The organism is Leptospira semungkisensis, from assembly GCF_004770055.1.
Lineage (GTDB): Bacteria > Spirochaetota > Leptospiria > Leptospirales > Leptospiraceae > Leptospira_B > Leptospira_B semungkisensis.
Genome location: NZ_RQEP01000005.1, coordinates 283,718 through 514,403, shown reverse-complemented (window position 1 = coordinate 514,403; position 230,686 = coordinate 283,718). Strand labels below are relative to the sequence as shown.

The window sequence follows — 230,686 nt, the reverse complement described above, 5'->3', positions numbered from 1 at the left end:
TGTCCAAATACGGTGTAGATATGGAAACCTTGGAGCAAGAAATATCCTTCGAGGAGTTAGCCTCCAGTCAAACCAAGGCTCCTGACTTAGAAGCCCTGGCGCCGGATTATATCTTCTTAAACGATGGCGCTGTCGGGCTCTCTGCAACTGCTCGTTGCATTCTAGACGAACTTAGAGACTGGCATAAGAAGACCGAAAAACACGGTTCTAAAAGCGTTCATCCTTCTTACCTTCTTACTTTAGATAAACTCGGAGAATTGCTGAACAAGTATCGCAATCTAAGCGAACAGGCAAAGTCCCCTCCTTCTGTGGATATGGCTCTTCGCCAATTGCTGGATACCGAAAAGCGAGGAAGAAATAAATCCATGCTCATGTATCCGTTCCTCGTTCGGAACGGGAACAAGGTCCTTGCTAAGATCGCGTTAGCTTCCCCGCAAAAGGAAGCGAAGACCGACGTTACTCCTTATCGCAAGGCATGTTTTAATTTTTCGGAAGAAACAATAGATCTCATCTTAAACAACAGAGCTAAAAAACCTAGGGCTTTAGAAGAGGATCGTCCTGGAGCCATGCTCCTTCATAAGAACAAGGCAGGACAGATCTGGCTTTATCCTAAATTAGCTTCTTTACAGTCCGAGATGGCGAGCCTTCTCAAAAGAGGATTCTCACCGTACAGTTATATTCCGATGAATGATTTCCTTTGGGACTTTGTGAATTATGCAAAGAACAAAGAGGCAGTGATCGAGATCCTTCCAGATTATCATTTGATCTTGGATGATTTGCAATTGAATCCTGACGGAACGTATGTGAATCAACCGGAGATTATTTCTCACTATCGTGCGCAAAGCGACGCATTAGAAGTATTCGCATTAAATTATTTGAAACAACTTTCGGAAAGAGCGGGTTACACTTTGTTCCGAGGCCGCATTCAGGATTTTGAAGCTCTTCATGGGAATGCAGAGCCGGGCAAGAAACAGAATAGCGAGAAGGTAGAAGCTCTCATTCAGCTTGTGCAAGATTTTCCTTTCGACAAAGAAAAGGACGATCTAGGCAAGAGAGTCGCAGAGACTTGCATGCAATCTGTTGCGATCATCCGAAAGCTTATCCAAGAAAAAGCTCTTTTAAGTGAGAGAAAGGTAGAAGGTGCCTTTAAGAGTCTAAAGAATAGGCTCCAAAATCAGATCAAAGAAAATTCTCAGAACAATCAGACTCTTTTTCGGTTTATTCCGGAGAAGAGATTGGATGCCGTTGGGATTTCGGATCCTGAACTAGTTTCTAAATATACCCAAGAGATCGTTTCCGAACTCAAAACCAAATTCGGGATGAAAGAGATCAAGAAGGAAGAAGGCGGGACGGAAATCTACGCTGTCGATCCTGGCTACATGGCCGCAGTATTGCATAAGCTGACTGCAGAAGCGAAAGTGAATCCTATGATCGAAAAGGATCTTGCTATCGCGAAAGAGATTAACGCATCCTTGGTTAGTTCTAAGAATCCTGCATTGAATTCCATGTTAAAAGCGGATTACGTTGTCAAGCTACAGCAAGACGCGATGATCATGGAAAGAGAAGTAGAAGAGCGTCAGAAAAGTGAGGCTCTCGCGAAGAAATTCAATCTTTCCATGGGGTTACTTGGATTTGTGGGAACTATGTTATTCTTCCTGATTGCGAGCGTACATTTCAATGCAGCAGGGGTCATCTTAGTAGGACTTCCTGTTTCTCTTGTGATCGGCGGATTGCTTGCTGTATTCTTCAGAGAAAGAGACAAATCGGATATTCTCGGTTTAGGAGGCAAGCCGTCTTCAGGTGGCGGAGGATTTAGAGCGGATTATTCGAGCATCTCCACTGTGAGTGATTATTATGTAAGCAGCGATGATGACGACGCTGACGATCACTTCGGAAAAGGAGAAAGTCCGAAAGAGAAAAAAGTGAGCCTGATCTCGAAAGGCGCCGAAAGATTCGTGTTCCCGAATCGTTTTACTAAGATCCAAGACAAGATCCATGATTCTAAATCTCTTAGAAAGAAGATCTGGGAGAATATAGAAAATATCCGTCAGTCAGTGGCCCATTTGAGAACCGAGTCCGACGATGATAAAGTTGCTTCTACAGTTGAATATGCGCTCTTGCAGAATTCGGCCACGATCGCTATCCCTGATGAGATTGTGCCGATCGGAATGCCTAGCTCTATTATTCTAAGTCATTCCGATCTAAAGGCTCCGTTGATCCGGGATCAGATTTCTGAATTCTTACGCAATGAGGCCCAAAAGAAAAAGTATGATAAGAAGCTCGTAAAATATTATACTTTTTTAATTAATACTATCGAAGTCGAATACTACAAGTATCTTCCAAGCCGTAAAAAGAAATAAGAGCCGCTCATGCCAGAGCTTCCCGATCTAGTCATCATACAAGAAAGGCTTGTCCAGGAACTTCCCGGCGAGATCATCCAAGCCATAGAGATCGTCGATCCAATCGTGGTTCGAAATCTTACAGGCGGTCAGTCTGAGAATTCCTTTCTCAATCTTCCCTTTGAAGGCTTGGAACGGAATGGTCCTTTTTTGAATTTTCAATTCGGTTCAAAGAATCTAGTCATTCATCCTATGCTTGCGGGTAGATTCTCCTTGGATCCAAAATATAAAAAGAAGGATCTTTGCGTTAGAATTCGTTTTCAAAATAAGGTCTTAAATTACGCAGACGATGTTCGAATGGGGAAAGTATACTTTACGGAACCTGAATACTACAACCAGATCCCTAAGTATACCGACCAAGGAATCAATCTTCTTTCGGACGAATTTACGGAAGAAGAATTCTTAAACAGACTGAACAAGAGCAGGCAACAGACACGTGCCTTTCTCATGGACCAAACGAAATTAAGCGCTCTCGGAAATGCCTACGCCGACGAGGTATTATTCGATGCAAAGATCCATCCTAAGACTCCCTGTTATAAACTCCAAGAAGAGGAGAAGAAGCAACTCTATCTAAGTATCAAGACTATCTTAACGAATTCGATAGAATATATTCGAAAGAAGCAGGCTCCTTTGGATGTGAAAGTCCGAGACCATGTAAAGGTAAGAAACCGAAAAAATGAACCCTGCCCAAGGTGCGGCACTACGATTCGAAGGGCAAACGTTCTGGGCCACGATTCCTTCTTCTGTCCCAATTGCCAAAGAATGGCCGGCGAACAATTCATCGACTGGAACAAAACCTACTAAATAGGTTTGACAAGAGAGAGCTCAATTCCAAACTGTCCAAAGATTCTCGGTGATTATAGAGAGAGGGTCACACCCGTTCCCATCCCGAACACGGAAGTTAAGCCTCTCATCGCTGATGGTACTGCATGGTTCGCTGTGTGGGAGAGTAGGACGTTGCCGGGTTGCCATTATTGATTCCATTATACAAATCGCGTGAAGTCCGTTCAAGAAACGGATTGACCCTTGGCTCTTCGGGAAAAAATGTAAACCCGAAGGACTAATTTCAGGGTCCTATACTGCAATCTTAGAGATACAGGGAACTATATGAGAAGAACATACCAACCCAGCCGGATTAAACGTGCCCGTACCCACGGATTCCGCGCCAGAATGGCGACCCCCGGCGGAAGAAAAACTCTCGCCCGCAGAAGAGCTAAAGGTCGTTACAAGCTAACCGTTTCTGACGAAAGAACTGGTAAGAAATTCTAACGAACCTATATCGAAGAGACGCTTACATCCAAGAAGGATATTAGGGAGCTTTTCGCTTCCGGAAAAAGGGCAACCAATCCTCCGTTAACGATCATCTATCGGGCGAACGCCTTAGAAAAAAATAGGTTTTTATACTGCCCGGAAAGATCGGTCGGAAAGGCCGTTCGAAGAAATCGAATACGGAGAAGATTAAGGGCTGCCGTTGCCGAAACAGCAGGTTCTTTTCCAAAAGGCTTCGATATCGCGATACTAGCGAAACCGAGCCTATTCGATAAAGATCATTCCCAACTTCTGGCTTGTTTGAGTCTGCTGGCTCAAAAAATAAAATGAATCAACTAGCCATCTTACTGATCCGATTTTACAAACGTTGGATCTCACCTATTCTTCCGCCTTCCTGCAGATTCACTCCTAGCTGTTCCGAATACGCAGTTCAGGCCTTCCAAGAATACGATTTTTTCAACGCATCTTTTTTAAGCGCAAAGAGAATTCTCAGATGCAATCCTCTCTTTGCGGCAGGCGACGACCCCTTACCCCCTAACCCTAGAAGGAAATAGGAAATGGACGACAGACAAAATAGACTCTTTCTTGCTTTAGTACTCACAATGGGAATTTGGTTCCTCGGGAACTACTTCTTCAATCCGGAGAGCGAAAAGCAAAAACAACCGAATAAGCCCGTACCGGTTACGGAAAATAAAGATGCTTCTAAAGAAGCTAGTCACGAGCAGAAGCCTCAAACTCCGGCAGCGATTTCTACAGTCGATGCTAAGGACGTAAAGACATTCACTTTCACTACCGACTCTCACGTAGTTACTCTTTCTAGTTTGGGTGGAAGGATCGAAAAATTCTATATTAAGAATTATAAAGATATCGAAGGCAATGAGATCAATATTGCTAGAGCGGATTACCAAGAGATTGAAGTAGATGGCAAAAAAGTTAAGGCTATCGAACTATCTCGCGGAAAAGGCTTCGACTTCAACTTCTCTCATAAGAAAGAAGAAGTGGCTCATTCTGAATGGAATAAGATCAACTTCAAGGCAGAAGAAGATAAAGAAAACAGAACCGTTACCTTCTACGCAACGAAAGACGGAGTTTTGCTCAAGAAAGTATTCCGCTTCTTTCCGACTGAAAATTATTTTAAATCTGAAATTACCGTTACTAACCTCGGAAAAGAAAAACTCTATTTCGGAGATCGTGAGAAGCCTGCTTATCTAAGGACTTTCGGAAGTTTAGGGCCTTTGCCTCAAACAAGAGAACCGAATGCTCAGGAATTATCTAAATTCTTCCGCGTGTATAGAATAGACGGAAGTGAGAAAGATCTTCCGGACGGTGGAGATGCTTGGGGATTCTGGGAAGGAATTCGTAATTTCTTCTTTGGCCCTCCGAACGGAAATGAGAACTTCAAAGAAGTTTGGGCTTCCGGAGAAGGTGTAGACTTTGCTGGAGCAGGTAGCCGTTACTTCTTAGCGGTTGTGGACACTCTAAATCATCCGGCCGAAGGCGCTCTATTCGACAATAGAAAGAAAAACGAAACTGGAACGATATTAGCTTATTCTAATATTTCTCTCGAGCCTGGAAAGGACGAGACATTGGAATTTGCGAATTACGTCGGGATCAGAGAATGGGACGGTATGCTGTTCAGAGATCCGAAATTGGATCCTTTCAAGAATCCTAAATCGGCTTTCGCGGGCCTAAGTTCCGATCTAAACAAATCCTTTAACCAAGGGATCTTTACTCCTATCCGAAACGGAATCGTCTGGTTCTTAAAACAATCGTATAAATATACGATCCCAAGCTTCGGGTTCGGGATCCTTCTGTTTGCTCTTATCTTTAAATTGGTTTTCTATCCGCTGAACCAAAAACAAGCGGAAGCAATGAAGAAGATGAGCGCTCTTTCTCCTGAACTTAAAAAGATCAATGAGAAGTACGTAAACGATCCTGCCAAAAAGCAAGAGAAGATGTTGGAGCTTTATAAAAAGCACAATATGAATCCACTCTCTCAGTTGGGAGGATGTCTTCCTATGTTAATCCAATTGCCGATCTTCTTCGCGTTGTATGTGGCATTTGCGGATACGATCGATCTTTGGAAGTCTCCTTTTCTTTGGATCACTGATCTAAGCGAGCCTGATTTTATTTGGACTTCCCCTGCGATCCCTTATCTTTCTGCGACCGGAATTTCCTTAAATCTATTAGTCTTATTAATGGTAGGAACTCAGTTCCTTTCTATGAAGCTGACTTCCGTTCAAACGGATCCGAATCAGAAGATGATGATGTATCTGATGCCGGTAATGATGGTATTTTTCCTTTGGAGCATGCCGTCCGGACTGACATTATATTGGACCGTGACTAACGTCCTTTCTATTGCTCAACAATGGTTAACGAATATTCGTAAGAAAGACGAAGCTCCTGTAAGAGCCTGAATTCATATATCGAGGATACGATATGGAAAACTATATTTTCGAGGCCGAAGGCAAAACAAAAGCCGAAGCTGAAGAGATCACACTAGAGACCTTAAGACTGGAGCCCGGAGACGTGCGGTTTGAGACCGTCGAATCTGGTAAGTCCGGATTTTTAGGACTAACACAAAAAAAACCGGCCGTAGTACGTGCCTTCGTTTCCAACTTTGATCTTCCTGCAGAGAAGATCATTCACGGAGTGGTCCTTACCCTTCTTCGCAAGATGGGTGTGGAAGCTGAAGTGGTGGGAATGGGAGACGTCGATGGAAAGATCTATATCGAACTCACAAGTCGTGAGTCCGGATTGATCATTGGAAAACGCGGAGCAACCTTGGACGCACTTCAGTTCCTTGTGAACTTGATGGTTGATTCCAAGATTCGCCACGGGCGCAAGATCGTTCTAGACACTGAATCTTACAGAGATAAAAGAGAATTATCTTTGATCAGATTGAGCAAATCGGTAGCTTCTTCCGTTGCAAAATCCGGAAAGTCTAAACTGCTGGAACCTATGAATCCTTTTGAAAGAAGGATCGTTCACATGGCTCTGCAGGAAAACGAGAAAGTCTTCACTAGATCGGAAGGGAACGGAACGTACAAAAAAGTGCGTATCATTCCTATGAAAGACAAACACAAGTACAAAGACGTCGTTGATAAGAGCCCTAACGGGGATCTTCTCGAGGAAGTGAACGACTACTGAATCGATTGTGGCTGATACAATAGCTGCTATATCTACGGCTTCCGGGGCGGGCGCTATCGGTATTCTGAGAATATCCGGTCCGGAAGCATTACAGATCGCTTATAAACATTTATCTTTCTATGGCGATCCTCTTCTCATGTCCTCCATTCAACCTAGGTTCGCATATACTTGCCGTTTCATAGACGGTGAGAAGAAACTAGACCAAGTAGTATTTCTATATTTCGCAGGTCCTAATTCTTTTACGGGAGAAAATCTCTGCGAAATCCATACTCACGGAAATCCCATTCTTCTTAGAGAAGCCTTGGAATGTTTGTTTAAGTCGGGCGCAAGGCCTGCAAAGCAAGGCGAGTTCACTAAGAGAGCTTTCTTAAATTCTAAACTAGATCTGAACGAGGCAGAAGCCATCGGAAGGATCATAGGTGCAAGATCCAGATTCGAGCTGGAGCTTGCTCAGAAGAATGCTTTCGGAGAAATTTCACGTCTTACTTCTAACTTAAGAAGCCAATTGATTTCTCTAAAGGCGGAATGTGAAGCGGAGATCGATTTCTCAACCGAAGATTTGACATACGAATCCTTTGAAGAAAGAAAGAATCGAATTCGCAAGATCGCTGAGATCTGCAATAACCTTCTTCACAAGTCAAGCGCCGCAGAGAATCTCTTGGAGAGAAGTAGAGTCGTCTTATACGGAGAGCCAAACACCGGCAAATCCAGTCTCATGAATTTGATCTTGGGAAGAGATAGATCCATTATCTCCGAAATTCCCGGAACCACCAGAGACTATATTAGTGAAGAATTTTTACTTTCGGGTGTTCCCATCCGACTGATCGATACTGCCGGAGTCAGAGAGACAGGCGACAGAATAGAAAAAATGGGGATCGAGAGAAGCGAGAAGGAATTCTCTCAGGCTGACGTTAGAGTTTTAGTCATCGATGTTTCTCAAGCGATGGATTGGGAGAAATTTGCGGAAGAAAACAGATCCAAAATTGAAGGTGCGATCGTGGCGGCGAACAAAAGTGATATTCGTGATCCAAGTTGGGATCCACAGTTTATCCTTCGCAAAAATTATTCGGGCACCATGGTCGTTGAAATTTCCTGTAAGACTAGAACAGGTTTGGACGCTTTGGTCCAAAAAATCTCAGAAAAACTGCAAGGTTTGGAAAGTTCTGAAGATTATGTCCTTTTGGAAGAGAGGAATCGTTTCCATTTTACTTCAATTACTAGAAGTTTGGAGAACTGTGTTGCTCTCATGAGTGACGGAGCGCCTGCGGAGATATATATTAAAGAGATAGATTCCGCGTTAGAACAGATCGGTGAAGTGAACGGCCGCGTAGACACCGAAGAAATCCTTGGAAGAATCTTCAGTAAGTTCTGCGTCGGGAAATAAGGTTTTCGTTCTTTCCCCGAGCGAAAAGATTGGTTTTATTCCTATGAGAGAAAAATCCCTCGAATATCATTCCCTACATCCAAAGGGTAAAATACAAGTTGTTCCTACTAAACCTACTCGGGATTCCTTTGACCTGTCCCTGGCATACTCGCCTGGAGTCGCTTACCCTTGTCTGGAAATCAAAGAAAATCCGGACCTAGTGTATGAGTACACTAATAAAGGAAACTTAGTCGGCATTATCACTAACGGAACTGCAATCTTGGGATTGGGAGATATAGGTCCTTCTGCAGGAAAACCTGTGATGGAAGGTAAGGCTGTCCTTTTTAAAAAATTCGCTGGGATTGATGTTTACGATATCGAAGTCGATGCAAAGGATCCGGATGATTTCATTAAGACGGTCCAAATGCTCGAGCCTACTTTCGGTGGGATTAACTTAGAAGATATCAAGGCTCCCGAAAGTTTTTATATAGAAGAAGAACTCATCAAGAGAATGAATATCCCTGTCTTTCATGATGACCAACATGGAACTGCGATCATTACTGTAGCCGGTCTATTGAACGCATTCGAGATCAATGGCAAACGTCCAAGCGATGTAAAACTAGTGATCTGCGGAGCGGGAGCTGCTGGGATCGCGATTGCAGAACTAGTGCAACATATTGGGATCCGTAAAGAGCAGATCTTCTTGGTAGATACAAAAGGAGTGATCCATTCCGAAAGAACGGATCTGAATTCTACCAAACAAAAATACGTTCAAAATACAAAAGCTCGTACTCTAGCAGATGCAATGCAAGATGCGGATATTTTTGTAGGTGTTTCGGTGGCTGATATGGTGACCGAGGACATGGTAAAGTCCATGGCACTGAATCCGGTAATCTTTGCCCTAGCAAATCCTGATCCGGAAATTCCGTATGCAGTTGCTAAGCAGGTAAGACCTGATATTATTATGGGAACTGGTCGAAGTGATATGCCGAACCAGGTGAATAACGTTCTAGGTTTTCCTTTTATTTTCAGAGGAGCCTTGGATGTAAGAGCCAAGCATATTACTCTAGAAATGAAATTAGCTGCAGCAAGAGCATTGGCGGAACTTGCCAGGTTAGAAGTTCCAGAAGCAGTGAGTCTTGCTTACGGCGGAGAGAAATTCGTATTCGGTCCTGATTACTTAATCCCTAAGCCTTTTGACCAAAGGGTTCTGTATCATGTTGCACCTGCCGTTGCAGAAGCTGCTGTCCAAAGCGGGACCGCCAGAAGACCATATCCCGGAAGAGAAAAATACGTCTCCTTCCTGGAAGGTTTGATGAGAGCTTAGCCTTCTCCGAAGCAAAGCGTAATAAATAAACGTCTAAACTTCTTAGATCGCGCTCAAGAATGCAGTGATTCGTTTCCGAAAATAAAATATTAGGTCACGCAAATCGCTAGTCAACACGACCGGAGCGAAAGGGAAGCGCATATGCCCGAAACGGAAAGCAATTCATCCCAGGCTCCGAACCCAACTCCGGAAGAAGGTGTCGTTCCTTTAGATAGAACGGACCTGATCCCGGAGGAAGAACTCCGCAACCTCTTACTTCAAACCAATCCTAAAGCGATGCGCGATCTGGACATGATCGAGAAGGGAGTAGAAAACTTCTTCTTGTTCAATTATTCTCCTTTCGCGCTCGCTAAATTCGAGCAGCTTCAATTCCTCAAACCTGCGGATCTGAAATATTTCGAGGACAAGAATGGATTTGTTCTCTATCAATATCTTTTTCTGTCAGAAGAGACGAAGGAACTCGGTCTCGCAAATGTTGCGATTCGGCCCGCTTCTCGTAGAGCAGATCAGATCCAAAAGATCAAATCCACTTGTTTAGCGCAGAGTGCTGCTGCCTTTCTGCAATATATAATAAGAAGAGATCTGAATTTGGCGGAAAGAAGAGCCGCCGGTGAGCTGAGAGATTGGGTGCTACGACAGTACTTGAATGCGGACGATAAGGGAAATCTGATCGACTTTCAGGATTCTAAGAACCTTCCCATTTCGATGAGGAACACAAAGACTCTTTCTGTAGAGTCTTTTCTTCAAAGGAACTTTAAACTTAGAGATGATATACTTGCCTCTCTGATCTCTCTTCTTGCCAAAAAGCCGAATGAAGTCATTCAATTCTTGGGACAGATTAAAGCGGATCCGGAAGCGTTACTCGCCGTTGAAAAGAGAGGCTCTCGTTCTCCTTTGCTTCGCTTGCATCTTGAATTCCATGTGATCCAACCTTCTTTAGAAGAACTTGTAGGCGAAACTTCTTTAGATGTGAAGAAGGAAACCGCAACGGATGAGACTGAAATCGAAATCATCTATGAAATCTTTATAAATCTAGGAAGAAGGATCCTTACCTCTCTTCTTCCAGGAGAACAATCCGGTTGGATCCAACCGTCTGGAACTCACCAAGGCGCGCAGTTCATACAAGAATTAAAAAAACACCCTGCCTTTACTTCAGGTAAAACTTGGGAAGGTTCCGACGTATTCTTGCAGGCATTCGAAGTGCTTTCCCAATCCATGGATTCTCTTTCTAGCTTGAGAAAAGAATCCTTAGTAAACCTTGCATTCAGCGATATAGTAGTTCGTATTCGAGAATCCAAAGAGCCTTTGGCTGTGGACCTTTCTTCCATAAAGATCAAAGATTCCTCCATTAAGAAATCAGGTTTGAGTAAGACTGAAGTTTTGGATCAGATCTTGGAAAGATTCAAGACTAGAAATGATATTCTTACTAGAGAAAAAATTACCGGAAATTCTCCGGGTGTGGTCGCGCTTGCGATCGAGAACGTTGTTTCTTCTTTCTTAGCGAACAAGGAGAGAAGAACTTCTATCCATAATCTGATCCGCAAGAACGGTCAGCCGAAAGGAATTTATGCTTTTCTAAAAGATGTGGTAGAAGGAGTGGATTCGGAGATCGCTATAGATGAACAAATCCGTCTCTCCAAGGCAATTGCAGATTGGGAAAAAGAAAATGAGAAGCTAAGACTCAAAGCAATCCAAGATTCAAAGTCCTTTCTTGTAAAATTGTTAGAATGGATATTGGGGCTCTTCGGCGTAAGCATTTCTTCTCCTTTGAAGAAGGATCTGGAACCTGCCGACGAGTACCAAACCGCAAAGCAGAACAAGAAACCTGCTGCTTCTAAATCGAATGAGCCTGCTGCTGAAAAAGAGCCTCCGAAACCAAAGAAATCCTTGGGAGTGCTTATGGGCCCTAAGGAAAAATCCACTCTCATCTCGGCTAAGGTTCAGAAATCTATTGATTATGTGGATCGTAAGAATAACGGAATCATCTGGCTGGATGAAGTTGTAGCGGCCATTTCTTCTCCGGAATTCGGAAAAGACAAAGTAGCCGACCTAATGTACTATGACCAGAAGCGGAGATATATCGAGATTCGCTCTATGAATTCGATCCGACATGTATTCATTCGGAAAGAATTAGAATCTGATTCCGCCTGGTTGGACTCCACTTTGGAATATTTGGAGAACGTCACTGCAAAGAAACCTGAGTTTGCTGCTTTGGCCGACACTCTTCGTAAATTCCGAGACGAGTAATTTCTTTTAACAAAGATTTGCGGATCTGCACAGTCCCTTTCCAATCCGGAAATCCAACCTATTTTATTTCAACAGCTATTGAACGGAGGATTCATGAAAACTAGGATCGAAACCGATTCCATGGGAGAAATCGAAGTAGATGATTCCAAATACTGGGGAGCTCAAACCGAAAGATCCCTACATCACTTTCATATAGGAAACGATCGTTTCCCTCGTGAGATGATCAGAGCTCTGGGAGTTCTGAAAAAGTCAGCAGCGATTGTAAATGCTCAACTTGGACTCTTGACCGAAGAGAAAAAAAATCTGATCTTACAAGCGGCAGACGAAGTCATCTCAGGCAAATTGGATGAGCATTTCCCTTTAAGTGTTTGGCAGACCGGTTCCGGAACTCAGACCAATATGAACGCCAACGAAGTTATTTCTAATCGAGCGATAGAGATCTCCGGAGGAACAAAAGGTTCCAAGAAGCCAATTCATCCGAATGATGATGTGAACAAGGCTCAGTCTTCTAATGATACGTTTCCGACAGCAATGCATATTGCAGCTGCAGAGCAGCTGGTAAAGAAACTTCTTCCAGCATTGGAACAACTTAAGGATACTTTAAAGAAGAAGTCGGCTGAATTCCAGAATATCATCAAGATCGGGCGCACTCACTTGCAAGATGCAACCCCACTTACTCTGGGCCAAGAATTCTCCGGTTACGTAAAGCAATTAGAATACAATATCGAGAGAGTGAAAGCTGTTCTTCCGTCGGTCTATAGACTGGCATTGGGTGGAACTGCAGTAGGAACAGGATTGAATACTCATCCTGAATTTGCTGTAAAGGCCGCCGCTCAGATCGCGAAAGAGACCGGATTACCTTTCATCTCCGCAGAGAATAAATTCGAAGCTCTGGCGGCTCACGATTCTTTGGTAGAAACTCATGGAGTCCTGAAAACGATTGCAGCTTCTTTTATGAAGATCGCAAACGATGTGAGATGGCTTTCTTCCGGACCTAGATGTGGGATCGGCGAGATCTCTATTCCTGAGAATGAACCTGGTTCTTCTATCATGCCTGGAAAAGTGAATCCTACTCAGTCCGAGCAAATGACCATGGTAGCTTCTCAAGTAATTGCGAATGATGTAGCTGTGAATATAGGTGGAGCATCGGGAAACTTCGAGTTGAACGTTTTCAAGCCGCTAATCATTCACAATGTTTTGAATTCTATCCGACTTCTTGCAGACTCTGCAGTTTCTTTTGAAGAACATTGCGCAAGAGGAATCGAACCGAACAAAGAAAAGATCAACGAACACTTGAAAAACAGCTTAATGTTGGTTACTGCTTTGAATCCTCATATCGGTTACGATAATGCTGCTAAGATTGCTAAGAATGCTCACAAGAAAGGCACCAGCCTAAAAGAGTCCGGTATCGAGTTGGGCCTCTTAACTAGCGAGCAATTCGACCAATGGGTGCTTCCTGAGAAAATGATTTCTCCGGGAGTGGACTGAGATCATTTAGAGATCAGCCAGACAAATAGCCCGTTGCCAAAAAAGCTTCGGACATAAAAAAAGGGCGGTTTTAACACCGCCCTTTTTGTAGTTCAGGATAAACTACTTTTTTAGAGAATTACTTACCTTGCTCTACGAACTTGAAGGTAACTCTGCGGTTTTTAGGGTCTTTTGCATCCAATCCGGAAACTGGAGAAGAAGAACCAGCGCTCTTAACTACGATGCGATTTGCAGGAATTCCTTGTTTAACCAGAGCTTGTTTCACTGCTTTTGCGCGAATGTCTCCGTAGAAAACGTTTCCTTTTTTATCGCCTTCAGCTTGCTCAGGTCCTACTTGGTCAGTATGTCCTGTAATTTCCAGAGCCCAAGCATCAGGAAGTTTGGAAATTCCGTCTTTGATCACAGCAATATTTGCTTTTGACCATTCGCTGAAGTCTCCCGCGCTAACATCAGCTTTTTTGTAGCTGAATCCAGGACGAGTGATTCCATCCGGATAACGGAAGTCTTTGATTTGATTATTAATAACGTCTGCAGGTGAGTCAACGTTGACGTTACGAGATGCCGCAGCATTTTGCTCAGAACCAGGCTCGGGAGCGGCTTGCTCTTTTTTTTCTCCGGAAGAGCAGAGAGCGATGGAAAAAACCGTTGCACCGACGAGCAGGATATTAAGAATTTTTTTTACCATTTGTTTCCTTCCTTGATTAAGGTTGGGGTTTATTCGATGAATTTATCCAAGATATACTGATTCTCGGAAAATGGGAAATCTTTTTTAAAGATCCGCACTGAATGAGTCCGCTCCTATGGTCTCGTATTTCTCAGGAAAACTATTATGAACCTCGAACTCCATGCCGAAGCTAACGCCGAATCCGAAGGATCTCGGATCGATAAATTTTTGAAAGATTTTCTGGGAGATGAGATCTCGAGAGCTTCTATCCAACACTGGATCGATTCCGGATGGGTCCAAGATGGTTCCGGAAAGATCATCTCAAAGTCTTCTTATAAAGTAAGCCCAGGGGAAGAGTTTCGGATCTCCGTTCCTCCAAAGCCTCCTATGAATCTAACTCCTGTAAAAATGGACATAGAGGTTCTGAAAGAAACCCCTCAGTATTTAATCATCCGAAAGCCTGCTGGGATTGCCTCTCATAGTGGGCCGGGAGATAGATCTACAACATTGATCAACGGACTTTTATATAAATTTAAAGAACTTTCCTCGATTGGGGGAGAGGCAAGACCAGGGATCGTGCATCGTTTGGATAAGCCTACAGAAGGTTTGATGATCGTTGCCAAGAATGATAGCGCTCATGCAAAGCTTTCTGAGCTTTTTAGAAGAAGGAATATTACTAAGAAATATCTGGCTTGGGTCCAAGGAAGTCTTCCGGAAGGAGAAGGCACGATAGACAAGCCGATTGGAAGGCATCCGGTAGAAAGGCTGAAGATGACAGTCACTACGAAAGGAAGGCCATCTATCACTCATTACCAGGTATTACAAACTGCAGTTTCCAAGAACGGTAGAAAATTCTCCCTTATCGAAGCCGACCTAGAAACCGGAAGAACTCATCAAATCCGAGTGCATCTCCAAAGCCTAAGAAGTCCGGTTGTAGGAGATTTATTATATTCTAGAAATGCGCAATTATTCGAGAACTACGGCTTGCTTTTGCTTTCTTATTGGTTGGAATTTACTGATCCGTTTAGCGGGGAAGAGGTCCAGATCGTTTTGCCAATCCCGGAACGATTTAAGAATTTTGAAAACAACCTGGAGAACTTCTAGCTGACGGTTGGACCAACTCACATGGAAGACGATAAAATCGAGAAGATCAAAGAAGGTTTCTGGCCCAAGGTAAAGAAGGTCGCGGGGAAGGTGCCATTCTTGCCCGACGCGATTGCTTTGTATTACGCGATGTTGGATCCCGATACTCCTTTAAAAGCAAAGCTGACAATTGCAGGAGCGCTCGCTTATTTCTTAACTCCGTTTGATGCTATCCCGGACATTCTTTTCGGAGCAGGTTACATAGACGATGCTGGAGTCGTAGCTGCAGTTCTCACAGCAGCTTCTATTTATGTAAAAGACGAACATAAGAAGAAAGCAAAAGACTTCTTGAATTCCGGACAGATCGAGATCAAAGAAACGCCGGACAAATAGCGGATCCGTTTTTAGGATTACTTACTTTACCTTTAGGCGACTCGCCTAAGAATGAGCTTCAAAGAATATATTCCCGATGAGCTACGAAAACGAAATCCGTCTCCGATACCAACATTTCCTGAACTTCTCTCCGAGAATCATGGAATTCTTAAAGAAGACTCATGAAAGAGAAGATCTGCAAATTTCTCATAAAGGATCTATCGAATCCGATCTGGTAACCGTAGCAGATAAAGGCTCCGAAGAATTGATCGTTTCTGAAATCAGAAAGTCTTTCCCTCAAGATCATATATTGGGAGAAGAAGGATCGGCTTACGAAGGGAGCACTCGTTTTAAGTGGATCATAGATCCTCTAGATGGAACTGTAAATTATTCTCATAGACTTCCTTTGTATTGCTGTTGCATAGGCTTGGAAGATATAGAAACAAAATCCGCAGTGATGGGCATCGTTCCTATGCCGGCCCTAGGAGAAGTGTATCACGCTACTCTAGGTGGAGGCGCATTCAAAGACAAGACTCAGATCCGTGTTTCCGAAACAAAAGAGATGAGAAAGGCACTTCTTTGCACCGGTTTCCCGTATGATAGAGAAGAGAAGATAGACAGGCTCATGTTTAATCTGAAGAATTTTATCCTAAGATCTAGAGGAGTGAGACGAACAGGCTCTGCGGGTTTGGATATATGCTGGGTAGCCGAAGGAAAATTCGATGCATTCTGGGAAGAAGATCTGAAGCCTTGGGACATGACTGCTGCTGCTGCAATTCTTCAGGAAGCTGGAGGCAAACTGAGCACCTTTGCGAATAATACATTTCATCCTTATATCACTAATGTAATCGCTTCGAATGGGATCCTTCACGATCGAATGGTGGAGATCTTAGAAGAGTTTCTAAGCTTCTAATAATTCTATGAGTTGGATTTTCTTAATACTCGCCGGCTTTTTTGAAGTAGGCTTTACTACTTGCATGAAGCTCTCCGACGGCTTTAAGGATTGGAGATATTCCTTAGGGTTTTTGGTATTTGCGGTACTTAGTTTCTTCTTCTTGAATCGCGCTTCTCAAAGTATTTCTCTGGGAACTGCGTATGCAGTTTGGACTGGGATCGGAGCGGCTGGCACTGCGATTATAGGCATCTTAGCTTTCGGAGATTCCACATCCATGTGGAGGATCTTCTTTTTATCCACTCTGATCTTTTCTGTGGTAGGCTTGAAGTTTTTCGGAGGAGAGTAAATTATTCCGAATATCTTCTTCGAATGCATCTCTCAACGATGCGGACTAGTTTTTTCTCTACTACTTCCGGATTGAAATTTGACTGAACATATTTCTTTCCGTTTGTCCCCATCTCTTCTCTTTCTTTTCGATGACTTACTAAATAATCTGCGATTGCGGAGAAGCTATCTTGATCGGAATAATACAATCCACCGTTGCTTCTCAAACAATGTCCTTTGAGCACATCAGATCTTCCGTTCACTAGGACTGCTTTCAGTCGGATCCAGGCTTCCATGAGAATGATGGAAAAACTTTCCATCGGAGAAGGATTGATCAAAATATCCGCACTAGCAATCTGATCGTCTTTCTCCTTTTCGCTTACAAAACCAAGCGGCTTTATATGAGGGAATTTTGATATTCTTTGAAGAAGTTTATCGTCTCCTTTTCCGATCAGAGTTAATACATCATTGCGTCCGCTTTTTTTCTGCCATTCTGAAAAGTACTCTGCCATTTCTAGAACTCCCTTTCCTTCATCTATTCTTCCTACATAGAGGAAATCAAAAGAATCTTGGGTATTCTTAGGAGAAGGTTCTTTCTTCATCTCAGGAATGGGCAGATGCATTCCGATCACACTGCCTAAGCTGGGATTATAACCGTATAATTTGTGAAATAGGTCCTTCTCTTCAGGAGTATTGAAGCAGTATGCGGAATCATCCTTGAACAAATTAGAATAAACTGATAAACGAGCAGGAGGCTCGTCATGCAAGGTAGGAATCACTACAGCTTTCTTTGCAACGAGTGGAAGTCCGTATACCATCGGATAGTAGAGGTAAGAAACAAAAACGAATACATCATAATCTCTTTCGTTCGTCTCAATATACTGGATAAGCTCCGGACAATAAGGCCCCTGCATATCGATCCAAATTCTTTCCTTATCTAGTTGGGCCCCGAACTTGGACTTTCCTGCCTGGGCGTATTCGAATGAACGGAATAGTTTATCCGAGTATTGATTGAACTTTCGGATATTTCTTTCTTTTTCTACGGAGAAGCGAAGTACTCTGATTCGATCTTCGTTTTCAGTATCGATCCACTCTTGACTGACCTTTTTCTCCAAGTCCTTTCCGAGAAGTACCGGTTCTAGACTCTTTACTGGAACTTGGTTCTTCCAAGTGATATAATCCAGGGAACGCGTTGCAAGTACGGTGACCTCATAGAACTTAGAAAGCATTAGAGTATATTGATAGATCAATTTCTCCGAGCCTCCGGAGATCTGCTCCGAGAAAATAGGAGTAACGACCGCTAGTCTTCTACGCGAGTTTAGCAAGGACAGGCCTCAATACTGTTTCTGCATTGATTTGAGAGAAGGTTTGCAATCTTCTCTCCTGGGTTTCCAGAATGGAATCTCGCATCGATCCATCCGTAGTCATTTTGTGGGCCAGCTCAACGATAAGGTCCATTCGTTTTTCTTTAAATAGGACTCCGGCTCCAGCCAATGTTTCCTTCACCGCTCCTCCATCGTAGGCAAGGATAGGAATATTATTGACCATTGCCTCTAATAGAGGAACACAAAAACCCTCGTGTTCGCTCATCGAGAGAAAGAGATCGCAATTCGAATACATCTCTTTCAATTCTTCTTCCGAAAGAAAATCGGTGATGATCACATTTTCTCTAAGCTTGTAAAAATCCAACATCCTCTCTAATTCTTCTCTGTAGAGATACAGTTCTTTAGAGCTGAAGCCCACTATAAACAGCTGAAATTCCGGGCCGTAGGTTTTCAGATATTGGTAGGCAAATCGGATCAGATCATCCTGCTTTTTATTCGGAGTGATCCTACCTACAAATAAGAAACGTGGAGAATTCGATATTGGTTTAGGGGAAGGCTTTGCTCGTTCCGAATTTCCTTGTGGCAATTGGTATGTGATGGGAAGTAATCCCACATTCTCAAAACCCAGATCGATCAATTCGGATTTATTGTATTCGGAAACTGCAAATACCTTGTCGAACTTATCTCTTAAAAGTTCCAGTTCTTCTCTTCCTTTGCGAAGCAGATACGTAAGCTTAAGATCGTATTTCTCAAAGAAATGATCCGGAGTTACATTGTGGTATATTAGAATTTTAGGATTTTTAGCTTTTAAGATCGTTTCTAATACATCGGAATGAATGGAATGGTGATAGACTAGTATGTCCTTGCTTTTATGGGCATAAGCCTTGTACTTTTTAACAAGGGTATCCGTTCCCGGACCGGTATTCTCCGCGAAAATTTCGGAAGAGTATCCTATCTTTCTGAAAACCGATTTGAGAGAGCTCATCTCGTTCGAGATTGCGTCTCCGATATTAAAGCCCGCAGCAAATTGGTGAACTCCTCTTTTATTGAAGATCATAGTGCTGCAGTTTCTCTAAAGGTAAAGATCTGTTTTAGGAATCGATCGAAAGGCATGGAGTTATAATCCATGCAAACTTCCTTTCTTCTGGAGGAAGCGTAGGATCCGTCCAGATTGGAATGCTCCGCTTCTAAAATGAAATGGATCCATTCTGCTAATTTTCTAAGGCTTTCTATATCTTTTTTTCTGAAAAGATAGCCTGCGCCTTTTAAGGTTTCCGAAACAGCGGTGCAAGCGTATGCAAAAACCGGAATATCATTGCTGACAGCTTCTACTAATGGGATCCCAAAGCCTTCGTGCTCGCTCATGCTTACGTATGCATCCATCTCTTCCCAGAATCTTGCAATCTCCGAATCGGAGACTCCCATTCTGAATTGAACATTGGAACCGATTCCTAACTCCCTGCACATTTGCTTTAAACTAGAAAAATAGGACCCAAAGATTGCAGGCACATTTCCGATTAAAAGGATCCTGTATTTCGGATCTATTCGTTTTAAGAAATAGATCAATAGAAGGATATCCTCAATTTTTTTACTCGGAACAAGTCTGCCTACGTATCCTATCGTATAATTGTTTTTACGTGGCTTTCTTCCCGTCCAAACATACTTCTTAACGATTGGCAATACCTTTGTATTCGTTATATTTAGATCCTCCAAGTTAGATGCACTATACTTGGAGCTTGCAAGAAATACTTCTGCATATCTTTTTAAACTGTGCAGCTCTATTATGGATTTCTTATAATCTGATTCGAAGCTTCTATAGAGTTCGGTTGATACGAATGGTTTAAAGAATTTAGGCGGAGTAATATTCTGATAGCGGACGAACTTTCTTCCGGGAAAGGAAAGAAAATCAGGGATGGAATAACCCGAACCGCCATACTCAAGTACATGAATGGAAGAAGGATCCAAATCCTCTGTCTTTTGTAGATCTTCGGATTTGATAGTAGGAATGGAGCCTTGGCTTAAGTCTTTCTGACAAACGATTTGGGTCTTTGTCCCGGAAGAATTGAGGACCTCCCAGAGTCCCTTCATATCGTTTCCGATCCCGTCTCCGTCCCTAAACTCGGAAATATGGAGATATGCCTTCATTTTCTAAAGCTAAGTATTACGAAGCCGTCGCTGGATTTTGTTTCGACTATATTCTTAAAACCTAATTTATGAATGAACTCTCTTAGAGCGGATTCTCCGATCTGGGTCAATAGCACTGGCTGAAATGGAGAAACTAATCGATTGGAATAATTAGAATATCTGAATATAAACTCCGTGCCTGGAGAAGTCTTTGCCGCTAAGTTCTTGAATAATTTTTCGAGAACCCAGTTTGGCAAAAGGCAAAGATTAGAATGAGAGACAATCTTTGTCGGCAGAGGAGGTGCAGGAAGCAGATCTTCGAAGGACAGCAACTGAATAGAATTGGTGACTTGCTCTTTAATATAAGAATACTGTGCAGAATTCCAGACTACTGCTTTGAACTCGATCTGCGCTTTTAGCAATTGTTTTAGGAATTTTCCCCATTCAGGATTGATTGCAAGAACGGAATCTCCCGGATTCAATCTGGAAAGAATGATAGTCTCACTTTCTTCGAGAGTTTCTTCTTCGTACAGGAATTCATTGGACCAAACGAAATCAGGATGGATCTCTCTCTTTAGGGAATAATTTAATTCCACAAATTCATTGTAGAATTTCTCGAACTTGCGTTTTAATTTTTCATGATCTCCTCTTAGAAGGATCAATTCGTTTAACACGCTATAGAATGCGCGAGTCCTGTTCTCGGAGAGCTTTTTGTCCAAGAAAGAATATAATTCGATTAATTTAATAAAGGCCCAGCGGATCGGACCTCGGATATATTTGAATCTAGGATTGGTGAATTTAGGAGGGGAGATCCCTTTTTCGAATAGATGAGCGGTTTCTGCCGCATCGAATTCGCGATATCCTTCAGGAGATTGAGGAGAGAACTTCCAGCGAGAAAGACGATCTAGTTCTTCTTTCGAAACTGGCTTACGCGCGAGCCTAGATTCTATCTCTTCCATCAGCTCCCGAACGTTGACGGAACTGTCTTTGATTTCGATAATATCTGAGGATCTATCTTCCATCTTTGTCCGGGACTTTTATTCGATTGTTTTTTTCGTATTTGACAAAACAATCGTATTTTTACTCCGATTATAGGACATATTGAACAATCTTTCATGAAATATTTGGTAACTGGAGCAGAAGGATTCGTAGGTTCTTACCTGATTCAGGAACTTCTTAAAAAATCTGGGTCGGAGCTCCTTGGCTTGGGCCTTCATCCTAAGATAAAGGATTTGCCTTTTTCCTACCAAGCCTGCGATCTCAGAGATCCTTCTTCCATTCATTCCATTTTAAGCGAATATACGCCCGATATTATCTTTCATCTGGCAGGCCAAACATTTGTGCCCAGGGCGATTGAAGATCCGAACGAAACGTTAACAATCAATGTAGGAGGAACTCTCAACCTTCTAGAGTGGTTTCGCAAGTCGGGCAAAAATGTGAAGATCATATATGTATCTTCTTCGGATGTATATGGGAACTTGAGACCTGAACATCTTCCTGTCTCCGAGAGTTTGGTGCCGGAACCTTTGAATCCGTACGCTTCTTCAAAGATTTCAGCAGAAACGTATTGTTTACAGTATGCTCGTTCAGCCAAGAACATAGAGGCATTGATTGCGCGTCCTTTCAATCATATCGGAGTCGGTCAAAATCCTAACTTTGTAGTTCCTAATTTTTGCAAACAGGTATTGGATACAGTCTCCAAGAACTCCGGAGCTTCCGAGATCTTGGTGGGGGATCTGACACCTACTCGAGACTTCTTGCATGTTACGGATGTTGTGAATGCATATATCCTTCTTTCCGAGTCGGGAAAGAATAAAGAAATCTATAATATATGTTCCGGCACTGAAACTTCTATCGCACAGGTGTTGGAATGGATCATTGAATTTGCAAATTCCAAAGTCGTAACGAAAACGGATCCTGGAAGATTGAGACCTATGGATATGCGTCGTTCTTTGGGAGACAATTCCAAGTTGAAATCCTTGGGTTGGGAACCTAAGATCTCAGTGAAAGAAGCGGTCAAAGAAATCTTCCAACATATTCAAAAAACAGAATATTCTATCTAAAGGACGGAGCCCTTCCAGGTCTTGACGCCGCTTCCTTCTATCGGAAACGGTTTGCCTAGATACTTGGGAGCAGTGTTTGTCAGATTCATATCGATCCAAGCAAGAGTTCTCGCAAAGAATTCTCTAAACCTACTGAATGGTCCGCTTACGTACAATCTTCTGTCCGATTCATAAGATTGCAGATCCAGACCTATCTTTTTGGAAATGAACGCAGCTCTAGGTTGATGAAATCTTTGGCTCACAAAGATCGCATCCTTAACTTGAAAGATCTCCTTTGCTCTCACCAAAGTATCCAAGGTTCGAAAGCCTGCGTGATCTACGAATACATCCTTCTCATATACATTCCTTTCTAGAACATATAAAAGCATCGGTTTCACTTCATTATAATAACTGGTACCATTGTCTCCGGAGAGAAGGATCTTGCGAACCTTACCCTGACGATACAATTCAATCGCACAGTCTAACCGATCTTGCAAAACTGGAGAAGGAACTCCTTTGTAAACCGAAGCTCCCGGTACGATTGCAACTGTTGCAGGTCTTAAAGAACGGTAATTTCCGGCATGAGGACTTTTGTTTTCATAATCCCATTCGATTGATAGATCAATAGACGCAGGTATCCCGATGCAGAGTCCGACGACCAATATAAGTGCTAATCGGGTCCGGCCTTTCCAAGGATTTTGGACCTTCCGATCTCCAAACTGTGAGGTAGTCGAGCTCATACGAAATTCCGATTGAGGATAAAAGGATTTTGGAGGGTGTAAAAGAAAAAATCCATGGGAATTTGGAAATGAGCCACATAATTATGTTCTCCTAATTCCTGGGCACTTTCTTTTTTTCAAGGATCCGAATTTTGGAGTCGATCTTTGGAAACATAACCCTTAATTTGGGGTCTTAGGTATACTAGGTTATGAACCGAGTCAGACTCATGAATCTCCTGAATTCATTCGTCAGAGTTACTCTGGCCGGTACGTTTCTGTTACCGGCGTCTCTTTTTTCTCAAGAGGCAATCCGACCTGTTCTCACCAGCCAGCTTAAATTTACTCGCACTGTTTCCTTCTTTCGAAATGAAAGAGCCGCTGGCGTAATCTTCGGTGACCTAGATTATCTCAAAAGTCGTTATATTCTTACAGACCCTCAACTAGAACGTATCGCTGAGCTGAACCGGAGATACAAGAACGAGCATGAAAGATGGCTTCGTCGACTTTCTCCGAAACAAGTAGAACTTGAATTAGTCCTGATGGAAGAGAATCCGGACTTGATTCGGGTTCGACTTCTCGTGAATGCGATTGCAAAGTATACATCCGAAATCCGGATGAATCAAATCGCACATCGGCTCGCGATCGAAAGGGTTTTAACTTCAGAGCAGAAGAAAAGGGGGAAGGAAAAGGAAACCGTAACCCTACCCGCAGAGCTAAGGGAAGCTCCCGGGTTCCCTCTGAATTTGTTTATTCCCGAAAGAATAATACTGCCCTTACCCGGCATCCTGAAGTGAAGGAAACTAAAATGGACCAAAGAGAATTTGCGGGCCTAATAGATAGTACGAAACATATCGTGCTTTCCGCTATTAAAAAGAACTTGTACGAAGAATTTTACGATTCTATCGACGACGTGGTTCAAGAAACTTATATTCGAGCTTATAAGAGTCTTGCTGCGAATAAATTCAGAGGAGATTCTTCTCACAGCACTTGGTTGTATACCATTGCGAGAAACGAATCGCTTCGCATGAATCAAAAGCGTATGCGTCAGGCAAATCTGGCTCTTCGCCTAAAAGAAAAGGTTACTCAGGATTCTATTCGCAATCCGAGAGAAGAATATTCCGAAAGAGGAATGGAGATAGAGATCCAAGATTTGATTTCCAATCTGCCCTGGAAATATAAATCGGTATTAGCACTCGTGTCCGAGGGATACAAAGAGCAGCAGATCGCCGAAAAACTCGGTATTCCAGAAGGAACGGTTAAGTCCCGCTCTTTCCGAGGGAAGCAAATGCTCAAGAAACTCTTTTTTCAAGAGACCTGATAAAGAATATTGGCAATGGAAGAAAAGAATAGAGAAAAGCTAGACCAAGAAATTTTCCGACGTTTGGAAAGCTATGAGTGGAGCGATAATATCTCTGCGAGAATTATCGAGCAACGTAGACGCACAAAGGTCAGAAGATTTTTTGCACTTTCACTCGGAAGCTTATTCATAGGGATCCTGTCGGTTGCATCTTTCTATGTGCAGCCTGAAAAAGACCAAGGATCCGGAGAATGGCAGGGCTGGGTGGAAGAGCAGATTGAAGGTACGTTCGAAGAGGCGGAGACTAGTATGCAAACTCCTGACTTGAGTCAGGAAGATCCTCCGAGCGCGGCGATTCCTTCTTCTTCTCTGATGGATGTGGATACTTTGATCGAAACATCCTTCGAGCGAAGATAGCTTTTCGAAAATTCTTTAGAAACTCGACTTGCATATATAGCAGTTGTTACATAGAATTGCGGCAAGGATTGGTTGGGTGAACTAATCCCAAAAAGTCCAACTCGGACGAGGAGCCAATCCTTGCTTTCTCTACATGAAGCTTCTTCGAAGCAATCCGATAAATCAAAACCGAATCTACCTCCTGGTGTTTTTGGGCTGAGAGCCTTACCTTACGTTTCCAAACTTGCAAAGGATCCGATCGGCTTCTTTCAACTGATGCATGAAAGATTCGGTAAGACCGCTTTGTTTGGGATCCGACAAATTCCATTTCACATTATTTCTCAACCGGAAGATGTTCGCAGAGTTCTGCAGGAGAACAGCCAGAATTATCATAAAGGGATCTTTTATAGAGAACTCGGAAGAATTCTAGGCAAAGGACTTTTGAATAGTGAGGGAGAATTTTGGAAGAAGCAGAGAAAGCTGATCCAGCCTTCCTTTCATAGACAAAGAATCTCCGAATTCGTGGAGATCATGGCCGAAGAAACTAATAAAACCCTATTGAATTGGAAGGGCCAGAGTAATTTAGAAATTTCTAAAGAAATGATGAGGCTCACTTTCGCTATTGTAGGTAAAACATTATTTCGCACTGAAGTAGAAAGCTATGCGAGCAGAATCGAGGCATCTTTGAAAGTTGCTTTGGAAATCACTACGAAGAGGATCACTCGTCTATTTCCTATGCCTTTTAGTTGGCCTACTCCGGAAAATAGAAAATTAAGAAAGGCCTTGAAGGACATGCATTCCGTAGTGGAAGAACTGATTGCGGAACGTAAAAAGAACCCTTCTAACGATTTGATCTCCATGCTTTTAGAAGTGAAGGATGAAGAGACAGGCGAAACCATGAGTGAGACCCAAGTCAGGGATGAGGCAATCACACTTCTACTCGCAGGACATGAAACAACGGCTAACGCGTTGTCTTGGGCGTTCTATTTATTATCTCAGCATCCGGATGTTTGGGAGAAGGTTCGGAACGAAGCAGTCAACGTTTTAGGAGATCGAACTCCCGGCTTAGAGGATATCCAAAAGTTAGCGTTCACTAGAAAGGTTGTGGATGAGACTCTTCGTATGTATCCTCCTGCTTGGGTGATCGAAAGGACTGCAATGGGAGACGATGTGGTAGGTGGTTACGATCTTCCGAGAGGGACGAACGTTTCTATTTGCATTTTCAATATTCATAGAGATCCCGAATTTTGGGAGAAGCCAAATGAATTCGATCCGGATCGATTCGACGAAGATAGATCTGCAGACAGACCGAAGTATGCGTATATACCTTTCGGGGGAGGGCCAAGGATCTGTATCGGTAATATTTTTGCACTTACGGAGGCGACTCTGGTGATCGCCCTAATCGCAAAGGCCTATAAATTCGAATTGGTTCCTAAACATCCGGTTGTTATGGAACCTTTAGTCACATTACGACCTAAGCATGGAATTCGATTCAATATAGTTTCCACTTGACCGTTCCTTCCAGGTCAAAATCCTTCTTTCAGGGGGATTTTGACCATGGAAAAGATGATAAAAAAACGCATCGACCAGGTTAAGGAAAAAGGTCATCAAAGACTGACAGTCCTTTTAATTCCTCATGGATTCGATAAGTCCTTTCACTTTCAAATTTCCATCTTCACTATTTTCTTTTTAGTCGGTCTACTGTTTGCGATAGTAGGCATCGCGGTCTTAGGGATCGTGAAATACAATAATACTCGTATCCAGATCAATGCACTTGCTTCCGTTTATGGAAAATATTTCGACGAGTATATCGAGTACAGCGAAAAGTTAGGAGATATTCGAGACGATTTCGCAACCTTGAATGAGAATTTGCAGGAAGTGCATTCTCTTATCGACGGAGAGTCCGACGAGTTATTAAAACTTCCGGATGAATCCGATTCGGAAGATCTGGCTGCTACCGAGTTAAAGGTAGAGGAAGCTGGCGACAAAGATCTAATGATAGGTAGATCGTATCTCTCCGAAATCTACGGATATCGCGCTGTTCGTGTTTCTATGGAAAGGAATCGCTCATTGGTAGATTCAGTATTTACTTTTCTAGATACTAGATACGGTATCATGAACTCTCTGCCATTCGGAGAACCATTATTTTCTTATAATTTAACTTCTTATTATGGAATGAGAAGATCTCCCACGTTCGGATATATGGAATTCCACGATGGAGTGGACTTAGCCAATGTTCCTGGAACTCCGATTTATGCGACTGGAGACGGAAAGGTATATCGAGCTATCTATTCTCCTAGGGGATATGGAAATCATATTGTGTTGGCCCATGCGAACGGTTATTACAGTCTCTATGGACATTGCACTAAGCTGCTCGTTCGCGATGGAGAATACGTTCATAAGGGACAGTTGATCGCCACAGTAGGAGCCACCGGAAACGTTACCGGACCTCACGTGCATTACGAAGTTTGGATCGGAGAATCCAATCGTACAGACCCGATGGAATACATGAAAGTCGGCCTCGGCCAATATTAATTTAATATAATCTATTATGCCGAAAAAGCCCGCGGAAAAAAAGACTGCTCCTAAGAAGGTTGCGTCTTCCGAGAAATCCAAGGATCCTACGGAAAATCTGCCCAAGGATGCAAAGACCGCAAAGAAAGAAATGCGTTCTTTGGAAGAAGATCTACGTCATCATCAATATTTATACTATGTAAAGAACTCTCCTAAGATTTCGGATTTTGAGTTCGATAAGATGTTCAAGAGACTCCAGGCTTTGGAAGTCGCGTTCCCCGATCTGGCAGATCCTGCCAGCCCAACTCTAACCGTAGGATCCGATTTGGACAAGGACTTTGAGAAATTCACTCATAAGCTTCCTGTTCTTTCTCTTGAAAACACGTACAATGAAGAAGAGCTTATGGAATGGGTCCTGAAAACGGATGCAGAAGGTCTTTATTCCGTTGAATGGAAGATTGATGGCGCTTCTTTAATGCTATATTATGAAAATGGAATACTTGCAAATGGAGTGACTCGAGGGACAGGCGGGATCGGCGATGATGTCACGCAGAACGTAAGAACTATTCGTTCTATTCCTTTGCGTCTTTCCGAAGAAGTGTCCGTGTATCTCCGGGGAGAAGTCTATATGACTTTTTCCGATTTCGAGGAATTCAACGAGGCTTATGAGGGAAAATACGCGAACCCTCGCAATCTTTCCTCAGGATCTTTGAAGCAAAAGAATTCTGCGGATGTTGCCAAAAGACCTCTTCGAATCTTTACTTACGATGCATTCTTTCCCGGAACCAAATCCAAATTCAAAACTCACCAAGAAGTCATGAAGAAAGCGGAAGAGTTGAAATTCCCTCTTCCACCGGATACGAAACTTGTTAAAGGCAAGGATATCCCTGCAGCCATTAAAGACTTCAAGAAGAAGAAAGAGAAAGTAGGATTTCCGACTGACGGACTCGTGATCAAACTGAATGATCTCGCGAAGCGAGAATCTTTGGGATACACGTCTCATTCCCCCAGATGGGCGAGAGCTTTCAAGTTCGATGCCTTGATGAAGGAAAGTAAGATTGTAGGAATCGATTATGCAGTGGGCCGTACCGGCAAGATCACTCCTAGAGCGGAGATTGAGCCGATCAATTTAGCAGGAACAACGGTTACCTTCGCCACTCTGCATAACCAAGATTATATCGATGAGCTCGGAGTAGGAATCGGTGCAATTGTTCGGATTTCTAAACGAGGAGAGATTATTCCTGCAGTCGAAGAAGTGGTTACACCTGGAAAGGAAGTCTTTAAGATTCCTCTTCGTTGTCCTTGCTGCAATACTAAAACGGAGAAGAAGGCAGACTCAGTAGATTATTTCTGTCCTAACTCCGAATGCCCTGATCGTGTAAAGAACGGAATCATATTCTATTGTTCTCGCAAGCAAATGGATATAGAAGGTCTGGGAGAAAAGCAGGTGGAATTTCTCTATGACCAAGGATATATCAAGGATCTCGCAGATCTCTATTCTTTAAAAAAACATAAAGAAAAACTAATGGAAGAAGAAGGATACGGAGAAAAGAGCGTATCTATCATTTTGAACGGGATCGAGGAATCTAAGAAAAAGGATTTCAGGTTTGTTCTTTCTTCTTTGGGATTGAGAGAGATTGGGCCGAAAGTGGCGGAGCTACTCATAGAGCATGGTTATGATTCTATGGATTCCATTCTTGCGGCAGCAAAGAGTCCTAAGAAATCGGAAGCTCTTATGGAGATTCCAGGCATAGGACCTTCTACCGTTGAAGCAATTGTAGAGAATTTTACGGATAAACGAGTTCTTGGTCTCATCAATAATTTGAAAAAGTCCGGTTTAAAGATGAAAGCGGATCAGGTCCAAAAATCGGATAAGCAACCTTTTGCGGGACAGATCTGGTGTGTCTCCGGCTCTTTCGAAAACTTCCAGCCTAGGGACAAGGCAATGGATCTTGTTGTCTATTACGGAGGAAAGAAAGTAGGCTCCATTTCTTCTAAGACGACTCATTTGTTGGCGGGGCCTGGGGCCGGCTCCAAATTGGACAAGGCACAAGAACTAGGTGTCGCTGTCGTTTCTGAAGAAGAATTCTTAAAGATCCTTTCGCAGAATGGAATCTCGATCTAAATCCATTCTAAAATAAACCTCATTACAAATATTCCTTACTCGCCTTCCTCTTTGCGGAAAGGATTGAAAAATTCGGATCTAGGTAGATCATCTTTCCCATGACTCAAAAGCAATGTCCTAGTTGCTTGAAATCTTTCGACTGCGGAGTAGATGAGAATGCATGTTGGTGCTTTCATGTATCTCTAGATGCGAAAGCCTTACAGAATATAAGAGAGATGTATGAGAACTGTTTGTGTAAAGATTGTTTGACTCGATTTGAAACGAACATAGTTCATCGAGAGAACTGAGAAAACGTCATGAACAAAAGTTCACCATTTACGGTTTTTCATCGTTAAATAAAAATCGATTGAAGCATAGGTCCTTGAAGATAGAGTTTCCGTCCGGAGAGGTTTCGGCCTTAAGTAAGATGTATTTCGTGGGTGAGTTTTTGGAAACAGATCAAAAATATTTTTATGACATGCTGGAGAAGACGGCAAATAGGTTCCCGAATAAGGAAAGTTTTTCCAGAAGAACAAAAGATGGGATCAAAGGTAGACCTTTTTCCGAAATTAAATCCTTAGTAGATTCTTTGATCGCGGGATTCATTGCTGAAGGAGTCCAAAAAGACGACAAGTTCCTTTATCTATGTGATGCTAGTCAGAACTGGATTATCGGTGATATAGCAATCGTAACTGCCGGTGCAGTTTCTGTTCCAAGAGGAACCGATGTTGTAGACGAAGATATTTTATACATTGTTAATCATTCCGAAAGTAAATATGCTCTCGTTCAAAAAGAAAAAGATAAACAAAGATTACTTCAATTAGGAGCTAAGCTTCCTTCTTTGCAGAAAGTCTTTGTGATGGAAGATGATCTTGGAAACCTAAAAACAGGAGAAGGTAGTCTTTCCGATCTAATCGAAAAAGGAAAATCTTATCTTTCCTCTCATCCTGATTGCGTAAAACAGCGCATGAAGGAAAAAACTCCGAATGAACTTGCCACTTTGATCTATACTTCCGGAACAACTGGAGCTCCTAAAGGAGTTATGCTGACCCAAACAGGTTGGATCTCCGCAGTGGAGAAGGTGATCGGATTCGTTCAGTTAAACTCTTCAGATTCTGGAGTGAGTCTTCTTCCGCCTTGGCATGCTTTTGAAAGAGCCATCGAGTATTGCATTGTCGAATTGGGAGCTGGGTTCTTAGTCTCGAATATAAATAATCTCAGAGAAGATCTGAAAGATTTTCAGCCTACATTATTCCCATCGGTTCCAAGAATTTGGGAATCCTTATATAATGGAATTATAAATAAGGTTTCTAAAGAATCAGCTTTGAAAAAGGCAATCTTTGATTTCTTTCTAAGGATTGGACATCTCTGGGCTACCCAAAAGGGAATCCTCTTCGGATATGATTTTCATATTCAAAGACCGAATCTGATCCTTCGTCCATTTTCAAAATTATTAGCCTTAATAAATTTAATCCTACTTTCGCCTTTGAAATTAGGAGCGCTCCTGGTATTTCGTCCGATCCATAAGGCATTGGGTGGAAAGCTCAGGGTTTCCGTTTCTGCGGGAAGTGCTCTTCCTTCCGTTGTAGATAAATTCCTTTCTTCGATCGGATTGATCGTGCTTGAAGGTTACGGTATGACTGAAACCTCTGCAGTGCTTTCCATTCGTAAACCTAAGCAACCTTCTCCCGGAACTGTGGGAACTCCTATCCAAGGATATGAATGCATTCTGAAAGATGAACACGGCAATCTTGTTCCTCCAGGTGGAAAAGGAAGTCTCTGGGTAAAATCCAAGCAAGTGCTGATGGGATATTACAAGCGACCTGAATTGAACGAGGTTGTCTTTGATAAGAATGGTTTCTTTGATACGGGAGATATTATGCGTTTCAATTATAGAAACGAGTTAGTATTTGCTGGGCGTGCAAAAGATACAATCGTTCTTGCAGGCGGAGAAAATGTGGAGCCGGTTCCCATTGAGGATCAGCTTTTGAATTCGCCTTATGTGAATCAGGTAATGGTGACCGGACATGAAGCAAAGCATTTGGTAGTTTTGATCGTGCCTGATTTTGAAAGATTGAAAGCTGAGTTTCCGGAGCTGCCTGAAGATCAGAATTCTTGGAATACTAATCCTAAGATCAGAGAAATATTCAAGAAGGAAGTATCTGAGAGAATTTCTCGCAAGAACGGGTTCAAGTCTTTCGAAGTGATTCCTCAGAATGCGTTTTATGTATTATCTCGGCCTTTTGATCCGGATCGAGAAATGACTCGAACCCTTAAGATTAAACGTAACGAAATATTAGAAAGTTTTAAAAAAGAAGTTTCCGATCTTACAAAAAATTAGATCGGAATCGGGAGAGGATATCGTGTTTTTAAATCCATATTTAAGTTCTTCGGATTTAGAGTTTTATGAAAACGTAAAAGATTTCGCCAAGGAAAGAGTTCTTCCTTCTGTAGAGGAAAGGGATGAGACTAGCACTTGGGGTGATTCGATTTGGAAAGAGATGGGAGGCATGGGCCTTTTAGGCATTCCTGTTCCTGAGGAATACGGCGGACAGGGAGGAACCTGTCTGCAATGTTGTATCGCGCAAGAGGCGTTTAATGCTGGTTCCTTAGACGGAGGTTTCGGACTTTCGTGGGGAGCCCACATGATTATCGGAACTCTTCCGATTCTCTTCCAAGGAACAGAAGCTCAGAAGAAGAAATACCTTCCTAAGTTGGCTTCAGGCGAATGGATTGCGGGTCTCGGATTGACTGAGCCGGATTCCGGTTCCGATGCTGCGGCAATGAACACCTTCGCTACCAAAGTTGATGGTGGGTTCATATTAAACGGAAGTAAATTATATATTACGAATGGACCAAACGGACAAGTATTCATCATTATGGCTAGAACTACCAAGTCCCGCGGGCCTATGGGAGTTTCTGCATTCATCGTAGAATCGAATATGAAAGGATTTCATGTGAGTAAGGTCTTAAAAAAACTAGGCCACAATACTTCCATGACAGCCGAGCTTTCTTTTCAAGATATGTTTGTGCCTGACGAAAATCTACTCGGGCCTTTGAACTCCGGATTTGTTCGTATCGGTAAGGGAACCTTGGAATGGGAAAGAACAGTTCTTGTCGCTGCCGTTCCTGGAGGAATGGAGTTTGGACTGGAGCTATGCTTGGATTATGCTTGGAAGCGTCATCAGTTCGGCAAACCTATTCTCTCCTTCTTCGGAGTGCAAGAGAAGCTCGCACGAAACTGGGTATATCTCTGCGCTTCTCGTAGATTGATCTATTTCGTTGCGAACAAGAAGGACACTGATCCTACAGCGAGCCTTCCATTCGAAAGCTCCGCACTGAAAGTATTCGTAACTGAAACTGCCGAAGAGATCGCCAATGACGCAGTACAGATTCACGGGGGAATGGGCTACATGAGGGAATGTCATGTAAGCAGACAATTCAGAGACGTAAAGTTAGGCACCATCGGAGGAGGGACTTCGGAGATTCAAAGAAGTATTATATCTTCTACGTACGCTGGCTTCGATAAATTCATGACTGTTTTAGGACAGTCTCTTCCAGAAGAAGTGAGACAAAAGGCGGAGAACTTACTTGGAAATACTCCTGAAGGAAGAGTCTTAGCTGCAGCCAAAGAACTTCTTAGATCTGCAGGAGAGAATCCGGATAGAAAGAAGAAACAATCCTCAGAGTTTGGCTTCGCGGATCTGGCGGTATTCATAGTATCTGTTCAACTCGGACTCTGGGACGCGGTTCAATCCAACGCAGACTATAAGTCTGAAGATAGAATAAGAGATCTTAGGATCCTTACTTTTTACGCAGGATGTAAATTCTTCAAGAGCGTTCATTTCTTAAAAGAGCTGGATCCAGAAAGAACGAAGGAATTGTTAAACAGATTTTCCGAACTTCCTACGGTAGAGAAGGATGTCGCTGAATGTGTTGAGTTCTTGAAAAATGGGGTCTTAGGCGCTCAAATCGCGTAAGGATATTATAAGGAATTTTGAATGTACCAAAAGGGAAAAACCTATGATGAGATCCAAATCGGAGAAAAGGCAAGCTTCACAAAAACGATAACTGAAACGGATATCTATTTATTTGCAGGGATCAGTGGTGATTTCAATCCTTTGCATGTTGACGAGGAATATGCTAAGACCACTGCATTCAAGACCCGTATCGCTCATGGAGGATTGGCAGCCTCTCTTCTTGCACCTGTGCTTGGTATGAAACTTCCAGGGCTTGGGACCATTGCTCTGGAAACTCTTACTAAGTTTCGCAAACCTGTTTTTCCGGGAGATACGATTACTTGCACGGTCGAAGTGAAGGAAAAAATCCCAAGACTCAAAGCAGTTTCGATGAATATCGAATGGACCAATCAAAAAAATGAAACTATAGGCAAGGGAGAATGCAAAGTCATTCCTCCCGGCGCCGCTTAAGCATCTCAGGAGTTATACATGAGTTTTCCAGTTCTTTTAGGAATGGCCGATAGTACTACAAAAGATTTTCCGGAGGCGGAATATAAAGAGTGGAGTGGCCAGTTAAAGGTATTTCATCATTATAAGAAATCTATAAACACTCTTTTGGATTTTCTTGGAATGAAGAATGAAACTCTCGCTTCCGAAATCACGGATTTTGTGAGTGTTGAGGCTGCTTCTCTCGGCAAGCAAGGATACGGACATACAGTAAGAATTGCAAATGATCTAGGATATACCGGAATGAAAGCCCACGTAATCGATCTAGGAGGAGCCAGTGTAACCGGAGCAATCGGACAGGCAAGGACCATCTTGGTAGATAATCCTGATGCAGTCGTATTGGTTGCTGCTGCAGATGTTCCTAAGTCGGCGTTCAAACAAGTTTCCGATCTAAAGCTCGTGAATGAAACTGTATGCCATCCTGAATTCGAATTAGATAACGGCGCTACATTGATCGCGATGTACGGACTTCTCATGAAGAGAATGATGTTCGAAGAAGGGATTAGCATTTCGGACTTAACGGATATCACTAAGAAATTCCGATCGAATGCGATCGGGAATCCAAGAGCATTTACGTACCAACAAGAGATTACCGAAAAGCAAATGTCTAGGCCGATCTCGGATCCTTATCCGAGTCCAATGATTGCTATTGTAACCGATCACGGATTTGCAACTTTGCTTGTATCTGAAGAGAAAGCAGAGAGTTGGAAGGCTAAAGGTTGGATCCGAAAAGATCTAAAGCCCATCCATTTAGTGGGGGCTTCTCATGCTGCACATAGCGAATACTTTATATTGAAAGGTGGATTCGCATCTCCTTCGGGGAATGCGGGAGAAAAACTCTTCTCTCAATCCGGCTATCAAAGAGAAGAAGTCGATTATGCTTGGATCTACGATTGCTTTACTGGAATGGTAGTCCAACAGTCTTCTCAGTATTTCAAACTTCCTCGAAAAGATGTTATAGAGTCTTTGAAGAATTCTTCATTAAAACTTTCTAATGGAAAAAATATCCCGATCAATAGTATGGGAGGGATCTTGAATTATCAGGCTGCAATGTCTATTTCTGCCGCAACTGGGCTGGTAGACATCGCGGTCCAGTACGGACTCTATGCGCAGGAAGATCAAGTAGGCAAGGTTCAAAAATTCTCTCCTAAGGTTTCTCTACTCGGCGGTAATGGGGGAATAGACAGCATCAATTCGGTTGCGTTATTCTCTTCAGAACGTCCTGGTCCAGAAAGAAAATCTAAGGCTCCCAAATTGACTCCTCTAAGCTTGAATCGCCCAGGTGCGGATCCAGGAGAAGAAGGGACCGTTTGGTCTTCTACCACAGTGAATATGAATCCAGGATTTTCTTGGAAGCCTCCTTATTCTTTGGTTCTAGTTAAGCTAGGAGAAAACCGTTTTGTTCTCGCGAACATTCATGAGAAAGACGGGACGATTAGAAAGAGCGGGGACGAATTGCAATACGACAAAACTCGGGTAAAAATCGATCGGGAAGGCAGAAGATGGAAGGCTACTCTTTTATAAATCGATCGTTCGTCTTGCAAAATTAGAAAGATTTTCTATCACTAAAGGTGTGACACCTTTTCAAATAAAAGAAAATCGTTTAGAATATTCCTATTAACCAAAAACTTCTTCTTTCAGTTTTGGAAATTTTTTTCCAAAACTGAAGTACGCTTTTAGTTGGATTCGTCAGATTTTTAGCTTAGAGCGAGGAATCTTTTTGCGAATCGAAAACTTACGTATCCATTCGAAAACAAGTTCTTCAAAATTTCAGTCTAAGCCTTGCTCAAGGAGATGAGTTCCTTGTTTATAACTGCGGAGAATATTCGAACCGGAGAAGTGCGGACCTTTCTTGGAAAAGAAAGAATTTTAGTCCCGGATTCAAAACATACGGAGGAAACCCCTTCCGTATCCGCACATTGGGAGACAGTCGAAGAGTGTTTGGATCTGAGAAAATATTCCAAATTCTTTTATGTGACTGAATCGGAAGGGAAGTGGAGAAGAGGAGAAGAAGTGTTGATCCTCACTGATTCCCCATACTCATACGAATTGGAGCAAAAAAACCTGCTCATGGATCGTATAGACAGTTATCGCGTACTGGGAATTTTTTTAGAAAAGGAATAAAATCCGACTGGAATCCGGAGAAGTAGAAAGTAAGGTACGGACCCGAGCTTTTTAACAATGGTCCAAAAGAAGAAAAAGAAACCGTCTCCCAAGAAAAAGGCCTCTAAGAGGGTTTCCTCCCCGCGCTCTAAGGCAAAAAGCGCATCTATCCCACGGGAAAACGACGTAAAAATGAGCGAGATGGTGGATCTGGCCGCCGAGATCTTTGTTCAAACTCTCGAATTTTCTACCAAGATCCCTGAAAGACTAAAAGCCAAATTGCTGAAGCAAGTAAAGCAGGCAGCGAAAGACGCTTTGTCTTGAAACTTTAGGTTTTCTATCTAATAGATAAAGTCTGTCGATCATTCTAATCTTACAGGAATTACAAAAAATTTAGGAAATTTTTTTCCAAAAACCATACTCAAGGGTAGTGGGATTTTTATCCGACTGCCGTCGAAATTAGTATGGAAACGATGTTTTTAGCAACAGCCCTTTTTCTGATCCTTTTCGAACAATATAAGGAAAGAAAGATTCGGGAAAGGGTTTTCGTAGAACCTTTACGTAACTTCCTCCACCGTTAATCTACGGTACAATAGCCTGGCGAAAGGAAGCGCCGGCTTTCGTTTTTTCTACTCTATTCAAAGCAGTAAGCGACTTGAAACCTCCTGAAGACCGCGGATAATGGCCTTGGGCGGAATTCACCTGCTATGAAGAACAAATTACTCACTCCAATAAAAGCAGTCGATACCTTCGTTAAATGTAAGAAAGAAGGGCAACGCATCCCAATCCTTGTTTGGGACAGTTTAAGAACCTATTCAAAATGGAATGAGGTAGAGTTGACCGGTCTTTTGAACGCGAGCTCTTACTTTCCGGATATTCTTTTTGAGAAGGATATGGAGCAGAAGATCGTAGCGCGCTTGGATGAATTCAACTCCAGAATCGTAGACATCCCTATCAAATGAATCAAACAGCAGAACCTAAAATATTATACCAAGAAGCAAATCCTTATGGATCACTTACCGCTTTCTTGGAAGATGATGGCCGCACTGTATACTTATACCTGCAGGCCGAAGAAAGTCCAGATTTCGCGATCAAATCCGTTTGGGTTTGCAATCGCATCGACGCACCCAAGACCAGAACTGATTTAGATCTCCGTTCCGGACTCGCTCCTTATTTGATAGAAGCCGAAGTTACTGATCCTCAGGGACATCCAGAATTCGATACGAACGAGATCCATTTCATTTGGTCGGAAGAAGGGAACGGGCTCGCATTATTCTATAAAGAAGAGTTGTATGCCTATCTTCCTCCTTGGTCAGGAGTGAAAGATTTTCACGGTTATTCTAAATTTGCTAAGGCAGACGCGATTACAGCCTATCCGTTGGGAAATACTGAGTTTGGTATCATTCCTGATAGAATTAACCAGGACAGGACTTTCTGGGAGTTTCGTTCTAATAAGGGAATTTGGAAGAATATACAAGAATCTCGACTTTCTTATCTAGAAAGCGTATTCGGAAAACATGATAAGTATTGGTCTGCAGATGGAGGAAAATACCCTCAACTAGGGATCGCAAGATTTGCTCCTAAGGATCTACCAGGAGTTTATGTTTATACTACAGTAGGAATGAGCGCTCAAAATCAGCCTTCTGTAGAACTGTATCGCAAGGACTACGAGAATTATGCGAGGGTAGAATTAATGCTCGCAACCAAAGTTTCTGATGAGGACAGATCCGAAAGTTGGGTCCAACATCAGATCGGAGAAATTATCCGTTATCCTTGGACCATGAGCAAATGGTTCGGTCATGGTCATACTATCTCCATGAATAGAAGAGATCCGGAAGCATTGTACCTTACCTTTACTTCTCTCGCATTGAGACAAATAGGAGAAGAGGAAGGATTTCCAAAATTGAACGGATTAAAATCGGAGAGAGAGAAGCCTATCCGCTTTATTTCTCTGATTCCAATCTCAGAAGAAGAAAGGGTATTCGTTCAGGAAAGAAATGCAGAAGAGTTCTTCTCTTTGTTCGATAAGCAGGGATCCAAATGGATCCATAACCCTGAAAGACAATCCGCAATCTGATCCGGAAGTTTTCAAAGAATGAAATCTTTAAGAAGCGATTTATCTAAAAATTTCGTTTGGAAACGAAATACTTTACTATGTATCGCTTTGATTTTGTTTTCCGGGTTCTTTTCTTCCTTCTCCAAACTAGATTCTCAGGAAAAAAGCTCCGCTATCGATAAGATTTGGGAGAATATCTATGCGCAAGACTTCATTACTGCTAAGAAACTCGTTCAAAAAGAGTTACAGACCTCTGATGGAGACTCGCTTCAGCTTCTTTCTCTTATGGAAATCTGTTTAAACGGGTTAGAAAGATACAAGCAAGCAGATGAAAGTCGTAAAAAGATCCTCTCTGTATGGGAAAAGAACCATAAGAAGGCCTTTTTAGAGGAGAATTACCCTCTGAACCTCGCGACTTGGACTAGAATTGCTAAGATTACTCCTAATGTTTTGGTCTTGGGAGCAGAATATTACCTTCCTTATCCCGTAAATGCCAAGAAACAAGGCTTCTATTATCATAAATTCACTGCATACAATCGCTTTACGAAGCGTCCGAGTAAGTTTTTCAAGCTGGAGAAGTCTCCTACAACGGAACAAGAGTATCGTTTATTCGAAATTTCGGAAGAAGGTGAAGCGATTCTAGTGAGGAGTTACGGAAATGCTCTGCCAGATATGAGAGAAGAGATGAAAGATGTGATGAAACATCTGAAATTGCAGTGATCTAATTCGCTTTTGCACTTTGAAAACCAATCAACTGTTGTTTTTTTACAACAATCTTCTTTAAAACAAAAGAAAATGGAATCGAAAGAGCCCTTATAAAAGAAAAAACCCGCTTCAAGGAAGCGGGTTTTAAGCTTCATACCTTCTATTGGAATATAGAAGAGATGTTATTGAAGTTGTTATTTCTTTTTCGCAACTTTCTTCTTAGCAGCTTTTTTCTTTGCTACTTTTTTCTTAGCTGCTTTCTTGACTGCTTTCTTTTTTGCAACCATTGACGTCCTCCATGAATTAGAACTTTAATGCTCTTCGTTATTCACGAGAGATCAAGAAAGCTCTTGGATAGTGACATAATTAATCAATTAACTTTTCATTGTAAAGTATTTTAATTAATTTTAGGAAAAAAATTTTAATAAGTTGATTAAAGGTATGTTGATGCTTACTCGGACACTTCTAAGCAGACAAAAGAGATATCATCGCTAGGTTCTTTGTAATTTCTAAACTCTTCTAGAGTCTTTCTCACTAGATCAGCTAGTGATTGCGCATCTTTATCATGATTCATGGACAATAGTCGAAGAAGATTCTCTTCTCCGAAGATCTCTTCCTTCTCATCAAACGTTTCAGTTACTCCGTCTGTGAATAAAACTAACTTGTCTCCCGGGTTCAAGTGAATGGTGAGTAAGCGATAATCAGTAGGTAATACACCTAAAACGCGCTGAGTTTCGCTTCTAACTTCTATTTTTCCACCCTTTCGAATACAAATCGGTGGTGTATGACCTGCATTTACGAATGAAAACGCTCCATCATTCGCATTATATATACCTGCAATCGAAGTCATGAACTCACTTCCTCGATATCTCTCGATCAAAAACAGATTGATCGCTCTAAAAATCTCAGGAAGAGAAGGAGAATTGCCCAACTGACGGCGAATAATTCCTCTTACAGCAGAAACTAGATAGCCTGAACCTAATCCATGTCCAGATACATCTCCTAGAAACAATAACTGCTTTTTAGGCGAGATTGTTAAGATATCCAAGGAATCACCAGAGATTCCAACCGCAGGAAGAGTAAAATATCCTACACTTGTACCTTTTACAGTCTCTAATTCGGGTAAATGCAGTGTTTTATCCAAGATAGAAGCCATGTTTAGGTCTCTCACGATCCTTTTCTTCTCCACTTCATCTACTAAGAGGCTATAGTTTCGAATCAGTAGAGATGCTAATCGGGTACATTCTTTAAGAAATCTAAGCTCACCTAGTGTGAAATTCTTTCTATTTCTCTTTTCTCCGACTAAGAAGACCGCAATTACTTCCTTTCCCTTCTCAAAATTGAAGAGAGGATATGCGAGTTGCACTTTCATCTGGCTTAAGAATTGAAAAACAGATTCGCGGATCCCTAAACCATAGGCCAAATGAGAAGTTACTGTTACTTCAGTATGATCTTCGAAGTAGGTCCATATCTCGGATCCGTAAGGAATTCTCACGAAGTTTATATTTCTTAGATCGGTTCTAGGGAATTTATCCGCAGGGATCAGGATTTGCAGTCTTTCTACTTCCAATGCGTCTACCAATCTGCGTATCAGATTGTTTATCGTAGCTCTCATCGAGATAGGAGCGCCTATCATCACGGATAATTCTTCTAGAGCAGTGTGCAATTTTGGATTATTGCGAAAGCTCCAATAATCTACCCACTGGTACAATTTATTGTTCAGAGAACTTAAAAAATAAGCTGCTATGACTACGTAGAAAAGATTCCATTCTCTCTGGTATTTTCCTAAGAAGCCCGGATTCCAGCGCACGAAGAATTCCAATCCGAATAGATAACCGAAAGTTAATATTAAAATCGAATAAATGGAAGTGAGAGAGGAGCTGAAAGCGATCTGTACAGGCACTAAAGAGTAAGTATAAGTCCCGAAGACTACAAGTGCCGGAAAAACAAAGAAGGCAATGGTCAAATAAGGACGGATCATGAAGAATGTCTTAGCATTTCCAAGTTCTGCCATGAGATAAGGAACGATCGTAATTAAGAAAAAGGCGAGAACAAGGCTAAGTTTCTTAAAGACCTCTTGGTAATTTCTTCTATTCCTAAATGTGTGAAACACCAACTGAAGAATGCAGAGTCCGGCGGAGAATACATTGAAATAGATCCCGTTTGTGGAAAGGAATTGGAATAGATCCGGATTTCCTTTTTGAGAAGCTCCTACGAATCCAGCAACAAGTGAGAAGATGACCTGAGGAGCAAACCATCTAGAAGGGATTTCCTTTCCTCTCAAACGAAAGGACACATCTAGGACAAGAAAGCCTGTGAAATATAAAAAGAAGAAGAATGGAAAAAGAAAATCATGGAACGCGAGTAAAAAGAAATTAAATAGAAAGATAGAAGATAAGGATCCAAATAACAGGAATATATATAGATCTCTCGTGTAGAAGAAGAACCAGATCGCAACTAAGAAGTACAATAAAGAGATCGTGATGTCCGGCAAGAAGTCTTGTAAGACTTCGAAAGAAGAACGGATCACTAAGGAGAGACTCTTGACAGCACTTCCTTCTTTTCCAAAGAAATGGAAAGGATGTCCAGACAATCCGTAGTCCTGTCCTAGTTTACGAATGATCTCGTATTCAATCAGATCTATCTTCATTCCCACTAGATCTGAATGGGGACCGCTGGATACGGCTATCACTCCGTTCGGATAGAAATAGAAGGGAAGTCTCGCTTCCTTAGAGTATGAGTTGAGTAAGCCTGAAAATAAAATCAAACTGAACAAGATTACGGAGAGAAATATTAAAAGTATATTTCTCATGTATGATGACCTATGTTCTGGAATGAAATTATATCTCTATCATTCCAAGAAAGAATTAGCGGATCCTTGCTAGGAGTTTCCATATTTTCCCAGCCGATCGAAGCGAGGTTCCTTGTAGGATTAGAAGAACGGAACATTTTGAAGTTCTTGCCCACGTAGCGGAGAGAAATTTTACCTCCTTCCTTCTCAACCATGCCGACTGCAAGATCGTATCTCTCTGTCCAGGAAACTTCTTTGAGATTGTCTTCAACTAAGGCTTTTAATTGAAGAACATTCTTGATCTCTCCATTCAACCAAGACGCATACAAAGTCCCTAATATATAGCAAAGAGCGAGAACGGAGACTGCGTTCGTAACACTCAAGCGCAAGAACACAAAATAAAAATCTCCGGACGGGCCTTGGAAGAACTCTACTAATTCTCCAGGCTCCTGAGATAACAAATCTATCTTGATATCTCCAACCATGGGAGGCTCGGAAGACTCTAAGAATTTACGGATCTTGCCGGCATTCTCTAGTTCTTTTCTGTATTTCTTGTTCTCTGCGATTTGAGAGGAAAGAATATGATTGTGAACTGCTAAAGCGCATTTTCCCGCCAAGAAACCCAGTTCATGGCGAACATTATCTTTTGGTATATTAGAAACTGCTAAGAAACCGAATAGTTTCTCGCGAAACACGAAAGGTAGAATGAAATTTGCCCTTAAGCTGACAAAGTCTTCGTTGATGATCTTATTTTGATCCGGCTCGCCTATCATTGCTCCGGATCTTTTGTTTAAGATATAAGTAAGAAGGGCCGCGCGAGGATTGATCCCTTCCATCGTGTTTACTTTTCTTTGCTTCTTATGAGCGTATGTATAAAGATCGTAATGGGTCAGATCGTTTCGAAGTATGGCAAGCCTACCGAAATTACTAGTAGTAAGTCTGACTAATTCAGGAAATACGTTCTTGATCACTCCTTCCGAATCGAATCTTCGGTGAGCAAGTCTAGAAGAGCCCGGATCATCACTTAAATATTCGGAGACGAAAGTAGATTTTAGAAATCCGGAAACTTTCTCTTGGATAGGGAGAATCCCAAAAACACCGAAGACCAGGCATGTTAATACTGCGATCTCGCTTACGAATTCTATTTCCTTAGGAAGTAGGAACATGCTTAGTTCGTATAAACCAAGCACAGTGAACACCGCCGTTAATCGAACAGCTAAAGTGATCAATGACGAGACAAATCGTAAGTCGGAAAAAAAAGTCTTCACGTTGAGTGATTCTTAAACGAGCCGTGAGTTCAGGTTGTATAGTATGCGTTTTCTTTTACGTATCCTTCGGTCAGGTCGCATCCCCAAAATACCATTTCGTGCGTACCGGTATTCAATACCACATCAACGAGGATCTCGGAATTCTTTTTTAGATACTCGGACAATTTTTTGAGTTTCTCGGAATCGGCGCCTTTGACAGGAAGATCTCCGAAATAAATTTCCAAAGAGTCAAAAGGGATCGGTTCGTCAAAAACCTTCCCCACTGCCATAACCAATCTCCCCCAGTTCGGGTCCCCCCCGTAGATTGCAGTCTTGATCAAAGGAGAGTTTAGGATGGACTTGCCGATCTTTCTAGCTTGGATCTCGTCTCTGGATTTTCGGATTCGGACTTCTATCAATTTAGAAGCTCCTTCTCCGTCTCTAGCTACTTCTTTTGCGAGATCTATACATATTTCGAGTAACGCAGAACGAAAGTCTTTTGCATCTACTTTGCCGGCGAGTCCGTTGCTTAACACAGCAACAGTATCAGATGTAGAAGTATCCGAATCGATACTGATACAATTAAAGCTTAAGTCCACACACTCTTTCAGTATCTTTTGCAAATCACCTTCGATGTCCGCATCAGTGAGAATATAAGAAAGCATGGTTGCCATATTCGGCTCAATCATCCCTGCTCCCTTGGCCATTCCGAAGATGACAGCTTCTCCGTTTGCAGATTTGATCTTTCTCACTGAGATCTTTCTTCTGCTATCGGTGGTCATGATCGCCTCGGCAACTACTTCCAAGTTGCCTGGTTTTAAATTGGACTTTGCATTTGCACAAGCAGGAAGAATGACTTGCATCGGAAGAGGAACTCCGATCACTCCCGTGGAAGATGGAAGCACTAATGTTTCAGAAATCCCCAAAGACTTTCCGATCTCTGTGCAGATCGATCTAGAGTTTGCAATGCCTGCATCTCCGGTAGCTACATTAGAATTTTTTGAATTGATTACTACTGCTTGGAGCAATCCATCTCGAATATGTTCCTTTCCGACAATGACCGGTGCTCCAGGAAAATTATTTCGAGTGAATACTGCTGCTGCTTTGCAAGGCTTCTCGGAGAAAATGACGCCGAAATCTTTCGTTTTATCTTTAATGCCTATATTGATTCCGAAGGAGGAAAAACCTTGGGGATAGTCCATACTCTAACCTCGATCCCTTTCTAACAAAGGAATTTGAGCGGCTTCGGAAATGATCCGGATCAAGCCGCCGTTTCTATTTGGATTTTCTATTTTCAGTACGGGGGATTTTTAGGAAAGCCGAATCCGAGCTATTGCTCGGTTTTCAAGATTCTAAAGCTTCGCTGTAAACTAGAGGAATGGTTACGGAGAAGATGGTTCCACCTTCCGGGTTATCAAAAACTTTTACCGAGCCATGATGCAATCGAACAATATGCTTAACGATGGAAAGTCCTAGACCGGTCCCGCCTTCTTTGCGAGATCTGTTCTTATCCACTCGGAAGAATCTTTCGAAAATTCTTTCCTTATCCTCGTCCTTGATACCGATCCCTTGGTCCATGACTTGAAAGTTGACCGAATCTGGTTCCGCTCTTGCGATTTTCAGAGTGATCGTTTTTCCATCGGGGGAATAAGAAGAAGCATTTGATATCAGGTTCAAAAGCATATGCTCGAGCAAAACCCAATCCGCAGAAACCGCTAGCGAGGTAGGCATATCCACAACCAACTTCTGTCCTTTGGGAGAAATCACTCCGTCTACCGTAAAGGAAAGATTCTCGACCAATGACTTGAGAGTAAATTCTTCCGGCTGAGCGATTGCACTTTGGTTCTCGATTCGAGTGATTGTAAGCATGTCTTCTACAATACGCACCATCCGATCCGTATTTCGGGAGATCGCGTCTAAGAATCTTTTCTCATGACTGTCTTCGAGCAATTTCAAGCGGCCCAGAAGCGTCTCTGTATATCCCTTGATAGAAGTGATCGGAGTTTTTAATTCATGAGAAGCATTTTGAACGAACTGTTCTCGAATAATATAAGACTGCTTCTCTTCGGTAATATTCCGTATTACTCCGATAAACATCAGGATGTTCCCATTCGTGCGAAGAGGATACATTTTGATCGCATAAAAATTTTGGCTAAGATCTAATTCTATCTTTGGATCGCCTTTGCCGTATAAGTTTTTTTTAATGAACTCTAAAAGACGCGGATCTTTCACTGCGTCTTCTACTCTACGGGAACCTGAGTTCGGTTCTATTAAGGATCCAGGAATACTTCGGTTTTGAAATACAATGGAGCCTTCTAAATCAACAGAGAAGACTCCTTCTTTTAAGTTTTGTAATACCGAGTCGAACTTTTCCTTTTCGATGGTTAAGTCCACGAATTGGTTTTTCAAACGACCGGACATGAGATTGATGGAGACTGCTAGATCTGCAAGCTCTCTGATTTCGGGAAGGCTCAATTCCGATCCGAAATCTCCGGCGTTGATCTCGCCGGTTTTCATTTCGATTTGATTTAAAGTCTGAGTTACGCTTCTTGCGATGGAGAAGGACATATAGAAAGTCCCGAACATCGCTAGAAGTATATATGCGGAGAAGAGTAGAATCTTCAGATCGGGATTGATCCGGTCTTCTAGAAAGAAGACCACTCCCGCCACAGCCATTAGGAAAACGAGTAGAAGCCAGTTACTTAAGAGTAGTTTAGAAAATAAGCTACGCCTCATTGAATCTGTAACCGATCCCGCGGATGGTTTCCAACCTCTCCTTCTCTTCTCCGAGTTTGTCCCGAAGACGTTTGATATTAACATCGACCGCTCTATCGGTCACATAAATATCTTTGCCCCAGACTTTATCTAAAAGTTTATCTCGAGTAAAGGCTACACCGGTATTCGTCATGAATAGGTACAGAATTTTGTATTCGATCAGAGTAAGATCGATCTCAGCACTATTTATAAAGACCTTGTGGGCCTTCGGATTTAAAAAGATCTTTCCGACAGTGATATTTCCTTCGAATTCCTGCTCTTCTTCAGCTTCGCCGGATCTTCTCAGGACGGAACGAACTCTTGCAATTAGTTCTCTGGTAGAAAATGGCTTTCTAACGTAATCGTCAGCACCAAGTTCCAATCCCAGAACTGCGTCGGTCTCTCCCGATTTTGCGGTGACCATAATGATAGGAAGCGCATATTTTTCTTTAATGCGTTTGCACAGATCCATCCCACCAACGCCAGGAAGCATTAGATCTAACACTACGAGATCCGGTAGATTCTTCTCAATGCGAGGAAGAACTTCTAAACCGTTTTGGCATGTGTCTACTTGGTACCCGTTCTCTTCTAGATGGAATTTGATTAGCTCTGCAATATCCTCTTCGTCGTCTACGACTAGGATTTTTTGACCTGGGCTACCGGAAGCATTTTTCATAAATTCGCTAAAGCTCTTTCTCCTACGCCTAGGAGGATTTTTCTCGTTTGTTGCTGGGGAGGAGGATCCTTGTATTTGGATAGGTTCCATTCCCTCATATTGTCAGAAAACCGTTACAAAAGGTTTACGCAAACGTTACAATACCCGGAAAAAGATTATTCTATCTTAAATCGTATGACAACAAGTAAACAAAGGGCGTCTATCGCTATCCACTTGTTATAAAATACGGATTCTTTCCTTCGTATTTTAACGATCTTTTATCAATTCATTCAATTCGCGGATGAGTTTTCTTTGTCTGAAGAGGACATAAAGAACGAAACCGCCAAATAGGGCAAGGCCAAGGGTATAAACCCAAACCAGACCTTTCAGTCTGTTCTGCTCTTCCTCAATCGCACTGATCGTAGTCAGATGCTCTACCAAGAAGAAGTAGTTATCGGATTGAGCCCAGGATTTTCTCGCTTCTTCTCTGATCTGAGTGATCAGAACGTCCGCATCTTTCTTGTTCATCTTTTGGATAAGAGGAAAGACTGCATCCAACTTCATCTCTAGGAATTCTTTTGCCGTTATTTTTTGAGAAGAAGCCTCTTCTGCAGAGAGGTGACTGCCGGCTACTAGTAAGAATAAAAATACGACACTTATGCTTAGAGATTTCATTCGTCGAATCCTAACTTGTTCTTCCATTCCTTAGTATAGGGGCTCCTATTTTGCACAAGATAAATCCCTATTAAGACAGCGAAAAGAAGGAACAGAAGCCCGCTGGTGGCCAAAATCGCATGCAAAATGCCTGTTTGGAAGAGAAAATTCCAATCTGTGAACAGGATTACGGTCAAGGGAGAAAAGGCTAAAAGTAAGGTAGTGATCAGAATTACTCGTATATGCCTGAGATGAACTAGATGGAGCATTACTTTTTTCTTAAGTAATGGAGGAACTTCATCCTTCACCTTTCCTTCTGGTGGGGCGGTGAAGAAATCCAACTGCTCTTTTAATTCTTCCGGGATATTATTTTTTTCCGTGCTCATCTTCTTTCTTCAGCCAGTCGCGGAGGATTTCTTTTCCTCTGAAAATATAACTCTTTAAGGTGTTCATTTTCAAGTTTAAATTCTCAGAAATATCTTTATAGGACATATTCTCAAAATAGTGTAGAGAGATTGGTTTGCGATAAAGCTCCGGAAGGCGATCGACCAGAGATCTGATCTTTTCCGATGTTTCTTTCTCTAAGAGTTCGGATTCTTGAGAAGAGAATCCTTCCCCAGTTTGTCCCGAAGACAGTCCTTCGATGGAAGTATCGACCTCGGGATGTTCTTTTCTATATCTGCGGATGATCTCGTTTCTCGCGATGGAGAATAACCAAGTCGAGAACTTGGATTTTCCTTTGAATGTGGACAGACCTTCGAAAGCTTTTAGGAATACGTCTTGGGTAAAGTCCTCTGCCTCGGATTCGTTACGAAATGCTTTCTTGGCCTGAGAATAGACCATGGCCTCGTAATTCAGTACTAATTCTTCGAATGCGTCAAAGTCTCCGATTAAGACTCTTTGAATACAGGCCCAATCCTCCGGATCGCACAGGATAGGGTCTTCTTGGTTCATAAGGGAAATCTTAAGCCTTTGTTACGAAGTGTAAGAGGAAGGAGATCCGAAAGCCGGGATTATTTTCTGGGAGCCCATTTGTAATAACAAAGGAGTCCTAAACCGGTTCCTAATGGTATCAATCCACCTAACATCGCCAATGATTTTCCGAGTACTAAAATGAAAGTAACCGAAAGAGCGATCCCTACGAAAGTAACAATCAATCCTAAGAAGAAGGAATAGAGGCGAAGATCGAATTTTTCCTTTTGATAAAGGCCGGCTTTGATGATAGCCATTCTTTGGCGGTACCACCAGAAGAAGAGAAAGAATAATAAAAGCCATCCGAATATAATCCCTACGATAGGAATGCTATAAAGAATGGCTTTGTATTCCCCACCAAGCTGATTTGCTTGGAGAGTTTGCTGGATTTGTTCTATGCTTCGAAAGAGTGCTTCTTTTTCTTCCGGGGTCATCTTGCCAGAACCGCCACCTTAATGCTGGATTCACCTTTCTTAAAGTACGGTATTTTTTCTGCGATGCCTGGTCTCTCTGCAAGAGACTCATACCATTCATCTTCTTTCCAGCTCTCTTTCAGATAGCTAGTCCTGATATCGGTATTGAAAAGGTCCTTTAACTTGCTCATTGGAATGCTCCTATATATAATGACTTTTTGATTCTTAAAATTGCGTTTTCAACTTCCGAAGAAGAATTTAAGTTATGTCGTATTAACTTTCGGCCTTTGCGTTAAAGTCCTAAAGCGCAAAACCTTTTGTAGAACTACATTTTTTAGAGACGTAATGGTTAGAAGAAAAATTGAGCTAGTTGGAAAAAAAAGAAGAGGGAGAGAGATTATCTTTTCACATCCAAGTAAGGCGCGGCTGTAAGATTCGGCGTCCTTAGTTCCGGGATCCGGGAGAAGGAGGAATGATCTCTTAAGAAATCCACGATGATCCTCGCCGTTGCTCCCCAGAGCAAACCTTCTTCCAAGTCAAAATAGAAGACTTCTAATACTGGCCCATCCGGTTTTCTTCTGCCTTGGATGCTATAGAAAGGGACTTCCCAAAGTCGATCGAACTCCAGTTGGATCACTCTCTCTACTTCGTCCGGATTGAACTGGAATAGAAAGTCACCCGAATACCGTGCGAGAAAAGGAGTGATATGGAATCCAGTATGAGTGAGCTGGCCCTTATAATTTCCGATCACGGAAAGAGCTTCTCGAGCCACCCCCATTTCTTCTTTCCATTCTCTTAATGCGGTTTCTAAAAGAGAAGGATCCTCCGGTTCTTTTACTCCTCCAGGAAATGAGATCTGTCCTGGGTGAGCGGCAAGGTTCGGATTTCTTTTTTGCAATAGAAATCCGTCCTGTCCGTTTTTATGAAATACCGGCATGATTACAGAAGAATGTGCCACGCCTTCGGGCAGATTAGGTTCTCCTTCCGGTAAAAGAGGAAGATCCTGTTTTAGTTTATCTAAATCTAATCTAATCAAATTTCTTCTTGATCGGTATCAAACTCGAGAGAGTGGTCTCATACGGTTTGGATTGAATAGCAGAGATCAAAGAAGGTCCATAGTTCTCCACTTTCCAATTGGAAAAGATTCCCATTTCTCTCAGTTCTTCTATCGTCTTAGGATTTCGTTTTGCGATCTCAGCTATATTCTTATTAGACGGCATTAAGTTATGACCCATCCGGCGAATTGACATAACTGTCTCTCTCCATTGTCTGAGTCTTTTGAAGCGATCCGCTTCGTCACCGGAGAGATCCTCTATGGATCTTTTGAATAGATCGTTTTTTTGGATAGGAGGGCCGCTCGGATTCTTGTAAACCTGGGTAAGACTTTCTGCGTCTTTCTTGCCCACGATATCCGTCAGCTTATTGATCTCTCCTCTAGATTTTACAAGTTCTAGAACCTTGTCGTTATTCCAAACTCGGAAAGGTGCCTTATTGATCCTCTTGGCCTTTTCATCTCTGAATAAGAGAGTATCATACAATGCTCTTCTTTCATCCGAGCCCAGATCCAAAACATTCGGGAATTTTTCCAAATTGATGGAGAATCCTTCGAAAGGCTCTGGCTCCTCTTCTGCGAGTTTTGCGAATTCGGAAACGGCTTCGTCTAACAATTTCCGTTTTGCGAGTTCTTCCCTCATTTTTTCCCAGATGGATTCCAGATAGACGGTATCTAATGCCGCATACTGAAGCTGGCTTTTTTCAAGGGGCCGTTTTTCCCAGTTGGATTTTTGTTCCTTTTTGGAAAGTTTGACCTTGTGGTAATGTTCCACAAGATACAACAAAGAGTTCTGTTCTAAGTCTAATAAACGTGAGCTAAACATCGTGTCCGCGATGTTGATAAACTTGAAACTGAAGTCTCTTTTAAGAGCTTTGATATCGTCCGAAGCGGAATGAAAGATTTTTAAGATGGACGGATTCTCGAATAGAGGTCCGAGTCCTGAGAGATCATCTAATCGAATAGGGTCAAAGATGTAGTTCTTGCCCTTGGAGGATATTTGGATCAGACAAACTTTGGAATAGTAGGTGTAATAACCGCTGGATTCCGTATCAATAGAGAGGCAATCGGATTGAGAGAGAGTAATCAATGCCAACTGTAGGCTTCGGACGTTGTCTACGACGATATAATCGGATTGTATTTGCATCTAAAAGGCGACCTGGGAGACTAGCGTCGGAAGGGGGACCATGAGTTCGATTCCCAATACGTCCAGTCTACGGACCCTAGTCCGAGATGACAAACCAAAAGAAGAATGCGCGATCTTCGGTATTTTTAATTCCCAAGAAGCGGCCAACTTCACCTACTTAGGTCTGTATTCTATGCAGCACCGAGGGCAAGAATCGAGCGGGATAGTCTCCTCTGACGGAGAACATCTCTACCGCTACGCCGGCATGGGGCTCGTCGCGAATATTTTTACCGAAGGCAAGATCCGAGAACTCACCGGAACTGCTGCGATCGGTCATAATCGATATTCCACCACAGGCGCGAGTTTTTTACGAAATGCCCAACCCCTCCGAGTCGAGTCTCATCTCGGCCCAATCGCACTTGCTCATAACGGAAACCTGGTAAACTCCTGGGAAGTTCGTTCCCAACTGGAAAAAGAAGGTTCCATTTTCCAAACTACAATCGATTCAGAGGTGATCGTTCACCTGATGGCTCGCTCCGGAGAGACCGATCTTCTTTCGGCGCTTTCTTCTGCTTTGAAAAAAGTGAGAGGTGCGTATTCTCTCGTGGTGCTAACCAAGGGCCAGCTCATTGCAGTACGGGATCCAAACGGTTTCCGTCCTCTGGTTATGGGAAGAAGGGATGACGGTTCTATCGTTTTCGCTTCCGAGACCTGCGCCTTCGATATCACCGACACCACGTATGAAAGAGATGTAGAACCTGGAGAAATGATCGTAGTGGACAGAACAGGAATTCGTTCCTTCTATCCATTCCCGCAAGCGAAGCCTGCTCTTTGCATTTTCGAATACATTTATTTCGCAAGACCTGACTCCAATATTTTTGGAGAATCCGTTTATAAGGTTCGTAAGGCTTTGGGAAACCAATTGGCCAAAGAACTTCCGGTCGAAGCAGATGTGGTTATTCCAGTTCCGGACTCCGCGAATATCGCAGCACTTGGATATTCAGAAGCCTCCGGAATTCCTTTCCAATCGGGATTGATCCGCTCTCACTACGTGGGAAGGACATTCATCGAGCCGGACCAAAAGATCCGAGATTTCGGAGCTAAGATCAAATACAACGTAGTCAAGAACGTGGTGGAAGGCAAAAGAGTCGTAATCGTGGACGATTCCATTATGAGAGGGACCACTAGCCGAAAGATCATCAAGATGATCCGAAACGCAGGTGCTACCGAGATCCATCTTAGAGTTTCCGCTCCTCCAACTGTCTCTCCTTGCTATTATGGGATCGATATTCCTACACACAATGAGTTGATCGCGGCCACACATACGATCGAAGAGATTCGCAAGTATTTAAGAGTGGATTCCATCGCTTATTTGTCTGTGGATTCTATGCATAAGGCTGTGAATGATCATAGAGGCGGCGGTTTCTGCAATGCCTGCTTCACTTCCGATTATCCTGTCGAGTTTCAAAGCGATATGGGAAATCAGAAGAGCTTATTCAAAGAATACGAAGTCGAAGAACACGTCTAAAAAAGAATCCGATCTATTTATTTCATTCTGTAGATCGGCTTCTTAGCGAACGTGATAAAGTCCGCTTCTTCTCCTTTTATATAAGAAGATAGAAGTATCTTTTCCGAATTTCCCAAATGATTCTTTTCTTCTAACATTGTGAGGATTTCCAGAGCTGCGTCCTTATCTAATGTATTCAGATAATTTAATATTTCCTGATGAGAGTTCTTCTTATCCGATTCGTCGATGATCTTCAGGATCTCTTCTCTCGCCTGAAGAAGAGTTTCCTTTCTTTCCACAAGACCGCCCATAGTAGAGAGAATGATATTGATCTCGGGATCTTCGGCAAACAGATCCATCAGATGAGAATAGATTCCAGTGACTTGGATCGGGAATTCATATAAAGATTCTTCGAGTCCTCTATAGAGCTCTATTTCTTCTTCTCTTGTAAGTCCTGAGTCTTTTCTGAGGGAGATCAGCGATTCTGTTGGCATCAGAGAAAGAAATCTTGCTGCGAACAAATTGTCTTTCTTGTTACGAACGCAATAGAGTATGAATTTGGAGATCCTATCTGGAGGAAGACTGTTCCAAAACTGAGTCGCTTTAGAATCCAAAAAATTCGTTTCGGTTCCGAATACCTTTTTCTCTTTCTTCAATTTCTGAAATATCTTAAAGTCTTCCTTTACGATTCTATAAAGTAAGGAATCATCCATTTCTAGGATCGTGGACTTGACCTGATCCGGCGAAGAGATAGAGATAAAATAGCGTACTAGATCGAAACCTCCTTCGGATTGAGAAGAGAAGTTTTCAAGAATATCTGCGGGAGCCTGTTGGAACGCGGTTGCCCCCACGCTGAAGGAACTATTTCCTTCTAAAAATTTTTCTAGTTTCTCGAAAGCGAGACATCCTAATCGAGAAGAGTCGTCCCAATTTGTCTCGCGTAAGTATTCCCTGCAATTGCTCGGGCAAGCCTTAAATTCGGAAACTCCTGCTACACAGATTCTTTCCATTACCTTGGATTCTTAGGGAATGAGATCACCGCAATCGCGCATATCAGGTGCATAAGGATTTTCGATCCTTTGGCCTGAAAGTACCCATGTCTTTTTGACCATGGGACAGTAGAAACGGTTTCTTCCGGATTGGAGTCCGTTTGCCTTCATTGTCTCCGCTAGGATCTCGCTGAATTTAGAGAAACCTACAAAAGAAACTTTTACATCCGGAGATTTAGCTGTTTCTAATGCAGTCTTCATTTCTTGAGCGGTGGATTCCAGGCCACCTTTTGCGGCAGCTAATGTATCAACGGATACAAGTAGCGCAGAAATGTTCGGAGAGACTTCTTCCGTTGTTAAGAGACTTTTGACTACTTTGTCGTTTTCCGCTAAAACGGTTTCAAAGAGCGGTTTTTCCGCCTCGGTGAGAGGCTTTTGTTCTTTTTTACCACAAGAGATCGAGATTAGGATCGTTAGAATGAGGAAGATATTCAGTTGCTTCATCAAATTCTCCAATATGAGTTAGGACTCGAAAATTTACCCTACCAGACCATAAAAAAAGGACGAAAGAGTTCTGGCAATCGTTAGAGGTTCAAACTATTCTTCCAAAAAATGGGTTCTAACCTTTACCATATCCTCGAAACTAGGGAGAAAGAGGCAATACTCTATTGTCTAACGACTCTATGTATTTTAAAAAACATGTTTTTGTTTGCGAAAACGTAAGAGCGGAAGGCGAAAGGCCTTCCTGCGGACCTAAGGGCTCCCCCCAATTACTCGCCTATATGAAGAAAAGACTACAGGAACTGGGATTTAAGGATAAGATCCGAATCCAGAGGTCCGGCTGTCTAGATAGATGCGAGCTCGGCCCAGTCCAGGTCTCTTACCCAGAAGGCCTTTGGTTTTCCTTAAAAACCAAGGAAGATGCAGAAGAATTTATCCAAAACTATATTCTGAAAAACGAAACAACCCCGATCCGAAGGCTGATGCTAGAAGACGAGGCTTAAAGAGGAAGAGTGAGAAGATGGCAAAGATAGAAATACCGAAATCGTACTTAGCGTACGAATTGAAAGAATACAGCAACGAACCGGGCAGGGCCAAGATCGTAGAAAAAGAGATCCGACCCTTAAAAAAGGGAGAGGTGCTCGTTAGGATCCATTCAGGCTCCATCAATCCTTCGGATTTGATGTTCATGAGGGGATTGTATGGAATCAAGAAGAAGCTCCCGGTCGTTCCAGGATTCGAAGGCAGCGGAGTAGTCGTAAAAAGCGGGGGAGGATGGAGAGCGAATTCTCTATTAGGAAAACCTGTTGCTTGCATTTCTCCCAACAAAGGCGATGGACCGTACGCGGAGTATATGATTACCGACGGATATTCTTGTATTCCATTAAATAAAGAAACTACTTTAGAACAAGGCGCTTGTCTCTTTGTTAACCCGATCACTGCTTGGGCGTTGCTGGATCAGGTTGTCCGTGAAAAGCATAAAGCGTATGTGCAAACCGGAGCGGCTTCTGCATTAGGAAGAATGCTTCTTCGTTTATCCAATAAGAAAAAAATCCCGGGCATTCATATAGTCAGAAGAAAAGAACAAGTGGATCTTCTCAAGTCTCTTGGAGCAGAATACGTTCTGGATTCCAGTTCCCCGAATTTCGATAGAGAGTTAAGAGTGACTGCCAATAAATTGGGAGCAACAATTCTATTGGATGCAGTCGCAGGGGAGATCACAGGTAGAGCCTTGGCCGCTATGCCGTATGCAAGTAAGTGTGTTGTATACGGTGCATTGTCCGAAGAGCCGATTAGCTTTCATGCCGGATTAGGAATTTTTCAAGATAAGAAGTTAGAAGGTTTCTGGCTTTCTTCTTGGATGCCCGCTCAGAGTCCTTTCCGTCTTTGGAGGATCACTTCAGAGGTTCGTTCTCTTCTGGGCAAAGAATTCCAAACTGAGATCGCAGCTCGCATTCCATTGAAGGAAGCGGACAAAGCGATCCAAGAATATTCTCAAAATATGACTCGAGGCAAAGTATTGATTTCCACCGGATGGAATCCTTGATGTATTTTGATCTTTTGAAAAGAGAGCCTGGCAAGATCGCCGGGCTCTCCGCTTGCCTTTTGGCGATCCCGCTCCTTCTCTCCTCCTGCTTCGGAATCAGAGAAAATATAAAAAACCTACAGACCTGCAAATATAAGATCTTAGAGACAAAGATAGAAAGGATAGATATTCTTCCTTTTCCTCCTGTTCCTAAAATGGTGATCAGCTCCAAAGTGGAGATAGAAAACCCGAATGATTCGGATGTAAAGATCTACGCGTTCGACCTTGGGCTCTTTGCGGATTTGGGGAATGGAAAGTCTGCAGAGCTTGCAAAAGTGATCTCTTCAGAAGAAGTTCTTGTATCCGCCTTATCAAAGAATATAATCACTCCTAGAATAGAAACCTCGTTTGAAAATCGACAAAACCAGGACAAATTATTACTTGCGATTTTGGTTGTGAGAGCCTTACTCGCAGGAAAGGATCCAAACCTGAGAATTAAGGGGATCGTTAAATACAAAACCTTTCTAGGAGAAGTAGATCTTCCAGTTGATGAAAAAGTGCCTCTCCTTCTCCCCAAATCGCCGGAGATAAATATTTGAAATATACGTTTCTCTTTCTTCTGATCGCATTATTTTCCTTCCTATCGAATTGCTATACCGTAGACGAGGAATTCTATTCTTTCGAGGAGTCTTCTGCAAGATTGCTTACTGCATATTCTTTGAAAGATATGGAATGTAGCTCGAATCGAAATATCACTTCTTTGATCCCCGGAAGATCCAGAAAGAAGGATATTGATAATTGTGTTACTTCGATTGGCTTTGAGAAATGCAGCTTTTGGACCCAGGCCGGAGATCCGGTCCCATTTGCGTGCAAAGCAATCGAATATAGAAAGTAAATGGGTTGGATTGCCAGACATTTCGAATTTCTGATCCTTGCGGCTCTTTCTATTTCGGGGCTTTCTTATCTTTATATTTTGATGACTAGAAATCGAAGAGCTTCGGATTCTAAGTCGATTGTTCAATACAATATTCAATCAGACGAACTCGAGAATGAGATCGATCCAAACCGCGCACCTAAGAAGAAGGAGCCGAAGGTGAATGTGCTCGAGGTCTTTGATTATAATGGAATCAAGATCATGCATGAGAACGGTTTATACACTGTGAATCATGCCGGCGAAATCCAAGTATATGCTTCTTGGCAGGCTCTTCCTCCTAGATACCAAGCTATGGTCAAGGAGATGGACAAGTCTTCGATAGGACAAAAGAAGAAGGGAAACTATTATATGGAAGTCTTGAACGGGACTTATTATGTGATCTTTCCTGACGGAAAAAAACATAAGTATCCGAAGTTCGAGGATATTCCAGAGAAGATTAGAAAAGCACTCGGTTATTAACGCTTCTCTCGAAGAATTTCAGCTTAGATCCGAATCAGATCCGACAAAAACCAAAACGATTAGACCAATCGCTTCTCATCTTACTTAACTAGGATCGCTTTTGGAAACGTAGGACAAGAAGAAACACATTGTCCGCAACCTACGCAATCTTTTGAGAATGTAGGTTTATTCCCTTTGAAATTAACTACTTTCGGAATCGGACATGTGATCGCACATGCCTCGCAGGTTTTTTCTCCGGTTCTGGAGTTAATGCAATGTTGGAAATTTCCAACAGCCTTTCCGAATTTAGGAGACTCGTTTTTTTTGTAATGCTTGAGAGCTCCTGTTTGGCAGGAAGAAATGCAAGGATAACCTTCGCAAAGCATGCATGCGTTCAGGTTCACATCCATTCTTGGAAAATGTTTGCCCGTTACGTCATCCGGAACAGGAAATAAAACTGAATAAGGACATGCATAAATGCAATCTCCGCATCCTGTGCATTTGGAAAAGAATCTCTTTCCTGTTTGGTCCGCGCCCGGAGGAAATTGTAGATTTCGAAATCCCTTGAACTTCTTTCCTTCCGGTTTAGGAAGAGGGATTGCTATTGAATCTTCTGAAGAAGGAGATTCTTCTTTTTTTGTATCAGGATCTTCGGATCCTTTTTCCTCTGTCGCAGTTTTCCAGGTTTCGGAGATTTCATTGACTCCTTCTTCCATTACGGAAAAAGCTTTTGCCAACCCTTTCCGGAAGAAGTCTTTTCGGTTCATTCCCCGCCGATCCTCTCTATATGAGCGCCAAGAGATCTAAGTCGAGTGTCTATGTCTTGGAATCCTCTATCGATCTGGACGATATTATGAATGGAGCTGGTTCCTTCTGCACAAAGTGCCGCAATGATCATTGCCATTCCAGCTCTGATATCTGGACTCGCTACCTTTTGTCCATAGAGTCGGTTCGGTCCGATAACTATGGCTCTATGTGGATCACATAGAATAATCTGCGCTCCCATCGAGATGATATTGTCTACGAAGAAGAGTCTGGACTCGAACATCTTCTCGTGAATAAGAACAGTACCCTTGCATTGAGTTGCAGTGACAAGAGCCACCGAAGTCATATCTGCCGGAAAGCCAGGCCAAGGAGAATCGTCTATCTTGGGAGTTGCTCCATGATAATCGGGAATGATTTCTAATTTTTGATCGGAAGGAACAAGTACCCCTCCATCTTGAGGACGAACTTCTATTCCCAAGCGAGAATATACCATGCGGATCATTCGTATATCTTCTAGATCCACATCTCCGATAAAGATCTCTCCACCGGTTACTGCAGCCAAACTGATAAAGCTTCCGATCTCTAGATAGTCGGATCCTATTCTGTGAGAAGACTTCAGAGAATGTAAGGAAGACACACCTTCGATTGTGAGAATATTGGAACCAATGCCCGAGATCTTTGCTCCCGCAGAGACTAAAAATTTACAGAGTCTTTGCACATGTGGTTCGCTGGCAGCATGTCGGATAATGGTAACACCTTCTGCCAAGACTGCTGCCATGACAGCGTTCTCTGTCGCGGTAACAGAAGCCTCATCCAATAATAGATCGACTCCTCTCAATCTATCTCCCTTGATTTCGTATCCGTCAGGAAAGATCTCTATATGAGCGCCTAAGGCTTCTAATGCGAGAAGGTGAGTGTCCATTCTCCTTCTGCCGATCTTGTCTCCGCCGGGGCGGGGAAGGAAGACTCTTCCTGTCTTTGCAAGAATGGGACCTGCCAAGGTGACTGCGCCTCTTATCTTGGAACAGAGTTCCCAAGGGAGATCCGATTTTAAGTTTCCATTATTTCTAAATAAGAAGGTGCCTTCTCCCTTATCTTCTACATCCATTCCGAGATGGCGGAGCACATCCATGAGCATGAGCACATCCGAGATCAAAGGGATATTTTCTATGATTGTTTCTCCCGGGACCAAACATACTGCACCCAGGATCGGCAATGCTTCATTCTTGTTTCCTTGCGGAATAACGGTGCCGTGAAGCGGATTTTTACCAACGATTTTGAAATAAGGAGAACTCATGATCCAACCAGCTAATTGGTATCCTCCTTCATCCTGTTCCTACGGCAAGCAATTACAGAACTTGGCAAACCGTATCCAGGATCTAGGAAAAAAGAATCAAAACTGTAACTAGGTTTGGGAACCGTCTGATTCGAACCGGGATCGAAATCGATTGACTCGAAACTATTTTTTTCCGATCAACGTTGGTATCCATGAATTCGTTTTTACACCGTTTTAAAGAATTTCAGAAAACCCTAGCCTTTGACCTGTTTTGTTTCCTTTGGACAGGGGTCTTCTGCTTCATCTCTTTTGCGCCTTTTTATCTCACTCATTTCGTTTGGATCGCTCCCTTCGGCTTATTTTGGATCGCTCATAAATATTCCGGAAGATATTGGAGATTAGTAGGATATGGTTTTCTATTCGGAATGTCTTTCTACGCGATCGCATTTCATTGGATCCATCACATGGCTATGGTCTTCGGGAATTTCCCTTGGATCGTAGCATTCATTCTTCTTCTATTATCCGGGGTCCTGTTCGGAGTAAAGTTCCCACTCTTTTTGGTATCCTATTCCTTTCTCTCCAGAAGAGTAGGAAGACATAGTGTTTGGGTCGCCGGCGCCTGTGGAATGGCTGCGGACATGTTAGGATATCAATTGTTTCCTTGGTATTGGGGAAATTTAGCTGCCGGAAATATTATCTTGGCCCAAACGGTTGAGATTACTGGAGTCTATGGACTTTCATTTTTGGTATTCGTGATCTCTTATACTCTTTTTGAAACGAATCCTCTTCATATCCTAGAGATCCTAAAATCCAAAGAGAAGCGTACTCATTTTGGAAGATTCTGGGCTTTGCCATTTGCGTTACTCGCTATTTTCTTGATCGTGGGAACTTCTCTCTATTTCAAATGGAAGAATGTGGTTCCAACCAAAACTCTCGAAGTCTTGGTAGTTCAGCCGAACGCTCCAATGAGTATCCGAGACGAGAGAGGAAGGTCTCCAAGACAGGTCATAGAAGAACATATGGCTCACATGGACAAAATGGTAGAAGATGCAGTCCAGAAAGCCGGCAAGAATCCTGACCTGATCGTTTTGCCCGAGGCTGGAATTCCTTACTATTCTGCTCGCAAGGCTCCACTTATGGAAACGATCGGGATGTACTGGTCTCGCTTCGATTCTCTAATGATCTCTTTTGCGAATCGATACAGAGCCAACGTTCTATTCAATGAGATCGACGCGGCTTATAAGAAGAAGAGCTCAGGCAAAGAATATCTACGCTATTTCAATAATAACGTGGTGTATGATCCGAATGGAGTAAGAAGACAAGCTTACCAAAAACAATACTTGGTCATGTTCGGAGAGACAATGCCTTTCGAGTTCATGTACGATCTAAGTCCGCAAACTGGTCGTTTCGATCCGGGCGAATCATTCGATCTATTGCATTATTATTCTTCTGCTCCGAAAGAGCCTACTTCATTACTTCCAATCACTTGGGAAAGGACAGAAGGATTGGATGCTGATTTTGTCCGAAACTACTATGCTCCTTTGCAATCAGAAGTAAAAGAGGCAGGACCATTCCTTCCTCTGATTTGTTACGAAGTAATTGTTCCTGAGTTCGTAAGAAAATTCAAAGACTCAGGCAATCCTCAGTTCATTGCGAACCTAACCAACGACAAATGGTATGGAACAACTACCGAAAGTGATCAGCATTTTGAATTGGGAAGACTGAGAGCGATAGAATGGAGGCGTTGGATCGTTCGATCCACTAACTCCGGGATTTCGGGATTTGTAGATCATCTTGGACATTTTATTCCTGGAAAATCGACAGGCCTCATGACTGCAGAAACCACCTGGCAACAGATCCAAGTCATAGACTCTCCTCCTGGATTCTATGTTCTTTATGGAGATTTGATTCCTTGGATACTGATCATTCTCACTGCAGTATATTATGGAAACCTCTTGCTTCAGCAAAGAAGATCCAGATCGAACGAGAAGGCCGCTTAAACCGGAGCGGTCTCCCTTATCTGAGTGCGTCCGAAAAAAATGTTCTCGGATATTCTTATAAGGCTGCCGATTCTGGCAGCCTTTTCTATAATCAAGGATTGATTAGATAATAAGAAAAGATTCCCTTAAAATTCGGATCTTTGGGCAGGGTTCCACTTCCTTCCGGTGCTTGCTTGCAATCCAATCTCGCATCCGAGATATAGTATAGCTGATATGGCCTGGTAAAAAACAAGCGCACGAAGAAGCGAAGCACTGCAGATATATTCGAAAGCACACTGATCTGTCCTACGGTTTGTTTGCGAGTGAGAGTTAGGCTGCAGGAGTTTTGAGAATCCAGATGAAATCTTTCTTTGATCGGCAATTCATAGTTTGAGAATGGTTCCGTTTCCATTTCTAAAACTTCGGAGCTGAGCACTTTTGCTGAGAATAGTATTTTTCCTGCAGCGTCCATCGTGCTGACAGTGCGAACTTCTCCTCCCGGAAAACTGTCATTCCCAATGAATCCTCCGGTATAGAGTTTTTCACCTGCGCTATTTTGAGAGCGATACAATTCCCAGCGTCGACTGTACTTATAGACTTCGTAATTGGTCAGAAGATGTTCCATTCCTCCCTTGCCATTTAACTCTATCTTGTTCCCATTCAATACAAGATATCCTTGCACTGGAACGAATGAAAATGCCATGTCGGCTTGAACGAATCTATCCGTAACGGGAAGTGAGATCTTTCCCCCAGAAAGAGAAACCGCTTTTGACCAACCGGTCTTATAGCTCAAAAATAATTGGGCCGAGTCAGTGTCCATTTTGATCTCGGGTCCTTGCTCTCCCTTAGAAACAGAATTATTATAAATTTCTAATTCTGTTCTTCCTGCTTCAGTCTTCAATTCATCCTTGGAAAATTCTTTAGTAAAGAAGCGAGTCCCGTTTTCCTTATCATAGACCACAAGGCTGACTCCGCAATTTTTTGTTCCTGGACCAAGGTTACTAATGATATACGTTGCGAAGATCCAGGTCTGCTCATCAGTGAAGGAATAATTCCAAGCCTGAAAATATCCTTCTTGGGGATGAAAATGAAATCCCATCTCCTGCTTCGTTGCTTTTCTGGCTTGGATCTTAGCTTCTTCCGAAGAAAGATTCGACAGAAAAGAAAGTAGGATCAAACAAGACAGAAAAACCAATTTATTAGAAGAGCAAAACATGGGCTTCAATTCCTAACCTTAGTTTTCGATTCAGGCAAGCAATTCTTATGAAATTTAAAGTGAGGAAGAAGTAAAAAAGTTACGGTTGCTTTTTGCATTCGATTCGTTCGGCAACCGCTAAAAGACGAATTAGATTATTCTTTATCCGAATGAATTCTGTCCTCTTCTGATTTGGATGCAGGGACGCAACATTCTTCGAACAGATCTTGCACGCATCTGATATCGAAGGCAGGATGATCCTTATATCCTCGAGCCCTCATCTCTTCTCTTTCTAAACCGATCCCGTCCACATGGATCCAAGAATCGGATTCAGACTTTCCTTCAGATTCTATCTTCGCATACACAAGATATTCATGATCTCCGAACTTCTTAAAATAGATCTCGGAAAAATCCGGATTGCTTCTGGCGAGTTTTCTGCGGAAGGAACGTGTTTCTTTTACTTCGGAGCCTCGGATCGCATCATAATAACGATTCAATGCGTGCACTATCTCGAAGAAGGTTTGCTTTTCCGTCTGTAATTTCATCCAACCGGTTTCTAGGTTTGTGAATATATTGGTGTTTGATTTCATTTTTTCCTCCGAATGAGGCAGTTCGAATTCGGAAGGGTTGCTCGCGAAAAAAATGAAGATCGGAAAAAAATTGGGATCTATTTCTAAATCTCTTCTGTCTTACTTGGGACCTTTTTGATCGGTAAGGAGCAATTTTTTATGCTCGCGAATGCTGAATTTGGGACTTTCAGAACATTGATCCTCCCTTTCTGGATCATTTTTTTCCCGCTCCAATATGAATAGTGCGAAAAAAATCCAAGGAATTCCCCCAATTTACGACTACATCCATGAGGAAAGAGAAACGAATTGGGATCCTTGGACAGCATATACAGAAAGGAGAGAGATAAGATACTCGCTTGGGTTCGCTCTAGAGTAGCGGATCCAGAAGAGGCTGAAGATCTTCTCCAAGAATCTTTTCTTGCCGCTGTCACCGAACTAGATTCGGCAGGAACGATAGAATACTTATTGGGTTATGTTTATGCAGTTCTTCGAAATAAAGTCGGAGATTGGTATAGAGGTAAGAAGATAAGCAAATATTCTTTCTCCGATATGGAGAAGGAGTTCTCGATGGACGAGGTCCTCTTGGAAACAGGTGCCGGTCCTGAAAAGGAATTCTATCAGAATTTGCTAATGGACGAACTTGCGATCGCGATGGAAGAACTTCCTTCCGAGCAAAGATTCGCTTTCATCAGCAATGTATTCGAGGGAAAATCCTTTCGAGAAATTTCGGAAAGCACCGGGATTCCCGAGGGAACTCTCTCCGCTCGCAAATCCTATGCTAAGGATTTTTTGGCGAAACGGATGAAGGATCTAAAAGTTCTCTTTCTGGAAGAATTCTAATCAGCCGAGGAAAAAACGTATGAGACACATGCATCACAATGGATTTAGAGCAGGAAAGATATTCCTACTACTTCTGTTCGTGCCTTTGTTCTTCTTTGGATTGTCGTATGTAGTATGGCAATTATGGAACTGGCTTCTTCCGGACCTTTTCGGATTTAAACAAATCAACTACTGGCAAGCATTAGGTTTATTTGTTTTAGCCCACTTGTTGTTCAAAGGGGGAAGCGGATTCGGGTTCGGTGGTGGCCATCATCACCATAGAAAAAGACATTGGAAGCGCGCAATGAAAGAAAGAATGCGAGCTAAGTTACAAGAAAAACTGGATCAGTTAGATAGAGACTGAGACCTGATGAGGTAAGGATCATGTTCGTTGAAGTGAATCATATTGGGATCGTTTCTCGCGACCCCGAAACAAGTGCAAATTTCTATCGCGAGATCTTCGAACTTTCCGAGAAAGAGGAGAGTTCGAGGGCAATCGAGACTTTAGGGATCGGAAAAACTAATCTCGCGATCTATGGTGAAAAGAAAGATACGAAAGCTACTGTTCTTTCTTCGGGCTGCGATTTTGCCTTTCGAGTAGATTCGGAAAGCTTTCGCAGAATCGAAGAAAAGCTATTCGCTCAAAGAATGGAATATGATGTTCGCAAGGCAGAAAGAACTCTCTTTCTCACATTCCAAGATCCGGACGGATACGTGCTCGAATTGATCTGCGAAGAGGATTGAAAGAAATATTACTATGAGGACAAACCAGTAGTTTGGGATCTCCGTTCGTCCCAAGCAAGGGTTAGATCCCTTTTAAGGACCCTCTAGATAGGGATTGCCAAAAAAGGATGAATTTAAAATGTACACTTTACTTACATGGAAACGGAATTACTGGGCCTGTTCTGGACGGAAAAGATCAAGCTTAGCCAGTACACTATCCAAACCGTAAAAGATCTGAGTGATACCCAGCTGGACCATACGGACGCGTTGGGTGAAACCATCAGAAGGTATCTCAATTCCATCATAGCCACGGACTTTTTATTTAGGATCTCTCTTCCTGTATCTGTGGGAATTAGCTCCATTCTTCCCATTCCTAGGCAAACCGAGGCCGAATTAGAAAAGGATCTGGTTAAAGTGAGAGACCTGTTCGGTTCTCCTGCCCTTCCTACCAATCTAAAAGACATTATTGTATCTTCTGCGGAGAACCTTTACTTCGAAGGTTGCAATCCTAGCCTTCTTCCAGTATTCCAAAGATGGAAAAAGATCCTTCTCCGCCTCGAGAAGTCAATCAACGGATTGGCCAAAAAGGATTCTCTTAAATACCGTTATCTTTCCGTTCTAGGCATAGTCTCCCTTCCAGTCGCGATCAATTACTTCTCCACTCAAAACCTCCACGACCTCCGAAACGGAATCTTGAAAATAAAGGAGAATCCTTCTTTCCCGAAGTCGTAAGCCCCCAGAGAATGGAAAAACCTAAGGTTTAAACCTGCAATCCATCTAACATTCTTAAGGAGCATCACAATGGCTAAGATTAAGGTCAAAACTCCTCTCGTCGAACTCGACGGGGACGAGATGACACGCATCATTTGGAAAGAAATTAAGGATCGTTTTATCCATCCTTATTTGGATATCGAATTAGATTATTATGATCTAGGCGTAGAATACCGCGACAAGACCGACGATAAGGTCACCGTTGATTCCGCTAATGCCATTTTAAAATACGGAGTAGGCGTTAAATGTGCTACCATCACTCCGAACCAAGACAGAGTTGTAGAATACAAACTCAAAAAAGAATGGAAGTCCCCGAACGGAACTATTCGTTCCATCTTGGACGGAACCGTTTTCCGTAAACCTATCATTGTAAACAATATCCCTTCTGGAGTCAGATCCTGGGAAAAACCGATTGTAGTAGGACGTCACGCATTCGGTGACTTGTATAAAGATACCGAGTTGTATATTCCTGAAGCAGGAAAAGTAGAGATCGTTTTCACTACGAAAGATGGAAAAGAAAAAGAAAGAGTTACGATCAACGATTTCGACGGACCTGGAGTTATCATGGGTCAGTTCAACTTGGACAAGTCCATCTATAGCTTTGCAGAAGCTTGCTTCAACTATGCGATCTCCGAAAAGATCAACGTATGGTTTGCAACTAAAGATACTATCTCTAAAAAATACCATGCTCGTTTCCGTGCGATCTTCGAAGAAGTTTCTACCAAAAGAGCTGCTGAACTAAAAGCTGCAGGTATCGAATACTGGTACTACTTGATCGATGACGCTGTTGCTCAGATCGTTAAGAACCCGGGCGGAATGCTTTGGGCTCTAATGAACTACGACGGAGACGTGATGTCCGATATGGTTGCTTCTGGTTTCGGATCCTTAGGACTAATGACTTCTGTTCTTGTTTCTCCAGATGGAAAATTCGAATACGAAGCGGCTCACGGAACTGTGACTCGTCACTACCGTCAGTATCAAAAAGGAGAAACCACTTCTACCAACTCTGTAGCTTCTATCTTTGCATGGACCGGAGCTCTTGCTAAGAGGGGAGAATTGGACGGAACTCCTGACGTGGTTACTTTCGCTCAAAAATTGGAGAAGGCTGTAATCGACACGATCCAAGCGGGAGAGATGACTAAGGACTTAGTCCTACTTACCACAACCAAAGGCCCGAAACAGTTAGATACCTTCCAGTTCATGGAGGCGATCCAAAAACGCCTTTAGATTGAAATGGTGAATTCGCCTATGAGATCTAAATTGAAAATCAGAAGGAGCCTGTATTGGCTCCTTCTTTTTTTGCTCCTGTCCGGTTCCTTGTTCGGACAGAGAGTAAATTTGCCTAAGGAACCTAGTCTTCCTCAAGAACCTCAATTGGATTCGAGAGGGGACGCAAAGACTTCAACCGGTTCTTCAGCTAGTGCTGCTTCGGAGGGAGCGAAGATCAAAGCTTACTTCTGCGATGGCAGAACGATCACAGGTTCCTGGAAGACGGCTCCCAAAGAATTTACATTCAAACATAATCGAGAGAATATTCAGTATTCAAAAACCGTAAAGTATGAGGATCTTTCTCGTATCCTGATCAAAACCTGGAAACTACAAGCAGGTAAACCGAACCAACAAGGAGTTCCTTACAAGGCGGATCCTTGGGAAATCCATTATAAAACGAAGAACAACGAGACCTTTGAAAGAATAGGGGACGTCAAAAAGGATTTTTCGGAGATCAAGATAGAGAATGAGCTTGGAGAAGCGAGCCTATATTTTTACTGGATCGATCTAATGTACGAAAACAAGACTTGGTATTCTAAGCTTCCTAAGATGGAAGGAGATATTCGTAAAGAATGCCATCCGGATGTGATCGTTAGTATTGAATTCTTATAAGAGATCTTTCGGAGATTAATCGCACTAAAAGAAAGAAGAAGGTTTTCGGTTCGCGATACCTTCGGTCTATCGACTACTTTAGAAAATCGCAGATCTCAGTAGTATTATAAGGCTTAGAAAATAGGCCGACACCTTCCGGAACTTCTCCCTTTTTTAATGAGGACTCGTCTGCTGCAGAAGTAATTCCTAGTCGGATCCCTTTCCATTCGGGATTTTTCAGAATGATTCTGCAAAGCTCATTTCCGTTCATGATCGGCATATACAGATCTGTGAATAGAGCGGAGAAATCTGTGGGTCTTTCTTTTAAGATTTGAAGCGCATGTTCTCCGGAGATTGCAGTTTGGACTTCGGCTCCATTAGATTCTAAAAGCCTTCTGAATAGGACAAGATTCAATTCAGAATCGTCCACAATCAGTATCTTGCGACTTAGCCTTTTCTCCCATTCTTTGGAAGAATTCTCTTTTTCTTCCATCAGGTCTTTTAGTATTTCTGCAATCGTAGATTGAAAACTGCTTAATTCGGTAGTCTTTTGGATAAATCCGTTGGCACCTGCGTTATGCGCGATTATTCTATTCTCATTCGTAAAATCGGATGTGACGAAAAGTATTCTCGCATTTGAGGAAGCGAATTTTTCCTTTTCGCCTTTGCTTCTGATCTTGCGGCAAAGATCGAATCCGGTTCCTCCTTCTAAGTGAATGCCTAGAGTGATTAGATCGAATTTTTGTTCTTTTGCGAGTTTGGAAGATTCTTCGACATTGGAAACTTCCTGCACCGAAAATCTATCTGATGAGAATTCGGAAGAGATGATCTTGCGAGTGATCTTACTCGTATCAACGATCAGTATTTTTAAAGGTTCGAAAGAAGACAAGGTGGAACTCTCAGAACGATCTGCCTTAATTACTATCTCTTGGCTCACTCCCATATTAAGAAAGACGAAAATAACGCGGTATCCAAATTGGAAAATCCGTGTCTTAATTAAGGAAAATTCTGTTAAAAATAACTTATTTATTCTCCTGCCAAAGCCTTCTTATATATCCCTATGGAGCTATGGATTACCTCTTGGATCTCATCCGGGCCCTTATAAGTATTTCCGGATAAATCTGACCATTGGTTCGGATCTTCTTCGGATAGGTTTAGATAGAAGATTGGTTGCCCCTTTCTTCCCCAAGGATCCGAGCTAGGTATTAGAGTAACAGATCCTAAGCCGGAGAAAACCAATTTATATTGCTCTGACTTCCAAACGAATTCAAAGGTCTTTGGCCAATCTGATTCACTCACTTCCTTCCATATAAAATAAGAAGAAAGGCCTCTGATCAGATCGGATACGGACTTTTCTTTTTGTTCTAAAATGCTGAGAGGAGCTTTGTTCTGAGAATTCTTTGCTTCATTCCAGAGTGAGTCTAATTCGGATAAAGGGGTTTCGGAAAATTTTCGATCGGAGCGAGTGAGCTTCGCTTCTATATATTCGATCCTATTCTTAAATTTTGCATTGGCACGAGTGAGTGCTGATTCGGAAGAGATGCCTAGTCTTCTTGCAAGATTGACGATTGTAAAAAGAAGGTCTCCTAATTCTTCTTCAATACGTACTTGATTGGAGGAAGGATCTTCGACCGATTTCAATTCGGCTAAGAACTCATTCAGTTCTTCTGTAAGTTTCTCTTCTACTCCTTGGATGTTTTCCCAATCGAAGCCTGCCTTTGCCGCCTTCTTCTGAAACTTCTCCGCTTTGAGAAGAGAAGGAAAGGTTTCTGGTACACCGGAGAGAAGAGACTTCGGAACTTCTTTCTTCTTTTGTCTAAGCTCTTTCTCTTTCTCCTTGAAGCTGTCCCAGTTCGCGACCACTTCATCCGCAGAAGAAATCTGAGAAGTCTCAGGATCGAAAACATGAGGATGCCTAAGCACAAGTTTTTCAGCTACATCCTTGGCTATATCTTCCAATCCAAAGGCGCCTCTCTCTGATGCGATCTGCGCATGCAACACTACTTGAAAGAGAAGATCTCCCAATTCCTCTTTGCTATGCTCGTCATCTTGCTTTAACAGAGCCTCTACTACTTCTTGTGATTCTTCGATTAAGTAAGGTACGAGAGTAAGATGAGTTTGCTCTCTGTCCCAAGGACAACCTTCCGGACTTCTTAGCTTGGATGTTATGTCTTGGAGAAAGGCCAAGTAGCTGGGATAATCTTTCGGATCGGGAGATTTCATTAAGGACTAGGCTTGCGGACCAAGTTTGAATTCCCAGCCTTTTTCCCGGAAATGAAGATTGACGCTTGGATTTATCCCTCCAGTCTATCCGAAAATCCCGATTCCTAACGAAAGCATTGCATGATCAGGCTTTCGTGATACAATTCGGGAAAAGGATTCCAGAAAGAACATGGCACTATCCAGAAACTTTGTAGCCTTAGCATTGATGTTAATTGCGATCGTAAGTCGTTTTCTTCCTCATTTGCCTAACTTCACCCCAGTCTTAGCAGTTTCTTTATTCGGGGGAGTTTATCTATCTAATCGTTGGTTAGCTCTTACCCTTCCATTGGGAATTATGCTGATTAGCGATCTATTCATCGGTTATCATTCCTTGATGCCTGTAATCTACGGATTCTTCGTAGTTTTCGCTCTTGTAGGAATCTATCTGAAGAACCGAGTTTCCGTTGGAAGCTTGGCGATCACTGGACTAGCAGGATCTGTTTCCTTCTTCGTGATCACTAACTTCTTTGTATGGTTAACCTCAGGAATGTATAGTCTTGATTGCGCAGGCTTAGTAGAATGTTATGTAGCTGCGATCCCATTCTTCCAATACGGACTTTTTGGCGATGCAGTTTATATCTCTTCTCTATTCGGAGCTTACTACCTGCTCGAAAGAACCGGATTGGTTCCCGCTTCTCAAGCGGCTTAATTTCTTAATTCCGCTCCATTTTGAGATGGGGCGGAATATCTCTCTCTTCTTCAAATAATCAAAGATAATCCAAAATAAAATCCGTAGAATTTATCATGTACTTCCTTTCCCAATGCGGAACCGGAAGAGAATTGATCTAGAGGTTTAGAAACCTGATTTAAAAAGAGCGGATCTCCCGGTGCACCTGGGAATACGGTAGGGTTATAGTTATAGCCTGAGATCTTGGATGCCAATTCGGTAAATTGAAATCCGAAGGTATACTTTAACCAGCGGCTTCTCATAAAGGAAATTCCTGTATCTATTTCGTATCCTGTTCGACTGATTAGATTCGCTTTTATTCCTCCCATGGAGGCAGTATCTAAAATATAAGGTCCACTTACTCCAGATAGCACGCCTTGGGTAGTTCTATTATAATGTCCTAATGTACGAAAGTAGTCTGCACGGAAATGACCGATCAAACTCGCGCTAAAATTCTTAAAGAGACGGATCCCGATCTGAGGACCCAAGCCACCGGCTTTTTCTTCCGAACTTCCGAAGCCGTAGTTTCCCGGAATGTTTCCATATTCCTTAGAATAGATATCTAAGTTTCTTGCTCCCGCCGCAAGTCCTATCCTTCCCGTTCCTGTAATCACATACCAGGCAAAGTTAAGAGAGTAATCTAATCTTCTGTATTCTACCGAATGAAATTGTATAGGTGCCGCCGAAGAGAGAGAAGAAGCCACATCGAATGTAGTATAAGAAGGTTTCATTCTAACATCTAAATAATTGAATTCGATCCCGAATGTCTTTGCGGTATTCAAATAGGTGGCCCTGATCGGAAATGCGGTCTTAGTATTTCCTTGTGGGCTCGAATAAGTGGTCAAGTTATCGTTTAATAGATTCGGGTTTAGGCCTAAACCTGCTGCGTTTGTTTTCGCAGCTTGATATGCTCCTGCTTGATTGAGAAGAGCGTTATATGTGTTTACTCCTAAGTTTTTATTTCTAGCTAATGCTTCGGATTCCCAAGTCGATTGCATCGCGTTCCATTGCAGTTCAAGAGTCGGTTTATTATAAGGCTTTTCTAATTCTCGATCATGCATCTCGTTACGAGTATCCACTGCAAGTTTACGTTTCGCATCTGCTTGTTGGCTCAGCCTTCTACTTTCTGCGGGATTTTGGGTAGTTCTTGCTTGGTAATCCAGATCATCTGCTTCTCTCTCGAGAGCATCCGGATCCGGGAGCTTGGGATTTACAGCTTGGGCAGAAAGAGAGGACGCAAGCGAGAAACCGACTAAGAGAAAGCAGAAAAGAAAAGATCTGAGAAACGTATTCAAAATCAACCTCATGGAAATCTAGTCCTTATTTTAAGAAATGCAATTTGGTAGATCGCAGAGTAAGCGCAAAGTCTAAGGATCTTAGACGCAAGGCCTAATTCTTTTTTGTCATCGGATAAAAAAAGGGAGGAAGGAATCGTGCAAAAAGAAACATTTAGAGTATGAGTTCCGGTACTTCTAAATCCAAGATCACGGCCGGATTTGTTTCGGTGCTTTTTGCTTCTGTTCTGGCCGGGACTAAACTTTGGGTAGGTTTGTCCCAGGGCTCTATGGCGGTGATCGCTTCCGGTTTGGATTCCTGTTTGGATTTCCTAAGTTCTTCGATCAATTTTTATGCTCTCTATATTTCTGCCCAACCTCCTGATTCGGAACATAGATATGGTCACGGAAAAGCGGAAGCAATAGCCGGACTCTTTCAATCCATCATCTTTACCGCTTCTTGTATTTGGCTTTTTTACCAGTCATTCGTTTCCGGATTAGGATCTCATTCTTTTCAACCGGAACTTTCTTCTGTTTTTGTGATGACCATCTCTATGATCTTGACTGGGATATTGGTGCTATATCAACGGACAGTGATCAAGAGAACAAATTCTGTTTTGATCGAAGCAGACAGTCTCCATTATCTTTCCGACCTGCTCAGCAATTTTCTGATCCTTCTTTCCTTAGGGATCGAGTTTTATACCGGCTGGACTTGGTTGGACCCGTTGATCGGGGGATTCATCGCTCTCTACTTGCTTTCTGGTTTCTTAAAAGTTTTCAAGAAGAGCCTAAACATTCTGATGGATCGGGATTTTTCTGATGATTACAGAGAAACGATCCTGAGAATTATTTCGGAACATCATCCGCGGGTTTTGGGCTATCATGATTTGAGAGCGCGTTCTGCTGGCGAAAGAAAATTCTTAGAGTTTCATCTGGAATTCCCGAAGACCTATACTTTGGAAGAAGTCCATAAGATCTTAGAATCCATTATGGATGAAATGAAGGAAGAATTTCCATATACCGAGATCCTAATCCATCCGGATCCCGTAGATGTCGAAGGTTCAACTCGAACCTTGCTGGACAAACAAAGTCCTCAATTTTATTAATCGTTGCCAAGCTCTCTCCAAGAACGATCCTGACTTACAATGAAACCAGCCATCTGTGTATTCTGCGGTTCTCGTCCCGGTACTGATCCTCGCTATTTGCAAGCCGCAGAATTTCTAGGCCATCTCATGGCCTCTGAAGGATTGGGCTTGGTGTACGGAGGAGCAACTTCCGGTCTTATGGGAGCCGTTGCTGATTCCGTTTTGGAAAAGGGAGGAACCGTAATCGGTGTCTTGCCCGAATTTCTCTCTCAAAAAGAAATCGCTCATAAGAAGATCACCGAGCTGATCTTGGTTCCTACTATGCATGAGAGAAAGCTGCTCATGTATGAAAAGTCAGTAGCATTCATCGCTTTGCCAGGCGGGATTGGCACGTTAGAAGAATTGGTCGAGGTAACTTCCTGGAATCAACTAGGAGTACTTTCCAAACCGATCGGATTATTGAATGTAAACGGGTTCTTCGATCCTCTCTTGAAGCAGTTAGATCACATGGTGCAAGAAGGTTTTCTGGATTCTCAAACCAGAGATTGGATAGAAGTAAGCGCCGATCCAGAAAATCTTTTAGAAAAGATCTTAAAGAGAACTAGATTAATTTAAGGCTTTCCTTCTTCCGGATTTAAGAAGGGCTTAAAGATCTGGTGCAATGCCGGACTTTCAGATGCTTCCGCCAACGCTAATGGAGAGTTACCTTCCTTATCTGTCGAATAAGGAGAGGCGCCATTCTTTACCAAGAGTTCCACTAGATCCGTTTTTCCCGATTTAACTGCGAGAAGGAGAGGTGTGCGTCCTAACATATCGCGGACTTCTGCCTCGTATCCGTTGCTCAGGATCTTTTCGACAGTATCCGTTTTACCTTCCGAAGAAGCTCTGAATAAGAGAGTGATCGTGGCCTTGTCTATCGTCTTCAAGGTATGATGGAACTTCATCCGATGAGCTTCTTCTTTCGCGGTCTTTCCGCCCAGATTCCTTGCCAAAGGATCGGCACCCAAATTCAGAAGTCTGTCCAAACATTCCACGCTATCGTATAACGCAGAGAGAAGAAGAGGAGTATTTCCGTCTTGGTCTTTGGACTCGAGAAGAGAGCGGACTTCTTTGTTTTCAGAGAACAGATCCAGGATCTCATAATCGTTATGAAGTGCGGTTAAATGAAGAATGGTCCTTCCTTCTGAGTTTTTCTTTTTAGGATCGGCGCCCTTTCCGACTAAATATTCTGCAATCTCATAGTGACCAAGATCGACTGCGAGTAATAGGGGAGAATATCCTTCTCCATTTCTGGACTCTATATCCGGTCCACGGTTCGGAAGATCGAAAAGAATTTCTACGAGTTCAATTTTGCCCGAGCTGACTGCTCTTGTAAGAGGAGTATTTCCATCTTGATCCCTTAGCTCAGGATCAGCTCCGTAATCTAATAGAATCGTTGTGAGTTCTGGATTTTCGGATTCCAGTGCGAGAAGCAAAGCTGTCTCTCCTCGAGAGCTTGTTTCATTCGGATCGGAACCGTATTCGACTAGAAGATTTGTAGCTTCCTTATTTCCTTCTTTAATGGCCCAGTACAAAAGACCACAACCATAGGAATCTCTTAGCTCCGGAAATTCTTCCGCGAAGCCGTCCTTAGCGGATGCCTCTGATAAAAGAGCGCGAAGGGTTCCGTTATTTCCTGTCTTTACAGCCCGAAAAAGATCGTTCCAGTCCACGCTCGATTCTCCAGGAGGCAATACAATCCCAAGGTCGTCAGAAAAGAAAGCGGTATTCCAATTCCAACTAAGGAAACCGCAAGTCTCGGAGCCAATCCCCATTCCGCTGCTAAAAGACTTCCCGTGATCATGGGAGCCATTCCCGCTTCCATGATTAGAATTTTAAAATCTCGGAGCAGGTTCTTTGCAACTTCTTGGTCGGCTGGTTTAGAAAAGTAAAAGAATATTCCAAAGAAAAGCCATACAAGTGCCGGACCTATAAACAACTTAAAGATCAATCCGACGATCAAAGGTGCCTTCCATTCTTCTTTGGGATTTTCGGCATTTGCTGAGCTGGAATTGACTTGGAATGTTCCTGGCAGTTGGTATCCGACAGAAAAAAGCGCCAAGGGAACAAGTGTGTCTCCTATTCTTGCGATCGAAGATTCTAATTCATTGGGAAGCTCGATCGGACGACTTAAAACAGAAATGATCAATCCAAGGAATGGTGGAAAACTGAATAGACTCTTTAGAAGAGAAGTCTTTGCTTCTCCTGAGTGAAGATGTCTCGCTCTCGTGCCCAAGTATGTTCCTGGTATGGCAAGAGTTAAGAAGGTTCCGAGCTGATCGATTACGAGTACCGTAGGCAATCCTTCCTTAGAGTAATAGGACTCGATCAGAGGAATTCCTAAGAAAGAAGTATTTCCGAGTCCCGCAGAAAGACAAAGACAAACGATGGTGCCTTCTTTCCAGCCCATGGATTTTCCGATGGAATAAAAGAATATGAATCCGACTCCGAAAAGGAACCAAGGCATGAAAGCTAGACTGATAAAATATCCGTCCAGTGATGCGTGACGCAACGGCCCGAATTCCATGCAGGGCAAGGCGACAGAGATGATGAATGCGTTGATTGCCTTATGAGAGTCTGGAGGGAATTTTCCTTTCGATCGGATTAGGATTCCGAATAAAAAACAAAATCCGATGACTAGAAAATTAGACATACAAGATCTTTCGTATTAGAAAGCTCTCTCCGGTCAAGGAAGCATTTGAAAATTCTTTTCACCTAGCTCCTTTTCATCCAGGTAGAATTTTACTTTGTATTTTCCCGATTTGGTTTGAGCAGGAATTCTCCAAGCGATCGAAGTGATGCCCGCCGGAATCTTCTCCTGGAAATTTAAGATCACCTTTTGGGTTTTGATCAGAATGAACTCCGCTCTAAGTAGATAAGGCCCAGCCTTGTAAATCGGCATGGTAAGATAAAAAGGCTTCTTAGCGATAATGTTTTCGCTGCAGATCGGTTCCTTGTCCTTTTCGGGAGGAAGCGTCCCAAGACATGTCTCTTCTAAATTTGTGATCGGAAAGCCTTGGAATCTTTTTCCATCAGGATTCCAGTATGCATTTTCTTCGCTTAGATATTCTTTCTCACCTGTTTCCGTTACGAATAAGGTAGGAAAGGTTTTCTTTCTACGATTCTCTTCCGGTCGATAGACTTCGAAATGCAAATGAGGGCCGGTACTATAGCCTGTGTTTCCCGAATAGCCGATGCGTTGTCCGGCAATTACTTTATCTCCGGTCTTTACGATCACTCCTTCTGGTTTGAGATGTCCGTAGATTGCAACTGTTCCATCCGAATGTTCTATGATGATATGATTGGCCTTGTCTATGAGAGTGGGGTCTTTCATTCCCACCGTAAATTTGTCCTCAGCTTCTACTACGGTACCTTCTCTTGCGGCTAAAATCGGAGTTCCTTCGGTTAATACGAAGTCCAGAGAATTGGCAGCATCTCCTCTATGTTCTGCCCCGCTATTGTAGCCTGTAGAGATCCAAGATTTTCCATCGAAAGGAAGAGTGTATGCATAAGAGTCATCGTGAACTGCGCCTAGTTTTCCGTAATAAGCTACAGTCAATACTTGAACAACAGAAGAAGGATCTGCTCCTTCTTTCTTCTTTAAGAGTAATACTTTCGTTTTTTCATTTCCGTTCAGAACAAAAGATTTAGGAGTTGGGGGAATGCTCTCCACTCCAGTTCCTTCGATACTAGTGAACACTGTGATATGAGTTTCGGGAGGAAGGGACTTGGCTTGCAAATATACTGCTGATTCGGATTCTCCTGTTTCTACCCAGGAACATACATTCTTGCGGTCGCAATTCGGCTCCGATTCTGATAGAAGCGGAAGAGTCGCTAAGAAGAGAAGAAGTAAAAAGAGTCTCATCATATCGGATTCTGATTAGACGAAAAGGACGAAAGCCCGCTGCCGGAATTGAACCGGCGACCTTTTCATTACGAGGGAAATGCTCTACCCCTGAGCTAAGCGGGCATAAAAACCGGCAGAGAACTATTTATCGCTGCGAGCGCTTCGGAATTCTTTTACCATCATTGCAGTGATGCTGTCAAGAGGTTTCACCTGATCCTTGACCTCGGAGACTTCATGCCTGTCGGAGAAACTGAAACAGGAATTACGAACTCCCTTGTCCTTCATCCACCAATGTCTACCGATCTCTCTTCTGGACTTCGCATCCATTGTTCCTTGGTACATTCTATATTCGTCCCACTCAGGCGGGAAATTTCTTTCTTTAAGAAAAAATGCATACGCAGAAGAAAAACTCTGAGCCGCATTCTGCAAGAGCTCGTTGATATGAAGACAACCCATTGTTTTGTCTTCAGGAAATTTACGCATAATCTTATTATAAGAAATATCTTCTCCTATCAAATAAGAATATGACTTAATGGCGTTCGGACAGGTTTCGTAAGGAACGCGATCCTCTTCTACATCTATGTCGGAGATCTTCATCGTTGCGAGATTGATTAACATATACAGAGTCATGTCATGATAGGAATCTCTTTGGCTGACTTCTATCAAACAGGTTGGAGGACTTTCTTCTGGAAACCAATAGTATCTGCTTTCGTATCTACGTTGGAAGCCGCAGTCTTTGAATCGAATCTTTTGTTTAAGTTGGGAAAGTGCCATGGCGCCTCTTGTCCTTTTTTTCTCTGAGATATTTACCTGAAAGGATTTTCCTTCGATTTGATTTGCTTTTTTAGGATTCTTACCTATTCTACTACCTACTCCGCGGATTTTGGGCATGGGTTCATTTTTTCAAGACAAAGTATTTTTAGTAACAGGCGCGAGTTCAGGAATAGGAAGAGCGCTCGCGATCGCTTTGGAAAGAGAAGGAGCCTTTATAGGCGTAGTCGCAAGAAGAAAAGAAGCCCTTAAGGAGTTGAAAGCCTCCGTAGGAAATCCGGATAGAATTCTAGTATTGCAAGCGGATGTTACTTCTGAATCCGAACTAAAGAAAGTTGTGGAAGAATTTAGAAAGAAGTTCAAGAGAATCGACGGCTTTATTCATAATGCAGGAGTCTCTATGAGAGCTCTCGCTTCTGAAACGGAACTCAAGGTTTTTCGTACTATCATGGACACGAATTATTTTCCTCTCGTGATCTTATATAGACTCTTAGAAGAAGATCTGAGACAGAGTGAGGGACATGTGATCGCGATCTCTTCTGTGCAAGGAAAGTTTGCGACTCAATACAGATCCGGTTATGCAGCAAGCAAACATGCAATCCAGGCGTTTATGGACAGCATTCGCTTAGAGAATTTTAAATCCGGAATCCACGTTATGACAGTTTCTCCCGGATTCGTAAAGACTGATATTTCCATCAAGGCATTGTCTGGAGACGGTTCACCTCATGGGATCATGGACGAGGGCCAAAGGAAAGGTTTGGAGCCGGACAAGATCGCAAAGTCCGTCTTAAAAGGAATGGAAAAGAAAAAGAGAGAAATCTATCCTTCTCGCTTAAAGGAAAAGTTCGGACTCTTCTTAAGTCGCTTTTCTCCTAAGACCTTGGATAAATTTTTATTGAAGAGTAGGGTGACCTAGATCTTAATTCTTCACTTCCGTGATCAAACGGAAGCCTGCCTTGCGATCGTTCAGAAGATTTGGAATGCCGCCAAAATCCCTATGAAACGTTTTAGCTTCTTCCTTGTTTCCGGAATAAGATCCACCTCGGATCACTCTTAGATGTTTTCCGTATCTTCCACTGATAGGTCTATGCCCTGGATAAGGAAGATAAGAGGAGCTAGTCCATTCCGCCACGTTCCCGCACATTCCAACAGCTCCATAAGGGCTTTGGCTTTTTGTAGGAAGTTCATAAACGGATAAGGTTCCTTTTCTACCGCTTTCTCTGGTGTTGCAAAGTTCCGTATCGAAGTCGTTGCCATAGGGATAATCCCTTGGCTGAGAAACAAATTCGTAGCTTTCGTTCTTCAGAAGTCTCCAGACAAGACCGGTACCTCTTGCGGCCTTCTCCCATTGAAATTCAGTGGGAACTTTTTTGCCCGACCAATTCGCATAGGTTTCCACTTCTCTGTAGGTAAGATTGGTGACCGGATGATATTCCTTTCCTCGAGGAAAGATTCCATTCTCCCAATGAGGAGGAGGAGGATTTCCAGTTTCCTTTAAAAATTTATTATATTCTTTGTTAGTGACTTCATACTTATCTATATAGAAGGAAGGCAATTCCTCTAAATTACTTCTGTCCGGTGCCCCGAATTTCGGATTATAGCTGTCCTCAGAAGATTCTGTTCCTTGTCCGTAGAGAAAGTAACCCATGTGTTCGTATAAGATCTTTCCATCAATTTCGTATCCGGAATGAACAAGCACCATTTCCTTTCCGTCTTTGGGATGGAGTATTGCTTTTACCAAACGGTTTCTAGTTACATCTGCAGAATCGAAACTTGCGGGATCTTGGTAGAAGGTTTCTTGGCCGTACGCTCCGATCAATAGTCCTACATTGACTAGTCTTGCTGGACGGCCTTCTGCTAAAGAGAAACTTCCTCTGAGTTCTATGGAAATCGGTTTGGTAAGTTTTCCTATTTTTCCGAATTCAACTTCTATGTTCTCGATCTGAAAGGAACCGATTTCTTCCATCTTAGGTTTTCTAAAAAGTGGAAGAGTATTTTTTTCGGTGAGTATGCCTTTGATCTCTTCTTCTCTTCTTTCTGAAAAGTAGGAGTTCCTATCTATTTTGATCTTGGCTTTTCCTTTATTTCTATAAACCGATAAGACCTCTCCAGTCCATAGGATGGTCTTGCGAGAATCCGAAGAGCCTTCTTCTTTCTCTTGTCCCGTTCTTTCTTCCGAATAAAATACGATCAGTAAAAGAGCGATTGCAGTTAAGAACTTAGCACGGGACATTTTGGGCACGATTCCTCTTTTCAAAGATCGGCAGAGTCGGGGATTTTTCTAGCTTTTTATGCCTTGGACTTGGGAAAGAGAGCGTTCCCGGCCTTTCTCAATACATGGATCAAGTCTTCGAACACGATCGGCTTGGAGATATAATCATTCATCCCTGCTCTTAGACAAAGATCCCGATCTCCCTGCATTGCTGCCGCGGTCATTGCGATAATATAGGGCTGGCTTTCTATCGGCCAAGTGTTTCGGATCACTTGAGTGGCTTGGAGTCCGTCCATCTCCGGCATATGAACATCCATCAGGATTAGATCGATTTTCTTATCTCTGAGTTCGATCAAAGCTTCCTTTCCGTTTGGAACGATATAAGGCTCATAGCCCAACTTCTGAATGATCCGTTTCGCAAGAGTTTGATTGATCTCGTTGTCTTCCGCGATCATGATCTTAAAAGGAAATTGGGAACTTAGGATCTCTCTTTGACTGGCAAGATAAGAAGCCTGTGTATTTGCTTTGGACTTGTTTCCTTCGTTTGCTAGGATTTCGTATACGACTCTTTCTATATCTTTTTTCTTTACCGGTTTATTCAGCTCTTCTGAAAACAATTCGTTCGCGATCTCTTTTTCTTCCTGAGATAAGAAAGAAGAAGAAAGAAGTACTAGAGGAAAATGAAGGTTATTCTTTCGGATCGCCTTTGCAATATCGATGCCGCTACTGTGAGGAATATTATAATCTAGAATTCCTATATCGGGGAGAATCCCGAGATCCAATAAGTTCATCGCATCTTCTTTGGATTTGGCAGAAAAAGTGATCAATCCCAATATCTGAAGTTGATGAGCGAGGATCCTTAAGTTCGTAGGATTATCATCTACGATCAGTACTTTTTTATTTTCTAAAGCAGGATGAGAGAAGTCTTCTTTTGCAGGTGCCTTGTTAGTTCCTTCTACCATGATATCAAAGGAGAAGGTTGTGCCGGAATTAGGAACGCTTTCTACCCAAATGCGGCCACCCATCATTTCTATCAGGCGAGAAGAGATGGAGAGTCCAAGTCCAGTCCCTCCATATTTGCGAGTGGAAGAATTGTCTGCCTGATAAAATGGCTGAAATAATTCTCTTTGCTTTTCTTTAGGTATTCCAATTCCCGAATCTCTTACGGAGAAGAGGATGGTATATAAAGATCCTTCTTGCTTTGAGACTTCTGCAGAGAGAAAGATCTCGCCTTGCTCGGTGAACTTGATCGAATTTCCGATTAGATTGATCAGGATCTGTTTGAGTCTGAGGCTGTCGCAAGAGATCTGTTCCGGAACATTCGGATCCAAATAATGGACCAAATCGATCTGTTTTTGTGCGGCTCTTGAGCGGAATAGATCCAGAACCTCTTCGATAATTTCGAGGAGGGAAAATTCGCGTATTTCTAGACTTAGGGTTCCTGATTCTATTTTAGAATAATCTAAAATATCATTGATAATACTTAAAAGACTTTCACCGCTTTTTTGAATGATCTCAGCGTACTCCTTTTGTTCAGGAGAAAGTTTGGAATCTATCAGAAGTTCGGTCATACCGATTACTCCGTTCATAGGAGTGCGGATCTCGTGGCTCATCATTGCAAGGAAGTCCGACTTGGCTCGGTTTGCCTTCTCAGCTTCTTCTTTGGCTTTTTTCAGATCTTGCTCGTAGTTTTTTCGGACAGTGATATCGGTGAATAATCCGCAGACAGAGTAAACCTCTCCTTCTAAATCCACAAGTGGAACGATGACGCAATAGAAAGTTCTTTCGCTCTCCTCATCGGTCTCTAAGTCTAATTCGAAATCCACAGTCCCTGATTTGTCCAAGGACTTCATGATCATTCGTTTGACGTCGTTGCCTTTTTCTTCTCCGAATAAGGAGATAAGCCCTGTATTATTTCTCTTTTCTTTTAAATAGAGAAAGCGGTTCGCAAAGACTTGGTTATGGAATAAAACTCTCCCTTCGAGATCCATCATGGCAAATGCAGAGGGAAGATTGTCTAGAATCGATAGGAGGCGAGACTCACTCTCTATCAACCGATCAGTGATCCTTCTCTTTTCTTTGATGTCCTTTTGAACGGTAAGAGAACCGTAACCGACTACTATAAAGGAAAGTATAACTAGAATAAAAAGAGAATAAGCAACTCGAGTTCCCTTTCTTGTATTTACTGTATTGCGTGAATTAAGAAGGCGGAGTTCCTCTTCCTGCATATTATTCAGGGCTTCGGAAATCTCTATGAGTGTGACTCCCTTTTGAGATTCGAAAGACCAAGGCCGGGTTTCTATACTCGAGATCAATTTTAGGATCTCGTCGGTGCGTACCTGCTGGATCTGATTGTCAGAAGTTAGTATCTTAAGATTGCCGATCTCGCTTTTTAAATGAGAAAGAAGAGGAAATGCATTTCCTTGCCCCGGATTTTTATTATAAGCCTGAGCGATCCCCATTTCTCGAGTGATCGTTTTGCATTGCTCTACTTCTTCTATAACTGCAAATGTGTGCTCTACCCAGGTTCCAGAGTCTCTCAGCTCTAGTATTCCGTACAAACTGATCAGACTCGCGATCACTAATAGGAAAGTGAGGCTGATAAAACCTACTAACACCTTCCACTGCAAAAAATGCGTTTTATTTCTGATTTTCGCAAAAATGGAAAGTTTCATTGGATAGAATTCTTATCGGTTAAGAAAATTCGAAAGTGTTTCAAATTTACTCTCAAATCTATTACTATGCTATACTGACTTGAACAACCTTTTTTCGCTATTTTGAGCGCCGTATCTTGACTAGATTCAGGGAAAAATGATTTTGGTATTCTAACAAAGGGTTTTTTACAGAATCTTCGGATCGGCTCGGTAAAACTCTTGTACCTTGGAGCGCTTTTCCTTATTATGAAAACAGTCGTTCACGAAATTTATCTCTCTGTTTCTGGGGAAGGTATTTCAACGGGACTCCCCACGATTTTTGTCCGGTTCGCAGGTTGCTCTCTTCGCTGCGGAATGGATGGATCTCGAAAACTTTGGTGTGATACCCCGTATGCACTTTCTTCCAAGGCGGGAAAGGAAATGGATCTGGACGAGGTCCTTGCGGAGATCCATCTTATTTCAAAAACTCCCACTCAAGTTCTTCTGACGGGAGGAGAACCATTAGAAGATTTGAATGGAGTTTTCTCTCAATCCTTGGCAAAGGAATTGAAACGTGAGCGAGAAAATTTGGGAATATATACGAGAGTTAGAGTGGAAACGAACGGAGCGGAATCGATTCGTAATTTGGAAGATATGGTTTTTACTTTAGATTATAAACTTCCTGGTTCCGGAATGGAAAGCAGAATGATTGCGGATAACGTAGAATTCATTCGAGATAGAAAGGATCCGTTGGACGAGATCAAATTTGTGATTCGCGATCGTGCCGATTTTGATAGAACATTGCAAATTGTAGATCGATTTTCACTCCAAGGAAATCTGCTTGCCTCTCCAGTATTCGGAGAGTTACATCCGGAAACATTAGTAGATTGGCTCAAAGAAGAAGGGCGCACGGACCTTCGTCTGTCTCTGCAAACTCATAAATATATCTGGGGAGAGAAGAGAGGAGTTTGAGCCTAGAATCCACATTACAACTTAGTCTGGATTTTGAATCTGGATCCGCCGGCGGATTTAGAGGGGACTCCTGTTATCTCAAGGATGAACCTGAATTAGGGATCGGTAAGATTGAAAGCGTTCAATCCGAAAAGTTAACGATTGTATTTCCGAAGACAGGGACAAAGCGTATAGTACCTGAAAATTCAAGTAAGCTAAAAATCATCGGTCCATATCCGAGTGCGTTTTCTCAATCTGCAGGAGATCCTGATCTTTTGGATCTGAGCCTGCAAGCCTTCGAGCTCAAACTCTCTCATGCTTACGATAAACTCTCTGCCCTATCTAATTCAAGAACTCGGTTATTGCCTCATCAGATTGAATCCACTTTCGTAGTAGTGAATTCCCTTCGTCCGAGATTCATACTTGCAGACGAAGTCGGTCTCGGAAAGACAATCGAAGCTGCTCTAGTAATGAAGGAGCTGATTTTCAGAAGAGGTTACAAGAAGGTACTTGTGGTAGCTCCTTCTCCTCTTTTGGTACAATGGAAGCAAGAGTTAAAGAATAAGTTCAACGAAGACTTCGAAATAGTAAAGCGTAGGAATTTTATCGCTTCCGGTGAGAAGAATTGGAAGAATTTCAAACATGTAATTACTTCTGTGGATTTTATTAAGAATCCTAAGTATGCCGAAGAGATCTTGAAAACGAAATGGGATATCGTTGTCTTCGATGAGGCGCATCGACTTAGAAGAGATTATCATAAAGTAACCAGAGCCTATCTATTTGCGGAGAAGATCGCGAAGAAATGTGAATGTCTTCTTCTTTTGACTGCCACCCCGTTCCGAGGAAAATTAGAAGAGTTATATTATCTGGTTCATCTTGTAGATCCGAATCTTTTAGGACCGTATCATACTTTCATCAATGACTATGTGCTTGGGAATAAAAGTGATCTGAAGGAAAAAATCTCAAAGGTACTTCTTCGCCGTAGAAAGGTAGAAGTCGGTGGATTTACTAAGAGATTTGCAAAGACAGTTAAGATAGAACTCTCTCAAGTAGAAAGACAATTCTATGATGAGACAACGGAGTATGTAAGAAGAGAATACAATCTCGCGATGCGGACCCAGAACCGGGCCATCGGATTCGTGATGATCGTATTCCAAAAATTGTTGGATTCTTCCGTATTTGCTCTATTGTCCGCACTTTCTAAACGTAAGTTTATGTTAGAGAATCGTTTGCATAGACTGCAAGCTGTCGGCAATAAACTGGAAGAATGGGATTTGGATGAGACGGAAGGAGTCGAGGATTTCGTTTCCGATCTGGATGAATCTTCTCCTTCTGATCTTGCGAATTTGAGAAGGGAACTTCTTTCTTTGAACCGATTGATCCTGCTCGGAAAGAAGATCAAAGAAGATCGCAAAAGCCAGAAATTAAAAGAGACTATCGCAAAGCTCAAAAAAGAAGGACATCCTAAATTTATAATATTCACTCAGTTCAGGAGCACTCAGGACTTTCTGGCTTCTATACTTTCGGAGTATAAGGTTACTTTGTTCCATGGATCTCTTAGCGCGGATGCTAAAGAAGATGCCATTAGCGAGTTCAGAAAGACGAGCGAGATATTGATTTGCACCGAAGCTGGGGGAGAAGGGCGAAATCTCCAGTTCGCAAACGTTCTCTTCAATTACGATCTTCCTTGGAGTCCTTTAAAGATCGAGCAAAGGATCGGAAGAATTCATAGGTTCGGACAAAAGGATAACGTATTCATTTTTAATTTTGCCTCGAAAGAGACTGTTGCGGAAAGGATCTTAGAAGTGCTTTCCAATAAGATCAAACTCTTTGAGGAATCCATAGGAAATTCGGATGAATTGCTGGGAGCGATCGAGGACGAATTGGATTTTCATTCCAGCTTCATGAAGTTCGTTACCGGAAATAAGAAGCTTATGGAAGTCGAAGAGGAAATAGATCAAAGGATCAGGATCGCTAAGAAGGGATTCGAAAAACTAGGTTCCTTGGTTACTCCTAAGTTACTCGATTTTAATTTGGAAGATTACTATAAGACTACTTTGCAAGAAAGATCTTATACAAACCAACACTTAGAAAATTTCTTCGTGAGATATACAAAGAAGTATGCGGAGAGACTGAACTATAAACTGAAAACGAATCGCCATCAAGTGTACGAGCTAGAAGGGGATCATTATAAAGGAAAGAAGGCGACTTTTAATTCCGAACAAGCTCTCGCAGATGATAGTTTGGAATTTTTAGCCTTTGGTCATCCATTGATCGAAGATTCGGTCCAATCCTTCTTAAAGGATCGTTCCGGTTGGAAACTAGGGTTCTACGAATCCAATGGAAATTATATTTATTTCGTGTTTATTGTAGAGTTTAAGTTCTCTTTGGATCGAAAGGAATTATTTGTAGTCGAGGTGAATCGCAGAAGCGGAAATTCTAAGGTTCTAGAAGATCTGCCCGAAACAGTTCGGGAATCTCTCGTAGAGCATTCTGTAGAAACTCTTCCTCAAGAAACCGAGAAACTGTTCATACAAGCTAGTGAAGCCTTAGAGCTAGTATTAGAAGATCGTAAAAAAGAACTGTACGAACAGACAAAGGATCTCTTCCAAAAAGAAGAATATAAGATCAGGAACAGCAATCAAAACACTCTTCGTCAATTAGAAGAGAAATTTATGAGACAAGAAGCTGCCTTCAAATGGGAAGGAAAGCCTGAAAAGAAATCCGCGATGAACCGTACTCGAAACGAGATCCAAAAAGTAAAAGAGGACTTTGAAGTAGAGCTCAGAAAGGTTAAGGTCGGGAAAGAGATTCATCATAGATTCGAGTTGTTCCAAGCGTATTTTCCCAGCGCGCTTTGATTGATCTTTTGCCGCAGTTGTTACTCCATCTTTCTTAACGATTCCTCGGGGCCAAGAACTGCGGGACTCTGATCCTGATAAACCGCTTTCAGCTCCCTTAATTCGGTCTTTTCCTGCTGGACATGGCCCCCCTTCTCAAGCTTTTGTTAAACTACTTCTTTGAAATTCTCGGCTTAGGGAGATTCGACTCGTGAAATTATCTTTGGATTGGATGAATGACTTTGCCCCTCTCAAGGAGCTTGCCTTAGAGGACATATTGCAAAAGATTGCTGCCTCGATTTGTGAGGTAGATGGGGTAGAGGACTATTTCTCTCATCTTGAAAAGGTAGTCCTCGTAAAGATCGAGTCCTTAGAAAAACATCCCCAGGCAGATAAACTACAAGTCGCTCAGGTTACCGACGGAAAGAATAAGATCCAGATCGTATCCGGTGCCCCTAATCTAACAGTGGGAGACCTGGTGCCTCTTGCAATTCCAGGCGCCGAGCTCTCAGGAAAGAAGATCCTGGAATCGGAACTCAGAGGAGTGAAAAGCTCAGGAATGCTATGTTCCGAAAAAGAACTCGGCCTTTCTGAAGAAGACGCAGGCGTCATGATCGTTCAGGATCAGGAAGCAAAGCCTGGTATGATCCTAAGAGAATATTTAGGATTCAGAGATATCATATTAGATATAGATAATAAATCCATTACTCATCGTCCTGACCTTTGGAGCCATTTCGGCTTTGCAAGAGAGCTCGCTGCTCAATTGAATCTGAAGATAAAATTCAATCCGTTAGAATCCACTTGGGAATTCAGTAAGGAACTTTCTTCTCCTCTTGTAAAGGAAACCGAATTTGCACATTCTTATCATTCTACTTGGATTGAGGGAATTCAGATCCTTCCTTCCAACTCAAAGATCCGTTCTCGTCTGAAGAAATGCGGAGTGAGAGTGATCAATAATGTGGTCGATGTTTCTAATTATCTACTTTTAGAAGTAGGGCAACCGACTCATTTCTTTGATACGGAAAAATTAAAGTCATTAGGCAAGATCGAGTTAGAGGTAGATTATGCGAAGAAGGGAGAGTCTTTCCTTCTTCTGGATGAAACTTCTCCTGAGTTAGATCCTGAAATTTTGATCATTCGAAATGCGGGCAAAGGTGTTGCAATCGCGGGAGTGATGGGCGGAGCGGAAAGCGCAGTGGGAGATTCTACAAAAACTTTGATATTAGAATCTGCCGTTTTTCCGAGAGAGTTCGTAAGAAAATCTATTCGTAAGACTGGAATCCGTTCCGAATCTTCCGTTCGTTATGAGAAGGGCTTGGAAGCAACGACCACTCTTCCTGTAATCAAAAGATCCTTGGCATTGTTGAAAGAAAACGGTTGTCCGAATGTGAAGGCTAGTCTTCCTTCCGGTTATATTCATACTGCTGATAAAAAAGTTTCTATCGAGGTAAGTCTAGACTTCTTAAATAAGAAGCTTGGAACGGAAATCGATCAGGCAACATCGGATCGGATCTTAAAGCAACTTTCCTTTTCTACCGAATGGAAAGGAGATAAGGTTACCGTTCTTGTTCCGAAATACAGACACAATTATGATATTACGATACCAGAAGATATAGTCGAAGAAATCGGTCGTAGTCTCGGTTATGCTTCTATTCCTGTTCGTCCTCTTTCCTCAGATGTAAGACCTCCTACTAGAAATTTCTCCAGAGAGTTGGAAAGATTACTTAAAAGAACCTTCTCTCAAAATCTGGGATACAACGAGGTCTTTAATTATTCTTATGCTTCTGCAAAAGATAATTCTTTCGAAATCGAATCCAAGGATTCTATAAAGATATTAAACGCGATGCCTGAGGAACAGGCTTATCTTAGAACTTCTTTGTATCCTTCTCTTTTGAAGAATGTTCGAACTAATTCGGATCGCTTCGAGAAGTTAAAGATCTTCGAATTCGGTAGGACTTATAAAAAAGCGGCCGAGCCTTCAAATGAATCCAAATGGTTTGCTTGGGCGGTTTCTGCAGGACGTAAAACGAACGAAAAAGATCTGAATATCTTGGAAGCCGATTTTCTAGAAGTTCGTTCCGATCTGGAAAAAGTTCTTCGCCATTTGAATTTGAGAAACTTCGAATGGAAGTCAGAAGAGAGATCTTACTTCCATCCTAAGGCTTCCGTGACCTTGTATGTTTCGGGAAGCAAAGTGGCTGAGCTCGGATATGCCCATCCTGCCGTTTTGGACACCGCCGAACTGAAGAAGAGAGTTATATTAGGAAAATTTGATTTTTCTTCTCTTCTTTCGATTTGGAGCGAGGATAGAAATAAGAATTATTTTGCTGCGCCTTCTAACTTTCCGCAAACTGAGATAGACCTTTCTCTTGTGATGGATAGTAACGAATCTTCTTCCGTATTCTCAGATCTTGCAAAAAAAGAAAATTTCCCAGAACTGCAGGATGTTAGAGTCACTGTGGTATTTACCGGCGGGAATTTGGCGGAAAACAAAAAGTCGGTTTCTTATCGTTTTAGATTATTGAGCCAGGACAAGAACCTCACTCAGGAAAGGATCAAGGAGATCACGGATCGATTGATCCAAGTGGCAAATTCTGCTGGATATCCTTTAAGATAAAAGATGAAGATCCACGAAACCGCCTTTATTCACCCGGCTGCGACTGCTATGGGAATGCTAGAAATGGGACCTTATTCGTCTCTCTGGCCAGGCGCGGTTGCAAGAGCGGATCTGAATGAGATCAAACTTGGAGAAGGTGTAAACATCCAAGATAATACTACTTTGCATACCGATTCTACGGGAAGCTTACGAATAGACGATTACACGTTAGTCGGTCATAATGCAATGCTTCACGGTTGTAAGATCGGCAAGGGCTGTCTGATCGGGATAGGTGCAGTGATCCTTGACGAAGCAGAGATAGGCGACGGTGCAATGATACTTGCAGGTTGTATGATCCGAGGTGGAAAGAAGATCCCACCTAGAGCGATGGTGATCCCTAAAAATGGGGACATCGTAATCTATGATAAAAAGGCAAAACCTGAAATGAGTGTGGCTGGATGTTTGGAATACATACAGCTTGCAAAGCGCTTTCAAGAAAACATATTTAGACCATTCACAAAAGAAGAAGAACAAGCATTCGTTCAAGAGGCGAAAGCAATCATCGCTCGATTGGGCATCTAATCCAAATACTATAGTTCAGCTAACTAATAGATTCAGCACGAATTCCCGTCTGACATATATCAATCTTTTCTAAATCAATTTCAGATACGCTTTCCGTAGGCTCTCCAAAATCTCGTGAGTTAGATTAACTTGCATTTGTCGGGAGGATCTGTTTGTTTCAAGAACGCACCATCGAGAAGATTCGAGGAATATGGAAGACCTTTGATTTGTCTTTGGGAATTCCACCGATAGATAAACAACATCTTTGGTTGATAGGCATCTTGGTAGATCTCGAAGAAAAATTCGGAAACGAGACCGGAGCCAAATTAAGAGAAGAATTTACTGAGTCCTTAAACAAAACTCTGGATTATACCTTAGAGCATTTTTCTCTCGAAGAAAAGCTCTTGGAGAAGGCCGGCTTTCCCAAGTTGGGTCATCACAGATTGCAGCATATTCGATTCATTTCCGCTCTAAAGAGAAGAATGAACGAAAACTTCGAAGAGAACTTTGAACGCGCTGCTTTTGATCTTATGAAAAATCTGAAGAAGTGGTTATTCGTTCATATATTGAATGAAGATAAGGGCTATCTTGAATGGTTAAAGGTCGAAAAGAATTATCACAATTACGATTGGATCGAAGATGATCTGAGACATTCCCATTATTATGAAGAGATCCAGAGTTTGTATGAGAAGGTAATACTTTCTAAGAAACAGAATATCTCTAAAGAATTTATAGATATAGGAGAGCAGAATCTAAAAGCGATCTCAGAACTTTGGTACAGGTATAAATTGAAAACCGGAATAGCGATCGTGGATATCCAGCATCTTTGGTTGCTTCATTTGATCGTAAGAACGGAAAAAGTGTACAAACAAAGACTAAAGCAAGAAATAGATTCTAGTGAATTGAGTGATGAGCTAAGGGATCTAATCCAATCTTTGATAGAATACATTAGAGAGCATTTCAATACGGAAGAGGCGATCATGAATCGTTTCAACTATCTAGGTGAAAAGAATCATATCAAGCAGCATGAGCGTTTTAATATTCTTATCGCTGATCTTACGGATCGCACCGAAAGCGGTGACCTGGAGGCGATTGCTAAACTTTTACAAGATCTGAAGGAATGGCTGATCAGTCATATTGCAGTCGAAGATAAAAAACTTTTCTATTTCTTCCGATCCAGATTGCCCGAAGTGAATGATTATGTTCGAAGGTTAAATAAGGAAGAAAAGATCCATATTTGGAAAGAAGCAGTCATGATCTATAAGCTTCTGGTGGATTATGAGGATATCAGCGATTCGAAACATCTTTCGAGGCAACAGCACTAACGATTACTTAGGCTTGGATTCCGAAAGAGTTTTGATCGTATTCGTGATCTTCTTTCCTTTGGTGCTTGCTTCCGTTTCAGGAACGGTTCCCGTAAAAATATAAACGGAACCTTCCTTTAAAAAGATCCATTGAAAGGTATGGACTTCTTTGCTTGGTTCTGCATTCGAAAGTTTGAACTTAGCTTCCACAAACATGCATTTGAATTTACTTAGATTGCATTTTTGAGGAACGGAAAGAACTTCGTATCCTTTGTACATATTAGAATACAATGCTCCTATAGACGCAACATAGTCTTCTATAGTTGCCTTAGAGTATTTGGCCGGGATTGTCTCCGAGATAAAATTGATATTCGTGCGGATTTCAGACTCCTTTTCCTTATCCGAGTCGAATAGATAGAACATCACTTTTACCGGCTGATCGTTCTTGTTGGATTTCTTATTCTTAGATGAGCCTGAATTCTTAGCGTCGGAATTCGGATCGTATTCTTCGTAAATCCATCCTTCGTAGTTTAATGTAAGTCCTAATTCGGGGATTTCGATGGTCTTACTGATCTCCGGCACCTTATCAAGACAACTTATTCCAACAAAGAAGGATGCGAATAGGATAACCGAAAGCGGTTGAAATAAAGTATTTAAGGATTTCATAATCAATCTTTAGCCGTTCGATCTTTATTGCGGATTTACTTCACTCTTCTTCTAAAAAGAAGACCGGACCAAGTTTCATCGATCGCGCAAACTTTCACATCCACGAGTCCTGTCTTTAAACCGATCTCTCTGATCATATCTTCTTTCAGATCTGTTTTGACACCGGAAGACATCTTTGGCCAGGAGATCCAAACCATTCCCTTTTCCGCCAAATGATCCGGGAACTTGGGAAAAGAATCTGCAAGTTCCGATCTGGACTTACAGAAGAAATGGATATAATCGAAATTTCCCGTTAGCTTCTTCTTAAAGACGATATTTTCAGGAAGATCTCCTAGTAGTACCCGAAACTCTTTCGGTTCTTGGAGCAAAATCGCAGTTTGACCTTCCTTGAATCCGAGTTTCTTTACCAAGGGTGTTCCGGAATATCCTGCCATTCATTGCTCCTTCTAGTCTTTGAAGAATGATCCGTGTCGAATCGATCGACGGAGCAAGGGTAAAGGAGTAAAGGGATCTGAGGCTACAAAAAAACCGGCATTTCTGCCGGTTCTCTTTCCATTTCTATAAGATGGATTAAGTATTAGTAAGGGAAGCTTACTAAGATTTTTGCTCTTGTAAAGATATCCGCAACGGAGAATCCGAACAGAAGGAGCAAGAACAGAAACCCGGATCCGAAGATCACTCGGTTCATTACGTTATCGTATTTTAAGTGCATGAAGAAGGCTAATACTAAGGAAGCCTTGATGGTAGCTACCAGCATCGCGATCACAGTGTTCATTGCGCCAAAGTCAACTTGAGCGACTAAAACAGTGATCACAGTTCCAATGATCAAAGCCGCAAAAACCAGAGAGTAGGTTTGAACGGAAATCAGGTGATGTCCGCCATGTCCATGCTCTTCGTGTTTTGCAGGAGCAGGTTGCAGTTTGGTCTTACCGGTATCTACAGCTTTCTGCAAAGCTTGTCCCAAGCGGGAGCTTTTGTTTTTTTCGAGGAAGGACTTGAGTTTATCCTCTTCTACGATTTGAGCTAAGAAGTTCACAATCGCTCCGGCAACGGTAGCATTTACGATCGCTCCGGCTCCGATAACAAATCCTGTGAAGGGAATAAGGAATCCGATACTTACAATAATATACAGCGCGTAGTTGAGAAACAGTTCCATCTCTTTTCCTGGCAGCCTAAGATCTAAGGCAAAGTTCCCCGAAGGGATTGGAACCAGTCTCGGAGGCAGGTAAAGAATCACAAGTACATTTCAGGCGCATAAACGGGCGAGGCCCTGATCCGAGGCCATTTTTGCCATTTCCCAAGGACTTGGACCGGAGTTTTCGGGGAGTCTCAACCAAAGCAGATTTTTAGGACAGAAAAGCCCGGACGCGAGATGAAATGGAGAGAGCGGAAGAATTTCCCAACCAGTATCCTTCTCCCAATTCCGTAATTCATTATATGGATCCGAGCGCTTTACTTGAGGAAGGAAAAGCAAAAGGTCCGACATTTCTTTTTTCGGAGAAGATTTTCGAAGTTCGAAAAGCAATCGACCCATAGTCCATCTAAAATTCACCTCAGACACTTTTCTAAGGGTCATCTCTTTCTCATTTTGAAAGAAGAAGGAATCGATAGAACCATAACCTTCATATTCAGAAGCAAAATCCTGCAGTTTCCAAAGAAGTTCATCCATTCGAGAAAGATAATCTTCTATTTCAGCATGAGAACCGATCCAAGTGCCTGAGTATTTTCCATTTGGATCCGAAAGAAGAATGGTTCCTGCATCTGTATAAAATCTTCCCGCTTCTGCATGAAATAGCAAACTAAAGTCCTTAGTCCTCTGTGCCCAAGTCTCTAGAACGAATGCTTCCTTCTTTCGAGTCAGAAGAAATTCCGCTACATCATCGATTTGAGAAGAAGAAGAGATCTTATGTCCACCAGCAAAACTCCACTCTGGCTTCAGAACAAAGTGAATATTCGGATCCATGTTTTGCATTTTACTTTTTTTGAATCGATCCCAATCGGCCGTATCGCGAATAGAAAGAGAGAAGAACTCAGGCTCAAACTTTGAGCTCCAATCGGATTGATTTAACTTGGAGGAAAGTCTTCTTGCTAGATCATATTGCTTCTGATCGATCTCTAAACTTCCGTCTCGATTCCAGCGAGAAATGCTTCCCCATTCCTCCAAAATTACTTCTTCTGAATTTAAGATTTGCAGATTCTTCATTTCGGGAATCAGAAGGGGCCTTTGGATCGAGATCTCTTTTTCTCTCCAGAAAGAAATCCATTCCTGGTTAGGAAAAGAATAGGTTAGGATGATCTTTTCGTTTTGTTGCAGGCCAGCCAACACCAGTAGAGCTGCCTCGATCATAGAACTTCGTTTTTCTAAATGCTTAGGAAATAATTTCCCGGATCGGATTTCCTCTTCAAAGGAGGCGTTTGGGCGAAAAATTCGAGGCATAATTCAACTAAGAACCTTGGAAAAAATCCTTTCTAGGATCAAGAATAGGGTATAGTCTTTTCGATATTTAAGAATGAAGGCAGTCTCATGAAAACCCTTATCTTTGCTCTGATATCTCTTTTGCTCGTCTTTATTCAAATCGATGCGGCACCTAAAATTCTCACCATGGAAGAAAGAGAGATCGAACGTCAGATCGAAGCGATCCGTAAGGCTGGGTTTTCGGACATTGAGATCGATAACCTTCATGCCTCGATTTCGGAGAATATCCATAAGATCAATAAGATCCTGCAAATGGATACTACCAAAAAGGCTCTGCGTTATATCGGAGACGAGCCTCAGGAACTTCCTCAATTCCTGAAAACGGATCGAGATAATAAACCTTATCTCGAGCTGGACATGGGAGCGGGTGAGTCCTTCTGGGATTTCCCTAAAACATATTTATATAATGCACGTATCTTTATCTATCCTGGAAGCAATCCGGAGAAACTAGATAAGATCATTATGCAATTCAAGCGTACGAACTCCAACGGAGAGATCTTCGTTCGAGAAATGAGAAGAGTAACCAATGCGGATCCAAAAGGGCCGCAAATGGGCGCAGAAGGAAAGAGAACTCCGAACAATAATAAGGAAATCAAATTGGAATATTATTCCAGCTATGATACCGATATTATTTGGCCTGACACTCCCGTTCAACCGATCCCTCCTAGCGTAGAGACCAAGCTGCATGACGAAACTAATCCACTTCCTTATAATAAACAAAAACAGATTATTGTAACATATAAGAAATATTTACGTAGAGTGGATAAGAACGTTCGCCATAAACTGAGAGATTTGGAATTAAATCAAAAGAGATTGATCTCTAAGATGCTTGAGTTCCAATAAAAATTACTCTGATCCTATGTGAAGAAGCGGACTTCGGTCCGCTTTTTTTATGCCCACGGATCTGGCGTTGCGCTTCCTTCTACTTTGATATTTATCAAAGAGAGAAAAAGGAAAATCTGTGGCAAATTAACTCAAACCTTCTATAAAAGCATAACAACCGTTATTACTAAATGCTCTTAAGAAAAGTATAATAGTCCTTCTGCATTAGAAATTCACGTCTTTGCGTAGGCCTCAGCAATATCCGTTTTCCATGATATCCTTATACAGAATGTATAAAGAGGGCATTCGCGCCTAACTTGGTTCGGCTTAACTAGAAGAGGGAATAAGTTTTTTCGTTTTATTCTTCCGAAAAGAATGAACTGCATCTAGGCGTTCTTTTTCTCGCTTGCCTTTTCTTTACTAAAAGGATTCTATTTACCGATGGCTCTTCATTCCGTTTTCGGTAAACTACAGTTCAAACCTGGCGAAGGAGACGTATGCGTCTTATCTTCTCCCTACGAGTTCGAACCCGCTCTTTCCAGTTTAGGAGCGCCTGTGGACCGAGCCTTGAGATCCGGAAAGAGATACAGGCTGATTTTGGCCTTTGTTCAAACCGAAGTGGAGATCCGAAATATCGCCTCCATGGTCCCAACCTCTTTGATAGAGGACGGACTCTTGTGGTTAGCCTACCCTAAAAAGACTTCAAGAAAATACAATGTGTCCATTCATCGGGATGCAGGTTGGGATCCTTTAGGAAAGATCAATTTCGAAGGGGTTCGATTGATCTCTATCGATGATGATTGGTCCGCACTCCGATTCAGACATGCATCCTTGATCAAGAATTTGGAAAGGGATCCGAGCCTAACTTTAAGCGAAGAAGGTAGACAAAGAGCTACTTCCGCTAAAAAGAAAACCGCCAAGAAAAAGACGGCTCCTAAGAAAAAGGCAGTAGCTAAAAAGAAGCCTGCTCCAAAGAAAAAAGCAAAAGCCAAGAAGAAATAGGCAAAATTACATCAGTTCGAAGAGTCTCTTCGCACGATTAAATCGCTGATCACTTTCTCTTCCGTAAGATATTTACGGTTCAAATAGGAAATGGCATAGTTTAGGAATTTAGGAACTTCTTTGCCGGCGTCCAAAAGATCCAATTTGGTCTGAGTCAATTCGTCCATAGTAGCTAACGCAAGTTTGCGCTGACTCTGATGGGATTCGAACTCATCCTCTGTCTGAAATTCTATACCGGCCACAAACCTAATTATAGAATCTTATTTGGAATTTTCAAGCAAAAGCCTCTATACAGAGGCTACATAATAGCGTTGGACTTAGTGCCCGTTGCTTTTCTCCCACTCTCTTGCTTTTTCGATCCCTCTCTTTTCGTTCACGAAAATATTAATTAAAAGTGAAATAAAGAAGAAGACTGCAACTACTAAGAAGGCATTTCTCAAGACAAAGATCTTTTGCAATATTCCGATCGCGAACACTCCGATTGCAGCAGCCAATTTTCCGGAAAGACCCCAAAGTCCGAAGAATTCACCTGACTTAGATTCCGGAGCGAATATTCCTACGATTGCCCGACTTGCGGACTGAGTCGAACCGACTCCCGAGCCGGCCAAGGTTCCTAAGATTACGAAGACCCATTGAACAGAGATATCCACTCCCAAGCTATTAGCGAAGGCTGCGATCTCTCTAACGAAATAGATCCCGATCAAACAAAAGATCCAGAATATTAGAGTAATATTAAACGTTTTCTTAGCGCCTATCTTATCCTGAACGAAACCGAAAAAGATCGCACCTATCATCGCAAAGAACTGGAGAAGGATGAACAATGCCTTTTCCTGATCCGGAGTGATCTTAATCTCTTGGTTCCCATACAAAAATGCGAATGCGATAACGATTGCGAGTGCCGCCATCGAGAAGAATAAAGAGATCAAATAAATGACTAGATCTTTAAAATATCCTACAGATTTAAGAGTGGAGATTAACTGTTTGAAACCGATGGATAGATAGCCTTTTCCTTCCGGTCTTTGGGAAGTCGGTTGGTATTCCTTCAAAAGCAGGAATGTAGGAATTCCTCCCAATAAGAAGAAGACTGCAGTAAGCGGACCCACGTATCTTAAGGAATCGTAATGTGTTGCGTCCATTGCGGGAACCACTAAAGTCTGCACGATGAATACAGAGAGAAGGCCACCCATATATCCGATTCCCCATGCGTAACCGGAGATCTTGCCTAATTCTTCTTTCGGTCCTAAATGAGGCAAAAAGGAAGAGGCAAAATTCTCTCCAGAGGCAAAGAAGAAGTTGGATATGATAATTAATACAAAGCCAAGCTCCCAGGCTCCCGGAGTGGCGATCAGCCAAAGAGAGGCAGTGCTGATAATGCAGCTGATATAGCTCCAGAAGAGGAAGGTTTTCTTTTTAGCGGAGAAATCGGAGATTGCCCCGAATAGGGGACCGGTCAATACCACGAATAAATAAGAAATACATAATGCGAGACCAAAGAGAAAATTACCGTCTTCATACGGATTTGCAGGATTGGAAGAAGTAGGAACGATAACCTCGGCGAAAATTCTGCAATAGATAACGGTTATAATTACGGTAGTGTAACTAGAGTTGGCGAAATCGAACATGCACCATCCGAAGATTTCCCGTAACGGAGCGCGTTTGGTTACTTGCATTCTGAGGCTTTCCTTAGTGGAATTTCCGAAGAGGATGAGGTTGAAAGTTCGATTGTCAACGAGAAATATACACGTAGATCGTAATATAAACCGATGCTAAAATAGGAAAAAAATTCTCTTGATCCGTGCCTTCCTATCATTAGCTTGAGGGAAGACTTTCGAATCAGCGTCCAATAAATAGAAGGCTAATGAACTCCTCAGACTTCAGTCAGATAGACCTCAATGCGCTAATGCGACCTAGAAAGGTTTGCGTTTGTAACCAAGTGTCGGAAGAAGATATCGTTTCTTCTATCAGAAGAGGTAACGACACTTTGGGAAAATTAATGAGGGACACATACTGTTGCACCGGCTGCGGCACTTGTAGAAGTAGGGTCACCAAATTGCTTTCTGATACATTGGCTTCCAAGGCCCAATGAAATTCCCTTTTTTATTCGTAAATATGGCAATGACCCTGGACGGAAAAGTCTGTCGTCCGGACGGAAAATGGTATGGGCTTTCTTCCAGAAATGATAAGCGAAGAATGGACGAGATCCGCGCCGAAGCGGATGCATTGATCTTGGGCAAGAACAGCCTTTTGAATGACGACCCGGTGACTCATCTTCGATATGTCGAAGCAGAGAAAGAACCGAGACCTGTTCTTCTTGTCCGAAGTGGAACTCTTCCAGAAGATAGAAAAGTATTCCAATTTTCTAAAGTTCCACCTCTTTTATTCTGCCTAACCAAAAACGAAGAGGAAGTGCGAGCAAATCTTTCCGAACTCGCGGAGATCGTTCCTTTACATGGAGAAGATCTGGAGCCTGACGAGGTCTTAAGCGAGCTTGCTTCTCGGGGTTATAAAAAAGTATTATTGGAAGGAGGACCGAGATTGAACGATTCCTTCTTTCGAAAAGATCTGGTGAATCGTCTTTATCTGACAATTGTTCCTTTCATGATAGGAAAATCGGATCTGCCTTCGATTACCGGAGGTGTCTTCGAGTATTCCGATTTCGATCGAGAGAACTGGAGTCTTGCATCTTGTGAATCTCTCGGGCAGGAAATTTTCTTAGTGTACGATCGAAAAGAAAACTCTCTGTGAAATGAAAGAAACAGATCATTATTTTCATAAATGGATCTCCGCTGGAATTCGAAGTGTTTTGGTGCTCTGTTTTCTTCTTCTGGTGTATTACCAAACCTTTCCTGAAAAACGGATCTTATTCCAAGAGAACAAACTCGTTTATTTACCCGAAAATTTAGAATCTGTCCCTCTCGAAAGAGATTGGGTTCGATTGGACGAACTTCCTGCAGGTAGCTTAGAATACTTGGTAGAAGTGGAGGATTCTAGATTCTATAGACATAGAGGGTATTCTTTAGCAGATATACAATCCGCGATTGGACAGACAGTTCTATTGTTCCGGAAGTTAAGAGGAGCAAGCACGATAGACCAGCAATTGGCGAGAACCTTATTCCTTTCCAGAGACAAGACCTTGACCCGAAAGTTAAAAGAGATCAGAATTGCTCAAAGTTTGGACGAAGAGTTGGGCAAGAAAGGGGTTTTGGAATATTACGTAAATCTTGTATACTGGGGAAGAGGCTTGAATGGAATCTTTAAATCCTCGAACTATTATTTCGGAAAGCCTCCCGGAAATTTGGAATTGAGAGAATTCAAGGCGCTCGTTCAGATTTTAAAAAAACCGGACGCGTATTCAAGAAACGAGGTCCGGTCCTTAGCAGGCCAATATTAATTCGGTAGTCTTTCTATCTTATCTACCAAAGCCCAGATTTGATCCTCAGTAAGTTCTTTCGAAAAAGAAGGCATGGCTTGGTTCTTTCCATCGCGGATGGTCCTAAAAATTCCGGCTCTCATCTTATTCCCCCCAAAGAAGAAGCCCATCTTCATTCCGAATGTCCCGAATTTTCGAGGAGCTGGGTTTAGATTCGGATCGGGGATACCGTTCGTCCCATGACAGGCGGAACATTTTTGGCTCCAATAGGAGTCGGCAAAGGTTTTCATTTCCGGACTCGGAAGAATCGGTTTAGGAACTTCTTCTTTCTTAGTTTGCCCGCTTCCGCAGGTTAGATTGAGAAAAGAGAAAACTAAGATCAGAACGATAGAGAATGATTTCATTCTCCGAGAATCTGCCCTCGGTTTCGGATCGGGAAAACTTTTTTGTCCCGGTTTTTTAAAATTCGGATCTTATCGTTAAAAATGGTTGGACAGGCGAGCTCAGCCGGAAATACTGGCTGTAGATTCTCGGTGATTATAGAGAGAGGGTCACACCCGTTCCCATCCCGAACACGGAAGTTAAGCCTCTCATCGCTGATGGTACTGCATGGTTCGCTGTGTGGGAGAGTAGGACGTTGCCGGGTTTCTAAGCAATCATCAAAGGCCGGAATTCTTCCGGCCTTTTTTATTTCTACCGAACTCTTTAGACGCCTTCCAAAATGGGAGCCTGGGCCAGTTCCTTTGCCTTCCAACTTAATAATTTCTTTCCAAATTCCTGCCGTAATTTCTAAGAAAGATTAGATTTTGCGAATGTACTTACAGTTTATAAAACGGATGAATAGCGAGTGTTCGAAAAAAATGCTCGTTTGAAAGACACCTGAAATTTTTTTCCAAAAAATGCCTTAGTTTTATTTTGTCGGCTTGACGAGTAGGATAGGTGATAGTAGAATTCCGTTCGCTTCCAAATCTAGGAACCCGGGAAGTAAAGTTAGATTGGATGGACGAAAGGTTCTAAGTTAAGGTTCCTGTTAACGTACTATGGCGGTTGATTCCTGACTGTGCTTGGTCGGGAGGAATTCCCCTCCCGACCCACCTTTTTACGTCCCATTGTATATCATCATTTTCAAATATACTCTCATTCCTTATGAACTAAAGCTCACTAAAACGCTTTAGGTAAATATTTTTCCTCAAAACAAATTTCAGGATCGCAAATTCCGAGGATATGCGCATCTTTGCCGCACATATTTCAGTAGGAGCGAACTGAATGTATCGTAGATCGATATATCTTTCCAAATTCATCGTTAGTCTGCTTTTTGCCGGCGCATTAGTTTTTAGCTGGGGGCAGGTCTCTGCAGAATCCCAATGCCAAGGTTTATCCAAAGGCCAGTGCGAATCCGATTCTGATTGCACTTGGGTTTCCGGTTATACGAAACAAGATGGTACAAATGTAAACGCATATTGTCGTGCAAAGCCTGGTAAAGCCTCCGGCGAGAACCATGCGGTCAAAAAGACCAAAAAAGATAAGGAAGAAGATTCCGATGAGCACGAGTCCAAAAAGAAATCCAAGAAGGATAAGGACGAGGACGTAAAGGAATCTAAGAAGGCTAAGAAAGAAAAAGATAAGGACGATGATGACGATTCTAAGAAGAAGTCTAAAAAATCCAAAAAGGATAAAGATGAAGACGACGACAAAGAATCTAAAAAGGAAAAGAAGTCGAAAAAGTCTAAGAAAGACGACGATGACGATTCTAAAAAGTCCAAGAAATCTAAGAAGAAGAAAAAGGACGACTGATCCTTCTATAGTTACTTCTTCTCAAAAAAAAGACCGGAGCAAAACCCCGGTCTTTTTTATTTTACCCGCATTCAAAAAACGTAATTATACGTAATCTTCTAAAGGTAAACAGGAACAAACGAGGTTACGGTCTCCATAGACATTGTCTATTCTTCCTACATAAGGCCAGAACTTATGCTCTTTGGTCCAAGGTGCGGGATACGCAGCTTTTTCTCTTGAGTAGGAATGGTTCCAGGAGTCAGAGATAACCATCGCAGAAGTGTGAGGAGAATTCTTGAGAGGATTATCCTTCGGATCCGCTTTACCTTCTTCGATCTCCTTGATCTCGGAGTGAATGAGGATCATTGCATCGCAGAAACGATCCAATTCTTCTTGGGATTCGGATTCGGTAGGTTCTATCATTAGAGTTCCCGGAACTGGGAAAGACATTGTAGGCGCGTGGAAGCCGTAATCCATCAAACGTTTTGCTACGTCTTCTACTTCGATCCCGGAATTCTTTTTGAAAGGACGAACATCTAAGATACATTCGTGAGCTACGAATCCGTTCTTTCCTTTATATAAAACCGGGAAGTAGTTCTCCAATCGTTTTGCGATATAGTTCGCGTTCAGAATGGCAGCCTTTGTTGATTGTTCCAAGCCTTCTGTTCCTAAGAGAGCTATATAGACCCAAGAGATCAGAAGAATGCTCGCGCTTCCCCAAGGAGCTGCGGAAACAGCACTATGCTCATTACCTGTTCCGTTATCTACCAAAGGGTGTCCAGGTAGGAAAGGCTTCAGATGTTCAGCGACTCCGATCGGTCCGACTCCAGGTCCTCCTCCTCCGTGAGGAATGCAGAATGTTTTATGAAGATTGAGATGGCAAACATCCGCTCCGATAGAGGCAGGTCTTGTAATTCCAACCTGAGCGTTCATGTTCGCTCCATCCATATAAACCTGGCCTCCGTTCTCATGAACGATTGCACAGATTTCCTTTATGGATTCTTCATATACTCCGTGGGTAGAAGGGTAGGTAACCATCAATGCAGCTAAGTCTTTAGAATGCTCTTTTGCCTTGGCTTTGAGATCGTCCAAGTCCACATTCCCTTCGCTATCGCAAGCAACTACAACTACCTTGAATCCTACCATTGCAGCGGACGCCGGATTGGTTCCATGAGCCGAGATAGGGATCAGACAAATATTTCTATCAGCTTCTCCTCTACTAATATGGTAGTTTCGGATGGCAAGAAGCCCCGCATATTCCCCTTGAGAACCTGCGTTCGGTTGAAGAGAAATTCCTGGGAATCCGGTAACCTGAGAAAGCCAAGACTCTAATTGTTGGAAAACGATTCTGTATCCTTCGGTTTGATCTACAGGTGCGAATGGGTGAATATTGGAAAATTCAGGCCAAGTAACCGGGAACATTTCGACGGTCGCATTCAGCTTCATTGTGCAGGACCCAAGAGGGATCATAGAAGTGGTAAGAGAAAGATCTCTAGATTCCAATTTTCTAATATATCGCAACATCTTGGTTTCTGTATGATGAGAATTGAAGACTGGATGAGTTAAATATTCTGAAGTTCTTAGGAATTCGTTCGGAATAGATACTGCCTCTACGGATAAATCGATCTTGGCTGATCCGAAAACAGAAAGAATATCTTCGAGATCGGATACTTCGACAGTTTCGTCCAAGGCAATGGAAACTCTTTCTTTGTCCAAGACTTTGAAGTTGATCCCTTTCAGAGCGGCTGCATCGATCGTATTCTTTGCTTTTGCTCCCAGATTTAAGACTAGAGTATCAAAATACGTTTTGTTCTCTACCTGCACTCCTAGTTTTTCCAAGTTCTTTGCGAGAACTTCGGTCAATCTATGGATTCTAAGAGCGATCTCCTTTAATCCTTTGGGACCGTGATATACAGCGTACATGGAAGAAAGCACTGCAAGTAGGACCTGAGCTGTGCAAATATTAGAAGTAGCCTTGTCTCTACGAATATGCTGTTCTCTGGTTTGCAAAGAGAGTCTAAGTCCCGGATTGCCTTGGCTATCTTTAGAAACTCCTACGAGTCTGCCTGGCATGTTTCTTTTGAATTCATCTTTGGTAGCAAAGTAACCTGCGTGAGGTCCGCCGAATCCATAAGGAAGTCCGAATCTTTGAGAACTTCCCACTGCTACGTCCGCTCCGAATTCTCCTGGAGCTTTTAATACGGTAAGAGCAAGCAAGTCCGCGGCACAGATTGTAACGGCTCCTAGGTTATGAGCTAATTGGAAGAAGGACTCGTAATTATAAACACTACCTTCCGTTCCTGGATATTGAACTAAGACCGCAAAATAGTCTTCGTTCAATTCCGCTTTGAGATGGCTTCCTACTTTTACTTCTATTCCAAGAGGAAGAGCTCTAGTGCGAACCACGTCTATGGTTTGCGGATGACAGAGTTCGGAGATAAAGAGTAGCTTTGAAGTTTCATTCTTGCGAACTCCGAATGCGAGAAACACTGCTTCTGCAGCTGCAGTTGCTTCATCCAAAAGAGAAGCATTGGAGATTTCCAGACCAGTCAGATCCATGATCATGGTTTGGAAATTCAGAAGTGCCTCTAATCTTCCTTGGGAAATTTCGGCCTGATACGGAGTGTATGCAGTATACCAACCCGGATTCTCTAAAATATTTCTTTGGATCACACCAGGCAGAACGCTGGCTTGGTATCCTGTTCCGATATAAGATCTGAATAGCTTGTTCTTAGACGCGATCTTCTTTAAATCTTGCAGGATCCTTCTTTCTGTAGAAGCTTTAGGAAGATCTAAAGGTTGGCTGAGACGGATCCCTTCCGGAACGGATTTAGATACTAATTCGTCTAGACTAGAAAGACCAAGAACAGAGAGCATGTCCTGGATTTGATCCGGATCCGGCCCAATATGGCGGCGCGGAAAAGTATCTAAAGGATCGAGTGTATTCTTCATTTCATTCTGTTTGCCGGGTTCTTTCCAGGTAGCTGTGCTCATTCTATTTTCCTAATCCAATTTGCTGACAAGCTCTCTATAGGATTCTGGATCCAATAGCTTCTCGGCTTGTGCTTTATCTATTCCTTTGACTCGGATCATCCAGGCTCCGAACGGATCCGAATTCACTTCGGCAGGATTTTTAGCAAGGTTTGCGTTTACTTCGACGACTTCTCCGCTAATGGGAGCATAAAGATCCTCTGCGGCCTTTACGGATTCGATTGTTCCGAATGTATCGAATTGTTTAATGGTCTTACCAACTTTCGGAAGATCCACGAATACGATATCTCCCAATGCTCCTTGGGCATAGTCCGAAATACCGATTAAAGCCGTATCGCCTTCCACTTTTACCCACTCGTGTTTTTCAGTGAAACGATATCCTGGAGGTGCGTTAGTTACTGCCATTTGTAGATCCTTATATTAATTTTTCCGAATGCTTCCCGGAATAAATGATTTCGTGAATACGATCGCCGATTTTGCCTGCCCTCGGATTTCAATCTGTATGGATTCTCCATGATTGATCTTTTTGCAGTCGATCAGTGCAAGGCCTATTCCTTTCTTTAGGCTGGGAGAAAAAGTGCCGGAAGTGGTGATCCCAATATTCTTTCCTTGGGAATCCAGAACAGGCATATTCTCTCTGGGAACTCCTGCTTCTTGTAGTTCGAAGCCAACGATTCTTTGCTCGGTTCCTTCTTTCTTCTCTTGGATGATCTTGTCGTAATGAGGGTAGGTTACCGTTTTTTCTTTTACGATCCAGCCGATCCCGGACTGAACGGGGCTGCGTGTATCATCTAATTCATGTCCGTAGAGAGGATATTTTGCTTCGATCCTAAGTGTATCTCTCGCTCCAAGACCTACCGGAAGGAGTCCTTTCTCTTTTCCGTGTTCCAGAAGTTCTTTCCAGAGTTTGACTCCGGTTACGTTGGAACTATAGATCTCGAATCCGTCTTCTCCCGTATAACCGGTTCTGGAAAGAATGACCTCTTCTCCATTAAAAGGAAATAGTATAAATTTATAATATCCGATCTTGCTTAGGTCGGACTTAAGATAAGAAGAAAGTATCTCGTCTGCCTTAGGTCCTTGGATTGCGATCTGATGCCAATTCGCACTTTGGTTCTCTAACTTTGCGCCAGACTTAGGAAAAATAGGTTTTAGATATTCGTAAACGGCATCCACATTGGAAGCGTTTGCACAGATCATATATTTTTGATCATTGAATCGATAGAGAGTGATATCATCCACGAGTCCGCCGTTCCGGTTGATGATCGCATTGTATTGCACCTGCCCATCGGTAAGAGAAGAAACGGAATTACAAGTAACGGATTCCAGAAAATCTAAAATGATCTTTGGATCTCCTTCTATAAAGATCTCACCCATGTGAGAAACATCGAACAATCCAGCTGCTTCTCTTGTCGCAGTATGCTCTGCGATAATGCCTGAGTATTGCACAGGCATGTCCCAGCCTCCGAAGGGGATCATTTTGGCACCTAGAGATTTATGAACCTCATAGAGAGGGGTTGTTTTCGATTGGGACATAAGGGTTTGGGGCCATCATTTCACCTCGGTCCTTAAGGAAAAACATTTTTAGGCCCTTATCTTTCGGATTTGCTTATAGAAAATTAGAATTGTTCTAGCTCCTCCTATCGCTAGGTGACTATATTTATCCCGATCCGATCACTGACGAAATTTGGGCGGTTTATGAAGAATATAATTCGTTTGTAAGACCCACCTGTTATTCTTCCATTTACTCGAAACTTCTTGCAGTGAATGGCTTTGTCTGATAGCAAGTAGGGCCGATCCAATTTAAAAGAATTCCCGGAGGGGGAATGAACCCGAAAATAGTGAAGAATATACAACCGCTTTTGATATCCGCCTGTTTGATCCTATTAGGGATCTCTTGTGGAAGTACCGCCGAATATAAAATCGCATACAAAAAACCCGAGATCACATCCAAGACTAGAGGCTTAGTTGCTGGAGTCGCGAAAGTCGATCTTACTCCACCACCAGGCCTCCCTTTGGCAGGATACTCTAAACTTGCCGAAACAGAGCAAGGGTTTCGTACACGCATCTATGCTAGGATCTTCTATATTAAAAAAGATGCAAATGAACCTGTTGTATTGATCCAAAGCGATCTGCTCTCCGGTTCTTTGCTGATCCATCATTTGCTCGCGGAACGTTTGGCAGGAAATACTGATATTTCTTTCGGTGGGATTGTATTTGCAGGAACTCATACTCATTCGGCTCCTGCAAATTTCTATGATAACGATTTCTATAATGAATTCGCTTCGAATAAACCTGGCTTCGATAAAGCATGGACCGAGTTCGTATTGAACCGTCTTACTATGGGTGTCGAAGAAGCGTATAAGACAGCAAGACCCGCTAAGATTGCCTCCGGCAAGGCGATCGTTTGGGGGCTTACCCGAAACCGTTCCTTGGACGCATATAGAGCGAATAAAAACTCAGGCTTCTCCGATCTAAAACCTGAAATCGAATATAGAGCGATCAATCCTGAGTTGGTTATGATCCGAGTGGATGCTCAAGATAAGGATGGAAGATTTAAACCTCTCGGAGCCTTCTCCACTTTTTCAGTGCATGGAACTACCGTGCCTGATTCTACGGAAGTTACGAATGCAGACGTGTTTGCGTATCCGGAAAGAATTGTAGAGGCAAAGATCCGCAAGGATTACAAGCCTAGTTGGGAACCGATTCACGCCCTCAACAATTCCACTCATGGAGATAACTCACCCGATTATAGAGAAGGAATGCAAGGTTTCATCGAATCCAGAAGAATAGGAGAAGCTATCGGCTATCGCGCGGCAGAACTTTTCGATTCATTGCATTCTTCTTTGAGTGGAGACGCTAATCTTTCTTTCAATACGAAAGAAGTAGATCTTTACGAGAGCAATAAAATGGGAGATGCAGAAGTTTGCGATCGTCCTTATGTGGGAACTGCTTTGACTGGAGGAGCAGAAGATGGACAAACTCCTATCTTGAATTGGTTTCCTTTCTTTGCAGAAGGTTGGCCTAGATGGTTTTTAACCGGAGGTTGCCAAGGCCACAAGAGAATTGTAGGATTCAAATATCTTCAGCCGATCGTATTGCCTAAGGCAAAATTCCCTCATAAGTTACTTCTTCAATCCGTAAGAGTTGCTGATACATTGCTCTTGCCGGTGCCTTTCGAAGTCACGAAGGAATCCGGAAAGAGATTCATAGAAGCTGCACTTCAATCAGGAGCTTCTTCTGTGAAACATGCATCCGTGATCAGTTGTGCAAACGGATATTTCGGATATGTAACCACTCCAGAAGAATATACGCGCCAGCACTATGAAGGTGGTCACACTTTATACGGACCAGGCACACAACCATTCTTACAGGCTCATTTAGTGGACCTGACTAAGAATCTTCCTGCTGTGGGAGGAAAAGAATCTTTTCCTGCTTCTTGGAATTATGAGTTGGATCGATCGGATCGTTATCCGGAAGCAAAGTCTGCCGAAGGGAAAAGAGAAGTTGTGGATAAACCGGAGCTCATTCCCGCCGAATCCAATCTGGAAAAATACTGGGTATTCAAATATAAGGACGTAGGAACTTCTCAAATTTCTTTGCATGAAAACTTAGTCTCCATCGAATTCAAAGAAGAAGCTGGAGATTGGAAAGAATTGTTCCTAGATGGAGAGGCAGTGAACGATAAAGGAGTGGATCTTGAAGTAAAAAGAGATTCTAACTCCGGCAAAGGAATGGCGGTTTATGAGATCCGTTGGTACAATCCGGAGCATAATGCCAAACGCAAATATAGATTTGTGATCCAGCCTCGCGCCAACCAACCTAAATTCGTTTCTCCCGAGTTTTGATCGGTTCTTAATTCTCTTCCAAACTCTTTTTAGTTGACAGAGAGTTTGGAAGAGAGATATTCAAAGGAGTTGTCGAAAGCACTTTTCGACGATTCCTATTGATACGATAACGATCTTTCGCCTATCGTCCCACCTCAGTTCGTCTTGCATTCACCGTATCGGCCCAAGACAAAAATCCATACCAAACTAAGAACGGCTCTTCTATGTTTTGTAGAAGAGCCATATTTATTTAAGGAGAATCCTAGTGAATACGCTAAACCAAAACTTCAGATCTTTGAAACGATTTTTATCCGTCATTTTGTTCTTGGGAATAAGTTACTCAGCCCAGGCTCAGACTTTGACCTACGGCCCAGTGATCTCTCTTGAGCAAGCGAAGAAAGTATTAGCCGCTGCGGAAGCCGAGGCCAAGAAGAATCAATGGCTCATGACGATCGCCATCGTGGACTCCGGAGGAAATCTGGTCCTTTTGCAAAGAATGGATAACGCGAATATCGGAACAGTAGAGATTGCGAGAGGAAAGGCTGCTACTGCAAATAATTTCAAGAGACCTACCAGATCTATGGAAGAAGCGGTGGAGAAGGGTGGGATCGGCCTTAGACTTTTAGCAGTTCCGGGAGTATTTCCATTAGAAGGGGGAGAATTGATCGTGCTCGACGGTAAGATCATCGGAGCGATCGGAGTTTCGGGCGCTCAGTCTTTTCAGGATGGGCAGGTCGCAAAAGCAGGAGTTGCCGCTCTAATCGCAAAATAAGCCGGACGAAGGCGACTTTTTCCCTTTGCGAGAAAGTTCTGTCCCGAACTCTATCCCTATGGATTGGAAAATCTCTAGGTTTAAGGCGGGACAGCCTCGCAGATGGGAGTTCCTACTTCCTCCAGGAAGCGCCAAAGAAACGGAATCTCTTTTGAGATCCATCCTTTCCGAACCATTCTTGCCTAGGACTCATGTTCCCGAGTTCAAGGTCTTTCCTGAAAAATTCATATTAGAAAAAACGAATTTTCGTCAGGCTTTAGAAGTCTTGGCTAGGATTCCCTGGGTTCGCGATTTTCGTCTCAATCTCGGAAAATTTTATTTAGATGGTGAATTTTCCTTCGAAGATTTGCTCGAACAGATCAGGGCTTCTAAACTTCTTCCGAAAAATTGGGAAGTCCGCTTTCATCCTCAGATTCGAGGAAGAGCCGAGACTTCTCGAGAAGATCTGCAATCTCTCTGGGAAGATTTGTATTCGACAACTTCTTCAGAAGACGGGATGCAAACTGAATTGAACGCACTTGCTATAGGAGAAGATCTTATTCTTTCCTTAAGTCTTGCAGGAGAACCTTTGTTCAAGAGAGGAAATTTTTCTCCTCTCTCTAAGTCGGCTCCTATGAGAGAAGACAGTGCTTCCTTTCTTCTTTCTCTCTTGGAGAAGAAGAGTCCAAATCCGGATGCGGTCTTTGTGCCCTTTGCAGGCTCCGGCACATTTATTTGGGAATCGGTTGCTCTACTGAACGGCCTCAGTTTTCCACACTACGACAGAAGATACTTATTCCAAGACCTCGAAGAATTTCCCGCCCCTACTTGGGAATTTTTGAAGAAGAGACTTACCGAAAGTAGATCCGATTTAAATCTGAGAATCTGGTGGAATGATTCAGAAGAGGATGTTTGCTCTTATCTAGAAGAAAGAAGCACTCAATATCAGAAATTTATAAAGTCTCTGGGAACAGGAACCAAACTAATGATGAGCGGAGAACTTGGTGACTTTTTCTCTTTATCTCCTAAGGAAGTTTGGAATTCTATGGGAAGTCCCGGCAAAATTTGGATGCCTTTCAATCCTCCATACGGTCTCCGGATAAAGAACGGATCGAATGCAGGTCTATACAGACATATCGCCGAAAAATTAAAGGAATGGTGGGCACTCTCTTCAGATATCTCAGGCTTTATTCTTTGTCCTGACGAAGAATCTTGGTCTTCTTTCCAAAAAGGGATCGGAAATAAATTGGAGACCATCCATATCACTCACGGCGGGATTGATCTTCGAGTGATTTATTTTTAACTACAATCTAATCCGATTTCTCGGATCGTTTCAGAATTCCTGCCAAGCTTGCCGGAAAAGATTTCTGAACTTGTATTTTTTTCGGTGACAAATTCATTCTATCCATTCATGTATTTCCAATTCAAAACGGGAGTTTAACGGATTATTATTATGAATCGTATCGTTTGGTTATTAGTCGTTTGTATTTTTGCTACAGGCTCTTTATCTGCGAAAGTAAAAACCCAGGTTGTAGATTATAAACAAGGTGATACTGCGTTAGAAGGTTTTGTTGCCTATCCGGAAGGAGCAAAAAACGCACCTGGTATCATTCTTGTTCATGATTGGATGGGTCTCGGAGAAAATACTAAGATGAGAGCAGAGCAATTGGCTGCACTCGGATATGTAGCTTTTGCGGCTGATATCTACGGAAAAGGCAACCGTCCTAAAAGTATGCAAGAAGCTTCCAAGTTGGCAGGAACCTTTCGAGAAGGAGATCGTAAATTATTAAGAGCGAGAGCGCAGGCTGCGTTAGACGCATTGAAATCTCAAAAAGGCGTGGACCAAGAAAATCTTGCCGTTTTAGGATACTGCTTTGGCGGAACAACAGCATTAGAACTCGCAAGAAGCGGAGCACCTTTGAAGGGAACCATTAGTTTTCATGGAGGACTCTCTGCTTATACGCCTGACGACGCAAAGAATATTAAAGGAAAGGTCTTGGCTCTTCACGGCGCGGATGATCCTTTCGTTAAGGCTGACGAAGTCGCAGGCTTTCAAGAGGAAATGAGAAAGGCCGGAGTAGACTGGCAATTCGTTTCTTATGGAGGAGCAGTCCATTCCTTCACAATCAAGGAAGCGGGAAATGATAACTCTAAAGGCGCTGCATACAATGAAAAGGCAGACAAACGTTCTTGGGCTGAGCTGAAGAATTTCCTAAAAGAGATCTTCCCTAAATAAATTATAACAGGACGGGAAGGAGACTTCCCGTCTTTGGCTTCTAATCTTCTTTTGCAGATTAAAGAATTCCGAAAGGGAAAGTTTTTTTCTTTAAGGATGGGAAAAGAAGAAGCAAAATGCCCTCATGATCCGCTCCGTTTATCGAGTCGATACAAAAGGCTCCCTGGATTCCTTGGAAAGAAGAGACGAGGAACTTCCCCCACCTCAAGACAATGAAGTAACAGTAGAGATCCGAGCTATCGGATTGAATTTCGCCGATATTTTTGCCATACAAGGGTTGTATAGCGCGACTCCCAAAGGTTCTTTCATTCCTGGTTTGGAATATTCAGGCAGGATCATTGCTGTCGGCAAGAAGGTGAAAAACTTTCGTAAGAACGATAAGATCATGGGAGTCACTCGCTTTGGCGCGTACACAGATTATCTTAATATAGATTCTAGATATGTTTTTCCGCTTCCTTCTAAATGGAGTTATGAGCAAGGCGCCGGTTTTCTGGTGCAAGGTCTGACTGCGTATTATGCTCTTTTACCTTTAGGTGATCTGAAGAAGGGCCAGAACGTTCTTATTCATAGTGCTGCCGGTGGAGTGGGGATCTATGCGAATCGGATCGCAAAGAAATTCGGAGCCTGGACTCTCGGAACAGTAGGAAATCATTCTAAAATCTCTCTCTTGGAGAAGGAAGGATACGATGCTTGGATCATTCGCTCTTCTCGTTTTCCCGAAGAATTAAAATCAGCTTTGGGTGGAAGAGAATTGCATTTGGTCTTGGAATGTATTGGCGGCAAGATCTTCAAGGCTAGCTACGAAACTCTGGCTCCTATGGGAAGAATGGTGGTCTATGGATCCGCTTCTTTCATGAGCCAAGGCGATCGAGTCAATTGGCTCACTCTCGCTTGGCGTTATCTGACTCGTCCTAAAGTGGACACTCTAGAAATCGTATCCGATAATAAGGCAGTGCTCGGATTTAATTTGATCTGGCTTTATGAAAAAGTAGAAGAATTAACTACCCATCTGAAAGGTTTACTAAAACTCAATTTGGATCCTCCTCATATTGGTTCCGTATATCCTTTCGTGGATCTTCCCGATGCAGTTCGGCATTTTCAAACTGGAAATACTACCGGGAAAGTTGTGATCACAGTCGATCCTGTCAAATGACGAACCAAACCCAAGTGTCGGAACTTTCTTCTCAATTGAAACGATCCAAAGAACGTTTCGAAGAATATCTGGAGAAGGATGCATATCCTCAGTTCAAAAAAGATTCTGCAACGGAACTCGCAGATGCAATGGAGTACAGCTTAAGAGCTGGAGGAAAAAGATTAAGACCGATCCTAGTCTTTGCCTCTTACGGAAAAATCAATGAAGACTCTTTAGCTATTGGGGCCGCGCTCGAATTCATTCATACATATAGTTTGATCCATGATGATTTGCCTAGCATGGATGATGATGATTTCAGAAGAGGCAAACCTTCTCTTCACAAACAATTTTCCGAAGCCACTGCAATTCTTGCTGGGGATGCATTGCAAGCCTACGCATTCGGTTGGTTGTCTAAAATTGAATCTTCCGATCCGAATTTACATAGAGATCTACTTTTACTTTTAGCAGAAGGTGCCGGAGCTCCCGGAATGGTATCGGGGCAAATGTATGATCTTCTCTTGGAGAGAAATCCAAGTTCTTTAGTAGGAAGCAAAGAAGAGTTACTCGTTAAGACTCACAGAATGAAAACAGGAGCTTTGATCGGTGCTTCTTTCTTAATGGGAAATCGTTTGAGATCCGACTTTCAATCCAGAAGTAAAATAATCCAAGAATACGGGACCAAATTAGGCTTATTATTTCAGATCACAGATGATATTCTAGATATTGAAGGAACAAAAGAAGATTTGGGAAAGACTCCTGGCAAGGATGGAAAGTCGGGAAAAATCACGTATCCATCTCTTTACGGAATGGATGCTTGCAAACAGATGGTGCTTACGTTAGTCTCCGAGCTTGAAACCTTAGGATCCGAAATAGATGGAACCTCTCGCGATTCCTCCGAATTCTCGGACTTCTTCGTTTCCTTACCTGCGAACATTGGCAAAAGAAAAAATTAGGCTAGATGAATTACTGCTAAAGAAAGGCCTAGCGGAAGATATTTCCAAGGCTCGCAGTCTGATCTTATCCGGTTCCGTTCTAGTGAATGACAGAATGGTGGATAAGGCAGGTCTTTCCTTTCAAGAATCTGCAGAGATTCGAATCCGAGATATCATTCCCAAATATGTAAGCCGTGGAGCTTATAAACTCAAATCCGCGATCGAAAAATGGAGCCTTGATATCAAAGGAAAACTCTGTTTAGACTGGGGGGCTTCCACAGGAGGTTTCACCCAAGTCCTATTGGAAGAAGGAGCCGAATTCGTTTTTGCCTTCGATGTAGGCTACGGTCAGATGGCATCCAAGGTTGCGATGAATCCTAAGGTAATCGTAAGAGATCGCTTTCATATCAAGGATACAAGTTGGAAGCTCTTAAACGAACTTTGGTCCCAGAAATCGGAGAAGCAATTTCCGAATGAGATCTTCTTGGTCATAGATCTGAGTTTTATTTCTCTCGAAACTGTTCTTCCTACCATTGCTAGACTCAAACAAGAAAGGCCTACTATCCATTGGAAAGTAGTGAGTCTATTCAAGCCCCAGTTTGAGGCGGAGCCCAGATATCTGGACAAAGGAGTATTAAAAAATCCTTATGTTCGTTCTCAAATACTTCGTTCTTTTATCCGGTTTTTGAGAAAGCATATCGGCGGCAAATTCGTAGGAGTAGGGGAATCCCCGATCACCGGGAGAGACGGCAATCGGGAAATTTTGGTATATTGGACTCTATAGATCCTTTTCAGCCGAAGGTTGCATTTAGAGCCATAGAAAATCTGGAGCCTAAGCCTGGCTTCTTTTCCTTTCCATCGATACGAACAAACTCATAGTCTCTAGGACGCAAGAAGAATGTCCTTGCCTTGAATTCGAATGTGAACCCGGGCCAAAGAGTCGTATTCCTTCCAGAGCTTGTATTGTACCAGCTCACACAACCTCCCGTAGTCCAAACCGAACGACTCAGGCGATCTTGGATTTCTGCGTTGAAGTGGTCCTGCACATCCTTGCGAACGTCGATGAATTTCATATTCTTCTTCCGAAGATAACGAATTCCTTGCAGAGTGTATTGCACTTGGGATTCGATCATAAGGATCATGGAGCTATGACCCAAACCGGTATTCGGTCCTACGATCATGAATAGATTCGGAAAACCTGAGATGGTGGTTCCTAGATAAGCTTCCGCTCCATCTTCCCAAACGTCCGCAAGTAATTGGCCGTTTCTTCCGCGAATCTCGAAAGGGGAAACTGCTTCTGCCGCTTGGAAACCTGTGGCAAAGATAATCGCATCTACTTTGTGTTCTTTTCCGTCCTTGGTCTTGACGCCGGCCGAGGTAATCTCTTCGATCCCGTCGGTGACTAGTTCCACATTCTCTCTGTTCAAAGCAGGATAGTAGTCGTTGGAAAGAAGGATCCGTTTGCAACCGATAGTATAGTTCGGAGTCAACTTCTCTCTTAATTCAGGATTCGGAATGCTTTTAGCAATGAAGTTCTTCGCAAATTTCTCAATGATCTTCATTAGCTTCGGATTGATTGCGAATGCGATCACTCCGATCTCGTTTATCCAATAGATTGCCTTTCTAAATAACCAACGAAGAGGAGGAATGAACTTAAAGATTCCCTTGATCGAACCTCCGATCTGAGCATCCGGTTTTGGAATGATCCAAGGAGGAGTTCTTTGAAATAGTTTTAACTTACCTACAACTGGAGCGATAGTAGGGACGATCTGAATCGCACTTGCTCCGGTTCCGATCACAGCTACAGTTTTTCCTTCTAAGTTATAGTTATGATCCCATTTTGCAGAGTGGAATTTAGCTCCTTTGAATGTATTGATCCCTTTAATATTCGGAAGTACAGGGCGACTTAAGCCCCCGGTTCCGCTAACAACCGCTTTCGCTTTATACACTTCTCCGTTTGCTGTGCTGATCTCCCAGATCCCTAACTTTTCATTGAAGCGGGCTCCATTTACTTCCACATTCGTATGAATATGGGATCGAATCCCAAAACGATCTGTGCAATCGTTCATGTAATCCAAGATCTCTTTTTGTGGCCCGAATAATCTAGACCAATTTGATTTGGGTGCGAAGGAGAAGGAATATAGATGTGATTGTACATCGCAAGCTGCTCCCGGATATGTATTATCTCTCCAGGTTCCTCCGACTCCATTCCCTTTTTCTAAAATGACGAACGAGTTGATTCCCGCCTGTTTTAAGCGGATTCCCATGCAGAGTCCTGCAAAGCCGGTCCCAATAATGAGCGCATCTAAAACTTTTTCTGCATGTGCTGTTTGGTTCGTGCTCGGTCTTTCTAATGTCTGAGCTGCCATTCTGATTCTCTCCTCTAAAGATCTTATCCGAATTTCTTTCGGGGTTCGTTCGAGAAAGAGGATAACCGGTTTCGAAATTACAATCGTCCGATCTTAGGATTTACGACCGGAATTTATATACAGATTCCGGAATAGATCAGTTTGTTTTGTTTCGGAATGACATTTCCTCCTTGCTACTTAGGAAATCCCCAAAAATGAGAACCACTTTTCCTATTACGGACCCGCGCTGTTAGAGCGAAAAGCTTGAAAGACCTTAAAACGGAAGGTAGCGTTATGCGACCAAAGGAAATATTCGTCGTTCCGAAGGAATTAAGGGATAGCCTGGGAGAAGCAGGAACGGAAGCCTTAGTCGGCTTGTTGAACCAAACCCAAACAGGAGGCAGGAAATTTATGGAAGAAACAATCTCAGAAAGATTCGAAAGAAGGCTCGTTGAGGAAACCGGACAGCTTCGTTTGGAGCTACGGGACGAAGTTGCAAAACTTCGAGGCGAAATGGCGGATTTCAAGTTAGAAATAAAACAAGAACTCCAAAACGAAGTAGGAAAACTCCGCCAGGAATTAACCGACTTTAAGCTCGAAGTAAAAGAGGAATTCAAAAGGGTATGGATTGCGATCGCAGAGCTTAAGGCAGAAATGCATGCAGGATTTGCAAAGATCCAAGAGCAATTTACGGAAGTATATAAAGAACTCGCTGAAATCCATAAGTCGATCAACAACCAAACCAAATGGATCATTGCCGGAGTGTTCGGCGCAGTCTTTCCTATCTATTTAGCACTGATCAAATTAATGTACCAATAAATAAAAAAACCCCGGTTTTGAAGCCGGGGTTTTTTCCTACATTGAATAAAAGGGAGGGATTAAGGGCGAACCGAAATCACTTCGTCTTTGTTAATCAAAGCAACGATGTGTTTGTATTCCGGAGAATCCTTTCCGTATTTCAACTCGGTTGCGCGTAGAAGGTGAATGTTCTTCTTGTGACGGAATTTGAACATTTGGTCTTCGCTCGCTCCACCGTATTTCTTGATCATGTTTTCTTCGAAAGCGTAGCAGCTTGCAAGATACTTGTGAGCTGGGTATTCTTTCTCGTTTTCATTAACCTCGATGTAGAGCTCCAGTATAGGAATACACTGAGGTAAGTTTTGTAGATCATATTCAGTAACAATCCAAGATCTATACACATCGGAAAGAAGTCTCTTAAACTCGGCACGCTCGCGCAGGTCCGGGTTCTTGATCTCGTCCAAGTGGTTAATAGCCTTGGTGAAATAATTCAATGCTTGTTGTTTTGCTTCCAGTTTTTGACGGGAAACGACGCGATCTTCGCGAGCTTTACGGTCGACCTTTTGCCAGTACCATTTCTCGTCTAGACGCTTCTTCTCCGCCTCTTCTTTACGGTATTGCTCAACAGCTTCCCTCATCTTGAGGACGGTATTCACTCCGGATTGATAGCTAGTCAGGGCCAGGCGGAACTTGTTGTTCGCGAAAGCCTTAGAAAGCTGATGGAGTTCTTGGAAGTTCTTGTCATAACCTTTGAAGTCAGGGTTCTTCCAGATCGCTTCCTGCTCCTGGATTTCTTTTTTGCGTTTTTTAGCTTCTTCCGTTAGATTCTTGTCATCATCTTCCGGAACTAGCTCGCCTTTCAGCAGTTCATCGATCTTATCGGCTGCCGCCTTGGCATCCGTCGTGTCCTGCCCCCCGCCTTGTTGGTTCTGTGCGAACAAGGAGAGGTTGAGTCCGACCACGGCCAGAAGAACGAAAATAGTCTTCATCACCTTCATAGTGCTCACACCTGTGCCTTCTCTATTCAAAGATAGGATTTAGAAAGAGGACAGCAAGGTCCCTTTTCTTCTGTTTAACTATCGGTTACCTATTCACGGATATAAACCCGGATTAGAAAAAATTTCCCTTTTTTATAGAATAAGCGACATAAACGTCCAACCTTTTTTTGCGGTCGTTTTCAGGGAAACTCGATAGTTTTCCGCTCATTCATTCCCCGAAGAATTCCGGAAAACTCTTCCAGGATCACTTTAGAAGGGGAACTTGTCAGCAGATTTTTATGATCTCTCGGAAATGGCGAAAGTGGAGATTTCTTTCTTTCTCTTCCTTCCCTTTCTCGCAGTTTGGACTCAAAGCATGAACTTAAAAAATTTAACTCCGATCCGAGAAGGTTCTCCCACTTGCAAAATTTGTGAAGGAGTCGGTTTTCTTTTAGAAGAGAACGTGAAAAATTCCAGCTCCGGAGTTCTTGTGCTTTGTTCCTGCATCGGAGATTCCTGCAGGACCTGTGAGTCTAAAGGGCGAGCTCCCTTTATGGTCTATGACGACAGTCAAAATCGTATGATGCCTTGCGTTTGTCACAATGCAAGGATCGAATTGGATCGGGTTGAGTTCCTGACTCGTAAGGCGGCAATTCCTCCGCGCTATAAATATAGGACCTTGGACAGAATGGATACTACGGAACTTTCCTTTTTGATCGCTCATGACTGGGCGGATGAGATCGTAAAGAAATGGAATGAACTCGGAAAGTCCGCGCAAGGGCTCTATCTATGGGGAGGCACCGGCTCTGGTAAGACGCTTCTCGCATGTGCAATATTAAACGAACTCATTTTAAGATATGGGCTCGAATGCAAATACGCTAAGATCAATCGCGACTTTCTTTCTACGATCAGAGACAGTTACCAAAAAGAAAGTGAACTTCACGGGATGGAACAAACCATTAAGAAGCAGTTCACCGATGTAGAAGTTTTAGTATTGGATGATTTCGGTGCAAATAAGGAATCGGATTGGGCAAATTCGCAATTGTACGATTTGATCGATGCTCGTTATGAAGAAGAGAAGGTCACCATTCTTACTTCGAACATTTCTTTGGCGGATTGGAAAGATAAAGCCGAGGGAAGGATTTTTTCTCGTTTAATGGAAATGACTAAAGAGATCCATTTGGATTGTCCGGATTATCGTTTGAGTCATTCGGTTCACGGAGTCGAATAATGGAAAAGAAGGAACATATCTCCATTCTTTCTCTGGGAACGAACTTAGGTAAAAGAGAAGAATATCTTTCCGATGCTGTAAGTAGGATCAGTTCTCATCCGGAGATTAAACTGTTAAAACAGGGAACTCCGATGAATACCGAAGCATTGGAAGTAACCGACCAGCCCGATTTTTTAAATCAGCTTGTAAAGATCGCTACTACCTTGGCTCCAAAGGATTTATTGGAAGTTCTTTTGAATATAGAGAATGAAATGGGTAGAGTGCGGACTAGAGACAAGGGTCCTAGGATCATCGATATAGACATTCTTACGTACGAAAAAATTAGAATGCATGAGAAGGGATTTCATCTTCCTCATCATAGTTTGTTCACGCGTCCTTTTATATTAGAACTTTTAGATGAACTCGGAGAATCTTCTGTGATCGAAGACTTCCCCGCACCCGCGGAGGGATAAGATGAGAGACGTAAGTAAAATATTCCCGAAAGGAAAAAAACCTTTTGAGAAGAAGATCTCGGTCCTTACTTGCTACGACTTCATGATGGCTCGGATCCTCGAAGATTCTGGAGTAGATTGCATTTTGGTAGGAGACACTCTCGGAGTCGTCTTCCAAGGACAATCCACCACTTTACCGGTCACTTTGGACGAGATGATCTACCATGCGAAGGCAGTCCGTAGAGGGGCGCCCGATACTTTCATCACTGTGGATCTTCCTTTTTTATCCTACCAAGTTTCTCTCGAGGAAGGAATTCGCTCTGCCGGAAAGGTCATGAAGGAAAGCGGATGCGACGCAGTGAAATTCGAAGGAGGAGGTCCTGAAATTCTAGAACTTATTTATAAGTTGGAAAGGATCGGGATTCCCGTAATGGGACATATAGGTCTCACTCCTCAGTCGGTGAATGTTCTTGGCGGTCATAAGATCCAAGGTAAAGCAGAAGAAGATAAGTCCCGTTTGCTAAGCGAAGCCAAGGGAATCTCGGACGCGGGCGCCTTCTCCCTGGTTTTTGAATTAATGCCTTCTGCTTTATCAAAGGAGATCTCCGCTTCGGTCCCAATTCCGACAATCGGGATAGGTGCAGGAGCTTATACTGACGGACAAGTTCTAGTAATTTACGATTTTCTGGGATTGAATAAGGGCTTTCGTCCTAAGTTCTTAAAAACTTACATGAATGGATACGAAGAAGTCTCGAACGCAGTCAAAAATTATATTCAGGAAGTGAGAAACGGAAGTTTTCCTGGCCCGGAACATTCTCATTAAATCTCTTTTCTTGCGGATTTCTTGACGTTCCGTGTGTAACCGAAAGGTTGGAGAGAGAATCGATCCTGATTCGAAAATCTTCGAAAGAGAGGAGAAAGCGGCTACGTGGACATAGTAGAACTCGAGAAAGGATACCCGGAAACCGAAGCAAAAATAAAGGCTCTCGCCACCGAATGCGGAAACGCGACCGAAATTATTCGCGGAGCCGTAGTCTCGGACACGATTCATTTCATAGGAGATACTCGTAAGATCTCCGACAAAGAAGGTTACGTGAAAGAACTTCCAGGCGTGACTAGAATTTGGAACGTATCCCTTCCTTATAAAAATATCGCACGTACCGCTGCCGGAAAGAACGGAGAAGTCGTTCATAGAGAGAATCGCATTGTAGAGGTTCCCGGCCAAGACGGCTTGGTCCGTAAATTCGGAACAGGAAAACATATCTTCGTAGTCGGTCCTGATTCTCCTCAGACCTACGAGCAAACCATTACTATCGCAAAGCAAGCAGTGGAGCTTGGAAAGAAATATGGGATCCTAGATCGTATTATCTTTCGAGGCGGAGCATTCAAACCTAGAACTCGTCCAACCGATTGGAGAGGAATGGGCTGGGACGGAATTAAATTACTCGATCGAGTAAAAGAAGAAACCGGTCTTCCTTATGTAACTGAAGTCATGGATCATACCATGGCAGAAGAAGTTTCTAAGCACGCGGATATGATCCAGATCGGAACTCGTAACGCTCAAGACTTCGAATTATTAGAAGCGGTTGGACGCACAGGAAAACCTGTGATCCTGAAAAGAGGTTTCGGGAACGAAGCGATCGAATGGTTTTCTGCTGCAGAATACATTGCTAATCAAGGAAATTTGAATATAGTTCTTTGCGAAAGAGGAGTGAAAACTCTCTTCATTAAAGAAGGATATTGCCGTAACACTCCTGATTTGAACGTGATCACTCACGCTAAGAACCAAACGATTCTTCCTGTAATCTTTGATCCTAGCCATGTTGCGGGAGACGATAAGATCGTAGTTTCGAATCTTTTGGCTTCTCTTCCTTTCAATCCTGACGGATCGATCACTGAGACCTTGCATGAGGAAGGATTCCGTAAGGAGCAGATGTGCGATGCAGCTCAGGCTTTATTGATGTCTCTCTACGATAAGACTGTAGAAGCGATCCTTACGTATGAGGAAAAGATTAAGCCGATCACTGATAAAGTGGATTCTTATTTTTTGGAGCGTAAAGGGAAGAAGTGATCTTTCCCTTTATGGTAACTCGGATCTAAGAAGAAATTTTAATCCGGAAATTTGGGAGCCAGTTCCTTTTTGGTCTGCTCCCAAAGACTTGGAAGTTCTTCGCAAAGTTTAACCGTCGCGTCTAAGTTTCCCGCCTTCAAATTCGATTCTGCTTCCGTTACAGTTTTTTGCATGCCTGCCAATCCGAAGTTAGCGGCGACTCCTTTAGTCTGATGGAGTTCAGCTTGCAATTCGCTGGTCTTTCCTTCTGTTGCAAAAGTCTTAATATTGTCTAAACGACTGTTCATGTTCTTGCGAAGAGAGCGAACCATGTCTTCGAGCCAAATTCTGTCTTCTTCGTCATCACCTTGTTTGAGTGAATCTAAACGAGACCAATCTATCAGCATATTTCTCTCCTTTCCGAACCGCGTTTGGCAAACAGACTTCGCATAGGAAAATTCGACCAGATTTCGGATCGATTACCGACCCCAATTATTTCTAGCTTGAATAAAAAATCCACGTCGATTTTCGTATTATCGAAGATTTAAGAGGCGAAACTTAATGAAAATTCACCCAACAGCCATAGTCGATTCTAAAGCAGAATTGCACGAATCCGTCGAAGTGGGAGCATATTCCATCATAGAAAAGGATGTGGTAATCGGCGAGGGAACAGTGATCGAGACAGGAGCGAGAATTTTCGCAGGAACTCGATTCGGCAAATTTAACAAAGTTCATCACGGAGCCGTGATTGGTGTAGGGCCTCAGGACTTAGGATTCGATCCGAACACTGCAAGTAAAACTATCATCGGCGATAATAATACGTTTAAGGAATATTCCAATATTCATAGAGGAACGAAAGTAGATTCTCCCACCGTCATCGGAAACAGGAATTATGTTATGGGGAATGCTCACGTAGGTCACGATTGCATTCTGGGCGACGACAATATTTTAACTCACGGACTGGTGCTTGCCGGACACGTGACTGTTGGAAACAAAGCGTTTATCTCCGGTTTGGTCGCTGTTCACCAATTTTGTTTTGTTGGTGATTACGCGATGATCGCAGGTTGTTCTAAAGTAGTCCAAGACGTTCCACCGTATGCGACTGCAGACGGAAATCCATGCACTATCATCGGACTGAATACTGTGGGATTAAAAAGGGCAGGATTTTCACCTGAACTCCGTACCGCGATCAAGAACGCATATAAGACTATCTATCACTCTGGAATGAATTACAGAACGGCTTTAGAAGAATTGGAAAAACAATCCAATAATCCTAAGGAAGTTTTGGACATTATCAACTTCTTCAAGAACAGCGATAGAGGAGTGATGAATCATAGATAATCGCCACTCCAGAGTATTATAGGATTCTAAAATACTTTAGCTAATAAGACCGGATTTCTTGAGATAAGGATCCGGTCTTTTTTATTTGATCTTTTCGCAATCTGGATTGATCGAAGTCACATATTCTAAAGGAAGATTTCCCAGGACTTCGGAGCCTTGGAACTTACCGGAAAGTTTGAGCTGTCCGTTTTTATAAGTATTTACCCAATCTTTTTGAAATCTGTTGGAGAGAGGAGCGTAGGACCAGTGCCATTTCTCCTCATTGTAACCCTTATTTCCTCGATCCTGTTTGGGAGTATATGGCTGGCAAAAGCCGAATTTATGAGCGTTCTCCTTCATCCAATTATAGAAGACTTCTCCTTTTCCACCCTTCTCAAAATAAGAATTTTCTAATGCATTAATGTCTATGTCAGTTCCCCAATGATGGCGAGAAGTGCCTGGAGCACTGGAAAATTCTAGGATCAAAGAGACGATTTGATTCGGAGTTTTGCCTGTAACAGGCTCTCTCATCTTCTTCTTGCCGGAATATTTGTCTTCCCAGATGGATTTTTGGTCGGAATAAGAACGATACGCGGACACTATAAATGGAGCCTGTCTCTCTTCCGGATGGGCCTTTTTATATTCTTCTTTCAACTTTAAAAAAGCAGCCTTAGTTTCTTGGCGCAGGAAGAATTGTCTTGGATCTCCCGGATTGGAATAAAGAACCAATGCTTTCTCTTTTGGAAAATCTCCCATTAGATAAGAAAGGTTAGGCACTCCTTGGTATGTTTCTTCGTTGGATTGAGAGAAAATAGAATCGGTCGCTAGATAAAAAAACAAAAAGACTAAGAGGACTTTGGACGGCATTTTTCCATATTCTTTCTAAGCGATTCTTGGAAAAGGGATTTTCGCCCTTATACTTAAAGAGAGGCATCTGATTTTATCCGTTTATATCTTTGGTATCGAGATCCTAAAAACTCCGAATTTGGATTGCATTCTATTCGAAATTAGATTGAACTTAGCCTTCAATTGGAAATTTTTTGTAAAAAACAAATAGGGAGAACCCTAGATGAAAAAAATCATCACTCTTCTTCTGCCCCTGACTCTGATGTTAAATTGTGTTCTGTTTGATAAGGTAGGCTTATCTTATCCGGATACAGTGAGTGGAACGGAAGCTAAGAACATTATTCTTACTAGCGCTGTCATAGGATCCGCTACAACCGGCTTCTCAGTACTTTCTATTCTCGCTCCGCAACTTGCGAAAGTGGAGAATGACAAATACTATACCAAATCGGATGTGGACGCTTGTGCAAACAACGCGCTCATCTTTAACTTATTAACTGTGGACTTAGGCGGTTATAGCTGCAATTTGCAGCCTAGAGCGACTATCATTCCTTATATTTACTAATCCTAATTTAATTAAGGAATATGAAGCCTTTGGTCTGCCATTATTCGGCAGGTCAGAGGCTTTTTCTTTTTAGTTAGAGAATAGAAGTGCGCCTTCCGAGAATCTTTGAGCGATCTCTGATTTTTCTAGATCGCCTAGATTTCCGAATTTCTCTGCATCTTCTCTGGAGATTTCGATCCAATCCCTGTCTTCTCTAAGATCTGCAATCTTGAAATCTGGGAGTCCGCTTTGTCTGACTCCTAAGAGTTCTCCTGGACCTCTTAATTTTAGATCCGCCTCGGAGAGAAAGAATCCATCGTTGGAGTCTACTAATGCCTGGATCCTGTATCTCGCCTCTTCTGTGATCTTTGCATCGGAAATGAGGATACAAAAACTCTCATGGATTCCTCGTCCCACTCGGCCTCTTAACTGATGGAGTTGAGAAATCCCGAAACGGTCCGAATGTTCTATAACCATGACAGAAGCGTTAGGAACATCCACGCCTACCTCGATTACAGTGGTGCTCACTAAAATCTGGATCTCGTTTTGCTGGAATAATTTCATCACTCTGTCTTTTTCAGACGTGTCCATTTTGCCGTGTAGCAATCCTACTTTGAACTCAGGAAAGATATCTTTTCTAAGAGTTTCATAGGCTTCTATACAGGACTTAAGATCCGATTTTTCGGACTCTTCTACCAAAGGGTAGACAATATAACATTGTCTGCCTTGGGTCACGTATTTCTGGATGGATTTATAGACTCCTGCTCTTCTATCTTCGGTAAACCAAAGTGTCTTGATCGGAATTCTTCCTGCTGGTCTATTCTTTAATGTGACTAGTTCTAAATCTCCATACAAAGTAAGACAAAGTGTTCTCGGGATGGGAGTTGCAGTCATGGCAAGGATATCCGGATTTTTTCCTTTGGATCTGAGAGTTTCCCTTTGTTCTACTCCGAATTTATGCTGCTCGTCTATGATTACAAGTCCTAGGTCTTTGAACTCTACATCTTCCTGGAATACGCTATGAGTTCCTATGATAAATAAGGATTCTCCCGTTTTGATCCGAAATATTTTTTCTGCTCGGTTCTTTTTAGGTTCTTTCCCCACTAAAAGTTCTATTCCGAGAAAAGGCATATTTCCTAAGAAGTTCATTATAGTTTGATAATGTTGTCTGGCGAGGATTTCCGTAGGAGCAACCATGCAAACTTGAACATGATTCTCCGTATAACGAAGAGCGGTCAATAGTGCGACTAAAGTTTTACCGGAACCGACGTCTCCTTGCAAAAGGATTGCCGCAGGCGTATCCGATTTGGTCCATTCGTTTATTTTTGCGATGCTTTCCTTCTGATCATTTGTAAGTTCAAAGGGAAGATTCGAAATCAAATTCTTTGCGATCTTGGATTCGGGCAAGGGCCAAAGTATTCTGGGAACCTTGGCTCTCTGCGACTTTTTGTATTCGATGAGAAGATTAAAATAATATAATTCTTCGTATTTGAACCTTGTTCTTGCTCTGCCTAAATTCTCGTCTTCTTTCGGAAAATGGATCTCCACATAGGCGTTATAACGATCCATTAAACTTCTTTTTTTCAACACTTCTTGGGGAAGGATCTCCGGTATCTTACCTTCTAAAGTTCCCAATGCATAGTGGATCAGCTTTCTTAACTCTCGAGAATTGATATGCTCATCCCTCATCGCTTCCGTAGTAGGATAGAGGGGAATGATCCGTCCCGTATGAATGCTTTCCGGTAGATCTTCTTCTGAAATGTCCGAATTCCCGCCTTGCGAGAGGACTTCGTAATCCGGATGAATGAGTTGGAATCCTCTGAAATATTCCAGTTTTCCGGTGACTGCGACAAGTATCCCGGATTGAAATATTCTGCGGAAAAATTGAATTCCTTTAAAGAAAACTAAACTGATCGGTTCGTTGTTCTTTGTTTTGGCAGAGACAACGAGCCTGGATTTTTTTCCGTGAGCCAGATAGGAATCTATGACTTCTACGATCAGAGTTACTGACTCACCTTGCTTTAGAAGAATGTTTTCGGTGAGATTTCGATCCAAGTAACGACGCGGAAACCAACTCAAGAGATCCTGAAGAGTCTTGATTCCCACGGACTCCAAGACTTCTTGTTTCTTGGGGCCAACGCCTTTTAGAACAGCGATAGAACTATGTAAGCTTAGATTCTTTTTTTCAGAGACCGAGTTCTTCATCCTGGACCGGTTTCGGTGCGGGGGAATTTTGAAACATTCCTTCCGGAGCCGAACTCGAATCATCCAATCCTAAGTAACAATAACGGCAACCATAAATCCTGGCCTGTCGTTTTGCTCCCGGAGTTGCGGGCTCAAAAAGTACTGCATATAGATATTCCTGTTTCTCCAAGAAGCGACCGCATACCGGACAAAGCCTTGGCCTTGGCAAATTCGGATCCCAATTTCCTCCATAGACTTTTCTAGGGTCTCCGTAGTTTTTGTCCTTCGGCTTCTTGGATTCCTTTTTATCCAATCTCTTGGTATCCACCGAATATAAAACATGGAAGAAGAGTGCAGCAGCTCCCAATGCTGCGACTAAGGTAAGAAAGGTGATCATTGTTCTAGATAGTCCTTGATCTTCTCCGCCATAGAACCGGGCAAACGGATTCCTTTGTCTGCAAGTCTTCCCGCATATTTATGGAAAGAGTAAGTGTGCTGAGAAGATTTGATAATTCCTTCGAAACATTCTTCTAGAGAGTCCGAGATCTTTTCCCAAAGAGGAAGATTCTCTGCGATCATATTCTCGTATTTATGAAGCAGCCTTCGATTCACTCCTCTACAGATGGATCTGTAAAAACAAAATCGGATCAGTATGGGGGATTCTCCGTTCTTTTCTTTGATATCTCTTTCTAATTGGTTGAGATTGATGCTATCTACGATCTCTAATTTGTATGCCTGGGAGTTGTGCTCGAAGGTGACCAGATTCAAGAACATATGCTTAAAGAGGGAGATCTTATAGCAGTTTTCTAACCCGCATTCTCCCATTTTTCCTTCCTCACATCGAGTATACATGACAATGTCAGTATCAGAATCGTGGGTTGCTTGTCCGAAATTCAAGGAGCCTAGTATATCGAAGGCAACCTCGTCTCCTTCGTAATTGATGAGCTTGCTGAATTTTTTGAAATCCTCTATCCTCTCTCTGGAGACATGAGTCTCGTGAGATCTAAAGAATTTCTTTAGACCAACGAATTTGATGATATGAGAATTCGATCTAAGCTTTGGAAGAGTCATACTACTATCGAATAAAATCTTCCGCCGAAACTTCGGAGTCATTGCTCGTGCTGACAAGCTCTAACTTGTCTCCGGAACAATCGACCTCTAAGAGATGGCGAATTGAGTGATCCGATAGTCTATTCAGTTTTACTTTTTTTACAAGATTGTTTTCTATTTCTATCTCGGAGAAGAAGCCTCCGGGTTGGAATCCGAAAACTGAATCCACAGGCCCGAAATTAGAAGGATTCAAAAATACGGTTTTTCCCTTTTTAATAATGCCTTGGTCTTCATGCACATGACCGGAAACTACGAGAGAAGGAGAATAATCGTCTAGATATCTTCTGATCCCTTGAGATCCTACATTTCCGAAACTTGGGATCTTATCTAAGAAGCCATAAGCAGGATTATGGATCACAACTATGTCGGGATTCTCCTCTTTAAAAAAATCCTCCGGTTCGCTGTAATTCTTTCCGTTACGATTGTACTCGTGGAATTTCACTGCGAGCTTTTCAGGAATTCCCGAAGTGATCACGGGAGCTCCTCCGTATCCGGCGAATTTCAATCCTCCGAACTCGAATATTTTACGATGCAGATCCCTTTCATACAAAGCGGAATATTGTAGGTCGATATCGTAGTTACCTGGCAATAACCAAACAGGAGCCTTGGCGTATTTTTGGATAATGATCTCTATGAGTTCGTACTTTTCCTTCATCGTCTTTGCGGCTTGATGGAAGAGTCTTCTGTAATCGTGGGATTTTTCGACTACTGCGGGTTGGTATTTTTCAGGAAAGCGGACTGCTCTTGTCGCATAATCATACGCGTTAATTTCTTCCTTCATGTTCTCCATGAATCGATACATTTCTTCTTGGAGAGTTACGAATTCGATGATGCGTTCTGGATTGAAAAAGGCTTTATAGATAATGTCGCCGGAGAAGAGGTACAAGTCGCAATCGGTTCCTAGTAGGACTTCCTTCAATCCTCTTAGTCCGTCGTGGATATCGGTGAGGTAAACAATCCTCATTTGAACCTATCCTAATATTACATTAAACGACTGATGTCGTTCGACCGTTCTCATTACTGATTCTGAAAAAAGGCGCAAGAATGTCCAATCTTTCTAGTCCCTCCAGAGCATCAGCATACTATCCTCGTTTTCCGAAATTGGCTCGACTCTCAAATAATCCGGTCCAAAAAAATCCAGTAAAGGTTTTAGGATCGTGTTTGATCGAACGAAAAGAAAAACGTTCCCTTTCTCCGGAATTACTTTCTGAACAGAAACCTTTCCGGCTACTTCCGGGATCTCCGCTAAAAAATAATTCAGATCTACTTGGATCTCATTCCCCACATCAGTAAGGGAAAGGATCTCCGGGATTTCTTCGACGATCTCTTCTAGAATTAGTCTGCGGTGAAATTTAAAAACTTTAGAAAAAATACGGATCGGGTCCACCGACCTTGGATTATAATCGTAAAGACGAAACGCTTCCACTCTAAAGACGACCCTATTCCCATTCACTTGCACTGGGAGAAGGGAAAGCTTGTACTTAATATAATCGGTTCTTAGGAGTTTGGACCAGGTCAGTCCCTTGATACAATAATGACCGGAAAGATAAAGGACCCCTCTTCCGGAATCCATCTCGAGGGATTCCAAATCCTCAGTGCCCTCTACCACCTTCTTTTGTAGGACCTTATTCAAAGAATGGAGAAGAACTGCGATCCGGTAATTGCTCTTTAAGCCTCTTTCTTCTTGGAAACTTTTTCCGGTCAGAAAATCCAGAAGATTGAATCCCGAGAGTTTGCGCAAATCGAGCATGGAAGAACAAAGTTAACCTTTCGGATTCGGTCGGTAAACCTCATTTCTATTTTCTTTCAAATTTAGAAGGAAGTGAACATTGATCATCCGACTTTTTTTTCTTGCCGTTCCGAGCATTCCCGATGAGGATCATCGTTCCTTAGGTAAAGGGAAAGGATTATCCATGCAAATCGGCGTTATCGGATCCGGAAGTTTCGGCACCTCACTCGGAGTCTTGCTCGCAGACAAGGGTTATGATGTCACCATCTGGGGAAGGAACGGGGACTTGATCCGAGAGATAAACGAGGCCCATCGAAATGAAAAATATCTTCCTGGGATCGATCTTCCTAAAAACTTAAAAGGCACTCTTCGTTTAGAAGAGGCAGTCAAGGACATGCAGATGATCGTTTCTGCTCCTCCTTCTCATGCGATCACCGATATTTTAAGAGAAATTAAATCCTATTTACCTGAAAAGGCTCCTATCGTTTCCGCAAGTAAGGGAATCGAGAACGGAAGTCTACGTTTGGTTTCCGAAATATTCGAAGCGGAGCTTCCCGGAAAATTTCATAGCGGACTTTCTTACTTATCAGGACCTAGTTTTGCAAAAGAACTAGTAAAAAGAGTTCCTACTATTGTCAGTATCGCTTCCAAGAACGAGGCAACCGCTAGAAAGGTTCAGGAAATTTTCAGTTTCACTTATTTTAGGACATACTGGACACCCGATGTGGTCGGAGTAGAAGTAGGCGGTTCTTTAAAGAATGTGATCGCAATTGCTGCCGGAGTCGCAGACGGATTGGGTTTCGGTCAAAACACAAGGGCCGCATTGATTACCAGAGGATTAACCGAGATCTCCAGACTGGGAGTTAAATTGGGTGCAGACCCTCTTACTTTTTTGGGACCTTCGGGAATGGGGGATCTGATCCTAACTTGCTGCGGAGAAGCATCTAGAAATCGTACGGTAGGATTCAGACTGGGCAAAGGAGAAAGCCTGGATTCTATTTTGGGTGGAATGACCGAAGTCGCAGAAGGTGTCAAAACTGCAAAAAGTGGTTTTGAGTTATCCCAAAAACTGAACATTGAAATGGCTATAACGACCGAGGTGTATAAAATGCTTTACGAACATAAGAATCCGAAGGACGTTGTTAGAGATTTGATGGGCAGGGACTTGAAACGCGAAGGTCTTTAAGCCGATCCAAGAACGAAATCGATTCCCTTGCAAAACGCAATTTTAAATATTCGTAAACTAGACGAGTCTCGTCTTTTTATTAAATATATTCCTTTTTTATTAATTTCTTTATGTTCTTTCTGCCAGTCGTTATCGGCACAAAGCAAGAACGATTACGGATGGACCGGAACTCCCGGCAACTTCTCTCTTTTGATCGAAGGCCAATCCGTCGTTCATAAGGAAACCGATTTTAATTCCTTTCCCGAAGGCTTAAACTCTGCCCAAAGATCCGAATTTGCGATCCTTGCCGGCGAATATCTTCTATTGAACAAGGATACGGGAAAATTTTCAAATCTGATGAGTATCATCCGAAAGGATAAGGAACTAAGCTTTGCAGAAGTTATTCTGCAATATTTCGAGGATATTTATTTTTCGAAGAAGGGAAAAGGAGAAGCCGGCCTTAAATCTTGGACTGCTCCAGCAAACGACGTCTACCAAGCGGATCTGATCAAATCAACGCGTAACGTTCTTCTTTATAAGAAACCTTCCGAGAAGGTAAAATGCTCTGTTAAAAAACCGTATTATTCTCTTTGCAGAATGCTTCGTTTAGGCGGATATCTTGCGGACATGAAGCCTGGGGATTCGAGTCATGAAAGAGAATACACGAATCTCCAAAGGATCCTTTCACCTTTTCCTGGGGTTTCCGATCCGGAAGAAAAGGAGTTGAAACATCTGCCTTTTCTTTCTCATTTCCTACCTGGGATCTCCGATTATTTGGCGGAGCTCGGCTTTGCAAGAGATGCAATCCAGTTTTCCAAGATCGGGATAGTTTCGGAGAATTTGGGTGGTAGGTTGGTGCCCTATTCCTATGAGAAGCTTGCTTATTACTATCTCATAGATGGAGATGCAAACGCAGCGGAGAAGGTCTTAAAATATATTATAGATCGCCAAGGAGAGATTACTACTTCTTATAAGAATTCTCTCTATCTGAAGTTGGGTACTCTCGCTTATTTGCAAGGAGATGCCTCTCGCGCTCTGGACTATTATTTGAATTTGGACTTCTTGCATTGGTCTGCGAGAATATTGCATCCTTTATTGGGAGAATCGATTTCGATTAACAGTGCAAGAGACTTGGTGTCGATCGCAGTTTGGAGATCTAAGAATTCTCATAAGGCAGTAGATGCTTTGCAGTCCGTCAGCACTCCTAAGAATTTATCCGAAGACGATCTATCTACAAGGCTTAGGATCATACAGATACTTTCCGAGGATGAACCTGAAGTTGCTGCAAAGCTTGCCATGGACCTGAGCTTTCTTGCGCAAAGTAAGGGATGGAGAAGGGTGGAATATTCGGCGACACTTCTTCACGGTTTTCTCCAGCTCAAGACGAATAACTTAAGAAAAGCAATCATAGAATTTACCAAAGCGGCAGGTATCTTAAAGGAAGATCCTTCGTATCGGGAAGAATGGATCCGCTTGAGCGGGCTTTTTCTTTCTCATAAGGAATCTACGAACTTAAGAGGAGTAAAATCCTTTCTAGATCAAGCGATTCGGATTTCTGCAGCAGGTTATCCGGATGATAAGGTGTATGAGATCAAGAATTATCTACCTCCTTCTTTCGGGACAAAAAACCTAGAGAATGTTGCGATCGATTTCTATTCCAGACACGGATATAACCAGGATCTTCTTTCCTTTTTGGTTCATAATGAAGAGAACCTTGAATTGCAAGAAGAGGATTCTCCTATCGAATTAGGAATCGTGAGAAGTCACATAAGATCTCTCAAATACAAAGGATTTTATCCTCCAGGAAGAGAGCCATGGACTTCTTCTTGGTCGGAAATAAGAGCAAAAGAAGCCGCTCGCATTCGAGAAGAATTGGATCCCATCTCCAATGTGAATTTTAAAAAGATCAGCCAACCCTTGATCGCACTTTTTGTAAAAGATAAACGGGTCTTCTTATTCCAAAAGGATGGAGATTCTGCCGAGCTTGAATTCAAAGAATTGAATACGGATAACGCAACAAGTTATACAGCTCAGTTCGCGATCAAATCAGCAATGGATTCTTTTTCCAAAAAAGATAAGGTTCAGATTTATCTGAACTCGTCCGGAGTTGAGGCTGCGGACTATCTGAAGAAGGAATTTCCAGAATCTGAGATCAAATTGTTCAGGAGATTTGATAAGAGAGAAGAAGCTGACGTTGCTAAAAAGATCTATGCTCCTTCTTGCGAGAATCTTTTTCCTAAGAATTCACCGGAAGGCGAAGGCCGTTTGAGTTGGCAATCCATCCCTTTACAATATTATGATGGCGTAAAGGTGCTTCAAGCGAGGTCCTCTCTTTTGCTATGGAATATTAAGGTGTCTGCCAAGTCTCCGAATGGACTCAGAGATTACGAATGGTCTTGCGGGCCGGATAGTTTCGCTTTTCGTAAAATGAAGAGGAGATTGGATTTTAGGAATCTTCCTGATAGGATTGTTTTTACCAAAGATAGTCTGAGTGGATCCGGTTGGGGAGATAAGTCGGAGGATTTTCTGGATTGGGCCAGATTTTGGCTAAGCACGGGAACGTCTCGTCTCTACTACGTTAAATCTTGGAATTCAGATTCAGAATCCGACATAAATTTACTGGAACGACTCTCGACTGAAAACGGGGATCCTAATTTGAATTCCAGAGTCCTTAAGATGGTCCGAAACGCCGAGTAACCGTGCATTTCTTGTGCAAAAGAGTTACGAATTTTTCAAGTTTTTCGGCGCCAAAACACTCGACAACGCATGGTTTTTCATGGATGGTATCATTTACATAAGATGGACCCCGACAGTAGAGGCCGGATAATTCCGGACCATATAGATTTTTCTCCCGCCTTGTTTTACTCTTTCGAACTAGTCACCAACCTAAATCTGAATTTCGGAAGATCTAGTCGTTAATGGACGTGATTGGATTTTTTGTTATTCTTCTCCTTATCTTTGCCAATGGATTCTTCGTGTCCGCAGAATTCGCATTGGTCTCGATCCGACCTTCTCGTTTGGAGGAAATGATTCGAGACAATCGACCTTTGGCAGTGATCACCAAGAAAGCTGCGACAATGTTAAACGACATGCTTTCCGTATGCCAGGTGGGGATTACCATCGCAAGTCTGTTGCTTGGTTGGGTGGGAGAAGGTTACCTTTCTAGTTGGATCCTTCCTATCTTTCATTACGCAGGGTATCCTGATTCGGATGTGACTGCGCATGGTGTAGCAGTCGCGATTTCTTTTGCTCTCATTACTTTCTTGCATATACTCTTGGGAGAACTTCTTCCTAAGACGGTAGCGATCCAAAAGACCGAAACTCTTGCGTTGGTCACAAGTGTTCCTATATTCTTTTTTTATTATCTATTCTTTCCGATTACATTTTTCTTGAATGGAATGACTTCGTTCCTATTGAGGCGAATCGGTTTCAAGGAAGATTCGCATAGGATCATTCATTCTCCCGAAGAATTGATGATCTTAATCCAGGAACAGAATAAACAAGGGAATATAGATCAGGAAGAATTCCAGATCATCCAAAATACATTCCAGTTTTCCGAGCATCTTGCTAAGGATGTGATGACTCATCGTTTGAGCATAGTTGGGATCCCTGCTGATACAACTATGGATGGAGTGCTTTCTGTCATCGCTGAGCATCACTTCTCTCGTTATCCTGTCTACGAAGGAACAACGGATAATATCGTCGGTATTATACATGTTCAGGCATTTCTCGCCTGGCTTTCCGAATCCAAGAGAAATAAGAAGTCCAAGGTGACTTCTATTATGCAACCTCCTATCGTTGTTCCCGAGGGAATGTCTATAGAAAAGATCCTACAAAAACTTAGGACTGCCAAGCAACACATGGCTATCGTCATAGACGAGTACGGCGGTGTTTCCGGGCTTTTGACTATGGAAGATATAGTCGAAGAAGTTTTTGGTCAGATCAGGGATGAGACCGACGATCATGAAACGGATCCAGTGCCTTCTCATTCTCCGGATGCTTTTGATATAGATGGTGAAACCGAGTTGGATGAACTTAAGGAGATCCTAACCGGAATCCAAGATGAAGAATTGAACGATATTCGTACTATCGCAGGTTTCATTTTGGATAAGTTGGAAGATATTCCGAAAGAAGGAACAGAGGTCAAGATCCCTGAAGGTATTCTTACCGTAGAGAAAATGGACGGAAATAAGATCATGACTGTTCGCTTTACTCGACTTTCCAGACCTTCTTCCTTTGCGATTTAAGTTGTAAATCCTTTCGACAACTCGTACTTTGTAAGAATGGAAAAGAAGGATATTCTAATCGCAGTCAGCGGTAGCATCGCAGCGTTTCGCGCTTGCGAGTTGGTTCGTAATCTAGTCAAAGACGGATATCCTGTCTCCGTGATCATGACGGAACATGCCACAAAGTTTATCGGTCCTATTACATTCGAGGCTCTAACCGGCAAAAAGGTCCAGGTAGACGAATATGAGCACGGAATGGCGCATATAGACGCTCGAAATCGGGCCGCTGTAATTGCTGTTGTTCCCGCAACTGCAAACATTATTGCGAAAATGGCAAACGGGATCGCAGACGATCTTGTAACTTCTACCTACCTTGCTGCGAAGTGTCCGGTGTTAGTGGCTCCAGCAATGAATCCGAATATGTTCACCCATCCTAGTACTCAGAGAAATCTGGCCCGTTTGAAAGAAGACGGCGTCATTATTCTGGATCCGCAGGAAGGAGTGGTGGTTTGCGGGGATGAAGGCTACGGTAAACTCGCCGACGTTCCTGTAATGCAAAAGAAGATCATAGAGTACTATAACAAATCCTCTAAATAAGATCGTTTCCCTTGGATAAATATTCAAAAATTATAATAAGCTCAGGTCCTACTAGAGAATGGATCGATCCTGTACGCTTTATTTCCAACGCTTCTTCTGGAAAGATGGGCTTTTGTCTCGCGGAGAAGGCGACTAGCCTTGGGATCGAAGTGGTTTATGTGAGAGGATTGACAGAAGCCCAGTATTCCAATCCAAAAGGTGCAAGAGTAGTAAAGGTCGAAACTACTGAAGAAATGAAGGACGCTGTCTTAAAGGAAATCCAATCTTCTTCTATTTTGATCATGGCAGCGGCTCCTGCAGATTTTCGTCCTAAGAACTCGAATGATTCCAAGATAAAAAAAGAAGAAGGGAGCGATACTCTTACCATTGAGTTGGTAAAGAATCCGGATATTCTCCTTTCGGTGAATGAGAAAGTGGTTTCTCAAAATTTGAAACATATACTGAGAGTGGGATTCTCTGCGGAGACTCATCTTCTGGATCAGAATGCTACAGGAAAACTGCAGAGAAAGAATTTGGACTTTATCGTAGGAAATTACGTAGGCAAGGACTCGAAAGGATTTGGGGACTTAGATACCAGCGTAATTGTTTATGGAAGAGAAGGCTCTCGAAAAGAAATGGGCCCCGCTTCTAAAGAAGTGATCGCATCTCAAATTTTAGATTATCTGAATATAAATTTGAAAGAAGGACAATTGTCTTAAGGGTTATTTGAAAACCGCTTTTGCTTCTTCTAAAGTATGATAGATGGCCACTTTTTTAGGGAGCTCCATCAATCGGATCACATTCTCTAAGAAATGGTTCAAGCCACCGATAACGATCTTTCCGTTATGCTGATCCACCGTTTTGATCAAAGTAAGTAAGGTGGCAACTCCCACACTATTGATATATTCTAAAGAAGATAGATCCAGGATGATCTCGTAAATCCCTTCGTCGAAAACGAAATTGATCTTTCTGGAGATCTCGAAAGCGTTCGTGTTCGTTACTTTCCCGTTCATGGTGACGACTAAGAGGTCCTTGTCTCCCACCGATGTTTTACTTGTTTCTATGAACAGGCCTTCGAATTCCGTTTTTGCCATTGTATTCCAGTCCGAGCTATAGCGTCAGTGTTCCATCTTTTATGGACGCGGTCAGTTCCGTCCAGCCGGAGACGTTTTCCGGTATAGAATAAGCCTTTGCGCTTCCGCGAAAAAGGATTCTTAATCTACCTTTTCCCTCTATCTCACCTTCCAAATCCAGATAATCTCTTCTGTGATCCTTCTTTCTTTGGAACGGAATGGAGGTACCGTTTTGGAGCAGAGGCCAATTAGAGGCGACTGTTCCGAAGGTGATTAGACGAGAAATCCCGTCAATATCCAAAAATAAATCCAAATGAGAATCTCCGAAACCTTCATGCAAACTGATGGTAAACGGAAGTTCGCACATCTTTATAGCTTATCTTCAAGCCGGATTGCGACAGAAGGTTCTAAAACCACCTCTAACGCGTCTATCCTGCCTAAGGAGGCTGAAATAGAGGCTTCCACACACGGATGAGTGACCACCACTACTTCTACCGGTTCGTTTTCGGATTCATTTTGCCGTACAGAAGAAATAGAAACTCCGTTCGTTCCTAAATCTTTTGCGATTTCGGCCAAAACACCGGGTTGATCCAAGGTATTAAATCTGAGATAATATCTCGCTTCTGTTTGGTTCGCTTCCGATATGGATGCCTTTGGGAATCTGTTCTTTTCTCCCGGAAGATTTTTGCCTCTTCTGAGTCCGTAAAAGATCAAATCAGAAACCACTGCAGATGCAGTAGGAAGAGCTCCCGCTCCTTTTCCTACAATCAAACCCGGACCTGCAAACGCTGTCTTGTAATACACTGCGTTTGTTTCATTCATCACACTTGCAAATGCATGATGTTTGGGGATCATCACGGGTTGCACTCTTGCCTCTACCTTTCCGTCCAGTTTTCGGACGAGTCCTAATAACTTGATCCTGTATCCTAGTTCGGAGGCAAAGGCGATATCCAATCGCGTAATCTTTGTTATTCCCTCGATTGCAATGCTCTGTAAAGGAATTTTCTCCCCGAAGGCCAAGGACCCGAGTATACTGATTTTGTGAGCGGTATCTATGCCTTCGACATCGAAGCTTGGATCCGCCTCGGCAAAGCCCTTCTCTTGAGCGAGAGCCAATGCCTCTTTGTAATCCAAACCTTCCGTTTCCATCTTGGAAAGAATGAAGTTAGTAGTGCCATTTAGAATACCGTAAAGTCCTAAAATTCTATCTCCTGCTAGGCAGTTTCGGATCGCTCGAATGATTGGAATGGAACCTCCCACAGCTGCTTCGAATCCGATCTCGGTAGAATTCTCTTCTGCGGCTCTATAAATACCTTCTCCTTTTTCGGAGAGGAGAGCCTTGTTTGCAGTGATTACAGTTTGTTTGGATTTAAGGGCTTCCAGTACGATCTCTTCGGAGATTGTAGTGCCTCCTACCAACTCCAAGACCAGGTCTATCTCGGGGTTTCCTACCACTGCTTTGTAATCTTCCGTTATTTTTGCTTTGGGATAGTTCTTTAAAAGGGAAGAAATCTTAGAAGGAGTTCGCGTGCAAATCGTATGTACTTGAACGGATAAGCCGAATTCTTTTTCGAATCTGGTAGATTCCTCCGAAAGAATTTTTAAAACTCCAGTACCAACGGTGCCTGCGCCTATTAATCCGATCCGAATCGTTTGCATTCTGGGACAATCCTTTCTTGCATACTCGAAACATTCGACCTTTTTCCGAATGTACTCGGGCTTTCCTTTTGTTGGTATGGATTTTTCTTTACTAAATGGCCTCCTCTTGGTAGGAATCTATTTGAAGACGGTCTTAAGAAGTCCGTCGAGACGGCTTTGTTATGATTGCCGCTCAAATCCATCGATTGAAAGGATAACCTCTTTATGGCGAATCGTCGTAAGCCCCCTCGCAAATCTGCCGGGAAAAAACAAGATCCTTCCCACAAACACCAAGGGGGAAACCGAGGCCAGCAACAACATAAGAAGAGACCGGATCACGGTCGTTCTACTAGACACCAGCAGCAAACAGTCGCCTCTAAGATCTCCGAAACTATGAAAGAGTTGCCGATGAAGTCTTCTCAGCCGAGTGGAGGGTCTTCCGCTTGGGTTAAGATCATCGGATTCATCGCAGTCGCATTGATCTTGTTCTTTGGATATTTTATCGTTCGTGAATATTTAGATAAAACTCCCGTTTACGGAAAGCATGGTTGGGACGAGTCTGCAGGAGACGCAGTCACTTGGGAAGACGCAGTTAAATATTGTTCTACTCGACGCAAAAGACTTCCGGACAAGGAAGAGTTGAAAAGCTTTTCTAAGAGAGCGGATAAGAAACTCAAATCGATCGGTGTATACTGGTCAACTAGTCCAGGCGATAAGGGAAATTACACCACAGTCAATCTGAGCACCGGAGAATACGGTTCCAGCGACACTTCCAATAAATTCGCTGCGATCTGCGTGAAATAAGACTTTCCTCCCAAACTAAGATTCCCTAAAATCGGGACGAAAAAACTTCCCGATTTGATTTCTAAGCAATCGTTTCCGACATAGTTCGGAAACGAAGAAATAGATCGAACCAAGGCCCGTCCCGGAGAATAGAATGGCTGTATTGACCTTCGCTAGCGTTAGCTATCTTACCGGATTCATTCTCTCCGGACTATGTGCTTTTTTTCTTTTGTATAGAAGAGAAAAGCTCGAAACGACTCAGCATCTTGGCTGGGTGTTTTTATATTGCGCTCTCTTGCAATTCTCCTTTTTGATCGGGACTTCCGTCTATCATCCTCTTTCATTTTTGCATAGATGGGTGTCTCTTCCATCTGCATTTCTGATCTTTTCGCATCTGAGCATTTATTTCTTTTTGCTCAATCCTCAGGCGACGGTTCGTACTGGACGGATCCTTTTAGGAGCGGGCTATTTTTTAGCATTAGCTATTTTGATCCTGCATATCGTAGGAACCATCTTCACTAAACCGGTTTATGATTTTTCAGGTGGAGTATTCGACGTTGTTCGCAAAACGGATGAGAAGATCATCGCTTGGATTGCGATCGTTTATTTATTCTCTATATTGATCTTCGGAGTTTGGAGAAGTTTCGAAGCGCATAGATTGGATGTTCGATTGATGGCTCTCTCCGTTTGGGTGCCTTTTCTTCTTCTTTTAGGAACAACGATCTTGTATCATTTCAAAGAGATCGCATTTCCGATCGATAGGGCAGTGGCTCTTTCTTTTTGGAATCCTATCTTCTTGATCGCTTTATTCTTGGCTTGGCTGATCCATTTAAGAGCCTCCGGAGAAGCTTTCAGTTTAAGATCTCCTATTCTACTCGGGATCGTATTACTACTATTATTTGTTTTTCAAGGAAGCAGTTGGCTCTTCTTGCAACCTGGATTGGATTCTTTCGGGGATACAGTAAGAGAAAGGTTGAAGGCTCAGGACCTTTCTTCCGATTCGTATTCTTTAACTGCTCAGAATAATGACGGATTCGTTCTTTCTGCATCGGGAGGTTTGGAGCCTTCTCTATTTACTGAATCCAGAAGAGAGTTAATACTCTCCTTTATTTGGGAAAATCCGTCCGCGATCTCAAAGGAGTATCCGGCTTACTCTAAGGTTGCTGAATCTTGGAAAAGCTCGGATAAATATTCGGAAAACTTAATGGACTTTTCCAAAAGCCTGGAGAAGGTTCGAAAGAAGATACGTAGTCTACCTGAAAAAGGGATCCGAGCTTGGATCTTAGATGTTTTGAATTCGGAAGGCAAAGACGAAAAACTGGCCCAATTCATGAGGATCCTATCCGAGTCGGTTAAGAACTCGTCTGCAGAAGGAGAGGCATTGCGTTCCTTAGTTCTGGAGCAAATGAGGGAATTACAGCCGGACGGCGAGCCGAGGTTCAGAAGAATTGTAGGCTTGGCTTCCGGAGAATATTATTATTCCATAATGCATAAATCTCCAGGAAAGACTCAGGCAAAGGAGATCGGGATCCCTTATGGAGAATATCTTACCTTCGAGACTGGACTTTTGAAAAAGCCACTTCTTGCATTCTTACTTTGCTTGCTCTTGTTTTCTATTGCTGCAAACGCTTTCTTCTCCTTTTTCTTATTGCATCCGTTGGAAAGATTATATTCCGGTCTGGAGCTCGCGACAGAAGGAGATTTGCAAAGAGAGCTTCATCCTGAGGCCTGGGACGAGATAGGAAGTCTTGCCGATCAATTCAATCGGATGATCCATTCTATTCGCTCCGGTTCAGATTCGGAGTCTTGGCATACAACGGATCTGGATTCCAGAAACGGTCCTCGTGCTTCCTGGAAAGAGATCGCCAACAAATTGAAATACACCAACTCTCCGCAAGAGTTGAGAAGAATGTTGGTCGATCTACAGAACCAAACAGAGCCTCATCCGATTCGATCCAAATTGATCTTAAAACTAGGACTGAAGATTCGAGATTATAAGACAGCGTATTTGGCCGCGCAAGAGTTGAGATCTATGGGAGTCGTAAAGGATCCCGAAATGCTTTTCATTCTTTCGTATTGCGCTAAGAAGATCGGAGATTTACATGAGGCCATTCGATTGGCAGAAGAGGTTCGCTCCATGCTTCCTCAACATACTCAGAATAGACTTCATTTGGCAGAAATGTATTACCATGCAAATCGCTTTGTAGAAGCTCAGGCTCTTGCAATCGAGATCAGAAGAGAACAGGGAGCTTCTCCTGCTGTTACGAAACTTCTGAATGCGATAGAAAAAAAAGGCGCATAGGGGAGTTTGGTCGATATGGCTTCGACAATCCGAAGAATATCGGGAAGATTTCAAGACTCTAAAAGTTCTTATACTGCGACGATTGAACTGGATCCGAATACAGGTTTGATCACTTCAGTACATAAGAATGTACTAATCCAAGATCCCAAGTCGGATGAGTTGGCATTTGATCCTCAAACAGATACTATCTTTGCCGGCTTCGGCGATATTCATGTGCACGCCCGAGAAGACGAATCGGGTAAACATAAATACAAAGAAGATTTTCAATCTGCCGGACTCGCCGCAATCAATGGAGGGGTGATCCATATTGCGGACATGCCGAATAATCCTATTCCTCCCACAGACGATACGACTTACGCAAAGAAGAGAGAACTTGCGGATCATTCTCCCATTCGGATCACATTGTATGCAGGTATCGGTCCGAATACGAAGCCATTGCATTCTCACGTTCCATACAAGGCGTTTATGGGACCTTCTATCGGTGAATTGTTTTTTTATTCCAACGAGCAATTGGAGAATACGATCCGTCATTACAAAGGCTGCAACGTTAGTTTTCATTGCGAGGATCCAGAAATTCTGGAGCAGAATCAGGAGGCAAAATATCATGAGGATCGCAGGCCTGCCATTGCAGAAACCTTAGCTACCGATTTTGCTCTTTATTTAATAGAGAAGTACGAACTGATCGGTAAGCTTTGCCATTATTCTACCGAAGAGGGGCTGCAAAAGATCATAGCCGCTCGAAAGAGAGGAGTAAAGGTCACTTGCGAGGCAACTCCTACTCATTTGTATTTTGATCGCTCCATGTTGAACGATTCGAATCGTCATTGGTTTCAAATGAATCCTCCTCTTCGCGGGCCGGAAGATAAAAGCGCATTGTTGCAAGGGGTAAAGGACGGTTGGATCGATTACTTGGCAACGGATCATGCTCCTCATTCTATAGAAGAAAAGTTAAAAGGGACTTCTGGAATTTCTCAGTTAGATACCTACGCTTTATTCGTGACTTGGCTGCATAAATCGGCGGGAGTTTCTTTGGAGAAGATTGCGGAGATCTGTTCTGAGAATCCCGGAAGTTTTGTAAGAGAGTTCTTGCCCAAAGAATATGGAAACGGTTTCGGAAGGATCGAAGAAGGGTACTGCGCAAGCTTTACCGTGCTCGATTTCAATGCTCCAACTACATTCAAAAAAGAAGATATTAAGAGCAAGAGTGGCTGGTCTCCTTTTGAGGGAGTTACTTTTCCAGGAAGTATTCGCTCTGTTATTCATCTTGGAAGAAGGGTAAGGTAGGCGCGTCCGAATTCCTTCTTTCCAGATCTAATAGAAATTGTTTTCTCCAGAGTCCTCCTCCGTAACCGGTAAGACTTCCGTTCTTGCCGATAATCCTATGGCAAGGCACAAGTATTGCAATCCGATTTTCCCCGTTTGCTTTTGCAACGGCTCGTATCGATTTTATATCACCTACAAAGATTGCCTGGGACTCGTATGAGTTTATCTTTCCGTAAGGAACTGTGAGTAAAGCGTTCCAAACTTTTTCTTGAAACTCGGAACCTTGGATGACAAGTGGAAGTGTGAACTCTTTTCTTTTTCCCTCGAAATATTCTTTTAGTTGGAGTTCTAATACGGAGAAGAAGGGACTTTCCCCAGGAATGATCTTGCAATCGAAGGCTTTTTCTAACCTTGCTAATTGCATTTCAATTCTCTCTTTTTCGGTGAACTCCAAAAGACAGATCCCTTCTGATACCGCTCCGGCGAGTAGGATGCCTAAAGGAGTTTCGATTTGAGAAGTAAGCACCATGCTTGGAAGAATATGTGCCTTTATCATTTTATACAATCTGAAATTCAGTCGGTTGCAGTCTAAGAAGCAGGATAAAATCTGAGTGGATACACAATTAAAAAATAAAACAGCTTTAGTAACCGGTTCAACCGCCGGAATAGGACTCGCCATTGCAATCGGTCTAGCGAGAGAAGGCGCCCAGGTCATAGTCAATGGAAGGACCAAGGCAAGAGTGGACGAAGCAATTTCTCATATAAAGAAAGAGGTTCCGAATGCCTCTCTTTTAGGAGTAGAAGCCGACTTCTCTAAAAAAGAGGAAATATCTTCAATCGTATCAAAGTTTCCTAATGTAGATATTCTTATAAATAATGTAGGAATCTTCGAACCCAAAGATTTTACCGAGATCCCTGACGAGGATTGGTTTCGTTTCTTCGAGGTGAATGTTCTGAGCGGAGTCAGATTGTCAAAGGCCTATCTTCCCTCTATGCTGAAAAAGAATTGGGGAAGGATCTTATTCATTTCCAGCGAGTCCGGTTTGCAGATCCCGAGCGAAATGATCCACTATGGAGTCACTAAAAGCGCTCAGATATCCTTGAGCAGAGGTTTAGCGGAGCTTACTAAGGGAACAAATGTAACCGTGAATTCTGTTCTTCCAGGTCCTACTCGTTCCGAAGGAGTAGAAGGATTTTTAGAGGACCTTGCCAAACAGCAAAAAACGAGTACGGATGTGATAGAAAAGGAATTCTTTAAGAATGCACGCCCTACATCTCTGCTACAAAGATTCGCCTCGGTAGAAGAAGTTGCGAATATAGTGACTTATCTTTCTTCTCCTTTGTCTTCCGCAACAAATGGGGCTGCTATCCGAGTGGATGGCGGTGTTGTGAAGTCTGCATTTTAAAGTATGGTCCAACTTAGCGTTTTAGACCAATCTCCGATCCGAAAAGGAGGAACTGCTTTCCAAGCAGTTCAGGAGACCATAGAACTCGCAAAGCTCACGGATCGTTTGGGTTACACTCGATACTGGGTTTCAGAACATCATAATATCTTGGGACTTGCCGGATCTTCTCCTGAAGTTTTGATTTCTCATTTAGCGGGAGAGACTAAAGGGATTCGAGTAGGTTCCGGTGGGATCATGCTTCCAAATCATAGTTCTCTCAAAGTAGCAGAAAATTTCAGAATGTTAGAGACCTTGTTTCCTGGTAGGATCGATTTAGGATTAGGTAGAGCTCCTGGAGGAGATAGGCTAACTGCAGCTATATTAAATCCTTCTAATAGTTTTGTTCAAAATGATTTTGTGCAACAACTGATTGATCTCAAGGATTTTTTAACGGATAATGCCGAGCCGGATTCTATTCAATCCAAGGTCAAAGCCATCCCTGTTTGTGAAACTGTTCCTGAAATGTGGGTTCTAACTTCCAGTGGAGAAAGCGCACTCATTGCTGCTCATTTCGGAATGGCATTGTCCTTCGCTCAGTTTATCAATCCAACCGGAGGATATGGGAGCATCAAAGCATACAAAGACAGATTCCAGCCTTCGGAAGCATTATCAGAGCCGAAGGCAAGCGTAGGTATTTTTGTACTCTGCGCTGAAACCAAGGAAAAAGCAGACGAAATGCAAGCGATCATGGACAGACAGCTTCTCAATATTGAAAAAGGGGTTAGCGAAGGAATTCTTTCGTATGAAGAGGTAAAGCCTTACGTCTATTCAGATTATGAGAGGGTGCGTCTTCTTCATAATCGTGGAAGAATGATTGCGGGAACACCCGAGGTAGTAAAAAATAGAATTCTAGAGATGACCGAAGAATATGAAATAGACGAGGTCGTGGTCTCTACGATTACTTATGATTTTAAGGATAGGCTTCGTTCTTACGAGCTTCTCGCAGAAGCCTTCGAGCTGGAAAAACGGTAATAAATACAGATCGTGAATTTGGAACTGAGATGGGCTCGGTCCTGTTCGTGAGAAACGCCAGGACCGAGTTTTTTTTGACGATTAAGCTTCCGGGTTTTCCAGGATCAAAGCGATCCCTTGTCCGCCGCCGATACAAAGAGAGGCGACTCCGTATTTTGCCTTTCTGCGTCTTAGCTCATAGGCAAGTGTAATCGTTACTCTTGCTCCGCTCGCGCCGAGCGGGTGTCCGATCGCAACTGCTCCTCCGTTCACATTGGTGATCTCCGGATTCAGTCCCAATTCTTTTTGAACTGCAAGATACTGAGCTGCGAACGCTTCGTTTACTTCTACGAGGCTCATGTCGGAAAGTTTGAGTCCCGCTTTTTTCAGAGCGATAGGAATAGCAAGAGCAGGTCCAATTCCCATTTTAGCAGGATCACAACCAGCATGTCCATAACCACGGATGATGGCTAAAGGCTTCTTGCCTACCTTCTTGGCATAAGAAGCAGAAGTCACGATAGTGGCAGCCGCTCCATCGTTTAATCCGGAAGCATTTCCTGCAGTCACAGTTCCACCTTCTCTAAAGGCAGGTCTTAGTCCGGCGAGTTTCTCAATGGAAGAAGCTCCCTTGATAAATTCATCTTTTTCTAACGTAACTGGTTTCTTTCCACCAACAGTAACAGAAAGGATCTCTTCTTTCAATCTTCCTTCGACAGTAGCTTTTTCGGCTCTAGTTTGGGAAATTCCAGCCCATTCATCTTGCTCTGCTCTGCTGATCTTGTATTGATCCGCGAGATTCTCGGCAGTGGCTCCCATGATCAAGCCTACATACTGATCTGTCAGACCTTGTTCGAGAGAATCTTCGAATTCTGCTGAGCCGTATTTGATTCCCCATCTTGCGTTACGCACAACATAAGGAGCGTTACTCATAGACTCGGATCCGCCTGCGAGAACAGCTTCGCTTTCTCCTAAGTAGATCTTTTTCGCTGCTTGGATGATTGCTTCCATTCCAGAACCGCAAAGACGGTTGAGTGTAAGAGCCGGAACTGTGATCGGCAGGCCTGTTTTAAGACCTATATGTCTAGCTAGATAGATTGCCTCTTTTCCTGTAGGAACAACATTCCCGAAAATAGATTCTCCAATATCTGCCGGATTCACTCCTGTTCTTTCCAAAAGAGATTTGGAAACCAAGACTCCCAAGTCCACTGCGCTAATGTCCTTTAAGGTTCCACCGAAATTCCCAAATGGAGTTCTTATCCCGTCTAGTATGACTGCTTCTTCCATAATTATCCTGTCCTAATATTCGATTTATTGAATGAATTGCTCTCGTGAAATTTAATCCACTTGTTCCGCTACTGGAAATATCAGATCGAAAGGATCCGCAAAGATCCCAGTCTTGAAGCCTCCGCCTTTGACGAAATCCGGAAATACAGTCTCGTCAGACCAAACAGATTCTATCCTGGAAAGTTTGCCTTTTCCTTTTCCGATAAATGCAGTACTGAGTTTGGTCCCGTCTTCTTCTTTTTGTAAAAGTACATAAGGAAGCACAGAAGTGTTTACCGGAAATCCGAAACCTAAGGAACGTATCTCAATTTTAAAAAAGGTCTTTCCATTGCGGGAGACTTCTATCTTGGTAAGAGATCCTTCCTTCTTCCAAGTGAAGTCGGCTCTTTCTTTTGGAATGGCCCAATTTCTGATCCCTTCTTCTACCGATGTTTGGCTTGAAACAAAGATACGAGTGATCCTTTTATAATTTTTGCCTTTGTGTTCGAAGTTTCCAGGAATATATAAGAGTTCGTAATAAGGTCCTACATTAGATCTTTCGTAATTAACGAGCATTAAGGAACCGAGTCCGCCTCTATAAGACTTTCTATCTTCTTCATCTAAGAATGCCATTTCGGCGTTATAAGATTTTTTTCCGAATAGAGGGAATAAGTACCCTTCTCCTGTTAACGACCATGGGGCCGGATAATGTCTCTTAGAGGTTGCAAAATTGTTTCCAGTAACTGTGGCTTTTTTGGGAATTTTGAGTGCCGATTTTGCGGCTTTCTTCTTAGGCTTTGCCTTAGTCGCAGCGCTTGCTTTCATGGGATGGATCCGTTTCTTTCTTTTTTGTACCATTCCTGTGAAAAACCCCGAATTTGAAAAGGAAACTCTTGAACATCTTCCCCATTTTTGGGATAACTGGACATTGGGGATGATCTTTTGGCCCTTTGGGCTTAGAATGAGTTCCCGAAGGCAAAAAGTATATGACTGCAGTAGCAACACGTCCCAGAAGACGTACTCGTAATAGCTTAAACAAGGAGTCCATTGTCCAAGCGGCCCTGGACATTCTAAACGAAGAAGGGATCGACGGCCTATCTATGAGAAGGATAGCCGAAAAATTGGATTGTAGCGTCGCTAGCCCTTACTCTCATTTTAAGAGCCAACAAGACATCATCAAGATCATCATCTCTCAGGGAGAGGCTCAGTTGACCGAGACTCTCAGAGCCGCTCGCTTGAACGGAAAAAATTGCTATGAAAAACTAACATTGATCGCTCGCGCATATTATGATTTCTCCGGTCATAATCAGGAGCTGCATAAGGTGATGTTCAATACCGTTCACGGCCATATGCACCGTAAGGCATTCCCTAAACTTCCAACCAGTTATCGTGTTTTTCTCGAAACCATCCGTGCGGGAGTTAGATCGAAAGAATTCCGCATCCAAGAAGAAGATTATCCTTCTCTCGCAAGAACTATGTATTCTTGGATGTATGGGATTATCGTTCTGGATATGACCGGCATGCTCAAAAAAAGAGGCATGGGAGATCCTTTGGACGAAGGATTTCTATTCTTCCGTAAAATTCTCTTAGGCGAAGAATGAGAAAAAAGCTCCTCCTTAGCGGGATCGTTCTTTTATTAATTCTTCTCTCCGTTCTTCCCTTTGCAAGATCAAAGGAGAAGGTGGAGCTGAGCGATTCCGTTCGAGCAGGAGCAGAAAGCGGAAATTATATCCAGCTTTCGCAAGGATTGACTCATTACGAACTCTCCGGCCCCGAAAAAGGAAAGTTAGTCGTTCTTGTTCACGGGTTTTCTACTCCGTATTTTATCTGGGATCCAGTTCAAAAACTACTCGTTTCGCAAGGATACAAGGTTCTTAGATTCGATCTCTACGGAAGAGGTTATTCGGATCGTCCGGATATCACATACGATATCGATCTATTTCGTTCTCAGATCCAAGATCTATTAAATTCTCTGCATATAGATGAGCCATTCGATATCATGGGACTTTCTATGGGAGGTCCTATTGTGGCTTCTTATGTGGCCAAGAATCCGGAGAATGTAAAGAAGGTAGTTCTCTTAGATCCCTTTACTGCTAAGGCGGGGATATTTCCTCTTACTGTTCCTTTCTTGGGGGAATATTTGAATACTGTGATCTTTCTTCCTACCTTACCTAAAGGAATTGCAGGAGACTTTGTGAATCCTTCCAAGGTACCTAAAGGTTGGGTGGAGAGATACGAAACTCAAATGAGCTTTTACGGTTTCGGAAAGGCAATCCTTTCGACTCTCAGGAATTTGATCTCCAAGGATCCAAGACCTCATTTTGAAGGTTTGGCTTCGGCAAATAAGAGAGTGCTTGTTTTTTGGGGAGATCAGGATCATACGACTCCCTTAGAAACGGGAGCCTATGTAAAAGACTTATTGAAATCCGAGTTTGTCCTAGTAAAGGACTGTGGGCATTTGCCTCATATTGAACAACCGGAGCAAGTGCTGCCGGTTATCTCAAATTTCTTATCTAAGTAAATTCTAACTTAGTATTTTGCGAGAGAAGGATCCACTTCGTCGGAATATTGTAAGATCCCACCTTCTAAGTTGAATACTTTGGTGAATCCTGCGGACTTCATGAATCCGCAAGCGTTTCCGGATCTTGCACCTGAACGGCAATAAACGACTACATCCTTGTCGGAGTTTTTCCATGGATCCAATTCTGCGATCCTCATCGGTAATTCCGAAACAGGTATGAGTAGGTCTGTTCCTTCGATAATGCTTATCTCTTGTTCATTCGGATTGCGAACGTCTAGTAGATAGAAGTCGTCTTTTCCCGAGTTTCTTGCGTCTAGTCTGGTTTTGAGTTCCTTTGGATACATTCAGATTCCCTTATAATGATCTCTGTTTCTTAGACTGCGGAGGTCAAGCCTTCCATTTCGGTTTGCAGCTTTTCCCAATTTTCAGTAAGACGAGCGATCTCCGCCTTTGTCTCGTTATAAGTGTCCAGTTCCATTTGGTAACTGCGCTTCTTATAAAATTCTGGATCGGCTAATAATTCTTCGGAGTTTGACTTGTTCTTTTCTAAGAGTGCTATCTTTGCTTCGATCTGCTCTATATCTTTTTGCAGTTTCTTAATGCGGTTCTTGTCTGCATTCTTTTGCGATCTGCTTTTATCCTTTGCTTCATTGCTTTCAGTAGGGGCATTGGCTTTTATGATTCCACCTTCTGCTTCTAATTCTTCCGGAGGAAAACGAAGATAATCCGCAAAGCTCGTATTCAAGTCTCTGATCTTTCCGCCAGAAACGGAAATAGTACGGGTGCAAAGATCCTTTAAGAAATCAGGGTCGTGAGAGATCACTAAAACAGCGCCGGGATATGCCTGCAAAGCTCTCTTTAAATTGTCTCGGACCACAAGGTCCAAGTGGTTTGTAGGCTCGTCCAAGAAAAGAGTGTTGGAGCTGAAGCGAACTAACAATGCAAGTCTAAGTCTACTTTGCTCCCCTCCGGAGAGAAGTCCTACTTTCTTGAAAACCTTGTCGTCCGTAAAAGAAAAATAACCTAAGAGCTTTCTTGCCTCTACTTCCGGATAATCAGGATACACCGAAAGCACCGTTTCTAAGAGGCTCTTTTCAGGATCCAAATTCTCGTGATGATTTTGGGAGAAATATCCTATTCTAGTCTTTGGTCCGAATGTGACTATGCCCTTGGTAAGTTTATGAATTCCTAATATACATCTTAAGAAGGTGGATTTTCCGGCTCCGTTCGGACCTATGATCGCTATTTTATCTCCGTTAGAAACATGAAGCTCAGCTCCGGAGAAAATATTCTTTCCTCCCGCTTCATAAGCGAAGTCGGCATTCTCTATTCTAAAGGAAAGATTTCCGCAAGGAGTATAGTTGAATTCGTAATCTGTCTTGGAATTCCAGAAGGATTCTTCGGGAGCGTCTACCTTATCTCTCTTTTCAAGCTTCTTAATGGCACTTTGGACTGCTTTTGCCTTGGTTGCCTTTGCACGGAATCTTTCGATCCATTCGGTTCTCTTCTTGAGATAAGCTTCTTCTTTTTTGAACTGTACTCGTAGCTTGTCTAAGAGCTCATTCTTATGTTCGAAGTAATCTTCTAAGGTTCCTTTAAACTCCAAAACTCCGGAAGGATTTAATTCTGCAATCGTGTCCGTAGTCGAATTCAAAAACTCAGGATCGTGAGTCACCAAAACGAAAGAACGATTCGTGCTTACTAAATATTCCGCGAGCCATGCCTTGGAAGCGTGATCCAAATGGTTCGTAGGCTCATCTAAAAGGAGAAGGTTTCCCGGGTTCAGGATTGCGATTGCGAGTCCTAATCTATGTTGGTAGCCAGGGGAAAATTCTTTAACCTTCTTTTCCATTTGTTCATTAGAAAAGCCTAAACCGCCAATGATCTGTCTTGCCTTGCCTTCTAATTCATGAACTCCGTAAGTAAACGCGTATTCTTCCAATGCACTTTGTTCTTCGAGAAGATCGTTAAATGCGGGAGAATCATGATCGGTCTGATCCATTCTTCTATGAATATCTTCAGAGCGTTTTATATATTCGTTATAATGTTTATGCTTGGATAATGCTGTATCGATCACCTTAGCTTCTAAATCGAAGTCAGGCATCTGTTGGAATAAAGAGATCTCAGTATGTTTGGAACGGCTGACCAATCCTTCCTCAGGATTCAGTTCTCCCACTGCCATTCTGAATAGAGTGGATTTACCGGAGCCGTTCGGTCCGACCAAAGCGATCTTGGAGCCCGGCTTGATATGCCAGGAGAATTTTTCGAAGAGGGTGGAGCTACCGAACCTGTGCTTTATATCAATGAACTGGAGCATGGTTCCTGGGAATTGGAGGAGGTGTCCCTCCGCACGAGCGCGGAGGGTTTTTTGGATGGAAAGTAGTGCTTACTTCTTTTTAGCGAGTTCTTCTTTTCTCGCTTTAAGATGTTGTACGTACTTGCTCGTTTCCCCGTTCATCTTCTCGACTGCGTCTTTCAGAGCTTGATCCAGCTCTTGAGCGCTCATCTTGTTGATTTTTTTGTTCTTCTTTTCGGCTGTCTCTTCAGACATAGGTACCTTCCGATGCGTTCGTAATGCCAAAATTTACGGGAATGGCCCTTTAGACAACCTATTTTGTCCGGGTAGACTCCGGCTTCTTCTCACCTAGATTGAAAATAGGTGGAAATCGATGCTTCCTTCGGCTTCTATGGGACGGACTTATTATGTTTTATTCCCTAACACAAACGAAAGAAGGTCTGGGGCCTTTATTCTTAAGACTGGGCCTTGCAATCTGCATCTTCCCGCATGGAGCACAAAAGGCAATGGGATGGTTCGATGGAGCCGGATTTCAAACTGCTATGGATTATTTTACATCCACCCTCGGAGCTCCGTATTTTCTAGGATTGATGGTGATCGGTTTCGAGTTTGTGGGAAGCGTCGCTTTAGTCTTCGGACTCTTTACCAGAATTTGGGCATTGGGAATAGGGATCATATTGATCGTAGCTGCGAGCACTCATGTTCCTTATGGATTCTTTATGAATTGGTTCGGTGATAAAGGAGGAGAAGGTTTCGAATATCATATCCTCGCAGTGAGCATTTCTTTTGCGTTATTCTTCCTTGGTGCAGGTTCTTTTTCTATCGATAAAAAGCTGGGGGATTGGTCCGCTTAAGAAGGCATAAAAAAACCCGAGTGTTTCTACCCGGGTTTTTTCAGGAGGCTTAAAAAGTTCTCTTAGTAGAGGATCTTCTCAACCGAGGTCTCGTCCAGGATATAAGATCCTTTCAGAGTTTGCACGATCAGTTTTCCTTTTTTCTGAGAAACAACAACTCCTCTTAACTCTCTACCATCTTTCATGATGATATGTTCGATGCTCTTGTCGTAGAGTTCTTCCAACTCTTGTTCGGTTTTAGCAGTTTTGAGGTTTTGAGTAGTTTCCAAAACTTCTTTGTCTAAGCCGTTCAAGTTGATGCGCATCTCTTCATAGTCAGGAGTAGCTTTTTTAAGAGCTTCGATTACTTCAACTTTCTCGTCGGTAACGATGATTAAATTGCCGACTTTCAAAACTCTTTGAGTCTTGTCGTTGATCAAAGGAGTTACTTCTACCGAACCATCTACCACATAGACAGAAGATTCGTTAGGAGAAGTGTTTACTTCGAAGGAAGTTCCTCGAACCGCAGCAACTACGGTAGGAGTATCTACGAAATAGTTCGCATTCTTTTTTTCTTTCTCTACTAAGTTCAGGATACGTCCTGAAACCAAAGAAAGTCTGATTTGAGAAGCGTCCGTCTGACGAAGACCTTTTAGTACGAGTTCAGAATTTTCCTTTATACGGATCACGCTGGAATCGGTAAGACCTATGTCGATGGATCCGCCTTTTCCTGTGACGATTCTATCGCCTTCGGAAAGAACATCGCCCAAATGCAATTGGGTCGGAGCCTCTTTGATACTCTTGGCATCACCTTTTACAAAGACCACCGCAGCTTTCAGAAGAACGCCTTCAGCTACAGGTGCTTCTTTCTTAGAGAAAGTAAAGAAGGCGCCAACGCCGATGCCTGCTAACAGAATTGCAGCTGCCGCGAGAAACCAACCTTTCTTTTTATTACTGGTTAGTTGTACTACATTGTCCTTAGGGGATTGCATGATATTTGCCTCCACGTAGAAACGGGGAGACTTGCCGATCCAAGAAGGATCGAAATCAGGTGCCTTGGAAGCGGCGTTAGTCCGTTTGAGGATTTCGGCGAATGTTTGAAATTCTGAGTTCATTCTTTCCATCCCCTTTCCTTAGTCCTGGGTTTGCACATTGTGTCTTACCCGTTCATTTGAATCAACAAACAGGGAAAAACTAACTTGCTCATTTTTTTCAAAGAGGATGGCTTTTTTGACGAAATGAATCACATGTTCGATAAACATAAATAAAGATAAATTCCTAATGTTTTAAAAAAGAAGAAGGTTGAAACCCTCTCTTTTTGCCTTCTTGCAATAGATGTTTTTCGGCTCTTTCTAAGAGTCTCGAAACTCCGGAAACGGATAGATCTAAAACTTGGGCGATCTCCTCCAGTTTGCAGGATTGAGAATAACGCAGTTCGATAGCGGTCTTCTGTTCCTCCGGAAGAGTTTCTAATAATTCGCTTAGGATCTTGCCCAGATTCTGGGCTTCCATTTCTTCTATAACTTGGCTTTCGGGACCCGGGGCTTTGGAACCGAAGAGAGATGATGTCTCTTCGCCGACCAGGGACACGTTCTTTTGATAATAGGATTTTCCGTGATTGATCATCAGGTTCCTAGCGATCCGGAAAAGGATCATTCTAGAAACTTGTTCGTCTGGGATTTCTTTATTCGTGTAATGCTTGAAGAAGTTCAGGAAGGTATCCTGAAGCAGGTCCAAGGCAGTCGATTCGTCTTGGATCGAGCGCCGAATGAAAGAAAACAAATGGTCCTTATTTTTATTGTATAGTTTTTCGAAAAACAAGGCTTCAGACACAGTAGGATAGAAATTTTTTTCTTTCAGTCTTTTTTCAAGTAAATTCGGTTTTTTCTTGTAGAAAGCAAACCGTTTCGGGAGGGTAAACCGAGACATTCAACTTGTCTTTGTCAATAAATACCGAAGGGATTTACGGAAAATATGGCCTATCGTTGGCTTTTTATCATCTGCCTTGCTTGCTTTGCAACTAACCTCTTTGGCTCTAGCCTAACCCTGAAAAACGGAAAAGTATTACAAGGGAAAGTAGTGAACCAGACGCGTAATGAGGTTCATCTAGAGGTCGACGGCAAGGTTTTGACCATACCAAAGACAGACATCGTAGAATTGAATTTGAAAGACACTCCTAAGCCCGAGCCGAAGAAAGAACCGGTCAAGCCTAAGGAAGAGGCGAAGAAGGAGCCGGAGCCGGAACCTGAGCCTCCGGCGGGAGTTCGTTGGTATAACAAACCTCGTTGGGCTTATTCTCTCCGTTCTGCGGTTGTTCCCGGCTGGGGAATGTGGAAGGCAGATAGGAAATATCTTGCCACAGGGACTTTTATCCTATTTGCGGGAGTCCTTTATAAAGCGATTGAGACCCAACAGCAGTTCAGCGCGGCTCATAATGCCTATAAAACTGGGGCAACAAATTATTTCGTATTTGCCCTGAACGATCCTGTCTTGCAACTACCTGCAAATACTGGAGAAAGATTGATCGGCGCTGTAATTGTAAATAAGGGTGCATTCAATCACTACCAGCATCTGGCTGAAGTAGGAAATGATTACCAATACCTCGTGGGCTTAGTCTACGGTTTGCAACTAGTTTACTCCTATTATTTGGGAGTGAAGGCAGAGAGAGAATCGGCCTTAAGTGAAGGTCCTAGCTCCGGTTTTAAATTTAGTTTTGCTCCTTCTTACAGACCGATGAATCTCGGAGGAAGCGGCATGGGCTGGAACGGAGAACTTAAATACGATATTCGCTTCTAAAGCATATTCTTGTTTCTGAGTATGATCTCTTACTATTCTAAGAAGATTGATCGGAAATAAACTTTGGATACAAAGAAGAAGGGCCGCTAAAGCGGCCCTTTGTTTTACTGGATCACTGTCTGAGGGAATTGAACTCCACCGCCAGGAGAGTAGAGTATGGTGGTTCCTCCGATATCTCCTAGATAGCTTGGAGTACTTGTAAAGAACGGATCGAATAAGTAAAGCTTATCATTGTACTGGTCTCCGGCACTCATAAAGCAGGTATTCGATCTGCAGGTAGTGGAGGAGCCTGAAGTAGTCTCAGAGCCGATCTCACTATCTGAATAACCGGTTACGCCGCCAGCAGTTCCAGTAGATGCATTAACCGGAACGTCATGGACGTCATTATAAGTTCCTCCCACGTCTCCGCAGAATACATCGTAACCTACAAGTATATTCGTGCCATATATGCCGGCGCTAGGAATGTAATACTGATCTCCGTCGGAAGGACCACAACCATAAGGATTCGTGTCGGTTGCTATAGCAGCTGCCGAAGAACTTGCATAATTCTTAATTTTTACAACGCTTGCGTCTATAACACTTCCGCTAGTATCTACATTGGTCCTGTTCAAGAAGGTCCAAACATCTGTTCCGTAGACTATCATAGCAGGATAATCCATTCTCAGATAATAAGAAGTGGTACCCACTTTGCTTGAATAATTGCCTTTGATACTTCCCCCGGAAGGAGTAAAGCTATACCAATAGATGGAATGAACTCCTAAGGTAGTGGTGATTCTTATAGCAGCAATGTACTGACTTCCGTCGTATACTACGTCGCCATTATAATAACTAGCAGAAGTGAGTGCAGTAGTCGCAATATTCGTTGCAGAACCACTTAAGGCACCTGTAGTCGCATTGATTCGTTGGTACTTAAAGCTAGTATTGACGGTTCCAGCTTCGGTCCAAACGACTGCAAACTCTCCGCTTGGATTGTATGCGGCTGCTAGTCTGCCTATTGCAATACTAGAAGCTGTATAAACTTGGAAAGAAGAGCCAACTGCGGTTAACTCTATATCATACAGTTGCCCTTTGATCGTATTGTCTGCAGATTTCCAAACTAAAAGATAATTGCTTCCGCCCCATGTCAGCTCCGGATCTATGCTGGAAGGAGATCCACCGATAGTAACTCCAACATTACTATTCACAGCATAAGGACTCAGAGAATGATTGACTCCTAACAGTCTGAAATTCGGAACACCTGCATCGCTGGTCCATGCGAACGCGACTGCAAGTTGTCTTTCACATGCGACAGTTGAATCTCCTGTAGTTCCTGCAGTACCAGTTGTTCCTGTAAGTGAGCAGGTTTGCCCGCCGAGAGCGCTTCCGGTATAAGTTCCTAAGGAAACGCTATATCCATCTCCTGTGGGAATCGCAGTGTTAAATGCGTAGGTTCCATCGCTGGTAATTTGTAATGTCTCTGTAGCACTTGTAACGGTGTCTGTCAAAGTAACATTTAAAGGCTTAGCTGTTAGGCCTTGGTATCCGTTTACTTGAACGCTTACTGTAGAAGTTGGAGTAGTCGTTCCACCGCCGCTTCCGTTCTCAATGAAAGTATTTGCGAGCGGACCGATCACTAAAGCTCCAATTGCAGAAGAGCTAGAATCTATATTCATCGCCTTGGCATTATTACAGCCGAAAGAAAGGAAACTCAGGAGAATGCAGAATGTTGTTTTACAGAGTATTTGATACCCGTTAGGCAAGAAGATAAGGTTCGATTTCATTTCTATTCTCCACTTTTGGCGGCGGGATAATTGGTTTCATTTTATATCCAAATTTTTCAACAAGCAAGGGAAGAAGGCTTTGAGAACTTTTTGCGCCAGGAATAATTTTTTTCGTAAACTAACCGAATCCGAATATACCTGACGGAAAAGCCGATTCTACGGGAATTTTACATTACTGCTCTACACATACAAAGAATCGTTTATCCTTTGTACAATTACTTGTGACAGGCAGTGGTCCTGCAGTGGGACTCGTAGGAACTGTATACTCTGAAATAGATCTGTAATCGGTATTCGCGGCAAGTCCATGATTTCCAGTCAGCCCGCTCGTGTTAGAATTCACATACCAAGATGCCATGGAACCTGCCTCATTGTATGCGCTTGCGCATTCCGATTGAGAAGGGGTTCCTGTGGACCAATTCATATCCGTAAATCCGGTCCAAATCCTGCCTGAGGTGCCCAGGCTATATGTCCAGAATTCCTCACTGGCAAAATTTACAATGCTAGAACTGAAGAATTGGAATATCTCCTTCTTCCCGTCTCGACCATAATAAATCGAATAAGGAGAGAATACCCAGTTCGTAGAAGTATTGCGAGTAACTCCATACTGTCCCGTATAACTTACCGCAAGCATTGCCTTATAGGTGGAAGGTTCTCCCAGGCTAGAAACAAAGGAAGACGGAACATTAGAATTGCATATTTCGTCTGCTGCTTCGACTGCACCGTAACCGTTTGTTACCGATTGGGTCGCAAATGAGCCGGTCCATCCTTTTCCTCCGTTAGTCGCAATATAAACGCATTTGTCGCTATCTGCGGTATTAATCTTTATCTTTTGAGGAACATTGGACACCGTATCGACTGCGATCAGATAATAATCCTGATCGAAACAATCCACATCATGATTCAAATTCAGATTCAAACCTATGGTAAGCTTTTGAGAAGATTGTAAAAAATAATCGCTATAGTAAGAATTTTCACCCATTCCAGTGATCTGAATTTCAGGGCTTCCCGGATAGATCTGAAAGTTTGCCTGTTCGTTCGGATCATCTGGAAAATTTTCCAGAGTTAGGGTTATATCCAATTCTTCTCCTTCTGCTACGAATGGAGTTCCGTCTCCGTCAACCACTGCCTTAATTTTATAATGAGGAGAAAGCAGAAGAAGTGTAGGATCCAAGATGAATGCGCCGCCTAAATTCGGTTTGCTTCCATCCAATGCTTCTGTTTCTGCCTTATTACAGAAAGAAATTTCCTGACTCAGACTAAGTAAGATACAAATCTTAAAGATAGATTTTGGAATTCTCATATTGCCCGTCTCGATTTATGGGGAATAAACGCATACGTAAGGCAATGCAGAACCACCGGCGCCAGCAGAGCAAGCATTGATTGTCCAGTAAGCAGTATCCGCAAAAGAAGTACTAGAGGTTCCGACCGCTCCACTCGCGCTAGAAGTCGTACTAGGGATCCAACTCTCCGTTCCTTCATCATTCATGCAAAGCCCAGCATTCATAACGGACCAACCGGAATTCATTCCTGTCCAGTAATTACCGGAATCGATGATCGGATTGTAAAAATTATAACTAGATGGCCAGCTTGCATCTGTTTGAAACACCTTTGTCCAAATTCCGTCCGAGTTCTTTCGAACATATCTCTTGTTATTCTTGAGAAGTGCAGAATCAGAAGCGGTTTCTCCCGGATCGCGATTTGCAATTGTATTGGAAAGTACTCCGATAAACGCCTTATAGTTCGCGTGATCTGCGAGTCCTTTATTTCTTGCAAGAGTAGAACAATAATTGTCCATATTCGTGATCCCATTCAATTCGGTACCATACTTAGGATCCGTCTCAAATAAACAATAATCTCCGTCCTTTACGGAAAACGAATATAGATGAGAAGTCCCCGTCGAGTCACGAGTAATCCTGGCGTGGATCTTGTCTCCGCTTCTATCAGAGCAATCATCATCATCTGCTTCTAAAGCAAATCCGATCGTATGCTCGGTGTCTCCCGAGACTAGATCGAAGTAGTTGTAAGAAACGATTGCAGGAGAGAGAACCGTGGTATAGCTCTCAATGGAAATGGTAAATCTTTCCGTGCTCTCGAAGCTTTGAGAAAAAGTCAGATTCACATAGTTGTTCTGAGCATCGTAAAATACGTTGATATCATTCGAAGGCAGATCCGAGGGAATAGAATTGCCTGTGCCGAAAATTTCCGGCATCCCAATTCCAAGCAGCACTCCTGCTGCACTTCCACTCGCATCTAAACTAATCGGGTTTGCTTTATTGCACCCGAACGATAAGAAAATAATAAGCATCCAAAACTGGACTAGCACGATCCGTTTTTGTTTCATTTTAATTCCGGGGAATTTTGTATGTTTTCCCATCCAACAAACCCATTTATGAGCTTTTGCTCACTTTTTTTGAGCTGAGGATGTCTTGGAAATAAAAAAATTCAGGAAAGTTGAATTTTAGAAAAGTGAAATAGAATGGCCAGGATCGGCGATCCCTTTAGGTTAATCGTCTGTTCCGGTCTTTCGCAATTTATTGATCTCGACTCGGAAAGATTCGAACGGATCGTCTGGGTCTGGTTTTCCTTTTTTGGCTCCGTTATTAGGAGCGCCATTTTTTTCAGGACCTTTATTGGATGCGAACCATTCATCTATATGTTTCACAACCTTAGAGATGCGAAATCTAGCATCTTCTTCTTCGGTGGTTCTGACCTTGTTTTGTAGGAACTCTAACTTCTCGCTTAGAATTCTATGTAGCTCTCTTGCTTTGCTACGGAAAGACTCTGTTCCCGGATAACAAAGTATCTGATCGAATCTTTCTTTTCCTTTTTCCCAAGCTAAGAATACAAACTTCTCGCGTTCCAAGATCTCGTAATACTGTTCTGGAGAAAATTCAGGGACAAGAGATTGGATTTCTGCGGCAGTTGGAGGAGCCTGTTTCTTAAAATAATAACTATCCATAGCCAAAGAGATCTTGGATTTCTGCTCGGCAGAACGGATCTTTTCTTCCTCTTTGAGCTTTTCTTGGACCTTGGCCTGTTCGTCCTTGCGAGAGTTTTCTTGGTTCTTTACCTTAAGTTGGTTCTGCTGTATTCTGATTTTTTCTTTGGCTTGTGCAAAGAATATATCTTGGAAAATCCTACCGATCCCCAATAAATCCAGAATCGCATAGTACCAAGGAAAATAATCCATATAACCTTTTCTTAATACTTTTCCGTATGCTTTTACAAGATCCGGTTCTCTGAATATGGATTTGATTTGAGGCTCGTTGGATTCTACCAGTTGGCGGATGCAAAGGATCTTCCAGGTCTCGGCCCCCATGGATGCTCCAAGACTGAGGATAATCTGTCTCACGCTATTTGCATTCTTATGAAAGAATGCGTGAACGGTAGAAGTCTTGGTCTCCCAAGTAGAATAACCTATCTCTAGGTCGTCTATAAGCATTCTCTTTAGTTCTTCAGGAAATTGTTTGAATTCCTTCTCCTGGACCAATAGGACTTTCTTTTCCCAAGAGCCGCTTTCGGAGAGAAGATTCTTTTTAATATCGTGAAAACGATTTCGGTCTCGCTCGGAAGATTGCTTTTGTAATTCTTTCTCCGCAATTTCAGAAAGGCTTCTTATCAGCACTACGCTTAACATTCCTGGACTTCCTGGGCTTGGATTTCCGGAAGGTAAAGCCGCCGCAAACGCCTCTGCCCTTGCTAACTTGAACCTTGTAGTTTCTGGATGAGAAGGATTCGAATAATAGAACTTCTCCTCCATTGCGATCTTTTGGAATTCTTCCAATAGAGTATAACGTAGCTGTTTTGTTCCCTTGGATTGGATAAAATCATCAATATAGTCTACGATCTGCACAGCTTCTTTAGAACTCTTTAATCCGAACAGACCGTAACCTGGAACGTCTATCACTCTTCCTTTCTTAAAGAGGTCATCTTCGAGTTCGAAAAGAAAATCCTTCACGAATTCAGGATTGGGAGTGATCCTAAAATATTCGTTTTGAAAGGCCTGCCTCAAATATAAGAATAATTGAGGAAAGGAAGCCTCCTTTCTGGCACCTGATTCCCAATCTGTTTCTAGATTCTCCCAAACCAAGGCCTTGTTCAATTCGGGTTTACGATCCAAATAGAAAAGCAAAGAAGAAACAGAAAGATCCAATAATTCTAAATAGATCCTACTTAGATCCAAGGCCTCCGCTTCCGGAATAGCTGCGTAACAAGGACGTCCTTCGGGAGGTCTTTCTACATCGTCACTGATTAAATAAGCTAATTGAGAGACAGTGCCATCTTCTAAAAGTCTTTTGAGATGCATGTCCATCTCTTTCGGACCAAGATCGGCTACTTCTGGAATTTTATGATGAGGTTCGAATAATTGTCGTTTCTTAACATTCTTAAACGAGCTCGCCGCAGAGACCGCCTTGTACAAAGAGTGAGTTACCTTGTCGTTCATGTAGTAACTCACTACTTCGTTCAGCTTCTTTACTTTCAAGAAGCTCGGGACGGATACGTTTCCCGTGTTCGGATCTAAGGGTCTGGGGCCTTTTGCGTTCATTCTAATACGAAGTGATTAAATATTAAGAAATTAGCATATACGTTTCGAATAGAGAAGGTCGTCGAAGAACAATGATTCTTCGAGGAGGTAAAACCATCATATATCGTATTCTTATAGCTTCCACCGAAAAAACTGAGTTTAACCTTATTTTCGATAAAACGCCTCTAAACCGAAGGATGTATGCCAAACTCTCTACCTGAATCCTCTTGACTAAGAGTGAGGTGGGTCTTTCTTGGAATGGAATGCAACTCAAGAAACAAACTCCTTTCGTTCCTAAAAAGGTACTATTCGTGATCTTAGACGGGGTCGGTTTTACACCGAGAGGTCCCGAATTTGGCAATGCAATTGCCGGAGCCAAGCTTCCTTTCTTAAACAAACTCTGGAAAGAATCTCCTACCATTCATTTAAAGGCTCACGGAACAGCTGTGGGAATGCCTTCCGACGAAGATATGGGCAACTCCGAAGTCGGCCATAATGTTCTAGGATGCGGACGAATATTCGATCAAGGGGCAAAACTCGTCAACAATTCTATCGCCAAAGGACTGTTATTCGAGGGACAGGCTTGGAAAGAGATCATAGCAAATACCAAGAGTAAAAATTCCACTTTGCATCTGATCGGATTATTCTCCGACGGAAATGTTCATGCACATATAGATCATACTAGATCCTTGATCGAAGCTGCGATTCAAGAGCAGGTCCCTAAGATTAGATTACATATCCTGTTAGATGGAAGAGATGTTCCTGAAAAATCTGCATTAGAATATTTGAATCCTTTTGAAGAGTGGTTGCATTCCCTTAGACAAAAAGGTGCGGACATCAAGGTCGCTTCCGGCGGAGGAAGGATGACCATCACGATGGATAGATACGAAGCAGACTGGTCCATGGTAGAAAGAGGTTGGCAAATCCACGTAAAGGGAGAAGGGAGAAAATTCTCCGATGCAAAGACCGCAATCGAAACTTTTCGCGCAGAAGATCCTGCAGTAATCGATCAATATCTTCCTTCTTTCGTAATAGAAGAAAATGGAAAACCCGTGGGACCGATCGTAAATGGCGATTCAGTTGTATTCACGAATTTCAGAGGAGATAGAGCGATTGAGATCTCACAAGCATTCACTGAAAAGAAATTCGATAAATTCAATCGAGGTGAATTGCCGGATGTTTGTTATGCGGGAATGATGCAATACGATGGAGATTTGCAGTTGCCGGAACGCTTCTTAGTAACTCCACCAGCAATCGATAGGACTTTGGGAGAATACATGGCTCGGTCAGGAGTGGTTCAGTACGCTCTCTCCGAAACCCAGAAATACGGACATGTAACCTTCTTCTGGAATGGAAATCGTTCCGGAAAATTCGACACGCAAACGGAAGAATACAAAGAGATCCAGTCCGATGTGATCCCTTTCGACCAAACTCCTGAGATGAAGGCAGAAGCGATCACCAAGGAATTGGAAAGAGTTCTGGCAGAAAACAAAAGTGATTTTTATAGAATCAATTTTCCGAACGGGGATATGGTAGGTCATACAGGAAATTACGCTGCTACCGTAAAAGCGATGGAATTCCTGGATGGATGCATGATGAAACTTGCAGAAGCATGCAAAAAAAGTAATGTAATTTTGCTTGTAAGCGCTGACCACGGGAACGCAGACGAGATGTATCAATTGGACAAAAAAGGAAATGTGGAGAAGGATAAGCAAGGCAAACCTGTTCCTAAAACTTCTCATACTTTGAATCCAGTTCCGTTTAGCGTTTTGGATCCGGAGGGAAAGTTTAAACTTCGTTCCGACCTGAAAGATCCGGGGCTTGCGAATGTGGCGGCTACAATCTTGGATATAATGGGCTATGAGACTCCGGAAGGATATTATCCGAGTTTAATTCAGCGTTAGTCGTTCGTTTTGATCAAAACGGTAATAGCTGCCATTTTTGATAGGTTCTTAAAAAGAGCCCGGCGTGAAAACTCCGGGCCCTATATAACACCAAGAGAATCCTAATCTCAGGATTTTCTGTTTTGCTTTTCTTTCTTTTTATTCGGTTCCGATTTCGGCAGTTTTGAAAATCCATCCCAAAGCATTTCTGCAGATTCTTTTAGGATCGCAGTTTCCAAGCGTTTGTCCGAGATCGCTTGGGATCTTAAAATTCCGGTAAAGGAACCCAAGATAATGGAAGGATATACGGACTGTAGATGTGTTTCTCCCGGAAAAGGAGTGAAATAATCGGAGATCTTCTTTCGAAGTAGGTTTGCTTCTTTTCTACTTTCCTCATCCAATAGGTAAGAAGATAAATTTCTCTCTATCAAAATAAGCTGGTCCAGCTTTCGATGAGAGAAGGTTCCAAGCCCCTGCCAAAAGTCGAAAAATCTTTCTCTAGGGGAAGAATTCTTGAGCGAGGCCTCATCGAAGAACTTGGAAAATTCGTGCGCGGCTGTTCTAAATGCCTCGTTGAAAATATCATCCTTATTCCTAAAATGCCTATATAAAGAACCTACTCCTACCTTTGCGTGAGCTGCAATCTCCGGAATTCTAGTCTCGAAGAAGCCTCTCTCAGCAAAAAGTTTCATGGCGGATCGGATGATCCTCGCTTTGGACTCATCCTGCTTTCTCTGTGTTTTTTCGTGATTCGCCTCCTTATCATCTCTTGCGGAATCAGTATCGGGTGTGAGCTCTGGCTCCGAGGAAATACTTACTGTCTCTGAAAGTGTATTATTTTCCATCCAAGTTACCATTTTCAAATTTTCTTTTTCAAACAAGGCCGAAGGTTTCGACTAACGGTCATTACTGTCAAGGTAAGATTGACAGATTGCTGAATTTATTTCCTTCACAACTTCGGAATCGGAATTCCGATTCCAAGAGATAGAAGAATATAATAATATATTAACATATTATAAATCTATCTGATCGAAGAAAAGAGAATTTGAAGGCTTTGTGCTTGGTTCAGTCGGAATTCTGTTTCCGCTTTTTGTATGTGAAGAAATTTATTTTAAGAAGGGAATGTTTGAGAATCGATTCGATCGAAATTCAGAAGAAAGGATAGTATCCAAAATAGAATAATTTATTTCGCTAATGCCTTCCAAAGTGTTAATCCGGAATTGCGTAATGTTTCGGGAGACAATTGAATGTATCCGCCCTTGGCCATTTTTACCATTCCTACAAAACTTCCATAGCAAAGGGAAACTAGTTCCATGGAACCTAGGTCAGAGCGAATGTCTCCTTTTGTTCTGGCTTCTTCTAAGAAACCGCAAATGAATTCCATAGTTTGTGTTGTGGCCTTTTTGCTGGCTTGGTCCAAATAAGGAGAATGATAATGCAATTCTAAAAATTCGAAAGCTTCCGGATACTTATCGTAGAAATTTGCAAGTGCCATCCAAAGATGTAAGAATAGATCCTTGGATTTTGCTTTTTCAGGATACCCTGTTGCTAAGGTTTCTTTGAGTTTGTTTTTCCAATATCTATAGAGCTCGTTTACTAACTCTTCTTTGTTTTTATAATACCGGTAGATAGTTCCGGCTCCGATCCCGGCGTCTTTGGCTAGATCAGGAATAGGTGTTCCTTCGAATCCTTTCTCTGTGAATAATTTCAGAGCAGAGCTAAGGATTCTTTCTTTTTTATCTTCCGGATCTCGAACTATTGGCATTTGGTCTTCCTGGATTAGGGAATAGAACCGAAGTATTCTACTTCTCTTTCTAAAATCACGCCCGTTTCTTTCTCTACTTTTTCTTGGACGAGAGAGACCAATTGATTTACATCGGAAGCCTTTGCTCCTCCGGTATTTACGATAAAATTGCAATGCTCCGGAGAAATTTGGGCGCCTCCTGCTACTGTTCCTCTCAGTCCTACACGATCTATGAACTGCCAAGCCTTGGTTTCTTTTCCGGTTTCGTCGAAAATTTTGGGATTCTTGAACATGGATCCGGCGCTTTTTTTGTTCTGCGGCTGGGAAGAATTCCTCTTATCTCTCTTTTCTTTGAGAGAAGCCTCAATCTCTTCTAGATTTCCTTCTTTTAGCTGGATGCGTATGGAAAGAATGATCGAGTCCTTCTTCTTTAAAAACTCAGTGAAACGATAGCCGTGCTCTATTTCAGAAGGCTTTCGTTTGAAAACTTCCTCGCCTCTTAAAAATTCCACTTCTTGGATCAGATCGAAAAGTTCTCCTCCGTAGCAGCCAGCGTTTTGGATCACTGCTCCTCCGGTCCAACCCGGGATTGTGCTCAGGAATTCGGCTCCAGTATAACCTTTCTGAGAAATTTGGCGAAAGATAGGAGTGGTATTGGTAGCGGCTCCGACTTCGAATAATCCTCCGCCCAAGTCCTTGTATTCTTTGAATCCACCGGAGAGTTTTAGGATCACAAAGTTGTTTGGATGATCGGAGATAAGTATATTGGTTCCTCCGCCAAGAATTTTCCATGGCAGGTCCAGTTTGCGGAAGATATGAATGGTTTCTTGGATCTGCTCCTTTGTCTCAGGCTCGGCGATAAAAGGAGAGATCCCTCCTATCTTAAAGGAACAATGCACGCTTAGATCCGAGTTTTCGCGGAAGGGAATACCGGCATTTGTTGCCAGATTCTTTAGTTCTCGGATCTGTATTTCGGAAAGAGGAGCCACTTTATTCAGGTTTCCGTGCTTGGATGGTTCGGCAAGAAAAAAGTCTAGGCAGGAAAAAACGCTTATGAGAGATCAGAAGTGGTCCGACCATTCTCTTAGGAGACGGAAAGAATGTTTTACCTGCTATTACAATCCGTTTATCAAGATTATATCAGCGGAAGATCGGATCGCGAGACCTACGTGAACTCCGTCATTCGTTTGGCTCTAGACCAAGAGAAATTAGCGGGCTTAGTCTAAGCCCCGCATCTCATTTTTAAACCTTCAGACATAAGTCTTTTCGGTTTCCTCTTTCCATTCTTCGTTCTCTTCTTCCAGCAGTTTCGATTCAAAAAGTTTGGCTTCTGCTTGCGCGTAGATCCTTTCTTCTATTCTGTCCAAGAGAGTTTGTAATCCGAATCCTTGGACTGCGGATACATAGATAGTGTCCGCGTCGGCTTCTCTTAGGAGTTCGGTGCGTGCTTCTTCTGGGAGTCCATCTATCTTATTGTAAACTAAGATCCTGGGCACATCGGATAGATTCAAATCTTCTAATATAGTTTCTACTGCTTCCATTTGCTGTCTGAAATCAGGATTGGAAATATCCACAACGTGGACTAAGAGATCGGAATCTCCCAATTCCTCCAAGGTTGCTTTGAACGCATTGGATAATTCTGGAGGAAGGTCGTGTATGAATCCAACCGTATCGGAGATAATGATCTCTCTTTCTTCTGGAAAGCGTATCCTTCTGGAAGTAGGATCCAAGGTCGCGAATAGCTTGTCTTCGGAAAGAACTGTAGAATTGGTCATTGCGTTTAGAAGGGTGGACTTTCCGGCGTTGGTATAGCCTACGATTCCGCAAACAGGGATCTCGTTTTTCTTGCGTCTTCTTCTTGCGATCTCTCTTCGTTTCTTGAGGGATTTTAATTCCTGCTCGAGTCGAGAGATCCTTTCTTCGACTCTACGTTTTCCGATCTCGAGTTTGGTTTCTCCGGGACCTCTTCCGCCGATTCCCCCGGTCAGCCTGGACATATTATCATCCAATTCCGAAAGTCTTCCTTTCAGATATTTTAACTGAGCGAGTTCGACTTGGAGTTTACCGTCTCTACTCTTTGCATTTCTTGCAAAGATGTCCAAGATCAATTGAGTTCTATCCAATACTTTCAGATCCGCGTAGTCTGAGATCTTCTTAGCTTGAGAAGGAGTTAATTCCAGATCGAATACTAAGAGCTCAACCTGTTTCTGGATCGCTTTCAATACAATCTCTTCTAATTTACCTTTTCCTAATACAGTAGAAGGATCTAAACGATTCTTTCTTTGGATAAATGAATCCACAACGTGGACTCCTGCGGTCCTGCAGAGCTCTTTTAATTCTTCGATGGATTGGCTAGGAGGTCGGACGCGATTGTGCTCCGGATAAACTCCAACCAGGAACGCGCGGTTTTCTTTTTGCGCGCCTTTTAGATTGCGGCGATATCTCGCCATCCGGCTTTCAATATCCAGGATCTCTTCTAAGATCCCTTCTTCTAATTGCCCTGGGTTCTTTTTGGGAAGAACGCTCCAAGGTTCTCCTTCTTCGTCTTCTGGATTTACATAGGCCGAATAATAAGAACGAGGAAGTCCTTTGTCATCTACGGTAATCGCAGTTATATAATCTAAACGTAATAAAGCTAAGTCGGTCAAATCCTCTTGGTTTAAGCTTTCTTCTTTGAGATGGCTATGCACCAGTCTTAAGCCTCTCAAACGAGCCTCGGAAGTACGGATCCGATCCAGCCAAGGGATATCGATAGAACTATCGGAGCCCACCATAACGTGGGTAACGTAACCGTTCCTATCGATAAGGACACCTACTTGTCTATTGATTTCGAATGAGAGTTCAGTGAGGGTTCGGGAAACTTCGGGAGTGATGATCACGTTTTCCCGAATTCGCCTTTCGGAGAGTTTTTTGAGTCTTTGGATCTGGTTGGACTTTAATCCGGATAAGTTTCCGCTGAGCTTACTAATAAGATTGGTCTCCCTTCTACGAGTAAAACGGTACCATCTCAAAGGGGGAGCGTCAAGCAGTTCCGAGAAAAAGGATTTTTCGAAGAAATGAATTTTGTTCGTTTGGGTGGCCCATTTTTTGTAACTTTTGGATGGCCTTCTCGTCCCCTTCCTTCCTCAAAAATCGTCCGATTTCCCTCCCAGGTTTGAGGGAATGCTTTGGATCTGTGTCAAAGATGCTAAATCGATCGGATTAGATCTCGTTCAATGGAAAGAAATTATTACTTCGATATTCGTGAATTCTTGCAATACCTAGTTCTCGTATAAAAAAAGGTAATCGACCGATAACGGATGGTCGAAAAAAAGAATAGAGGCTGGAACAGGAAAATGTTTCCTGGACCAAAGCTTGCTTTTCGATCCATTAGAATGCAGTCTCGAATTACTTTTCGCTTATTATTGGCAGTTCTTCTCTTAGCGCTCTCTGCCGGATCCTATTTTTCGCCTTTATTCTCTCAGGCGGATCCTCAGCCTTCTTCTGAGCAAGCTCCTGCAGACCCGCAAACAGATCCTTCTTCTGAGAATGCGCCTACTGATCCACAACCTTCTACTGAAAAGCCTAAGAAGCCAGTAGTAGATAAGGAAACCAAGAGATACAACGAGCAGTTCAAGCATGGGCTTCTCAAGGTTTTCGAAGCGGAAGCGAATCATAGATTCGCAGTTTTAGATAAATATGGTCTAACTCATCCGATCCCTAGGGTTCGGGCTGCGGCAGCTTTGGCATTAGGACGTTTGGGCAATAAGGCCGGAGTCAAAACTATTCATAAGATGATCGATAGAGATGGGGAATATGTTCGTCAGGCAGCTTACAAAGGTTTGGCGGATATAGGAGCTCGTGCTTCTTTAGATTATTTTTATGCGGGAGCCAAGTCTCCTGATCGAGACATTCGAGTGTATTCTTTCCGGGGAATGGGGAAGACCATGGATCCGGGAGCGAGAGAAGTTCTTTTGAAAAAGGGACTTACCTCGGATGATAAGGAGATCGTTAAGGCTTCTATTCTAGGATTAGGTTATTACCAAGTTCCGGATGATATTCGTATTTTTATAGATTATCTAAATTCTAATGATGAAGATTTCCAGAAAGCGGCTGTCGAGGCCTTAGGAAGGCATAAGACCAGAACTTCTATGAAGATCTTAGAAGATTCTTTTGCTGCAAAACCTAATTTAAGAAATCAGATCTTAGACACTCTTACTGAGCAAAAGAATTCGTTCGCGATCTTTGCTTTATTAAGAATTCTTGATGCAAACTCTAATTCTGAGGCGATTGTTAAGGAAATTAGTCTTAGGCTCTATAAGCTCAAGGCTTTCGGCAAATACATGACCGTTATTGCTGACAAGACTCCTTTAATGAGAGATCCTTATGTAGGAGCTCAGAAGATCCGAGATCTGGAGATTGGCGAAGTCGGAAAAGTCCTCGGAAAGAGTTCCGCAGCTTATATCATTCCTATCGAAGGAAAGAGAATCGAAGACTTTTATTTCAAGGTTTTAGTAAACACCAAGTACAAAGATGCATTTACTGAGACTGTGCAAGGTTGGGTGTTTGGAAAGTATCTTCAGATCAGGACGATTTCTGCGCCTGCGCATGAAAAGAAAAAGTCCAAGAGACCTTCTATTCTAGATGATATTCCGCCTGCGCCTCAGGCGAATCCTTCTGCGGATTCGGATCAGAATTCTTCCCCTCAAGAAGATCCGAACAATCCTTAATCCTTCTGGTGACATTGCGATCCGATATTTTGGATGTCTTTCAGTCTGCTTCCAGGCAAGCGGGCTCCGAAATATTAAAATTATTTAATGGAACTTCCGAATACGACCTAAAGGATCCGATGCAGGTCCTGACTGAGGCTGATCTGAGATCTCATGAGATCTTAGAAGAGATCCTAAGCAAAGAATTCGCTGGCTTCTCCTTTGTGATGGAGGAGCAGGAAAATCAGGAACCTCTGCCAAAGACATGTGTAGTTTGCGACGAGTTAGACGGAACTGCGCTCTTCTCAAGAGGAATGAAAGAATTCAGTGTGATCCTTAGTTTTCTAAAAGAAGGATCTCCGTACGCAGGATGCATTTATTATCCTTGCTCCGATCTATTCCTTCTCTCTGAAAAAGGAAAGGGAACATTCATAGGAGAGAATCGGATCCGATTATCTCAAGGTGGAAGCTTGGATCGATGTATTCTTTCTTTAGAGATCAATAATACGTTTCAAGACGAAGACTACCGTTGGATCTCCGCAGTTAGCAAAAAGACATTGGCCACTCGCGCTTTGGCGGCGACAGGAGCCGGCTTTCTGGAATTATTAGAGGGCAAGACGGATCTATTCATGAATCTGAGCGGAGCAAAGGTTTGGGATTTTGCCGCAGGAGTTCTCGCTTTGGAAGAAGCAGGAGGTTTTGCCTTGGATAAGAACGGAAATCCTTTGGCCTGGGATAAGGTACGAATGTCCGCTATTTTAGGAAGAGATTCCGATCTAGTGAAAGAAGTTTACCGCTATAAACCTTAATCTCTCGATTTTTCAAAGAGATCTTATTATTCGCTTTTCAATCGATCCAGATCGTATCAAGATTGTAACGGATCTATTTTCCAATCTTTCGAATTAGATCTTTATAAAGAAGAATGTCTTTCCAAGAGATACTGGACCAATTTCAGAATGTAGTAAACTCGAAGAGCATAAACTCGGCTACAGTCCTTTTGCGTATTTCCGTTGTGATCGTATATGCTGGGGCGATCGGCTGGAACCGAGAAGGAAAGAATCATGGAGCTGGATTTAGGACTCATATCCTGATCGGTCTTGCTTCTACAGTTCTTATGCTCCTTTCCATTTATATTCCGGAATATTATTCCGTTGTGGGAGGGGATCCGTCTCGGATTGCGGCTCAGGTAGTTTCAGGTGTCGGTTTTCTTTGCGCAGGCGCTATCATGAAATTCGGACTGACCGTTAAGGGATTGAATACTGCTGCCTCGATTTGGATGGTCTCCGCTATCGGGCTACTGATCGGAGCTGGATTGTATTTTGCCTCCGGACTGACCACTGTCGCCACTCTGATTATTCTGATCGTATTCGATTCCATTGAAGAAAAGTATTTTGGTAAATACGAATACAAGGTGCTGGTCCTGGATCTAAAGCAGAAGAAATTCCATCGGAAAGGATTTAGAGAGCTTCTATTGCGGAATAAACTTCGTTTAGTATCCGAGTCTTTTATGCAAGATTATCAAACGAAAAGTATTCAAATTAAACTTACGATCTCTGTCCCTAGAGAATTTGATGTTCTGAAGATTGTGGATGAGATCAGAGGTTTAGCGGATGTTACAAAGATTAGTATAGAATCTAACTGATTCCATTTGTACATTTGTTATATCTAAATTGGGATATTTGCTAGGGAAAATCAGGCCAAAAGATTGTCGAAATTTCGTCTCCTTGTTCCTATTAAAACTCAATAATGGAATGCTTTGATATTCAACAAAAAGGCTTTTAAATTCTATTTGATCGAGTATACTCTGACCTAAATTTTTCGGCCGAGCTCTTCTCTTATGAACCTGCAAGATAATTCTTCGGACGTTCTGAATCACCCGGATATACTGCGTAAGATCGGTGATTTTGTCCCTTGTCCATTCGGACTTTCCTTCGGTGAGCCTGGACAGGAGGAAGTGCTTTATCTCAATCGAGCCTTTCTAGATCAGATTGGATACCAATACGAAGAGATTACGAATGCACAAGATTGGTTCCTTCTCGCCTTTCCGGATCCAGAATATCGTAAAAAGGTAATGGATGAGTGGTACACCAAGGTACGGGCCGCTAAGAAAGAAGGATTAGATTCCGTATTCGTCACCGTCAAGATCCGGCTTAAGAACGGGCAAGATAAATGGTTCGAGGTAAAGAGTTCTCTTTGGGATAACTATTTCGTAGTGGCCTTTATGGACATTGACGAGGTCTATCGACAGAGAGAAGAATTGCAAAGAAGAAATGATTTTAAAGATCGAGTGCTTTCTGTACTCACTCATGATCTAAGAACTCCGCTGACGCAAGTGGGTTCTCTTGCGGAGCTGATGTTGATCACTGATATCGCTCCTGAAGACAAGGAATTATTCGCTAAGAAAATCATCAGCGAACTTAAATCCGTTACAGACTTCATCAATAATACGGCTCACTGGGCGTCCGCTAATTTCGGATATTTGAATATTAAGAAAGAATTATTCGATGCAGGGGAATTGTTCACCGAGATCGTTTCCTTTTACGGAGCCATGGCTCAGACCAAAAAAATAGGTTTCTCCTTACAGGTAAAACCTCCTTCCCTTCTTAGCACGGATAAGGAAGTATTAAGTATTATTCTTAGGAATCTTATCTCGAACGCGCTCAAATTTACTCCTCCCGGAAAAAATGTAATGGTTACAGCCGGGTTACAAGATGAGAAGTTCAAGTTCCAGGTAGAAGATCAGGGAATGGGGATCGATCCGGATCATTTGAGAGATCTGAGAGAAGGTCGCCTGAGCTCTAGACTCGGGACTATTCGAGAAAGAGGACTTGGAATCGGGCTCTCTATTTGTTTCGATATGGCTAAAAGATTGGATGCGTTTTTGGATTTCGAAAGCGAGCCTTCTAAGGGAACGAGAGCCATTTTACTAGTTTAAAATTTCCTGATACGAAACGTTTCCTTTCTATTTTGCTACTACTCGTTCGGATCTTATGTCCGATTTCAGGATTTAGACCGCAGTCCCTTCTTCGGAATTTGCTATGCTTTTTGATAGGATAGTAAAACATTCTGCTCTGGATCTACAGCGAAATTTCGCCTAACATATTGTTTCAAATCGGCGAAAAACCCAGTCAAATGGGTTCTAAAGATCCTTTTATCAATGGCCGAAAAAAGAACTTCAATACCTCAGGATCTCGCACAGGAATTCGTAAAAACCATCCGCCTTCTTGCCATGTCCGGCAAAAAGAATTTTAGAAAGTTTCTATATGATCCTTTCATTTACGCGGGCTGGGAAAAAGAAAAATCGCATTCCGCACTTGCTGCGAGTAAGATGATCGATAAGATCCAGGAAGATTCGTTGAATCCTTCCTATTTACATACGATCCCACATCATTGCAAACGACTGGTTTCGCAAGCTATTCAGGAAAGTCTCTCTGCTCTAGGCGATTCATGCATTTTCTTTCTGGAAAAGATCCAAGAAGTACAGAATATAGCTTTTTCTCAGGAAGCGTTAGAGTTCGTAGCTGTTTTAGAAAAACCTTTAAAAGAATTTGCTAAATTAACCAGCAGTAATAACGAGAAATTATTCGAGGATTCGATCAAAAACTTTTCTAAAGAAGAATTGAAATCCGCATTCGAACCGGTTAAATTGGACGGCACTCGGCAGAAGGTTTATTTGGACTCTGAAGTCCATAATCTTTATCAGCAGATTCTATCTGCTGCAAAGGTGAATAACCTGATCCGGTGCAAAAAATTACTTTCTCGTTATATTGTGAATTATAGCGATTCGGAAACATATAGCGAACAAGAAGTAGAAAATCTTTTGGACGCTTTAAGTAAGAGAGAGCACGGCTTTAAGGAAAATCTTAAGGATTCTTTGGCGATAGAACTCTATTATACTATCACCAAGGGAATTCTAGAAGGAAATGCGAAGAAGGCGATCCAAGGGATCAGAAAATATGCGCATATCTTTGAAGGGGATCCTAACATAAAATATTATTATGAGATAGATACTCTAGAAAGGAAACTTTACGGAATCATCCAAGCGAAAGATTTAATGAAAGAATTAAGGAAGGGTGTGTAATGGCAAATCTCACATTTAACGAAAAAGTAGAAGGCAGCAAATTAATTCTTAAGGTCGCTGGCGAACTGGATGCAAAGACTGCACCGGATCTGAAGATCAAGTTAGAAGCTGCTGTCGGAAATGGGATCAAGACGATCATCTGCGATTGTGCTGCGTTGACTTATATCGCGTCGGCAGGAATCGGAGTATTGAACTCGATCCAAAAGTTCTTAAAGGAGAAGTCCGGAGAGATCGTATTCTGCAGCCTGAAAAAGGAAGTAAAGGATACGATGGAGCTCATGTACTTCACCAAAAAAGTCAGGATCTTTCCGACCTTAGACGACGCTATCGGCGGAGTATAAGATCCGCACAATGGATCCCTCTCAGGAAAAAATCCAGTTATACTCTGTCGATCTGGACGAGTTATCCAAAATTCGCAGCGAGGTTCGCGAATTTTTGGGAGAGGAATGTGCGGATATCGTGAAAGGCAGGATTGTCTTCTGCTTAGACGAGGCGATGACGAACGTGATAGAACATGGCTTCTCTGAGCCGAATCATTCTAAGATAGAACTTAGAATGAAGAAGAATAAACGAAGTTGGAAATTCTCCATTTTAGATGAGGGAATTCCCTTCGATCCTACTAAAGAAAAAAGCGAAACCTGGAAGGAATTATACGAAAGCGGAGCGGACGGAGGTTTCGGCTTACGTTCTATTAAGAAGATCATGGTAGTCCGTTACCAACGTCTGAAAAACCCTCCGCGCAATAAACTTACTCTGATCCACACGAGAGAATAAGATGATCAAAAACAAATTTCTTAGGGCTGTTTTACCCGGAATACGGGCAAAGCTCTCCTTCTTCACCGCGGCTTTAGTTATCGCGATCCTAGGTTTTACTTCCGCAATTCATTATTCTCAGCAGACAAAAGCTTTGGAAGAAAAGCTGGAGTCCGAGCTGAAACCTCCTCTGGAATATGTGAACTCTGTCGTTCTGGATCTTGAGAATCTCAGCCGAAGTATGATCTTGGTAGAAGAGTTTAAGATCCGAGTTAAGGAAAAGAAGAAGCAACTGAGTAAGTTCAAGAGGACTGTCGTTCAAAAAGAAGGCGGTCTCTTCGGAGCGTTGAAAGCATTCGGTCAATCCATCGGATTGAATGTAAAAAGAGGGAATGTATATAAATCCGTAGATACATATTTCACTCGCTATCTTTCCGAAAAAGAGATCAGTGAATTCGAGTCTAAGGTCCGCAACGAATTAAGAAAAGAGAATGGATCTCCTATAGATGGGCCGGTATACGATAAGATAAGAGCGATCGCAGAAAGGACAGCTTCTGCAAGGATTAGTTCGGAGAGTGCAAAAACACGGATCGAAGAGATTGACGAAGAAGTAAAATTCTTGGATGCGGAGATTGCCAAGCCGGATCTCGATCCAAAGAAAAAGAAAACCTACCAGACAGACAAAGAGAAGCTGGATAAGGAAAGAAAGGCTTCCGAAAAGGCGATCCCGGATGGAGAGAAGAAGGCGGCAATCGGAGAGACTGCTCTTACGAAAGCGCTCCAGAATTTCTTTAGAGGTTCATTCAAAGATAGGATTTCTTCTCTAGGTCTTCTACCGGATAAAATTAGAATTTTAGCATATGATAGATTGGGAAAAGAAACCTTAGATACTGGTCTTCTATTCTCCCAAAGCTCTGAAACGGGAAAGAAGCTATTTAGCCAGGCGGATTATGTGGAAAGCCGCAAGGGCCTCTTCGGAGAAACCGATGTGTTGGAAGTTATACAGAATAAATCCGAACCGGAAAGTTACGAAGTAGGTGGGCGCCAGTACGAAGTAGTATATCGGCCAGTATTCAGAAACCCAAGTACTGCAGAAAGATCCAGAGCCCTCGCGGAAGAAATCGCTTCTAACGAAGGTGATTGGAAAAAATACCTAGAAGAAGATCAGAAAATCTCGGCTGAAATTGCGGACATTGCACAGAAGTTGAAGGCGAGAATGAATGAGTTGCGAAAGGACGGAAAGGCAAAACCTTCTGCAGACAAGGATTTTAGAAATTTAGCCTCAGCATATCGCCAAATGTTGAAGAAGCGCGATACAAAGCTGGAACAACTCCAGCCGTATTCTTCCGATTTTAAAAAAGCCGAAAAGAAATGGGACGAGGATCACGACGGCTTAAAGAAAAAGATCACTGATACAGGAAAGGACATCTTAGAATGGGAGAAAATGCTGAAACTTCCTCCGAAAGAAGGGGAGAATAAAAAATCCCCGGAAGAGATCCAGGAGAAGATAAGAAGTTTAGAGATCCTTTTAGAAGAATATAAAGATTCTTTAATACGAATGGATTCTACAAAAGGGGATTGGAGCTTTTTCTTAGATAGAAAGGCGGAGGACGCATTTTACGGTTTGAGAGAGGCTGCCCTAGAAGACTTCGCATTCATTCCGTTCAAAGCAGGACCTTCCGGAATTCGCAAATATTATAAGGACGAGAATGAGCGCAAAGCAGTCCGAGCCAAATGGAAGCTTCTTAGGGAGTGGATACTCTCCGGAAATTCGGAAACGGATCTGCCTAAGGCCAGAGGAGTTTCTTGGGATTCCGGGATCTTGGTCAGAAGTAGGAGCGAGGCAGAGGAAGTCATGTGGGACTTAGATTCTACTCCTCTTGTGGCTCCAGGGGATGAGGCTGGAAAAGGACTGATCTATGACCTTCTTCGCAAAGACTTATTAGGATATAATATTATTCTAATAGATAGGACCGAAGGGATCCGTCAGATGAGGGGCAATCGAGAGGAGATGGTCCGATATACAGGGATCATCGGAATAGCTGCAATATTATTGGCGTACGGCTTGGCCTGGCTTATGGTCCGCAGGATCCGAGTCATTAGTAGAAATGCTGAGACTATAGGAGAAGGAAATCTAGAAGTAGAATTTCCTCCTGCAGGTTATGATGAGATAGGCGTCTTGAGTGAGTCATTGAACAATATGGTTCACGGCTTGAAAGAAAGAGAGGAAATGAAAGGAGAACTTCTCGCTGCAGAAGAGATCCAGAAGAGACTTCTTCCTGAAAAACTTCCGTCGAGTCTGAATGATTACGTCGAATTCGGTGCCTTTTACAAGGCGATGACCGGAGTGGGCGGGGATTACTACGATTTTATCGAGCTTGGCGGCGGAAAGATCGCGATTTGTATCGGGGACGTTTCCAATCATGGGGTAGGACCTGCGATCGTAATGGCCTTATTTAGGGCTCAGATTCGCGCCATTCTTAGAAAAGGAGAAAGAGATCTGAAAAAGATCCTTTTAGAAGCGAACGGCTATTTGTATGAGGATACTCCGGATCATATCTTTATTACGTTCTTCTTATCTATTTTCGATTCCAATACCTCTAAGCTGGAATACATCTCAGCCGGACACGTTAAGCCGCTCTTCTACGATGCTTCGGATAAGAAGATCAAGGAGCTTCCTGCAGGAGGACTTCCGATCGGAATGGATGATAATGATTTCTTCGAGACTACGATCGAGAGAAGGGTCCTTACTTTGGATTCGGGAGATGTTTTTTTCGAATATACCGATGGTTTGGACGAGGCGAGAAGCCCCAGCTCGGAGATGTACACGAAAGAAAGATTGGCAAAGCTCTTACAAGCAAACGGAGAAAAGCGTCCAGAAGAGTTGATCCAAACAATAGTAACGGATGTGGAAGCTCACACTCAACAAGGATTGGGCAAGTCCGGCTTCTCTCAACTCTCTGATGATATTGCGATGATCGCTATCCGAAAAAGGTAAGGAGCTTCGGCCTAAGGCCGAACTCCTTTTCAAATGCAAGAAGAGAATTTAGGGAAGGATAAGGTCTCTCCAGTCCTCATCCTTTCCTGAATTATTCCGATACACTTCTCCCTTGGAGTATTTTTCTCGAGTCTTCTTCCAGGATCCGATCTTTTGATCGGCTTCTTCTAATCCTTGTAGAATGCTTTCCCTTAGATTCGAAACGGAAGAAAAGACTCCGTCCAAGACTCCCGTATTTTTTGCATCTGCATCTGCTCTTGATTTCTGAACAAAGGCACCAAAGAATTCTGTACGTATATTCTCGATCTCTTCATTCTTTCCTTCCTTACGAAGAGAAGATATCTTTGCTCCTTGGAAAAGATCGAACGCGGAATTTGCTCCCATTACTGCGAGGATCGCATCAGCTAACGAATAGTAAGCGATGCCTGGTCTTAAGAACCCGCTGAATGCATGGATCTGTCTTCCCCCGTAATTCTGTCGTAAGACTATCGAGACTACTGGAATCTTGGAGAGAACATTTACATCCAAGGACTCTCCACCGATCTGCTGTATTCTCAAACGTTCTTGCTTGGTGCCGGGCACGAAGCCTGGCGCATCGGAAATCATGAGCAACGGTAACTTGTGTTTGTTTGCAAACTCTGTGAATACTCTGAATTTTTCCGTTCCTGGTGCGTCGGGAGATCCTCCTCCTTTGGGTTGATCCGCGATGATCGCTACCGTTTTTCCTTGGACCCTTCCGATCCCGGTGATCAAGCTTGATCCTAGATCCCATTCTCCGAATTCCAAGAATGTATCAGGATCGAATATCTTGAGAACGATCTCTTCCTTCATATCGTAAGGCACATTTGTTTCGGAGGGAAGTTGGATAGGAGCCGAATTTGAATTCGGATCTTGGATCTCTCTGTGAGTCATCAAAGAAAAGAATTTTCTAATAATCTGATATGCTTCCGTTTCATTCTTGGCAGTGAAAGTTGCCCAACGTTTCTTATTTGCAAATTCCTTTTGAGCACTTGGTCCCATCTTCTCATTCGGTTCTAAGAGCAACCAAACATCTGCTCCGGATGCAAGTTCTGGGATCCTAAGTCCGGAAGAATTCTTTACGAAATGCAGACAGGTTCCTTGGAAGTCTTGCAACGACTTTTGAAAATCCCTTCTTGGTCTTAAGGAATCATAATCGTCCAAGTGAGAACTTCTGAACCATCTGTTTCCATAGATAAGAAGAAGATTCGAATTCGTCTTCTCCGCGATCCGTACCGATTCCTTTGCCTTGATAATACAAGGTAGGGAATGAAATCCGTAAATCGTGCGAGGACCCATTGCAAGAACTGAGCTTTCTCCCAATCGAATCAATCCGGAGACAAGAGAGCCTGAGCCGGAGTAGTTTTCTTTAATGGGTAAGAAGAAGCCGTTATCCGAATTTTGAAAGAGCTCATTCTCATCCAAGACATTCGATTCTTCATGGATCGTTTTAGATGTTCTTTCTTTCTTAGAAGGTTCGTCTCCCAACAAAGATTCTTGGATACGACGAATGTACCAGATGAGCTGGACCTTATCATTCGCGACAAAATCGACGGTTCCAGTCGCTTGTCCCATGATCCTTGCTCCACCGATCTCATAGTTTGTAAACTTCTCTCCCGTTACAGACTCGATTACGGAGGATCCTGTAAGCACTCTATAGGATTCATCTTCGTTTAACAAAAGTTGCAAAGATGCTTGAGAAGATCCGTATACATCCAGCCCGGTGGAAGAACCGATCCCGACAGCCGTTATGAAGCAATGCTTAGGCCTTTCTCCTGAATCATATTTCTTGAATTCCGCTCCGTAGGCACGCTCCATCTGTAAGCATATATCTCTTAAGACCGGATCTGGATGAGATTCTATTGCTGCTCTGAATTCGGAAGCTTCTGACAAAGAGGTTAATAAAGAATTCATGAAGAATCCTTCTGCTGCTCTGTTTAAGGCGACCATACCTTCCTTGATATTTGCTCCAGCTCCGTCATTCCATATATACAACGGAATATCTTTGCGGTAGGCGTAGTATGCGGCAGCGAGATATTTTCTTCCTTCTAAATCTCCTGTTGCTCCTCCGGCTACTCTGGAATCTTTAAAAAAGCATAATGCAGGTTTTCCGCCGATCTTTCCTTCAAAGATCTTGGCTCCCGGTTTATGCTCTTCTTCGATTCCTGTTTTAGGATTTTTTCTAAGTAAACCGTCCGCATTCGGTACGAAGATTTCTTTCGCAGTGTTTCGATCGAAGGTTTCCTCGACCCAACATTCTAAAGGCCATTTTCCTTTTTGGAACACAGTTAAGTCTTTCGGGTCCGTACTTTGGCAGTATGGAAATCTAGGGTCGTTTGGATGAGCTATGTCCATTCTCAATTTTCCTTCTTTAAAGAAGAAGGAAAGAGTCATGGATTTCTCAGAGCTCTTGGGGATAAAATCTATCGTGAACTGACTATATACTCCGTGCAAAAAGAACCGAATTACTGAATTGGAGGATTCCATTATATTATTATAATTTAACACTCCTTCTTCTTTGGAGCCTAGGTCAAATGGAGCTTGCAGGTTTCCTACCAATACTTCCAATCGGAAGATGTCCGATTTATGAAGTGCTTGCGCTCCCTGTAGGATGCAGGTTCCGTTCTTGGAGACTGTTTCTAGATCTAGACGTGTAATCTCTCTTTTCTCTTCGCAAGGTAGCGTAGAAAATAGGATGTACTGGGTTTCCTTTTTAGATTCCATTAGATAAAGATAATGTCCTTGTGCGGGGGAAAATAATCTTTTCATGGATCCGATCTTTTGCCAGTATTCCAGCTTGCTCTTGATTTTTTCGAATAGGAAAGGATCGATCTCTTCCGGAAGAAGAGGAAGCGGTGCAGAGAAGGATTTTCTGAATTCTTCCTCCAGTTTTTTTCCATCTTCATCCGAGACCAGGGACCAAGGAGCTTTTACGAATCGAATATAATCGAATACATGCTCTCTGGAAATGGTGGCATCTCCACCTTTGAATTTTTGAGGTCGATTTCCTCTCGCTGCCAAGATTCTTCTCACTGTTTTTTCGAGAGAAGTTTCCTTTTCTCTTTCTTCCAGATAAAGTATCCCGTTCAATGCAAGATCAATGGAAGGAGTAGGTGGAGCATAAACAGAAAGAGACTCTAAGAGTGTTGCAAAGATTTCCTTTCCTTCTCTTAGATTTGCATAGGCTCTCACTAAGAATAGAAACGCCTCTTTTTGTTCTTTTGTTCTTCGCAAAGGACTCCAAGGTTTTACTCCATAGTAATGGAATGTATTGGAGAGAAGTTTCTTAGTGGTCTTAGGCGGATTGTATCCTTCGGTGTCCCATTCGGAGAGAAGTCTGTGAACTTCTCCGTAATGAGAGAATTTCGTTCCTGGATCGGAGGAGAATATTCTTCTGACTAAAACATGGAATTTTAATATATCTATGAAGAAATTTCCCCATGCCTTTTTCTCAAGCTCGTTCACTTTTAGAAAGGGAAGCTGAGAAAGGATGATCTCTATTTTTTCTACAGCGTCTTGTTCTCTAAATGTGCCGAATATCCAAGAGCGGAATAAGGATCGGAGATCGCTTCCGCTTTGGACGAGGCTTGGCATAGTGGCAGCTTGCACAGATGATTCCGAAGAAAGATAAGGAAGCGCTTCCCAGAGATTTCCTTCTTGAGCATTATAGATTTCTGAATCTTCTTCTTTTCCTTTGCTATCTGCCGTTTCGATCTTTGCGAGTATCTCTCCTTCACCGAAGCCTTTGCCTAAGACCATTCCGGAAGCCGTGACTCCACGAATCAGCTTGTTTGTTTCTCCATGTTCGATTAGATACGTTAGTTTTCCGGAAGAAGGTGCAGTTAATACAGTTTCCATCTTCATTGCTGAAATGACTAAGATTGGATTTCCTTCTTCGACGAATGCTCCTTCTTTCCAAACTTCTTGTGTTTGCGGATCATTGCATATCTTTACGAAGGTTCCTTGAAAAGGAGATCTAAGTATTCCTTCCGAAGATTGATTGGAATTTTTATTTCCTGAAAGTACCGAGAATCTTAGGTATCTTAATTTTCCTTGTCGATCCAGAAAGCGAACTAAATGGAAAGAAGGTCTACGATCTATTCTTACAGGAATACTTCTGCCAGAGTATTCGATTAGGAATTCTTCCGTTGCGTCTCCGCTTATAGAGAAATTTATTCTTCCGCAATCTTTTCCGTTTAAAAGAACTTGGTATGTTGAGATGGATACTTTAAATAAACGTACTTTGTAGCTTTTGTATTCTGATCTTAGATCGTATTGATAGCTTGCATATTCGGATTCTTGGGAATGCAATAGCTTTGGAAGGTCTCTGTCTCGGAAGGATCTTTTCACATCGTTCTCTGAGCTTAAGATACATTCTGCTAAAGAACAAAAGATGGCCCCTTCTTCTTCTGATCCCGAGTCCGGACGAGTCAATTCTTCATGGTCTATTAGAATTCTATTATCATATCTTCCGGATCTGAACAACTCGTCTCGAACTAGTTTTACGAGCTGTTCTATATTAGTAGTGATGCCTCGGATATATAGATCGGACAAGGCCCTTTCCATTCGAAGCAAAGCTTCTTCTCTTGTTGTTCCCGTTGTGATGAGCTTTCCGATCATAGGATCATAATCTCCTAATACTCGGTCTCCTTTTCTGAATCCGAAATCACAACGCACTCCATTAAAGGTGGGAAGCTCTATATCTTTTATTTTTCCTGGAGAAGGGGAATAGTTTTGAAATGGATCTTCTGCATAGATCCTACATTGGATGGAATGATTTCTATCCGCGAATCTTCTTCGGATGACAGATTCGTAAGGTATCTCCTGCTCTCTTCCGTCGAAGTATAAGATTTGCCATTTTGCGAGATCGATTCCGAGTGATTGGTCAGTAACAGGATACTCTACTTGCAATCGAGTATTCATTTCTAGGAATCCGAAGTTTCCAGTCTCACTATCTAATAAGAACTCGACTGTTCCTGCGGCGCATCCTTCGGAATAGCCCGAGATATGTGCGATCTTTTCTGCAGAAGAAAGCAATTGAAGTAAGGTGCGATCGTCTAAAAAAGTTTCTCCACTTTCTTCTACAACTTTTTGGTTCCTTCTTTGGACCGCGCATTTACGGATCCCTACAGCCGTTGAGTTGAAGATCTGTACTTCAAAATGTGCCGGGCGTTCCACATATTTTTCGAAGAAGTACGTTCCGTTTCCGTAAGACTGTACTCCGATCCGAACCGCGCTTTCGATGGCAGGTAGTAACTCTTTGGAATTGCGTACTACTACCATTCCTTTTCCACCGCCTCCGCTATCTAATTTGATCATGATAGGGTAGCCGATTCTCTCTGCTTCTTGAACAGCGATATCTATTCCGCCCGTGATCGGTCCGCTTCCTTGTAAAAGAGGGATCCCATTCTCCAAAGCGAGTTTTCTTGCGTCTAGTTTGTTGCCTACTTTTCGCATCACTAACGCTTTTGGTCCCATAAATATAATATTTTTATTATATATGGCGGAGGCTTCTTCTAAGGCTTCTACAAATCTATAATCTTCGGATAGAAATCCGTAGCCCGGATAGACAGCGTTTGCATCGGAGAGAAGTGTGGCTGCGATTATGGTTTTAGAATTGGAATAGCGATCCGATTCGCCTATATAGATAATCTCATCAGCGGATTCATACCAAGATTGCTCTTTATCTGGATCGGTAACGACTGCTACGGAACGTATCCCTTCTTCTCGTAATGCTAAGAAGAATCTTTTTGCGATCTCTCCTCTGTTTGCGACGAGAACTTTCTTTAGCTTTCCTTTTCTTTCGGGAAGTTCTTCGTTCGATTCAGAACGATTCGGGTTTAATATTTTCAGTTCTCGGATGACTGCTTCTATTTCAGGAAGACTTAATATTCCTTCTATAACTGATTCAGGCTCTGGTTTTCTTGTTGGTATCATTCGCTTTCTCCTATAGTACGAGGAGGACTTCAGAAAAAGCGTAATCCCCCGTGTGGCTGATGCTGACTCGGATTGAGTTCGGTTTTAGGCCTTCCATATACTCTAGAAAGGTTCCGTAAAAACGCAGATATGGTCTTCCGAAGTCGTCGTTTCGTATTTCAATTTCCGAATAGTTTATATGAAGCTCTGGCGCTTGGAATAATCGATAACCATCCAAAGCCTTGATCACTGCTTCCTTTGCTGCATATCTTCCTGCAAAGAATCCGGCTCTTTGATCCATAGGTTTGGAAGAGGCACGATTCCTTTCCCATTCGCTGAATGTCTTGGAGAAGAAATACGTTCCTTTATCTTTTAGGCTTTCTTCGAATTCAGGAATGAATGCGAGATCGACTCCAATAGATGCAATCGGTTTCGAAGAAGTTCCGAATGAAGCAAATAGGCTTTCGAGTTCCGTCTTCATTGTTGTGTTCCCGATTTAGATCTGAAGCCTGCATTCAATAGAAGATCGATCTCTTCTTCTTCGAAATAGGATTTAGTTTTGCGCTCATAGAGAGGCTTGCCTATTCCCATTCTAATTTCGTGATATCGATTTCGTCCTTGGATCTCTCTTTCTCTTCGAGCCTTTAGATATTCTTTTCTTTGCTCATCGGTGAGTACCGCTAAGAAATAGTCGGAATGAACGAATAAGCAGAGAGCTCCCACGTGACCGAACCCGAGAGTGGTCAGCATTCCGGCCTTTATATTATGTTTTCCGAATGGAATGCTTTCGTCCGTAAACGTTAGAAAGGAGTAATCGTTCATATCCGGATCGACTTCCTCCAGGTTTCGGTTACCACTTACGATCCCGGTTTCCAATGTTTGTAAGATACCAATCGTCTGCCATGCAGCTGCTCCACCTTTAGAATGGCCAGTAAGTGATTTTTGAGAAACGATAGGAAGAAGGTTGCCCGGTGTCCTTCCTAACTTGTTCAGTAAATTGAATAAGAGTTTATTCTCATTCTTATCGTTTGCTTTGGTGGAAGTATCGTGCTTGTAAGCGACTCCTATATCATCCGCGGTCAATCCAAAGACGGATAACGCGTTTCTGAGAGGTGACTTAATCTCTTGGGACTCGGCTCCCAAAGATAAGAGTCCTAAGCCAGGAGCGGGGATAGAAGCTTGGATACCGTCGGTCTTGGACCCAGCATACGCAAGAATTCCGTAGACGGGCAATCCAGCTTGTAATGCTAAATCTCCTCTTGCAAGAAGAATGACTCCTCCACCATGAGCCTCTACGAAGCCTCCACGTCGGATATCATTCGGGCGGCAGATCCCTTTCGGATCTATTCCTTGTTCTTCCATCTCGACGCTGCTCGCGGTAGCTTGCATATCCCCGAAGCCGACTAATCCTTCTTCGGAAAAATCGTCAAAGGCTCCAGCTAACATAAAGTTGGCCTTTCCTTCCTTGATCAGACTCACTGCCATTTCAAGAGAGACACCTGCAGTTGCACAAGCAGCGACTGGTGTTTGAACCGGGCCATAACCTCCTACATAAGAAGTCAAAGCCCAAGCCGCAGTTACGTTGATTAACGATTCTTGTAATGCGTCATGCTGCCTTTCCTTACCTAGTAGGAAATCTTGGAACATACGCTTCATTTTGCCCATTCCACCCATACCTGAACCGACAGTAGAACCTACTAGTCCAGGATGTAGGAATCGATACAGTTCTATCGGTTCCATTCCGGATCGGAGGAATGCTTCGCATGTGCAATATAGATTATAAATCGTGATCATATCCACTTGTTTGGAAAGATCTTTTGGAATGCCATACTTAGCCGGATCCCATCCTCTTGGGATCTGTCCCGCTACTTTTCGAGTGAAGTCGATTGCCTTACGTACTTTGATCTGGCTTCCTTTTTTTCTACGAACAAACCACTTGTCCTTTTCAGGATCGTGATAGGTTTCTGTAGAATTAGGCTCAGCCTTCTTAAATTCTTCTGCTTCTTCTTTGCTTGAAACCGGAATAAAGAAATCTTCCTCTAAAACTACATCTGCAAATGCAAATAACGTAGATGGATCGAATCCTACTGTTTCAGGATCGATGATGCGAATTCCAGTATTCGAAAGGATCCTATCTTCGTATTTGGATTTGATCTGCCATTCTTGCAGAGATTCTCCTGTTTCTGCATCCGTCCAAGCTCTTCCTTTATCGGATGCTTGGTACTTGATATAGCCCATCATCCAGGCGAGTTCCAAGGCCGCTTCTAAAGAGAGCACTCCGTCTTTTTCTAATTCCCATCTGGTGAGTGAACTACCGGCAGGACCGACTTCTGCAAATCCAACGACGCATATTAATTCGGAAGGATCGATATGAGTTAGGTTTCCTATTTCGTCTAACTTCTGTTCGCTTGGGATAGAAGGGTACTGATATACTTCCTTAGGCAGAAGTTCTTTCACTTCCGATCTACCGACAGAAGGAAGAAGTCTTTCTTGTAGAGAATTTGTTTCTTTCTTGTTTCTTGCCTCGGAAAGGATCTCCGTGCGGATCTCGGATAGAATTCTTCCGAGCTCGGGTTGAGAATCTAATCCTCCAGTGAAATTCGCCTTGGAGATTTCATTCTTGGAATGGTTGACGGAATAATGGATCAAGCTCGCAAGCAAGAGTCCCATCTCTCTTCTGGAGAAAGTAAACACTCCCGTTTTTTCTTCTAGAGATTCGGCGACAATATCATTTGCCTCCATGAGACCTGTGCCTCTTACCCAGCCGATTACACAACCATGAATGCGAGTATTGAGCCCCCAATCATCTGCTTCGGAGTATTTCTTACGGAATAAGCTCTCGAGTCCAAGCTTCGTTTCCGCATACATTCCATCTCTACCAAAGATCCCATGATTCGGAGAAAGAGGAAGGATCACATGTAAAGGAGAAACATCTCCGGCTCTCTTCTTCATTCTTCCCAGGGTTCCGACGAGTTTTTCGACTCCAAGAAGCATAACGCGCAAAGATTGAAGTGAAGAATCATCCAATTGAGACGTTGAATTTTCTTCTCCTACCGCTCCGAATGGAATGAGAAGATCCGCTTCCCAATCCTTCTTAGCCAGCCATTCTGAAAGAAGTCTAGTATCTTCTAAAGATCCTTGCGAGAAAGGTACTAATGTAAGAGAAGATCCTTTTGCTCCGTATTTCTGGAAGACCTTCTTATAGAATTTTACCTTTGCAGAAGAATAGGAAGTGGTCGTCAGGATCACATTCGCTCCGCCTGAGAGAAGAGCGTATACAGTTTCGAGAGCGATCGAGTTCGGACCTCCACCCGTTACCAGGGCCTTTAAACCGGAGAATGAAATTCCTTCTTTTGCAGAAGTAGCGAGAGATCTTAGAATGGACTCTGTTTCTTTCTGATTTTCTCGGAAACTATTTCCTTGGTCGTCGCTTGTGCCAATGGAGATCTTTCCACTAAGGAACTTTTTTAAGTCGGTGGAATATTCTATTTCCTTAAAGTTCCACGATCCCTCATTAGTGATCTCAAGTTTCGGTCTAAGTATCGAGTTCTTAGATTTGAATACTGGATCTGTATTCTTCTTCCAAGAAGAAGAAATAGACTTTAGATATTCCTTGTGAGACTTGCCGTTCTCATTCTTTTCCCAAAAACGGTCCCAGTATTCCAGGGCCTTGGAAAGAGGATCGGTGTCTTGGTTTTCGAAGTAATTTTTTTCTTCGTCGTTAAGCGAATCTAAATCTCCGTTTCTGAATCGAGCGAGAGATTGTAGAAGTTTCTTCTTTGCCCATTGCCCAGAATTACTAAAGGTAACTATCTTCTTCTCTTCAAATAAAGAAGAAGGTATTGTTTCGGAAGATGTCTTCTGTCTTGCCTCATTCAAAGCGTTTAAGTCTTTGATCAGAAATTCTGCAAAAGGATCTTCTCCCAATAATCTTGTTCTGAAGTCTTTGATCGTTTTGCCGAAGATTCCATCCGCACCGAAATATTTTCTTTCCAATTCTTCTAGAGCCGCAGCATCTACTTTTGCGCCCGAGTTGGAACCTCCTGCAGATGCAGAGAGTTTTCCGATCCTGATCCCTTTGGATTGAGCATAAAGATCTACGGCTTTATCCAACCATTTCGAAGCTTCTTTCGAACTTGAGATCCTTGAGTTTAATGAGATAGGACTGAGTCCTCCCTTTCGTACGGATTCTCCTTCTCTCACTGCCAAAGGAAGATATAAGCTTAGAGCAAATATTCCCGATGGATTCAATCCTCTTTCTTCTTTCAAATGCTTGAATACTTCTGTTCTTCCAAAATCTGGTGGAAAGAATTTCTTCAGAGTCTCTTCGAAAGCGGTCCGTAAGTAAGGTCCAGGTTGAGAATAAGCGGATTGTTCCTCCAAGAGTTTTGCAAGATCTTTCAGGGATTTCTCATGAGCTCCATCCAAGCTTGGCGTCTTGAACTCAGCTCCAAGGTCTGCCATCACCTGGTTTCTTTTAGAAGAATTTCCACCAAAGAGAGAGTCTATATTCTCTTCTTCTGAAATTTCATCGGCTCTCATTCCTGCTTTCAAAGCGAGAAGAGTTAATAATGCTTCTTTCTTGGTTAAAGTAACGGAATCTTCGTCACCCCCTCCGCTTACACCTGCTTCTCTAACTTCTTCGATGATTGTAGTTTTACTTGTAGAAGGAGCCGCTACTTCTACTGCAGGAGTTCCTACGGAAGCGTTCTCCGCCTGAGCCGGTTCTTCAGTTTTGATAAAGACTCCTTGTTCGCAGTCTTCTTGTTCAAATAGAACCGTATTGCGATTCTCTTCTACATGCAATATCTCGAATGAAGATTGGTCCGGAAGATCTCTTAAGGTTTGTCTGGCCATTCCTGCCAGGTCTCCTCTTGCTCCAATATCGATCAGTCTCTTGACATTCAGTTCTTGAAAGAATACATCTTGGGTTTTGATCCACTGCACCGGCATCGCAAATTGATACGCGAGTAATTCGATGAGAAGTATTCTTCTTAGATCTTGCTCTGAGAGAGGACCTATTTTTCCGGATAAGATATCCCCTAGAATAGGACTTTCGCAAATTTCACGAGTATACTTAATGAAATCATTATGTATGGAGAATGGTTTTGCGACTAGGTTAGGGATATATTTTCCGTCCAGCTCATTGAATCTGGAAATGGAGGCCGGAATATTCTGCTCTAATGTTTTTCTAAAATCGGAGACCCCGTTTACTAACACTCTGGAGTGGAATGGCACATCTATTCCTTCCAGACGGATTGTAGTCTTCTTTCCTCTTACGATTTCCTTAAATCGATTTTCCATTTCGGAAAGGGCCTTTAAGTCTCCCGTAACAGAATACTGTTTATCTCTAATATTCAAGTTCACGACTTCTAAAGGAAGTCCTGTTTCTTCTTTCACTTGAGAAACAACTCTTAGGATGGTTTCCTCATCCAAGCCGACATGACGATTTCCTAAAACAACGCTCATGCCATAAGGGCTTCTACCTTCGGGATCCCGAGGAACCAAACCTTGCATGGTGAGTCCTCTTCCATAAACGATACGGATCACATTTTCAAATCCCAAGAATCCTCTTGCGGATAGTGCGGAGAATTCGCCCAAGGAATGGCCGGCAAAAGGAGCGTCTTGGATGAGAAAGCCTCTTTCTTTCAGAATCTCCCAATCTGCCATGGACTTGGTGACTAACGCTACTTGTGTGAATTGAGTGAGATGAAGAACCCCTTTTGGATGGTTCCACGTCTTCTTTCCGACTTTGAGTGAGGTAGGATTCTCTTGAACGATCTTAAGAAGAGAAAATCCCAATTCTTCTTGAGTAGTATTTTCGGCTCTCTGCCAAATCTTTCTCGCTTCAGGAAATTCCTCTCTGAGCGTCATGCCCATTCCCTGGGACTGAGAACCTTGGCCGGTGAATACATAGCCTGTCTTAAGAGTAGAAACGATTGCCTTACCGTTTAATTTCACTTCTCCATTCCTGTTGGTTAGAGAAATATTCAGTATTTGATTTCCATTCTTTTGAGAAGTATGAATCCCTTCGACCAAGAGTTCTTCGTTCAAGTAAACTGGGGCTTGGAAATTCTCTTCGAAAGAAACAAGTCGATTCGGATCTCCATTGCAGACATCCATTATGATTTGCTTAATTACTCTGGAAGAAGTCCAGAGACCATGAACGATTCGATCTTTCCAACCTGCATACTTTGCAAAGTCCAGATCCGTATGGATCGGATTCGTATCTCCAGAAGCAGCAGAGTATTCTGCCATATCTGAAGGAGCAAAGAAAGTAGAAGAAAAAGCACGATACTGTTTGGTGAGTGGGATCTCCGGATCCGCTTCGGAGAATACGGAGAAAAATCTATCTAAGGAAGTCGGAGTTCCCACAGCTAAAGTTTCGTCTAACTCGAAGCTTCCCCAAGAGACTGATCCTCTTGCCTCCAGGATCTCGATCCTACCTTTTACGATCGTCTGCTCCAATCCTGATGCTAATACTTGCACGGATCGATCCGAAGATACGAATTTCAATTTGTTTCCTGCTTGGAGAGAAGGAGAGGTGTTTTCCTTTTTGATCCAAAGTAGAGAATTCAGAGCGAGAATTTCAGGTTCTGATCTAAGAAGGATCGTCTTTTCAAGAGGAACATAATCGAACTCTTTGAATTTAGCGGTAGCCTCTCGGATTAAAAATGCGGTTTGAAAGGAGCATACTTTAGCGCCGGACTTAAAGATCTCTGCATGGATCAGGATCTCCTGGCCTGCGCCTAGTTTTCTGACTCTCACAAGTTTCGCCTTGGAAATTAAACGGTCTCCAGAATGAACGGAGAGAATTTCCTTTTCCCATTGAAACGACTGAGAGAGATGAAGTAGTTTAAATAGATTCCGATTTTCTAATGTGAAAAGAGGGGAGAGAAGCACTTTCCAAGCAAATGCGGTGCTCATGCTGATCGGCGGATTCGGATCAGACTTTAGATCGGATCTTCTTAGCTCTCCTACGGCCTTTCTAAAATTTAGAATATCTTCTTTATCTAATATGATTTCCGATTCCAGAATTTCGGACGATTTCCCCTTTGCATCGGAGGGAATCAATCGTTCGAGTTCCCAAGTCTTTAAGTAAAGATTTTGGATGGATCTCTCTTTAAACTCTAGATCTTCTTCGAAGATGGATCCTGGATTTTTGCCAGAATGAAAATGTCTCTTGAATGAGATCCAAGATTGGTTTTTCGGATTTAAGAAGAAGACGGTGAGCTCCGCTGAATCCTTTTCTAAAAGTTTGAGTTCCACTTTCGGATTTTTCTCTTCTAAGATCTGAAGAAGGATGAGTTCTCCTGAACTGCTTGTTTCCCAAGAGAATTCCCTGCCGATGCGAGGCTCAAAAAATAGTTTTAGGTCGGAGATGGAATTTCCTATTCTAGGTGATCTCAATAAACCGGAAAGGAATCCATGCCCAAGTCCTGAAAGCTGAAAAGCCCAATCATTTAGATTTGTATTTGGATCCTCTTGGATATGGATGGAGTTCGATCTCTCTTGCTCGCGATTTAATCCTAGATTTTTTGCAGAAGGACTTTCGAATAGATCAGACCAAGAAATCTTTTTCGGTTTCTGGCCTTCAAAGTTCTTTTCTAAAAATTCTTTGAAGATAGTGGCCACCGGTTCATTCGTTTTACGAATTCCTGATATTGCTTTCGGACCAGGGATCCATGCGCACGAATCTGGATCGATCCCTACACAATGAGAATACCAGAGAGAATCGGAACGAACCCATTTCACTAGATCCTCATCTAAAACTGGAATAAAATTCACAGGTTTGCCTGGGCGTTTGCAAACATCCAAGAAGAAGATCCTGTCTTCAGGAAGAATAAGAATCTCGTTTCCTTTCGGATACGCAAGAGACCATTCTTTCATAAAGTCTTTCGGATCAATTAACGAATCGATCTTGTTTACAATAGAAATCCCATTCGAAGAATTCGATATTCTTCCTTCGAATCTATATGCTAATTCTTTAAAGCGTGTTCGGAAACTCTTATCTACAAAAGGATGATCCGGCCAATCTCCTTCGGGAGATACTAGTCTCGTTCCAGGGCAGGTCAGTTCTAAGTATCTAGAAAGAATTTCAGTATAGCTCATTCTTTCCAAGTCGCCGAAATACGGTTTAGCTGTTGAGTTGATGAGAGAAATTAGCTCCTCTTTTTTAGAAAGAACCGCCTTTCTCGCTTCTTCGGATTCTTTTCCTTTGGTCAGCTCTTCTGCGCGTGAGGATAGTTTTGTCCAGGAATTCTCCGCATAATAAATGTCCGCACCCAAACCCGATCTGCCTGAGATGACTCCTCCTACATTCTTGCCTTCCTGAGTAGTCTTCCAATGTAATGCACCTGAAAGTTGAACTAAACTTTCTTTTATCTTTTCGGAAGTGGCGCATTCTTTAGCAGCCATCAATCTGGTACCTAAGAAAACTGCATCGACTGGCATCGGATTTTTTCCTTCCCAGGTTCCAGATAACCAAGAGCTGGCCTCTTCAGGTTCTGCGATTCCTCCACCTACGGCTAAGATAAGATTCTTGCAGTCTCTGATCTCGGAATAACAAGTACGAACTAATTCTTCTAGATCTTCCCAACTATGATGGCCACCTGCGGCTCCACCTTCTATCTGCATTAGGATTTTTGAATCTGGAATTTGATTAGCGATTGCTATGACTTGTCGGATCTGTTTCTGGGTTCCAGGTTTGAAAGAGTTCAGCCAAATTCCGTACGACTCGAAGTCCTTCAGGATCTTTATAGCTTCTTCAATATCAGGAATTCCAGCAGAGATCGTAACTCCTTCGATCGGAGCTCCTTCCGATTTCAGTTTCTTAACTAAAGGAACTTGCAAGTTCCATAAATAAGCATCCAAGTATAAAAGGTTAACTACGATACCTGTTCCCGGAGGAAGTTCTTTGCGAAATACTTCCATTCTAGTGCGGAAGAGTTCTTCTGTGACCTGGCCTCCTCCTGCCCACTCTACCAGATAGCCTTCTTTTGCTGCGGCGATCACGATGCCTGGCTCAACTGTCGAAGGTGTCATCCCTCCTCCGAAGATAGGAGGCCTTCCACTCCAAACAGTATAATTATTCTTTAAGAATTCTTTTCCATCGGGAAGGGTAACTAGCTCTGGCGCGAATTCTTTCCATGGTTTAGGAAAATTTAATGTTTCTTCTTTTCTAAAAGAACGAAGAGAGTCGGACTTGCTTAAATTTCTAACTAAAAATGATTTTCCTTTAATACTCGGAATGGAAAGTTTTTCGGCATCCGCACCTGGACCGAAAGAGAGGAGAAGGATCTTATTCTCTTCCTTCTTGAGTTCGCTTAAACATAAATCCCAATCTAAGGTTTCCGCAAAGGTCATTCTTGCTAATACAAGAGAAAGATCCGTTTCGGATCTTAAATCTCTCCCGTCTCTAGTGTCATACAGAGGAATTTTCAGGTCCTCCGGTTGAGGATGAAATCCTATCTTTTTAAAATCACCTTCCGTTAATACAGGGCATCTTCTTAATAGAGGGCTATGGAAAGGAGCAGAAACTTTTAAGAAGGTCCATGTATCTAGACCTGGCAATGCTATGCCTGCAAGAACAGTTCTGAATTCCAGAAGGCTTTCGGGAGAACCGCAAAATACTCTTCCCTTAGGACCGTTCTTTAGTCCTAGATTGATCATATCCTCGGAGCTCTTTCCCGAATTAAATTTCTCTAATTCTTCTAGAATGAGAGTATCATCCTCTAAGCGAAGAGCTGCCATAGGGGAGGGGACTTCGTCAGGCTTTAAGAATTTCTTATATATGGTATCCAATTCTAAGAGAGGAAATTCTTCTTGAGATCTCACTCCTAGATAGAATAAGCACTTCAAGATCAAGGAAAGGTTCTTTAAGTAGGATGATTTGTTCGGAGAAGAGGAAAGCAATAGACCAGCATAAATCCCTTGAGAATGCCCAAATATGCCAGTATTTGCCGAATGAAAGGCTTCCCATTCGGACTCTTCTTTCAATATTCTGAATAAGCTTGCTGCCTGAGCGACAAAGATAAGAGGGATGCTGTAGCAACAATTCTTAAGTATCGAAGAGTCAGGAGTCGTTTCAGGAGATAGCAGCCATTCCTTCAAATTAAAACCATGAGGAAAACAATTCAGAAGTCTTTCTTTTGTTAGAGACTTCAGTTCTTCATCGATAGAAGTATATACGATTTCCCAGAATTCTGAATTAGAATGACCTTCTTCATAGAAGGAACGAAGCTCAGGAATAGGGTCTACACCTTGTCCCCCAAAGACAGTGTATGTTTTTATATCTTGTTCGGAGAGATGTTTAAAGATAGTGGATACTTGTTCTTGGGACGTGTGCTCGCTTGAGTAATTCGCTTTCATTCGACATACCTTCCGTCTTAAAATTTTCAATTGATAACATTTCGTTTTTACTCGGAGAGTTTAACGTTTTGATTTCAAGAAAAAAATTTTTTCAGCATATAAAATCGAAAATCAAACTTTGTTAACAGTGTTTGAATAAGTATAACAAATGCTACAGTCGAACTATTTTCCTAATTTATAATATAACTGCATATATTCTATACTAACTAACGAAGGTTAGCTAACATAAGTTAGTTAACGAATGTTCGTTAAATTTTTGTATAACAATGAGTGATGCAATGTCATATTGTATGCTCGATAAACATGAGTTCATTTAAAATGAACAAACGTTTACTATGTATTATGGAAATATAATGTATATTATTTAGATTTTATGAGAATTTGCGGAGGCGGGCAATTGTTTTTCGGAGGTCTTTATTGGCTCTCGCTTTCTTTGCTTACAAGATACTTTGCGGCGGATTGAACAAAGGTCGATCAAACGATTAGATGGAAAGATCAATGTATTTTAATCATTGACCCTTTATAGTTTTGGTCGAAAGGCTGTTTAGGAGTTCTTAAGTCTTTCTTCGAAAGAAGAAATATTCTTGGTAGGAAGAAGAAGCACTTCTCCTTTCTTTAAAGGCACCTTGGGCACCATATACTCGATCCCAGCAAACCATGGAAGAAGGTATTTGCTTACGGCCATGACTCCTGCAACATCAAATCCAGTGGTCGCTATCACTTTGATCCCTTTGAACCCATCTTTATGGATCTTTCTGATCATCCAAAGGCCGGATGTCTGGGTTTCCATAGTGATATCAGTAATAACTGCTTTTAGTTTGAGCTTGTTTGCTAGGTAGAATTCCCAACCCTGAGCGGCATCTACTGCGCGAAGCACTTCACAACCGATTTTGTTCAGATAGATTTGTAGATTATTTGCGTAGCGATCATTGTCATCTACGACTAATACAAGAGGCTTCAAGGTAGTATTCCGGCTCCAGCATATTGATTGTCGGTTAATTTGCGATAGATCCCGTTCTTTTCCATGAGGGAAGTATGGCTTCCTTCCTCTATGATCCTTCCGTTGTCCATGACTAGAATTCTCGGAATATCTTTGATTGTAGAAAGTCTATGAGCGATCACGAATGTAGTTCGGTTCGCGAATAATCTTCTGAAGGCGTCGCTTACAAGTCTTTCCGACTCGGCATCTAATGCGGAAGTTGCTTCGTCTAGGATCATGATTTCAGGATCTCGCAACAAGGCTCTTGCGATTACCAAACGTTGTCTTTGTCCTCCGGAAAGGTTCAATCCTCTTACGCCTAAGATGCTATCGTAGCCATTGTCCATTTGTTTGATGAAATCGTGAGCGTGAGCTAAACGAGCCGCACGGATTACATCCTTTCTGTTTGCACCCGGTTTTCCGTAGGCGATATTATCCGCGACTTTTCCGTGAAATAAGAAAATATCCTGAGTTACGATCCCGATTTTTTTGCGAAGATCCGCAAGTGAGAAATCCTTAATATTCTTACCATCGAATTCAATGGATCCTATATTCGGATCGAAGAAGCGCGGAATTAAGTCCATAAGAGTGGATTTACCGCAACCGCTGGCTCCGACTATCGCAACAGTCTCTCCAATCTTCACGTCGAGATTAATATCTTTCAGTACTTCAGAATTCGTTCCTGGATATGCGAAATTAATATTTCTAAATGAGATGGAATCGGATAGTTTGAAGGATTTCAGCTTCTCTTCTTCACTATGATCTTCCGTTTCCAGATCGATAATTTCGAAGATCCTTCTTCCTGCTATAATTGCCTGAGAAACTTTGCCCACCATCTGAGAAAGTTGAGTAAGAGGACGAAGAAGAAAAAGAAGCGTGAGTAAGAACACCATGAACTGACCGACTGTAAAAGGAGAGTCCACGTTTCCGGCCAGAATGAATTTCGCACCTAAAGCGAAGAAACCGAGAACAACGAGAGAAGAAGTCAATTCCACCAAGCTTGGAGCGATCTGTAGATAATATTGACCTTTGAAATTCCTGCGATACACGTTTTGATTGATCTTCTGGAATTTTTCCTTCTCAAATTTTTCAGTATTAAAAACTCGAATGACTTTAATACCGGAAATCATCTCCTGCAGATTTGCATTTAGATCCGCCATCTTTTCCTGCAGTCTTTCTGTGGACTTAGTGATCTTCTTAGTGAACAAAGTCACCGGAAGAATGATCAAAGGCACCGTCCCGCATGCGATTAGCAGAAGTTCAGTATTCAAATAAAGTAATACAAGAAGGTGAGTGACCACGTAAAAGAAATTGATGGTCGCGTCCCTAAAATTGGATGAAATAACTGCGGCCACTACTTCTACATCGTTGATGATCCTACTCATCAGCATACCAGTCTTCTCTTTGAAGAAGAAGGTCAGAGGAAGCATCTGATTCTTTTCGAATAATTCCTGTCGAATATCTCGAACGGCCCAATAACCTGCCGTAGCCAAACAATACACCGAGGCTAGATAGGTGAGCAGCTTCAAACCATATAAAGGAAGAATAAACAAACAGACAGCCCAAACTACTTGCTTGGGCTCCATATATTTGGTCCTACCATTGGACCATCTCTTTAGGTCGATCAGTACTTTCTTCGCTCTTTCCAAAGGATTCAGGCGGATGCCAATACTCGATTCTTCTTTTGTGATGATCTCTTGCTCCGCCGCAGTGAACTCAAATTGAAATCTTGCGTTGGGATCCGCAGCCATTGTATCGAAAAGAGGAATGATGGAAGTCAAGGATACCGCGTTTAAGACTGCAGTAAGAAGAGCGAATGCGATTCCTAATGAGAATCTGTACTTATAACGTACTGAATAGGACATTAGGCGAAAGAAGATCTTCATCGGTTTAAGCTTCTGAAACGATCCGAGAAAAATTTCTTACGATTTCCAATCCATTTTGGGTCATGATAGACTCTGGATGGAATTGAACTCCGTAAAGATGGGCCTTAGTTTTATGACGAACTCCCATGATCACTCCGTCTTGGGTTTTGGAAGAAACTTCCAATTCTGTAGGAAGACTTTCCGGTTGGATCACGAGAGAATGATAACGAGTAGCTAAGAAAGGAGAAGGCAAGGACTTATATATATCTTTGCCGTCGTGTTCAATCAAGCTTACTTTTCCGTGCATGATGCTGGGAGCGTTTACGATCTTTCCACCGTGGACAAGGCCTATGGCTTGATGGCCCAAACAAACGCCAAGAACCGGAAGTGTACCTGCCAATTCTTTCAAAACATCCAGACAAACTCCGGAGTCTTCTGGTCTTCCGGGACCAGGGCTTAAAACGATGCCTTTCGGTTTGAGATGATTGATCGTATTAAGATCTATTTTATCATTTCTGAATACTTCCACCTTATTTCCGATCTGGCTGAAGTATTGGAATAAATTGTATGTAAAAGAATCGTAATTATCGATTAGGAGGATCATCTGTTCCATTCCCCCTTCAATCCGTTTCTTGCAAAATCGACCGCTCTCAGAAGAGCTGCCATTTTGTTTTTAGTCTCTTCTAATTCGCCTTCCGGGGAAGAATCGTAAACCACTCCTCCTCCTGCTTGCACGAAGGCTCTTTCACCGTAAAAAGAAATGGTTCGAATGACGATCGCCATATCCGTATCGCCCGCATAGGAAATATAACCTAATGCACCTGAATAAATTCCTCTGCGAGTTCTTTCGAGTTCGTCTATGATTTCCATAGCACGGATCTTAGGGGCACCGGAGACGGTTCCTGCAGGAAGTGTCGCACGTAGAAGATCGTAAACTGTCTTATCTTCGTTTAATACTCCGGAACATTGGCTTACGATGTGCATAACGTGAGAATACTTCTCGATGATCTTGAAATCTTCCACTCTCACGCTTCCAGCCTCGCAAACTCTGCCTAGGTCGTTTCTACCAAGGTCAACGAGCATGATATGTTCTGCGATCTCCTTTGGATCGGCCAGAAGATTCTCTTCCAAGAGTTTGTCCGCTTCAGGGTTTGCTCCTCTTGGTCTAGTGCCGGCAATGGGTCTGAGGAAAGTCTTTCTATCCTTGCATTTCACCATGATCTCTGGAGAAGACCCTACAAGAGAAATATCATCTAATTTCAAGAAATACATATAAGGACTAGGATTCACGGTTCTAAGCCCTCTATACACTTGAAAGGGAGGAACTCCGGGGCGGAACTCAAGCTTTCTAGAAGGAACTACTTGGAAGATATCTCCCGCATAAATGTATTCCTTCGCTTTTTGAACCGCTAACTTGTAATCTTCGTCGGGAATATTCGGAACGTACTCCAATTTTTCTTTGGATTCGAGAGGATGCTTTACCCAGCCGGGAAGTTCTCCTTCTCTTAATTCCTTTTCGATCGCATCAATTTTTTCTAATGTAGCTTCGTAGCAAGCTTTGGGATCTTCGAATTCGGAGAGTCTCGCATTTACTACGATCCTAAGAAGACGATCCACATGGTCTACGACTAAGACTTCGTCATATAAAGCGAAGTAAGCGTCCGGAGCAGGCTCGTCTTCGGGCTTTGTATCCGGAATATTCTCATAATAACGAACTGCGCCGAAAGAAAGAAAGCCTACCGCGCCACCCTGGAAAGAAGGAAGTCTGTGATCCGGAACATACTTATCATCTCCCATAGAATATTCTAACAAGAAGAGAGGATCATAGGTGATGATCTCCGTCTCCGGTTCGTTTCCTTTAGAAACGTAGAATAGACCATTTTTGCCATAGAGCAATCGGTAAGGTTGCTTTCCTAAGAAAGAGTTCCTACCAACATTCTCTCCGCCTTCTACCGATTCTAGTAAGAAGGAATGCTTTGCCTCCGTGCCTCCCCATTTTGCGAATAGGGACACGGGGGTCTCCAGATCTAAAAAGACCTGTTTAAACACCGGGATCAAATTTCCGGACTTGGTTCTCTCCAGAAATTCTTCGTATGTTAAGGAAAATTCCTTCAGAGGTTCGGTCCTTCGATTCCCTTACCTTCTGTCAGATAGCGGGAGATGATCAATCTTTGGATCTGAGAAGTTCCTTCGTAGATCTGGAAGATCTTTGCGTCTCTCATAAGTTTTTCCACAGGATACTCAGAATTGAAACCGTAACCGCCGAGCACCTGAACTGCGTCGGTAGTAATTCTCATACAAGCGTCCGCGCAGAAAGCCTTAGCAATAGAAGCCTGATAAGTGTTTCTGAAACCGTTATCGATCAACCAAGCAGCTTGGTGACAAAGAAGACGACCCGCTTCGATATCTCTCGCCATCTCTGCGATCATAAAAGAAATAGCTTGGTTCTCTACGATTGGTTTGCCGAATGCAGTTCTAGTTTTAGCATATTCTAATGCATGCTCCATAGCCGCTCTTGCTACACCGACTGCTCCGATTGCTACTCCGGGACGAGTATGATCGAATGCTCCCATTGCGATCTTGAAGCCGTCTCCTTCTTTACCGATCATCTGGCTTTTATGGACTTTTACTTCTTCGAAAGAAATTCCTCTTGTGTCGGAACATTTTTGTCCCATGTTCAATTCTTTCTTACCGATAATCACGCCTGGAGTTTTTGAACTAACGATAAAACCTGTGATCCCTTTGTGACCTGCTGCAGGATCAGTTTTGGTAAGGACGAAGAACCAATCCGCGTAGCCAGCGTTTGTGATCCACATCTTGGAACCGTTGATAATGTACTCGTCTCCAACCTTTCTTGCACTAGTGCGAATTCCAGCAACATCCGAACCTGCTCCCGGCTCAGTAACTGCGTATGCACAAAGTTGGAATTGCTCTGTCATGGGTTGCACCCATTTCTTTAAGACTTCTTCGCTTGCTCCAATGAGAACAGGAGCCAAGGCCAGGTTGTTTGCAAGAATGGCAGTTGCCATCGCGGAACAACCCCAGAATAATTCCTCACCAATTACTACGTCATCCAACTCTGCCATTCCAGCGCCGTTATAAGCTTCCGGAATATGGATATTCATAAGGCCAATTTCCCATGCCTTCTTCAGGATTTGAAGAGGATACTCGCCAGTTTTGTCGTGATGCTCTGCCTTGGGTCTGATCTCGTTTTTGGCAAAGTCCCTAGCTAGATCTCTGAGCGCTTTTTGATCGTCGGAAAGAGCGAAGTCCATTAAATATAACCTTGGTTGGAATGAGTTTCTCTACAAAAGTCCCTTAAGAAACCCTAATGAACAGGTTCTAAGCGGTTGGGTACCGAGTCAAGAACGTACGATCCGTATTGGCGGAGAGGAAAGAATGTTAAGAAGGCTTAAATGCCGAAATTCGGGCGTAGGATTTTAAATCAATTTTTGGAAAGAAATTTCCAGCTAAGAAGATTTTAGTCTAAAATTATTCCCCCGTATGACCCAAATGGCTAAAAATTTAGTTCCGTGGTTCCTTCTTAGATTCGTAATTTTATATCGAATCACGAAAAAAATATGGGAACTATTTGGATGAAATTTTACTAGATTTCACGAAATTTGATTGTGGTTGACCCGATATTTTCCGGATTATCTTTACCTCCGGGCCTTGGGTTTTTACTCAAAGTCCAAAACAATTTTAAAGGATAAAATCCAATGAAAAAACTATTACTAGCGATTACTGCTCTTTCTTTCGTTGCAGCTGTAGCTCTTAGCGCAGAAGAGAAAAAAGAAGCTCCTAAAAAAGAAGAGCACAAGAAAGAAGCTCACAAAAAAGAAGAGCATAAAAAAGAAGAGCACAAGAAATAATCCGACAAGGATTGATTCATGTGCCACTGGATGTAATAGTTCAGCGACGCGGAGGGCCTCCCGAAATGGAGGCCCTTTTTATTTTCCGGTCCTTTAAGAGAAACTGTCTCTCAATTTCAAGGGGATCGGACAGTTCAGATAGCGAATCAGCTTAAATAGAGAGTATTCCTCGAATGAAGAGGGTTTAGAAATCCAAGATTATAAGATTGGGAAAAAGGATCCGGTAGATTCTGCCTCCACCGGATGTAATAGTGAAGCGACTTAGGGGCAGAAGGCCCCTGGTCTTTATACATTAAATTGTTTTCTCACTGTCAGCTACTTTTTCCCGATTTGGACCATAATTCGGCTTTGTAATAATAGCGGATATATTTTCTGTTATATTGTATTTTTTGCTTGCAAAACAGAGGCTTGATTTTATAAGTTTTTCGATACTGGAGAAATGATTCTCCTGAATCAAACGAACCCAAAGGAAAAAACTATGAAAAGACTAGCATTAGCGATCACTACTTTATCTCTTGTTGCGGCATTCGCAATCAGCGCGGAAGAAAAAAAAGAAGCTCCTAAGAAAGAAGAAGCTAAGAAAGAGCACAAAGCAGAACACAAAAAAGAAGCTGCACCTAAGAAGTAATCTTAATACGGAAGAATATTCCGTATTTCGAATGTTTCTTGATCATTCTCCAAACTGAGCCGTCCTTTGGGCGGCTTTTGTTTTATTTGCTATTCTTTCCTAAGATCTGTTCCTTCATGAAATGAGCGGATCTTCTTCCTAGCTCGAGAGCAAGTCTTCCGCTTTCCATTTTGTTCGGATGAAGGTAGGGCGTATTCGTAACCACTCGAATGATCTTCTTCCCGTATTTCTTTGCCAGAAGCTCTTTTAGGTCCTTTGTTTCGCTGGCGATCACATTTACACAGGAATCGAAGGCTCTCATCAGGATCTTTTCTGAAACTGGCTTTCTATTCTCTATGTCATGAATTACGATACGCTTAATACTTGGATCTAAAATGAATTCTTTGATGGGTTCTGCATCGGCCACACCTCCGTCCAGGAACTCTTCTCCATTTATATTAGGGATTTCGAAAAGAATCGGGAAGGTCATGGAGGCCAGGATGAGATCTATCGCGTTTCCGTTTGTCCTAAGTTCTCGGATCCCTTTTGTCAGGTTCGAGACCGAGATGCCCATTTTGGTTGGAAGTTCGGAGACATCTTTTCCTTCCAGATAAGGTTCGAGTAGATTACGTATTTTTTTACCGCTTAACAGTCCTGAGTAATTCTTCAATCCCTTTCGAAACGGTTTTAAGAACTGGGTTAGGACATTCCCGTCCCAGAAATCGCTTTTTTTCAGAGTGAGAATGAACCGAGTGATCTCCTCGGGAGGAAGTCCGGCAGCGATCAGAGAACCGATGAGTGCTCCGGAGCTGGAACCTGCAATTTTTGAAGGAACAAATCCGATTTCTTTTAGTCCCAGAGCAAAACCTGAGTGAGCATAGAATCCAAAAAATGCTGAGTTGAAGCAAAGAGCGTCATACGATTTTCGAATTAGGATGTTTGGTGCTTTTCGAGAAGCCATTACCGATTTCTTAATTTACTTCCGCTTCTTGTCCAGAATTTTCCCTGAACTGTCTTTATCTTAAACTTGGATTCTTTTTTTAGCATTTCGGACAGGTTTTTATCCTTCTTCTTCAATTATTAGGGAATCATTCTTGAAACAAACCGAATACGGGAGTATCACAATAGTATGGGCTATCGAACGATCTACACCACTGCGAGAGATGAGGCGGAAGCGATGCTAATCGCTGAAACTCTCGTAGAAGAGAAAATGGCTGCTTGTGCAAACGTAATCCCGTCAATGCGATCCGTTTACAGATGGCATGGGCGTGTAGAACAAAACGACGAATTCGTTGTTTTGTTAAAGACCACTGCCTCTCTCGCGGAGAAGGTTGTGGATAGGGTGAAAGAGTTGCATAGCTACACGGTGCCGTGCGTGGTCTCCTGGGAGATCAAGGAAGGGAATCACAAGTATTTGGATTGGATAGAATCCGAAACCGTAAAATAATTCTTTCCCTATAATCAATCTATTCATACATTCGGATATTTTTAACGGGACGCGGAGCTTGAAATGTTCTCCGGAATCGGGATGAGGCGAATGAATGGAAGAAAAAGCGGAAAAGTTTTGGAGCTGGTTCGCTCAAAACAGTCGGTATTATGCCAAGCTTGACGACCTGGAAGATCGGGAAAGAGACCGACTTCTGGACGATCTGATGGATCGCATTCAGGATGTGAATTCCGAGTTTTATTTTGAGATCGGAGGGGGAGAAGAAGGCCCCAACGAATTAACTGTAATTACCGCCGGAGACGAAGAACTCTATGCAGAGGCGGAAAGATTCGTAGATCTCGCCCCTGAAGTCCCTGGTTGGGACATCTTCTCGGTAGACCAATACCAAGAAAAAGGCACAGTCATTTTTTACGAAGGTTTAGAATTGGACTCGGAAGAGATCTGGTTTTTGCCACTCGAAAACAAAGGCCAAGGTTTTGGGGTTCGAATCTGCTTCCCTGACTTTCCGAATGTGGAATCCAATCCGAATGTGAAGAAAGCGGTCGGTTTAATGTTAGAGGCCGTCCTAGGCGAAGAAAAATTCTCAAAAGAGATCGGTTACTATGAGATCGGAATCCTCCCAGATGACCCTGAAGAAGAAGGGTATATCGAACTCGTAGAATTGAAAGAATATCTCGAGTGGAGAAAAGAAAGGGAAGTTTAAAAAGAAGCGGGCTTTCGCCCGCTTGACAAGGATGAAAATATAGTTTACTCGGATTGGATCACTAAGGTCGTCTGAGGAGATTTTAAATGTTTCACATCCAGTCCGTATACCAAAGTGGTCGGGACGGAATACAAAACATCGTACGTGTCGATCGCAATTGCAATGCTATCTCCTGCAGGAACATCATAAGCAACAGCATTCAAATCTATAGAGATGTCTCTAGCTTCGTTTGCAGCCGCATCAAAGATCGTATACGTTCCGTGAGTGATTAGTGTCGCAGTTCCGCTCTTTGCTACATCGTAGAAATAAACGTTTACATTCGCTTTTCCTAAAGTAGAAGAGATTCTTCCATTCCAGAAGATCTTACCTCTGATCTTCAATGCGCTACTTAAGCTAGAAGATTGATACACGATCCCGTTCACTCTGCTTTCGAAGAATAGATTCGTAGTCGTAGGGATCCCTACTTGAGCGGAAAGAATATCCGAAAGTAATGGGAAACCGGTAGTTGCTACTGTATCAGCTCCGGAAAGGATTGTGGTATTGGTCACAGTTGTATTCTGGCTGGTAGCAATCTCACCGTTGGTAAAAAGTCCTCTAGGTTTCAAGTAGTAGGTCTTATTTCCGACAGTAGGAGCCGGCCAGGAAGGATAAGTGACTCTTGGGCCGTTAAAACGGGTTTGGAAAGTAACCTGAGGTTTTGCCATGATCCCGTTGTTCACCCCTTTCAACCAATAATCAAACCAGTCGTAAGCATTGTCCCAAACAAAATTAGAAATTCCTAATAGTCCTGCTGCTTCTGCGGAAGCATGGATCCCTTCGTTCATTAGTAATTTTTTAGGAACAGTGATCTGAGTATAATAATCTAGGATCCCATTCGGATTAAATAGGAAGTCCTCGAAGTTATTCGAGATCATTACTGATTTGCCTGCGCTTGCGTTCAATTGTCCTACATAAGTTTGAGGAGAACGATCCGCCGCCCAGGAAGTGACAAAGTCGATATTGATATGCTGTATTAGATTAGCAAAATTCTGAGCAACGATTGGATCCGGCTTTCCTGTGATATAACTGGAAGCAACTAGGATCAACCCCCAGACCAGTCTAGGAGTATCGTTGCCGTACAAAGAGCGTTTCAGATCTCCCCAACCACTCATTGCTACTGCAGTTTTAATTCTTGGCTCAGTGCTTACTCCGGTTAAGGAAATTCCCGCTCCGTAAGAAACTCCGGAGATACCGATGTTTGCGATATCCGTTTGAGTATTAGCAAGTAACCAATCCAAAATGGTGCTTAGATCCGCTCTGTCTTTAGGTCCTGCGGTATCGATCAATCCGCCAGACGCACCGAATCCTCTTGTGCTATAGCAAAGAACGATATAACCTTTCTTTGCCAGTTTAGCTGCAGGAACGATATATTCGTATTTGTTCAATGCCCAACTGTTTACGAATACGACCGCAGGAAGTTTGGAGCCGGCAGGAATATTCGCAGGTTGGAAAAGATTTACTTCCAATGAGACTCCGTCAAAAGCAGTGACAGTAATCGTGTTATTGAAGGTAAAGCTTCCATCGTTCTCTTGCGCAAATGCGGCTTGAATGTCGGATTCTGTATCCGCCGCACGAAGAGTTCCTGTTGTTCCGCTTTGGTTTCCAATTGCTTGGGCGAGACTTGGATCTAAAGAAGCAAGTAACGCTGCAGCTTCCGCATTATTTGGTGATTCACTTTTACAAGAGTAAAGGAACACCCCCATCGTCATTGTTAGCATGCAGAGTTGCATAACTAACGTTCGATATGTTTTTCTCATCGCTATTCTCCATAAGCTTTCGATCTTTCAAATTCTATTCGCTTAATGGAGAGGGAGTATAACTCCCGTTACAAGTTGGGTCGTCTTGGATTCGGATTTTAGACAAAATAAAAGGTCTTAATTTTTTATTTAAACAAAATCGAAGAAGAACGTTCGTTCAAATATGAATGCAGAAATGAATCAATGGTGAATTTAGATACTAGGAGACTTTTGTTTTTCTTAGAAATTCTCTAGGAGAAACTCCGGTTACTGATTTAAATGCAAGATTGAATGTTGCCTTGGAGTTGAAACCGGATCGATAAGCTACAGAAAGAATATTTGCTCCATCTTCTTTTGCTAAAATACGAACTGCCTCTGCCACTCGAAAACCGTTCACAAATTTAGAGAAGTTCGTGCCTTTTCTCTGGTTTAGAAATTCGGAAAGCTGATAAGGTTTTATATCCAATTGATTGGATAGTGCAGAAAGAGAAAGATCCTCTTGTAAGTACATCTTCTCTTCCTTCATGAGCGTATCGAGTCTAGTCTCCAGGTCTGCAGTATCGACTCCATCCAATCTAGAGCTCCTGTATACCTCTCTCATAGAAGGGCCGATCTCTTGAAAAACATGCGGGGAATGGATTTGAAACAGATATCCGATCACCGCGTAGATCACTGTTCCAAGTACGGAAGCGAATAGTAGATTTAGATCTCGGATAAGAAATGCCAAGACCAAGACAAAAGTTGCACTACCACTGCCTAAGATAACGAACAAAAGTATCCTGGCTCCTGCATCTTCTTTCAATCGATTCCATCTGAATACGCCTCTGGTCTGCCAAACTACAGAGAAATAGAGTAACAAATTAGCAGAGTAGGCCCCAATTAGTAGGATATCCAACCAACTAATGGTCCCTAATTTGAAATAATCCAAGGGTCTACTTCTAAAACTTTCCGGAAACGCAAGAAAGAATAAAGGAAAGAAGGCTAAGAAGAATAATCCGGGAAGATAAAAGCTCTTTTCAGTCAGCGATACTCGTTCATCTCGAACAGTTATAGAGAATAGGCTAAACATTCCCGGGCCCAAGAACCATGCCAATGGAATATGCATGTGATTTAAGAACAAAGGTTCGAAATAGATTCCTCTCAATAAAAAGAAAATATAAAGAAATTGAATGGAGACGCAAAAGGAAAGTAAGGATAGGATCTTGAAGCTTGCGGTTTTTTCAGGTCGTACCAAACATCCAATGCTGAGAAGCATACAGAATAGGACTCCGAAGAATACAATCTCTTGGAAAAGAGGGATCACGTATTAAGTGGATGGATTTTTTAGCAAGGTTGTCAAGTTCCTTCTCTGCTTATTGTGATTCGTTTTTATTCAAGAATATATTGATTTCGAGGGCATTCTAAGCTTAGAAAGCAGGTTTTTTTTGGGCTGACTCCTAAGTTTTTCGGGAAATTCATCGAAACTAGAACTATGGCATTTCTACGAGGGCTTCTTCTTTTTTTATTACTCTTTCCCTCGATACTATTCTCTCAGGATTCCGTTTTGCTCCGATGGAAGATGAACTCGGGAGATGATTTGGAGTTAAACGAATATCATAGAGTTAGAGCAAGACAGGGCCAAAGGGTCATTCATAGAGAGGACAAAAATAGAATCCTTTTGAAAGCAGTCTCTTGCAAGAAGGAAGGCTGCGATTTTTCCGCGATCTTCGATACCTATACCAAATTTCCGGAAGTAGATCCTGCTTTCTATAAGGATAAAACCTTTAAAAGCCGTTTCTTTATTTCCGAAACTGGACAGTATACCGTTCCTCCCGAATACAGTATGCCGAATCTGAGGTCTCTTCCGAGCTTTTCTGACAAAAGCGTTTCTCAAGGAGATAATTGGATCAAGCCTGCCTCTGAAAGTTTTCAATTCAGTGGAGCAAGAATAGAGATCCCTGTTCAAGCAAAGTACACATACAAGGGACCTGAAGTATGGAAGTACGCAGGCAAGAGTGGAAAGGCGGATCTAATAGAATATAATTATAATCTAATGAAGGAAGCTGAGACATTTGCACCTGGAGTCCCTTACAAGATTTACGGTTTTGCAAAAGGGCAGGTGTTTTTTGATTCCGAAGCTGGGGTCCCTCAATACAAACATGTCCAGCTGGCATACACTTTTGTTTTTCCGAATGGAATCGCTCAAGAAATGACCTTCGAGATCCATGGAGTCTATTCCAAGCAAAGCTCCGTAAGTGAATCCGATAAAGACAAGGTTGCCGAAGAAGTGAAGAAAATGCTCGGAGGATTTCCGGATATTTCTGCTCAGCCAAAGAAGAAACCTAACTCTAATAAAGGAAATGGTTTGGAGTGGCCGGAGTGGGAAGGAAATCCAGAAGGAGAGAAGCAGGATCGTGCTCCTGTAGAGATCCGAAAGTCGAATGAAGGCGTGGTTCTTTCCTTAGATAATTTGCTTTTTGATTATAATAAGTCTGAGTTGAAACCAGAAGCAAAGAAGGTCCTGGACAAAATTGCGGACGTTTTGAAGAAATATCCGGATCGTGAGATCAGAATCAGCGGACATACGGACGATCGTGGAAGCCAAGAATATAATTTAAAATTATCTCAAGACAGAGCGTTGAGTGTTCTCCAGGAGCTACGAGATACTCACGCGATCGAGGAAACTCGGATGTCCTATAAAGGTTATGGAAAGTCCCAGCCCGTGTCCGGAAACGAAGATGAAACGGGCCGTGCGAAAAATCGAAGAGTAGATATCACGATCGTATTGGATTGATTCGGACAGAACCAATTAGATTTATTTAAAATAGCTCTCGTTCGAGCAGTCGTTGTATTGGTTGTTTTGTAAGGCGCAGGCGACAAGGCTGTCGTTATAAGTGCCTGTTCCCACGTGTGCAGAAACCGCTTGGCAAACTGCGTCCCTCATTACTTTTCTTCTGTCTTGGCAACGTTGCACAGGATTGGACCCGCAGTCTGAAAATAATAGTAAGAAGAGGCCGCATGGGATCGCATTTTTCAGTTTCATTTTTTTACCCTAGTTTCTTTGATTTTATCGAAATAAAGTAGGCCTTCGCTCCAGAAATGCAAGGAGGTTTTTGAGCACAAAGGATCGAAACTTGGACATAAAATTACTTCTATTCATGTATATAGCCCCAGCTCTCCAACACTTTGCGAACCTCTTTGCCTAGGGCCGCTTGTTCAGAAGAGTCGGTGTTTCCGGTCAGTCCAGCGTCATTGTACCAGTATGGTAGATTAGAAGTTTTGAATTCGTATGGCTGGCGAGAAGAAGCGACAGTCTCCGGAGATGCAGAATACAAACCTGTACTCGCTTTAGAAAGAATTCCCCATTTTCCAGATTTATAATCTTCAGAGACTCCATCTTTTGTGATGGAAAGTCTAAATCCAAAAAGAGGTTCCACTGTTTGAACGGAAATGATAACTTCTTTTCCTGCTACTTGTCGAACGCTAAGGGAAGCGGATCTCGCTTCCGCTCTATCCAAATGAAAATCGCTATCAGAGAAGATCCTATAAATCCCTCCTTGCAGATTCAGATCTATTTTGCGCGAACAATCTTTAGAGCATGCAGGCAATCTAAGCTTGAATGTATTCTTTTTCAAGCTATGGGATCCCAATTCTTCTCTCGCCTTGGTTAACAAAGGAGAAGGTTCCAAGGCTAAGTTTTTAGATTCTTGAGGGTCATTTACAAGATCGTAAAGCTCTTCTGACATTTGGTGAGGGGCACCTTCTCTCGTTCTGCGAACGAAATCGTAGCCAGGGTATCTTCGGATCAGTTTGAATTCTTTACTTCGGATCGATTCTGAAAATCGACCTTCCGTATAAACGTAGTCTTCTTTTTCCGGCCCTGAGTCCCCGAACATGGCGATTGAGTAGTCGTTCCCGTCGCAGGCCTTAGCTTCACAAGGAAAACCTAATGCTCCTGTTAAAGTCGGAAATAAAGAGAGAAGGGAAACCTGTTCATTAAACTTCCATTTTTGAATATAAGGTTTCACTGCAGCAGGAGGATGAAGGATCCAAGGTACCTTGATCTCTTCGTCATAATGAGATTCTCCGTGGGCATGCAGATTTTCCGCCACGAAATGATGATGATAATAATGTTCTAAGGACTGCAATTCTCCGTGATCCGCTACGATTGCGATCCAGGTCTTATCAAAGACTCCGTTCTTTTTGGCTTCTTCTAATATTTTACCGATCACTTCGTCGGTATATAAGATTTCTGCCATATACTTCTTCACGAAAGGGTCGTACTGGTTCCAAATCTGAGGAGGAGTTTGCTTTTCAAGAGCTTCCAGATATTTTCTTTCAGGAAGGTAAGGGTAATGAGGTGTGTTGATATTTATATGAAGAAAGAATCTTCTATCCTTATTTTCCTTTAGGAATTTCAAAGATTCATCCAAGATCAGCTCTGTATCAGCTTTATCCTTTCCTGGCTGAAAGAGCTTATGAAAACCTAGATCTACTCCTACGCCAGTGTAATCTAGCAAAAAGACATTGTTCATGAAGCTAGCAGTCAAATATCCTTTTTGCCTTAAATGATTCGGAAGGGTAGAAGGTTCCTTGGAATAAAATATCTTTCTGTGCAAGTTCGTAGAATAGAACCATGCGTTTCCCAATCCTAATTCTGAGGCGATCTTAGAAGTGAAGAATGAGATCATGCTTGGCTTGGTCCAATTTCCGTTCGAGAATGCATTTTCAAATACGACGGATTCTGAAGCTAATTGATCCAGATACGGACTAGTTGGGACAGTAGATCCCCCGAAACCCAATCGATCCGGGCGAAGAGCGTCTACTACGATCAATATTACATTTTCTTTAGATCCCCATTCACCTGTATTAGAAACTTTGGAATAAAGGATCGGTTGTCCTAAAAAAATAAGATCTCCATTCTGCTTCGGAGTCCATTTGAAATTCCAGTTGGGCGAAGGGTCGGATTTAAGAAGTTTGGCTACTTCTTCGCTTAATGGAATTTCGAAGTCCTGCCAATTATCTCCTTTGCCTGAAACTTCCTGTGAGAATATAGAAGTTTGTCCCAAAGAGATCTCTAATTTTCCCGAAGCCGAAACCTTCTCTCCTAAAGATGAAAGAATCGTAGTAGAAAAACTGAATATAGTATTTGGAGAATAAGAAAGCTTAGTATCTTTAAGAGTAAACTCTGAAGATATGGAGCATTCTCCATTTTGAAATAATAAGAGACTGTCCCTGGATTCGTTTAATAGATTTTGCTTATCCTTCAAGACGGTAAGCTGAGTATTTCTCCATCTATCTTTTACAGGAAGTCCCGAATATCGAGAAGGATTCTTTTTGTAATGATAAGAGATCCGTTTGATCGCTTCTTCAGGATTGCCCTGACATTTGCTACCCGGCTTTGTTAAGGAGCGAAGCCCGTCCCATACTGGAATTACTGTCTCTTCCTTCTGAAAGAAGGTGTGAGAAGACAATTGTCTGCATTCTGTTAAGAGAATTAGAGCGAGACAATAGACGCAAATCCTGGAAAGTTTGGGTTCAAAAGAAATCATGACGAGACAAAGACAGAATTTTGTCGGCGTTTAACTTTACAACCTTTTCAATAGAATGAACAGTATTCGGTGAACACTTGTTTTAGCGAACAGAACGTTCGTTAGTAAAAAGCAATGGACTAGAAGAGTCGGTGTCTAAAAGATAGGGAGATAAAACTATTTCGATTCTACGAAAGTTTTTAACACCAATCCAAGGAAAGGATTATGGCAGAAAAAGGCATTTCAAAAGACCTGATCGGCACTAAACTCGATCGTTATGAATTTGATGTGGAGAGAGGAAAGATTAAAGAGTTTTGCCAAGCGATCGGCGAAACCAATCCTATCTACTTCGATATCGAAGCCGCTAAGAAAGCAGGCTTTGAGGATATTCCAGCTCCTCCTACATTTCCAACTGTGATCCAATTTTGGGGATATCCTAAAATCTGGAAAGATATGGAGAATATGGGAGTAGACACTTCCAGAATTCTTCACCTGAAAGAAAAATATAACTATGTAAAGACTCTTTACCCTGGTAAAGTTTCCTCTCAGGGAGAATGCGTTAACGTAACTGTCGGCAAGATGGATACTATGACTTTCAAGACTACGATCAAGGACGCAAAAGGCGATACAGTGATCGAAGCAGAAATGTCTATTTTTATCCGTAAGCCGGAATAATGATCGGAGGAAAACAATGAGTAAGATTGAATTCGATAAATACGAAATAGGACAAGAACTCCCTCCTTTAAAAGTGGATCCAGTTACTCACGCGAACCTAGTGCGTTACGCGGGAGCAAGTGGTGACTTTAACCCGATCCATAATGATCCTGACTTCGCTCGCAAGACCGGATTGGACGGAACCATCGCGCATGGAATGTTCGTAATGGCTCAGATCGGAAGACTTTGCACTGCTTGGGCAGACCAAAAGCAAATCAAGGAATTCGGAGTTACCTTCAAAGCTATGACAAAGCCTGGACAGAAACTAACTTGTTCCGGAAAGATCAAACGCAAGAAAGAAGAGAACGGAGAAAAGCTTCTTACTGTCGCAGTAGAAGCTTCAGACGAATCCGGAGAAGTGAAAGCTTCGGGTGAGTTAGTTGTAGTTTGTTAAGGTTTTTCTAACAAACTAGTTGAAGTAAGCCCTCGGATCCCGGGGGCTTTTTATTTCTCACGATATTTAAATAAGTAAAAATCGATTGCCCTTATCTAAAATTGAAGTATGCATTTGCGCATGATAAACGCGGCAAAGAGTGTGCAATATTTCGGCGTCTTCTTATTGATTGAGGGGACTTTACTGATCCTGGTGCCGGATCTTTTTCTTAGCTTTTTCCTATTGAGTGCTGAGGATGTTTGGGTCCGAGTAGTCGGAGTCGCTTTAGCAATATTAGGATATTTTTATTTTCGAATGGGGAGTTGGAATTTTCGTCCTTTCCTTTGGTTGACTACTCACTCCAGAAGTTTTCAGTTCATTGCGATCGCTATTTTCGTTTTATTAGGAATGGCGAGTCCGATGCTTTTACTGCCAAGCGGATTTGAATTTCTCTGCGGAATAGCTACCTTTCTTCTTTTGAAAAAAGAAGGCTGACTATAAACGCCGTCTACAAACGGTTTGAGTCGGAAAGTTGAAGTTGGTCCCTGGACTCGATCGCTATGATGGTGATATCGTCGTAGCGTTGTTCGTCTCCTCTGGATTTTTCTTCCATCACTACTAATTCTTCTAATAACTTTTGAAGGCTGGCTCCGGAAAGGGTTCCCGCCTTAGAGGCAATCGTTTCCACAGTGCTCCAGCGATTTTCCTTTCTTCTGTTCTCTATTAATCCATCAGAAAATAATAATAAACGACTTCCTAATGGGAAGGGAAAGGTAGAGAACTGGATTTCTAGATCATCGAAGAGTCCTAGGATCGGTCCGGTTTTATGCAATAATTCGTATTTTCCGTCAGGAGAAAGAAGCACTTGATCCGGATGTCCTGCAGAGGCATACAGGACTTCTTTCTTTTCTAAATAGATATCCGCTACGAAGCAAGGAAAGATACTCTCCAAAGTATCGAACTTGCGCAAGAATCTTCCGTTCAATTCTTTTAATACGAAAGTAGGACATTCTAATTTTTTTAACTCTTCGTATTCCGTTTTAAGTGCCATGGTCATCAAGCTGGCCTGTACTCCATGACCTACCGCATCTGCGAGAAGAACACGTACCTGACCGGGCTTGATCTCTGAAATGTCTAAGAAGTCTCCGCCTACTTTTTCTAAAGGCTTGTAAACATAATCAAAGCGAATCCCTTTGATCTCTCTTTCCGGAGGAGTTAGTATCTTTCTTTGAACGTTTTGGGCGATCTCCAATTCTCTATTGATCTGTTGAAGAGTATCGTTTAACGTTCTTGTTCTGTCTTCAACCTTTTGGACCAACTTTTCCTTCATCTCGAAAAGTTCCAAGTTCATGGTCTGTAAATCTTCTGTAAGAAGTTTGGCTTCCTTATATTTGGAAGAACGATCCGAAGCAATTACTAAGGATTGTAAAAATACGAAAAAGACCAGTGCGATATGCGACATCTGATGAGAAGATACTTTTAGAACATACGTATAGAATAGGTCGATCGTTACTCCCAGGAACAGGATGCCGGAGCCGTATAGAATATAAGAAGAATTGCTTTCTTGATCAAAATCGATCCGAAAGATCACATATAGAACATACGCGATCGTGATACCGATGAACATGTGAAAATACATGATCTTATTGCTATTGAACTCTATGGAACTGAACAGAGTAATTGCGATGAATATAGAAATGATTCCTAAGGAAATTTTCACGAAGGACCGAGAAACGTAGGCAGTAAACGTCTCCAAGAAAAAAAGAAGATATAAGGCAACGGCAACCATCATTGAGATCTGTTCAATGATCTGAACACCGCTCTGAGGAACGGAAGGAAAGAACTCCATAAGAAGTCTCGTATTCGTGACCAAGGTACGAACTCCGATGGCCATACTCATGATGCCAAAGTACAAAGGTGCCTTGCTAGATCTAAGATACAAATACAAAGAGATATGATAAAGACCCATGATCACCAAGCTGGAGAAGGCGAAAATATCTATGAACATCGCTCTCGTGCGGGTCGATAGCATCACTTCAGAAGGACCTAATTTAATAGGAGCGCTGATGCCTCCTTGTCTTGCATAGGTATTCGCAACAAAGATCTCAATTTGAGTTTGATTGGAACTTGGAATAAAGGAGAAGGAGCGGGGCTGTACTCTGGGTAGACTAGTTTCCGGATTGCTAGAAGGAATTCCGGACTCTCCCAAAATTTGCCCGTCCATATAGAGTCTGTAAGAACTCCAAACGGTACCGAAGCTAAAGGTCAGCACTTTGCCAACCCATACATCCGGCATCAGGATCTTTAAACGATAGGTTGCGTAGCCGAATCGATCATAGGAAGGATGTAATTCAGTTTCTCTATTCCAAGATCCAGGAACAGTCATAGTGCCTCGGAAGGATTCCAAGATCTTACCTGGCTCTTGGCTCCAAAAGAATTCCCATTCTCCGGAAAGATCCACTGGACCAGAAGAACCGTCCTGAATCCCTCTTAGGTCGATCACTCCATGATAGGCACGAAGATTTTCTTCCTTATGCCAGGGAGTGAGGGACAAAAGAAAGATCAAAAAACCGATAGGCCCTAATAAGAAAAATAAATACTTCGATATGTGCATTAGGCAGGAAGGTTAGGAACCATCCTCCATTGAGTTAGATTCTCTCGTCAATCGTTCTCCGACTAACAAGTGTTTTCGTATCAGAAATTTGGAAAATAATAATTTCCAAGATTATTATTCCCACATTCGAGTGTGTATTTTTTGCTTAGGTTCCTGAAGAATGAGGCAAAACTTATTCTTGTTTCAGAAAGCTTAAAGAGGATTAGAAGGATAAAAATCGTCTAAAAAAACGCAACTCCAGTGCTTTTTTCGGAAAAATTGGCGTATTTTGCAGGTCTGGAAGTAAAAGCCTGAAATTCCTGTTTGCCAGGCAGGCATTCTTAACCAGGATGAAAAAGTTCCCACGTCAATTAGAATGAGATTTAATCTTCTTACAAATCCAAATGCAATCCTACTAATTCAAGTTACTGGACTTGTTGCCTTCTTCTTCTCTTGCGAGGGAAGTAAGGAAGATCCTTCTATTTTAGAAATTCGAGATCTCTTGGACTCGGGTCATATTTCTGAATCCGTAGAGAAGGCAAAGAGCAAATTACTCAAGACTGGAAAGACAGATCAGATCCATTATCTTAGGGGTTGGATGGCATATCTTCGCAAGGATGATCCTGGTGCGGAGAAGGAATATAAGCTTTGCTTAAAGGAGAATCCTATCTCGATAGATTGTTTGAGAGGGATTGCTCAGATCAGAAATCATCGGAAAGAATATGAAAAGGCTGAGTCTAGTTTTAAGAAGGCTCTCGCAGTTGCCGAAGCATCCAAGGATCGAGAATACACTTCTATGCTCATGACTGATCTCGGAAATCTTTTCTTATCTCAAGATATTAGAAAGGAAGCCTTGGATTGGTATTCTAAATCCATTTCGATCAAAGAAGAAGGTTCAGCTTATTACGGAATGGGTTTGGTCTATCTATTGAATCGAGATAAGGCTTCTTCGATTTCTTATTTGAAGAAGGGAATAGATACCGAGTACAGAGACTTGATCCTCAAAGCAGAAACATATTATCTTCTCGCAAAATTACAAAATGATTTCGAAAAAAATCCTAAGGCCGCAGCTGAATCCGCAAAAAAGGCCTTCGAATTATTTCCTGCTATGGAGAAATACTCCAAGTCTTGGGAACAATATGCGAAAGCAGCCCGTTCTAAATAAGACAGGAACATCTCTTAATGAATTTTCTAAGATCCATCGGCAGAATAATACATAAACAGATCATTCTACCATTCCAAGAATCGCATGCTCCCATTCACGAATTATGTTTAGGCACCACGATCGGATTGATCTGGGCAATGACTCCTCTTGTAGGAGTTCAAATGTATCTGGGATTAGGAACTTGGGTCCTGCTTAGAGTTGTTGGAATTCGATTCTATCTTCCGATCGCAATCGCAATGATCTGGATTACGAATGCGGCGACTGTTCCATTCTTCTATTATCTTTTCTATTGGATCGGAAAGAATATACTCTTCTTATTCAATATTCCTTTCCAAGAAATCAGTTTCGATACTTTGCTTTCCATATCAAATCAATCGGAGTCTATGGATCTCATTTCAGGCTTCTATCATTGGAGTATCTTTCTCTTGGACAAGATGGGACTTCCAATGTTTGTGGGTGGTTTTGCATTCGGGATCCCATTGGGAATCGCCGGATATCCTCTTACATTCAAATTAGTAAATTCTTATAGAGAAAGAAAGGCGCAAGAAGAGGGGATCAGCCTTTCCGAATGGGAATCTAAACACGTTCGAAAAGATATCGGATTGTTCAGCGCGAAACCCAATTGATATAGATCGTATAACAATCGTTCTTTTCAATTTATTTTTTCCAAAGTTCATATTATTGGTTGTCCAGATTTAATTCGAATCAACATAGTACCGCTGCTCGAACTTCAAGCTCGGAGATAAAAATATGATTCGTAGAATTGTAGTCTATTTGGTTGTTGGAATCTTCTTATGGAGCGGTCCTGCATCTGCACAAAAATTTGCAACAGATGAGGACTTAGTAAAATGGATTCACTCCTTAAAGTATGAAACCAATACGGTTCCTCTTGCAGACAAAGAGGGAAAAGTGATCGCCAATATCAAAGTGCCGAAAGGGTACAAGTATCTGAACGCAAAAGATAGCAAGATCGTTTTGGAAGATGTTTGGGGAAATCCACCTAACAGTGAACCTGGATTAGGGATCTTATTTATCGCAACTGACTCTCCTTTGGATCTGGGAAACTATGTCATTACAATCGACTATGTGGAGGAAGGGCATGTGGATGATGAAGACTCTAAAGAAATTAAATACGATGAATTATTATCCCAACTAAAGGACTCCACTAAAGAAGAAAGTGAACAGAGAAAGAAAGATGGATATCCAGGACTGGAATTAGTCGGTTGGGCTTCTTCTCCGTATTATGATTCTACCGCTAAAAAACTGCATTGGGCCAAAGAATATAAATTCGATGGGACTGCTGCGAACACACTCAATTATAATATTCGGATCTTGGGTAGGAAAGGTTATCTATTACTGAACGCTCTCGGAGACATTCCCATACTGAAAAAAGTAGAAAGCGATGTGGGCAAGATTCTGGAAAGTGTGGAATTCACCGAAGGAAACCGTTATGCGGACTACGATTCTAAGGTTGATAGTTTGGCTGCTTACGGAATTGGAGGGTTGATTGCCGGAGGCTTGCTGAAAAAAGCGGGTCTACTTGCACTTATCGGAGGCTTTCTTGTAAAGGGAGCTAAGATCATCATCGTAGCTTTGATTGGTTTATTTTATGCCGTTAAAAAGTTCATCTTCGGAAAAGGAAAATCAGAAGATGCTACAGCATCTAATCCTCCTCCTCCTTCCGATACGGAGAGCTAAGAACTTAAGTAATTCCTAATAGATTGGAAAGCGTTTCCGCATCGTATTTCGATTTTCTGGAATCGCTTTCCGCTTCTCCGATCAATGAAACAATCTTGTGATTGATCGGAGCCTTATGGCCTATCTCGTCCGCTAAACGCAAGATCTCTCCATTCAAATATGCAATCTCAGTTTTACGTCCATAATGTAAGTCTTCCCACATAGATGATCTTGCTTCCGGATCTATCTTTACCATGCTAGAGGCTACGGTAAAAAACAGAAAGTCTGGCAATTTTAAGATCAAGGGAGCTAATTGAGGGATCATCTTTCCTGCTCTTGCGGGTTTGATCCCGGAAAGCTCTAATATCTCCATTCCCTCGGAGATCATTTTAGATAAGATCCTGCGATATCCTCTCTGCGAAAGTTCTTCTCTTAACGGAACGCCAGCAAGAGCGTTCAAGCTATTGTTTAGGTTGATGAGTAATTTTCCCCAAAGAACTCCTTCTATATTCGGATGTTCCATTGCCGCAAGCCCTGCGTTTTTCAAAATACGCACCACTTCTTTTCCGTAGGAGTTTGACTCTACTACGAGCTCACCACTTGTTCCTCGGTGGAATTGACCCTTACCCTTTGCAACTACATTGAACGGAACCATTCCTGCCAGTATCCTTTCCTTCAGTTCTGGCAATGCGGTTGCCAATTCCTTTGCATTCCTTATTCCGTTCTGAAAACTAACTATTACGATTTTTGCAAGTTCTTCAGGAGAGAGAAGGTTACGAATGGATTTTCCTGCATCCAAGGTATCTTTGCTCTTTACTGTGATAAAAAAAAGGTCTGCGTCTCGCGCATCTTTTAGATCGGTAACATAGCGAACTTGGCTCGGAGAGAGAGAAAAGAAATTTCCAGTATAATCACTGATGCCCAAGCCGAATAATTGGCTCTCTTGTTTGCCTCTTTCTCTTCCTACAAAAACTACGGAATGACCTGCTTGGACTAAATGTGCTCCTATAAAAGTTCCGATGCTGCCTGCGCCTAAAATTGCGATCTTAGAGAAAGATGTCATAGGGAAGGATACTGGATCTAAGATCCGAAAATACCAAGTAGAAAATCAAAAACGGAAACGTTGAGAAGGCATAAAAAAAGCCGGGTTTCATCCCGGCTTTTTCTCGGCAAAGAAAGCGATTACTGATTTGCTTTCGCGTTCTGAGCCATTTTAAGGAAGTAACCTTCCACATCATACCAAGGTTTTCCAGAGTTCAATGTGTTAGATGCTTCTAAGTGGTCCACTCCAGTGGTAAGAATACCATAGTCAGGCCCGCCTTTGAAAGTTCCCCACTGAAGGGAAGAATAAGGAACGAGTCCGTCGCAGGTTGCTCCTTGTCCGTTGAACAATCCACCTGCAGCGCAAGCTGGTTGGAGGATTCCCATAAGAGGGTGTTGGATCAGGTCTGGAACAGTGATATAAGATCCATAAGAATAGTATTTAACTGCTGCTACGTTTGGAGTGCGAGTATTGAAAGCTGCAGTTCCGCTGGTAGTCAAGGATCCAAGTGCTCCAAGAGCGTTTTGGTTTCCTCCGCCATATACTAATTGTACCACTACGCCTAAGATCGCATTCACAAAAGGTTTGATCCAATCAGGCAGGACAGTGTTTACGATGTCTGCAATTGGGGATCCTCTGTGTGGAGTGTTTAGGGTGGTCAAAGTGGAAACTTTTGAAGAAAGTCCCAAGTTGGTGATTGCATAGCGGCTATCCAATCCACCTTGAGAGTGGCCAAGGATATGCACCTTGCTGAAGCCATTTGCAGCCATATAAACGAGTACTTTGGAGTTTAATTCAGTACCTCTGGTCTCATTGGATTGAGCAGCAGTCTTGGTAGGAGCGTATACGGTAGCTCCTTGAGACGTAAGGTATGAATCCATACCGCCCCAGTAGTTAACGATACTGATAATTCCGGAAGAATCAGTTCCCCAACCAAAAAGGCCATGGGAAAGGATAATCGGATAAGATCCAGCCAACGGTTTGGACGAAGATCCTCCGCCGGATGCGAACAACGAGCCGCCACAAATAAATAGGAGCAATACTGCTAGTCCTAATTTACGCATTTGAGTTTACCTCTTCACTATTCTCTTATTGTCTATGTTCTCTAAACTGAGATTTCGCTTTGGTCTTATTCGCTTTTTTCTATGTATCGCTCGGTACAGAACCGAGCTTTTGAACTATAATTCCACTCGCCAGACTGTCAACTGAAAACGTTCGAAAAAAACCTTCTTAACATAACGTTTGATATGAAATCATTATTTATTAATAACGTACGTTTATTTAAACCGCTAGATATGACCATGGAATTTCTCTAACCCTCGATTTCGGATCCAATGGGTAACTAACGTGTTTTTGCCTAGGATTTTACTGCCGTTGCCAATGGGAAGATTATGTCTCATTAGAAACCGCCTGCAGAATGCCTTTTGGAGGAGTGGAAAGGATCCAAATTGAATTTGGGAATATGAAACAAATCAAAGCGAAGAAGATCTATATGCTGCGTTAACCTAAGTCGATTTGAACCTATTTGGGTAAACAATTGTTCATCTATATTCAGAAAACTTGAAAAAGATTGACGAGGTCCAATTACGGACTTTGCTAACGATTCTCTTAAAGATAGAATAGAAGAGGAGAATCAACTCAGATGAAATACGACGTACTCATTCGTAATGGCAGGATCTTTGATGGAGAAGGGAATTCTTCCTTTATTGGGGATGTTGCGGTGCTTGATGGAAAGATCACGGAGATCTCTGCATCCATTTCCGGGGAGGCAAAGAAAGTCTATGATGCAAAGGGGCTTTGGGTCACTCCAGGTTTTATCGATTTTCATACTCACTATGATGCGGAAGTGGAGGCTTCTCCAGGTCTGAAAGAATCTGTAATGCACGGCGTGACTACGATCACGATGGGAAGTTGTTCCCTCAGTCTATGCATCGGTTCTTCGGAAGATTTGGCGGATATGTTCAGCCGAGTAGAAGCGATTCCAAGAGAACAGGTCCTTCCTCTATTGCAAAAGAAGAAAGAATGGAATTCGATGAAGGAATATGCGGATCATCTAAACTCTTTGCCATTGGGACCAAATGTATCCACCTTCTTGGGACATTCTGCGATTCGCGCGTACTCTATGGGATTGGAAAGATCTCTTTCTCATAATGTAAGACCGACTGAACAAGAGATGCTACAAATGGAAAAGCTTCTGCAAGAAGCAATCGATTGTGGTTACTTGGGACTTTCTATCAATACTCTTACTTGGGACAAGATGGACGGCACTCGATTCAGAAGTAAGCCTCTTCCTTCTACTTTTGCAAAATGGTCCGAGATCAGTCGTTTGAATCGGATCGTAAGAAAAGAAAATCGGATCTTTCAGGGAGTTCCGAATGTATCCACAAAATATAATGTTCTTCTATTTTTTAAGGAAAGCGTTGGGATCTTTCAGAAGAAGTTAAAGACAACGATCATTTCTCTTATGGATCCAAGATCCAATCGAGGAATTTACAAACTAGTCGCTATTCTCACTCGGATCGTAAATACGATTTTAGGAGGAGATGTTCGATTGCAGGCGGTTCCCGCAGTATTCGATCTATACGCAGATGGAGTAGATGTGGTTGTCTTTGAAGAATTTGGAGCTGGGACTGCTGCAATTCATCTAATGGATCTTGCTGAGCGCAGAAAACTTCTGATGGATAGCGGTTATAGAAAATGGTTCCGTCGTCAATGGACGAATTGGTTCCTTCCTAGAGTTTTTCATAGAGACTTCAATCAATCTAAGATCGTGGAATGCCCTGATCAAAAGCTAGTTGGTAGATCCTTCTCCGAATTAGCGAAAGAGAGAAAGCAACATGTGGTAGATACTTTCTTGGATCTTTGTGCAGAGTTCGGAAATGATATTCGTTGGTACACTGTGATCGGGAATGATCGAAAAGGCCCGCTGAAATATATTGTAAGCCATCCGGATGTTTTGATCGGTTTCTCCGATGCCGGAGCTCATTTGCGGGGAATGGCCCATTACAATTTTCCTCTTCGTTTCTTGAAACTGGTTCGTGATGCAGAATTGGAAGGAAAGCCTTTCCTTTCTTCTGAAAAGGCGGTTTGGAGAGTTACCGGAGAGATTGCAGATTGGTTCGGTTTAGATACAGGAAAACTAAAAGTAGGAGCTCAGGCAGACATCGTTCTTCTGGATCCCAAGGGTCTAAACGATAAGATTGAACAGATCCAAGAATCTCCGATGCAAGAGTTCGGAGGGTTAGTCCGTTTGGTTCGTAGGAACGAAGAAGCGATCCGTGCTGTTCTAATCAACGGCAAGGTCGCCGTTGAGAATGGGATCGTTCTTCCTGAAGTTGGGCAAGAGCCCGGTTTCGGAAGATTTATGGCGTATAAGGAGAAGGATTATTTATATCGTTCTTCTAAAGGAGAGAAGGCAAGACCTACAGTTTCTGTGGCTTGATCTCAGATAAAGTCGGGAGAATGGATTCTCCCGATTGAAAATCGAAGAGTAGTTTAAGGAATACGAACTACAATCTTTCCGAAGTGTTTTCCATCTTTGAGATACTCTAATGCATCTTTGAATTCGGAAAGTTCGTAGACCTTATCTACTACTGGTTTCAGTTTCCATTCTTCTATCGCTTTGTTCATAGCAAGGAAACCTTCTCTGTGACCGACCACTATCCCTTGGACTTTGATCTGGTTCATGACCAAAGGTAGAAGGTTCAAATCCTTGATCGCTCCCGCTAAGATCCCGATGAGATGGATTGTGCCGAATAGTTTTACTGCCTTAATGGATTGCTCCAAGGTTCCGGCTCCTCCGACCTCTACGATATGATCGGCGCCTTCTCCACCGGTGAGCTCTCTGACCTTTTCTCCCCATTCTATTACGTTTCTATAATTAATGAGATGATCCGCGCCCAGATCTCTTCCTCTCTCTAGTTTCTCGTCAGAAGAAGAGGTTAGATACACGGTGGCTCCTACCTTCTTCGCAAATTGCAATGCAAATAGGGAGACTCCTCCGGTTCCTTGTATTACTACGGATTCTCCTTTTTGAAGACGGTTCTCTACGAAAAAAGAAGACCAAGCGGTAAGTCCAGCGCAAGGAAGCGTGGCAGCTTCTTCAAAACTCAAATGAGAAGGCATAGGAACCACTCCGCTTGCAGGAAGGATCGCATATTGTCTAAGAGTTCCATCCAAAGGACCTCCTAATGTAGTCCTCAGTTCTTTTTTGTTTGCGTGACCGTTCAGCCAATAGGGAGCAAAGGTCGCATTGATCTTGTCTCCCGATTTAAATCCGGAAACTCCTTCTCCTACTTCAACTATTTCGCCGGAACCGTCGCTGCATGGAACCATTGGCACTGGGAATTTTGGATTGTACTTTCCTTGCACTACCAAGTAGTCTCGAAAATTCAATGAGGCCGCACGAAAACGGACCAATACTTCTCCTGGTCCAGGTTTTCCCGGATCGGGTAAGTCAGTAAGAGTGAGGTTTTCTTTTCCGAAAGAAGGGAGAAGGATAGCTTTCATAGATTTGGTTTTTGTTAAGAGAGAATTGGGAGAAGGGAGATTGCAAACTAAGAGAGGACCCGAACCTCGGAGGATTCGGATCCTTCTTCTTATCTTATTTCTTGCCTAAGCCAAGCTTATCGGCACCTACTAGGATACTCATGTTTCCTGCAGGGTGTTTGTTTTCTTTCATCAATTGGTGAGCTTGTGCAGTCTCTTCAAACTTGTATGTGTGAGAGAGAGCAGGATCCACCTTCTTGTCGATCACGAGTTGGTTTAGTCCAGCAGCGTTTTCATCGTTTGCGAAGTGAGATCCTTGCAGACGTTTTTGGCGCATCCATAGATATCTTAAGTCAACAGTTGCGTTATAGCCTGTGGTTCCCGCGCAGATCACAACCATTCCTCCGGTTTCGCAAACGAATACGGAAGTTGGGATGGTGGTTTCACCAGGATGTTCGAATACGATCTTAGGATTGTTTCCTTTTCCTGCGATGTCCCAAATTGCTTTTCCGAATTCTCGGGCTTGCTTGGTCCATTCTACAAATACTTCAGGCTTATTGATATCCGAAGTGAGAGCGCCCCAATGTTTGAAGTTGTTTCTGTTGATCACTCCGGCAGCGCCAAGTTTCTTACAGAAGTCGATCTTATCATCGGAAGATACTACAGCGATTGGGATTCCACCTGCTGCTTTTACGATTTGGATCGCCATGGCTCCTAATCCGCCGGCTCCTCCCCAAATCAGTACCACGTCTCCCGGTTTTACATCATTCGGTTTCCAGTGGTGAAGCATTCTGTATGCGGTGGCGCCCACGAGCATGTAAGCGGCAGCTTCTTCCCAAGAAAGATGTTTTGGTTTAGGAAGACATTGGTGGTCTTGCACTTTACAGAATTGAGCAAAAGATCCCCAGTTAGTCTCGTATGCCCAAATCAATTGAGAAGGTGCAAACATAGGATCTTTTCCTTCTTTGACCCAAGGATCTTTCTTGTCCCAGATCCCGCAATGTAGGACGACTTCGTCTCCTACTTTTACGTTCTTAACTTCGGAACCTACTTTGTATACGATCCCGGAAGCATCGGATCCACCGATATGGAACTTTTCCGGTTCGCCTTTCTTATTTCTAGCTCCGATCACATCGACTGGAAAGCCCAGACCGGCCCATACGTTATTATAATTAATTCCCGCTGCCATGACCGCGACGAGTACTTCGTCAGGTGCAATTTCAGGTACGTCGATTTCTTCCGCTTGGATGGATTTGATTGGATCGCCGAAACGCTCTGGTCGGATGACCTGTGCGTGCATTTTCTTAGGGACAACTCCTAATGGGGGAAGTTGACCGATTGGTACGATTTCAGGTGCGCTCATGGGGACCAGAAAACCGAACCGACCGAGGGTTTCGACAAAAAAAAGAGCTAAAAAGGAGTCTCTGAAAGGCTAAGTGAGAAGAATATGATCGATCCTTTCTTCTAAGCCTCGGACCCGATCTTCGAAAAATCGAACGGAAGATATGGAAAGGATCAAACTGTGCAATAAATCCACGAGAAGGGAGAGCTTGAGTTCCGCGTTCTTGGTAGGGCGGTTTCTCTCAACGGCAGCTTCTAACAGTTTTCTGTACTGTGCGCCATAATGATTGGTATATTCTTGGACTAGGTTTTCAGGGGCGGAATAAACTAAGCTGAACGGAAGTTTAGCTCTGTCTGGAAACTGTCTCGCGATGTCCGAAATCGCTTTAAATACGGAGACAACTTCTTCTCTAAGTCCTTGGTCTCTGATGATTCTGCTTCGGATATCGTTCAAGATCATGAGGTGGGTGGCGACCAGGGCTTTTCGGAAAAGATTCTCTTTGGAATGAAAGTGATGGTAAATACTGGGCTGTTCGAGACCGCATTCACGGCTGATCTCGCGGAGAGAGGTGCCGTGAAATCCCTTTCTCGCGAAAGCGATGGCTGCCCCTTCTAAAATTCTTTCTCTAGAATTCCTAAAGACTCCGTTTGTGGGGTAGATTGGGCTACCGTCCTTCTTTTTCAACGATCCGACCTCTATGCGAAGTTATAACTAACGCCTGAATTTCGCAATTCATTAACGTATCCTTAGGGACGAGTGGAACAGTCAGAGTCGTACATTCTTTTCCCAAGCAGCTGGGACGAATTGAGAAAAATCAAAATTCCTTTTTAAAGACTTCGAAGTAGTTGTTCAGTTCGCTCGTGCCGGGGATCCTTCCTTCCGATCCAGGATGCTTTTTGCCGGATGAAGCTGGTTGATTCAGGTTTTGATCCTTCTCTTCTCTACCGAAGGCGGCTGCAGGAGTATAGATCTGGCTTCCGAATAAAAGTTCGAAGTGAGCTACGTTAGTCTCCGATTCATCCAATCGGATCTCTACTAAGAAATGATTCTCTCCGAAGCGCGCTTCCCACTCATAGATAAAGGTTGGTTCGACATATCCTGTGAACAGAGGAGAAAGTTTTCTGTCTTCGTTGTCGGATAGAAAGATCTGTATCATTACGGATTGGTCCGGGATCTCGTGAGCGAGTCCCACTCCTAATTTGCGGACGATCTTTCTATCTCTTCCTTCGGGGAATTGTAATTTGAATAAGACTGTGTTGCCCTTGAACACTGATCCTGTGAATTGTGATTTTCTGTCGAAGGCATAGCCTCTGTCTTTCAAAGAGACTCGAACTTCTTCCACCAATTTCTTTAATGGGGGAGCTCCTCCTGAGACAGACTCTTTCGGTCCTACTGGAGTTCCAGCGGGAGTTGTCTGTGCGTTTAGAGGAAGATACAGGAAGAGCGAGAATATTAAAAAATAGGGAAAGAATCTCACTCTTAAAAGTTCTAACAGATCAGGGCACATATTTAACTAACAGACTAACTCTAGTCGGGCATTCCTGCCAGATTTTTTCCGAATTAAATTCGAAATTCGTAAGAATATCTTAGGAAAAACGGAAAAAAATCGATAGTTATATTGTGCTTATCTCAGTTTTAAGAAAAAGCCTTCCGGAGGAAACGATGAAATCTCGAATCCGTCCTCTTCTTCTGTCCAGTTTCGCTTTGATCCTTTTATCAAATTGCGTTACTAAGTCCAGCTATGACGCCTTACAGGCCGAATACGATCGTAAGGCCAAAGACATGGCTGCCATGGAAAAAGATAAACTCGCTTTGATGAGATCCGTGGACGATATGAAACGCATCCAAGAAGAAACAAACAGAAGGGTAGAAGAATACAGAAATCTTCTCTCCAGTTTCAAGAGCATGATCGATTCAGGAAAGCTGAAGATCAAGATCGTCGATGGAAGAATGGTTGTGGTTCTTTCTTCTGATATTTTATTTCCTCCCGGCTTAGCGAATCTATCTCCGAAAGGAATAGACGCAATCAAGGAAGTCACAGGAATCCTGGCTTCTCTTCCTGGCAGAAGATTTCAGGTAGAAGGTCATACGGATGATGTTCCTACTGGTGTGAAAGGATATTCGAATTGGGAGCTTGCTTCCGCTCGTGCATTGACCGTTCTTCATACCATGGTAAAATCTGGAATGCCTGAGGAAAGGATCAGCGCAGCTTCTATGGGAGCTTCGAAACCTTCCGTTCCGAATACTACTCCGGAAAATAAGGCGGCGAACCGAAGGATCGAGATCGTAATCGTTCCGGATCTATCCAATCTGCCTGGTATAGAAGAATTGAGAAAAATGAGTGAATGATCTCTTGAGGAATTTCAAGAAATCTTTATATACTCTTTTTCTCTTCTAAATTTCTTTCTTTATATAGTCGTTTGATTACGACCTCAATACAGCTTGGGACGATGATCTCGTCCCTTCTGCCCGAGTTCATTGCTCTTAGTTTTGCTTGGCAAATCCGAGTAGTTTGAGGAATTTGGTCTTATCCCCTCTTCTTTAGGAAAATCCCTTCTTATTTTAGGTGTTTAGGCAGGTTGTATGATTAGCGTTTCGGGTCTCTCCCTGAATTTCGGCAAGAAAATTCTCTTCGAAAACGTTACGGTCAAGTTCAAAGAGAATTGCCGCTACGGTCTGATCGGAGCTAACGGTTCCGGTAAATCTACCTTTATGAAAATCCTTGCCAGCATGGAACAAGCCGCTGCGGGTTCTGTTGCTATCGACGTCGGGGTCAAAGTGGGTTACTTAAAACAGGACCACTACGAATACGAGAACGAAACTGTAATCAATACAGTGATGATGGGGAACAAGGAACTTTGGGAGATCGCCAAAGAAAGAGATGAGATCTATTCCAAACCTGAGATGTCCGACGAGGACGGGATCCGAGTCTCCGAGTTAGAAGAAGCATTCGGAGAAATGGGCGGTTACGAAGCGGAGAGTACCGCAGGCGAATTGTTAGAAGGTCTTGGGATTCCTACAAATATCCACAGCCAAACTCTTTCTTTCTTAACCGGTGGTTTTAAACTACGAGTTTTACTTGCTCAAGTTCTATTCCAAAAACCGGATGTTCTTCTTTTAGATGAGCCTACCAACCACTTGGATATCAAGACTATCCATTGGTTAGAATCCTTTCTTTTAAATTATAAAGGCGTTGTCATTGTAATCTCCCACGACCGTCACTTTATCAACTCGATCGCGACCCATATCTGCGACTTGGATTATCAGTCCATGTCTGTTTATCCTGGAAACTACGACGAGTACATGGAAGCTTCTCAAGCCGCTAGAGAAAGAGCGCAGGCTGATAATAAGAGATCAAAAGAGAAGATCGCAGAACTTCAGGAGTTCGTCAGCAGGTTCAGTGCCAACGCTGCAAAATCCAAGCAGGCAACTTCCCGTCAAAAAATGATCGAGAAGATCAAAGACAATATGACCGAGATCAGGCCTTCTTCTCGCCAGTTTCCTTATATCATTTTCAAGATGAAACGTCCTTTAGGAAAGGATGTGATCATCGCGGACAATATCTCTAAGTCTTATGACGATAGATCGATCTTTAAGGATTTCACGATCAATATCACCAAAGGAGAGAAGATCGGGATCATCGGTACTAACGGTGTGGGAAAAACTACTCTCTTAAAAACCTTAATGAAACAGATCGATCCGGACGGAGGAGCTGTTGCTTTCGGAGACTCGGTAGAGAGTTGCGTTTTTCCTCAGGATCACAGAGAAGGGATCGGTGAGGATGCAGATTCCATTATAGAATGGTTATATAGGTTCGCGCCTGCCGGTACAGAGATGGAAGAGATCCGTGCGATCTTAGGCCGTATGTTATTCAGTGGAGATATGGCGAAGAAACCTACTCAGGTGCTTTCGGGAGGAGAGAAGTCCCGAATTATACTCGGAAAGATGATCCTTACTCAGGACAATCTTTTGGCATTGGATGAACCAACCAACCACTTGGATTTGGAATCAATCGAGTCTTTAAACTACGCTCTCACCAAATTTGAAGGAACTATATTATTTGTTTCTCATGACCGCGAGTTCATAAGTTCGATCGCTACTCGGATCTTAGAAGTTACCACGGAAGGAATTCGTGATTTCAAAGGAACTTACGAAGAATTCTTAGAGAGAGAAGGACAAGAATTCTACAAACGACTTGCCGGCGGTCCTGTTCTAACCGAGGCGAATTAAGAATACTGTTTTAAGTGTTTTACTAAGCCGTCTAACGCGTGCTTTCTGTGAGACACTGAGTTCTTTCTTTCATCAGAGACTTGAGAGAAATGAGCGGAGAATGGCGGGTAATAAAAGATGGGATCGTATCCGAATCCATTCCCGCTAGTTTCGTATTCTTCGGAGATGAGGCCGTGACACTCTCCTTCGAAAGTATATTCTCCTTCGGGAGTGACTAAGGCGATCACGCAAACATACTTTGCGTTTCTATCCTTCTTTCCTTGCATTTTGTTAAGAAGAAGGCGGGCTCTTCCCTCGTCGTCTAAACCTTCTCCTCCGAATCTTGCCGAATAAACACCTGGCTCTCCGCCCAAGGCATCTACGCAAATTCCGGAATCATCCGCAAGAGAAGGTAGCTTGGAGATAGAATATAAGTCTCTGGCTTTTAAGAGAGCGTTTGCTTGGAAGGTGGTTCCGGTTTCTTCTGGCCCGAAATCTATCCCTAGTTCCTTTGGAGTGGATAAGGAAAACCCCAAAGGATCCAGGATGGCTCGGATTTCGCGAACTTTATGGGAATTGTTAGAGGCAATAACTAGGGATTTCAATTTCCCAGTTTGAACTCGTCGAAAGCATCTTCGATGGTAGGAAGTACTTTGAATACTTTATCCAACATCGTGATCTCGAAAAGTTGGAGAAGATCATCGTCGTTGACTACGATGATAATATCTCCCTCTGCGGAGTTAAACTTCTTCTTATAAGAAACAAGGATACCCAAGGCAGTTGAGCAGATATGGCTCACCTCGGTAAGATCGATAATGATCTTAGGGGAAGGTTCGAAATTATGATCGCTTAAGTTGCGATCCAATTCTTCGCTATCGGATTGGAGGATGGACCCCGAAATTTTGATGATATGAATATCGCCTTGAACCGTTATTTCCATGTGGGTAACGAACCTTGTTTGCATATTCGATTTTTTAATAGCAAGCAAAAAACGGCTTTTTCGGAAGATATGGTGAGATCTTTCCGATAAATTTCCCGAAAAACCACTCTAAGAGTATTTTTCGGGAACAAATTCGGAAAAAAAGGATTTATGTCCCTCTAATATATTCCGCTAACCGTTCACTTCCTGAATTTAGGAAGTGGCTTTGTTCAATTCTTCTCTGAATACTTGAGAGGTTACTTTTGCTTTGTATCTAGAGATCATCTTGTCCTTGATGATAGTAAAAGGCCTTTCTGTTAACAGATAGTAAAAATAAGCGCAGAAGAATACGAAGAGTCCGACAGGCACTGCGTATAGTATGAATTCATGTTGTTCTAATTTTTTATCCATGAACAAAAGCTTTCTGGAAATAGGGACCATCGCCACTACATGGATCAAATAAGCGCAGTACGATAGTTTTGCGAATGGAAAGAATATCCTCCAAGAGAGAAATTTTCCGATCGGGTCGTCCTTTCGCATGGCGAATATGAAGACTAAGATCCAAAGCAATGCAAAGCTAGGGAATCGAATGATTTGATGGATGCCCGCTTTGAATTCATCCGCAAAAATCGTATAGATGAATATGGTGATTAAAGTAAGGGCATGGATAACTGTCCCTAATCTTCCGGAATTAAAGAACCATTCTAACCAATGTTTGCGAAAGCTGAATATATAAGCGAAGACGATCCCATACAAAATCGAATCGATATGACCATGAAATGGATAATAAAAATTATTATTATACAGAGTTACAGTTTCTACACCGGTAGTCTTGAAAAGGACAGTATAAGCAAAAATCGTTCTGTAAATCAGAGGCAATAAGGTGATTGCCACTAAGGATCCCAATCTGAATCTCTCGGGGATCTTACGGAATACGGTTAACAGAAAGATCGGATATATGATATAAAATTGTTCCTCGAGAGAGAGGGACCATCCGTGGAAAATAGTTCCTTTTGCATAATCAGAAACGTATAATATATCATACCAGATTCTGTGAGATGCTGCTCTGAATTGCTCTGCCAGTTCGGGAGGAGAATTCTTGATCAGGCTAGGGATAAAGATAAAATACTGTAATATGATAAAGAAATAGTACGGAGGAAATATTCTTAAGAATCTCTTAATATAGAAGAATTTCCAGTTAATCGTTCCCTTTTTGTCGATCTCTGCAAATAAGGGAGTCGCGATTAAGAAGCCGCTTAAGCTGAAAAACATATCTAAACATATCGAGCCGTTGTTTAGGAAGTTTTGCATGTACGGGTTCATGTCGGGTATCAAAGTTTTCATCGACCGATACATATGTCCGTAAATCAACATGAAGAAGCATAAGGTCCTGAGCCCATTAAAAGGCGCTATTTCCTTATCGTCGGCTCGGAATATTCCTAGAAAATACTCTTTCATTTACTCATCCTTAGCGTTAGATCTTATTCAAAGATCGAAGAACTTATCTTTGTATTTTTTCGTTCAGGAAACGATCCACTTGAGGGAGAACAATATCTTTAAACTCTTGATTCAGCTTTGCCTCGCCTCTGCAATCTAGATGAATTAGATCTACAAATAGCTCTTTAGAGTATTTGTAGCTGGGAAAATCAAAAAAGCCCACTTCAGGTTTTGTCTTTAAGACATCGAGCAATTCCGTTCTGACTTTTCGAGCAAATGGTTTGCTTTCGATCTCCGAAATTCCAGGCATATAAAGGAATCCGAATTTGATCCCGTTTTGTTCGCAATATTCGATCAGATCGATCAAAGGAGTAAAATCCGTTTGAAAGTTATCTACTGAACGTCCGGCTTCTTGGGTTTTTAATTTAACGTATTCCTTTCCTTGAAAAGCCATCAACGGATTCATTCGGTTGGAAATATTATACTTACCATGATAAGTATCTAACCAAGCTTTGATCCTAAGATTATCTTCTAATTGAGAAGAAGAAGGAGCGCAGAGCCCTGCATCCACCGCATCGCATGAAGAACATTGAGCGACCCATTCGGTCTCGTTGCCGGCGGACTTCCAATTGGAGGACGTCATCGCATTCTTTACTGCTCGGCGGTATTTATAAGTTTCGTAAAGAAGTGGGGCTGCTTTAGAAACAATGAATATGTTTTCGATCCCATCGAACTGATTGTATAATTCAAAAAAGGAAAATTGATGCAGATATCTTTGGCCGAAAAATTCCCAAAGAAAAGTATCACCCGTAGTCGCATCTGCCTTATTCTCTCCTTCGTCCACCTTAAAGAACCCGTTTGTAAGTCCTTCATGCCAACGTCTGATTGAATACTGCAGGAATGTTTCGTTCTTTTGCGCTCTTCCACCGGCAGGATCATAGAGTGGAAATCCATAGCCTTCTGAGTATAATGGCTGGCTTCCCGCGAACAAAAGTAATTTAGGCTTCTGATTTCCGTAGTATAGATATTTTTGTAGAAAGTAACGATAGTATCTTGGACCCATTCCAGGAAGACTATGATTGTAGACTGAAAATTCGTGGCCTTCTCCTTTTACAAGTCCCTCTAAGCTCATGCTTCTGGAATCACCTAAGATTATGACATCCGCGGTTCCCTTTCCGGATTCAAGGGTTTCTCTCTTATAATTTACGAAGAACGGTTCCGGTTCTTCCATATAATAGGCGGGAAAAACTCGAATAACAATTTCTAATATTATAAAAAAGGAAATTGCTATGAGGATCCCATAAAACTTAGAAAGCAAAGTAAATCACCTCTTTACCGAAGATCCCTTTCAGAATGACCATGCCGAAAAGAAAGATAAAGGCTAAGGATTGCAGCCATTTATTTGTCTTAAAGATGAAATACCGATCGTTTCGGGTATAGATAAAGAAATCTATGATCAAGAGAGGAAGGACGACCTTAAATATTTCCCAAAAGTAATGTCCGAAAGAAAGCATTCCATTGACCGGACCTGAAATATCCCAGAAAGAAAAGATCTGAGAATAAAGAAGGAGCATATGCGATACATCGTATGCTCTAAAGGCCACAGCACTCAAACCGAATAGGAAGAATGTAAGAACCCTGCTGCCTATTGCAAATGCGATGGATTTCCATTTTGTATTGGATAGAGAGCTTAAATGATCGGATGCATACCAAACGATTAACAAATAAATTACTGTATAAAATCCGTTTAAGAGTCCCCAAGTGACAAAGGTCCAGTTGGCCCCGTGCCAAAGCCCGGATAGACCGAAAACGAGTAATACGTTTCTGATTTGAGCGAGTTTGCCTACCTTACTTCCGCCTAAAGGAAAATAAACATAGCTTCTGAACCAACGGTTCAAAGTGACATGCCATCTCGTCCAAAGTTCAACAGGATTAGCAGAGTATTCTGGAGTATCGAAGTTTATCGTTAGGTTCACACCCATCAGTCTCGAGATCCCGACAGCGATGAAAGAATAACCTGCGAAATCGCAATATACTTGAATAATGAAGCCTAACGTAGCAGCTAAAACTTGGCCGCCTCCCATTCGAGTGGCGTAATCCAGATGCGCTAGATATGTTTCCTTATTGGTGAAGAAGACTTGGTCAACGATCGGTCCAAGATTATCTGCAATGTATACTTTCAGGAAGTAGCCTAAAAGAATATCCCAAAGACCTTCCATTACCCCGTTTGCATCCGGAAATTTAGGTTTTTTTAATTGAGGAAGAAGGTCGCCTGCTCTTTCGATCGGGCCCGCAACTAATTGTGGAAAATACGTTACGAATAATGCGAAGTCAAAGAAATCCTTTTCGGGCTTAAGATCTCCTTTGTACACGTCAATGGTGTATGACATGGTTTGGAAGGTATAAAAACTGATCCCGACAGGTAGAATAATGGATTTTAATAGAAAGCTTCCACTTTCTCCGAGAGGAGCTCCTCCTAATTGAACAGCAATCGAATTCCATTGAGAAAGAAAACTTCCCGCAAAGAAATTGAAATATTTCATAGTAAATAGGATGCCTAGGTTCGAGAGGATTGAGAACCAAAGGAATATCAATCTGCTTCGTTTAGTTTGGCTTCTTCCGATTCCTATAGCAGCGAAATAATCGACTAACGTGCTCACTACGATTAGGGTTAGAAAGATCCAATCCCACCAGCCGTAAAAGAAGTAAGAGGCAGCGAGTAACCAAAGATTCTGGCCTCTCAATGCCCAAGGATGATTTTTTGCTTTGAATGCGAATGCTAAGAAAACAGCATAAACGACTATAAAAAATAAGAGAAATACGAAAGCGTTAAAAAGCATCGTTTAAAACCCGACTCATCGACAATTTTATGGAATGAGGGAGTGGGTCAACAAAATTCAAAGAATAAGGAATGGCTTTAACAGGCTCATTATATTCTTTCATTTAGCCATCCTGAGGGATGTTGATCGATAAACAAAGGAATCCTTACTGATCGTTTGAAAGGTTTCACTTTCAATATCAGGAGTTTCTAATGTAAGTGTAATTGCAGGCTCTGCATCGGAACATCTGAAAGAGTCTCTTACAAGAAAATGCCATTCTTCATTTAGGCAAGCCTTGTATCCTCCTCTTGCAAGTTTAAGAACGATACCAACGCCGATATCGCCTTGTTTGAAATCCTTCTCGTTGGATTTCCAAAGGATCCTGTATGTATTTTCCTTTTGAGGAGAGATCGCTTCTACTAACTTGTCTACTCGATCGTCGTATTTGAATTCAGAATTCTTTCCATAAAGAGCGAAGCAGAGAAAGGATAGAATTGCGAAATACCAGTAAAAGGATCTATCATCCGGGAATTCTATCTTAGATAAGAAAACCTTTATATTTAAATAAATGAGAAGAGAAGCAATTATATACGTAAACCAGTATATATGCGAGATCTGTCCTCCCTTCATTTTGAATCCGCCAAGAAGGGTAAGACCGAAGGCCCAAAATAGAACGGTCAACAATCTCTTATCGAAATCCTGAAGTCCATTTTTTGCGAATTGAGGGATGCCGAACAATAAGCCTACAACT

The 230,686-nt window shown here is 42.5% G+C and carries 209 protein-coding genes, 1 tRNA gene, 2 rRNA genes and 1 pseudogene (1 of these 213 only partly in view); 114 read left to right on the top strand and 99 right to left on the bottom strand.

Annotated features, from left to right (window positions below; translation table 11 throughout):
- Positions 1-20: 20 nt before the first annotated feature.
- The 12 genes from EHO59_RS02530 (at position 21) to fumC (ending at position 13,243) form a co-directional block, all read left to right on the top strand.
- Positions 21-2,360 carry a hypothetical protein gene (locus tag EHO59_RS02530; RefSeq protein WP_135584435.1) on the top strand — a complete coding sequence of 780 codons (2,340 nt, stop codon included), beginning with the start codon at positions 21-23 and terminating at the stop codon, positions 2,358-2,360.
- A 9-nt stretch (positions 2,361-2,369) separates the two neighbouring features.
- Positions 2,370-3,203, top strand: a complete 834-nt coding sequence (locus tag EHO59_RS02525) for a DNA-formamidopyrimidine glycosylase family protein (RefSeq protein WP_135584433.1) — start codon at positions 2,370-2,372, stop codon at positions 3,201-3,203.
- 45 nt (positions 3,204-3,248) lie between these two features.
- A 5S ribosomal RNA gene (rrf, locus tag EHO59_RS02520) occupies positions 3,249-3,365 on the top strand.
- A gap of 141 nt (positions 3,366-3,506) precedes the next feature.
- Positions 3,507-3,668: a 50S ribosomal protein L34 gene (gene rpmH, locus EHO59_RS02515; protein ID WP_135584431.1), complete on the top strand. Its 162-nt coding sequence runs from the start codon at positions 3,507-3,509 to the stop codon at positions 3,666-3,668.
- 9 nt (positions 3,669-3,677) lie between these two features.
- Complete coding sequence (rnpA, locus tag EHO59_RS02510; protein WP_135586434.1) at positions 3,678-3,998, top strand: ribonuclease P protein component; 321 nt, start codon at positions 3,678-3,680, stop codon at positions 3,996-3,998.
- On the top strand, positions 3,995-4,222 hold the full coding sequence (yidD, locus tag EHO59_RS02505; protein WP_135584429.1) for a membrane protein insertion efficiency factor YidD: 228 nt from the start codon (positions 3,995-3,997) through the stop codon (positions 4,220-4,222). Before rnpA ends, yidD begins: the two co-directional genes overlap by 4 nt.
- 3 nt (positions 4,223-4,225) lie before the next feature.
- A complete protein-coding gene (gene yidC / locus EHO59_RS02500; protein ID WP_135584426.1) occupies positions 4,226-6,085 on the top strand; it encodes a membrane protein insertase YidC in 1,860 nt (619 codons plus the stop codon).
- A 22-nt stretch (positions 6,086-6,107) separates the two neighbouring features.
- Positions 6,108-6,818, top strand: coding sequence for an RNA-binding cell elongation regulator Jag/EloR (gene jag / locus EHO59_RS02495; RefSeq protein ID WP_135584424.1), 711 nt, complete (start codon positions 6,108-6,110; stop codon positions 6,816-6,818).
- A 7-nt stretch (positions 6,819-6,825) separates the two neighbouring features.
- On the top strand, positions 6,826-8,202 hold the full coding sequence (gene mnmE, locus EHO59_RS02490; RefSeq protein ID WP_135584422.1) for a tRNA uridine-5-carboxymethylaminomethyl(34) synthesis GTPase MnmE: 1,377 nt from the start codon (positions 6,826-6,828) through the stop codon (positions 8,200-8,202).
- Positions 8,203-8,245: 43 nt separating this feature from the next.
- Positions 8,246-9,508 (top strand): malic enzyme-like NAD(P)-binding protein, encoded by a 1,263-nt coding sequence (locus tag EHO59_RS02485; RefSeq protein WP_135584420.1) that lies wholly within the window; start codon positions 8,246-8,248, stop codon positions 9,506-9,508.
- A 141-nt stretch (positions 9,509-9,649) separates the two neighbouring features.
- Positions 9,650-11,755: a hypothetical protein gene (locus EHO59_RS02480; RefSeq protein WP_135584418.1), complete on the top strand. Its 2,106-nt coding sequence runs from the start codon at positions 9,650-9,652 to the stop codon at positions 11,753-11,755.
- A 93-nt stretch (positions 11,756-11,848) separates the two neighbouring features.
- Entirely contained in the window at positions 11,849-13,243 is a 1,395-nt protein-coding gene (gene fumC / locus EHO59_RS02475) for a class II fumarate hydratase (RefSeq protein ID WP_135584416.1), read from the top strand.
- Between the two features lie 118 nt (positions 13,244-13,361).
- Here the strand turns inward: fumC and loa22 are convergent, their stop codons facing one another.
- Positions 13,362-13,928, bottom strand: a complete 567-nt coding sequence (loa22, locus tag EHO59_RS02470) for an OmpA family outer membrane lipoprotein Loa22 (protein ID WP_135584414.1) — start codon at positions 13,926-13,928, stop codon at positions 13,362-13,364.
- A gap of 144 nt (positions 13,929-14,072) precedes the next feature.
- Between loa22 and EHO59_RS02465 the strand changes: the two genes are divergently transcribed.
- The 4 genes from EHO59_RS02465 to EHO59_RS02450 all read left to right on the top strand — a co-directional run bounded on the left by EHO59_RS02465 (position 14,073) and on the right by EHO59_RS02450 (position 16,603).
- Positions 14,073-15,011 carry an RluA family pseudouridine synthase gene (locus EHO59_RS02465; RefSeq protein ID WP_135584412.1) on the top strand — a complete coding sequence of 313 codons (939 nt, stop codon included), beginning with the start codon at positions 14,073-14,075 and terminating at the stop codon, positions 15,009-15,011.
- A gap of 21 nt (positions 15,012-15,032) precedes the next feature.
- A complete protein-coding gene (locus tag EHO59_RS02460) occupies positions 15,033-15,383 on the top strand; it encodes a YkvA family protein (protein ID WP_135584410.1) in 351 nt (116 codons plus the stop codon).
- A 76-nt stretch (positions 15,384-15,459) separates the two neighbouring features.
- A complete protein-coding gene (locus EHO59_RS02455) occupies positions 15,460-16,275 on the top strand; it encodes an inositol monophosphatase family protein (protein ID WP_135584408.1) in 816 nt (271 codons plus the stop codon).
- A gap of 7 nt (positions 16,276-16,282) precedes the next feature.
- Positions 16,283-16,603 carry a DMT family transporter gene (locus EHO59_RS02450; protein WP_135584406.1) on the top strand — a complete coding sequence of 107 codons (321 nt, stop codon included), beginning with the start codon at positions 16,283-16,285 and terminating at the stop codon, positions 16,601-16,603.
- A gap of 1 nt (position 16,604) precedes the next feature.
- On the opposite strand, the gene EHO59_RS02445 is transcribed toward EHO59_RS02450, so the two are convergent.
- The 4 genes from EHO59_RS02445 to EHO59_RS02430 are packed head-to-tail and all read right to left on the bottom strand — an operon-like array spanning position 16,605 to position 21,052.
- Positions 16,605-17,906, bottom strand: a complete 1,302-nt coding sequence (locus EHO59_RS02445) for a glycosyltransferase family 4 protein (RefSeq protein ID WP_135584404.1) — start codon at positions 17,904-17,906, stop codon at positions 16,605-16,607.
- Entirely contained in the window at positions 17,890-18,963 is a 1,074-nt protein-coding gene (locus tag EHO59_RS02440) for a glycosyltransferase family 4 protein (protein WP_135584402.1), read from the bottom strand. The genes EHO59_RS02445 and EHO59_RS02440 overlap by 17 nt, the downstream gene beginning before the upstream one ends.
- Positions 18,960-20,051 carry a glycosyltransferase gene (locus tag EHO59_RS02435; protein ID WP_135584400.1) on the bottom strand — a complete coding sequence of 364 codons (1,092 nt, stop codon included), beginning with the start codon at positions 20,049-20,051 and terminating at the stop codon, positions 18,960-18,962. The genes EHO59_RS02440 and EHO59_RS02435 overlap by 4 nt, the downstream gene beginning before the upstream one ends.
- Positions 20,048-21,052 (bottom strand): LIC_10202 family protein, encoded by a 1,005-nt coding sequence (locus EHO59_RS02430; protein WP_135584398.1) that lies wholly within the window; start codon positions 21,050-21,052, stop codon positions 20,048-20,050. Before EHO59_RS02430 ends, EHO59_RS02435 begins: the two co-directional genes overlap by 4 nt.
- Before the next feature lie 93 nt (positions 21,053-21,145).
- Here EHO59_RS02430 and EHO59_RS02425 point away from each other — a divergent pair, with 93 nt between their 5' ends.
- Positions 21,146-22,093 (top strand): GDP-mannose 4,6-dehydratase, encoded by a 948-nt coding sequence (locus tag EHO59_RS02425; RefSeq protein ID WP_135584396.1) that lies wholly within the window; start codon positions 21,146-21,148, stop codon positions 22,091-22,093.
- Here EHO59_RS02425 and EHO59_RS02420 read toward each other — a convergent pair.
- A complete protein-coding gene (locus EHO59_RS02420) occupies positions 22,090-22,812 on the bottom strand; it encodes a SanA/YdcF family protein (protein ID WP_135584395.1) in 723 nt (240 codons plus the stop codon). The genes EHO59_RS02425 and EHO59_RS02420 overlap by 4 nt on opposite strands.
- Before the next feature lie 188 nt (positions 22,813-23,000).
- Here EHO59_RS02420 and EHO59_RS02415 point away from each other — a divergent pair, with 188 nt between their 5' ends.
- The 16 genes from EHO59_RS02415 to EHO59_RS02340 all read left to right on the top strand — a co-directional run bounded on the left by EHO59_RS02415 (position 23,001) and on the right by EHO59_RS02340 (position 38,447).
- Complete coding sequence (locus EHO59_RS02415; RefSeq protein WP_135584394.1) at positions 23,001-23,585, top strand: hypothetical protein; 585 nt, start codon at positions 23,001-23,003, stop codon at positions 23,583-23,585.
- Positions 23,586-23,596: 11 nt separating this feature from the next.
- On the top strand, positions 23,597-24,109 hold the full coding sequence (locus EHO59_RS02410; RefSeq protein ID WP_135584392.1) for an RNA polymerase sigma factor: 513 nt from the start codon (positions 23,597-23,599) through the stop codon (positions 24,107-24,109).
- Between the two features lie 15 nt (positions 24,110-24,124).
- The gene (locus EHO59_RS02405) at positions 24,125-24,505 is read left to right on the top strand and encodes a hypothetical protein (protein ID WP_135584390.1); all 381 of its coding nucleotides are present in this window, start codon (positions 24,125-24,127) and stop codon (positions 24,503-24,505) included.
- Positions 24,506-24,625: 120 nt separating this feature from the next.
- Positions 24,626-25,996 (top strand): cytochrome P450, encoded by a 1,371-nt coding sequence (locus EHO59_RS02400; RefSeq protein WP_135584388.1) that lies wholly within the window; start codon positions 24,626-24,628, stop codon positions 25,994-25,996.
- 45 nt (positions 25,997-26,041) lie between these two features.
- Positions 26,042-27,019, top strand: a complete 978-nt coding sequence (locus EHO59_RS02395) for a M23 family metallopeptidase (protein WP_135584386.1) — start codon at positions 26,042-26,044, stop codon at positions 27,017-27,019.
- 130 nt (positions 27,020-27,149) lie between these two features.
- The gene (ligA, locus tag EHO59_RS02390) at positions 27,150-29,123 is read left to right on the top strand and encodes an NAD-dependent DNA ligase LigA (RefSeq protein ID WP_246052709.1); all 1,974 of its coding nucleotides are present in this window, start codon (positions 27,150-27,152) and stop codon (positions 29,121-29,123) included.
- Positions 29,124-29,221: 98 nt separating this feature from the next.
- Positions 29,222-29,410, top strand: coding sequence for a cysteine-rich CWC family protein (locus tag EHO59_RS18365; RefSeq protein ID WP_135584382.1), 189 nt, complete (start codon positions 29,222-29,224; stop codon positions 29,408-29,410).
- 140 nt (positions 29,411-29,550) lie between these two features.
- A complete protein-coding gene (locus tag EHO59_RS02380; RefSeq protein WP_135586432.1) occupies positions 29,551-31,443 on the top strand; it encodes an AMP-dependent synthetase/ligase in 1,893 nt (630 codons plus the stop codon).
- A 19-nt stretch (positions 31,444-31,462) separates the two neighbouring features.
- The gene (locus tag EHO59_RS02375) at positions 31,463-33,082 is read left to right on the top strand and encodes an acyl-CoA dehydrogenase family protein (protein ID WP_210413040.1); all 1,620 of its coding nucleotides are present in this window, start codon (positions 31,463-31,465) and stop codon (positions 33,080-33,082) included.
- 21 nt (positions 33,083-33,103) lie between these two features.
- Positions 33,104-33,532, top strand: a complete 429-nt coding sequence (locus tag EHO59_RS02370; protein ID WP_135584378.1) for a MaoC family dehydratase — start codon at positions 33,104-33,106, stop codon at positions 33,530-33,532.
- 18 nt (positions 33,533-33,550) lie between these two features.
- The gene (locus tag EHO59_RS02365; RefSeq protein ID WP_135584376.1) at positions 33,551-35,092 is read left to right on the top strand and encodes a thiolase C-terminal domain-containing protein; all 1,542 of its coding nucleotides are present in this window, start codon (positions 33,551-33,553) and stop codon (positions 35,090-35,092) included.
- Between the two features lie 315 nt (positions 35,093-35,407).
- On the top strand, positions 35,408-35,692 hold the full coding sequence (locus EHO59_RS02360; protein WP_246052612.1) for a hypothetical protein: 285 nt from the start codon (positions 35,408-35,410) through the stop codon (positions 35,690-35,692).
- A gap of 171 nt (positions 35,693-35,863) precedes the next feature.
- A complete protein-coding gene (locus EHO59_RS18325) occupies positions 35,864-35,995 on the top strand; it encodes a hypothetical protein (RefSeq protein WP_281275681.1) in 132 nt (43 codons plus the stop codon).
- Positions 35,996-36,378: 383 nt separating this feature from the next.
- Positions 36,379-36,633 carry a hypothetical protein gene (locus tag EHO59_RS02350; protein ID WP_135584372.1) on the top strand — a complete coding sequence of 85 codons (255 nt, stop codon included), beginning with the start codon at positions 36,379-36,381 and terminating at the stop codon, positions 36,631-36,633.
- Entirely contained in the window at positions 36,630-37,748 is a 1,119-nt protein-coding gene (locus EHO59_RS02345) for a suppressor of fused domain protein (protein WP_135584370.1), read from the top strand. The genes EHO59_RS02350 and EHO59_RS02345 overlap by 4 nt, the downstream gene beginning before the upstream one ends.
- Before the next feature lie 18 nt (positions 37,749-37,766).
- A complete protein-coding gene (locus EHO59_RS02340; protein WP_135584368.1) occupies positions 37,767-38,447 on the top strand; it encodes a hypothetical protein in 681 nt (226 codons plus the stop codon).
- 436 nt (positions 38,448-38,883) lie between these two features.
- Here the strand turns inward: EHO59_RS02340 and EHO59_RS02335 are convergent, their stop codons facing one another.
- The 12 genes from EHO59_RS02335 to EHO59_RS02280 form a co-directional block, all read right to left on the bottom strand.
- Positions 38,884-41,244: a PP2C family protein-serine/threonine phosphatase gene (locus EHO59_RS02335; RefSeq protein ID WP_135584366.1), complete on the bottom strand. Its 2,361-nt coding sequence runs from the start codon at positions 41,242-41,244 to the stop codon at positions 38,884-38,886.
- On the bottom strand, positions 41,241-42,491 hold the full coding sequence (locus EHO59_RS02330; protein WP_135584364.1) for a hypothetical protein: 1,251 nt from the start codon (positions 42,489-42,491) through the stop codon (positions 41,241-41,243). The genes EHO59_RS02335 and EHO59_RS02330 overlap by 4 nt, the downstream gene beginning before the upstream one ends.
- Before the next feature lie 29 nt (positions 42,492-42,520).
- Positions 42,521-43,672 carry a bifunctional glutamate N-acetyltransferase/amino-acid acetyltransferase ArgJ gene (gene argJ / locus EHO59_RS02325; RefSeq protein ID WP_135584362.1) on the bottom strand — a complete coding sequence of 384 codons (1,152 nt, stop codon included), beginning with the start codon at positions 43,670-43,672 and terminating at the stop codon, positions 42,521-42,523.
- Positions 43,673-43,814: 142 nt separating this feature from the next.
- On the bottom strand, positions 43,815-45,206 hold the full coding sequence (locus EHO59_RS02320; RefSeq protein ID WP_135584360.1) for a HAMP domain-containing sensor histidine kinase: 1,392 nt from the start codon (positions 45,204-45,206) through the stop codon (positions 43,815-43,817).
- Entirely contained in the window at positions 45,196-45,900 is a 705-nt protein-coding gene (locus tag EHO59_RS02315; RefSeq protein WP_135584358.1) for a response regulator, read from the bottom strand. Before EHO59_RS02315 ends, EHO59_RS02320 begins: the two co-directional genes overlap by 11 nt.
- A 246-nt stretch (positions 45,901-46,146) precedes the next feature.
- Entirely contained in the window at positions 46,147-46,554 is a 408-nt protein-coding gene (locus EHO59_RS02305; protein WP_135584354.1) for a hypothetical protein, read from the bottom strand.
- Complete coding sequence (locus EHO59_RS02300; protein ID WP_135584352.1) at positions 46,551-46,919, bottom strand: hypothetical protein; 369 nt, start codon at positions 46,917-46,919, stop codon at positions 46,551-46,553. The genes EHO59_RS02305 and EHO59_RS02300 overlap by 4 nt, the downstream gene beginning before the upstream one ends.
- Positions 46,900-47,487, bottom strand: a complete 588-nt coding sequence (locus EHO59_RS02295; protein ID WP_135584350.1) for an RNA polymerase sigma factor — start codon at positions 47,485-47,487, stop codon at positions 46,900-46,902. The genes EHO59_RS02300 and EHO59_RS02295 overlap by 20 nt, the downstream gene beginning before the upstream one ends.
- A gap of 59 nt (positions 47,488-47,546) precedes the next feature.
- Entirely contained in the window at positions 47,547-47,939 is a 393-nt protein-coding gene (locus EHO59_RS02290) for a hypothetical protein (RefSeq protein WP_135584348.1), read from the bottom strand.
- Positions 47,936-48,109, bottom strand: a complete 174-nt coding sequence (locus EHO59_RS18155; protein WP_167882053.1) for an LIMLP_16695 family PerRB-regulated protein — start codon at positions 48,107-48,109, stop codon at positions 47,936-47,938. The genes EHO59_RS02290 and EHO59_RS18155 overlap by 4 nt, the downstream gene beginning before the upstream one ends.
- Before the next feature lie 206 nt (positions 48,110-48,315).
- Complete coding sequence (locus tag EHO59_RS02285; RefSeq protein WP_135584346.1) at positions 48,316-48,954, bottom strand: NUDIX hydrolase; 639 nt, start codon at positions 48,952-48,954, stop codon at positions 48,316-48,318.
- On the bottom strand, positions 48,947-50,116 hold the full coding sequence (locus EHO59_RS02280; protein ID WP_135584344.1) for a ribonuclease D: 1,170 nt from the start codon (positions 50,114-50,116) through the stop codon (positions 48,947-48,949). Before EHO59_RS02280 ends, EHO59_RS02285 begins: the two co-directional genes overlap by 8 nt.
- Before the next feature lie 40 nt (positions 50,117-50,156).
- On the opposite strand from EHO59_RS02280, the gene purF reads away from it, so the two are divergent.
- A complete protein-coding gene (purF, locus tag EHO59_RS02275; RefSeq protein ID WP_135584342.1) occupies positions 50,157-51,623 on the top strand; it encodes an amidophosphoribosyltransferase in 1,467 nt (488 codons plus the stop codon).
- A gap of 17 nt (positions 51,624-51,640) precedes the next feature.
- Here the strand turns inward: purF and EHO59_RS02270 are convergent, their stop codons facing one another.
- Together EHO59_RS02270 and EHO59_RS02265 are read right to left on the bottom strand one after the other, a co-directional pair.
- Entirely contained in the window at positions 51,641-52,612 is a 972-nt protein-coding gene (locus EHO59_RS02270; protein ID WP_135584340.1) for a hypothetical protein, read from the bottom strand.
- A 12-nt stretch (positions 52,613-52,624) separates the two neighbouring features.
- Complete coding sequence (locus EHO59_RS02265) at positions 52,625-53,095, bottom strand: LIC13259/LIC11441 family protein (protein WP_246052610.1); 471 nt, start codon at positions 53,093-53,095, stop codon at positions 52,625-52,627.
- A 179-nt stretch (positions 53,096-53,274) separates the two neighbouring features.
- On the opposite strand from EHO59_RS02265, the gene EHO59_RS02260 reads away from it, so the two are divergent.
- Genes EHO59_RS02260 through EHO59_RS02240 form a run of 5 tightly spaced genes read left to right on the top strand, consistent with a single transcriptional unit; the run spans position 53,275 to position 56,010 of the window.
- Complete coding sequence (locus EHO59_RS02260; RefSeq protein WP_135586428.1) at positions 53,275-53,595, top strand: (2Fe-2S) ferredoxin domain-containing protein; 321 nt, start codon at positions 53,275-53,277, stop codon at positions 53,593-53,595.
- 26 nt (positions 53,596-53,621) lie between these two features.
- Positions 53,622-54,638 carry a zinc-binding dehydrogenase gene (locus EHO59_RS02255; protein ID WP_167882072.1) on the top strand — a complete coding sequence of 339 codons (1,017 nt, stop codon included), beginning with the start codon at positions 53,622-53,624 and terminating at the stop codon, positions 54,636-54,638.
- A complete protein-coding gene (locus EHO59_RS02250) occupies positions 54,638-55,216 on the top strand; it encodes a hypothetical protein (RefSeq protein ID WP_246052607.1) in 579 nt (192 codons plus the stop codon). Before EHO59_RS02255 ends, EHO59_RS02250 begins: the two co-directional genes overlap by 1 nt.
- Positions 55,213-55,512, top strand: a complete 300-nt coding sequence (locus tag EHO59_RS02245) for an LIC13255 family lipoprotein (RefSeq protein ID WP_135584334.1) — start codon at positions 55,213-55,215, stop codon at positions 55,510-55,512. Before EHO59_RS02250 ends, EHO59_RS02245 begins: the two co-directional genes overlap by 4 nt.
- On the top strand, positions 55,513-56,010 hold the full coding sequence (locus EHO59_RS02240; RefSeq protein WP_135584332.1) for a hypothetical protein: 498 nt from the start codon (positions 55,513-55,515) through the stop codon (positions 56,008-56,010). It abuts the gene before it with no gap.
- Between the two features lie 80 nt (positions 56,011-56,090).
- Here EHO59_RS02240 and EHO59_RS02235 read toward each other — a convergent pair whose 3' ends face one another.
- Both EHO59_RS02235 and murA read right to left on the bottom strand, forming a co-directional pair.
- Positions 56,091-56,756: a 4Fe-4S dicluster domain-containing protein gene (locus EHO59_RS02235; RefSeq protein ID WP_135584330.1), complete on the bottom strand. Its 666-nt coding sequence runs from the start codon at positions 56,754-56,756 to the stop codon at positions 56,091-56,093.
- A complete protein-coding gene (murA, locus tag EHO59_RS02230) occupies positions 56,753-58,051 on the bottom strand; it encodes a UDP-N-acetylglucosamine 1-carboxyvinyltransferase (RefSeq protein ID WP_135584328.1) in 1,299 nt (432 codons plus the stop codon). Before murA ends, EHO59_RS02235 begins: the two co-directional genes overlap by 4 nt.
- Before the next feature lie 191 nt (positions 58,052-58,242).
- Here murA and lnt point away from each other — a divergent pair, with 191 nt between their 5' ends.
- Complete coding sequence (gene lnt / locus EHO59_RS02225; RefSeq protein WP_135584326.1) at positions 58,243-60,030, top strand: apolipoprotein N-acyltransferase; 1,788 nt, start codon at positions 58,243-58,245, stop codon at positions 60,028-60,030.
- A 91-nt stretch (positions 60,031-60,121) separates the two neighbouring features.
- Here lnt and EHO59_RS02220 read toward each other — a convergent pair whose 3' ends face one another.
- Both EHO59_RS02220 and EHO59_RS02215 read right to left on the bottom strand, forming a co-directional pair.
- The gene (locus EHO59_RS02220) at positions 60,122-61,225 is read right to left on the bottom strand and encodes a hypothetical protein (protein WP_135584324.1); all 1,104 of its coding nucleotides are present in this window, start codon (positions 61,223-61,225) and stop codon (positions 60,122-60,124) included.
- Positions 61,226-61,359: 134 nt separating this feature from the next.
- Positions 61,360-61,794, bottom strand: coding sequence for an LIC_13246 family protein (locus EHO59_RS02215; protein WP_135584322.1), 435 nt, complete (start codon positions 61,792-61,794; stop codon positions 61,360-61,362).
- 285 nt (positions 61,795-62,079) lie between these two features.
- Here EHO59_RS02215 and EHO59_RS02210 point away from each other — a divergent pair, with 285 nt between their 5' ends.
- From EHO59_RS02210 to EHO59_RS02185, 6 genes are all read left to right on the top strand, one after another.
- Complete coding sequence (locus EHO59_RS02210; RefSeq protein ID WP_135584320.1) at positions 62,080-62,613, top strand: RNA polymerase sigma factor; 534 nt, start codon at positions 62,080-62,082, stop codon at positions 62,611-62,613.
- 19 nt (positions 62,614-62,632) lie between these two features.
- A complete protein-coding gene (locus tag EHO59_RS02205) occupies positions 62,633-62,956 on the top strand; it encodes a hypothetical protein (RefSeq protein ID WP_135584318.1) in 324 nt (107 codons plus the stop codon).
- Between the two features lie 20 nt (positions 62,957-62,976).
- Complete coding sequence (locus tag EHO59_RS02200) at positions 62,977-63,336, top strand: VOC family protein (protein ID WP_135584316.1); 360 nt, start codon at positions 62,977-62,979, stop codon at positions 63,334-63,336.
- 135 nt (positions 63,337-63,471) lie between these two features.
- Positions 63,472-64,047 (top strand): hypothetical protein, encoded by a 576-nt coding sequence (locus EHO59_RS02195; protein WP_135584314.1) that lies wholly within the window; start codon positions 63,472-63,474, stop codon positions 64,045-64,047.
- Positions 64,048-64,116: 69 nt separating this feature from the next.
- A complete protein-coding gene (locus EHO59_RS02190; protein ID WP_135584312.1) occupies positions 64,117-65,313 on the top strand; it encodes an NADP-dependent isocitrate dehydrogenase in 1,197 nt (398 codons plus the stop codon).
- 21 nt (positions 65,314-65,334) lie between these two features.
- Positions 65,335-65,967, top strand: coding sequence for a hypothetical protein (locus tag EHO59_RS02185; RefSeq protein ID WP_135584310.1), 633 nt, complete (start codon positions 65,335-65,337; stop codon positions 65,965-65,967).
- A 73-nt stretch (positions 65,968-66,040) separates the two neighbouring features.
- Here the strand turns inward: EHO59_RS02185 and EHO59_RS02180 are convergent, their stop codons facing one another.
- The 3 genes and pseudogenes from EHO59_RS02180 to mazG all read right to left on the bottom strand — a co-directional run.
- Entirely contained in the window at positions 66,041-66,889 is an 849-nt protein-coding gene (locus tag EHO59_RS02180) for a response regulator (protein WP_135584308.1), read from the bottom strand.
- Positions 66,890-66,972: 83 nt separating this feature from the next.
- Positions 66,973-67,245, bottom strand: a complete 273-nt coding sequence (locus EHO59_RS18360; protein WP_425460213.1) for an LIC_13241 domain-containing protein — start codon at positions 67,243-67,245, stop codon at positions 66,973-66,975.
- A gap of 90 nt (positions 67,246-67,335) precedes the next feature.
- A pseudogene (gene mazG, locus EHO59_RS02175) lies at positions 67,336-68,169 on the bottom strand (nucleoside triphosphate pyrophosphohydrolase); the annotation flags it as partial.
- 169 nt (positions 68,170-68,338) lie between these two features.
- Between mazG and EHO59_RS02170 the strand changes: the two are divergent.
- The gene (locus tag EHO59_RS02170; protein WP_135584304.1) at positions 68,339-68,857 is read left to right on the top strand and encodes a DUF6580 family putative transport protein; all 519 of its coding nucleotides are present in this window, start codon (positions 68,339-68,341) and stop codon (positions 68,855-68,857) included.
- 50 nt (positions 68,858-68,907) lie between these two features.
- Here the strand turns inward: EHO59_RS02170 and EHO59_RS02165 are convergent, their stop codons facing one another.
- Complete coding sequence (locus EHO59_RS02165; RefSeq protein ID WP_135584302.1) at positions 68,908-70,182, bottom strand: LA_2444/LA_4059 family outer membrane protein; 1,275 nt, start codon at positions 70,180-70,182, stop codon at positions 68,908-68,910.
- A 149-nt stretch (positions 70,183-70,331) separates the two neighbouring features.
- On the opposite strand from EHO59_RS02165, the gene EHO59_RS02160 reads away from it, so the two are divergent.
- Both EHO59_RS02160 and EHO59_RS02155 read left to right on the top strand, forming a co-directional pair.
- Positions 70,332-71,255 (top strand): cation diffusion facilitator family transporter, encoded by a 924-nt coding sequence (locus EHO59_RS02160; protein WP_135584300.1) that lies wholly within the window; start codon positions 70,332-70,334, stop codon positions 71,253-71,255.
- Positions 71,256-71,294: 39 nt separating this feature from the next.
- A complete protein-coding gene (locus EHO59_RS02155; protein ID WP_135584298.1) occupies positions 71,295-71,849 on the top strand; it encodes an LOG family protein in 555 nt (184 codons plus the stop codon).
- On the opposite strand, the gene EHO59_RS02150 is transcribed toward EHO59_RS02155, so the two are convergent.
- The 5 genes from EHO59_RS02150 to EHO59_RS02130 all read right to left on the bottom strand — a co-directional run bounded on the left by EHO59_RS02150 (position 71,846) and on the right by EHO59_RS02130 (position 75,894).
- Positions 71,846-72,946, bottom strand: a complete 1,101-nt coding sequence (locus EHO59_RS02150; RefSeq protein WP_135584296.1) for an ankyrin repeat domain-containing protein — start codon at positions 72,944-72,946, stop codon at positions 71,846-71,848. The genes EHO59_RS02155 and EHO59_RS02150 overlap by 4 nt on opposite strands.
- Positions 72,916-73,926 carry an AEC family transporter gene (locus tag EHO59_RS02145; protein WP_135584294.1) on the bottom strand — a complete coding sequence of 337 codons (1,011 nt, stop codon included), beginning with the start codon at positions 73,924-73,926 and terminating at the stop codon, positions 72,916-72,918. The genes EHO59_RS02150 and EHO59_RS02145 overlap by 31 nt, the downstream gene beginning before the upstream one ends.
- Positions 73,927-73,959: 33 nt before the next feature.
- Entirely contained in the window at positions 73,960-75,141 is a 1,182-nt protein-coding gene (locus tag EHO59_RS02140; RefSeq protein ID WP_135584292.1) for a M23 family metallopeptidase, read from the bottom strand.
- Between the two features lie 30 nt (positions 75,142-75,171).
- Positions 75,172-75,243: transfer RNA gene (locus EHO59_RS02135), tRNA-Thr, on the bottom strand.
- A gap of 18 nt (positions 75,244-75,261) precedes the next feature.
- Entirely contained in the window at positions 75,262-75,894 is a 633-nt protein-coding gene (locus EHO59_RS02130) for a DUF2889 domain-containing protein (RefSeq protein WP_135586424.1), read from the bottom strand.
- Positions 75,895-76,009: 115 nt separating this feature from the next.
- Between EHO59_RS02130 and EHO59_RS02125 the strand changes: the two genes are divergently transcribed.
- A complete protein-coding gene (locus EHO59_RS02125) occupies positions 76,010-76,807 on the top strand; it encodes an SDR family oxidoreductase (protein WP_135584290.1) in 798 nt (265 codons plus the stop codon).
- Positions 76,808-76,810: 3 nt separating this feature from the next.
- Here the strand turns inward: EHO59_RS02125 and EHO59_RS02120 are convergent, their stop codons facing one another.
- Positions 76,811-78,124: a formylglycine-generating enzyme family protein gene (locus EHO59_RS02120; RefSeq protein ID WP_135584288.1), complete on the bottom strand. Its 1,314-nt coding sequence runs from the start codon at positions 78,122-78,124 to the stop codon at positions 76,811-76,813.
- 56 nt (positions 78,125-78,180) lie between these two features.
- Positions 78,181-80,778 carry a hybrid sensor histidine kinase/response regulator gene (locus tag EHO59_RS02115; protein WP_135584286.1) on the bottom strand — a complete coding sequence of 866 codons (2,598 nt, stop codon included), beginning with the start codon at positions 80,776-80,778 and terminating at the stop codon, positions 78,181-78,183.
- Positions 80,779-81,003: 225 nt separating this feature from the next.
- On the opposite strand from EHO59_RS02115, the gene EHO59_RS02110 reads away from it, so the two are divergent.
- From EHO59_RS02110 to EHO59_RS02090, 5 genes are all read left to right on the top strand, one after another.
- Positions 81,004-81,708, top strand: coding sequence for a 7-carboxy-7-deazaguanine synthase QueE (locus EHO59_RS02110; RefSeq protein WP_135584284.1), 705 nt, complete (start codon positions 81,004-81,006; stop codon positions 81,706-81,708).
- Positions 81,705-84,548: a DEAD/DEAH box helicase gene (locus EHO59_RS02105; RefSeq protein ID WP_135584282.1), complete on the top strand. Its 2,844-nt coding sequence runs from the start codon at positions 81,705-81,707 to the stop codon at positions 84,546-84,548. Before EHO59_RS02110 ends, EHO59_RS02105 begins: the two co-directional genes overlap by 4 nt.
- 190 nt (positions 84,549-84,738) lie before the next feature.
- Complete coding sequence (gene pheT / locus EHO59_RS02100; RefSeq protein ID WP_135584280.1) at positions 84,739-87,144, top strand: phenylalanine--tRNA ligase subunit beta; 2,406 nt, start codon at positions 84,739-84,741, stop codon at positions 87,142-87,144.
- Positions 87,145-87,147: 3 nt separating this feature from the next.
- The gene (locus EHO59_RS02095; RefSeq protein WP_135584278.1) at positions 87,148-87,705 is read left to right on the top strand and encodes a gamma carbonic anhydrase family protein; all 558 of its coding nucleotides are present in this window, start codon (positions 87,148-87,150) and stop codon (positions 87,703-87,705) included.
- A gap of 152 nt (positions 87,706-87,857) precedes the next feature.
- Positions 87,858-89,009 (top strand): bacteriohemerythrin, encoded by a 1,152-nt coding sequence (locus EHO59_RS02090; RefSeq protein WP_135584276.1) that lies wholly within the window; start codon positions 87,858-87,860, stop codon positions 89,007-89,009.
- A gap of 3 nt (positions 89,010-89,012) precedes the next feature.
- Here EHO59_RS02090 and EHO59_RS02085 read toward each other — a convergent pair whose 3' ends face one another.
- The 4 genes from EHO59_RS02085 to EHO59_RS02070 all read right to left on the bottom strand — a co-directional run bounded on the left by EHO59_RS02085 (position 89,013) and on the right by EHO59_RS02070 (position 92,001).
- Positions 89,013-89,654 (bottom strand): LIC_13215 family putative lipoprotein, encoded by a 642-nt coding sequence (locus EHO59_RS02085; protein WP_246052605.1) that lies wholly within the window; start codon positions 89,652-89,654, stop codon positions 89,013-89,015.
- A 35-nt stretch (positions 89,655-89,689) separates the two neighbouring features.
- On the bottom strand, positions 89,690-90,088 hold the full coding sequence (locus EHO59_RS02080; RefSeq protein WP_135584274.1) for a DUF3052 family protein: 399 nt from the start codon (positions 90,086-90,088) through the stop codon (positions 89,690-89,692).
- Between the two features lie 143 nt (positions 90,089-90,231).
- On the bottom strand, positions 90,232-90,810 hold the full coding sequence (locus EHO59_RS02075) for a cytochrome C oxidase subunit IV family protein (RefSeq protein WP_135584272.1): 579 nt from the start codon (positions 90,808-90,810) through the stop codon (positions 90,232-90,234).
- A gap of 90 nt (positions 90,811-90,900) precedes the next feature.
- The gene (locus EHO59_RS02070) at positions 90,901-92,001 is read right to left on the bottom strand and encodes a hypothetical protein (RefSeq protein ID WP_246052603.1); all 1,101 of its coding nucleotides are present in this window, start codon (positions 91,999-92,001) and stop codon (positions 90,901-90,903) included.
- Positions 92,002-92,178: 177 nt separating this feature from the next.
- Between EHO59_RS02070 and EHO59_RS02065 the strand changes: the two genes are divergently transcribed.
- Both EHO59_RS02065 and EHO59_RS02060 read left to right on the top strand, forming a co-directional pair.
- On the top strand, positions 92,179-92,973 hold the full coding sequence (locus EHO59_RS02065) for an LIC13212 family protein (protein ID WP_135584267.1): 795 nt from the start codon (positions 92,179-92,181) through the stop codon (positions 92,971-92,973).
- 420 nt (positions 92,974-93,393) lie between these two features.
- The gene (locus EHO59_RS02060; protein WP_135584265.1) at positions 93,394-93,954 is read left to right on the top strand and encodes a hypothetical protein; all 561 of its coding nucleotides are present in this window, start codon (positions 93,394-93,396) and stop codon (positions 93,952-93,954) included.
- Positions 93,955-93,965: 11 nt separating this feature from the next.
- Here EHO59_RS02060 and EHO59_RS02055 read toward each other — a convergent pair whose 3' ends face one another.
- Together EHO59_RS02055 and EHO59_RS02050 are read right to left on the bottom strand one after the other, a co-directional pair.
- Entirely contained in the window at positions 93,966-94,187 is a 222-nt protein-coding gene (locus EHO59_RS02055) for a hypothetical protein (RefSeq protein WP_135586420.1), read from the bottom strand.
- Between the two features lie 84 nt (positions 94,188-94,271).
- Entirely contained in the window at positions 94,272-95,624 is a 1,353-nt protein-coding gene (locus EHO59_RS02050) for an MFS transporter (protein ID WP_135584263.1), read from the bottom strand.
- 188 nt (positions 95,625-95,812) lie between these two features.
- On the opposite strand from EHO59_RS02050, the gene EHO59_RS02045 reads away from it, so the two are divergent.
- The 3 genes from EHO59_RS02045 to EHO59_RS02035 are packed head-to-tail and all read left to right on the top strand — an operon-like array spanning position 95,813 to position 97,345.
- Positions 95,813-96,040 carry a (2Fe-2S)-binding protein gene (locus EHO59_RS02045; protein ID WP_135584261.1) on the top strand — a complete coding sequence of 76 codons (228 nt, stop codon included), beginning with the start codon at positions 95,813-95,815 and terminating at the stop codon, positions 96,038-96,040.
- Positions 96,037-96,699: a RibD family protein gene (locus tag EHO59_RS02040; protein ID WP_135584259.1), complete on the top strand. Its 663-nt coding sequence runs from the start codon at positions 96,037-96,039 to the stop codon at positions 96,697-96,699. Before EHO59_RS02045 ends, EHO59_RS02040 begins: the two co-directional genes overlap by 4 nt.
- 1 nt (position 96,700) lies before the next feature.
- Positions 96,701-97,345, top strand: coding sequence for a biosynthetic peptidoglycan transglycosylase (locus EHO59_RS02035; protein WP_135584257.1), 645 nt, complete (start codon positions 96,701-96,703; stop codon positions 97,343-97,345).
- Here EHO59_RS02035 and EHO59_RS02030 read toward each other — a convergent pair.
- The gene (locus tag EHO59_RS02030; protein WP_135584255.1) at positions 97,342-97,728 is read right to left on the bottom strand and encodes a c-type cytochrome; all 387 of its coding nucleotides are present in this window, start codon (positions 97,726-97,728) and stop codon (positions 97,342-97,344) included. The two genes, EHO59_RS02035 and EHO59_RS02030, sit on opposite strands and share 4 nt — an antisense overlap.
- A gap of 125 nt (positions 97,729-97,853) precedes the next feature.
- Here EHO59_RS02030 and rrf (EHO59_RS02025) point away from each other — a divergent pair.
- A 5S ribosomal RNA gene (gene rrf, locus EHO59_RS02025) occupies positions 97,854-97,970 on the top strand.
- A gap of 620 nt (positions 97,971-98,590) precedes the next feature.
- Positions 98,591-99,118 carry a hypothetical protein gene (locus EHO59_RS02020; protein ID WP_135584253.1) on the top strand — a complete coding sequence of 176 codons (528 nt, stop codon included), beginning with the start codon at positions 98,591-98,593 and terminating at the stop codon, positions 99,116-99,118.
- 84 nt (positions 99,119-99,202) lie between these two features.
- Here the strand turns inward: EHO59_RS02020 and gcvP are convergent, their stop codons facing one another.
- From gcvP to gcvT, 3 genes are read right to left on the bottom strand one after another with little or no spacing between them, the layout of a single operon-like run.
- Positions 99,203-102,091 (bottom strand): aminomethyl-transferring glycine dehydrogenase, encoded by a 2,889-nt coding sequence (gene gcvP, locus EHO59_RS02015; RefSeq protein WP_135584251.1) that lies wholly within the window; start codon positions 102,089-102,091, stop codon positions 99,203-99,205.
- A 9-nt stretch (positions 102,092-102,100) separates the two neighbouring features.
- Entirely contained in the window at positions 102,101-102,493 is a 393-nt protein-coding gene (gene gcvH, locus EHO59_RS02010; RefSeq protein WP_135584249.1) for a glycine cleavage system protein GcvH, read from the bottom strand.
- A gap of 15 nt (positions 102,494-102,508) precedes the next feature.
- Positions 102,509-103,624 carry a glycine cleavage system aminomethyltransferase GcvT gene (gcvT, locus tag EHO59_RS02005; protein ID WP_135584247.1) on the bottom strand — a complete coding sequence of 372 codons (1,116 nt, stop codon included), beginning with the start codon at positions 103,622-103,624 and terminating at the stop codon, positions 102,509-102,511.
- A 290-nt stretch (positions 103,625-103,914) separates the two neighbouring features.
- On the opposite strand from gcvT, the gene EHO59_RS02000 reads away from it, so the two are divergent.
- The 7 genes from EHO59_RS02000 to EHO59_RS01970 all read left to right on the top strand — a co-directional run bounded on the left by EHO59_RS02000 (position 103,915) and on the right by EHO59_RS01970 (position 111,750).
- The gene (locus EHO59_RS02000) at positions 103,915-105,936 is read left to right on the top strand and encodes a neutral/alkaline non-lysosomal ceramidase N-terminal domain-containing protein (RefSeq protein ID WP_135584245.1); all 2,022 of its coding nucleotides are present in this window, start codon (positions 103,915-103,917) and stop codon (positions 105,934-105,936) included.
- Positions 105,937-106,231: 295 nt separating this feature from the next.
- On the top strand, positions 106,232-106,687 hold the full coding sequence (locus tag EHO59_RS01995; protein ID WP_246052707.1) for a GlcG/HbpS family heme-binding protein: 456 nt from the start codon (positions 106,232-106,234) through the stop codon (positions 106,685-106,687).
- 58 nt (positions 106,688-106,745) lie between these two features.
- The gene (locus tag EHO59_RS01990) at positions 106,746-107,969 is read left to right on the top strand and encodes a hypothetical protein (protein WP_135584242.1); all 1,224 of its coding nucleotides are present in this window, start codon (positions 106,746-106,748) and stop codon (positions 107,967-107,969) included.
- A gap of 150 nt (positions 107,970-108,119) precedes the next feature.
- A complete protein-coding gene (locus tag EHO59_RS01985) occupies positions 108,120-108,902 on the top strand; it encodes a dienelactone hydrolase family protein (protein ID WP_135584240.1) in 783 nt (260 codons plus the stop codon).
- A 124-nt stretch (positions 108,903-109,026) separates the two neighbouring features.
- Positions 109,027-110,055: a synaptic vesicle VAT-1 family membrane protein gene (locus EHO59_RS01980; RefSeq protein ID WP_135584238.1), complete on the top strand. Its 1,029-nt coding sequence runs from the start codon at positions 109,027-109,029 to the stop codon at positions 110,053-110,055.
- Entirely contained in the window at positions 110,052-110,987 is a 936-nt protein-coding gene (locus tag EHO59_RS01975) for a polyprenyl synthetase family protein (protein WP_135584236.1), read from the top strand. Before EHO59_RS01980 ends, EHO59_RS01975 begins: the two co-directional genes overlap by 4 nt.
- On the top strand, positions 110,968-111,750 hold the full coding sequence (locus tag EHO59_RS01970) for a TlyA family RNA methyltransferase (protein ID WP_167882052.1): 783 nt from the start codon (positions 110,968-110,970) through the stop codon (positions 111,748-111,750). Before EHO59_RS01975 ends, EHO59_RS01970 begins: the two co-directional genes overlap by 20 nt.
- Before the next feature lie 7 nt (positions 111,751-111,757).
- On the opposite strand, the gene EHO59_RS01965 is transcribed toward EHO59_RS01970, so the two are convergent.
- Entirely contained in the window at positions 111,758-113,335 is a 1,578-nt protein-coding gene (locus EHO59_RS01965) for a flavin-containing monooxygenase (protein WP_135584232.1), read from the bottom strand.
- Between the two features lie 273 nt (positions 113,336-113,608).
- Between EHO59_RS01965 and EHO59_RS01960 the strand changes: the two genes are divergently transcribed.
- Positions 113,609-114,133 carry an LA_3696 family protein gene (locus EHO59_RS01960; protein ID WP_135584230.1) on the top strand — a complete coding sequence of 175 codons (525 nt, stop codon included), beginning with the start codon at positions 113,609-113,611 and terminating at the stop codon, positions 114,131-114,133.
- Between the two features lie 59 nt (positions 114,134-114,192).
- Here the strand turns inward: EHO59_RS01960 and fcpA are convergent, their stop codons facing one another.
- On the bottom strand, positions 114,193-115,110 hold the full coding sequence (gene fcpA / locus EHO59_RS01955; RefSeq protein WP_135586418.1) for a flagellar coiling protein FcpA: 918 nt from the start codon (positions 115,108-115,110) through the stop codon (positions 114,193-114,195).
- Positions 115,111-115,465: 355 nt separating this feature from the next.
- Between fcpA and zapE the strand changes: the two genes are divergently transcribed.
- From zapE to EHO59_RS01935, 4 genes are all read left to right on the top strand, one after another.
- Positions 115,466-116,320 carry an AFG1/ZapE family ATPase gene (gene zapE, locus EHO59_RS01950; RefSeq protein WP_135586416.1) on the top strand — a complete coding sequence of 285 codons (855 nt, stop codon included), beginning with the start codon at positions 115,466-115,468 and terminating at the stop codon, positions 116,318-116,320.
- The gene (gene folK, locus EHO59_RS01945; RefSeq protein WP_135584228.1) at positions 116,320-116,772 is read left to right on the top strand and encodes a 2-amino-4-hydroxy-6-hydroxymethyldihydropteridine diphosphokinase; all 453 of its coding nucleotides are present in this window, start codon (positions 116,320-116,322) and stop codon (positions 116,770-116,772) included. The genes zapE and folK overlap by 1 nt, the downstream gene beginning before the upstream one ends.
- Before the next feature lies 1 nt (position 116,773).
- On the top strand, positions 116,774-117,574 hold the full coding sequence (panB, locus tag EHO59_RS01940; RefSeq protein WP_135584226.1) for a 3-methyl-2-oxobutanoate hydroxymethyltransferase: 801 nt from the start codon (positions 116,774-116,776) through the stop codon (positions 117,572-117,574).
- Between the two features lie 105 nt (positions 117,575-117,679).
- Complete coding sequence (locus EHO59_RS01935; protein WP_135584224.1) at positions 117,680-118,822, top strand: N-acetylneuraminate synthase family protein; 1,143 nt, start codon at positions 117,680-117,682, stop codon at positions 118,820-118,822.
- A gap of 38 nt (positions 118,823-118,860) precedes the next feature.
- Here EHO59_RS01935 and EHO59_RS01930 read toward each other — a convergent pair whose 3' ends face one another.
- Complete coding sequence (locus EHO59_RS01930) at positions 118,861-119,208, bottom strand: Hpt domain-containing protein (RefSeq protein ID WP_135584222.1); 348 nt, start codon at positions 119,206-119,208, stop codon at positions 118,861-118,863.
- Positions 119,209-119,362: 154 nt separating this feature from the next.
- Between EHO59_RS01930 and lpxA the strand changes: the two genes are divergently transcribed.
- The gene (gene lpxA / locus EHO59_RS01925; RefSeq protein ID WP_135584221.1) at positions 119,363-120,142 is read left to right on the top strand and encodes an acyl-ACP--UDP-N-acetylglucosamine O-acyltransferase; all 780 of its coding nucleotides are present in this window, start codon (positions 119,363-119,365) and stop codon (positions 120,140-120,142) included.
- Between the two features lie 81 nt (positions 120,143-120,223).
- On the opposite strand, the gene EHO59_RS01920 is transcribed toward lpxA, so the two are convergent.
- Positions 120,224-120,988 carry a M15 family metallopeptidase gene (locus tag EHO59_RS01920; RefSeq protein WP_135584219.1) on the bottom strand — a complete coding sequence of 255 codons (765 nt, stop codon included), beginning with the start codon at positions 120,986-120,988 and terminating at the stop codon, positions 120,224-120,226.
- 202 nt (positions 120,989-121,190) lie between these two features.
- Here EHO59_RS01920 and EHO59_RS01915 point away from each other — a divergent pair, with 202 nt between their 5' ends.
- The gene (locus EHO59_RS01915) at positions 121,191-121,529 is read left to right on the top strand and encodes a TIGR04452 family lipoprotein (RefSeq protein WP_135584217.1); all 339 of its coding nucleotides are present in this window, start codon (positions 121,191-121,193) and stop codon (positions 121,527-121,529) included.
- Between the two features lie 69 nt (positions 121,530-121,598).
- On the opposite strand, the gene recG is transcribed toward EHO59_RS01915, so the two are convergent.
- The 5 genes from recG to EHO59_RS01890 form a co-directional block, all read right to left on the bottom strand.
- Positions 121,599-123,713 (bottom strand): ATP-dependent DNA helicase RecG, encoded by a 2,115-nt coding sequence (recG, locus tag EHO59_RS01910; RefSeq protein ID WP_135584215.1) that lies wholly within the window; start codon positions 123,711-123,713, stop codon positions 121,599-121,601.
- A complete protein-coding gene (locus EHO59_RS01905; protein WP_135584213.1) occupies positions 123,694-124,089 on the bottom strand; it encodes a hypothetical protein in 396 nt (131 codons plus the stop codon). Before EHO59_RS01905 ends, recG begins: the two co-directional genes overlap by 20 nt.
- Positions 124,086-124,763: a hypothetical protein gene (locus EHO59_RS01900; protein ID WP_135584211.1), complete on the bottom strand. Its 678-nt coding sequence runs from the start codon at positions 124,761-124,763 to the stop codon at positions 124,086-124,088. The genes EHO59_RS01905 and EHO59_RS01900 overlap by 4 nt, the downstream gene beginning before the upstream one ends.
- Positions 124,764-124,767: 4 nt before the next feature.
- Positions 124,768-125,766 (bottom strand): metallophosphoesterase family protein, encoded by a 999-nt coding sequence (locus EHO59_RS01895; RefSeq protein WP_135584209.1) that lies wholly within the window; start codon positions 125,764-125,766, stop codon positions 124,768-124,770.
- Positions 125,767-125,859: 93 nt separating this feature from the next.
- Complete coding sequence (locus EHO59_RS01890) at positions 125,860-126,552, bottom strand: hypothetical protein (RefSeq protein WP_135584207.1); 693 nt, start codon at positions 126,550-126,552, stop codon at positions 125,860-125,862.
- Positions 126,553-126,715: 163 nt separating this feature from the next.
- On the opposite strand from EHO59_RS01890, the gene EHO59_RS01885 reads away from it, so the two are divergent.
- The 5 genes from EHO59_RS01885 to EHO59_RS01865 all read left to right on the top strand — a co-directional run bounded on the left by EHO59_RS01885 (position 126,716) and on the right by EHO59_RS01865 (position 133,217).
- Complete coding sequence (locus tag EHO59_RS01885) at positions 126,716-127,717, top strand: NAD(P)H-dependent glycerol-3-phosphate dehydrogenase (protein WP_135584205.1); 1,002 nt, start codon at positions 126,716-126,718, stop codon at positions 127,715-127,717.
- A gap of 27 nt (positions 127,718-127,744) precedes the next feature.
- Positions 127,745-130,393, top strand: a complete 2,649-nt coding sequence (locus EHO59_RS01880) for a tetratricopeptide repeat protein (protein ID WP_135584203.1) — start codon at positions 127,745-127,747, stop codon at positions 130,391-130,393.
- 221 nt (positions 130,394-130,614) lie between these two features.
- Complete coding sequence (locus tag EHO59_RS01875) at positions 130,615-131,943, top strand: hemolysin family protein (protein WP_135584201.1); 1,329 nt, start codon at positions 130,615-130,617, stop codon at positions 131,941-131,943.
- A 36-nt stretch (positions 131,944-131,979) separates the two neighbouring features.
- Positions 131,980-132,519: a phosphopantothenoylcysteine decarboxylase gene (locus EHO59_RS01870; protein WP_135584199.1), complete on the top strand. Its 540-nt coding sequence runs from the start codon at positions 131,980-131,982 to the stop codon at positions 132,517-132,519.
- Positions 132,520-132,530: 11 nt separating this feature from the next.
- The gene (locus EHO59_RS01865; protein ID WP_135584197.1) at positions 132,531-133,217 is read left to right on the top strand and encodes a phosphopantothenoylcysteine decarboxylase domain-containing protein; all 687 of its coding nucleotides are present in this window, start codon (positions 132,531-132,533) and stop codon (positions 133,215-133,217) included.
- 3 nt (positions 133,218-133,220) lie between these two features.
- Here the strand turns inward: EHO59_RS01865 and EHO59_RS01860 are convergent, their stop codons facing one another.
- Genes EHO59_RS01860 through EHO59_RS01850 form a run of 3 tightly spaced genes read right to left on the bottom strand, consistent with a single transcriptional unit; the run spans position 133,221 to position 135,230 of the window.
- A complete protein-coding gene (locus EHO59_RS01860) occupies positions 133,221-133,592 on the bottom strand; it encodes an STAS domain-containing protein (protein ID WP_135584195.1) in 372 nt (123 codons plus the stop codon).
- A 16-nt stretch (positions 133,593-133,608) separates the two neighbouring features.
- Positions 133,609-133,938: a hypothetical protein gene (locus tag EHO59_RS01855; protein ID WP_135584193.1), complete on the bottom strand. Its 330-nt coding sequence runs from the start codon at positions 133,936-133,938 to the stop codon at positions 133,609-133,611.
- Positions 133,939-133,940: 2 nt separating this feature from the next.
- Positions 133,941-135,230, bottom strand: a complete 1,290-nt coding sequence (locus tag EHO59_RS01850) for a homoserine dehydrogenase (RefSeq protein ID WP_135584191.1) — start codon at positions 135,228-135,230, stop codon at positions 133,941-133,943.
- A 204-nt stretch (positions 135,231-135,434) separates the two neighbouring features.
- Between EHO59_RS01850 and EHO59_RS01845 the strand changes: the two genes are divergently transcribed.
- The 3 genes from EHO59_RS01845 to EHO59_RS01835 all read left to right on the top strand — a co-directional run bounded on the left by EHO59_RS01845 (position 135,435) and on the right by EHO59_RS01835 (position 139,578).
- Entirely contained in the window at positions 135,435-136,013 is a 579-nt protein-coding gene (locus tag EHO59_RS01845; protein ID WP_135584189.1) for an LIC_10572 family protein, read from the top strand.
- Positions 136,014-136,146: 133 nt separating this feature from the next.
- Positions 136,147-138,294, top strand: coding sequence for a tetratricopeptide repeat protein (locus tag EHO59_RS01840; protein WP_135584187.1), 2,148 nt, complete (start codon positions 136,147-136,149; stop codon positions 138,292-138,294).
- Between the two features lie 15 nt (positions 138,295-138,309).
- On the top strand, positions 138,310-139,578 hold the full coding sequence (locus EHO59_RS01835; RefSeq protein ID WP_135584185.1) for an amidohydrolase family protein: 1,269 nt from the start codon (positions 138,310-138,312) through the stop codon (positions 139,576-139,578).
- On the opposite strand, the gene EHO59_RS01830 is transcribed toward EHO59_RS01835, so the two are convergent.
- Positions 139,550-140,113 (bottom strand): methylated-DNA--[protein]-cysteine S-methyltransferase, encoded by a 564-nt coding sequence (locus tag EHO59_RS01830; RefSeq protein ID WP_246052600.1) that lies wholly within the window; start codon positions 140,111-140,113, stop codon positions 139,550-139,552. The two genes, EHO59_RS01835 and EHO59_RS01830, sit on opposite strands and share 29 nt — an antisense overlap.
- 55 nt (positions 140,114-140,168) lie before the next feature.
- On the opposite strand from EHO59_RS01830, the gene EHO59_RS01825 reads away from it, so the two are divergent.
- Both EHO59_RS01825 and EHO59_RS01820 read left to right on the top strand, forming a co-directional pair.
- Positions 140,169-140,963, top strand: coding sequence for an SDR family NAD(P)-dependent oxidoreductase (locus tag EHO59_RS01825; RefSeq protein WP_135584183.1), 795 nt, complete (start codon positions 140,169-140,171; stop codon positions 140,961-140,963).
- Between the two features lie 3 nt (positions 140,964-140,966).
- A complete protein-coding gene (locus EHO59_RS01820; RefSeq protein WP_135584181.1) occupies positions 140,967-141,974 on the top strand; it encodes an LLM class flavin-dependent oxidoreductase in 1,008 nt (335 codons plus the stop codon).
- A gap of 81 nt (positions 141,975-142,055) precedes the next feature.
- Here EHO59_RS01820 and EHO59_RS01815 read toward each other — a convergent pair whose 3' ends face one another.
- Together EHO59_RS01815 and EHO59_RS01810 are read right to left on the bottom strand one after the other, a co-directional pair.
- Positions 142,056-143,237 (bottom strand): acetyl-CoA C-acetyltransferase, encoded by a 1,182-nt coding sequence (locus EHO59_RS01815; RefSeq protein ID WP_135584179.1) that lies wholly within the window; start codon positions 143,235-143,237, stop codon positions 142,056-142,058.
- Between the two features lie 51 nt (positions 143,238-143,288).
- A complete protein-coding gene (locus tag EHO59_RS01810) occupies positions 143,289-144,041 on the bottom strand; it encodes an acetoacetate decarboxylase family protein (protein WP_135586411.1) in 753 nt (250 codons plus the stop codon).
- Between the two features lie 161 nt (positions 144,042-144,202).
- On the opposite strand from EHO59_RS01810, the gene EHO59_RS01805 reads away from it, so the two are divergent.
- On the top strand, positions 144,203-144,817 hold the full coding sequence (locus tag EHO59_RS01805) for a TetR/AcrR family transcriptional regulator (RefSeq protein ID WP_135584178.1): 615 nt from the start codon (positions 144,203-144,205) through the stop codon (positions 144,815-144,817).
- Entirely contained in the window at positions 144,814-145,737 is a 924-nt protein-coding gene (locus tag EHO59_RS01800) for an alpha/beta fold hydrolase (RefSeq protein WP_135584176.1), read from the top strand. Before EHO59_RS01805 ends, EHO59_RS01800 begins: the two co-directional genes overlap by 4 nt.
- An 8-nt stretch (positions 145,738-145,745) precedes the next feature.
- Here EHO59_RS01800 and EHO59_RS01795 read toward each other — a convergent pair whose 3' ends face one another.
- The 3 genes from EHO59_RS01795 to EHO59_RS18150 form a co-directional block, all read right to left on the bottom strand.
- The gene (locus EHO59_RS01795; RefSeq protein WP_135584174.1) at positions 145,746-146,081 is read right to left on the bottom strand and encodes a rhodanese-like domain-containing protein; all 336 of its coding nucleotides are present in this window, start codon (positions 146,079-146,081) and stop codon (positions 145,746-145,748) included.
- 29 nt (positions 146,082-146,110) lie between these two features.
- The gene (locus tag EHO59_RS01790) at positions 146,111-148,054 is read right to left on the bottom strand and encodes an ABC-F family ATP-binding cassette domain-containing protein (RefSeq protein WP_135584172.1); all 1,944 of its coding nucleotides are present in this window, start codon (positions 148,052-148,054) and stop codon (positions 146,111-146,113) included.
- A gap of 69 nt (positions 148,055-148,123) precedes the next feature.
- The gene (locus EHO59_RS18150) at positions 148,124-148,288 is read right to left on the bottom strand and encodes a hypothetical protein (protein WP_008590138.1); all 165 of its coding nucleotides are present in this window, start codon (positions 148,286-148,288) and stop codon (positions 148,124-148,126) included.
- A gap of 152 nt (positions 148,289-148,440) precedes the next feature.
- Here EHO59_RS18150 and EHO59_RS01785 point away from each other — a divergent pair, with 152 nt between their 5' ends.
- Positions 148,441-148,887, top strand: coding sequence for a DoxX family protein (locus EHO59_RS01785; RefSeq protein ID WP_135584170.1), 447 nt, complete (start codon positions 148,441-148,443; stop codon positions 148,885-148,887).
- A gap of 62 nt (positions 148,888-148,949) precedes the next feature.
- Here the strand turns inward: EHO59_RS01785 and EHO59_RS01780 are convergent, their stop codons facing one another.
- Both EHO59_RS01780 and EHO59_RS01775 read right to left on the bottom strand, forming a co-directional pair.
- Complete coding sequence (locus EHO59_RS01780) at positions 148,950-149,990, bottom strand: FecR family protein (protein ID WP_135584168.1); 1,041 nt, start codon at positions 149,988-149,990, stop codon at positions 148,950-148,952.
- 154 nt (positions 149,991-150,144) lie between these two features.
- Positions 150,145-150,699 carry an RNA polymerase sigma factor gene (locus EHO59_RS01775; protein ID WP_425460212.1) on the bottom strand — a complete coding sequence of 185 codons (555 nt, stop codon included), beginning with the start codon at positions 150,697-150,699 and terminating at the stop codon, positions 150,145-150,147.
- Positions 150,700-150,840: 141 nt separating this feature from the next.
- Here EHO59_RS01775 and EHO59_RS01770 point away from each other — a divergent pair, with 141 nt between their 5' ends.
- A complete protein-coding gene (locus EHO59_RS01770) occupies positions 150,841-151,662 on the top strand; it encodes an LA_0442/LA_0875 N-terminal domain-containing protein (RefSeq protein ID WP_135584166.1) in 822 nt (273 codons plus the stop codon).
- A gap of 104 nt (positions 151,663-151,766) precedes the next feature.
- Here EHO59_RS01770 and EHO59_RS01765 read toward each other — a convergent pair whose 3' ends face one another.
- The 4 genes from EHO59_RS01765 to EHO59_RS01750 all read right to left on the bottom strand — a co-directional run bounded on the left by EHO59_RS01765 (position 151,767) and on the right by EHO59_RS01750 (position 157,968).
- A complete protein-coding gene (locus tag EHO59_RS01765) occupies positions 151,767-153,422 on the bottom strand; it encodes a hypothetical protein (protein ID WP_135584164.1) in 1,656 nt (551 codons plus the stop codon).
- A gap of 172 nt (positions 153,423-153,594) precedes the next feature.
- Positions 153,595-154,722: a DUF1554 domain-containing protein gene (locus EHO59_RS01760; protein ID WP_135584162.1), complete on the bottom strand. Its 1,128-nt coding sequence runs from the start codon at positions 154,720-154,722 to the stop codon at positions 153,595-153,597.
- A 15-nt stretch (positions 154,723-154,737) separates the two neighbouring features.
- Positions 154,738-155,763: a DUF1554 domain-containing protein gene (locus tag EHO59_RS01755; protein ID WP_135584159.1), complete on the bottom strand. Its 1,026-nt coding sequence runs from the start codon at positions 155,761-155,763 to the stop codon at positions 154,738-154,740.
- A 162-nt stretch (positions 155,764-155,925) separates the two neighbouring features.
- Complete coding sequence (locus EHO59_RS01750) at positions 155,926-157,968, bottom strand: hypothetical protein (protein WP_135584157.1); 2,043 nt, start codon at positions 157,966-157,968, stop codon at positions 155,926-155,928.
- 242 nt (positions 157,969-158,210) lie between these two features.
- Between EHO59_RS01750 and gpmI the strand changes: the two genes are divergently transcribed.
- Positions 158,211-159,851, top strand: a complete 1,641-nt coding sequence (gene gpmI / locus EHO59_RS01745; protein ID WP_135584155.1) for a 2,3-bisphosphoglycerate-independent phosphoglycerate mutase — start codon at positions 158,211-158,213, stop codon at positions 159,849-159,851.
- Positions 159,852-159,958: 107 nt separating this feature from the next.
- Here the strand turns inward: gpmI and EHO59_RS01740 are convergent, their stop codons facing one another.
- The 3 genes from EHO59_RS01740 to murB all read right to left on the bottom strand — a co-directional run bounded on the left by EHO59_RS01740 (position 159,959) and on the right by murB (position 162,563).
- Positions 159,959-160,675, bottom strand: a complete 717-nt coding sequence (locus tag EHO59_RS01740) for a TetR/AcrR family transcriptional regulator (RefSeq protein ID WP_246052597.1) — start codon at positions 160,673-160,675, stop codon at positions 159,959-159,961.
- A 338-nt stretch (positions 160,676-161,013) separates the two neighbouring features.
- Positions 161,014-161,595, bottom strand: a complete 582-nt coding sequence (locus tag EHO59_RS01735) for a TetR/AcrR family transcriptional regulator (protein ID WP_135584151.1) — start codon at positions 161,593-161,595, stop codon at positions 161,014-161,016.
- A gap of 14 nt (positions 161,596-161,609) precedes the next feature.
- A complete protein-coding gene (gene murB / locus EHO59_RS01730; protein ID WP_135584149.1) occupies positions 161,610-162,563 on the bottom strand; it encodes a UDP-N-acetylmuramate dehydrogenase in 954 nt (317 codons plus the stop codon).
- A 111-nt stretch (positions 162,564-162,674) separates the two neighbouring features.
- Between murB and EHO59_RS18320 the strand changes: the two genes are divergently transcribed.
- Positions 162,675-162,800, top strand: coding sequence for a hypothetical protein (locus EHO59_RS18320; protein WP_281275678.1), 126 nt, complete (start codon positions 162,675-162,677; stop codon positions 162,798-162,800).
- Positions 162,801-162,824: 24 nt separating this feature from the next.
- Here EHO59_RS18320 and hflX read toward each other — a convergent pair whose 3' ends face one another.
- Positions 162,825-164,585, bottom strand: a complete 1,761-nt coding sequence (gene hflX / locus EHO59_RS01725; protein ID WP_246052595.1) for a GTPase HflX — start codon at positions 164,583-164,585, stop codon at positions 162,825-162,827.
- A gap of 363 nt (positions 164,586-164,948) precedes the next feature.
- On the opposite strand from hflX, the gene EHO59_RS01720 reads away from it, so the two are divergent.
- The 8 genes from EHO59_RS01720 (at position 164,949) to EHO59_RS01685 (ending at position 174,094) form a co-directional block, all read left to right on the top strand.
- Entirely contained in the window at positions 164,949-166,283 is a 1,335-nt protein-coding gene (locus tag EHO59_RS01720) for a HEAT repeat domain-containing protein (protein WP_135584147.1), read from the top strand.
- Between the two features lie 8 nt (positions 166,284-166,291).
- Complete coding sequence (locus EHO59_RS01715) at positions 166,292-167,071, top strand: inositol monophosphatase family protein (RefSeq protein WP_135584145.1); 780 nt, start codon at positions 166,292-166,294, stop codon at positions 167,069-167,071.
- A 113-nt stretch (positions 167,072-167,184) separates the two neighbouring features.
- Positions 167,185-167,904, top strand: a complete 720-nt coding sequence (locus EHO59_RS01710; protein WP_246052594.1) for an MgtC/SapB family protein — start codon at positions 167,185-167,187, stop codon at positions 167,902-167,904.
- Between the two features lie 195 nt (positions 167,905-168,099).
- Positions 168,100-169,197, top strand: coding sequence for a PAS domain-containing sensor histidine kinase (locus EHO59_RS01705; RefSeq protein ID WP_135584143.1), 1,098 nt, complete (start codon positions 168,100-168,102; stop codon positions 169,195-169,197).
- A 222-nt stretch (positions 169,198-169,419) separates the two neighbouring features.
- The gene (locus EHO59_RS01700; RefSeq protein WP_135584141.1) at positions 169,420-170,343 is read left to right on the top strand and encodes a hypothetical protein; all 924 of its coding nucleotides are present in this window, start codon (positions 169,420-169,422) and stop codon (positions 170,341-170,343) included.
- Positions 170,343-170,684, top strand: coding sequence for an STAS domain-containing protein (locus EHO59_RS01695; protein WP_135584139.1), 342 nt, complete (start codon positions 170,343-170,345; stop codon positions 170,682-170,684). Before EHO59_RS01700 ends, EHO59_RS01695 begins: the two co-directional genes overlap by 1 nt.
- 10 nt (positions 170,685-170,694) lie before the next feature.
- Entirely contained in the window at positions 170,695-171,117 is a 423-nt protein-coding gene (locus EHO59_RS01690) for an ATP-binding protein (RefSeq protein ID WP_135584137.1), read from the top strand.
- Position 171,118: 1 nt separating this feature from the next.
- A complete protein-coding gene (locus EHO59_RS01685; RefSeq protein WP_135584135.1) occupies positions 171,119-174,094 on the top strand; it encodes a PP2C family protein-serine/threonine phosphatase in 2,976 nt (991 codons plus the stop codon).
- Positions 174,095-174,142: 48 nt separating this feature from the next.
- On the opposite strand, the gene EHO59_RS01680 is transcribed toward EHO59_RS01685, so the two are convergent.
- From EHO59_RS01680 to EHO59_RS01645, 8 genes are all read right to left on the bottom strand, one after another.
- The gene (locus tag EHO59_RS01680) at positions 174,143-180,049 is read right to left on the bottom strand and encodes a carboxyl transferase domain-containing protein (RefSeq protein ID WP_135584133.1); all 5,907 of its coding nucleotides are present in this window, start codon (positions 180,047-180,049) and stop codon (positions 174,143-174,145) included.
- Positions 180,050-180,059: 10 nt separating this feature from the next.
- Positions 180,060-180,509, bottom strand: coding sequence for a holo-ACP synthase (locus tag EHO59_RS01675; protein WP_135584131.1), 450 nt, complete (start codon positions 180,507-180,509; stop codon positions 180,060-180,062).
- Entirely contained in the window at positions 180,506-190,399 is a 9,894-nt protein-coding gene (locus EHO59_RS01670; protein WP_135584129.1) for a type I polyketide synthase, read from the bottom strand. The genes EHO59_RS01675 and EHO59_RS01670 overlap by 4 nt, the downstream gene beginning before the upstream one ends.
- Positions 190,400-190,943: 544 nt before the next feature.
- Positions 190,944-191,360, bottom strand: coding sequence for a response regulator (locus EHO59_RS01665; RefSeq protein WP_135584127.1), 417 nt, complete (start codon positions 191,358-191,360; stop codon positions 190,944-190,946).
- Positions 191,357-193,264 (bottom strand): ABC transporter ATP-binding protein, encoded by a 1,908-nt coding sequence (locus EHO59_RS01660; RefSeq protein ID WP_135584125.1) that lies wholly within the window; start codon positions 193,262-193,264, stop codon positions 191,357-191,359. Before EHO59_RS01660 ends, EHO59_RS01665 begins: the two co-directional genes overlap by 4 nt.
- A 4-nt stretch (positions 193,265-193,268) precedes the next feature.
- Entirely contained in the window at positions 193,269-193,847 is a 579-nt protein-coding gene (locus EHO59_RS01655) for an anthranilate synthase component II (RefSeq protein WP_135584123.1), read from the bottom strand.
- A complete protein-coding gene (trpE, locus tag EHO59_RS01650) occupies positions 193,844-195,268 on the bottom strand; it encodes an anthranilate synthase component I (protein WP_210413039.1) in 1,425 nt (474 codons plus the stop codon). The genes EHO59_RS01655 and trpE overlap by 4 nt, the downstream gene beginning before the upstream one ends.
- An 86-nt stretch (positions 195,269-195,354) precedes the next feature.
- Positions 195,355-196,518 (bottom strand): acyl-CoA dehydrogenase family protein, encoded by a 1,164-nt coding sequence (locus tag EHO59_RS01645; RefSeq protein ID WP_135584119.1) that lies wholly within the window; start codon positions 196,516-196,518, stop codon positions 195,355-195,357.
- A gap of 444 nt (positions 196,519-196,962) precedes the next feature.
- On the opposite strand from EHO59_RS01645, the gene EHO59_RS18145 reads away from it, so the two are divergent.
- A complete protein-coding gene (locus EHO59_RS18145) occupies positions 196,963-197,115 on the top strand; it encodes a hypothetical protein (RefSeq protein WP_167882051.1) in 153 nt (50 codons plus the stop codon).
- Positions 197,116-197,593: 478 nt separating this feature from the next.
- Positions 197,594-197,743 (top strand): hypothetical protein, encoded by a 150-nt coding sequence (locus EHO59_RS18140; RefSeq protein WP_167882050.1) that lies wholly within the window; start codon positions 197,594-197,596, stop codon positions 197,741-197,743.
- An 82-nt stretch (positions 197,744-197,825) separates the two neighbouring features.
- On the opposite strand, the gene EHO59_RS01640 is transcribed toward EHO59_RS18140, so the two are convergent.
- Positions 197,826-198,683: a patatin-like phospholipase family protein gene (locus tag EHO59_RS01640; RefSeq protein WP_135584117.1), complete on the bottom strand. Its 858-nt coding sequence runs from the start codon at positions 198,681-198,683 to the stop codon at positions 197,826-197,828.
- Between the two features lie 168 nt (positions 198,684-198,851).
- Between EHO59_RS01640 and cutA the strand changes: the two genes are divergently transcribed.
- Both cutA and EHO59_RS01630 read left to right on the top strand, forming a co-directional pair.
- Entirely contained in the window at positions 198,852-199,169 is a 318-nt protein-coding gene (gene cutA, locus EHO59_RS01635; RefSeq protein ID WP_135584115.1) for a divalent-cation tolerance protein CutA, read from the top strand.
- A 94-nt stretch (positions 199,170-199,263) separates the two neighbouring features.
- Positions 199,264-199,872 (top strand): hypothetical protein, encoded by a 609-nt coding sequence (locus EHO59_RS01630; protein ID WP_135584113.1) that lies wholly within the window; start codon positions 199,264-199,266, stop codon positions 199,870-199,872.
- Between the two features lie 44 nt (positions 199,873-199,916).
- Here EHO59_RS01630 and EHO59_RS01625 read toward each other — a convergent pair whose 3' ends face one another.
- Together EHO59_RS01625 and EHO59_RS01620 are read right to left on the bottom strand one after the other, a co-directional pair.
- Positions 199,917-201,620 (bottom strand): alpha/beta fold hydrolase, encoded by a 1,704-nt coding sequence (locus EHO59_RS01625; RefSeq protein WP_425460211.1) that lies wholly within the window; start codon positions 201,618-201,620, stop codon positions 199,917-199,919.
- 247 nt (positions 201,621-201,867) lie between these two features.
- Positions 201,868-202,902, bottom strand: a complete 1,035-nt coding sequence (locus EHO59_RS01620; RefSeq protein ID WP_135584109.1) for a helix-turn-helix domain-containing protein — start codon at positions 202,900-202,902, stop codon at positions 201,868-201,870.
- Positions 202,903-203,118: 216 nt separating this feature from the next.
- On the opposite strand from EHO59_RS01620, the gene EHO59_RS01615 reads away from it, so the two are divergent.
- The gene (locus EHO59_RS01615) at positions 203,119-204,420 is read left to right on the top strand and encodes an OmpA family protein (protein ID WP_167882049.1); all 1,302 of its coding nucleotides are present in this window, start codon (positions 203,119-203,121) and stop codon (positions 204,418-204,420) included.
- Positions 204,421-204,441: 21 nt separating this feature from the next.
- Here EHO59_RS01615 and EHO59_RS01610 read toward each other — a convergent pair whose 3' ends face one another.
- Positions 204,442-204,669, bottom strand: a complete 228-nt coding sequence (locus EHO59_RS01610) for a hypothetical protein (RefSeq protein ID WP_135584105.1) — start codon at positions 204,667-204,669, stop codon at positions 204,442-204,444.
- A gap of 109 nt (positions 204,670-204,778) precedes the next feature.
- Positions 204,779-207,100 (bottom strand): sulfatase, encoded by a 2,322-nt coding sequence (locus EHO59_RS01605; protein ID WP_246052592.1) that lies wholly within the window; start codon positions 207,098-207,100, stop codon positions 204,779-204,781.
- 282 nt (positions 207,101-207,382) lie between these two features.
- Here EHO59_RS01605 and EHO59_RS01600 point away from each other — a divergent pair, with 282 nt between their 5' ends.
- The 3 genes from EHO59_RS01600 to EHO59_RS01590 all read left to right on the top strand — a co-directional run bounded on the left by EHO59_RS01600 (position 207,383) and on the right by EHO59_RS01590 (position 208,739).
- Positions 207,383-207,832 (top strand): FAS1-like dehydratase domain-containing protein, encoded by a 450-nt coding sequence (locus EHO59_RS01600; RefSeq protein ID WP_135584101.1) that lies wholly within the window; start codon positions 207,383-207,385, stop codon positions 207,830-207,832.
- Between the two features lie 16 nt (positions 207,833-207,848).
- The gene (locus EHO59_RS01595) at positions 207,849-208,265 is read left to right on the top strand and encodes a MaoC family dehydratase (RefSeq protein WP_135584099.1); all 417 of its coding nucleotides are present in this window, start codon (positions 207,849-207,851) and stop codon (positions 208,263-208,265) included.
- A gap of 120 nt (positions 208,266-208,385) precedes the next feature.
- Positions 208,386-208,739 (top strand): hypothetical protein, encoded by a 354-nt coding sequence (locus tag EHO59_RS01590; RefSeq protein WP_135584097.1) that lies wholly within the window; start codon positions 208,386-208,388, stop codon positions 208,737-208,739.
- Positions 208,740-208,752: 13 nt separating this feature from the next.
- Here the strand turns inward: EHO59_RS01590 and EHO59_RS01585 are convergent, their stop codons facing one another.
- On the bottom strand, positions 208,753-210,858 hold the full coding sequence (locus EHO59_RS01585; RefSeq protein ID WP_135584095.1) for a SpoIIE family protein phosphatase: 2,106 nt from the start codon (positions 210,856-210,858) through the stop codon (positions 208,753-208,755).
- 355 nt (positions 210,859-211,213) lie between these two features.
- On the opposite strand from EHO59_RS01585, the gene EHO59_RS01580 reads away from it, so the two are divergent.
- The 3 genes from EHO59_RS01580 (at position 211,214) to EHO59_RS01570 (ending at position 213,700) form a co-directional block, all read left to right on the top strand.
- Complete coding sequence (locus tag EHO59_RS01580) at positions 211,214-212,002, top strand: tetratricopeptide repeat protein (RefSeq protein WP_135584093.1); 789 nt, start codon at positions 211,214-211,216, stop codon at positions 212,000-212,002.
- A 17-nt stretch (positions 212,003-212,019) separates the two neighbouring features.
- Positions 212,020-212,628 (top strand): DUF2062 domain-containing protein, encoded by a 609-nt coding sequence (locus EHO59_RS01575; RefSeq protein WP_135584091.1) that lies wholly within the window; start codon positions 212,020-212,022, stop codon positions 212,626-212,628.
- A 124-nt stretch (positions 212,629-212,752) separates the two neighbouring features.
- Positions 212,753-213,700: a DUF2167 domain-containing protein gene (locus EHO59_RS01570; RefSeq protein WP_135584089.1), complete on the top strand. Its 948-nt coding sequence runs from the start codon at positions 212,753-212,755 to the stop codon at positions 213,698-213,700.
- A 4-nt stretch (positions 213,701-213,704) separates the two neighbouring features.
- On the opposite strand, the gene EHO59_RS01565 is transcribed toward EHO59_RS01570, so the two are convergent.
- Complete coding sequence (locus EHO59_RS01565; RefSeq protein ID WP_135584086.1) at positions 213,705-214,742, bottom strand: 2-dehydropantoate 2-reductase; 1,038 nt, start codon at positions 214,740-214,742, stop codon at positions 213,705-213,707.
- 119 nt (positions 214,743-214,861) lie between these two features.
- Complete coding sequence (locus tag EHO59_RS01560) at positions 214,862-215,785, bottom strand: esterase/lipase family protein (RefSeq protein WP_135584084.1); 924 nt, start codon at positions 215,783-215,785, stop codon at positions 214,862-214,864.
- Between the two features lie 578 nt (positions 215,786-216,363).
- Here EHO59_RS01560 and EHO59_RS01555 point away from each other — a divergent pair.
- On the top strand, positions 216,364-218,163 hold the full coding sequence (locus EHO59_RS01555; RefSeq protein WP_135584082.1) for an N-acyl-D-amino-acid deacylase family protein: 1,800 nt from the start codon (positions 216,364-216,366) through the stop codon (positions 218,161-218,163).
- 53 nt (positions 218,164-218,216) lie between these two features.
- Here EHO59_RS01555 and EHO59_RS01550 read toward each other — a convergent pair whose 3' ends face one another.
- The 4 genes from EHO59_RS01550 to EHO59_RS01535 all read right to left on the bottom strand — a co-directional run bounded on the left by EHO59_RS01550 (position 218,217) and on the right by EHO59_RS01535 (position 222,028).
- Complete coding sequence (locus EHO59_RS01550; protein WP_135584080.1) at positions 218,217-219,230, bottom strand: zinc-dependent alcohol dehydrogenase family protein; 1,014 nt, start codon at positions 219,228-219,230, stop codon at positions 218,217-218,219.
- Between the two features lie 94 nt (positions 219,231-219,324).
- A complete protein-coding gene (gene ccrA, locus EHO59_RS01545; protein WP_135584078.1) occupies positions 219,325-220,572 on the bottom strand; it encodes a crotonyl-CoA carboxylase/reductase in 1,248 nt (415 codons plus the stop codon).
- A gap of 69 nt (positions 220,573-220,641) precedes the next feature.
- Positions 220,642-221,235 (bottom strand): TetR/AcrR family transcriptional regulator, encoded by a 594-nt coding sequence (locus EHO59_RS01540; protein ID WP_135584076.1) that lies wholly within the window; start codon positions 221,233-221,235, stop codon positions 220,642-220,644.
- 130 nt (positions 221,236-221,365) lie between these two features.
- A complete protein-coding gene (locus tag EHO59_RS01535; protein WP_246052590.1) occupies positions 221,366-222,028 on the bottom strand; it encodes a hypothetical protein in 663 nt (220 codons plus the stop codon).
- A gap of 185 nt (positions 222,029-222,213) precedes the next feature.
- Between EHO59_RS01535 and EHO59_RS01530 the strand changes: the two genes are divergently transcribed.
- Complete coding sequence (locus tag EHO59_RS01530) at positions 222,214-222,900, top strand: OmpA/MotB family protein (protein ID WP_135584072.1); 687 nt, start codon at positions 222,214-222,216, stop codon at positions 222,898-222,900.
- A gap of 234 nt (positions 222,901-223,134) precedes the next feature.
- Positions 223,135-224,781, top strand: coding sequence for an ATP-binding cassette domain-containing protein (locus EHO59_RS01525; protein WP_135584071.1), 1,647 nt, complete (start codon positions 223,135-223,137; stop codon positions 224,779-224,781).
- Here the strand turns inward: EHO59_RS01525 and rdgB are convergent.
- The 6 genes from rdgB to EHO59_RS01495 form a co-directional block, all read right to left on the bottom strand.
- A complete protein-coding gene (gene rdgB / locus EHO59_RS01520; RefSeq protein ID WP_135584069.1) occupies positions 224,778-225,365 on the bottom strand; it encodes an RdgB/HAM1 family non-canonical purine NTP pyrophosphatase in 588 nt (195 codons plus the stop codon). The two genes, EHO59_RS01525 and rdgB, sit on opposite strands and share 4 nt — an antisense overlap.
- The gene (locus tag EHO59_RS01515; RefSeq protein WP_010514772.1) at positions 225,362-225,700 is read right to left on the bottom strand and encodes an STAS domain-containing protein; all 339 of its coding nucleotides are present in this window, start codon (positions 225,698-225,700) and stop codon (positions 225,362-225,364) included. The genes rdgB and EHO59_RS01515 overlap by 4 nt, the downstream gene beginning before the upstream one ends.
- A gap of 192 nt (positions 225,701-225,892) precedes the next feature.
- A complete protein-coding gene (locus EHO59_RS01510) occupies positions 225,893-227,023 on the bottom strand; it encodes an acyltransferase family protein (protein ID WP_246052587.1) in 1,131 nt (376 codons plus the stop codon).
- A gap of 157 nt (positions 227,024-227,180) precedes the next feature.
- The gene (locus EHO59_RS01505) at positions 227,181-228,434 is read right to left on the bottom strand and encodes a DUF1574 domain-containing protein (RefSeq protein WP_135584065.1); all 1,254 of its coding nucleotides are present in this window, start codon (positions 228,432-228,434) and stop codon (positions 227,181-227,183) included.
- Positions 228,424-229,956, bottom strand: a complete 1,533-nt coding sequence (locus tag EHO59_RS01500; RefSeq protein WP_135584063.1) for an MBOAT family O-acyltransferase — start codon at positions 229,954-229,956, stop codon at positions 228,424-228,426. The genes EHO59_RS01505 and EHO59_RS01500 overlap by 11 nt, the downstream gene beginning before the upstream one ends.
- A 99-nt stretch (positions 229,957-230,055) precedes the next feature.
- On the bottom strand, positions 230,056-230,686 hold the end of the coding sequence (locus EHO59_RS01495) for a hypothetical protein (protein ID WP_135584061.1). It continues 872 nt past the right edge of the window; 631 of the gene's 1,503 nt are visible here — the last part of the coding sequence; its start codon lies beyond the right edge, outside the window — the gene reads right to left on this strand; it ends in the stop codon at positions 230,056-230,058.

What these genes read in the sequence shown, in the direction of transcription:
- EHO59_RS02315 (WP_135584358.1), bottom strand. Translation starts at nt 45,900, where the DNA reads ATGAAAAATGCTTCCGGTAGCCCAGGTCAAAAAATCCTAGTCGTAGAC.
- EHO59_RS01670 (WP_135584129.1), bottom strand. Translation starts at nt 190,399, where the DNA reads ATGAAAGCGAATTACTCAAGCGAGCACACGTCCCAAGAACAAGTATCC.
- EHO59_RS01720 (WP_135584147.1), top strand. Translation starts at nt 164,949, where the DNA reads ATGCAGTCTCGAATTACTTTTCGCTTATTATTGGCAGTTCTTCTCTTA.
- EHO59_RS02080 (WP_135584274.1), bottom strand. Translation starts at nt 90,088, where the DNA reads ATGGCAGGATATTCCGGAACACCCTTGGTAAAGAAACTCGGATTCAAG.
- purF (WP_135584342.1), top strand. Translation starts at nt 50,157, where the DNA reads ATGAGTTCGATTCCCAATACGTCCAGTCTACGGACCCTAGTCCGAGAT.
- EHO59_RS01870 (WP_135584199.1), top strand. Translation starts at nt 131,980, where the DNA reads ATGGAAAAGAAGGATATTCTAATCGCAGTCAGCGGTAGCATCGCAGCG.
- jag (WP_135584424.1), top strand. Translation starts at nt 6,108, where the DNA reads ATGGAAAACTATATTTTCGAGGCCGAAGGCAAAACAAAAGCCGAAGCT.
- EHO59_RS02405 (WP_135584390.1), top strand. Translation starts at nt 24,125, where the DNA reads ATGGAAGAAAAGAATAGAGAAAAGCTAGACCAAGAAATTTTCCGACGT.
- lnt (WP_135584326.1), top strand. Translation starts at nt 58,243, where the DNA reads ATGAATTCGTTTTTACACCGTTTTAAAGAATTTCAGAAAACCCTAGCC.
- EHO59_RS01525 (WP_135584071.1), top strand. Translation starts at nt 223,135, where the DNA reads ATGATTAGCGTTTCGGGTCTCTCCCTGAATTTCGGCAAGAAAATTCTC.
- EHO59_RS02075 (WP_135584272.1), bottom strand. Translation starts at nt 90,810, where the DNA reads ATGGAACTGTTTCTCAACTACGCGCTGTATATTATTGTAAGTATCGGA.
- EHO59_RS01595 (WP_135584099.1), top strand. Translation starts at nt 207,849, where the DNA reads ATGAGTAAGATTGAATTCGATAAATACGAAATAGGACAAGAACTCCCT.
- EHO59_RS01510 (WP_246052587.1), bottom strand. Translation starts at nt 227,023, where the DNA reads ATGAAAACTTTGATACCCGACATGAACCCGTACATGCAAAACTTCCTA.
- EHO59_RS02050 (WP_135584263.1), bottom strand. Translation starts at nt 95,624, where the DNA reads ATGCAAGTAACCAAACGCGCTCCGTTACGGGAAATCTTCGGATGGTGC.
- EHO59_RS18145 (WP_167882051.1), top strand. Translation starts at nt 196,963, where the DNA reads ATGAAAAAACTATTACTAGCGATTACTGCTCTTTCTTTCGTTGCAGCT.
- EHO59_RS01960 (WP_135584230.1), top strand. Translation starts at nt 113,609, where the DNA reads ATGCGACCAAAGGAAATATTCGTCGTTCCGAAGGAATTAAGGGATAGC.
- EHO59_RS01570 (WP_135584089.1), top strand. Translation starts at nt 212,753, where the DNA reads ATGATTCGTAGAATTGTAGTCTATTTGGTTGTTGGAATCTTCTTATGG.
- EHO59_RS01560 (WP_135584084.1), bottom strand. Translation starts at nt 215,785, where the DNA reads ATGCGTAAATTAGGACTAGCAGTATTGCTCCTATTTATTTGTGGCGGC.
- ccrA (WP_135584078.1), bottom strand. Translation starts at nt 220,572, where the DNA reads ATGAGCGCACCTGAAATCGTACCAATCGGTCAACTTCCCCCATTAGGA.
- EHO59_RS01580 (WP_135584093.1), top strand. Translation starts at nt 211,214, where the DNA reads ATGAGATTTAATCTTCTTACAAATCCAAATGCAATCCTACTAATTCAA.
- EHO59_RS01685 (WP_135584135.1), top strand. Translation starts at nt 171,119, where the DNA reads ATGATCAAAAACAAATTTCTTAGGGCTGTTTTACCCGGAATACGGGCA.
- EHO59_RS01905 (WP_135584213.1), bottom strand. Translation starts at nt 124,089, where the DNA reads ATGATCACCTTTCTTACCTTAGTCGCAGCATTGGGAGCTGCTGCACTC.
- loa22 (WP_135584414.1), bottom strand. Translation starts at nt 13,928, where the DNA reads ATGGTAAAAAAAATTCTTAATATCCTGCTCGTCGGTGCAACGGTTTTT.
- EHO59_RS01630 (WP_135584113.1), top strand. Translation starts at nt 199,264, where the DNA reads ATGGAAGAAAAAGCGGAAAAGTTTTGGAGCTGGTTCGCTCAAAACAGT.
- EHO59_RS02085 (WP_246052605.1), bottom strand. Translation starts at nt 89,654, where the DNA reads ATGAAATCCTTAAATACTTTATTTCAACCGCTTTCGGTTATCCTATTC.
- EHO59_RS02320 (WP_135584360.1), bottom strand. Translation starts at nt 45,206, where the DNA reads ATGAGGCGTAGCTTATTTTCTAAACTACTCTTAAGTAACTGGCTTCTA.
- EHO59_RS01890 (WP_135584207.1), bottom strand. Translation starts at nt 126,552, where the DNA reads ATGCTCGATTTGCGCAAACTCTCGGGATTCAATCTTCTGGATTTTCTG.
- EHO59_RS01780 (WP_135584168.1), bottom strand. Translation starts at nt 149,990, where the DNA reads ATGGAAAGAATGAACTCAGAATTTCAAACATTCGCCGAAATCCTCAAA.
- EHO59_RS01500 (WP_135584063.1), bottom strand. Translation starts at nt 229,956, where the DNA reads ATGCTTTTTAACGCTTTCGTATTTCTCTTATTTTTTATAGTCGTTTAT.
- zapE (WP_135586416.1), top strand. Translation starts at nt 115,466, where the DNA reads ATGAACTTAAAAAATTTAACTCCGATCCGAGAAGGTTCTCCCACTTGC.
- EHO59_RS02420 (WP_135584395.1), bottom strand. Translation starts at nt 22,812, where the DNA reads ATGAGCTCGACTACCTCACAGTTTGGAGATCGGAAGGTCCAAAATCCT.
- EHO59_RS02365 (WP_135584376.1), top strand. Translation starts at nt 33,551, where the DNA reads ATGAGTTTTCCAGTTCTTTTAGGAATGGCCGATAGTACTACAAAAGAT.
- EHO59_RS02170 (WP_135584304.1), top strand. Translation starts at nt 68,339, where the DNA reads ATGGCACTATCCAGAAACTTTGTAGCCTTAGCATTGATGTTAATTGCG.
- EHO59_RS01695 (WP_135584139.1), top strand. Translation starts at nt 170,343, where the DNA reads ATGGCAAATCTCACATTTAACGAAAAAGTAGAAGGCAGCAAATTAATT.
- EHO59_RS02395 (WP_135584386.1), top strand. Translation starts at nt 26,042, where the DNA reads ATGGAAAAGATGATAAAAAAACGCATCGACCAGGTTAAGGAAAAAGGT.
- murA (WP_135584328.1), bottom strand. Translation starts at nt 58,051, where the DNA reads ATGAGTTCTCCTTATTTCAAAATCGTTGGTAAAAATCCGCTTCACGGC.
- EHO59_RS02145 (WP_135584294.1), bottom strand. Translation starts at nt 73,926, where the DNA reads ATGTCTAATTTTCTAGTCATCGGATTTTGTTTTTTATTCGGAATCCTA.
- EHO59_RS02125 (WP_135584290.1), top strand. Translation starts at nt 76,010, where the DNA reads ATGGGTTCATTTTTTCAAGACAAAGTATTTTTAGTAACAGGCGCGAGT.
- EHO59_RS18365 (WP_135584382.1), top strand. Translation starts at nt 29,222, where the DNA reads ATGACTCAAAAGCAATGTCCTAGTTGCTTGAAATCTTTCGACTGCGGA.
- EHO59_RS01975 (WP_135584236.1), top strand. Translation starts at nt 110,052, where the DNA reads ATGACGAACCAAACCCAAGTGTCGGAACTTTCTTCTCAATTGAAACGA.
- EHO59_RS02140 (WP_135584292.1), bottom strand. Translation starts at nt 75,141, where the DNA reads ATGATGAGACTCTTTTTACTTCTTCTCTTCTTAGCGACTCTTCCGCTT.
- EHO59_RS01550 (WP_135584080.1), bottom strand. Translation starts at nt 219,230, where the DNA reads ATGAAAGCTATCCTTCTCCCTTCTTTCGGAAAAGAAAACCTCACTCTT.
- yidC (WP_135584426.1), top strand. Translation starts at nt 4,226, where the DNA reads ATGGACGACAGACAAAATAGACTCTTTCTTGCTTTAGTACTCACAATG.
- EHO59_RS02220 (WP_135584324.1), bottom strand. Translation starts at nt 61,225, where the DNA reads ATGTTTTGCTCTTCTAATAAATTGGTTTTTCTGTCTTGTTTGATCCTA.
- EHO59_RS02295 (WP_135584350.1), bottom strand. Translation starts at nt 47,487, where the DNA reads ATGAACCAAGAAGACCCTATCCTGTGCGATCCGGAGGATTGGGCCTGT.
- EHO59_RS01760 (WP_135584162.1), bottom strand. Translation starts at nt 154,722, where the DNA reads ATGAGAATTCCAAAATCTATCTTTAAGATTTGTATCTTACTTAGTCTG.
- yidD (WP_135584429.1), top strand. Translation starts at nt 3,995, where the DNA reads ATGAATCAACTAGCCATCTTACTGATCCGATTTTACAAACGTTGGATC.
- EHO59_RS01705 (WP_135584143.1), top strand. Translation starts at nt 168,100, where the DNA reads ATGAACCTGCAAGATAATTCTTCGGACGTTCTGAATCACCCGGATATA.
- EHO59_RS01625 (WP_425460211.1), bottom strand. Translation starts at nt 201,620, where the DNA reads ATGACGATGGGGGTGTTCCTTTACTCTTGTAAAAGTGAATCACCAAAT.
- panB (WP_135584226.1), top strand. Translation starts at nt 116,774, where the DNA reads ATGAGAGACGTAAGTAAAATATTCCCGAAAGGAAAAAAACCTTTTGAG.
- EHO59_RS01875 (WP_135584201.1), top strand. Translation starts at nt 130,615, where the DNA reads ATGGACGTGATTGGATTTTTTGTTATTCTTCTCCTTATCTTTGCCAAT.
- EHO59_RS02020 (WP_135584253.1), top strand. Translation starts at nt 98,591, where the DNA reads ATGTATCGTAGATCGATATATCTTTCCAAATTCATCGTTAGTCTGCTT.
- EHO59_RS02130 (WP_135586424.1), bottom strand. Translation starts at nt 75,894, where the DNA reads ATGGCACTTTCCCAACTTAAACAAAAGATTCGATTCAAAGACTGCGGC.
- EHO59_RS02340 (WP_135584368.1), top strand. Translation starts at nt 37,767, where the DNA reads ATGAAATCTTTAAGAAGCGATTTATCTAAAAATTTCGTTTGGAAACGA.
- EHO59_RS18155 (WP_167882053.1), bottom strand. Translation starts at nt 48,109, where the DNA reads ATGAGCAAGTTAAAGGACCTTTTCAATACCGATATCAGGACTAGCTAT.
- EHO59_RS01900 (WP_135584211.1), bottom strand. Translation starts at nt 124,763, where the DNA reads ATGACTCTTCCAAAGCTTAGATCGAATTCTCATATCATCAAATTCGTT.
- EHO59_RS02265 (WP_246052610.1), bottom strand. Translation starts at nt 53,095, where the DNA reads ATGAAGCAACTGAATATCTTCCTCATTCTAACGATCCTAATCTCGATC.
- EHO59_RS02485 (WP_135584420.1), top strand. Translation starts at nt 8,246, where the DNA reads ATGAGAGAAAAATCCCTCGAATATCATTCCCTACATCCAAAGGGTAAA.
- EHO59_RS02460 (WP_135584410.1), top strand. Translation starts at nt 15,033, where the DNA reads ATGGAAGACGATAAAATCGAGAAGATCAAAGAAGGTTTCTGGCCCAAG.
- EHO59_RS02430 (WP_135584398.1), bottom strand. Translation starts at nt 21,052, where the DNA reads ATGGAAGATAGATCCTCAGATATTATCGAAATCAAAGACAGTTCCGTC.
- EHO59_RS01735 (WP_135584151.1), bottom strand. Translation starts at nt 161,595, where the DNA reads ATGCCAATAGTTCGAGATCCGGAAGATAAAAAAGAAAGAATCCTTAGC.
- EHO59_RS02270 (WP_135584340.1), bottom strand. Translation starts at nt 52,612, where the DNA reads ATGGAAAGAATCTGTGTAGCAGGAGTTTCCGAATTTAAGGCTTGCCCG.
- EHO59_RS02035 (WP_135584257.1), top strand. Translation starts at nt 96,701, where the DNA reads ATGAAAGAAACAGATCATTATTTTCATAAATGGATCTCCGCTGGAATT.
- EHO59_RS02410 (WP_135584392.1), top strand. Translation starts at nt 23,597, where the DNA reads ATGGACCAAAGAGAATTTGCGGGCCTAATAGATAGTACGAAACATATC.
- EHO59_RS01790 (WP_135584172.1), bottom strand. Translation starts at nt 148,054, where the DNA reads ATGCTCCAGTTCATTGATATAAAGCACAGGTTCGGTAGCTCCACCCTC.
- EHO59_RS18140 (WP_167882050.1), top strand. Translation starts at nt 197,594, where the DNA reads ATGAAAAGACTAGCATTAGCGATCACTACTTTATCTCTTGTTGCGGCA.
- EHO59_RS01830 (WP_246052600.1), bottom strand. Translation starts at nt 140,113, where the DNA reads ATGATAAAGGCACATATTCTTCCAAGCATGGTGCTTACTTCTCAAATC.
- EHO59_RS02345 (WP_135584370.1), top strand. Translation starts at nt 36,630, where the DNA reads ATGAATCAAACAGCAGAACCTAAAATATTATACCAAGAAGCAAATCCT.
- EHO59_RS02425 (WP_135584396.1), top strand. Translation starts at nt 21,146, where the DNA reads ATGAAATATTTGGTAACTGGAGCAGAAGGATTCGTAGGTTCTTACCTG.
- EHO59_RS02165 (WP_135584302.1), bottom strand. Translation starts at nt 70,182, where the DNA reads ATGAGGTTGATTTTGAATACGTTTCTCAGATCTTTTCTTTTCTGCTTT.
- EHO59_RS02465 (WP_135584412.1), top strand. Translation starts at nt 14,073, where the DNA reads ATGAACCTCGAACTCCATGCCGAAGCTAACGCCGAATCCGAAGGATCT.
- EHO59_RS01645 (WP_135584119.1), bottom strand. Translation starts at nt 196,518, where the DNA reads ATGGACTTCGCTCTTTCCGACGATCAAAAAGCGCTCAGAGATCTAGCT.
- EHO59_RS02440 (WP_135584402.1), bottom strand. Translation starts at nt 18,963, where the DNA reads ATGATCTTCAATAAAAGAGGAGTTCACCAATTTGCTGCGGGCTTTAAT.
- EHO59_RS01750 (WP_135584157.1), bottom strand. Translation starts at nt 157,968, where the DNA reads ATGAACGCAAAAGGCCCCAGACCCTTAGATCCGAACACGGGAAACGTA.
- EHO59_RS01785 (WP_135584170.1), top strand. Translation starts at nt 148,441, where the DNA reads ATGTTTTATTCCCTAACACAAACGAAAGAAGGTCTGGGGCCTTTATTC.
- EHO59_RS02155 (WP_135584298.1), top strand. Translation starts at nt 71,295, where the DNA reads ATGAAACCAGCCATCTGTGTATTCTGCGGTTCTCGTCCCGGTACTGAT.
- argJ (WP_135584362.1), bottom strand. Translation starts at nt 43,672, where the DNA reads ATGGACTATCCCCAAGGTTTTTCCTCCTTCGGAATCAATATAGGCATT.
- EHO59_RS01860 (WP_135584195.1), bottom strand. Translation starts at nt 133,592, where the DNA reads ATGGCAAAAACGGAATTCGAAGGCCTGTTCATAGAAACAAGTAAAACA.
- EHO59_RS01850 (WP_135584191.1), bottom strand. Translation starts at nt 135,230, where the DNA reads ATGCAAACGATTCGGATCGGATTAATAGGCGCAGGCACCGTTGGTACT.
- EHO59_RS01530 (WP_135584072.1), top strand. Translation starts at nt 222,214, where the DNA reads ATGAAATCTCGAATCCGTCCTCTTCTTCTGTCCAGTTTCGCTTTGATC.
- EHO59_RS01680 (WP_135584133.1), bottom strand. Translation starts at nt 180,049, where the DNA reads ATGATACCAACAAGAAAACCAGAGCCTGAATCAGTTATAGAAGGAATA.
- EHO59_RS01755 (WP_135584159.1), bottom strand. Translation starts at nt 155,763, where the DNA reads ATGAAACAAAAACGGATCGTGCTAGTCCAGTTTTGGATGCTTATTATT.
- EHO59_RS01690 (WP_135584137.1), top strand. Translation starts at nt 170,695, where the DNA reads ATGGATCCCTCTCAGGAAAAAATCCAGTTATACTCTGTCGATCTGGAC.
- EHO59_RS02350 (WP_135584372.1), top strand. Translation starts at nt 36,379, where the DNA reads ATGAAGAACAAATTACTCACTCCAATAAAAGCAGTCGATACCTTCGTT.
- EHO59_RS02205 (WP_135584318.1), top strand. Translation starts at nt 62,633, where the DNA reads ATGAGACACATGCATCACAATGGATTTAGAGCAGGAAAGATATTCCTA.
- EHO59_RS02280 (WP_135584344.1), bottom strand. Translation starts at nt 50,116, where the DNA reads ATGCAAATACAATCCGATTATATCGTCGTAGACAACGTCCGAAGCCTA.
- EHO59_RS02070 (WP_246052603.1), bottom strand. Translation starts at nt 92,001, where the DNA reads ATGATCGAGGCAGCTCTACTGGTGTTGGCTGGCCTGCAACAAAACGAA.
- EHO59_RS02110 (WP_135584284.1), top strand. Translation starts at nt 81,004, where the DNA reads ATGAAAACAGTCGTTCACGAAATTTATCTCTCTGTTTCTGGGGAAGGT.
- EHO59_RS02180 (WP_135584308.1), bottom strand. Translation starts at nt 66,889, where the DNA reads ATGGGAGTGAGCCAAGAGATAGTAATTAAGGCAGATCGTTCTGAGAGT.
- EHO59_RS18150 (WP_008590138.1), bottom strand. Translation starts at nt 148,288, where the DNA reads ATGTCTGAAGAGACAGCCGAAAAGAAGAACAAAAAAATCAACAAGATG.
- EHO59_RS01675 (WP_135584131.1), bottom strand. Translation starts at nt 180,509, where the DNA reads ATGAAGACGGAACTCGAAAGCCTATTTGCTTCATTCGGAACTTCTTCG.
- EHO59_RS01590 (WP_135584097.1), top strand. Translation starts at nt 208,386, where the DNA reads ATGATAAACGCGGCAAAGAGTGTGCAATATTTCGGCGTCTTCTTATTG.
- folK (WP_135584228.1), top strand. Translation starts at nt 116,320, where the DNA reads ATGGAAAAGAAGGAACATATCTCCATTCTTTCTCTGGGAACGAACTTA.
- gpmI (WP_135584155.1), top strand. Translation starts at nt 158,211, where the DNA reads ATGCAACTCAAGAAACAAACTCCTTTCGTTCCTAAAAAGGTACTATTC.
- cutA (WP_135584115.1), top strand. Translation starts at nt 198,852, where the DNA reads ATGGGCTATCGAACGATCTACACCACTGCGAGAGATGAGGCGGAAGCG.
- EHO59_RS02455 (WP_135584408.1), top strand. Translation starts at nt 15,460, where the DNA reads ATGAGCTACGAAAACGAAATCCGTCTCCGATACCAACATTTCCTGAAC.
- EHO59_RS02305 (WP_135584354.1), bottom strand. Translation starts at nt 46,554, where the DNA reads ATGAAATCTCTAAGCATAAGTGTCGTATTTTTATTCTTACTAGTAGCC.
- EHO59_RS01835 (WP_135584185.1), top strand. Translation starts at nt 138,310, where the DNA reads ATGGCTTCGACAATCCGAAGAATATCGGGAAGATTTCAAGACTCTAAA.
- EHO59_RS01895 (WP_135584209.1), bottom strand. Translation starts at nt 125,766, where the DNA reads ATGAGGATTGTTTACCTCACCGATATCCACGACGGACTAAGAGGATTG.
- gcvT (WP_135584247.1), bottom strand. Translation starts at nt 103,624, where the DNA reads ATGTCCCAATCGAAAACAACCCCTCTCTATGAGGTTCATAAATCTCTA.
- EHO59_RS02115 (WP_135584286.1), bottom strand. Translation starts at nt 80,778, where the DNA reads ATGAAACTTTCCATTTTTGCGAAAATCAGAAATAAAACGCATTTTTTG.
- EHO59_RS01965 (WP_135584232.1), bottom strand. Translation starts at nt 113,335, where the DNA reads ATGGCAGCTCAGACATTAGAAAGACCGAGCACGAACCAAACAGCACAT.
- lpxA (WP_135584221.1), top strand. Translation starts at nt 119,363, where the DNA reads ATGAAAATTCACCCAACAGCCATAGTCGATTCTAAAGCAGAATTGCAC.
- EHO59_RS02250 (WP_246052607.1), top strand. Translation starts at nt 54,638, where the DNA reads ATGTATTTTGATCTTTTGAAAAGAGAGCCTGGCAAGATCGCCGGGCTC.
- EHO59_RS02030 (WP_135584255.1), bottom strand. Translation starts at nt 97,728, where the DNA reads ATGAAATCATTCTCTATCGTTCTGATCTTAGTTTTCTCTTTTCTCAAT.
- EHO59_RS02120 (WP_135584288.1), bottom strand. Translation starts at nt 78,124, where the DNA reads ATGTCCCGTGCTAAGTTCTTAACTGCAATCGCTCTTTTACTGATCGTA.
- EHO59_RS02200 (WP_135584316.1), top strand. Translation starts at nt 62,977, where the DNA reads ATGTTCGTTGAAGTGAATCATATTGGGATCGTTTCTCGCGACCCCGAA.
- EHO59_RS01815 (WP_135584179.1), bottom strand. Translation starts at nt 143,237, where the DNA reads ATGGAAGAAGCAGTCATACTAGACGGGATAAGAACTCCATTTGGGAAT.
- EHO59_RS01600 (WP_135584101.1), top strand. Translation starts at nt 207,383, where the DNA reads ATGGCAGAAAAAGGCATTTCAAAAGACCTGATCGGCACTAAACTCGAT.
- EHO59_RS01930 (WP_135584222.1), bottom strand. Translation starts at nt 119,208, where the DNA reads ATGCTGATAGATTGGTCTCGTTTAGATTCACTCAAACAAGGTGATGAC.
- EHO59_RS01765 (WP_135584164.1), bottom strand. Translation starts at nt 153,422, where the DNA reads ATGAAATCGAACCTTATCTTCTTGCCTAACGGGTATCAAATACTCTGT.
- EHO59_RS02450 (WP_135584406.1), top strand. Translation starts at nt 16,283, where the DNA reads ATGAGTTGGATTTTCTTAATACTCGCCGGCTTTTTTGAAGTAGGCTTT.
- EHO59_RS02190 (WP_135584312.1), top strand. Translation starts at nt 64,117, where the DNA reads ATGGCTAAGATTAAGGTCAAAACTCCTCTCGTCGAACTCGACGGGGAC.
- EHO59_RS01855 (WP_135584193.1), bottom strand. Translation starts at nt 133,938, where the DNA reads ATGTGCGAACTTCCGTTTACCATCAGTTTGCATGAAGGTTTCGGAGAT.
- EHO59_RS01610 (WP_135584105.1), bottom strand. Translation starts at nt 204,669, where the DNA reads ATGAAACTGAAAAATGCGATCCCATGCGGCCTCTTCTTACTATTATTT.
- EHO59_RS01770 (WP_135584166.1), top strand. Translation starts at nt 150,841, where the DNA reads ATGGCCTATCGTTGGCTTTTTATCATCTGCCTTGCTTGCTTTGCAACT.
- EHO59_RS02435 (WP_135584400.1), bottom strand. Translation starts at nt 20,051, where the DNA reads ATGAAGGCATATCTCCATATTTCCGAGTTTAGGGACGGAGACGGGATC.
- fcpA (WP_135586418.1), bottom strand. Translation starts at nt 115,110, where the DNA reads ATGAAGGTGATGAAGACTATTTTCGTTCTTCTGGCCGTGGTCGGACTC.
- EHO59_RS02185 (WP_135584310.1), top strand. Translation starts at nt 65,335, where the DNA reads ATGAGATCTAAATTGAAAATCAGAAGGAGCCTGTATTGGCTCCTTCTT.
- EHO59_RS01700 (WP_135584141.1), top strand. Translation starts at nt 169,420, where the DNA reads ATGGCCGAAAAAAGAACTTCAATACCTCAGGATCTCGCACAGGAATTC.
- EHO59_RS02300 (WP_135584352.1), bottom strand. Translation starts at nt 46,919, where the DNA reads ATGAGCACGGAAAAAAATAATATCCCGGAAGAATTAAAAGAGCAGTTG.
- EHO59_RS02215 (WP_135584322.1), bottom strand. Translation starts at nt 61,794, where the DNA reads ATGAAATCAAACACCAATATATTCACAAACCTAGAAACCGGTTGGATG.
- EHO59_RS02290 (WP_135584348.1), bottom strand. Translation starts at nt 47,939, where the DNA reads ATGACCCCGGAAGAAAAAGAAGCACTCTTTCGAAGCATAGAACAAATC.
- EHO59_RS01515 (WP_010514772.1), bottom strand. Translation starts at nt 225,700, where the DNA reads ATGGAAATAACGGTTCAAGGCGATATTCATATCATCAAAATTTCGGGG.
- EHO59_RS02060 (WP_135584265.1), top strand. Translation starts at nt 93,394, where the DNA reads ATGGCTCTTCATTCCGTTTTCGGTAAACTACAGTTCAAACCTGGCGAA.
- EHO59_RS01980 (WP_135584238.1), top strand. Translation starts at nt 109,027, where the DNA reads ATGATCCGCTCCGTTTATCGAGTCGATACAAAAGGCTCCCTGGATTCC.
- EHO59_RS01710 (WP_246052594.1), top strand. Translation starts at nt 167,185, where the DNA reads ATGTCTTTCCAAGAGATACTGGACCAATTTCAGAATGTAGTAAACTCG.
- EHO59_RS01660 (WP_135584125.1), bottom strand. Translation starts at nt 193,264, where the DNA reads ATGAAGATCTTCTTTCGCCTAATGTCCTATTCAGTACGTTATAAGTAC.
- EHO59_RS18320 (WP_281275678.1), top strand. Translation starts at nt 162,675, where the DNA reads ATGTTTTACCTGCTATTACAATCCGTTTATCAAGATTATATCAGCGGA.
- EHO59_RS02040 (WP_135584259.1), top strand. Translation starts at nt 96,037, where the DNA reads ATGAAATTCCCTTTTTTATTCGTAAATATGGCAATGACCCTGGACGGA.
- EHO59_RS02095 (WP_135584278.1), top strand. Translation starts at nt 87,148, where the DNA reads ATGAAGATCCACGAAACCGCCTTTATTCACCCGGCTGCGACTGCTATG.
- EHO59_RS01985 (WP_135584240.1), top strand. Translation starts at nt 108,120, where the DNA reads ATGAATCGTATCGTTTGGTTATTAGTCGTTTGTATTTTTGCTACAGGC.
- EHO59_RS01575 (WP_135584091.1), top strand. Translation starts at nt 212,020, where the DNA reads ATGAATTTTCTAAGATCCATCGGCAGAATAATACATAAACAGATCATT.
- EHO59_RS02000 (WP_135584245.1), top strand. Translation starts at nt 103,915, where the DNA reads ATGAACCCGAAAATAGTGAAGAATATACAACCGCTTTTGATATCCGCC.
- EHO59_RS01800 (WP_135584176.1), top strand. Translation starts at nt 144,814, where the DNA reads ATGAGAAAAAAGCTCCTCCTTAGCGGGATCGTTCTTTTATTAATTCTT.
- EHO59_RS01585 (WP_135584095.1), bottom strand. Translation starts at nt 210,858, where the DNA reads ATGCACATATCGAAGTATTTATTTTTCTTATTAGGGCCTATCGGTTTT.
- EHO59_RS02530 (WP_135584435.1), top strand. Translation starts at nt 21, where the DNA reads ATGGAAACCTTGGAGCAAGAAATATCCTTCGAGGAGTTAGCCTCCAGT.
- EHO59_RS02525 (WP_135584433.1), top strand. Translation starts at nt 2,370, where the DNA reads ATGCCAGAGCTTCCCGATCTAGTCATCATACAAGAAAGGCTTGTCCAG.
- EHO59_RS01920 (WP_135584219.1), bottom strand. Translation starts at nt 120,988, where the DNA reads ATGCCGTCCAAAGTCCTCTTAGTCTTTTTGTTTTTTTATCTAGCGACC.
- EHO59_RS18325 (WP_281275681.1), top strand. Translation starts at nt 35,864, where the DNA reads ATGAGCGAGATGGTGGATCTGGCCGCCGAGATCTTTGTTCAAACTCTC.
- EHO59_RS02065 (WP_135584267.1), top strand. Translation starts at nt 92,179, where the DNA reads ATGAAAACCCTTATCTTTGCTCTGATATCTCTTTTGCTCGTCTTTATT.
- recG (WP_135584215.1), bottom strand. Translation starts at nt 123,713, where the DNA reads ATGAAGAACTCGGTCTCTGAAAAAAAGAATCTAAGCTTACATAGTTCT.
- EHO59_RS01820 (WP_135584181.1), top strand. Translation starts at nt 140,967, where the DNA reads ATGGTCCAACTTAGCGTTTTAGACCAATCTCCGATCCGAAAAGGAGGA.
- EHO59_RS02370 (WP_135584378.1), top strand. Translation starts at nt 33,104, where the DNA reads ATGTACCAAAAGGGAAAAACCTATGATGAGATCCAAATCGGAGAAAAG.
- EHO59_RS02415 (WP_135584394.1), top strand. Translation starts at nt 23,001, where the DNA reads ATGAACCGAGTCAGACTCATGAATCTCCTGAATTCATTCGTCAGAGTT.
- EHO59_RS01620 (WP_135584109.1), bottom strand. Translation starts at nt 202,902, where the DNA reads ATGCTTCTCAGCATTGGATGTTTGGTACGACCTGAAAAAACCGCAAGC.
- EHO59_RS01990 (WP_135584242.1), top strand. Translation starts at nt 106,746, where the DNA reads ATGGATTGGAAAATCTCTAGGTTTAAGGCGGGACAGCCTCGCAGATGG.
- EHO59_RS01615 (WP_167882049.1), top strand. Translation starts at nt 203,119, where the DNA reads ATGGCATTTCTACGAGGGCTTCTTCTTTTTTTATTACTCTTTCCCTCG.
- EHO59_RS01915 (WP_135584217.1), top strand. Translation starts at nt 121,191, where the DNA reads ATGAAAAAAATCATCACTCTTCTTCTGCCCCTGACTCTGATGTTAAAT.
- rpmH (WP_135584431.1), top strand. Translation starts at nt 3,507, where the DNA reads ATGAGAAGAACATACCAACCCAGCCGGATTAAACGTGCCCGTACCCAC.
- EHO59_RS01565 (WP_135584086.1), bottom strand. Translation starts at nt 214,742, where the DNA reads ATGACATCTTTCTCTAAGATCGCAATTTTAGGCGCAGGCAGCATCGGA.
- gcvP (WP_135584251.1), bottom strand. Translation starts at nt 102,091, where the DNA reads ATGAGCACAGCTACCTGGAAAGAACCCGGCAAACAGAATGAAATGAAG.
- EHO59_RS01655 (WP_135584123.1), bottom strand. Translation starts at nt 193,847, where the DNA reads ATGATCCTCCTAATCGATAATTACGATTCTTTTACATACAATTTATTC.
- gcvH (WP_135584249.1), bottom strand. Translation starts at nt 102,493, where the DNA reads ATGGCAGTAACTAACGCACCTCCAGGATATCGTTTCACTGAAAAACAC.
- ligA (WP_246052709.1), top strand. Translation starts at nt 27,150, where the DNA reads ATGCGTTCTTTGGAAGAAGATCTACGTCATCATCAATATTTATACTAT.
- fumC (WP_135584416.1), top strand. Translation starts at nt 11,849, where the DNA reads ATGAAAACTAGGATCGAAACCGATTCCATGGGAGAAATCGAAGTAGAT.
- EHO59_RS02480 (WP_135584418.1), top strand. Translation starts at nt 9,650, where the DNA reads ATGCCCGAAACGGAAAGCAATTCATCCCAGGCTCCGAACCCAACTCCG.
- EHO59_RS02235 (WP_135584330.1), bottom strand. Translation starts at nt 56,756, where the DNA reads ATGAACCGAAAAGACTTCTTCCGGAAAGGGTTGGCAAAAGCTTTTTCC.
- EHO59_RS02335 (WP_135584366.1), bottom strand. Translation starts at nt 41,244, where the DNA reads ATGAGAAATATACTTTTAATATTTCTCTCCGTAATCTTGTTCAGTTTG.
- EHO59_RS01885 (WP_135584205.1), top strand. Translation starts at nt 126,716, where the DNA reads ATGCAAATCGGCGTTATCGGATCCGGAAGTTTCGGCACCTCACTCGGA.
- EHO59_RS01810 (WP_135586411.1), bottom strand. Translation starts at nt 144,041, where the DNA reads ATGAAAGCAAGCGCTGCGACTAAGGCAAAGCCTAAGAAGAAAGCCGCA.
- EHO59_RS01805 (WP_135584178.1), top strand. Translation starts at nt 144,203, where the DNA reads ATGACTGCAGTAGCAACACGTCCCAGAAGACGTACTCGTAATAGCTTA.
- EHO59_RS02160 (WP_135584300.1), top strand. Translation starts at nt 70,332, where the DNA reads ATGAGTTCCGGTACTTCTAAATCCAAGATCACGGCCGGATTTGTTTCG.
- EHO59_RS01640 (WP_135584117.1), bottom strand. Translation starts at nt 198,683, where the DNA reads ATGGCTTCTCGAAAAGCACCAAACATCCTAATTCGAAAATCGTATGAC.
- EHO59_RS02240 (WP_135584332.1), top strand. Translation starts at nt 55,513, where the DNA reads ATGGGTTGGATTGCCAGACATTTCGAATTTCTGATCCTTGCGGCTCTT.
- EHO59_RS01740 (WP_246052597.1), bottom strand. Translation starts at nt 160,675, where the DNA reads ATGGAAAATAATACACTTTCAGAGACAGTAAGTATTTCCTCGGAGCCA.
- EHO59_RS02195 (WP_135584314.1), top strand. Translation starts at nt 63,472, where the DNA reads ATGGAAACGGAATTACTGGGCCTGTTCTGGACGGAAAAGATCAAGCTT.
- EHO59_RS01555 (WP_135584082.1), top strand. Translation starts at nt 216,364, where the DNA reads ATGAAATACGACGTACTCATTCGTAATGGCAGGATCTTTGATGGAGAA.
- EHO59_RS01840 (WP_135584187.1), top strand. Translation starts at nt 136,147, where the DNA reads ATGGCTGTATTGACCTTCGCTAGCGTTAGCTATCTTACCGGATTCATT.
- EHO59_RS01795 (WP_135584174.1), bottom strand. Translation starts at nt 146,081, where the DNA reads ATGTATCCAAAGGAACTCAAAACCAGACTAGACGCAAGAAACTCGGGA.
- EHO59_RS02045 (WP_135584261.1), top strand. Translation starts at nt 95,813, where the DNA reads ATGAACTCCTCAGACTTCAGTCAGATAGACCTCAATGCGCTAATGCGA.
- EHO59_RS01845 (WP_135584189.1), top strand. Translation starts at nt 135,435, where the DNA reads ATGGCGAATCGTCGTAAGCCCCCTCGCAAATCTGCCGGGAAAAAACAA.
- EHO59_RS02260 (WP_135586428.1), top strand. Translation starts at nt 53,275, where the DNA reads ATGTATTTTAAAAAACATGTTTTTGTTTGCGAAAACGTAAGAGCGGAA.